167 protein-coding genes, 5 tRNA genes, 2 rRNA genes and 5 pseudogenes (2 of these 179 running past the window's edge) are annotated in these 186,469 nt (G+C 59.9%); 107 read left to right on the top strand and 72 right to left on the bottom strand.

From position 1 onward, the window contains the following. The 4 genes from HB780_RS22905 to HB780_RS33170 form a co-directional block, all read left to right on the top strand. Positions 1 to 2,788: ribosomal RNA gene (locus HB780_RS22905) — 23S ribosomal RNA — on the top strand; it begins 150 nt to the left of the window's first position. 124 nt (positions 2,789 to 2,912) lie between these two features. After that, a 5S ribosomal RNA gene (gene rrf, locus HB780_RS22900) occupies positions 2,913 to 3,027 on the top strand. A 241-nt stretch (positions 3,028 to 3,268) separates the two neighbouring features. Continuing rightward, positions 3,269 to 3,345, top strand: a tRNA-Met gene (locus HB780_RS22895). Between the two features lie 288 nt (positions 3,346 to 3,633). Further along, positions 3,634 to 3,768, top strand: coding sequence for a hypothetical protein (locus HB780_RS33170; protein ID WP_286203172.1), 135 nt, complete (start codon positions 3,634 to 3,636; stop codon positions 3,766 to 3,768). A gap of 33 nt (positions 3,769 to 3,801) precedes the next feature. On the opposite strand, the gene HB780_RS22890 is transcribed toward HB780_RS33170, so the two are convergent. The 5 genes from HB780_RS22890 to HB780_RS22870 all read right to left on the bottom strand — a co-directional run bounded on the left by HB780_RS22890 (position 3,802) and on the right by HB780_RS22870 (position 7,068). Further along, positions 3,802 to 5,001 (bottom strand): MFS transporter, encoded by a 1,200-nt coding sequence (locus tag HB780_RS22890; RefSeq protein ID WP_183696963.1) that lies wholly within the window; start codon positions 4,999 to 5,001, stop codon positions 3,802 to 3,804. A gap of 101 nt (positions 5,002 to 5,102) precedes the next feature. Next, positions 5,103 to 5,498 carry a DUF1330 domain-containing protein gene (locus HB780_RS22885; protein WP_183696960.1) on the bottom strand — a complete coding sequence of 132 codons (396 nt, stop codon included), beginning with the start codon at positions 5,496 to 5,498 and terminating at the stop codon, positions 5,103 to 5,105. A 49-nt stretch (positions 5,499 to 5,547) separates the two neighbouring features. After that, positions 5,548 to 5,901 carry a putative quinol monooxygenase gene (locus tag HB780_RS22880; protein WP_435693925.1) on the bottom strand — a complete coding sequence of 118 codons (354 nt, stop codon included), beginning with the start codon at positions 5,899 to 5,901 and terminating at the stop codon, positions 5,548 to 5,550. A gap of 57 nt (positions 5,902 to 5,958) precedes the next feature. Then, complete coding sequence (locus HB780_RS22875) at positions 5,959 to 6,675, bottom strand: carboxymuconolactone decarboxylase family protein (protein ID WP_183696953.1); 717 nt, start codon at positions 6,673 to 6,675, stop codon at positions 5,959 to 5,961. Between the two features lie 18 nt (positions 6,676 to 6,693). After that, complete coding sequence (locus HB780_RS22870; protein WP_183696950.1) at positions 6,694 to 7,068, bottom strand: DUF2255 family protein; 375 nt, start codon at positions 7,066 to 7,068, stop codon at positions 6,694 to 6,696. Positions 7,069 to 7,216: 148 nt separating this feature from the next. Here HB780_RS22870 and HB780_RS22865 point away from each other — a divergent pair, with 148 nt between their 5' ends. Beyond that, on the top strand, positions 7,217 to 8,116 hold the full coding sequence (locus HB780_RS22865) for a LysR substrate-binding domain-containing protein (protein WP_183696948.1): 900 nt from the start codon (positions 7,217 to 7,219) through the stop codon (positions 8,114 to 8,116). 53 nt (positions 8,117 to 8,169) lie between these two features. On the opposite strand, the gene HB780_RS22860 is transcribed toward HB780_RS22865, so the two are convergent. The 6 genes from HB780_RS22860 to HB780_RS22835 all read right to left on the bottom strand — a co-directional run bounded on the left by HB780_RS22860 (position 8,170) and on the right by HB780_RS22835 (position 13,188). Then, a complete protein-coding gene (locus tag HB780_RS22860) occupies positions 8,170 to 9,261 on the bottom strand; it encodes an alpha/beta hydrolase (RefSeq protein WP_286203171.1) in 1,092 nt (363 codons plus the stop codon). An 84-nt stretch (positions 9,262 to 9,345) separates the two neighbouring features. Continuing rightward, entirely contained in the window at positions 9,346 to 10,347 is a 1,002-nt protein-coding gene (locus HB780_RS22855) for an amidohydrolase family protein (protein WP_183696945.1), read from the bottom strand. Between the two features lie 98 nt (positions 10,348 to 10,445). Beyond that, positions 10,446 to 11,135, bottom strand: a complete 690-nt coding sequence (locus HB780_RS22850; RefSeq protein WP_183696942.1) for a type 1 glutamine amidotransferase domain-containing protein — start codon at positions 11,133 to 11,135, stop codon at positions 10,446 to 10,448. A gap of 12 nt (positions 11,136 to 11,147) precedes the next feature. Beyond that, positions 11,148 to 12,197, bottom strand: a complete 1,050-nt coding sequence (locus HB780_RS22845; RefSeq protein WP_183696939.1) for an NAD(P)-dependent alcohol dehydrogenase — start codon at positions 12,195 to 12,197, stop codon at positions 11,148 to 11,150. A gap of 95 nt (positions 12,198 to 12,292) precedes the next feature. Then, positions 12,293 to 12,589: a YciI family protein gene (locus tag HB780_RS22840; RefSeq protein ID WP_183696936.1), complete on the bottom strand. Its 297-nt coding sequence runs from the start codon at positions 12,587 to 12,589 to the stop codon at positions 12,293 to 12,295. A 20-nt stretch (positions 12,590 to 12,609) separates the two neighbouring features. Further along, the gene (locus HB780_RS22835) at positions 12,610 to 13,188 is read right to left on the bottom strand and encodes a flavodoxin family protein (RefSeq protein ID WP_183696933.1); all 579 of its coding nucleotides are present in this window, start codon (positions 13,186 to 13,188) and stop codon (positions 12,610 to 12,612) included. 163 nt (positions 13,189 to 13,351) lie between these two features. Here HB780_RS22835 and HB780_RS22830 point away from each other — a divergent pair, with 163 nt between their 5' ends. The 7 genes and pseudogenes from HB780_RS22830 to HB780_RS22800 form a co-directional block, all read left to right on the top strand. Beyond that, on the top strand, positions 13,352 to 14,275 hold the full coding sequence (locus HB780_RS22830; protein WP_183696930.1) for a LysR family transcriptional regulator: 924 nt from the start codon (positions 13,352 to 13,354) through the stop codon (positions 14,273 to 14,275). 371 nt (positions 14,276 to 14,646) lie between these two features. Then, positions 14,647 to 15,387 (top strand): SDR family oxidoreductase, encoded by a 741-nt coding sequence (locus HB780_RS22825; protein ID WP_183696928.1) that lies wholly within the window; start codon positions 14,647 to 14,649, stop codon positions 15,385 to 15,387. Positions 15,388 to 15,654: 267 nt separating this feature from the next. Next, a complete protein-coding gene (locus HB780_RS22820; protein WP_183696925.1) occupies positions 15,655 to 16,560 on the top strand; it encodes an NADP-dependent oxidoreductase in 906 nt (301 codons plus the stop codon). 145 nt (positions 16,561 to 16,705) lie between these two features. Beyond that, entirely contained in the window at positions 16,706 to 17,074 is a 369-nt protein-coding gene (locus HB780_RS22815; protein ID WP_174075835.1) for an antibiotic biosynthesis monooxygenase family protein, read from the top strand. 491 nt (positions 17,075 to 17,565) lie between these two features. Beyond that, positions 17,566 to 18,498, top strand: coding sequence for an NAD(P)-dependent alcohol dehydrogenase (locus tag HB780_RS22810; RefSeq protein ID WP_183696922.1), 933 nt, complete (start codon positions 17,566 to 17,568; stop codon positions 18,496 to 18,498). A 2-nt stretch (positions 18,499 to 18,500) separates the two neighbouring features. After that, positions 18,501 to 19,205, top strand: a complete 705-nt coding sequence (locus HB780_RS22805) for a helix-turn-helix transcriptional regulator (RefSeq protein WP_183696918.1) — start codon at positions 18,501 to 18,503, stop codon at positions 19,203 to 19,205. Positions 19,206 to 19,291: 86 nt separating this feature from the next. After that, a pseudogene (locus HB780_RS22800) lies at positions 19,292 to 19,512 on the top strand (ATP-binding protein); the annotation flags it as partial. A gap of 54 nt (positions 19,513 to 19,566) precedes the next feature. Here the strand turns inward: HB780_RS22800 and HB780_RS22795 are convergent. After that, on the bottom strand, positions 19,567 to 20,724 hold the full coding sequence (locus tag HB780_RS22795) for an ATP-binding protein (RefSeq protein WP_286203170.1): 1,158 nt from the start codon (positions 20,722 to 20,724) through the stop codon (positions 19,567 to 19,569). Positions 20,725 to 20,750: 26 nt separating this feature from the next. After that, entirely contained in the window at positions 20,751 to 21,443 is a 693-nt protein-coding gene (locus HB780_RS22790; RefSeq protein ID WP_183697394.1) for a response regulator, read from the bottom strand. A 370-nt stretch (positions 21,444 to 21,813) separates the two neighbouring features. Between HB780_RS22790 and HB780_RS22785 the strand changes: the two genes are divergently transcribed. From HB780_RS22785 to HB780_RS22770, 4 genes are all read left to right on the top strand, one after another. Continuing rightward, on the top strand, positions 21,814 to 22,848 hold the full coding sequence (locus HB780_RS22785) for an ABC transporter substrate-binding protein (protein ID WP_210334185.1): 1,035 nt from the start codon (positions 21,814 to 21,816) through the stop codon (positions 22,846 to 22,848). 103 nt (positions 22,849 to 22,951) lie between these two features. Beyond that, positions 22,952 to 23,581, top strand: coding sequence for a methyltransferase family protein (locus HB780_RS22780; RefSeq protein ID WP_183696910.1), 630 nt, complete (start codon positions 22,952 to 22,954; stop codon positions 23,579 to 23,581). Positions 23,582 to 23,729: 148 nt separating this feature from the next. Beyond that, a complete protein-coding gene (locus HB780_RS22775; protein WP_183696907.1) occupies positions 23,730 to 24,422 on the top strand; it encodes a DUF3313 domain-containing protein in 693 nt (230 codons plus the stop codon). 126 nt (positions 24,423 to 24,548) lie between these two features. Next, entirely contained in the window at positions 24,549 to 25,688 is a 1,140-nt protein-coding gene (locus HB780_RS22770; RefSeq protein ID WP_183696904.1) for a hypothetical protein, read from the top strand. 129 nt (positions 25,689 to 25,817) lie between these two features. Here the strand turns inward: HB780_RS22770 and HB780_RS22765 are convergent, their stop codons facing one another. Continuing rightward, a complete protein-coding gene (locus HB780_RS22765) occupies positions 25,818 to 26,981 on the bottom strand; it encodes a mandelate racemase/muconate lactonizing enzyme family protein (protein ID WP_183696901.1) in 1,164 nt (387 codons plus the stop codon). 38 nt (positions 26,982 to 27,019) lie between these two features. After that, complete coding sequence (locus tag HB780_RS22760; RefSeq protein WP_183696898.1) at positions 27,020 to 27,202, bottom strand: hypothetical protein; 183 nt, start codon at positions 27,200 to 27,202, stop codon at positions 27,020 to 27,022. 218 nt (positions 27,203 to 27,420) lie between these two features. Here HB780_RS22760 and HB780_RS22755 point away from each other — a divergent pair, with 218 nt between their 5' ends. Next, entirely contained in the window at positions 27,421 to 28,317 is an 897-nt protein-coding gene (locus HB780_RS22755; protein WP_183696895.1) for a LysR family transcriptional regulator, read from the top strand. A gap of 178 nt (positions 28,318 to 28,495) precedes the next feature. On the opposite strand, the gene HB780_RS22750 is transcribed toward HB780_RS22755, so the two are convergent. Both HB780_RS22750 and HB780_RS22745 read right to left on the bottom strand, forming a co-directional pair. After that, entirely contained in the window at positions 28,496 to 29,104 is a 609-nt protein-coding gene (locus tag HB780_RS22750; RefSeq protein WP_183696892.1) for a J domain-containing protein, read from the bottom strand. Positions 29,105 to 29,324: 220 nt separating this feature from the next. After that, positions 29,325 to 30,215 carry an amino acid ABC transporter substrate-binding protein gene (locus HB780_RS22745; RefSeq protein ID WP_183697392.1) on the bottom strand — a complete coding sequence of 297 codons (891 nt, stop codon included), beginning with the start codon at positions 30,213 to 30,215 and terminating at the stop codon, positions 29,325 to 29,327. Between the two features lie 238 nt (positions 30,216 to 30,453). Between HB780_RS22745 and HB780_RS22740 the strand changes: the two genes are divergently transcribed. Continuing rightward, positions 30,454 to 31,140: a cysteine hydrolase family protein gene (locus HB780_RS22740; RefSeq protein ID WP_183696889.1), complete on the top strand. Its 687-nt coding sequence runs from the start codon at positions 30,454 to 30,456 to the stop codon at positions 31,138 to 31,140. A gap of 95 nt (positions 31,141 to 31,235) precedes the next feature. Here HB780_RS22740 and HB780_RS22735 read toward each other — a convergent pair whose 3' ends face one another. After that, on the bottom strand, positions 31,236 to 31,967 hold the full coding sequence (locus HB780_RS22735) for a dienelactone hydrolase family protein (RefSeq protein ID WP_183696885.1): 732 nt from the start codon (positions 31,965 to 31,967) through the stop codon (positions 31,236 to 31,238). 212 nt (positions 31,968 to 32,179) lie between these two features. Here HB780_RS22735 and HB780_RS22730 point away from each other — a divergent pair, with 212 nt between their 5' ends. Further along, positions 32,180 to 33,709, top strand: coding sequence for a S10 family peptidase (locus tag HB780_RS22730; RefSeq protein ID WP_183696882.1), 1,530 nt, complete (start codon positions 32,180 to 32,182; stop codon positions 33,707 to 33,709). Positions 33,710 to 33,727: 18 nt separating this feature from the next. Here the strand turns inward: HB780_RS22730 and HB780_RS22725 are convergent, their stop codons facing one another. Next, positions 33,728 to 34,345, bottom strand: coding sequence for a TetR/AcrR family transcriptional regulator (locus tag HB780_RS22725; protein WP_183696879.1), 618 nt, complete (start codon positions 34,343 to 34,345; stop codon positions 33,728 to 33,730). A gap of 78 nt (positions 34,346 to 34,423) precedes the next feature. Between HB780_RS22725 and HB780_RS22720 the strand changes: the two genes are divergently transcribed. Continuing rightward, a complete protein-coding gene (locus HB780_RS22720; RefSeq protein WP_183696875.1) occupies positions 34,424 to 35,044 on the top strand; it encodes an NAD(P)H-dependent oxidoreductase in 621 nt (206 codons plus the stop codon). A 17-nt stretch (positions 35,045 to 35,061) separates the two neighbouring features. On the opposite strand, the gene HB780_RS22715 is transcribed toward HB780_RS22720, so the two are convergent. Next, positions 35,062 to 36,573, bottom strand: a complete 1,512-nt coding sequence (locus HB780_RS22715) for a mechanosensitive ion channel family protein (protein WP_183696871.1) — start codon at positions 36,571 to 36,573, stop codon at positions 35,062 to 35,064. Positions 36,574 to 36,840: 267 nt separating this feature from the next. Here HB780_RS22715 and HB780_RS22710 point away from each other — a divergent pair, with 267 nt between their 5' ends. Beyond that, complete coding sequence (locus HB780_RS22710) at positions 36,841 to 38,427, top strand: aldehyde dehydrogenase (NADP(+)) (protein WP_183696868.1); 1,587 nt, start codon at positions 36,841 to 36,843, stop codon at positions 38,425 to 38,427. A gap of 244 nt (positions 38,428 to 38,671) precedes the next feature. Here the strand turns inward: HB780_RS22710 and HB780_RS22705 are convergent, their stop codons facing one another. After that, entirely contained in the window at positions 38,672 to 39,592 is a 921-nt protein-coding gene (locus HB780_RS22705) for a 3-hydroxyacyl-CoA dehydrogenase (protein ID WP_183696865.1), read from the bottom strand. 142 nt (positions 39,593 to 39,734) lie between these two features. Beyond that, a complete protein-coding gene (locus HB780_RS22700; protein WP_183696862.1) occupies positions 39,735 to 40,670 on the bottom strand; it encodes a helix-turn-helix domain-containing protein in 936 nt (311 codons plus the stop codon). A gap of 230 nt (positions 40,671 to 40,900) precedes the next feature. Here HB780_RS22700 and HB780_RS22695 point away from each other — a divergent pair, with 230 nt between their 5' ends. Beyond that, entirely contained in the window at positions 40,901 to 41,893 is a 993-nt protein-coding gene (locus tag HB780_RS22695; protein ID WP_183696860.1) for a substrate-binding domain-containing protein, read from the top strand. 67 nt (positions 41,894 to 41,960) lie between these two features. On the opposite strand, the gene HB780_RS22690 is transcribed toward HB780_RS22695, so the two are convergent. From HB780_RS22690 to HB780_RS22670, 5 genes are read right to left on the bottom strand one after another with little or no spacing between them, the layout of a single operon-like run. Further along, entirely contained in the window at positions 41,961 to 43,226 is a 1,266-nt protein-coding gene (locus HB780_RS22690) for an ABC transporter substrate-binding protein (RefSeq protein ID WP_183696857.1), read from the bottom strand. Positions 43,227 to 43,251: 25 nt separating this feature from the next. Further along, positions 43,252 to 44,088, bottom strand: coding sequence for a carbohydrate ABC transporter permease (locus tag HB780_RS22685; protein WP_183696855.1), 837 nt, complete (start codon positions 44,086 to 44,088; stop codon positions 43,252 to 43,254). Beyond that, positions 44,085 to 45,008 carry a carbohydrate ABC transporter permease gene (locus HB780_RS22680; protein ID WP_183696852.1) on the bottom strand — a complete coding sequence of 308 codons (924 nt, stop codon included), beginning with the start codon at positions 45,006 to 45,008 and terminating at the stop codon, positions 44,085 to 44,087. The genes HB780_RS22685 and HB780_RS22680 overlap by 4 nt, the downstream gene beginning before the upstream one ends. Then, positions 45,001 to 46,164: an ABC transporter ATP-binding protein gene (locus HB780_RS22675; protein ID WP_183696849.1), complete on the bottom strand. Its 1,164-nt coding sequence runs from the start codon at positions 46,162 to 46,164 to the stop codon at positions 45,001 to 45,003. The genes HB780_RS22680 and HB780_RS22675 overlap by 8 nt, the downstream gene beginning before the upstream one ends. Next, on the bottom strand, positions 46,161 to 46,994 hold the full coding sequence (locus tag HB780_RS22670; RefSeq protein WP_183696846.1) for a metallophosphoesterase family protein: 834 nt from the start codon (positions 46,992 to 46,994) through the stop codon (positions 46,161 to 46,163). Before HB780_RS22670 ends, HB780_RS22675 begins: the two co-directional genes overlap by 4 nt. A gap of 239 nt (positions 46,995 to 47,233) precedes the next feature. On the opposite strand from HB780_RS22670, the gene HB780_RS22665 reads away from it, so the two are divergent. From HB780_RS22665 to HB780_RS22640, 6 genes are all read left to right on the top strand, one after another. Next, the gene (locus HB780_RS22665) at positions 47,234 to 47,443 is read left to right on the top strand and encodes a SlyX family protein (RefSeq protein ID WP_183696843.1); all 210 of its coding nucleotides are present in this window, start codon (positions 47,234 to 47,236) and stop codon (positions 47,441 to 47,443) included. A 136-nt stretch (positions 47,444 to 47,579) separates the two neighbouring features. Next, positions 47,580 to 48,320 carry a peptide-methionine (S)-S-oxide reductase MsrA gene (gene msrA, locus HB780_RS22660; protein WP_183696840.1) on the top strand — a complete coding sequence of 247 codons (741 nt, stop codon included), beginning with the start codon at positions 47,580 to 47,582 and terminating at the stop codon, positions 48,318 to 48,320. Positions 48,321 to 48,540: 220 nt separating this feature from the next. Next, complete coding sequence (locus HB780_RS22655) at positions 48,541 to 49,452, top strand: bestrophin family protein (protein ID WP_183696837.1); 912 nt, start codon at positions 48,541 to 48,543, stop codon at positions 49,450 to 49,452. Between the two features lie 64 nt (positions 49,453 to 49,516). Further along, on the top strand, positions 49,517 to 50,056 hold the full coding sequence (locus tag HB780_RS22650; RefSeq protein WP_183696834.1) for a sigma-70 family RNA polymerase sigma factor: 540 nt from the start codon (positions 49,517 to 49,519) through the stop codon (positions 50,054 to 50,056). Next, on the top strand, positions 50,043 to 50,813 hold the full coding sequence (locus HB780_RS22645) for an anti-sigma factor family protein (protein WP_183696832.1): 771 nt from the start codon (positions 50,043 to 50,045) through the stop codon (positions 50,811 to 50,813). Before HB780_RS22650 ends, HB780_RS22645 begins: the two co-directional genes overlap by 14 nt. A gap of 22 nt (positions 50,814 to 50,835) precedes the next feature. Continuing rightward, a complete protein-coding gene (locus HB780_RS22640; protein WP_183696829.1) occupies positions 50,836 to 51,552 on the top strand; it encodes a Bax inhibitor-1/YccA family protein in 717 nt (238 codons plus the stop codon). Between the two features lie 532 nt (positions 51,553 to 52,084). On the opposite strand, the gene dgoD is transcribed toward HB780_RS22640, so the two are convergent. Together dgoD and HB780_RS22630 are read right to left on the bottom strand one after the other, a co-directional pair. After that, positions 52,085 to 53,233: a galactonate dehydratase gene (gene dgoD / locus HB780_RS22635; protein ID WP_183696825.1), complete on the bottom strand. Its 1,149-nt coding sequence runs from the start codon at positions 53,231 to 53,233 to the stop codon at positions 52,085 to 52,087. Positions 53,234 to 53,296: 63 nt separating this feature from the next. After that, entirely contained in the window at positions 53,297 to 54,061 is a 765-nt protein-coding gene (locus tag HB780_RS22630; RefSeq protein ID WP_183696822.1) for a FadR/GntR family transcriptional regulator, read from the bottom strand. Positions 54,062 to 54,332: 271 nt separating this feature from the next. Here HB780_RS22630 and HB780_RS22625 point away from each other — a divergent pair, with 271 nt between their 5' ends. Continuing rightward, positions 54,333 to 54,764 carry an OsmC family protein gene (locus tag HB780_RS22625; RefSeq protein WP_047457359.1) on the top strand — a complete coding sequence of 144 codons (432 nt, stop codon included), beginning with the start codon at positions 54,333 to 54,335 and terminating at the stop codon, positions 54,762 to 54,764. 110 nt (positions 54,765 to 54,874) lie between these two features. On the opposite strand, the gene HB780_RS22620 is transcribed toward HB780_RS22625, so the two are convergent. Beyond that, positions 54,875 to 55,414: a hypothetical protein gene (locus HB780_RS22620; protein WP_183696818.1), complete on the bottom strand. Its 540-nt coding sequence runs from the start codon at positions 55,412 to 55,414 to the stop codon at positions 54,875 to 54,877. A 429-nt stretch (positions 55,415 to 55,843) separates the two neighbouring features. Between HB780_RS22620 and HB780_RS22615 the strand changes: the two genes are divergently transcribed. The 4 genes from HB780_RS22615 to HB780_RS22600 all read left to right on the top strand — a co-directional run bounded on the left by HB780_RS22615 (position 55,844) and on the right by HB780_RS22600 (position 61,444). Then, entirely contained in the window at positions 55,844 to 56,323 is a 480-nt protein-coding gene (locus tag HB780_RS22615) for a hypothetical protein (protein ID WP_183696815.1), read from the top strand. Positions 56,324 to 56,444: 121 nt separating this feature from the next. Beyond that, a complete protein-coding gene (locus HB780_RS22610; protein WP_183696812.1) occupies positions 56,445 to 57,053 on the top strand; it encodes a TetR/AcrR family transcriptional regulator in 609 nt (202 codons plus the stop codon). Between the two features lie 58 nt (positions 57,054 to 57,111). After that, on the top strand, positions 57,112 to 58,269 hold the full coding sequence (locus tag HB780_RS22605) for an efflux RND transporter periplasmic adaptor subunit (protein WP_183696809.1): 1,158 nt from the start codon (positions 57,112 to 57,114) through the stop codon (positions 58,267 to 58,269). A gap of 19 nt (positions 58,270 to 58,288) precedes the next feature. Continuing rightward, positions 58,289 to 61,444 carry an efflux RND transporter permease subunit gene (locus tag HB780_RS22600; RefSeq protein ID WP_183696807.1) on the top strand — a complete coding sequence of 1,052 codons (3,156 nt, stop codon included), beginning with the start codon at positions 58,289 to 58,291 and terminating at the stop codon, positions 61,442 to 61,444. Positions 61,445 to 61,518: 74 nt separating this feature from the next. Here HB780_RS22600 and HB780_RS22595 read toward each other — a convergent pair whose 3' ends face one another. Then, a complete protein-coding gene (locus HB780_RS22595; RefSeq protein ID WP_286203169.1) occupies positions 61,519 to 62,301 on the bottom strand; it encodes a metallophosphoesterase family protein in 783 nt (260 codons plus the stop codon). A gap of 341 nt (positions 62,302 to 62,642) precedes the next feature. Between HB780_RS22595 and HB780_RS22590 the strand changes: the two genes are divergently transcribed. Continuing rightward, positions 62,643 to 63,080, top strand: coding sequence for a VOC family protein (locus HB780_RS22590; protein WP_183696804.1), 438 nt, complete (start codon positions 62,643 to 62,645; stop codon positions 63,078 to 63,080). Positions 63,081 to 63,106: 26 nt separating this feature from the next. Here the strand turns inward: HB780_RS22590 and HB780_RS22585 are convergent, their stop codons facing one another. Next, positions 63,107 to 63,580: a VOC family protein gene (locus HB780_RS22585; RefSeq protein ID WP_183696801.1), complete on the bottom strand. Its 474-nt coding sequence runs from the start codon at positions 63,578 to 63,580 to the stop codon at positions 63,107 to 63,109. A gap of 261 nt (positions 63,581 to 63,841) precedes the next feature. Here HB780_RS22585 and HB780_RS22580 point away from each other — a divergent pair, with 261 nt between their 5' ends. After that, positions 63,842 to 64,189 carry a CAP-Gly domain protein gene (locus tag HB780_RS22580; RefSeq protein WP_174052397.1) on the top strand — a complete coding sequence of 116 codons (348 nt, stop codon included), beginning with the start codon at positions 63,842 to 63,844 and terminating at the stop codon, positions 64,187 to 64,189. Between the two features lie 69 nt (positions 64,190 to 64,258). On the opposite strand, the gene HB780_RS22575 is transcribed toward HB780_RS22580, so the two are convergent. Both HB780_RS22575 and HB780_RS22570 read right to left on the bottom strand, forming a co-directional pair. Beyond that, a complete protein-coding gene (locus HB780_RS22575; protein ID WP_183696799.1) occupies positions 64,259 to 65,179 on the bottom strand; it encodes an AbiTii domain-containing protein in 921 nt (306 codons plus the stop codon). A 443-nt stretch (positions 65,180 to 65,622) separates the two neighbouring features. Next, positions 65,623 to 65,697, bottom strand: a tRNA-Thr gene (locus HB780_RS22570). A gap of 154 nt (positions 65,698 to 65,851) precedes the next feature. Between HB780_RS22570 and HB780_RS22565 the strand changes: the two genes are divergently transcribed. From HB780_RS22565 to HB780_RS22520, 10 genes are all read left to right on the top strand, one after another. Next, entirely contained in the window at positions 65,852 to 66,121 is a 270-nt protein-coding gene (locus tag HB780_RS22565) for a hypothetical protein (protein ID WP_286203168.1), read from the top strand. 127 nt (positions 66,122 to 66,248) lie between these two features. Then, complete coding sequence (gene murA, locus HB780_RS22560) at positions 66,249 to 67,541, top strand: UDP-N-acetylglucosamine 1-carboxyvinyltransferase (protein WP_183696796.1); 1,293 nt, start codon at positions 66,249 to 66,251, stop codon at positions 67,539 to 67,541. Positions 67,542 to 67,672: 131 nt separating this feature from the next. Beyond that, entirely contained in the window at positions 67,673 to 68,116 is a 444-nt protein-coding gene (locus HB780_RS22555; protein ID WP_183696793.1) for a DUF2948 family protein, read from the top strand. Between the two features lie 60 nt (positions 68,117 to 68,176). Beyond that, positions 68,177 to 69,475 (top strand): histidinol dehydrogenase, encoded by a 1,299-nt coding sequence (gene hisD / locus HB780_RS22550; RefSeq protein WP_183696789.1) that lies wholly within the window; start codon positions 68,177 to 68,179, stop codon positions 69,473 to 69,475. A gap of 3 nt (positions 69,476 to 69,478) precedes the next feature. Further along, positions 69,479 to 69,952 carry a UPF0262 family protein gene (locus HB780_RS22545; protein ID WP_183696786.1) on the top strand — a complete coding sequence of 158 codons (474 nt, stop codon included), beginning with the start codon at positions 69,479 to 69,481 and terminating at the stop codon, positions 69,950 to 69,952. Between the two features lie 5 nt (positions 69,953 to 69,957). Further along, a complete protein-coding gene (locus HB780_RS22540; RefSeq protein WP_183696783.1) occupies positions 69,958 to 70,425 on the top strand; it encodes an arsenate-mycothiol transferase ArsC in 468 nt (155 codons plus the stop codon). 142 nt (positions 70,426 to 70,567) lie between these two features. After that, positions 70,568 to 70,786, top strand: a complete 219-nt coding sequence (gene infA / locus HB780_RS22535; RefSeq protein ID WP_004117876.1) for a translation initiation factor IF-1 — start codon at positions 70,568 to 70,570, stop codon at positions 70,784 to 70,786. 55 nt (positions 70,787 to 70,841) lie between these two features. Next, complete coding sequence (locus tag HB780_RS22530) at positions 70,842 to 71,462, top strand: Maf-like protein (RefSeq protein WP_183696780.1); 621 nt, start codon at positions 70,842 to 70,844, stop codon at positions 71,460 to 71,462. A 5-nt stretch (positions 71,463 to 71,467) separates the two neighbouring features. Next, the gene (gene yacG, locus HB780_RS22525) at positions 71,468 to 71,683 is read left to right on the top strand and encodes a DNA gyrase inhibitor YacG (protein ID WP_183696777.1); all 216 of its coding nucleotides are present in this window, start codon (positions 71,468 to 71,470) and stop codon (positions 71,681 to 71,683) included. 196 nt (positions 71,684 to 71,879) lie between these two features. Then, a tRNA-Phe gene (locus HB780_RS22520) sits at positions 71,880 to 71,955 on the top strand. 70 nt (positions 71,956 to 72,025) lie between these two features. On the opposite strand, the gene HB780_RS22515 is transcribed toward HB780_RS22520, so the two are convergent. Then, entirely contained in the window at positions 72,026 to 72,979 is a 954-nt protein-coding gene (locus tag HB780_RS22515) for a tyrosine-type recombinase/integrase (RefSeq protein WP_183696775.1), read from the bottom strand. A gap of 545 nt (positions 72,980 to 73,524) precedes the next feature. Here HB780_RS22515 and HB780_RS22510 point away from each other — a divergent pair. The 9 genes and pseudogenes from HB780_RS22510 to HB780_RS22455 all read left to right on the top strand — a co-directional run bounded on the left by HB780_RS22510 (position 73,525) and on the right by HB780_RS22455 (position 92,794). Continuing rightward, complete coding sequence (locus HB780_RS22510) at positions 73,525 to 74,202, top strand: invasion associated locus B family protein (RefSeq protein ID WP_183696772.1); 678 nt, start codon at positions 73,525 to 73,527, stop codon at positions 74,200 to 74,202. Positions 74,203 to 74,221: 19 nt separating this feature from the next. After that, on the top strand, positions 74,222 to 75,973 hold the full coding sequence (locus HB780_RS22505; RefSeq protein WP_183696769.1) for a ShlB/FhaC/HecB family hemolysin secretion/activation protein: 1,752 nt from the start codon (positions 74,222 to 74,224) through the stop codon (positions 75,971 to 75,973). A gap of 26 nt (positions 75,974 to 75,999) precedes the next feature. Continuing rightward, the gene (locus HB780_RS22500) at positions 76,000 to 76,581 is read left to right on the top strand and encodes a hypothetical protein (protein ID WP_286203167.1); all 582 of its coding nucleotides are present in this window, start codon (positions 76,000 to 76,002) and stop codon (positions 76,579 to 76,581) included. Positions 76,582 to 77,080: 499 nt separating this feature from the next. Further along, positions 77,081 to 78,669: pseudogene (locus tag HB780_RS33535) on the top strand (filamentous hemagglutinin N-terminal domain-containing protein); the annotation flags it as partial. Continuing rightward, on the top strand, positions 78,646 to 91,176 hold the full coding sequence (locus HB780_RS33160; RefSeq protein ID WP_435693924.1) for a hemagglutinin repeat-containing protein: 12,531 nt from the start codon (positions 78,646 to 78,648) through the stop codon (positions 91,174 to 91,176). The pseudogene HB780_RS33535 and the gene HB780_RS33160, both read left to right, overlap by 24 nt. Before the next feature lie 129 nt (positions 91,177 to 91,305). After that, the gene (locus tag HB780_RS22470; RefSeq protein WP_286203164.1) at positions 91,306 to 91,626 is read left to right on the top strand and encodes a hypothetical protein; all 321 of its coding nucleotides are present in this window, start codon (positions 91,306 to 91,308) and stop codon (positions 91,624 to 91,626) included. 105 nt (positions 91,627 to 91,731) lie between these two features. Then, on the top strand, positions 91,732 to 91,917 hold the full coding sequence (locus HB780_RS22465) for a hypothetical protein (protein WP_183696767.1): 186 nt from the start codon (positions 91,732 to 91,734) through the stop codon (positions 91,915 to 91,917). Positions 91,918 to 91,992: 75 nt separating this feature from the next. Then, positions 91,993 to 92,493 (top strand): hypothetical protein, encoded by a 501-nt coding sequence (locus tag HB780_RS22460; protein ID WP_183696764.1) that lies wholly within the window; start codon positions 91,993 to 91,995, stop codon positions 92,491 to 92,493. Between the two features lie 64 nt (positions 92,494 to 92,557). Beyond that, positions 92,558 to 92,794 (top strand): hypothetical protein, encoded by a 237-nt coding sequence (locus HB780_RS22455; protein ID WP_183696761.1) that lies wholly within the window; start codon positions 92,558 to 92,560, stop codon positions 92,792 to 92,794. 93 nt (positions 92,795 to 92,887) lie between these two features. Here HB780_RS22455 and HB780_RS22450 read toward each other — a convergent pair whose 3' ends face one another. Further along, positions 92,888 to 93,472 (bottom strand): GIY-YIG nuclease family protein, encoded by a 585-nt coding sequence (locus HB780_RS22450; RefSeq protein ID WP_286203163.1) that lies wholly within the window; start codon positions 93,470 to 93,472, stop codon positions 92,888 to 92,890. A 350-nt stretch (positions 93,473 to 93,822) separates the two neighbouring features. Between HB780_RS22450 and HB780_RS22445 the strand changes: the two genes are divergently transcribed. Beyond that, positions 93,823 to 95,112 (top strand): trypsin-like peptidase domain-containing protein, encoded by a 1,290-nt coding sequence (locus HB780_RS22445; RefSeq protein WP_183697374.1) that lies wholly within the window; start codon positions 93,823 to 93,825, stop codon positions 95,110 to 95,112. On the opposite strand, the gene HB780_RS22440 is transcribed toward HB780_RS22445, so the two are convergent. The 3 genes from HB780_RS22440 to HB780_RS22430 form a co-directional block, all read right to left on the bottom strand. Next, positions 95,075 to 95,377 carry a hypothetical protein gene (locus tag HB780_RS22440; protein ID WP_183696755.1) on the bottom strand — a complete coding sequence of 101 codons (303 nt, stop codon included), beginning with the start codon at positions 95,375 to 95,377 and terminating at the stop codon, positions 95,075 to 95,077. The two genes, HB780_RS22445 and HB780_RS22440, sit on opposite strands and share 38 nt — an antisense overlap. A 151-nt stretch (positions 95,378 to 95,528) precedes the next feature. Beyond that, positions 95,529 to 96,005, bottom strand: a complete 477-nt coding sequence (locus HB780_RS22435) for a hypothetical protein (protein WP_183696752.1) — start codon at positions 96,003 to 96,005, stop codon at positions 95,529 to 95,531. 14 nt (positions 96,006 to 96,019) lie between these two features. Further along, positions 96,020 to 96,748 carry a helix-turn-helix domain-containing protein gene (locus HB780_RS22430; RefSeq protein WP_183696749.1) on the bottom strand — a complete coding sequence of 243 codons (729 nt, stop codon included), beginning with the start codon at positions 96,746 to 96,748 and terminating at the stop codon, positions 96,020 to 96,022. Between the two features lie 108 nt (positions 96,749 to 96,856). Between HB780_RS22430 and HB780_RS22425 the strand changes: the two genes are divergently transcribed. From HB780_RS22425 to HB780_RS22400, 6 genes are all read left to right on the top strand, one after another. Then, a tRNA-Phe gene (locus HB780_RS22425) sits at positions 96,857 to 96,924 on the top strand. Positions 96,925 to 98,097: 1,173 nt separating this feature from the next. Next, entirely contained in the window at positions 98,098 to 99,123 is a 1,026-nt protein-coding gene (locus tag HB780_RS22420) for an SAM-dependent methyltransferase (protein ID WP_183696746.1), read from the top strand. A 218-nt stretch (positions 99,124 to 99,341) separates the two neighbouring features. Beyond that, positions 99,342 to 99,411, top strand: a tRNA-Phe gene (locus tag HB780_RS22415). A 525-nt stretch (positions 99,412 to 99,936) separates the two neighbouring features. Continuing rightward, positions 99,937 to 101,883: a PrkA family serine protein kinase gene (locus HB780_RS22410; RefSeq protein WP_183696743.1), complete on the top strand. Its 1,947-nt coding sequence runs from the start codon at positions 99,937 to 99,939 to the stop codon at positions 101,881 to 101,883. 18 nt (positions 101,884 to 101,901) lie between these two features. After that, on the top strand, positions 101,902 to 103,173 hold the full coding sequence (locus HB780_RS22405) for a YeaH/YhbH family protein (protein ID WP_183696740.1): 1,272 nt from the start codon (positions 101,902 to 101,904) through the stop codon (positions 103,171 to 103,173). Further along, complete coding sequence (locus HB780_RS22400) at positions 103,173 to 104,720, top strand: SpoVR family protein (RefSeq protein WP_183696739.1); 1,548 nt, start codon at positions 103,173 to 103,175, stop codon at positions 104,718 to 104,720. Before HB780_RS22405 ends, HB780_RS22400 begins: the two co-directional genes overlap by 1 nt. Before the next feature lie 12 nt (positions 104,721 to 104,732). Here the strand turns inward: HB780_RS22400 and HB780_RS22395 are convergent, their stop codons facing one another. The 6 genes from HB780_RS22395 to HB780_RS22370 all read right to left on the bottom strand — a co-directional run bounded on the left by HB780_RS22395 (position 104,733) and on the right by HB780_RS22370 (position 109,684). Beyond that, on the bottom strand, positions 104,733 to 104,906 hold the full coding sequence (locus HB780_RS22395) for a hypothetical protein (RefSeq protein WP_183696735.1): 174 nt from the start codon (positions 104,904 to 104,906) through the stop codon (positions 104,733 to 104,735). A 35-nt stretch (positions 104,907 to 104,941) separates the two neighbouring features. Beyond that, positions 104,942 to 105,829, bottom strand: coding sequence for a DUF6030 family protein (locus tag HB780_RS22390; protein ID WP_183696732.1), 888 nt, complete (start codon positions 105,827 to 105,829; stop codon positions 104,942 to 104,944). Between the two features lie 139 nt (positions 105,830 to 105,968). Then, positions 105,969 to 106,679, bottom strand: a complete 711-nt coding sequence (locus HB780_RS22385; RefSeq protein WP_183696730.1) for a copper homeostasis protein CutC — start codon at positions 106,677 to 106,679, stop codon at positions 105,969 to 105,971. Then, complete coding sequence (locus tag HB780_RS22380; protein WP_183696727.1) at positions 106,669 to 107,595, bottom strand: ROK family protein; 927 nt, start codon at positions 107,593 to 107,595, stop codon at positions 106,669 to 106,671. Before HB780_RS22380 ends, HB780_RS22385 begins: the two co-directional genes overlap by 11 nt. Before the next feature lie 92 nt (positions 107,596 to 107,687). Then, positions 107,688 to 109,028: an ATP-binding protein gene (locus HB780_RS22375; protein WP_183696723.1), complete on the bottom strand. Its 1,341-nt coding sequence runs from the start codon at positions 109,026 to 109,028 to the stop codon at positions 107,688 to 107,690. Continuing rightward, entirely contained in the window at positions 109,025 to 109,684 is a 660-nt protein-coding gene (locus HB780_RS22370; RefSeq protein WP_183696721.1) for a response regulator transcription factor, read from the bottom strand. The genes HB780_RS22375 and HB780_RS22370 overlap by 4 nt, the downstream gene beginning before the upstream one ends. A 231-nt stretch (positions 109,685 to 109,915) precedes the next feature. Between HB780_RS22370 and HB780_RS22365 the strand changes: the two genes are divergently transcribed. The 9 genes and pseudogenes from HB780_RS22365 (at position 109,916) to HB780_RS22325 (ending at position 119,700) form a co-directional block, all read left to right on the top strand. Further along, positions 109,916 to 110,371 (top strand): RbsD/FucU family protein, encoded by a 456-nt coding sequence (locus tag HB780_RS22365; protein ID WP_183696718.1) that lies wholly within the window; start codon positions 109,916 to 109,918, stop codon positions 110,369 to 110,371. Positions 110,372 to 110,429: 58 nt separating this feature from the next. After that, positions 110,430 to 111,383 carry a sugar-binding transcriptional regulator gene (locus tag HB780_RS22360; protein ID WP_183696715.1) on the top strand — a complete coding sequence of 318 codons (954 nt, stop codon included), beginning with the start codon at positions 110,430 to 110,432 and terminating at the stop codon, positions 111,381 to 111,383. A gap of 147 nt (positions 111,384 to 111,530) precedes the next feature. After that, complete coding sequence (locus HB780_RS22355; protein WP_183696713.1) at positions 111,531 to 112,847, top strand: ABC transporter substrate-binding protein; 1,317 nt, start codon at positions 111,531 to 111,533, stop codon at positions 112,845 to 112,847. Between the two features lie 142 nt (positions 112,848 to 112,989). Continuing rightward, positions 112,990 to 113,862 carry a carbohydrate ABC transporter permease gene (locus HB780_RS22350; RefSeq protein ID WP_174013814.1) on the top strand — a complete coding sequence of 291 codons (873 nt, stop codon included), beginning with the start codon at positions 112,990 to 112,992 and terminating at the stop codon, positions 113,860 to 113,862. A 1-nt stretch (position 113,863) separates the two neighbouring features. Next, positions 113,864 to 114,706, top strand: coding sequence for a carbohydrate ABC transporter permease (locus tag HB780_RS22345; RefSeq protein WP_183696711.1), 843 nt, complete (start codon positions 113,864 to 113,866; stop codon positions 114,704 to 114,706). A gap of 11 nt (positions 114,707 to 114,717) precedes the next feature. Further along, on the top strand, positions 114,718 to 115,716 hold the full coding sequence (locus HB780_RS22340) for an ABC transporter ATP-binding protein (RefSeq protein ID WP_183696708.1): 999 nt from the start codon (positions 114,718 to 114,720) through the stop codon (positions 115,714 to 115,716). Between the two features lie 124 nt (positions 115,717 to 115,840). Further along, positions 115,841 to 117,323, top strand: a pseudogene (locus tag HB780_RS22335) (mannitol dehydrogenase family protein). Positions 117,324 to 117,422: 99 nt separating this feature from the next. Continuing rightward, complete coding sequence (locus HB780_RS22330) at positions 117,423 to 118,097, top strand: HAD family hydrolase (protein WP_183696705.1); 675 nt, start codon at positions 117,423 to 117,425, stop codon at positions 118,095 to 118,097. 20 nt (positions 118,098 to 118,117) lie between these two features. Continuing rightward, positions 118,118 to 119,700: pseudogene (locus tag HB780_RS22325) on the top strand (FGGY-family carbohydrate kinase). A 16-nt stretch (positions 119,701 to 119,716) separates the two neighbouring features. Here the strand turns inward: HB780_RS22325 and HB780_RS22320 are convergent. Continuing rightward, a complete protein-coding gene (locus HB780_RS22320; protein ID WP_183696702.1) occupies positions 119,717 to 120,568 on the bottom strand; it encodes a MurR/RpiR family transcriptional regulator in 852 nt (283 codons plus the stop codon). Positions 120,569 to 120,821: 253 nt separating this feature from the next. On the opposite strand from HB780_RS22320, the gene HB780_RS22315 reads away from it, so the two are divergent. Then, positions 120,822 to 121,535, top strand: coding sequence for a sulfate transporter family protein (locus HB780_RS22315; RefSeq protein WP_183696699.1), 714 nt, complete (start codon positions 120,822 to 120,824; stop codon positions 121,533 to 121,535). 17 nt (positions 121,536 to 121,552) lie between these two features. Here the strand turns inward: HB780_RS22315 and nth are convergent, their stop codons facing one another. Beyond that, positions 121,553 to 122,296 (bottom strand): endonuclease III, encoded by a 744-nt coding sequence (nth, locus tag HB780_RS22310; RefSeq protein WP_286203162.1) that lies wholly within the window; start codon positions 122,294 to 122,296, stop codon positions 121,553 to 121,555. 58 nt (positions 122,297 to 122,354) lie between these two features. On the opposite strand from nth, the gene HB780_RS22305 reads away from it, so the two are divergent. Further along, complete coding sequence (locus HB780_RS22305) at positions 122,355 to 122,858, top strand: DUF2244 domain-containing protein (RefSeq protein WP_183697371.1); 504 nt, start codon at positions 122,355 to 122,357, stop codon at positions 122,856 to 122,858. Between the two features lie 123 nt (positions 122,859 to 122,981). Then, positions 122,982 to 123,854 carry a methylated-DNA--[protein]-cysteine S-methyltransferase gene (locus tag HB780_RS22300; RefSeq protein ID WP_183696693.1) on the top strand — a complete coding sequence of 291 codons (873 nt, stop codon included), beginning with the start codon at positions 122,982 to 122,984 and terminating at the stop codon, positions 123,852 to 123,854. A 274-nt stretch (positions 123,855 to 124,128) separates the two neighbouring features. Here HB780_RS22300 and HB780_RS22295 read toward each other — a convergent pair whose 3' ends face one another. Further along, entirely contained in the window at positions 124,129 to 125,118 is a 990-nt protein-coding gene (locus HB780_RS22295) for a sugar-binding transcriptional regulator (RefSeq protein ID WP_183696690.1), read from the bottom strand. A gap of 503 nt (positions 125,119 to 125,621) precedes the next feature. Here HB780_RS22295 and tal point away from each other — a divergent pair. Next, on the top strand, positions 125,622 to 126,587 hold the full coding sequence (gene tal / locus HB780_RS22290; RefSeq protein WP_183696687.1) for a transaldolase: 966 nt from the start codon (positions 125,622 to 125,624) through the stop codon (positions 126,585 to 126,587). A gap of 66 nt (positions 126,588 to 126,653) precedes the next feature. On the opposite strand, the gene HB780_RS22285 is transcribed toward tal, so the two are convergent. The 4 genes from HB780_RS22285 to HB780_RS22270 form a co-directional block, all read right to left on the bottom strand. Continuing rightward, positions 126,654 to 127,820: a CaiB/BaiF CoA transferase family protein gene (locus HB780_RS22285; RefSeq protein WP_183696685.1), complete on the bottom strand. Its 1,167-nt coding sequence runs from the start codon at positions 127,818 to 127,820 to the stop codon at positions 126,654 to 126,656. Position 127,821: 1 nt separating this feature from the next. Further along, on the bottom strand, positions 127,822 to 128,367 hold the full coding sequence (locus HB780_RS22280; protein ID WP_047525024.1) for a MaoC family dehydratase: 546 nt from the start codon (positions 128,365 to 128,367) through the stop codon (positions 127,822 to 127,824). A gap of 31 nt (positions 128,368 to 128,398) precedes the next feature. Further along, positions 128,399 to 129,235, bottom strand: a complete 837-nt coding sequence (locus HB780_RS22275) for an amidohydrolase family protein (RefSeq protein ID WP_183696682.1) — start codon at positions 129,233 to 129,235, stop codon at positions 128,399 to 128,401. A gap of 63 nt (positions 129,236 to 129,298) precedes the next feature. Then, complete coding sequence (locus HB780_RS22270; RefSeq protein WP_183696679.1) at positions 129,299 to 130,117, bottom strand: IclR family transcriptional regulator; 819 nt, start codon at positions 130,115 to 130,117, stop codon at positions 129,299 to 129,301. A 156-nt stretch (positions 130,118 to 130,273) separates the two neighbouring features. On the opposite strand from HB780_RS22270, the gene HB780_RS22265 reads away from it, so the two are divergent. From HB780_RS22265 to HB780_RS22215, 11 genes are all read left to right on the top strand, one after another. Further along, complete coding sequence (locus HB780_RS22265) at positions 130,274 to 131,590, top strand: ABC transporter substrate-binding protein (protein ID WP_183696676.1); 1,317 nt, start codon at positions 130,274 to 130,276, stop codon at positions 131,588 to 131,590. A 181-nt stretch (positions 131,591 to 131,771) separates the two neighbouring features. Beyond that, the gene (locus HB780_RS22260) at positions 131,772 to 132,665 is read left to right on the top strand and encodes a carbohydrate ABC transporter permease (RefSeq protein ID WP_183696673.1); all 894 of its coding nucleotides are present in this window, start codon (positions 131,772 to 131,774) and stop codon (positions 132,663 to 132,665) included. A 2-nt stretch (positions 132,666 to 132,667) separates the two neighbouring features. Next, entirely contained in the window at positions 132,668 to 133,534 is an 867-nt protein-coding gene (locus tag HB780_RS22255) for a carbohydrate ABC transporter permease (protein ID WP_183696669.1), read from the top strand. 4 nt (positions 133,535 to 133,538) lie between these two features. After that, positions 133,539 to 134,636, top strand: coding sequence for an ABC transporter ATP-binding protein (locus tag HB780_RS22250; protein WP_183696666.1), 1,098 nt, complete (start codon positions 133,539 to 133,541; stop codon positions 134,634 to 134,636). A gap of 16 nt (positions 134,637 to 134,652) precedes the next feature. Next, complete coding sequence (locus tag HB780_RS22245) at positions 134,653 to 135,765, top strand: mandelate racemase/muconate lactonizing enzyme family protein (RefSeq protein ID WP_183696662.1); 1,113 nt, start codon at positions 134,653 to 134,655, stop codon at positions 135,763 to 135,765. Between the two features lie 14 nt (positions 135,766 to 135,779). Continuing rightward, positions 135,780 to 136,109, top strand: a complete 330-nt coding sequence (locus HB780_RS22240; protein WP_183696660.1) for an L-rhamnose mutarotase — start codon at positions 135,780 to 135,782, stop codon at positions 136,107 to 136,109. A gap of 121 nt (positions 136,110 to 136,230) precedes the next feature. Further along, complete coding sequence (locus HB780_RS22235) at positions 136,231 to 137,304, top strand: Gfo/Idh/MocA family protein (RefSeq protein ID WP_183696657.1); 1,074 nt, start codon at positions 136,231 to 136,233, stop codon at positions 137,302 to 137,304. Between the two features lie 3 nt (positions 137,305 to 137,307). Beyond that, positions 137,308 to 137,760 (top strand): MaoC family dehydratase, encoded by a 453-nt coding sequence (locus HB780_RS22230; protein WP_183696654.1) that lies wholly within the window; start codon positions 137,308 to 137,310, stop codon positions 137,758 to 137,760. After that, entirely contained in the window at positions 137,760 to 138,884 is a 1,125-nt protein-coding gene (locus tag HB780_RS22225) for an extracellular solute-binding protein (RefSeq protein ID WP_183696651.1), read from the top strand. The genes HB780_RS22230 and HB780_RS22225 overlap by 1 nt, the downstream gene beginning before the upstream one ends. Before the next feature lie 107 nt (positions 138,885 to 138,991). Beyond that, positions 138,992 to 139,723 (top strand): SDR family oxidoreductase, encoded by a 732-nt coding sequence (locus tag HB780_RS22220; RefSeq protein ID WP_183696648.1) that lies wholly within the window; start codon positions 138,992 to 138,994, stop codon positions 139,721 to 139,723. Positions 139,724 to 139,832: 109 nt separating this feature from the next. Further along, positions 139,833 to 140,507, top strand: coding sequence for a DUF1345 domain-containing protein (locus HB780_RS22215; protein ID WP_183696645.1), 675 nt, complete (start codon positions 139,833 to 139,835; stop codon positions 140,505 to 140,507). Positions 140,508 to 140,532: 25 nt separating this feature from the next. Here HB780_RS22215 and HB780_RS22210 read toward each other — a convergent pair whose 3' ends face one another. The 6 genes from HB780_RS22210 to HB780_RS22185 form a co-directional block, all read right to left on the bottom strand. Beyond that, positions 140,533 to 140,706 (bottom strand): DUF1328 domain-containing protein, encoded by a 174-nt coding sequence (locus HB780_RS22210; protein WP_183696641.1) that lies wholly within the window; start codon positions 140,704 to 140,706, stop codon positions 140,533 to 140,535. Positions 140,707 to 140,945: 239 nt separating this feature from the next. Beyond that, on the bottom strand, positions 140,946 to 142,373 hold the full coding sequence (locus tag HB780_RS22205; protein WP_183696638.1) for a gamma-aminobutyraldehyde dehydrogenase: 1,428 nt from the start codon (positions 142,371 to 142,373) through the stop codon (positions 140,946 to 140,948). A gap of 12 nt (positions 142,374 to 142,385) precedes the next feature. Beyond that, entirely contained in the window at positions 142,386 to 143,201 is an 816-nt protein-coding gene (locus HB780_RS22200) for an ABC transporter permease (RefSeq protein ID WP_007700687.1), read from the bottom strand. Next, the gene (locus HB780_RS22195; protein ID WP_183696635.1) at positions 143,191 to 144,162 is read right to left on the bottom strand and encodes an ABC transporter permease; all 972 of its coding nucleotides are present in this window, start codon (positions 144,160 to 144,162) and stop codon (positions 143,191 to 143,193) included. The genes HB780_RS22200 and HB780_RS22195 overlap by 11 nt, the downstream gene beginning before the upstream one ends. After that, positions 144,159 to 145,145, bottom strand: a complete 987-nt coding sequence (locus tag HB780_RS22190) for an ABC transporter ATP-binding protein (protein WP_183696632.1) — start codon at positions 145,143 to 145,145, stop codon at positions 144,159 to 144,161. The genes HB780_RS22195 and HB780_RS22190 overlap by 4 nt, the downstream gene beginning before the upstream one ends. Positions 145,146 to 145,317: 172 nt before the next feature. Further along, positions 145,318 to 146,478, bottom strand: a complete 1,161-nt coding sequence (locus HB780_RS22185) for an ABC transporter substrate-binding protein (protein ID WP_183696629.1) — start codon at positions 146,476 to 146,478, stop codon at positions 145,318 to 145,320. A 313-nt stretch (positions 146,479 to 146,791) separates the two neighbouring features. On the opposite strand from HB780_RS22185, the gene HB780_RS22180 reads away from it, so the two are divergent. Then, entirely contained in the window at positions 146,792 to 147,433 is a 642-nt protein-coding gene (locus HB780_RS22180) for a dihydrofolate reductase family protein (protein WP_183696626.1), read from the top strand. A gap of 25 nt (positions 147,434 to 147,458) precedes the next feature. Here HB780_RS22180 and HB780_RS22175 read toward each other — a convergent pair whose 3' ends face one another. After that, on the bottom strand, positions 147,459 to 148,367 hold the full coding sequence (locus HB780_RS22175; protein WP_183696623.1) for a LysR family transcriptional regulator: 909 nt from the start codon (positions 148,365 to 148,367) through the stop codon (positions 147,459 to 147,461). Positions 148,368 to 148,561: 194 nt separating this feature from the next. On the opposite strand from HB780_RS22175, the gene HB780_RS22170 reads away from it, so the two are divergent. After that, positions 148,562 to 149,398, top strand: a complete 837-nt coding sequence (locus tag HB780_RS22170; protein WP_183696620.1) for a hypothetical protein — start codon at positions 148,562 to 148,564, stop codon at positions 149,396 to 149,398. Positions 149,399 to 149,439: 41 nt separating this feature from the next. On the opposite strand, the gene HB780_RS22165 is transcribed toward HB780_RS22170, so the two are convergent. Both HB780_RS22165 and HB780_RS22160 read right to left on the bottom strand, forming a co-directional pair. Continuing rightward, positions 149,440 to 149,724, bottom strand: a complete 285-nt coding sequence (locus tag HB780_RS22165) for a hypothetical protein (protein ID WP_183696617.1) — start codon at positions 149,722 to 149,724, stop codon at positions 149,440 to 149,442. A gap of 99 nt (positions 149,725 to 149,823) precedes the next feature. Then, on the bottom strand, positions 149,824 to 150,828 hold the full coding sequence (locus tag HB780_RS22160) for a LacI family DNA-binding transcriptional regulator (protein ID WP_183696614.1): 1,005 nt from the start codon (positions 150,826 to 150,828) through the stop codon (positions 149,824 to 149,826). 207 nt (positions 150,829 to 151,035) lie between these two features. Here HB780_RS22160 and HB780_RS22155 point away from each other — a divergent pair, with 207 nt between their 5' ends. The 3 genes from HB780_RS22155 to HB780_RS22145 are packed head-to-tail and all read left to right on the top strand — an operon-like array spanning position 151,036 to position 154,104. Continuing rightward, positions 151,036 to 151,950 carry a sugar phosphate isomerase/epimerase family protein gene (locus HB780_RS22155; protein WP_183696611.1) on the top strand — a complete coding sequence of 305 codons (915 nt, stop codon included), beginning with the start codon at positions 151,036 to 151,038 and terminating at the stop codon, positions 151,948 to 151,950. 49 nt (positions 151,951 to 151,999) lie between these two features. Then, positions 152,000 to 152,923 carry a sugar phosphate isomerase/epimerase family protein gene (locus HB780_RS22150; protein ID WP_183696609.1) on the top strand — a complete coding sequence of 308 codons (924 nt, stop codon included), beginning with the start codon at positions 152,000 to 152,002 and terminating at the stop codon, positions 152,921 to 152,923. Positions 152,924 to 152,940: 17 nt separating this feature from the next. Next, positions 152,941 to 154,104: a Gfo/Idh/MocA family protein gene (locus HB780_RS22145; protein WP_183696606.1), complete on the top strand. Its 1,164-nt coding sequence runs from the start codon at positions 152,941 to 152,943 to the stop codon at positions 154,102 to 154,104. 82 nt (positions 154,105 to 154,186) lie between these two features. On the opposite strand, the gene lysS is transcribed toward HB780_RS22145, so the two are convergent. Beyond that, complete coding sequence (gene lysS / locus HB780_RS22140; protein ID WP_183696603.1) at positions 154,187 to 155,683, bottom strand: lysine--tRNA ligase; 1,497 nt, start codon at positions 155,681 to 155,683, stop codon at positions 154,187 to 154,189. Positions 155,684 to 155,698: 15 nt separating this feature from the next. After that, complete coding sequence (gene gltX / locus HB780_RS22135; RefSeq protein WP_183696600.1) at positions 155,699 to 157,156, bottom strand: glutamate--tRNA ligase; 1,458 nt, start codon at positions 157,154 to 157,156, stop codon at positions 155,699 to 155,701. Between the two features lie 351 nt (positions 157,157 to 157,507). Between gltX and HB780_RS22130 the strand changes: the two genes are divergently transcribed. Next, on the top strand, positions 157,508 to 157,918 hold the full coding sequence (locus tag HB780_RS22130; protein WP_183696596.1) for a hypothetical protein: 411 nt from the start codon (positions 157,508 to 157,510) through the stop codon (positions 157,916 to 157,918). Between the two features lie 34 nt (positions 157,919 to 157,952). Here HB780_RS22130 and HB780_RS22125 read toward each other — a convergent pair whose 3' ends face one another. The 3 genes from HB780_RS22125 to HB780_RS22115 all read right to left on the bottom strand — a co-directional run bounded on the left by HB780_RS22125 (position 157,953) and on the right by HB780_RS22115 (position 160,443). Further along, positions 157,953 to 158,696: a TerC family protein gene (locus HB780_RS22125; RefSeq protein ID WP_183696593.1), complete on the bottom strand. Its 744-nt coding sequence runs from the start codon at positions 158,694 to 158,696 to the stop codon at positions 157,953 to 157,955. A gap of 134 nt (positions 158,697 to 158,830) precedes the next feature. Then, positions 158,831 to 159,658: a GyrI-like domain-containing protein gene (locus tag HB780_RS22120; protein WP_183696590.1), complete on the bottom strand. Its 828-nt coding sequence runs from the start codon at positions 159,656 to 159,658 to the stop codon at positions 158,831 to 158,833. Positions 159,659 to 159,762: 104 nt separating this feature from the next. Further along, entirely contained in the window at positions 159,763 to 160,443 is a 681-nt protein-coding gene (locus HB780_RS22115; protein WP_183696587.1) for a TetR/AcrR family transcriptional regulator, read from the bottom strand. Positions 160,444 to 160,607: 164 nt separating this feature from the next. Between HB780_RS22115 and HB780_RS22110 the strand changes: the two genes are divergently transcribed. The 5 genes from HB780_RS22110 (at position 160,608) to xylA (ending at position 167,456) form a co-directional block, all read left to right on the top strand. Beyond that, positions 160,608 to 161,819: an HlyD family secretion protein gene (locus HB780_RS22110; protein WP_183696584.1), complete on the top strand. Its 1,212-nt coding sequence runs from the start codon at positions 160,608 to 160,610 to the stop codon at positions 161,817 to 161,819. 18 nt (positions 161,820 to 161,837) lie between these two features. Then, entirely contained in the window at positions 161,838 to 163,445 is a 1,608-nt protein-coding gene (locus HB780_RS22105) for a DHA2 family efflux MFS transporter permease subunit (protein ID WP_435693917.1), read from the top strand. Positions 163,446 to 163,592: 147 nt separating this feature from the next. Next, positions 163,593 to 164,618, top strand: coding sequence for a LacI family DNA-binding transcriptional regulator (locus HB780_RS22100; RefSeq protein WP_183696580.1), 1,026 nt, complete (start codon positions 163,593 to 163,595; stop codon positions 164,616 to 164,618). Between the two features lie 27 nt (positions 164,619 to 164,645). Next, complete coding sequence (gene xylB / locus HB780_RS22095) at positions 164,646 to 166,103, top strand: xylulokinase (protein WP_183696577.1); 1,458 nt, start codon at positions 164,646 to 164,648, stop codon at positions 166,101 to 166,103. Between the two features lie 42 nt (positions 166,104 to 166,145). Continuing rightward, entirely contained in the window at positions 166,146 to 167,456 is a 1,311-nt protein-coding gene (xylA, locus tag HB780_RS22090) for a xylose isomerase (RefSeq protein ID WP_183696574.1), read from the top strand. 40 nt (positions 167,457 to 167,496) lie between these two features. Here the strand turns inward: xylA and HB780_RS22085 are convergent. Then, positions 167,497 to 167,852: pseudogene (locus HB780_RS22085) on the bottom strand (VOC family protein). 12 nt (positions 167,853 to 167,864) lie between these two features. Further along, on the bottom strand, positions 167,865 to 168,890 hold the full coding sequence (locus HB780_RS22080; RefSeq protein ID WP_183696571.1) for a LacI family DNA-binding transcriptional regulator: 1,026 nt from the start codon (positions 168,888 to 168,890) through the stop codon (positions 167,865 to 167,867). Positions 168,891 to 169,056: 166 nt separating this feature from the next. Here HB780_RS22080 and HB780_RS22075 point away from each other — a divergent pair, with 166 nt between their 5' ends. From HB780_RS22075 to HB780_RS22040, 8 genes are all read left to right on the top strand, one after another. Next, positions 169,057 to 170,580 (top strand): sugar ABC transporter ATP-binding protein, encoded by a 1,524-nt coding sequence (locus tag HB780_RS22075; protein WP_183696569.1) that lies wholly within the window; start codon positions 169,057 to 169,059, stop codon positions 170,578 to 170,580. A 64-nt stretch (positions 170,581 to 170,644) separates the two neighbouring features. After that, positions 170,645 to 171,658, top strand: coding sequence for an ABC transporter permease (locus HB780_RS22070; protein ID WP_183697364.1), 1,014 nt, complete (start codon positions 170,645 to 170,647; stop codon positions 171,656 to 171,658). 65 nt (positions 171,659 to 171,723) lie between these two features. Next, positions 171,724 to 172,671, top strand: coding sequence for a substrate-binding domain-containing protein (locus HB780_RS22065; protein WP_183696567.1), 948 nt, complete (start codon positions 171,724 to 171,726; stop codon positions 172,669 to 172,671). A 268-nt stretch (positions 172,672 to 172,939) separates the two neighbouring features. Then, the gene (locus HB780_RS22060) at positions 172,940 to 173,992 is read left to right on the top strand and encodes a sugar phosphate isomerase/epimerase family protein (protein ID WP_183696564.1); all 1,053 of its coding nucleotides are present in this window, start codon (positions 172,940 to 172,942) and stop codon (positions 173,990 to 173,992) included. Positions 173,993 to 174,217: 225 nt separating this feature from the next. Continuing rightward, a complete protein-coding gene (locus HB780_RS22055) occupies positions 174,218 to 175,405 on the top strand; it encodes a Gfo/Idh/MocA family protein (RefSeq protein WP_183696561.1) in 1,188 nt (395 codons plus the stop codon). Positions 175,406 to 175,614: 209 nt separating this feature from the next. Continuing rightward, on the top strand, positions 175,615 to 176,988 hold the full coding sequence (locus tag HB780_RS22050; RefSeq protein ID WP_183696558.1) for a GH1 family beta-glucosidase: 1,374 nt from the start codon (positions 175,615 to 175,617) through the stop codon (positions 176,986 to 176,988). Positions 176,989 to 177,151: 163 nt separating this feature from the next. After that, positions 177,152 to 177,697 carry an NADPH-dependent FMN reductase gene (locus tag HB780_RS22045; protein ID WP_183696555.1) on the top strand — a complete coding sequence of 182 codons (546 nt, stop codon included), beginning with the start codon at positions 177,152 to 177,154 and terminating at the stop codon, positions 177,695 to 177,697. Positions 177,698 to 177,807: 110 nt separating this feature from the next. Beyond that, positions 177,808 to 180,021, top strand: coding sequence for a bifunctional diguanylate cyclase/phosphodiesterase (locus HB780_RS22040; RefSeq protein ID WP_183696553.1), 2,214 nt, complete (start codon positions 177,808 to 177,810; stop codon positions 180,019 to 180,021). A 33-nt stretch (positions 180,022 to 180,054) separates the two neighbouring features. Here HB780_RS22040 and HB780_RS22035 read toward each other — a convergent pair whose 3' ends face one another. After that, positions 180,055 to 180,999: an oxygen-dependent tRNA uridine(34) hydroxylase TrhO gene (locus HB780_RS22035; RefSeq protein WP_183696551.1), complete on the bottom strand. Its 945-nt coding sequence runs from the start codon at positions 180,997 to 180,999 to the stop codon at positions 180,055 to 180,057. Between the two features lie 80 nt (positions 181,000 to 181,079). Further along, positions 181,080 to 182,111, bottom strand: a complete 1,032-nt coding sequence (locus HB780_RS22030; RefSeq protein ID WP_183696548.1) for a LacI family DNA-binding transcriptional regulator — start codon at positions 182,109 to 182,111, stop codon at positions 181,080 to 181,082. Between the two features lie 133 nt (positions 182,112 to 182,244). Here HB780_RS22030 and HB780_RS22025 point away from each other — a divergent pair, with 133 nt between their 5' ends. Next, positions 182,245 to 183,204, top strand: a complete 960-nt coding sequence (locus tag HB780_RS22025) for a dihydrodipicolinate synthase family protein (RefSeq protein ID WP_183696546.1) — start codon at positions 182,245 to 182,247, stop codon at positions 183,202 to 183,204. Between the two features lie 167 nt (positions 183,205 to 183,371). Continuing rightward, on the top strand, positions 183,372 to 184,760 hold the full coding sequence (locus tag HB780_RS22020) for an MFS transporter (protein WP_183696543.1): 1,389 nt from the start codon (positions 183,372 to 183,374) through the stop codon (positions 184,758 to 184,760). A gap of 54 nt (positions 184,761 to 184,814) precedes the next feature. Here the strand turns inward: HB780_RS22020 and HB780_RS22015 are convergent, their stop codons facing one another. Both HB780_RS22015 and HB780_RS22010 read right to left on the bottom strand, forming a co-directional pair. Then, positions 184,815 to 185,723 carry a CHAD domain-containing protein gene (locus HB780_RS22015; RefSeq protein ID WP_183697361.1) on the bottom strand — a complete coding sequence of 303 codons (909 nt, stop codon included), beginning with the start codon at positions 185,721 to 185,723 and terminating at the stop codon, positions 184,815 to 184,817. After that, positions 185,701 to 186,186 carry a CYTH domain-containing protein gene (locus HB780_RS22010; protein WP_183696540.1) on the bottom strand — a complete coding sequence of 162 codons (486 nt, stop codon included), beginning with the start codon at positions 186,184 to 186,186 and terminating at the stop codon, positions 185,701 to 185,703. The genes HB780_RS22015 and HB780_RS22010 overlap by 23 nt, the downstream gene beginning before the upstream one ends. A gap of 160 nt (positions 186,187 to 186,346) precedes the next feature. Between HB780_RS22010 and HB780_RS22005 the strand changes: the two genes are divergently transcribed. After that, positions 186,347 to 186,469 carry the 5' portion of a 2-dehydro-3-deoxy-phosphogluconate aldolase gene (locus HB780_RS22005; protein WP_183696537.1) on the top strand. It continues 516 nt past the right edge of the window, so only the first 123 of its 639 coding nucleotides appear in the window; it begins with the start codon at positions 186,347 to 186,349; its stop codon lies beyond the right edge, outside the window.

Genomic DNA, 186,469 nt, shown 5'->3' with positions numbered 1-186,469 from the left:
CTGAATTGTTGACTGACCAGTCAACCATCCTAGTCTCCTGCTTAACTCTTCTGGGTTGGCGAGGGAAAAGGATCGAAGCCCGTTGGGCTTCGCAAGGCCAAGGGCCGTCACCGCTTATGCGGTGTAGGTTCAACGCTTTGGTGGCTGGTGAAACACTTCAGGTTTCTAGGTATTATCATAAGGTATCTACACCTGAATAAAATAGGGTGTAAGAAGCGAACGCAGGGAACTGAAACATCTAAGTACCTGCAGGAAAGGACATCAACCGAGACTCCGCAAGTAGTGGCGAGCGAACGCGGACCAGGCCAGTGGCAATAAGTGTTAAAGTGGAAGAACCTGGAAAGGTTTGCCGTAGAGGGTGATAGCCCCGTACGCGTAAATACACTTATTGTCCTAGAGTAGGGCGGGACACGTGAAATCCTGTCTGAACATGGGGCGACCACGCTCCAAGCCTAAGTACTCGTGCATGACCGATAGCGAACCAGTACCGTGAGGGAAAGGTGAAAAGCACCCCGACAAGGGGAGTGAAATAGAACCTGAAACTGGATGCCTACAAACAGTCGGAGCCCGCAAGGGTGACGGCGTACCTTTTGTATAATGGGTCAACGACTTAGTGTAACAAGCAAGCTTAAGCCGGTAGGTGTAGGCGAAGCGAAAGCGAGTCTGAATAGGGCGATTTAGTTTGTTGCATTAGACCCGAAACCGAGTGATCTAGCCATGAGCAGGTTGAAGGTTGGGTAACACCAACTGGAGGACCGAACCCGCATCTGTTGCAATAGATTGGGATGACTTGTGGCTAGGGGTGAAAGGCCAATCAAACTCGGAAATAGCTGGTTCTCCGCGAAATCTATTTAGGTAGAGCGTCTGACGAATACCCCCGGGGGTAGAGCACTGGATGGGCTATGGGGACTCACCGTCTTACTGATCCTAACCAAACTCCGAATACCGGGGAGTACTATCAGGCAGACACACGGCGGGTGCTAACGTCCGTCGTGAAAAGGGCAACAACCCTAACCTCCAGCTAAGGTCCCCAAGTCATGGCTAAGTGGGAAAGGATGTGAGGATCCCAAAACAACCAGGATGTTGGCTTAGAAGCAGCCATCATTTAAAGAAAGCGTAACAGCTCACTGGTCTAGTCAAGGGTCTTTGCGCCGAAAATGTAACGGGGCTAAAGCCATGCACCGAAGCTGAGGATTTGCGAGCAATCGCAAGTGGTAGCGGAGCGTTCCGTAAGCCTGTGAAGGGGTACCTGTGAGGGGCCCTGGAGGTATCGGAAGTGCGAATGTTGACATGAGTAACGATAAAGAGGGTGAGAGACCCTCTCGCCGAAAGACCAAGGGTTCCTGCTTAAAGTTAATCTGAGCAGGGTTAGCCGGCCCCTAAGACGAGGCGGACACGCGTAGTCGATGGGAACCACGTTAATATTCGTGGGCCTGGTGGTAGTGACGGATTGCTTAACTTGTACACACTTATTGGATTGTGTGTGCGGGGACGCGGTTCCAGGAAATAGCTCCACCGTATAGACCGTACCCGAAACCGACACAGGTGGTCAGGTAGAGTATACCAAGGCGCTTGAGAGAACTATGTTGAAGGAACTCGGCAAATTGCACGCGTAACTTCGGAAGAAGCGTGACCCTTATATACGCAAGTATGTGAGGGTGGCACAGACCAGGGGGTAGCGACTGTTTACCAAAAACACAGGGCTCTGCGAAGTCGCAAGACGACGTATAGGGTCTGACGCCTGCCCGGTGCTGGAAGGTTAAAAGGAGGGGTGCAAGCTCTGAATTGAAGCCCCAGTAAACGGCGGCCGTAACTATAACGGTCCTAAGGTAGCGAAATTCCTTGTCGGGTAAGTTCCGACCTGCACGAATGGCGTAACGACTTCCCCGCTGTCTCCAACATAGACTCAGTGAAATTGAATTCCCCGTGAAGATGCGGGGTTCCTGCGGTCAGACGGAAAGACCCCGTGCACCTTTACTATAGCTTTACACTGGCATTCGTGTCGGCATGTGTAGGATAGGTGGTAGGCTTTGAAGCAGGGACGCCAGTTCTTGTGGAGCCATCCTTGAAATACCACCCTTATCGTCATGGATGTCTAACCGCGGTCCGTTATCCGGATCCGGGACAGTGTATGGTGGGTAGTTTGACTGGGGCGGTCGCCTCCGAAAGAGTAACGGAGGCGCGCGATGGTGGGCTCAGACCGGTCGGAAATCGGTCGTCGAGTGCAATGGCATAAGCCCGCCTGACTGCGAGACTGACAAGTCGAGCAGAGACGAAAGTCGGTCATAGTGATCCGGTGGTCCCGCGTGGAAGGGCCATCGCTCAACGGATAAAAGGTACGCCGGGGATAACAGGCTGATGACCCCCAAGAGTCCATATCGACGGGGTTGTTTGGCACCTCGATGTCGGCTCATCGCATCCTGGGGCTGGAGCAGGTCCCAAGGGTTTGGCTGTTCGCCAATTAAAGCGGTACGTGAGCTGGGTTCAGAACGTCGTGAGACAGTTCGGTCCCTATCTGCCGTGGGTGTAGGAATATTGACAGGATCTGTCCCTAGTACGAGAGGACCGGGATGGACATATCTCTGGTGGACCTGTTGTCCTGCCAAGGGCATAGCAGGGTAGCTACATATGGAATGGATAACCGCTGAAGGCATCTAAGCGGGAAACCAACCTGAAAACGAGTGTTCCCTATCAGAGCCGTGGTAGACTACCACGTTGATAGGCCGGGTGTGGAAGTGCGGCAACGCATGAAGCTTACCGGTACTAATAGCTCGATTGGCTTGATTGTTCTCATTGCCGCTGTTCATCTCACGGACGAATGCAACGCATTCGTCCGCAATGAACGCCAAAGACGTGTTTAAAAATACAGGCGAAAGCCTGCCAGCTTCTCAATTAAAGTTGCGCTTTGCCGACCTGGTGGTTATGGCGGGGTGGCCGCACCCGTTCCCTTTCCGAACACGGCCGTGAAACGCCCCTGCGCCCATGGTACTTCGTCTTAAGACGCGGGAGAGTAGGTCGCTGCCAGGTCTGCAAAACGCAACTTCAAATCTTCTCATCACCAAGCGGCAAAAGCCGTGTTACAATAGGCCGCTACAAAGCGGCCTTTGTGCTTTCCAAAGGACCGTCACGGTTCTGAAATATCAGGTGGGTTGACCCTGAAAAGGTGCCCGCCTAACACGAGACAAATCCTTTGGATTTGCTCGGATGACGCAAGTTGGTAAACCAACTTGCTCAAGCTTCGACGAACCCTTCGGGTTCGCTTTGGTGACGCGGGGTGGAGCAGCCCGGTAGCTCGTCAGGCTCATAACCTGAAGGCCGCAGGTTCAAATCCTGCCCCCGCAACCAAATCTTTCCCCTCCAAGACCACTATCGCTCGCGCGAAAACTGAAGCCCAATAAAAAGCCCGCCTCCCGCGGGATGCTTGCGTTTTTAAGCCCCTAGATACCCCAAGGCCAGCTAGACCAAAAGCCGTTCGGGCGTGATCTGCATGCCGCCCGTGGGCGGTCACCTAAAGGCAAAGCTATGTGGGTAACGGGTCGAGTGGACTGGGGGCTGCAGCTCGGAACCGATCCCGCGCCTGGTTCGAAGGCATGCTGACGATGCTGATGGCCGGGCGGGGCAGCCGAGGCTCTTGTGCTCAAGCGTGTATCGATCCTGCAAGACCGCAAGGATGTGTTTAACGCTCTGATCCGAGCGTTGTTCGATGGCCAGGCGCTCAATAGCGATCTCGTCATGAACATTCTCAGCGGCAGTGGAGACCGTGTGTAAGGGAGGGCGGGGAGGCTGACCGGTCGTGGCTGCTCAACCTTTGACGAGCGACCTGCGTTGAGTCACCCAGACGATCATCGCCAACGCAATAAGGACCCCGCCGCCCGCGACGACAGCGATCCAGCCGCCGCGTTCCCACAAGACGCCTGCCATCATCGACCCAACCGCGCCGCCGATAAAGTTACAGGCGACGAAGGCCGTGTTCAGGCGGCTGCGCGCGCCAGGATCGACCGCGAAAAGTCTTGACTGGTTGAGAACGTTGGTAGCCTGAATCGCGACGTCCAGCAGCAGGACAGCGGCCAGGACAGGAACGATGTGCGTTGAACCAAAGCCCGCGATCACGAGAGAGATCAGCGCCAGAGCAAGCGCGGCGCCCGTACCTTCGACAGACCAGCCCCGATCATGGAGCCAGCCGGCACGGCGGGCTGCAAGCGCGCCCGCAAGACCGACAAGGCCGACTAGACCGATCTGACTGACGGAGTAGCCGAAAGGCGGTGAACTGAGAAGGAAGGTTAGCCCGGTCCAGAATAGTGTGAAGACGGCAAATGCGCAGGCACCGATGACCAGCGTAATTTGTACGGGACGATGTTGACGCACGACTGTGAAGACTGATGCTAATAATTTGCCATAGGAAACGGCAGGCCTCGGCCTCTCTGCCGGCAGAGCCCAGGAGAGAAGGACCGCAAGCATAATGATGAACAGGGCCGCCGCAACGTAGATCGCCCGCCAACCGAAGGCATGCGCGAGAAAGCCGCTGATCGTGCGTGACAGCAGGATACCGGTGATCAGCCCTGAGACGATCGTTCCGACCACGCGGCCGCGCTGGTCGGGCTCGGCGAGATCACCGGCGAGAGGCGTGAGAAGTTGTCCAGCGACCGTCGTCAATCCAACGGCTGCAAGCGCGGCGAGCAGAGCCGCGAAACTCGGTGCGAGCGCGCACGCGATAAGCGCGACCGCAGAACAGATCATGATGGCCGGGATCAAGCGCCGCCTGTTCATCGTATCGCCAAGCGGGACGACGAGCAGAATACCAAGCGCATAACCCATCTGCGTCACTGTAATCAGTGTGCCGGCGGCGGCGATCGAGACACCGAGCGAACCGGCGATATCAGACAGCAAGGGCTGAGCCCAATAGAGATTGCCGACCGCCGCGCCACCGGAAATCGCAAACAACAGTGTAAGCGCGGGCGACATTGCGGTGGACGCTGGAGTTTCAGAGTGCGCGCGCGACATGGTTCGTTCCTTGAACAGAAATCGAGGCGCGCCGACCTTGCTGGCTCACCTCGTGTTTTTCTCAGCAATTTTCGTTATCGAGCTGCAATCAGGACCGGGTCTCAGCTGGCGGGACCTTCGACAATATAGACGCGCGACGTCGCCGACTTGTGCCGGATCGGTTTGAGTTTCTCATATTCGGGCGAGCTGTACCAAGCCTTTGCCTTTTCCATGCTGTCAAAAGCGATCACGACCATCCGCCCGTCGAAACCCGCGCCTTCGAGGGAAGCGATGTTTCCGCCGCCCCGGACAATGAAACGCCCCCCGAATGGCTTGAATGTGGATTCCACCTGGGCGCTGTATGGCTTGATCCCCTCCGGATCAGTCACTTGGAACTCCGAGATGTAATAGGCGGGCTTCACGTCGGAAGCCGGCTCCTGAGCCCGGGGCGCGGACATCGTGGAAAAGACGGCTGCGCCAAGCGCAATCAAGAGCGTTGCAATGCGAACTTTCTTCATCTTGGGTTCCTTGCGCTTAAAGGGAGGTGGATCGGCGTTACCTTGGCTATCATGGCTGCTTCGCGCTGAGCTGGAAATTGTCCGTTTCGAACAGCTTCCGATCGAGGATCATGTCCTTGGTGGTGGCGACATAGGTCTTAAAGTGCGCAGAGTTGCGGTGGGCCTCGTAGGCAGCATTGTCGGCATACATTTCGAAGAAGCGAAGATGGTTTGGCTTGCCCTTGATCGAAACGGCATAGAGCGCCAGCACTCCCGGCTCCACCCGGATCGACGTCTCCATCTCGACTTTGACGGCGGCCGAATAGGCTTCCATCTGGGCCGGATCGATTTCCAGTTCGGCGATGCGGACCACGGGAGTGCTCGTATCTTGAGCCTTTGCCGAATGGCCAGCCAGCGTCAGCATAACCACGGCAAAGACAACGAAAATCTGCTTGATATCCATGGAAGGTTCCTCAGTTGATCACGACCGGTTTGCAAAGACATCCTTGACGACCGGCATGGCTGAGAACACACATGGCCAGCCGCTATAAAAGGCGAGCTGCGTCAGGGCTTCGGACGCCTCTTCCTGCGTCAGGCCGTTATCCATCGCGCGGCCGAGGTGGTAGGTGATCTGGGCGACCTGACCATTCGCGACAAGGGCCGCGACAGTGACGAGGCTGCGATCTCGCGGCGCTAGACCGGGACGAAGCCAGAGGTTTTTGAACAGGATCTCTGCGGTGTAGTGCACGACGCCGGGGGATACATCGCCGAAATTGGCCTGGACGCCAGTCGCACGCTTTGCTTCCGCCTCCTCGTTCAAAGGGAGGAGCTGCGGTGACGCCTCGGGCAACTGATCGGCGCCGATACCACGTTCAACAAAGATATCCTTGACGATCTCGACAGCGAAGAAGGCATTGGACCATCCGGCGTAGAAGGCGAGATGCGTCACGATCTCGGAGACCTCCGCAGCCGAGACGCCACTGTCTAGTGCCTTGTTGACGTAATGCGGCAAGCCGATCGTCTGGTTGCGCGCGATAAGTGCTGCAACGGTCACGATGCTGCGATCTCTCGCAGACAGTCCGGCGCGGCTCCAGAGGTCGCCGATGACCGTGTTCTGGGTATAGGCAGCCAAGGCCGGCGAAACGCTGCGAAGATCGTCAAGGGTCAGTGCGGGATGACTGTCGGTTGGTTTTGCCATGATGTTGATCCAGTCGGTTCACGAGTTTATGGGTGTCACTTTGATCGTCGCTGCGCGGGCGGGTGCACCGATCATCGGGCTGAGGTAGCGGCTCTTGGCGTATTTCGCGCGGTAAGCATCGTCGATACGGTCGTTGATTGGCCCTTCGGCAGGCTCGAATTCGACGTCCTTGGTCATGCCAGCGACCGACACGCGGCCGGCCTTTTGCGTGACCGCAGCCTGGTACCAGCGAGATGCCTGCCCGTTATATCCTCTTACGTAGAGCGCGCCATCGACAACCACCGACCAAATCCATGTCGGCGTGCCGTAGGTGACGCCGTCTTCGCGAAACGGGGAGATATGCAGATCGTCCGATAAGGAGACCTTGCCAAGTTCTTGCTCTGACCAAGCCATGAGAAAATGCCTTCCAATGATTTCGGGGTATCCCGTCAGAAAATACTCCAGGGATCGCCACGAGCGTGATCGATGCATGGAATATAGTATCTAGTTTTATTTCGATTAGGCGCTAATATCTCATTGAACTTATATCGGAGAGCAATGAATGCGGCGGGAAGATCTTGGTGACCTGATGGCCTTCCTCACCGTGGCCGAAGAACAGAGTTTCACGAAAGCAGCGGCTCGTCTCGGAACATCGCAATCCTCCCTCAGCCTGATCATACGACGGCTGGAGGAACGGCTCGGTCTTCGTCTCCTGACCCGAACCACCCGTAGCCTCGCCCCGACGCCGGCAGGGGAGCAACTTCTTTCGACCCTGGGACCCGCCTTGGGGAATATCGATGCGCAACTCTCGGCGCTGACCGAGTTTCGCGACAAACCTGCGGGCAACTTCCGCATCACCGCCGGGCAACATGCCATCGATACCCTGATCTGGCCGAAGCTATCGAAATTCCTTTGGGACTATCCCGATATAAAGGTCGAGCTCGTGGCAGAATCCGCCCTGACGGATATCGTCGCGGAACGCTTCGACGCCGGCGTTAGGCTCGGCGATCAGGTTGAAAAAGACATGATTGCAGTAGCCGTAGGACCGATGGCTCGGATGATTGCCGTAGCGGCGCCCGCCTGTTTCGACCAGCTCGCTCCCCCCTCGACTCCGCAAGAGCTAACGGCCCATCGTTGCATCAATCTTCGTCTGCCGAGCTATGGCGGCTTTTACGCGTGGGAATTTGAAAAGGATGGTCAAGAGCTGCGGGTTCGTGTGGACGGACAGGTCGCGTTCAACGCCGTTCCCCAGACCGTGATCGGAGCCTTGGACGGCTATGGTATCGCGTATCTTCACGAGGACGCGGTTCGTGAGCATTTGGACAGCGGCCGGCTCGTGCAGATACTGGCAGACTGGACTCCACCGTTTGCGGGGTACCATCTGTACTATCCGTCGCGACGCCATCCATCCCCGGCATTTTCCATGCTGGTCGATGCTCTCAGGCACCATCCGGTAGCATGACTGCTTCGGGCTTATGAAGTGGCGAGGGATGGCGCCTAGCTCAGATGTGCCGATCAGCGTTTGAGATGTGCATTAAAGAAGCCTTCAAGCTCCCGGAAATACTCCTTTGCCTCATGCATGTCCGGCGAGAACAGATATTGTGCGTGAGAAAGGCCCTCGAAAACAACCAGATCAGCGACCGCGCCGGATTCCCGAAGCTTGCGATGAACACGGACTGTATTGCTCAAAAACAGGTCGCGTGTGCCTGTGACCAGGATTGTCGGTGGGAAACCCCGATAGTCGCCGTAGATCGGCGATAGGTATGGGTCCTTCATGTAGTGGCCGCCCGCATACAGCTTCGCCGCGTCGCCCAGCCACCCTTCGTAGCGAACGAGCACATTATCGACACTGTCATTGCTAAAATAACTGTCGCCGATTTTTTCGAGGTCAGCCCAAGGCGTGCCAGCGGCGATCGCTCCAGGAAGCGGCAGACCCTCCGCTTTGGCGCGAAGCACCAGCGCCAGGGTCATGGCCCCGCCCGTCGAGGTTCCAAACACGCCAATCCTGGATGCATCGTTCGTCGCCAAGACACCTTTATAAACTGCAAAGGCATCATCCATCGCCGCGGGATAAGGAAAGTCGGGCGGCATCCGGTAGTCGACGGAAATCACCCGCACATGACCCAGACCGGCCATCATGATCGCTTCGCCCGTTCCGGCCTCGCCGGGATTAAGGACGTATCCGCCGCCGTGAAAATGAATGAGGACGCGATCGCGGTTTTCCGGTGAGACGTCCTTGGGAACGATCGTAAAGACATTGACGCCGGCAATCTTACTCGCCTCGACGGTCACGCCCATCTTCTCGCGCAAAGCAGGCAGCACTGCGCTTGCCTTCTCTGCACCTTGCGCAATCCATGATTTCCAGTCGTCAGCCGTCGCCGGATGGTCGTTCCATGTGGCCATCGAACCGGTCTGGATGAGCGCGCGAAGCTCGGGACTTGCAGCCTGTGGGAGAGGGAGCTGACGCACCGGCACGTCGCGTATCTCCTGCGCCAAAACAGGCGGCGCGAGCATCAAGCTGGCGATAATATATAGAATTGGCCTCATGGCGTGCATCTTGAACTCCAACTGCAGGGACGATGGGTCATTGGCGGGTTCGTGGTTCACGGCGAACATCAGTGGACGAGATGTTGGCGCTGTGCCTCGAATGTTGAGCACGGGCCAGATGAGACGCGGCTATCATAAGGGGCCTCAAGGGGAAGAGGGGACCGAGTTCGAAGCGCTGCCTACAGTCAGAGCCTCCCAATTCTGGTGCGCAAACTTCAGTTTTTCGCCGTTGTCGAGAGAGAGCCCTTCGACGAACAGCCGGGCGTCGTTTCCTGGACGATATTGGTAGGGATAGTCAGTGGAGAACAAGATCCGATCGACGCCGACCGCATCAACGGCCTGGCGCAGATAGGCCTCATTATACATGCCGCTTGGGGTCAGATAGAGGTTGTTGCGTACGTAATGAATGAAGGGATGCTTCAATCCCGACACGCGATCGAGCATCACAAGGCGCTCGAGATAAAAGATGACAAGCTCGCCCCAGTGGCCAAGGATCACCTGTAGGTTGGGATGCCGGTCGAAGACGCCGGCCAGAACGATGCGAACGAACTGCATGCCGGCTTCATAATGCCAACCAAGTCCGAACGTCGAAAGCGCGAGGTCGACCGGCGCGCCGAAGCCTGAGTAATAGGCTTCGCGAACACTCGATTGAGGGATTTGGGGGTGAATGAGCAGCGGGACACCGAGTTCGGCGGCGACGGCAAATGTCGGCCCGAAGATCGGATGATCCATGCTTTTTTCTCCGACCCGGCCATACAGAATGGCTCCTTTACACCCGAGGTGCTCGACGCTTCGCTGCAATTCCCTCGCAGCGGCATCAGCGTCCGCAGATGGCAGCACAGACAGCGCCTGGAAGCGGGACGGATAGGTCGCGACGGTCTCGGCGAGCATATCGTTCGTACGACGCGCGAGATCGATGCCGTGATCACCGAGATTGTTGAGACCGGGCGTCGTGAGGGAGAGCACCTGCACATCGACCCCGGTCTCATCCATGAGCGCCAGCCGCTTTTCGCCAAGATCGGCGAGGCGTTCTTCGATGACGCCACGGTTCAGCGCTAAGGTTCCGTCGTCGGCGCCAGGGGTCGTGCTCCAGGCGTTTTTCACGTCATTTGGCAGCACATGCTCTTCTATGGCGATAATCTTCATAGTCGGCTCCAATTGCTTTCGACGCCATTTTGCCAGGCGCGACGTTGGGGCGGCGACAAGCGAGCAGTGCCGCCCCCACTATTTGAACACTCGGCCGATCAGCTTTTGGCCGCGAGCTTATCGACGATTGCCTTGCCGACGCCATGCGCCGATGCTGGATTTTGGCCCGTGATCAGGCGACCATCGGTTACGACATTCTCCGACCAGTTCGGCGCCGGCTGGTGTAGCGCGCCGCGGTCCTTGAGGGTTGATGCCAGCAGATATGGCACAACCTTGTCGTATTTAACCTCCGCCTCCTCTGCATCGGTGAAGGCAGCAAGCTTCTTGCTGGCCACGAGATAGCTGCCGTCGGACAGCTTCGCGTTCACCAGCGCGGCCGGGCCGTGGCAAACCGCGGAAACGATGCCGCCGGCTTCCCATATTTCGCGGATGACCGTCTGTACGGCCGGGTCGTCTGCGAAATCCCACATTGTGCCATGGCCCCCGGCAAAGAACACCGCCGAGTACCGCGCTGGATCGAGATCCGCGAGAACCAGCGAGTGGGCGAGCGCGTCGCGAAACGCCTTGTCCTTCCAGAAGCGGTCGTTGACTGGATCGGAAAGGTCGAAGAAGTCGATCGGCGGATGTCCGCCGCGAATGGAGGCGATCTCCACCGGGATGCCCGCAGCCTCGAACACTTCGAGCGGATGGGTGAGCTCCACCATTGCAAAACCGGTCGGCTCGCCGGTGTCGCCGCGGATCGGGTGGCTGGTGACCACACAAAGGATGGGCTTGATGTTATTTGCCATTGTCTTGGCTCCTCATGATTTGAGCGAGGCCATGTCGATGACGAAGCGATATTTGACGTCGCTCTTCAACATGCGCTCGTAGGCTTCGTTGATCTGTTGGATGGGGATAATCTCGACGTCGGAAACGATGCCGTGCTGACCACAAAAATCCAGCATCTGCTGGGTCTCCGGCACGCCACCGATGAACGACCCGGAGATCGCTCGACGACCTTGCACAACAGAACCCGCCCTGACCGGAGTTGCCAAAGGCCCCATATAGCCCACGAGGACAAGCACGCCCTCGAGCGCAAGAGTGGTCATGTAAGGATTGACGTCGTGATCGTAGGGAACGGTATCAATGATGACGTCGAACCGCCCTGCCACCGACTTCATTTGCTCGGGATCTCCCGAAAGCACGACATGATCGGCGCCGAGACTGAAAGCGTCTTCTTCCTTGCCGGCTGAGCGGGTGAACAGCGTGACGTCCGCGCCGAGCGCCTTGGCAAGCTTCAACGCCATGTGGCCGAGACCGCCCAGACCGATCACCGCGACCTTGCTGCTCGCTCCCACTTTCCAGCGATGAAGCGGAGACCAGGTCGTAATGCCGGCACACAGAAGCGGTGCCGCACCCGCCGGATCCAGCCCATCCGGCAGCTGTAATACGAACTTGTCACGCACGGTGATGGAATCCGAGTAGCCGCCAAAGGTGACGCTGCCGTCTCGCCGGTCGATGCTGTTGTAGGTGAACGTCGCGCCTTCGACACAGTCCTGCTCCCAGCCCTTCAGACATGGTTTGCACTGCTGGCAGGAATCGACCATGCAGCCGACGCCGACCATATCCCCTGCCTTGAAACGGGATACGTCCGTTCCGACCTCGCGCACCCGGCCGACAATCTCGTGGCCGGGAACGATCGGATAGGTCGTGAAACCGCCGTGGTTCCTGGCCAAGTGCAGGTCAGTGTGGCAGACGCCGCAATATAGGATGTCGATGACGACCTCATCCAGCCTTGGAGCACGCCGTTCGAAGGCGAAGCTTTCTAAGGGGGCAGTGGCCGATCGAGCGGCGAAGCCAAGTGCATTCATGGTGGTTTCTCCGTATTGGTCATGCCTGTTCTGCAGGCGCTCTTGCCCAGGTCATGCCAAGGCAGCGTGACCTGGGCGAAAGGTGCGAGCTGGAATCAGACGTTGCCGGGTACGAAAAGGGCTTCCCAGTGGAAGGGGCCGAGCGGGATGACCTCCCAGCCGATGAGGCCGGCCTTGGCGAGTGGGAAGTCCGCAAGCGCCGCCTTGGCTGCCTCTACGGACTCAGCTTCCGCGATGATCGCGACGCCTGGACGGTCCTGGCGGAAGTAGATGTCGCGGATGACGCCATCCTTGTACATCTTCCAGGAGTGCCGGACTTCATCCAGCATATGCGGTTGGTATTTCTCAAGGCTGGCGCCGGGCTGCGGAATATCAAGGCAAAGCAGTTTCATCTCAAGGATCCTTTTGTGTGTTATGCGGACTGGGTGGGTGTAAATCGCCGCGTGATCTCGGCCACGCGGCGGCCAAGATAGCGCGCGGTCCGAAGGTCGCACTCTGGCGGCGCTACATCCGGTGCCTGGTCAATGTTGGCGTGGGTCATCACCCCGAGCCAGCTCCCAAGTCGATTGAGGTCGTCCGGGCTCGATGTGCTGCTATTGTTTCCTGGCATCAGGTCGAGACCGACCCAGATCATGCCGTGCTGGGCGGCGAACAGCGCCATGGAGACAAGCGAATTCAGCTTGTCTCCATGCTGAGCGCCGGAATTGGTGAAGCCGGCGCTGATCTTGTTGCGCCATTTGAGCTCAGTCCAGGCGGCCTTGGTGGACTCCTCGAAGAACTGCTTGAGCCGGGCGCTGATCATCCCATTGTAAGTCGGTGAGCCGAAGACGATCGCATCGCTCTTCTCAAGAGCTTCCCAGTCGATCGGCCCATCGGCGACGGCGATCAGCTCTGCCTGAACATTGTCCACGTCTCTGGCACCCTCGGCGACCGCCTGGGCAACACGCGCCGTGTGTCCATATCCACTGTCAAATACGATCGAAACCAGCAATTGTCCGTCCTTTTGATGATGAATGCCCGCGCTCTGACGCGATCGCCGATCTTGGGCGGTTCAAACTTGTTTACCGACAGAGGTTTCTATCGTAGAATTTACGTCAGCAGTGGCGATAGTTTTTCCGTTATATGCTTCCCCGCATTCTACATCAGAGGCTGTAATGGTTGGTTCAAAGTCGGTTCGCGATAGATTTGACGGTATCGAAGTATTCGTCGAGGCGGCCGAGGCAGGCAGCTTCGCCAAGGCGGCAGACCGGCTGTCGCTGACACGCTCGGCGGTCGGCAAGTCAATCGCGCGACTGGAGGAACGGCTCGGTGTCCGCCTTTTTCAACGGACGACCAAAATGCAGTGCCTCACCGAAGACGGTCAGCAATATTATGAGCGGTGTCTGCGCGCCATTGAAGAACTGCGTGCAGGAGAAGCGATGCTGGAGACCGGCCGTCAGGAGGTCGCCGGTCGGCTCAGGGTGTCGGCTTCGGTCCTATTCGGGCGCTATTGCGTCGCCCCCATCTTGCGGTCCTATGCTCGTCAACATCCCCGACTTGAACTCGAACTGAGTTTCAGTGACCGCCAGATCGACCTGATCGCCGATGGCTTTGATTTGGCGATACGGAACGGTGCGCTGGGTCAATCATCAGCCTTACGAGGACGCAGGTTGGGCAGCCAGCGCAAAGTCCTGTGCGCGTCGCCAAGCTATATCGCGACAAGAGGCGAGCCTCGTTCAATCAAGGACCTTACCAATCACGACCTGCTGGTCTACTGGAGAGGCGATCATGGGTTGGCTTGGCAACTACCCGACCAAACGGGCACAATCATAGACGTTGCGGTAACCGCGCGACTGCGTTTCGACGATCTCGAGGTGATAGCGGATGCCGCCGTCGAAGGCATGGGCCTTTGCTGGCTGCCGTACTGGCTTCTTCGCGATCGGATACGGCAGGGTGAGTTGGTAGAGCTTTGGGCAGATCGCCCGAGCGCCTCAATGGAATTCTACGCTGTCTGGCCCGCAGCCCAGCATCTGCCGCTTCGCTCCAGGCTGGCAATCGATGTGCTCGCCGCCGAACTCCCCAAAAGCTTTGAAGGCTAGGACTGAATTGCGGGCCATTGTCCCAGGCGCAGGCCAACATTGCCATGAAGCTGACGGCGCAGAAGACGCCGAGGCGCAACGGCCGGCCTGTGTTGATCGGTTGGCACAAGCGGCGTGTCAAGAATGCGAGATATGCCTGGGGAAACGGCAAACACGACCCAATTGTACATTCCTGCAACGTCTGATAAAAAATTCTCGTCGAAAGAGTGCTGACCGGATGGTAGCCCGGTCGCCGTCTTAGCGGACGGCAACTCTTCCCTTTGGGGTATCCGCGACACCTGGACCGGCTTGCCGGTTGCAAAGGTGTGTCCGCCGATAACCCCAAGTCATAATGGGCGCACCTTCTCAATTCGTTAGAAGGATGTACGACTTTGAAACTTACAGGAAACACAATACTCATCACTGGCGGCGCAACGGGCATCGGCTTCGCGCTCGCGCGGCGCTTTTCCGAGAACGGCAATCAGGTCATTATCTGCGGCAGAAGCCAATCCGCGCTGGAGAAGGCGAAAGCCGAGGTGCCGGCAATAGTGACGCGCGTTTGCGACGTAGCCGACACAGATAGCCGTCGCGCGATGGTCGAATGGCTGAAAGCCGAATACCCGACCCTGAATGTGGTCATAAACAATGCAGGTATTCAGGCGCGGCGTGACTTCACCGCCGATCCGGAGATCGCGACGCTCGACCAGGAAGTTGCGATCAATCTCACGGCCCCCATCCATCTGATCGCAGAGCTGTTACCGACATTGAGACAGCAGGGGCAGGGGTTTATCATCAACGTCAGCTCCGGTCTGGCTTTCTCGCCGATGGCAGATGTCCCTGTTTACTGCGCGACAAAGGCTGCCTTACATTCCTTCACGCTCAGCCTCCGCCACCAGTTGAAATCGACAGGCATCCGGGTGGTGGAAGTCGCCCCACCGATTGTCGATACCGGGCTCGGTGGCAATACTCGCAGCGGAGGGACAGCCAATCAAATGATGGTGACCCCGGAAGAGTTTGCCATCGAGGCGCTCGCGCAGCTTGAAGCGGACAAGGACGAGGTGCTGGTCGGCGTTTCCGCCAAGACACGCGAGCTGGGCGAAGCCATGTTCGAGCGCATGAACAGCCGCGCCTAAAGCATTGCGGATTGCCGTGATTTTCGCGGCAATCCTCTTAGGCTCTGGAAGAGTATGGTGCCAGAAACTGTCACGCAGATGTGCATAGTGGTTTTCGACCAGAGCGAGATTCTCCATCAAGTTTGCCGGGTTTGCCGCGATCTCGACGCGAAGGATGCTGGCGCGCAGGTAGGCCACGCGGCGGCAAGGAGATCGCGTTAGTTGCTCGATCAGGCCTTGGCATCACAAGTATCGGAGCGCCTGCCTAACTCCGAAAAAGGAAAACATATGAAAGCCGTTAAATTCAACGAATATGGTGGCACCGATGTCCTGCGGGTCGTTGAGGTGGAGGCGCCGCACGCAGGCCCCGGTCAGGTGCGCATCGCGGTGCGGGCCGCAGGGGTCAATCCGATCGACTGGAAGCTGCGGGCAGGATATGTTCGCGATTTCATGCCACTTACCTTTCCCGCCGGCGTTGGTTCCGAAGCGGCGGGTATCGTCGACGAGGTCGGTGTTGGCGTCTCGGGCGTCGCCATCGGTGATGCCGTTTTCGGTTACGGGCAGAATACGGTGGCCGAACAGGCGGTGTTGAGGGCCTGGGCACGCATACCGGACAACATGCCGGTCGAGGTGGCCGGTGGCCTACCGGTCATCGTTGAGACGGCCACGCGCATCCTCGACCACGTTAACCTTAAGGCCGGTGAGACGCTGCTGATAACAGGTGCCGCCGGTGGAGTAGGAACCGCCGCCATCCAGTTGGCTCGCCACCGTGGCGCTCTTGTGATCGGTACGGCGAGCGAGCCGAAGCATGATTACATCCGCGAGCTAGGTGCTATCCCGACGACCTACGAACCTGGGCTGGCCGCAAGGGTACGCGAACTGGCGCCGCAGGGCGTGGATGCGGCGCTCGACCTTGCCGGTGCCGGCGTCATCCCGGAGCTGGTCGAGATTGTCGGCGATCCTGCGCGCGTCGTTTCCATTTCCGACGTCACGGCCCCGCAACATGGCGCGACCTTCTCGGGGCGGTCGGCCGATCACCCCGAGCACGCCTTTGCCGAGGCAGCGCGGTTGTATGGCGAAGGCGCATTTCATCTCCACATCGAGCGGACCTTCCCGATCGAGCAAATCGCCCTGGCGCAGGAGGTTAGCGCTGCGGGGAGGGTGACCGGCAAGCTCGTCATCACAGTGGGCTGACCCGACCTTCCGGCCCGCGTGATGGGTACGCCCGCGGGTCGGAAGGCTCAGTTTTACAGGCCGCTGACTGGCTACCGATCGCTCGATACGGCGGAAAAAACGACAGTTGCAACGAAGAAATCTCATTTTCTAAGGATCTAGAACCATGTCTAGCGTCGAGCCACTCGACCCGTCATTCCCGTTAACCCGCCAGATGGAAGTCGACGCGGCCCCCATCGTGTTGGTCAATCTTTGCACCATGGCGCCCGAAGACGAAGCAGCGTTCTTGGCTGCCTGGGCCGCTGATGCCACCTTCATGAAGAGCCAGCCCGGCTTTATCTCGACGCAGCTCCACCGCGCGCTAGGAGATAGCCCAACCTACCTCAACTATGCGGTCTTTGAATCGGCAGCGGCGTGGCGCGCGGCCTTCAGGCATCCCGATTTTCGGGAGGCGACCAAGGCGCATCCGGCGTCGGCGGTCTTTCGTCCCCATCTCTTTCAGAAGGTCGCTGTGCCGAACCTGTGCACCGCATAGCGGGGCCACGATTCCCGAGTTCCCTGGTCGACAATACGCAAGCGCTGCCGACAACACGCTCATTGCCCACGTCAAGGCAACGCCGCCGCCTTGACGAGTATGAGTGGCGGCCGATTGCGGCAAACCCAAACTTTCATCCCAAGTGGGCCAGCCGCATCAACCTCGGCTGGCCCACCATGCGGCCAAGTCGAACAGGCGTCGGTGAACTCGGCGCTTATCTGTACCTCCTTGCAGCCGACATCTGCTCCGGAACTTTGCATTTGATCGTTCAGAAAGAATGGTGACAGAAACTGTCCCCATGCTGGTTTATGTACGTTTGCAATTGCAGAGAGAGACGTCGAACCCTCTCTCGTACAACGCCAGAAAGGATCTGAAAGCATGTCCAGACTTATATCAATCGACGCTTCTTCAGTCGCTTGCCAGAAGGCGGCGCGACCTCGCCTCTTTGACAAAGCATCCGTTTTTGAATTTGCTTGGCTTGAGGCACTCTGATGAAAAGAATTCAATATAGCAGATATGGCGGCCCGGAGTTGATGCGGGTTGAGGACTTCGAGTTGCCCGCGGTCGGAAAAGGTGAGGTTGCCGTGCGGGTCAAGTTCGCGGCGATCAATCCTATCGACTGGAAGCTCCGTGCAGGCCAAATGAAGATCGTCACCGGCAAAACCTTTCCCCGCGCCATGGGAATGGACTTCTCGGGGATAGTCACTGCGATTGGCTCCGACGTTACACGGCTTAAGATCGGTGACGCAGTGTTCGGTCTTGCTAAGTTCAAGGAAAGCGGTGCGTTCGGGCAAGCCGTGGTGACAAAAGATATGTTCCTGGCTCGAAAGCCGGATAATGTTTCTTTCGAGGATGCCGCATGCCTTGGCACACCAGGCGTCACGGCTTGGAACGGGCTTATCGATAAGGCAAAGCTGCGGCCTGGCCAGCATGTGTTTATCAACGGCTGCGCCGGTGCTGTCGGCGAAGCAGCCGTGCAGATCGCCCAGCTCTTTGGCGCCACTGTTTCGGGGAGTTGCAGCGCGCACGACATGGAGCGTGCCAGATCGCTTGGCGTAAAGTCGGTCTATGACTATCGTACCACCGATCTGTCCAAGATTGCTGATCGCTTCGACGTCGTCTACGATACGGCGGCGACGCTGACACTTTCCGACGGAATGAGTATGCTGAGCAAAGGAGGCGTATTCCTAGATTTGAACCCTGGGCTCGGCAAGTTCATTCGCGCAGCCTTTGATCGCCGGCTAAAGCCCATCATTGGTACTCCCCGGGCCGAAATCCTGGAAAAAGTTGCCGAAGCTGCTAGCGCAGGCAAGTTCAAGATCCCAATTGGAGAAATTGTGTCACTGAGCAGCGCGATCCCACTTATTGGCGAGCTTGAGAGAGGCCGCAAACTAGGTGGCAAGGGCGTCATGGCAATGGAGTAGAAATGGCAAGAAGTCATCGACTGTTTGACCTGATGCAAGTCCTTCGCAGACATCGCGCGACGGTGTCGGGGCAAACGCTTGCCAACGAACTCGGCGTGTCTCTGCGCACCATACGCAGAGACGTCGCCACCCTGCAGGATATGGGCGCCGACATTGATGGTGAGGCAGGTGTCGGCTATATCTTGCAGCCCGGCTTCCTTCTCCCACCGCTGTCGTTCACGGACGAGGAAGTCCAGGCGCTCGTGATCGGTGCCCAGTGGGTTAGTCGCCAGACGGACGATTCGCTGGCCTTCGCCGTGAAGAACGCGCTGGCCAAAATCAATGCTGTTCTTCCACCTGACATGCGATCCGGTCTCAACGAAGATATGATCTATGTCGGGCATCCCCTGAAAGGGGGCGGCCCGCTGGATCTAAGCGAGATCCGCAGGTCACTGCGAGAGCAGCGCAAGCTGCGCATCACGCTATCTCTGAAACATCTCAACCTGGGAAAGGAGATCGTCTGGCCCATCATGCTGGGGTTCATAGATTCAAAACGTTTTATCGCGGCCTGGTGTGAACTGGACGAAAAGTTTCGTGTAATCGGATTGGAAGATATCGAAACTGCGGAGGTCCTGGTCGAGCGATATTCACGAAACCGCCGCCAGCTCGTAAAGGAATGGCGCGCACACGAGATAAGGCCCTGCAACAGCGAAGGCGAAGTTTGTTGAGCCTAATTTCTATCGCCGACGTATCGCCGAACTAAATAATCTCCGATGGGCCGCTTCCGGGATCTCACCCGCAGCGGAACACGCGCCGCTTCTTTAATGTCGTCGGTCTGATCAACCCTCTGGAAACGGAAACGCGTAGAGAAAAGCCGGGACGAACGGCGGATTATCTCAATCGTTCGAAGAATGGCCGACGGTATTCGGCGATGCAAAGATGATGACGGCGCTCCTCGACCGCCTGACCCATCACTGCGAGATCGTCGAGACCGGAAATGAATCTTGGCGCTCCAAGAACCGCTCTCAGAGCTAAAGGCCAAGCGCTGATCTACCGTAAATGGGGCGCAAACTTGGATAGGCAAAAGGGTCAATGTTCAGTACTGATTGACAATCCGCTCTGCTGGCGCTGCAGATGGATTTCTACAATCGCACCGCCGCCCGTCCGGTTCGCAAGCTCTAGATGTCCTCCATGAGCGATTGCTATCGCCCGCACCACTGAGAGCCCCAGCCCTGTTCCGCCAGTTGCGCGCGAACGCGACGGATCGCCCCGCCAAAAGGGGTTGATCGCCACCGCCTGCATGTCCTCCGGAAAGCCCGGGCCACGGTCGAGAACGCGGATGACGACGTTCCCATCCGCCAGTTGCTCCGTTTCGCAACGCAGCCGACCGCCGCTTGCTGCATAGCGGCAGGCGTTTTCCAAAAGGGCCAGCACAGCCTGACGGATACGGGACGAGTCCGCGGATATCCAGGCCGGCTGAAGATCGGTCTCGACTTGAAACTTGGATGCGTCGATTAGGGGTTTCGCCGATGCAAGAATGGCATTGACGACCTCGGCAACATCGAGCCTTTGACGCTGCATCACGAGTTTCTGGTCTATTGCCAGTGAAAGCGTGCGCAAATCCTCGACAATTCTTCCCAGGCCTTCGACTTGAAGCAAAAGATTGGAAATGGTCTTCCGCCTCATGGGGAAGACACCGTCGAGCATGCCCTGCAACGACCCCCGTAGAATCGTCAGCGGCGTGCGCAGTTCATGCGCGACCGCCATATTATTGAAACGCAATCTTTCTTCCATCGTCTCAAGACCCGTGGCAAGAGCATTGAAGCTCTCCACAAGGCTGGATACTTCACGGGTCCCGTTGAGAGACGCGGCGACCCGCACTGAAAAATCCCCCGTTTCCAGGGCTTTGGCGGCGGATGTAAGCTCTTCCAAGGGACTTGCGATCCGTCGTACCAGATATGTCCCGATGATGGCGCATGTCAGAGCGGAAAACAGGCTGGAAATCACTATGGAAAGCTGAATTCTCAGATCCGTCTGCGTTTCGATATGATCGAGCAGAATCTTGAGCGCATCTCTGTCATGAACGGCACCCTCGTTCAAATCCCGAAAGGCGGCCTCGGCACTCGGCGGCAGGTTGTCGGTTGCACCTTGCTCGATATAGGAGGCATACCAGCCGACCCCTAGACCAGTCATGCCGACGCTGAGAACGAGCATGGTTGCAATTACAGTCGCGGTGACCGTGGCCAATGAAAAGTTGGAAAATCTGGGCATATTCACTCGGGATCGAAGAAACGGTAGCCAACTCCGCGTACCGCAGGGAAAAAGCCTTTCTGCCCCATATCCTCCAGCTTGCGTCGAAGATTGGAAATATGCATGTCCACAGTGCGAACCAGGGCATCGCTGTCAGGCAGGCAGGCGTCGAGAATATCGGACCGCGCAAAAACCTGGCCCGGATGGCGGATCATATGGGCGAGAATTCGGAACTCGCTTAACGTCAGAGACAGTGGCACGCGCTTCCCGTCCATGTCGACGACGGCGGTGTAGCTGCCGAAATTCACTTCCAAGGCGCGAAACCGTTGGATTGTATCCTGTCTTTCTCCCAGGGTCCGGCGCAGAACCGCCCTGACCCGGGCAACGACTTCCTGCGGGTTAAACGGTTTGACGACATAGTCGTCGGCGCCAAGACGCAGGCCGCTCAAGCGGTCGAGGTCATCGGCGATGGCCGTCACCATAATGACAGGCGTAGAACTGGTCTGACGCAGGCGGCTCAAAACGGCGAAACCGTCGAGTTTCGGGATACGCACATCCAGTAGCACGATATCAGGCTTCAGTTGAGCATGATGCTGAAGGGCGGTTTCGCCGTCGCTGGCCCGGACGGTTCGAAAGCCATCTCGCGACAGATACCCTTCGAGTATTTCCGCGATTGCCGGTTCATCCTCAACGATCAGAACGAGACTGTTGTCCACGCTAATTCCCTGCAATTCTTTCGTCTGCCTCCGTTTCGACGCCGAAGGCAAAATTATGATGGACAACGAGGACGTCTGCAAATTCCAAACCGCGCTGCCACGACAATACCACCGTTTCCGGACAATATCTTGATCTCGTCTTGACCATTCCTTGATCGTCTCGCCGCAAACCGTTGGTATCGGAACTTTCGGAGACATCGGCATGCGACTTGCATTTGATTACTTGAACTCGGTCCTCGTCGAGGAGCAGCGGCCAGCCGCGCCGAGGGTCGCACGGTTCGGCTCAATGAGAAGCTTACTGGGTGCAACATCCGGAATATGGCCGACAAGATCTCCGCGCGTGAACATCAAGCAAAAGTGGAAGAGAGCTATGCTATTTTCGACGGCGACCGCATTCTTTGGAGCGGCATCCTTTTATGTCGCGCCTGAGAGCGTCGGGGCCGCAGCCGCCGAGCGACCGAAGTCGATATCGGTGATTGCGTTTCCGAGCCCCCACAACTGGCCGATCTGGGCAGCGCAAGAGAAAGGCTATTTCGATCGCAGCGGTATCGCGGTGACGCTGACGCCGACGCCGAACTCGGAGTTCCTGATGACCGGCCTTATCGACGGCAGGTTCGACATCGCCATGGCAGGGATCGACAATGTGATCGCTTATATGGAAGGGCAGGGCGAAGCGCCGACAAAAGAGAAGCCCGACATCTTTGCCTTCATGGGCGCCGGCAACCACGGCTTTCTGCAGTTCGTAACTGTGCCGGAGGTGAAGAGCTATGCGGATCTCAAGGGAAAGCAGCTCTCCGTTGACGCCGTCACGACCGGCTATGCGTTCGTACTGCGTAAGATGCTGGAGAAAGGCGGGCTCAAGTTCTCCGATGTGGAATTCGTCAGCGTCGGCGGGTTGCAGGAGCGTTTCCAGGCGCTAATGGCGAAACAACAGTCAGGCACTCTCCTGATCTCGCCAATGCATGCGGCCGCGCAAGCCAGAGGCTTCAATCGGCTGGCCGATGCTGACGATGTTCTTGACCGCTATCAGGGCACGGCTTTCTCCGTACGTCGAAGCTGGGCGAAAGACAATGAGGCGGCACTCGTCGGCTATATACGCGCATATCTTACCGCTCTCGACTGGCTCTATGATCCGGCCAACAAGGCTGAGGCTATCGCAATCCTGCGCAGGAATATGCCGAATATCTCGGAGACGTTTGCCGACGCGACCTACCAAATCCTCCTGCACCCCGAAAAGGGGATCAACCGAACAGGTGACCTCGACATCGCGGGAATAAAAACCGTGCTGGCCTTGCGGAGCGAGTATGGGGAGCCGCGCAAGACGCTGACGGACGTCGAGAAATACTACGACCTTCAATACCTGGAAAAGGCTGCTGGCCTGCCAAGGCAGCCAACGAACCCGTAGACGGAATTACAAGGGTGCAAAGCGTCATCGCGCATGGCTGCGGCCGCGGAATCGCGCGTGCCAGCATCTGCGTCGTTATTTGAACACTATAGAGCTGAAAACAATGGCCATTTACACGACACCTTCTGATCGTCCTTTCAAGCAAAAGTCGCGAATCTGGGCGCTTTGGGCACTCACTGCCGCGTTTATCACTTTCCACCTCGTCGCCGGACCGGTCTTCCCCCTCGGAGGCCTCGCTCTGACGCTGATCGCCCAGATTGGAACATTATTGATTGCGTTTGGCGTCATGGGGCGGATCTGGTCGATCGTCTATGTTGGCGGCCTGAAAAATTTGGAGCTTGTGACCGAGGGGCCATATTCGGTCACCCGCAATCCTCTTTATCTCTTTTCCCTGATTACGATCAGCGGCGTCTGCCTGGTGTTTGGAAGCCTGCTTGCCACGGCGATTTTCACGCCGCTCGCCTACATCGTGTTCAGATATACGGCGAAGCGGGAAGCACTGTATTTGGCGCATCTGTTCGGCGAACAATACGCAGAATATGCCCGTCGCACACCATTGTTCTGGCCCGATGTCTCAATGTTCAAGTGGGGACAGGCTCACGCCATTTCTCGAAAAGCGCTGCTGGCGACGGTCCGAGACGCTCTTTTCATTTTGGCCATGATTCCCTTTTCCGAATTGGTCGAATATCTCCGCGAAAGCGGTCTTCTTCCGATGTCGATTATCCTTCCCTAAACGCAATCAGGCGGATCGCCACGCTATCTAAGCGCCGCATCTCAAGGCGTATCGCGGATGTGCGACGTCTTTCTCCTTCGCCTGGCCGTGCAAGCTTTTGCGCCCAGGTGTCCCCCAAACCGCTTCTTTGTCCCATCAGGAGTTTCTCATGTCGGTAAATTTTCTGGGTTTTTCCCGTACTGCTTTGGTTGCGCTAACGGCTATCGCGGCTGGCTGCGCTAGCACCGATCCGGTGGCCTACCAAGGCATCGCCTCTTCCAGACAACTATCTGTAAACACCCACAACAAGGATGGAAAAGTTCCGCTGCTCTATTCCGGTGGCGGTGTGAATTTCAGGGCCTACTCCGCAGTGATCGTCGAGCCTGTCCAAATTTACAGAGATCGCGACCACCACTTTGTCAATATAAACGACAAAGACAAGATCGCTCTTGCTTCCTATATGAAAGACACATTCGAAAATCGGTTGAAGTCAAAATACACGCTGACCTCAATACCAGGTCCTGCCACGCTAAGGCTCAGACTCACATTGACAGGCGCGAAGTCGAGTGCTCCGGTTCTCTCCACGGCAGCAAAACTTATGCCCCTCGGGCTGGCGGTCAACAGCGTTCAGGCGGCCCGTGGAAAAGAAGGGACACTCAGCGGTTCCATTAATTACTATGTCGAGTTATACGACAGCGCCACCAACAAACTCCTCTTAGCCTACGTTTCGAAGCAGTATCCTGGTGCGCTCAATGTGGGCGCAAGCCTGGGACCGCTGGGGGCGTCAAAAGTCGGAATCCAAAAGGGTGCCGATGATCTCATTGTAAAACTGCATCCCACTGTCGCTGCTTCGCTTCATTGATCACCGTTCGGTGCTTGTTGCGCGCCGGACGGCTTCGTTGGCCCAGGTCACGCAGGCGACCAGCGCTTGTGATCAGGAGATCGAACTCAATGAATAGAATACGATTTATTTTAAAAGGGTCGTGACATGAGCTTCTTGTGGCGGACCTTTCTGCCTTTCATTGGTCTTCTCCTATTCGTTGAGCAAGGCGCCGCCGACAATTTGGTCAAGGAAGAGAAGTTGTCGCTACCGATTCAGGTCGGATCCAATGCCGTACAGCTCGAAGCGCTTGTGGTTCGGCCAGTTGATGGCGACAAGTTTCCGCTTGTGCTGATCGTCAACGGCTCCGCAGGCGCCTCTCCATCCGACATGCATCCGGACTGGATGGCGCAAATGGCGCATGATTTTGCACATCGAGGCTGGATTGCCGCATCGATCGTGTGGCCGGGCTACGGTGGGTCCACCGGAGCCTTTATGAACGAGGCCGGGGATTGTTCAAAGCCAAACGTTTCCATGTTTCTCAATGCGCACGGCGATGAGCTTGCCGCGGCTTTGGCAAGGTTGCATACACGCACTGATGTCGACCCGTCCGTAACATTGGGTGTGGGTGTATCGATCGGCGGTGCGTCGATGCTGGACCTTGCTGGGCGCTCGAACAGACCATTGACGGCTGTCGTCAATATTTCTGGAGGCGTCTATCACTACGCCAAGGTGGGCGTGCCTGCTTCTGATTGCTCCTTGTTCCAAGCGGATCTTGTGCGAAACTTTACCGATTTCGGACGCAACAATCCAACGCCGACGCTTTGGCTCTATGCCGCTAACGATCCATACTTCGGACCCGATCTCGCCCGGCGGCTTTTGGCCGGATACCGTTTGGAAGGTGGAAGGGTGGATTTCGTGGGGCTTCCGCCCTTCGAAAACGATGGGCACACCTTGTACAAGCAGGAGGCAAGCGTGCTGACCAAGCCCAGAATTGACGATTTTCTGCGGCGCAATCATCTACCTGCGATGAATGATGACGAATTCGCACCGCTCCTTGCCATGCTGACGCCTGCGGATCGATCGAGTGCTGAGCAATACTCAAAAAGTGCGACTGAGAAAGCAATTGCTGTGGCAGACAATGCGAGCGGTCTCTATTGGCGCTACGGCGCCCGATCCATCGAGGATGCTCGCCAGCAGGCATTGGCCAGCTGTCAAAAGAAAAGCGGCAAGACATGCCACATCCTCGCAGAAAACACGCATTTGGTGGACGATTGGCGCAATAAAGTCCCCATTACAGCTCGATAATGAGCAACGTCGTTATGGGGATTAACGTAGGCGTTGAGCCCTTCTCCGCTGAACCGGTCGGCGAGGTGACGTTTCGATAGTGTTGTCCCCCGCCTTCCTCGGATCTCGGAACCAACCACAAAACCGCTCCTACTCGGCGAGTTCGCGCATGACCCTGATGAGGTCGGGCTTGCCCTCGAAGCCGATGCCCGGCAGCTCCGGCATGGTGATATGTCCGTCGACGACCTTCACGCCATCCGGGAAGCCGCCATAGGGCTGGAACAGGTCCGGGTAGCTTTCATTGCCGCCGAGACCGAGTCCTGCCGCAATGTTGAGGGACATCTGGTGGCCGCCATGCGGAATGCAGCGAGAAGGCGACCAGCCAAACTGGCGCAGGACGTCGAGGGTCCGAAGGTATTCGACGAGGCCATAGGACAAGGCGCAGTCAAACTGCAGATAGTCCCGGTCGGCACGCATACCGCCATAACGCAGCAGGTTGCGGGCATCCTGGTGGGAGAACAGGTTCTCGCCGGTTGCCATCGGGGCGTCGTAAAACTCGGAAATCGCCGCCTGTAGGGCGTAATCGAGCGGATCTCCGATTTCCTCGTACCAGAAGAGCGGGTAGTCGCGCAGCATCTTGGCATAGGCGATGCCGGTCTCAAGATCGAAGCGACCGTTGGCATCCACCGCCAGCCGGGCTTGCGAGCCGATCTCTTCGAGGACAGATTCGATGCGACCGCGATCCTCATCGATTGACGCCCCGCCGATCTTCATCTTCACAACGTTATAGCCACGGTCGAGATAGCTGCGCATCTCCTTGCGAAGCGCACTGTTGTCCTTACCCGGATAATAGTAACCGCCGGCCGCATAGACGAAGACCTTCGGATTGGCCTCACGTCCCTTCATCTCGGCCAGCATGCGAAAGAGCGGCTTGCCCTCGATCTTGGCAACTGCATCCCAGATCGCCATGTCGAGGGTGCCGACGGCGACCGACCGCTCGCCATGCCCGCCGGGCTTCTCGTTCATCATCATCGTCGCCCAGATTTTGTGCGGATCGAGATTGGTGCCGGCGTCATTCATCAGGCTTTCCGGAGAGGCCTCGAGGATACGGTCCTTGAAGCGTTCGCGGATCAAGCCACCCTGGCCATAACGACCGTTCGAGTTGAAGCCGTAGCCGACAACACGGCGGCCGTCCCGGACGACGTCGGTGACGACGGCGACCAGGCTGGCCGTCATTTTGCTGAAGTCGATATAGGCATTACGGATGGGCGAAGCGATTGGCTTCGTAACTTCGCAAACATCAACGATACGCATAGTATTCTCCGTTCGGTACGTGTTCGATTTACTTGTGATCAGGACGCCAGTTCGGCGGGTGACGCGGTGATGTCTAGGGGACGCTCGCCGGGATGCTCGGCGATGACAGCGTTGACCGTCTCCTGGTCGAGAGCGCCTTCCCATTTCGCGATTGCGATGATACCGATCCCGATGCCGATCAACACCTGTATGTAAAGCTGACTCAACAGGCGCCTAGCCATTGGTCTCTCCTCCCTGTTTAAATAGGTTCCTCCGTACAGGGGCATGTCATAGGGATAAGGGAGGCTCCTCGTCCAATGCCGATACGGGTTCTATTGGTGCCGTTTTGGCATAGCGAAAACTGAACTTTGCTCTCTGGCGCCAGCATTCATCTTGATTTCGTGGGGGAACTGGATGTATCTCGGTGCGGTGGCGGCATTGCTCACTGAGGTGTGATTGGATGGAGACTGTTTGGCTGGCCGATCTTCAGGCCCTGGCCGAAACACTGAATTTTTCCCGTGCGGCCGAAAATCGCAACGTCACGCAGCCAGCGTTTGGCCGCCGTATCCGAGCCCTGGAAGAATGGTGTGGGTTGGAATTGGTAGATCGATCCACGCATCGCCTGAAGCTGACGGCGGCGGGGGAAATCGTGCTGGATGCGGCCAACGATGTTGCCAACCGACTGGAACGGGTGAGGCAAGACCTGGATCGTACACGGGCGGATTCTTCGACAGTGACCTTCGCGGCGACCCACGCTCTGTCATTCGTGTTCTTCCCAGGCTGGATACAAGGCCTCGGGCATGTCACCTCGACTATGCCTATTCGACTGTTGTCCGACAACATGAACGAATGCGAGAAGATCATGCTGGAGGGGCGTGCCCAGTTTCTCCTGTGCCACTACCACGAGAACAGCAAAATTCGCCTGGACGCGGCGGATTTCAAGCATGTCGAGTTATCGACTGACCGGCTAATTCCTGTCAGCGGCAAGGATGAGAAAGGTGGTGCGCTTCATCATCTGCCGGGTACGCAGGAGGCTCCGGTTGCCGAGATTGCGTTCGAAGAGAAGTCCGGCATGGGGCGCATCCTTGCCTCGAACCTTTCGTCCAGACTGAGTGAGCTTCATCTCAATACCGTCTTTACGTCCCATCTTGCGATGGTGCTAAAAGCCTTGGCAGCCGATGGGAAGGGAGTGGCCTGGATACCCGAAAGCCTTGCTGCGGACGAACTGGGGCCAAAAGGCCGGCTGACGAAGGCTGCGTCGGATGAATGGGCCGTTAGCGTGAAGATCGTTCTCATCCGCCCCCGAAAGCGGATGACCGCTATTGCTGAGGCGTTTTGGGAGCTCGTTCAGAAATAAGCTGATCTGATGCTGGTCACAAGCACACCGGTCATCGGCCGATGAAAATCAACGATGGGTGCGAATACGATAGCTCCGAAGTCTAATTCCGTTGTTCTTGATCCTCATGCAGGCGCCGCGACGACGCGCTCCGGTCGCTCAAGTGACAGCAGCTGCACATAACCAAATGGAAGCTCTTTCAGCAAAATCCGTTCAGCTTAAGGATCTTATGTGCTTCGATCGATGCTCGAAGCTCGTCCTCGGATGCGCGATCGCCCTGGTTGGCATCCGGATGGTGCATTTTGAGCCTTTCCTTATAGCGGCTTTTAATTTCCTCCGGCGTCGCATCCGGCGAAAGACCGAGTGTCTCAAATGCCTTGGCTTCCAGCACCTTGAGTTTGCGTATCTGCAAATCGGTCTTTTGCGCCTTGCGCTGTGCGGCAGTTTTGCGGGCATTCAATGTCTGTGCAGAACCGGAACGGACATTGGACGGCATCGGAGTTTCGGAAGCCTGTTTGACGGTGGTGCCCCAGGTCGGACGGCCGCCCATGGCGGCTTCCTTCTGATAGCGGGCAATGTCCTTGTCAGATTGATCCGTCGCGAAATTGTATCCCTTATTATACTCCTTCACGTGCTCAAGACAGAAGAACAGATACAGGCCTTCGGCATCCCGCCCTACCGGGGCGCGATGTGGACCATTCTTTTCGCAGCCGTCCCATTGGCATCTGGGACCGGTGGGCTCGCTCTGCGGAGCAGCCTTCTTACGAGAGGATTTAAGGCCAACAAATATCTTCGAATCAAGCGTCATGGCACCTATATGGCGGCAGTGCTTCATTTCGGCAAGAAATAGCGAACTGGTTGCTACGGATTCCAGTTAATTCATCAGCCAGCTGCAGTGCGAATGTCACTGTCACGGCTCGGCGGGGTCGGAAGTTCGCATCCGTCATAAACAATAGCCCGCAACGCGGTCATTCTATCGTTCCGGGGGCGCCGAATTGCACCGGGAGGATCAGCCCGGATCCTTGGCTTTATTCCGGAATGGATTGCGTCATGATCTCGCTGCGCAGAACAGCCCCCTCATCCCCGAAATAGGTCTTCAGCGTTTGTGGAAAATCATCGGATTGGTAAAATCCGGTGAGCGTCTGGTCCACGAGGAGGCGGAAGGCGGAATCGTCGCGCCTTAGGGCGATCCCGTAGGGTTCATGCGTGAACAGACGGTTTCCGATGGCCAGCGCCGAGGGTGTGCGTGCATGCGTAGCAAGGCTGATGAGGAGGGCGCGGTCGGCGAAATAGGCGTCGATCTTGTGGTTTTCGAGCGCGTTCAGTCCGTCCTGATGCGTGGGGAAATCGACGACGCGGGTTTTGGGCACGTCAGAGCCGAGTGCCTCGCGCAGCGTTGCGCCGGTCGTGGTGGCGGAGCGGACGCCGATGATGCTGGCCGAGGGCGATTTCGTGTCGGTGGCGCGGGTCGGGCGTTTGTCGAGGAAGAGGATCTGCAGGTATTCGGGCGAATCCTTGCGCAGCAGCGCGCTTGCGCCGGTGAGGAAGATCGGCTGGGAGAAATCGACGGTCTCGCGCCGGGCAAGATTGATGGTGACGGCGCCGCAGAGAAGGTCGATCTGGCCGCTTTTCACCGCGTCAAAGCCATCGGCAAGGGTGATTTCAACATAGTCGCGCTTCACCTGGGGAAGCTTATGCGTCACCGCATCGGCGATCTTGCCGCAGAGGTCGATGGTGTATCCTGTGGGAATGCCGTCCTTCCCCTTGAAGGAGAAGGGGGCTTCGTCGGTGATATAGCCGACCCGGATGGTTCCCTTCTGCGCGATAAGGTCGAGTGTTTGCGCGGCAGTGGCTACATGAGCCGCAATGCCAAGGGCGAGGCCTGCCAGAACCAACCGTCTCATGCATTTCGCCAGCATGATCTTCATCTCCGAAAGAATGGTGGCGATCGCAAACGCTTGAGGGGAGATTATGGTGCGGCCGGTATTTGTCAACGGTGGATTGTCTTGCAGAAATTTCGCTGCAAGCTTGTCCGTCTGGCGTTGTTCCGGCCATTTTGGGGATCACAAAGAGTTTCGTTATCATCCCGTGCGTTTTCACCTATCCAGGGTACGTGGTGAGGCCGATGAGACCTTGGGAATTGGAGAGAGGGACGGCATGAAACATTTCGGCAGCATTATGCGGAATTCGGGCTTTGCTTTCGGCTTGGGTTTCATCGCTCTCAGCGCGGTCCTGAGCCCTCTCGGCGCTTCGGCGGCGTCTGCCCAGACCGTCATCGATGATTGGCAGAAGGTGAAACCGCCGGCGGCGCCGGAGTTGAAGCCGGTGACGGTCGACCTCAAGACGACGGCGCTGCTGATCCTCGATTTCAACGGTGCGCAGGATCCGACCAAGGGACCGTGCAACAAGACTACCAAGCCGCGCTGCCTTGCCTCCGTGCCGAAGGTCAAGGCGATGCTGGACGAGGCACGCGCCAAGGGCGTGTTCGTTGTCTATAGCCTCGCCGGCAAGGGTGAGCCGCAGGATATCGCCACGGATCTGGCGCCGCTGGCAAGCGACCCGATCGTGAAATCTGGCCCGGACAAGTTCATCGGCACCAATCTCCGCAACATTCTCTCCGACAAGGGGATCCAGACGGTGATCGTCACGGGTACGGCGTCGGAAGGCGCGGTTCTTGATACTGCCACGGATGCGGCGCTAAACGGTATGAACATCATCTTGCCGGTGGACGGCATGTCGTCCACCGAGCTTTACGCCGAGCAATATGTGGCCTGGCATATGGTCAATGCGCCCGGCGTTTCGCAAAAGACGACGCTGACCCGGATCGACATGATCAAGTTCTAGTCGCTCGCCCGGTTTGTCGGACAAAGCCCAATCCATAAAAACACCCACTCTCACTGCTCGAGAGTGGGTGTTTTTGTTTGAGGCCAGCTGATCTTTCAGGACAGGGTTTCGTCGAACAGGTTCAGCAGGCGTTTCCAATGCCGTTCCGCGCCCGTTTCGTCGTAGACGCCGTGGTCGGGGACGGTCCAGCCATGGCCCATGCCGACATAGTTCTCGATCGCATGGTCGACGCCGCCGATCCGTAGCGCCTCGGCGAGGCGGGCGGATTGTTCCGGGGGAAAACTGGTATCGACGCCGGCGACGCCGACATAGACGCGCGCCTTGATGTCGGCGGCAAGACGATGCGGGCTGTCTTCGGTGTCGCTGGCGAGATTGCCGCCGTGGAAGCTTGCCGCCGCCGCGATACGGTCGGCATAAGTGGCAGCGGCCGCCAGCGCGCGTCCGCCGCCCATGCAATAGCCGACAGCGCCGACCGGACCCTTGGCGCCGGCAGTTGTCAGCGTATCGAGGAAGGCAGCGCTGTCGCGCTTGGTCATCTCCTGCGTCGTGCCACGCAGCATCGTCATGATTACCTCGCGCGAGGTCGGGTCGCCAAAGGCTGTACCATTGAACGGGCCATAGTCGCCGAAGCGATAGAAGAGATCGGGCAAGAGCACGGTGTAACCGGAATCGGCAAGCCGCTGGGCCATGCCAAAGAGCGACGCGCGGGGACCCATGGCATCCATGTAGAAGATGACGCCGCGCTCGGCGGATGCATCATTGTCGGGGCGGAAGAGCGATGCCTTGGCGACGCCATCGGCGGTATTGATTTCAATATCCTGCTTCATTGTCGAATTCCTTGCGATCCAGGCTCGTGAGCGTTTTCCCCGGGGCCGGTACTTTGGCAAAGGGCAGGCCGGCACTCAATAGCATTTCCCTTTCAAAGGGATGCGACAGGCGGGTTAGCGATCAACATCTCTTGAGTTCCCGCTTTTGCTATCGATGGAATAGTATCCGGGGCAACGGCGTCGCTGCGCGGGGCCGATGGAGATGCATTCTTATGTCTTTTCGTCAGATGGTTCCGGGCCTTGCGCTGGTCTTTTCCCTTGTCTCGACGCTCGCCTTTGCCGCACCGCCGGAGCCGGGCCACACTGGCGGCGGGGGTGGCGGCAGCGTTCTTTCCCTGTTGCCGGCCGACGCGGTCAGCGATCATGTGCTGAATGCCGACGGCAAGAGTATTCCCTATAAGGCGACGGCCGGAACGCTCGATCTTTTTGGCCAGGATGGCGCGCGCACAGCGGCGATCTTCTACTCCGCCTATGTTGCCAAGGATCGTGATGCCAACAGGCCGATCACCTTCGTCTTCAATGGCGGGCCGGGTGCTGCCTCTGCCTTTCTTAGCCTCGGCCTCGTCGGCCCGCGTATCCTCGATTTTGGTCCGGACGCCCGCGATGGCGCCAATGCCAAGCTGGTGGACAATCCGCAGAGTTGGCTGAATTTTACCGATCTCGTCCTGATCGATCCGATCGGCACCGGCTGGAGCCGCACGGTCAAGCCGGATGACGCCAGTGATTTCTACGATGTGCGTTCGGATGCCGACAGCCTCGCCAAGGCGATTGCGCTGTACGTCGCCCACAATGGGCGGGCCGCCTCGCCAAAATATATTCTCGGCGAAAGCTATGGCGGGTTCCGTTCGGCAAAGGTCGCCACCAGCCTGCGGCGGGAGCAGGGCATCCTGCTTTCCGGCATCGTCATGTTGTCGCCGCTGATCGAGGGGCGGCTCGTCTTTGGGGCGAATGATCTGGCGTTCGGCGCAGCACTTGAATTGCCGTCGCTGGCCGCCGCCGAACTGGAGCGGAAAAATGTCTTCAGCGAGCAGGGGGTTCCCGACGCCGAGACATTTGCGCTGAACGAATATCTGCCGGCACTGGCTGGCCCGCCGCCGACCGGTGATGCCGGCCGCGCCTTCTATGGGCGCGTGGCTAAGCTGACCGGCATTCCCGAAGATGTCGTTGCCCGCAACCAGGGCTTTCTTGGTGGGGTCTACCAGAAACATTCCGATGGCACCGGCGCCGATGTCGCCAGTATGTACGATGCCTCGTTCCTGGCGCCCGATCCCTATCCCCAGTCGGATGCGGAGCATGGTGGCGATCCGATCCTGGATGGTTTCGTGCGCGCCTATGGTGGTGCTTTTTCCAGCTATGCGCGCGACGAACTCGGCTTCCATACCGACATAACCTATACGCTGCTATCGAGCGCCGTGAACGAGCATTGGAACTGGGGTGGCCGCAAAGGCGGCTCGCGGCTGAGTGCCAGCGCGACGGACGATATCAAGGAGATGCTGTCGCTGGTGCCATCTTCTCGGCTGCTGGTGGCGCAGGGTTACAGCGACATCATCATTCCCTTTAGCGTCAACAAATACGTACTCGACCATATGCCGCCAGCCTTTGCCGATCGCGTGGCGCTGAAGCTCTATCGCGGCGGACATATGTTCTACACGCGGCCGACGTCGCGCGAGCAGTTCAGCGAGGATGCCAAGGCATTTTTTACGACGAAGCCGTCGACACCGCCCGCGGTGCAATCGAATTAGAGCAGATGCATGCCGCCGTCAGATGTTTCTGGCGACCATGGCGACGATGGTTTCGAAGAGTTCGGCCTGTGCTTCCGCAGCCGTAATGTCCCCAGTCGCTGCGGCATAGGACAGGGCCTCGGCCGCCCCGAGCATGGCCCACAGGCCGGCGGAGGCGATGGTACCGGTCTTTGCAAACGGGGCGAGGGCGATCCGGCATTTCTCGATGAACACGGTCTCATAGTCACGCTTGATCTTTTCGAGCTCCGGTGAGCCGGCCAGTGCCGCGATCACGCCTGGTATTTCGCGCCCCTGAAGCAGCACGCAATTGACATAGGCGGAGGCGATGACTGCCGCCCTGTCCGTCAGGGTCGGCTTGCTTGCTAGAATTGCGGCGTCCATGGCCGTCGTCTGCCGTGCGTCGAAATCCTGGTAAAGGGCAGCCAACAGGCCCGGCCGCGTGCTGTAATGATCGTAGACGACGGGTTTGGTGATATTGGCCCGCTCGGCAAGCCGCCCGAGCGTCAGGGCTTCCGTACCCTCTTCGCGGATCACCCGCCATGCGACCGCCAGAAGTTGACGATGCCGCTCCTCCCGCGTCAACCGACGACGCGGTGGCGAGTTGGAAGCCGGCTCCATATCTTCGGTGCTTGACATCACTATATACCAAAAGTAACTTACTAAAGGTATATAAGATGTTTTCCTAGCCCGCAATCCGTTCGCAGGGGTTTTGCCATGCACGCGCTTATCGTTGTCGCGCATCCTGATCAAAAGTCGCTCAGCCACAGTGTCGCGGCGCATCTTGCCGAGGGCGTGTCCCTGGCCGGAGAGGGCGATACCTTCGAGATCGCCGATCTTGCGGCGGAGGCTTTCGATCCGCGATTCACCGCAGCTGATATCGCTCTCCATCTGAGACAGGCGCCGCCCGCCACCGATGTCGCCGCCGAACAGGCGAGGATCGATCGCGCCGATGCCCTCGTGCTGGTCTATCCCGTCTACTGGTGGTCGATGCCGGGGCTTCTCAAGGGATGGATCGATCGGGTGTTCACCAATGGCTGGGCCTATGACGAGGGTCCGGACGGAAAATCGGAGAAGAAGCTTCGCCATCTCAAGGTTCATCTGATCGCCATCGGCGGCGCCAGTCTGCGCACCTATGCGCGGCACGGCTATTTCGGCGCGATGAAGACGCAGATCGACCACGGGATCTTCGATTACTGTGGCGCGCGCGTCGTCACATCCGAGCTTCTGCTCGGATCAGAGGGGCAGGATGTGGCATCTCATCTGAAGGCGGCGCTCGCCGTCGGCCGCAATCTCTTTCATGCATCCAAGCGAACCGAGGCGGCGGATGCGGCGTGAACGCTTAGCGGCAAGTTCTAATCGTGCTGTATCTGAAACAGGTGCTTGATGCGGGCGCTCAGCGAGCTGACGGGAGCGCCGTTGACCAGCATGTTGCTGGCGCCGAAGAGGTGGTGTTCGGCCTCGATGCGTTTTGAGAGGATGGCCCCCAGTTCCTCGGCGAGGGAGGGCCGGTCGTGCAGCAGGGGGGCCAGGCAATCCTCGCCGATCTCGTAGGTGACGACGAAGGTCAGTGCCTTGATCGTGCCGACTTCGCCGGTGTCCATCAGCAGGCCGGCTTCACCGAAGTAGTCGCCGGGGGCGAGCCGTGTCAGCTCGATTTGTTGCTGCGCGTCCTTGCGGGTGATGTTGACAACACCGGAGCGCACGATCGTCAGGGCCCGCAGCCGGGTTCCCTGCTCGGCGATAACGGTGTCCTTGCGATAGGTGTGGCGCTGCATATGCGTTGCGAGGTGTTCCTTCTCGTCTTCGGTCAGCGACGAAAACAGCGGGATATTGTTGAGCAGCCGCCAGGGCGTGCCCGGATGCTGGGCGATGCTGGCCGCCGTCTCTGCCCGCTCTTCCGATGGCATGATGATCGCACCGGGAGGGTCGGCGAGCTTCAGGCCGCCGGCTTTCGAATGGCGGTAGATGAGATCGTAAAGTTCGTTCTTGGCGGCAGTCGTCTGCGATATGTCGCGGATGCGGAAGGTCAGTTGCAGCTCCACGGCTTGCGCGTCAATCGAATCGACCATCACGCTGGGCTCGGGCGTCTTCTGGATCGCGTTGCAGCTGATCAGAACATTGCGCATTACCTCGGCGATGACGTTCGGCTGGGTAGTCGGCTGTACGCGCACGGTGATGGTGACGCCGTGGCTTTCGTCCGGGCTGGAGAGATTGGTGATCCGCGTCTTGGCAAGGGTGCTGTTCGGAATGACGACGAGGTCGTTGGTGCCGTTGAGCAGATGCGTGGCCCGCCAGTTGGTCTCGACGACCCGGCCCTGAATATCGTTGTCGAGCACCACCCAATCGCCGATGGAATAGGGCCGGCCGAGATTGAGTGCCAGGCCGGAGAAGACATCGCTGAGCGTGCTTTGCAGCGCCAGGCCGAGAATGATGGCGAAGACGCCGGAGGTGGCGATCAGCGTGCCGATGGGGACGCTGAAGACATCGGCGACGACGGAGAGGATGGCCCCGAGATAGATGATGCCGACAACCACGTCCTGAAGCAGCCGGCCTTCGCGCGGCTTACGTTCGAAGATCAGAAACAGGCGGACGAAGGCGACCAGCACCCAGGCACCATTGATCCACCAGACGATCTTGGCGAAGCCGATGAAGACGCGCAACGTCACCGTTTCCTGCGGCGGGCTTTGCTCATAGGGCACGATGCCGTGATAGAGCAGCAGCGCGGTCAGGCTGATGAAAAAGGCGATCTGCCCGATCAGCCGGCCGGCGCGTCGGTGGCGAAGCAGGAAGCGGCTGACGAATGTGCCGATGACCACCAGGATGCAGAACTGGACGATGGGATCGGCTAGAAGTGCAATGGACATGGGGACTTGGCCGCAATCAATCGTTCGGATGACTGGTAAATTGGCACGAACTCTGCCGCAACGCCATATAGGGATGGCATGCTGGTTTCCCAACCCTCTTCAGTCTTGATCCCTGTGTGGGGTCGGCGCATAAGGTCGTCACCGTCTTATCTCCGGGATAAGGCTTGATATTTAGATGACGATTATCATCTTACATCTGTCATTTCATCCTGCTATCTGCTCCTGACGGGCGCACCTCCCAGCGCCCGGCATCATCAAGGAATACCCATGACACAGTCTTTTGTGATTAGCGGCGATCTGCTGATCGGCGCGGAGTCGACCGGCGAAAACAAGTCCGTGCGCGCCATCAACCCGGCGACCGGCGCAAACCTGGAACCGGCCTTCGCGATTGCCAGCGAGGCGGAGGTTGCCCGCGCTTGCGCGTTGGCCGCCCAGGCATTCGATATCTATCGCGCCACCAGCCCGGAGGCGCGTGCGACGTTCCTGGAGACGATCGCGACCAATATTCTGGAGATCGGCGATGTGCTGATCGAGCGCGCTACGGAAGAGACCGGTCTGCCGGTCGCCCGTTTGCAGGGCGAGCGCGGCCGCACCGTCGGCCAGCTCCGCCTGTTCGCGCAAGTGGTTCGCTCCGGCGAATGGCTCGATCTGCGTGTCGATCCGGCATTGCCGGAACGCAAGCCACTGCCGCGCCCGGACCTGCGCCTGCGCCAGATCGCGCTCGGCCCCGTCGCCGTCTTCGGCGCCAGCAATTTTCCGCTCGCTTTCTCGGTTGCCGGTGGTGATACGGCCTCGGCGCTTGCAGCTGGCTGCCCTGTCGTCGTCAAGGGTCATCTCGCCCATCCGGGCACCGGCGAGCTGGTCGGCCGCGCCATCCGCGCCGCCGTTGCTGCCTGCGGCTTGCCGGAAGGCACCTTCTCGCTGCTGACCGGCGCCAACGAGACCGGCGCCGCGCTGGTGCGCAATCCGCATATCAAGGCGGTCGGCTTCACCGGCTCGCGTGGTGGTGGCCTGGCGCTCGGTGCCATCGCAGCGGCACGGCCCGAGCCGATCCCGGTCTATGCCGAGATGAGCAGCGTCAACCCGGTCTTCCTGTTTCCGGCAGCCCTTGCCGCCCGCGCTGAAACGATCGGCACGGGCTTCATCGATTCGCTGACGCTTGGCGCTGGCCAGTTCTGCACCAATCCGGGCCTGGTCTTCGCCATCGACGGCCTCGATCTCGACCGTTTCGTGGATGCCGCCAGCGCGGCGCTCACCGGCCGTGCACCGGCGCCGATGCTGACACCCGGCATCCATGCCGCTTTCGACAATGGTGTTGCGGCTCTTGCTGGCCATGAAGCGGTGAAGACGGTTGCTCATGGAGCGCCGGCGGAAGGCGTCAACCGTAGCCCCGGCATCTTCTTCGAAACTGACGCCGAGGAATTCCTCGCCGACGAGCGGCTCGGTCACGAGGTCTTCGGCGCCGCGAGCCTGCTGGTGCGCTGCAAGGATATCGACCAGATGATTGCGGTTGCCGAAAAGCTGGAAGGCCAGCTCACGGCAACCCTGCAGCTCGATGCCGGCGACCACGCCATTGCCGCCAAACTGCTGCCGGTGCTGGAACGCAAGGCCGGGCGCATTCTCGCCAATGGCTGGCCGACCGGCGTCGAAGTCAGCCACGCCATGGTGCATGGCGGCCCATTCCCGGCGACGTCGGACAGCCGTACCACCTCGGTCGGCACCCTTGCCATCCGCCGCTTCCTGCGCCCGGTGTCCTATCAGGATATTCCGGAAGGCTTGCTGCCGGCGGAATTGCGGGATGAAGGCATCAAGGGCCTGCCGCATCTGCTGGATGGCGTGCGCGGCGGCTATTGATGATCCAATCAGCCCTCGCCCTTCGAGGGCCCTACGGGCCACCTCACAGGGTGAGGGCTGACCTTTCCGGTCTGCCGTAAAGGGTAACTTCAGCATCGTTGCTTCAGGTTGGGGCTCCCTCCGTCCTCATCCTGAGGTGGGAGCGACTGAGCTTGTCGAAGGAGCGACCCTCGAAGGACGAGGGTCGGCCACTGTGTTGGCTCCGCTCAAGGCAATCCCGCGACCTGAAGTCGGCTGGAAACACTCAAACCACCGCGTAAACAATCCCCGTGAACGATCCCGCATGATGCAGCAGCTCACGTTCACCCGCGCCGTCGAGCCCTGCTGAATAGAGATTGCCGCCGATGTCGGTGAAGAACATGCGGTTGTTCGGCAGGTCGAGCGACAGGCCGATGCCTTCGTCGAGGCCCTCGAGGACGACTTCGGAGGTTGCCGCGAGATCGTCCATCTCGGCGCGGTTGACGGTATTCCCGCGCGGAAGATTGCCGCGATCGGTCCAGTAGATGGTGCGGGTGGCGAGATCGAGTTCGAGGTCGATCGGCTCCGGCAGCTTGTCGAGTAGGACTTCGATATCGCTGCGGCTCGTCGCCGTCTCGCCTTCGGGAATGTTGATGCCGGCGCGGAAGATGCGGCCCAGGCCAGCGTCCGACGGACCCTTCTGCGTCCAGTAGATCTGTCCGAGCGGCAGGTCGAGCGCGATGCCGACGCACCAGCGTGCGATATCGGCGCTGTCGGAAGGGCTGTCGCCGTTCTGCACGAGAGTTTCAATGTCGGAGCCGTCGATATTGGCGCGCATCACCCGCATGCCCTCGCGGTCGCACCAGTAGAGTTTGGCGTTGCCGTAATCGATCTGGATCTGCTTCGGCGTCACCAGCGTGCTGCCGGGCGCAATCAGCGTCACATGGTTGCGGCCGTCGAGATCGATACGCTCGATCGAGCCGTCATGGGCGTTGTAGTCGGTGCCCATTTCCGTCCAGTAAAGCCAGCCGTTTTCGCTGTCGACGAGAATGCCGTCCGGGCTGCGGCCGGGCCGCTGGATGATCAGCTGGAGGTCGTTGCCGTCGATGGCGGAGGAGAGAATTCGGCCGTCATTGATGTCGAGGAAGAACAGTCGTTCGATATTTTCAGAGGAAGTGGCAGGCGTCCGTGCTTCTGCTTCAGACATGAGAGCATCCTTTCAAAGGGTCGGATCTGCGGATCACAGCAAGGCGATGATGGCATCGCTTGATGACAAGATCATTCGTCTTCGTGGTCTTATTGAGGATCTGCTGCGATGCAGCGAAGATCAAGCGCCGAGATGTCGCGGGTCATGCCTCGCCCAATGCGATCGGTCTCATATCGAAGGCTGCCGGTCCCTGCGATTCCCGCCACCGTCCCGGCGTGAGGCCTTCGGATTGCGAGAAGACGCGCGTCAAATGGCTCTGATCCGAGAAGCCGCACATCAGTGCGATTTCGGCAAGCGGCGTTCCCTTGCGCATCAGTTCCTTGGCGCGGTCGACGCGGCGCTGCATCAGCCAGCGATGCGGCGGGATGCCTGTGCTGCGCGCAAAGGCGCGGGCGAAATGGCTGGTGGAAAGGCCGCAGTCACTGGCCAACTGTGCCAGAGACACATCCCGATCCAGCCGGGCATTGATCGTATCGCGGGCGCGGCGCAGCTGCCATGGTGTCAGCCCGCCGATAATGGCGGATTTCGCTGCCAGGACACGGCCATAGCGCTCCGCGATATGTGCGCTGAAGGCCTTGCCGATGGGATCGAGCAGCAAAGGGTTTGCACGGTCCGATTGTTCGATAGCTGGGATCAGGCGGGACAACAGGTTTTCAAGGACGGTATCGCCGGCAGCGCAACCGGGCGTAAGCGAAAGTTCGGCAATCCGGTCGAAGCTGTGGCGTGACACATAGAGGCTGATCGTCTCCTTGTCATCCGTCTCCGCAGGTGGGTCGAGGATCAGGCGGGCAAGCACGATCATGCCGTGGGGAAAGGGAATGACCGGAACGAGGCATTCGACAAGCTTGACCTGGTGCGGCGCCGGTTGCTGACCTTGCAGCCCAAGCACGAAAGCGGGCGCCTCGGGACAGTCGATATCAATTCCATTTTTGCAGAGGATAGCGCGAAGAGGACGCACCGGCGCGCTCAGCCTGAAATAGTCTTCGGACCCCGCACCTTGCAGCATCGTTGCCACGCCCCAAGCCAACAACCGCCAGCCCCTCTGGGGCCGATGCCACTGACGATTACCAATTTTCACTCCACTATCCTAGATAGTATAAAGCGAAAGCCGTCAGTCGCGTTAAAATATGATATAAATATACTATTGCTAATATTGCAATCGTGCCCGCGCTGATCACAACGGGCGCGCTGACCGCGAACCTATTTCGCACCATTCAAATAACTGTCATCGAACTGCTATAAATCCCCGCCATTCCCATGGCCTGCCGGCATTTGTCGGCGGAGCTGAAGCCGGAGGTGCATGAGATCATGTCGACGCTCCAGCAAGTCGCTTTCCGTGCGGGCTGCTCGATCGCGACCGCAAGCCGGGTGCTGAATCACAATGGCCCGGTCAGCGACGAGATGGTGCGCCGTGTGCGCCGGGCGGCGGCCGAGCTTGGCTATCGCGCCAGCGGCCGGGCCGTCAACTTTGCCCGCCGCCGGCCGGCAATTGGCGTGCTCATCCCCAGCATCACAAACCCGGTCTTTGCCGCTTCGCTTTCCAGCATCCAGCACCGGGCACTGCATGCCGGCCATAGCGTGCTGATCGCGCAGTCGAACTACGATCCGGCGCAGGAAGCGGATGCCGTCGCCTCGCTGCTGCACCAACGGCCGACCGGGCTCATCCTCACTGTCTGCGATCCAGAGCGCAGCCTCGCTCTCTCCTCGGCGCTGCCGCCGACGGTGCTGCTCAACAATCTGCCGACAGCGCGTTTTCCCGCCGCAGTCACGCCCGATAATTTCGGTGCCGGCCGTGAGCTGACCGAGCATCTGCTCGATCAGGGCCACAGCCGTATTCTGTTCATCTCAGGCCATTTTGGCGCGTCGGATCGCGCCAGGTTGCGTTATCTGGGCCATGTCAAGGCGATGGAGGCGGTTGGTCATGCTCCGTTTGCGGCGGTGCAGATCCCTTTCATCGACAGCTTCGAGCAGCTCGATCTCGGCGATGATATATTGCGGCTGAAGCCTACCGCGATCATCGCCTCCAACGACCTATTGGCTCTCGGGGTCATGGGATCGCTGAGACGGCAGGGGTTTTCAGTCCCGCATGACATCTCCGTCGCCGGTTTCGACGGCATTGCCATCGGCAGGCTGATGGATCCGCCGCTGACGACGGTGGAAATGCCGGATGCGACCATGGGGGCGGCCGCCGCCTCGCTGCTGCTCGACATGGCGGAGAATGCCGCGCCGACGAGGCATCTGATCGTGCCCTACCGGCTGCGGCCGGGTGGAACGGTCCGCAATCTCAATGTCGTGTCCTGACGCATTCGTGGACATGAAAACGCCGCCTCCGGGAAAAGAGGCGGCGCATCTGGCGGTCAAGCAAGCCTTAGCTGCGTGGCAGCATGCCTTCAACGTCGGAAGCGGCGTCATCAAGGGCTTCCTTCGGCTCGGCCGAGCCGTCGACGATGCGCGACAGGTTGTCGACGATCGTCTGCGTGACCTTGACGCCGTTGGCGCCGGGGAAGGCGTACCAGGGGATCATCACCGGCATCTGGCTGAGGCCGGCCTGGAACAGCGGGTTCTTCTTGTAGAAGTCGCCGAGATACTCGGCCGACTTGGCGGCGAGCTCGTTGTTCGGGACATAGCCGGTGCCGGGAACGACGACCGAGGCGCCATAGGGGCCGGCGGCGAACTTGGCGAACTTCCAGGCGGCTGCTTCCTTGACCGGATCATGGGTCAGGATGACGACGGCGTTGCCGCCGGTCGGCAGGCGACCCTTGACCGGGTCGATCAGCGGGATCTTGGCGGTGCGCAGGTCGAACTTGGCGCCGACATTCTTGACGGTGTTCACCAGCGCGCCGGTGGTCTGGAATTCGAAGCCGACCTTGCCGGCGGCAAAAGCCTGTTCGCCGGCGGACTTGGTGAAGACCGGCATGCCGCCTTCCTTGACGAAGCGCTGGATCAGCTCGACGGCCTTCTGTCCCTCAGGACCGTTAAAGGCGACCTTGCTTTCGTCGTTGCTCAGCATCTGGCCGCCGGCGCCGAAGAGGAGGGCGGAGAACATCCAGTCGTCGCCCTGCCAGCGGAAGTCCATACCGTCGACGCCGTTGCCGAGCGCCTTGATCTTGCCGGCAAGCGCGATGACCTCATCCCAGGTCTTCGGCGGGCTGTCCGGGTCGCCGCCGGCTGCCTTCACCAGATCGGCATTGTAGTACATGATCGGGTTCGAGGTCGCGAAGGCGAGGCCGACCTGCTTGCCCTTGACCTGGGCGAGCTTGAGGATGGTGTCGGAGAAGCCCTGCGCGGCCATGTTGCCGTCCTTCTGGACGAGCGGTCCGAGATCGACGGCGACATTGCGCTCGTCTATCATTCGCAGACGGTTGAGGCCGATGAAGGTAACATCGGGCATTTCGCTGGTGCCGGCCTGGCGCAGAATGGTCTGGATGCCTTCCTCGTAGGTGGCAGAAGGTGCCGCGAACTGGATCTTGATATCCGGATTTTCTTCCATGAACTTCTTCGAGATCGTGTCCATCACGTTCTTGAAGAAGCCGGGCATCGGATAGTGAACCGTCAAGGTCGTCTCGGCATAGGCCGGGACCGACACGACCATCGAAATGGCCGCGGCGGCGAGAATCTGGGTGATATGCTTCATCGCTCGTTCTCCTGTTTCGAACCGGTCAGCCCTTGAGACCGGTCATGGTGATGCCCTCGACGAAGCGCTTCTGTGCGAGAAGGAATGCGGCGACGAGGGGAAGGGTGATGATCAACGTGGCGGCCATGAGCGCGCCGTAGTCGTCGCCGGCCTCGGCCGCGCGGAAATACATGAGGCCCAGCGGCGGCGTGGCGTAGTTCTGGTTGCTGATGACGATCAGCGGCCAGTAGAAATCGTTCCAATGCGCCACGACCGAGAAGATCACGAAGGCGGTGACGGCCGGCCAGGCGTTGGGCACGATGACGCGAGCGACAATGCCGAGTTCCGACATGCCATCGAGGCGGGCCGCATGGATCAGATCATCAGGCATGGCGCGGAAGAACTGCAGGAACATGAAGATCGCGAAGACCGAGATCGAGAAGGGCGCCACCAGCGCGGTGTAGCTGTTCAGCAGCGACAGGCTGTTGAAGGCGACATAGAGCGGCAGGGCGGTGGCGTGGATCGGGATCAAGAGGCCGAGCATGATCAGTACCATCATCAGGCGCGCGGCGGGGAACTTCAGCTTCGCCATGGCGTAGGCGCAGGGAATGGCGATCAGCACCTGGAAGAAGAAGATCAGGCCGCAGACGATAACGCCGTTGAGCAGCAGCGTACCCATCGGCACCTTGCTCAGCGCCTTGGTGATGTTCTCGACATAGAAGAAATGCGTCGGGATTAGCCTCAGGGCGGAGGTAAAGATATCGTCCTGCGCCTTGCCGGCTGTCGAGATCATGAAGATGTAGGGCGCCAGGAAGACGAGCGAGCCGAGGATCAGCAGCGAAAGGCGCAGGATGCGGCCGGGAGTGAAGCCAGTGGAGGTCATGTGTAATGCACCTGCCGGTCTTGGATGCGATATTGCAGGAAGGCCAGCACCACCAGAATGGCGAGGAAGACCGTCGTCATCGCCGAGGCGTAGCCGACTTGCATATAGACGAAGCCCTCTTGGTAGATGGTGAAGAGCAGCACTTCCGAGGCATGGTTCGGGCCGCCTTCGGTCAGCGTCTTGACGGTATCGAAGACCTTGACGGCGTTGATGATGCTGATGGTGGTGACGAACAGCGTCGTCGGCCCGAGCATCGGCCAGGTCACCAGCCAGAAGCGGTCGAGCGCTGATTTCGCGCCATCCACTTCCGCTGCGGCATAAAGCTCGCGGGGGATGGCGGTGAGGCCGGCGAGGAACAGCACCATGTTGAAGCCGACCGTCTGCCAGACGCCGATGATCGACAGGCTGTAAAGGGCGGTCGACGAGGAGGCGAGCCAGTTGGGACGTGGCAGGCCGATTTCGCCGAGCAGGGCATTGATCGGGCCGATGGTCGGATGGAAGAGATATTGCCAGACGGTTGCCATGGCGACGATCAGCGAGGCAACGGGCAGGAAATAGGCGGTACGGAAGAAGCTGCGGCCGATATTTTCGCTCTCGATCAACAGCGCGACGCCGAGGCCGAGCACGATCGAGGCGGGGGCGACGATGGCCGTATAGACCGCCGTGTTCCACAGCGATTTCTGGAAGGTGCGGTCCTTCATGAGATGTGCGTAGTTCTCGAAAGCGACAAAGCGCAGGCCCTTGTCGCCAAGCTGGAAGTCGGTGAATCCCAGACAGATGACGGCGACGATCGGCAGGAGAACGAACAGCACGATCAGGATGATGGCCGGAAGCGCCAGCAAGAGGGCGGTGCGGGTCTCGCTGCGCTCGTGCTTTGCCGCCGATCGCATCGGGATAGCCGTGGCGGCGATGCTAGCCATGAGCTTTCTCCCTGCCGGCATCGACCGTAACGGGAGTGGTGCGCAGGCGGCGGCCATTTTCGGCGAAGACCATGGCCTGTCCCGGCGCAAGCGTCAGAGCGACCGGCATGCCGGCGGAGAGGCCCGAAGCGTCGGCGGGCGTCAGCTTGGCGACGATGCTTTCGCCGATGGCATCGAGCTTGGCGTGCAGGATGACTTCCGAGCCGAGGAATTCCATCCGCTCGATATGGGCGGCGAGTGCGTTCTGACGGCTATCGGCGAGGCGAACGAATTCCGGACGGATGCCGAGGGTAACAGCGGAGCCGGCAAAAGCGGCTTCTTCCAGCGCCAGCCTGATGCCGCCGAAGGCGACGGTGCCGTTTTCGGCGAGGGCGGGCAGCAGGTTGATGCGCGGCTGGCCAACGAAGCGGGCGACTTCGACATGGGCCGGATCATCATAGATCGTCTGCGGTGAGGCAAGCTGCAGCAACTGCCCGCCGATCATCACAGCGACGCGGTCGGCCATGGAGAGCGCTTCGGCCTGATCATGGGTGACATAGACTGTCGGCACGCCGGCGCGGCGGTGCAGATCGACGATCTCACCGCGGGCATGGACGCGCAGGTTGGCGTCGAGATTGGAGAGCGGCTCGTCCATCAGGAAGACGCTTGGGCGACGCACCATGGCGCGGGCGAGCGCCACGCGCTGGCGCTGGCCGCCGGACATCTGGCCGGGCTTGCGGTCGAGCAGATGGTCGATCTTCAGCGAGGTTGCCATCTCGCGGACATCGCGGATGATGCCGCTGCGGGTTGCGCGCTGGCCGGGGATCATCGCGCCGATGAAGGGCAGGCGCTGCACCCGCGTCAGGCGGCGCATGGCGAGCGGCACGGCGATGTTTTCAGACGCCGTCAGATGCGGATAGAGCGCGTAGGACTGGAAGACCATGGCGATGTTGCGGTCAGCCGCCGCGACGCCGGAGATATCGTTGCCGGCAACGAGGATCTCGCCGGTGTCGGCATGATCGAGCCCGGCAAGGATGCGCAGCAGCGTGCTCTTGCCACAACCGGACGGGCCGACGAGGGCGATGAACTCGCCTGGCTCGACGTCAAGGCTGACGCCTTTCAGGATAGCGTTGCCACCGAAGGATTTGGTGATACCGCGAAGCGAGAGCGCGCTCATTCCGTCGGCTCCTTCGCCTTGGGAATTGCCTGCGGATAGACTTCCATGACGACGTCATCGAGGAAATAGGCCGTCATGCCGGGAACTGCGACGATCTCGGTGGTGACATCGTCGCCGAGTTCGTGGATCGCGGCACCGATGAGACGCTCGCCCGGCATTTCCCGCTCCATCTTGTCGAGGATGAAGGCGGCGGGCGGCGCCCAAACGAGCGCCGTATCATTGAACCGGCCTTCCCAGGTCCAGTGCAGGTGGCCGCTGCCGAGCAGGGCGACGTCGTGGGCTGATATCAGATCGTAGAGACGGCGGCGCTGTGCGGGACGCACGCTCCAATAGCCGGTGTCGCCTTCGTCGGGCGCATCGACGAACAGCGGCTTATGTGCGAAGAGCGCGACACGGCGTCCGTCGCGGCTTTCGAGCTTTTCCTGCAGCCAATCGAACTGCGTCTGCTCTTCGGCGTCCTCGAAGCCCATCAACAGGCTGTTCAGGCCGATCAGCCGCCAGTTATCCACATCCTTCGCCCAGTAGTCCGGTCCGACGAGACGACGCCAGCGCTCTAGCCGCTCGGGATTGACGGGCTGATAGGAGCCCGGCAGGTGGCCGACATCGTGATTGCCGGGCACGATCAGCATCGGCACCGAGACTTGACGCATCAGGTCCATGGAGAAGGTGAGGTCTTCGTCCTTGTCGGCGCCATCGACGCTGAGATCGCCGGTATGGACGATAAGATCGGCACCGCTTGCCTCGATCCATTTCGCCAGCGGCTCCCAATTGCCGTTGAAATGCGGCTTGTTCGGGCTCAAATGGGTGTCGGTGATCTGGATGATCTTCAAGGCGCGTCTCCGGAAAACGAAAAGAGAGAGCGCTTGTGGAGGGAATTTCCTTCAAAACCGGCGCTTCTTGCCGATCTCTTTAGAAGGCCCCGATGTCAGTTAGGTAACGGGTCTTTTCACCTGTTTTCCAGTTTTGTCATATATTCGTCAAATGACGCCGGTGCCTGTCATATGCCTAATTGAGACGCTATACGTCGGCGGTTCGGGTGATATAGATCGCTGCCGAAAGAGGAACAGAGATGTCAGACGAACAAAGCCGCATCACCACGCTCGAAGAGCTGGTGGCCTATCAGGCAAAGACCATCGAGGAATTGTCCGACCAGGTGGCGGAGCAATGGAAAGTGGTCGAGCAGACGAGGCTGAAGCTCGACCGGCTGGCCGAGCGTTTCCTGACGCTGGAAGATCAAACGATGGACGCGCCGGCCATCACCAAGCCGCCGCACTACTGAGCGGGCGTACCAATGGGGCTGGATTGGCACAGCATCACGTTTCGGTGTTTCACGCGGGCGTGTGTAACAAAAGCCTCTATCCTCCCGTATCCCTTTCGACCGGAGAAGTTACACTCGCGGTCGAGAGGAGATCATCATGAAAGATACGATCCGCAAGGCCCTGTCGCATGTTGCCCGCCCGACGGCCTTTGCCGTTGGCGCCGTGTTGCTGGCCGGCGTTGCGCTGCAATTCGTAAGCCATGCGTCGGCTGAAGACGCCCGCATCATTCCGGCGCCAGCCGTGGACGAAAAGCCGGGCTCAGGCAGCACGGAAACCACGGTTTTCGCCGGCGGCTGCTTCTGGGGCGTGCAGGGCGTGTTCCAGCATGTCAACGGTGTGATCAGCGCCACCTCGGGCTATGCCGGCGGCAAGAAGGATACGGCTCAGTATGAAACGGTGAGCGGTGGCGATACCGGACATGCCGAATCCGTGCGTATCGTCTTCGATCCGCATAAGGTCAGCTACGGGCATCTCCTGCAGATCTATTTCTCGGTTGCCCATGACCCGACGGAGCTGAATTATCAGGGGCCGGACAGCGGCACGCAATACCGCTCGGCGATCTTTCCGACGACTGCCGAACAGGCTGATGTTGCCAAAGCCTATATCGGTCAGCTCAATCACGCCAAGGTCTTCGATGCGGCGATCGTCACCAAGATCGAGCCGGAGCGGCAGTTCTATGCAGCCGAGGGTTATCACCAGAACTTCCTGACGATGAACCCCAATTATCCCTACATCGTCGTCAACGACCTGCCGAAGGTCAAAAATCTGCAGCGCATGTTCCCTGGAGACTATCGCTCCGATCCGGTGCTGGTCGCAGCGAACGCCTCGGGGAATTAGCGCAATTCCAGGAAAAGTGTGATGCGGTTTTCCGTCTGGAATTGCGCAAAAATAAAGAGCTAGAGCGTTTCTGCGCTTCCGTGAAGCGTTGAAACGCTCTAGCGAGACCGGCTAGCAATGCGGGCCGGTCTCGGCGGCTTTGCAGGAAATGCTCGTTACTCTCACGGTGTCTGGTGTATTGCTCGGCAGTGCCAGACATCAATCGAGAGCGCTTCCTACCATGATCGTCCGCGACCGGCCGAACCTTTTCCAGCTTTTCTTTATTCTCCGCGGTTCGGTCATCCGGCGGATATTGCCGCAGATCGTGGTGATCTTCCTGCTGTCGGCGTTGATCGTCTGGGGGCATGAAGAGCGTCCGAACGTTATCCTCTCCTTCAACGGATCGCCCTTTGCGCTGCTCGGCATCGCGCTTTCGATCTTTCTCGGCTTCCGCAACAACGCTTGCTACGACCGCTGGTGGGAAGGGCGGCGCGATTGGGGGCAGCTCATCCAGGTCAGCCGTGGCTTCGCGCGGCAGACATTGATACTGGAAGCTGCCGGTGAAGCCCGGAAGGACTTACTGCGGCTGACGATGGCCTTTGCGCAGGCGCTGGTCTGCCATCTGAGGCCCGGCGGCGACGAGAGCAAGGTGCTGCAACATCTGGCGCCCAGCGAAATCGATTTCTATCACACGGCTCAGAACAAACCGGATCTCCTGCTGCGCCTGATGTCGGCCGATCTGGCGCGGCTGAAGGCAGCGGACGGGATTTCGGATATCCAGTATCAGATGCTCGATGCCAGTATCGGCCAGATGGGGGCGGTGCAGGCGGCTTGCGAGCGCATCCGCAATACGCCGCTGCCGTTCGGCTATACGCTGCTTCTGCATCGCACCGCCTATCTCTTTTGCTTCCTGCTGCCCTTCGGCTTCGTCGATACGCTGGGATGGGGGTCTCCCTTCGTGGCCGCGCTGATCGCCTACACCTTCTTTGGCCTCGATGCGCTCGGCGACGAGCTGGAAGCCCCCTTCGGCAACCATCCGAACGCGCTGGCGATCGGCGCTCTTGCCGATACGATCGAGATCAATCTCAGGGAAGCGCTCGGCGAAACCGACCTGCCGCCCATGCCGCAGCCCAAGGATTTCGTGCTGATGTAGGCGCCCAGAAAAAATATTTGCTGGGCCATGGAATAAGATCGGCCCGGCTTCCGTATATTGGGGTATGGAACGCAACAAACGGACATTCGACGTTTTAGGGCAGCTCGGTTCGCTGAGACGATATGCCCGTTCGCTTGTCCGCAACGCGGATGAGGCGGAAGACCTGGTGCATGATGCGCTGGTCAAGGCCTATGAACGCAAAGCGAGTTTCCGACGCGGCGCGAACCTGCGCACCTGGTTGCTGTCGATCCTGCACAATGCCCATATCGACCGCCTGCGCCAGAGGCGCTCGCTGAACCGTCGCCATGAAGAAGCAGCGGTTGAGTTCGAGCCGGCGCTGCCGGCCTCGCAAGACCATGCCGTGCGCCTGAGCCAGGTGCGCGACGCCTTCTTCGATCTGCCGGAAGAACAGCGCGAGGCGCTGCATCTGGTGGCGATCGAGGATCTTTCCTATCAGGAAGCGGCATCGGCGCTGGGTATTCCCGTGGGTACGCTGATGTCGCGCATCTCACGCGCTCGGGCAAATCTCAGGACGTTCGAGGAGACCGCGCCCAAAATCTCGCATCTTCGGCTCATCGGAGGGAGCGGCAATGAAAACAATTGATCCGATCATCGATACCGATCTCGATGCCTATGTCGATGGAGAGCTGACTGTCGCGCGCCGCGTCGAGGTCGAGTCCTATCTGTCCGAGCATCCCGATATCGCCGCCAAGGTCATGGCCGATCTCAGCATGCGCGGCGAATTGCGCATGGCGCTGGCCGGCGAGAGCATGGTGGTGAAGGCGGAAACCCGCGAGGCCGCTCGTCGGCTGGAGCGGGGGCTCGCCTATGGCCGCGTGCTGGGCTCCTTCCAGCGGGTGGCGGCTGTGGCCATGCTGATGACGGCCGGCTGGGTGGCGCATACGTCCTTCGGCGCCTTCACGGCGAGCGAAGTCAATGCTTCGGTTCCAGCACCTGCTTTCGTCGACGATGCTGTGCGCGCCTATCAGGCGACCGCCATGCGGGACATGACGAAACCGCAGCCTGGGCAGGCGGGTTACAATCCGGAAGAGATCCGCGCCTCGACGGCGATCGTCCTTCCGGAGATGCCCGCGGGCTGGCGCGTCACCGATGCACAGATCTATCCGTCCGAATTCGGACCGAGCGTTGAAATGACGGTCGATGCCGGTGAGGGCAGATATTTGTCGCTGTTTGCCGTCCGCCCGGGAAACTTCGCCGTCCAGAAGGTCAGCCATGCCACGCGCGACAACGTCCAGGCTGCCTATTGGCAGATCGGCGAAGTCGCCTACGCCCTGATCGGCGGCGGCAAGGCGAACGAACTCGATGGCGAGGCTGAAAAGCTCGCCCGTACCCTTTACTAGTTTGGATCAAAGGAGAACGACCATGAACCCGACCAATCCGCGCTTCGGCTATGGCGCCGCTGCCGGCTCGCAGGCGCTCTTCGACGAAGGCCTGCGCAAGCACATGCTGCGCGTCTACAACTACATGGGCATCGGCCTTGTGTTGACCGGTATCGTCGCGATGATCGTCGGCACGACGCCGGCGCTCTACGTGCCGATCTTCCAGTCGCCGCTCAAGTGGGTCGTCATGCTGGCGCCGCTCGCCTTCGTGCTGTTCTTCTCGTTCCGCATCCAGACGATGTCGGCAAGCACCGCGCAGATGATGTTCTGGGCCTTCTGTGCCGTCATGGGCCTGTCGCTCGCATCGGTGTTCCTGGTCTTCACCGGCACCAGTATCGCGCGGACCTTCTTCATCGCGGCCACCATGTTCGGCGCGACCAGCCTCTACGGCTATACGACCAAGCGTGACCTTGCCAATATCGGCTCGTTCCTGATGATGGGCCTGTTTGGCGTGATCATCGCCAGCGTCGTCAATATTTTCTTGGGTTCGAGCGCGCTTCAGTTCGCCATCTCGATCATCGGCATCGTGGTCTTCGTCGGCCTGACTGCCTGGGATACGCAGAACATCAAGGAACAATATGCCGAGAATCACGATCAGGAGACCTCGCAGAAGCTCGCCGTCTTCGGCGCCCTGTCGCTTTACCTGAACTTCGTCAACATCTTCCAACTCCTCCTGAACTTCACGGGCGAGCGGGAATAGCACTGGACTTTTAGAGCTTGGGCATGATCTGAAAGTTACTCCACTCTTTCGTTTGATCGTGCTCCGGAAATGCGTCTCCCTGGGGGTTTGTGAGACGCATGACGCGCCTGCGGTATCTGCGCCGATACCGCAGGCGTATTTTATTTGGGGGTGGGGATTGGGGTGCTTGGTTAGCCCTGATCGCAATGATCCGTACGCGGAGGTGCGATGATGTGTGATCTGGGGCGTGGGTGGCGCCGTTAGAGCGTAGCGGCAGCTTCTGAGTTCACCGAGAGTTCGTCACCCCCTCTGTCACTGACGTGACATCTCCCCCACAAGGGGGAGATTGGTAACTCGCAGCGCCTTCTCGCCCTAAGCGAACATCGAGCCTGCTGAAATTGTCGTTTATTGTTTTGCGGGTAGCGAGCGGCAAGCTCCGAACGATCTCCCCCCTTGTGGGGGAGATGTCACGAAGTGACAGAGGGGGGTATCAGAGGCGCGGCATATTCAAAATTCGCGGTCCCTGACACCCACTCCTAAAAATATCAGCGACCTACCACTCCGCTACGCTGCCATCCTCATGACGCCAGATCGGGTTGCGCCAGCGATGGCCTTCCTTGGCGCGTTCGATGACGTAGGCTTCATCCACTTCGATGCCGAGGCCGGGGCCTTGCGGGATGCTGACGAAGCCGTCGGCATAGTGGAAGACTTCCTTGTTGGAGATGTAGTCGAGGATGTCGTTGCCCTTGTTGTAGTGGATGCCGAGGCTCTGTTCCTGGATGAAGGCATTGTAGCTGACGGCGTCGACCTGCAGGCAGGCGGCAAGCGCGATGGGGCCGAGCGGGCAATGCGGTGCCAGCGCCACGTCATAGGCTTCCGCCATGGCCGCGATCTTGCGGCATTCGGTGATGCCGCCGGCGTGGCTAAGGTCGGGCTGAAGAATGTCGACATAGCCGTCCGACAGGACCTGCTTGAAGTCCCAGCGCGAGAAGAGCCGCTCGCCCAGCGCAATCGGCGTCGAGCAATGATTGGCGATTTCTTTCAGTGCTTCGCGGTTTTCGGAGAGCACCGGCTCTTCGATGAACAGCAGCTTGTAGGGCTCCAGCTCCTTGGCGAGAACCTTGGCCATCGGGCGATGGACGCGGCCGTGGAAATCGACGCCGATGCCGATATGGGGGCCGATCGCCTCGCGGATGGTGGCGATGGTCTCGATCGCCTTTTCCACCTTGTCATAGGTGTCGACGATCTGCATTTCCTCGCAGCCGTTGAGCTTGATCGCCTTGAAGCCGCGGGCAACGACTTCCCTGGCGTTGTTGGCGACGTCTGAAGGACGGTCGCCGCCGATCCAGGAATAGACCTTGATCTTGTCGCGCACCTGGCCGCCGAGCAGCGAGTGGATCGGCTGACCCAGGGCCTTGCCCTTGATGTCCCACAGCGCCTGGTCGATGCCGGCGATGGCACTCATATGGACGGCGCCGCCGCGATAGAAGCCGCCGCGATACATGACATTCCAATGGTCTTCGATCAGGAAGGGGTCCTTGCCGATCAGATAGTCTTCCAGTTCGTGCACGGCCGCCTGTACGGTGAGCGCACGGCCTTCGACGACCGGTTCACCCCAGCCGACGATGCCTTCGTCAGTCTCGATCTTCAGGAACATCCAGCGCGGCGGCACGATATAGGTCGTCAGTTTGGTGATTTTCATGGGAATGCTTCCGTTTCGGCTCTTTGGTCACATCAGCGGCGGAAGGCCGCGGATCTCGGGGTTTCAGGTCCTGGTTTTCTCCGCTCGCCCCGTCGCTTTTCCGGCGGCAAGGTCGCGTGCGGCAAGGTCGAGCAAGCGGTGGGTGCAGTCGCGCGCAGCAGTGCCATTGCGCAGGCGCAGCGCCTCTACCAGCTCACCATGGACGGCGATCGCCTCGTCGCGGCTGTCAGCGGCGACATTCGAGGCGTGCAGCGCATATTTAAGGCCCGCATGGATGGCGCTGGACAGGCGACGGAACACTTGGTTGTGGCTGGCGCCCAAAAGTACCGTATGGAACATCACGTCGGCTTCAGTGAAGCGCTCCGGATCGTCACCGGACTCGCACATCTGTCGCCAGGCCCGATCGAGATCGGCAATCTCCTGGGCCGTGGCGCGCTCGGCGGCATATTCGGCCGCGACAGGCTCGATGGTGCGTCGCGCCTCGAGGATGCTGCCGAGAATATCGAATTCGGCAATATAAGGTCCCATCCATTCGAGCACGTCCTGATCGAGGATGTTCCAGTCGTCCTTGTCGCAGACGGTGGTGCCGATGCGGGGCTTGCCGCGCACCAGGCCTTTCGACTCCAGGATCTTCAGGGATTCGCGGATGACGGTGCGGCTGACGCCATAGAGCTCGCAGAGATCGTTTTCACGCGGCAGGGGCGAGCCGGAGGGATAGCGTTCAGAGCAGATGTCTTCGGCAATCGCCGCCGTCACGTTCCGACGTACGCGCGGGCGGCGTTCGGGCCGATCGACCAAGCCATGCTCTTGCCGTTCAAACGAATCCAACTATCTCTTCCCCGCTCCTCGCAGTGGAAATCACATTACTACAATCATCATACATTGGCAATTGTCTGGTATGATGATTTGGCCCGCGCGAATTGAGAGAGCCGCTGTGCCTTTTCGAGGCAGAGACACACTCATTGTTGCGGCGCTGTCGTCATCGGCGAATAGAACACTATATTGCGGATTGGGGCGGCCGAAAGGCGGTTTCCATCGGTCTTTGCCGGGAGGGCAGGGCCCCTTTTCCCAAGGCTTAATCAACGACAAGGAGGACGATATGCAGATCAATCGCACAGGTTCGGCCCAGTGGTCCGGCGGTCTGAAGGATGGCAAGGGCCAGATCTCGACCCAGAGCGGTGCGCTCAATCAATATCCTTACGGCTTCGCCAGCCGCTTCGAAGGCGTTGCGGGCACCAATCCGGAAGAGTTGATTGGTGCTGCCCATGCCGGCTGCTTCACCATGGCGCTGTCGCTGATCCTCAATGAGGCGGGTTTGACCGCCGAAAGCATGGAGACGACGGCCAAGGTCACGCTCGAAAGCGTCGAAGGCGGGTTTGCGATCAGCGCGATCCACCTGACGCTGACGGGCAAGGTTCCCGGTGCCGACGAGGCCAAGTTTACCGAACTCGCCAATAAGGCCAAGGCTGGTTGCCCGGTCTCCAAGGCGCTCGCTTCTGTGCCGATCTCGCTGGATGTTCGCCTGGCCTAAGTTCGGGATCTAATAATTCAACAGGCTCTCCGCAACGCGAAGAGCCTGTTGAATGCTGCCAGTGATGGCGAGGGTGACCTATATCAGCACACCAACGGGTATTGGTGGTCTTACGAGCCGGCTTCCGCTGCAAGGCGTCGTTTGACGATCAGGGCCAGCGGAACCGTGTAGAAGAAGTGCGACATAAAGCCGCCGATGACGACCATCGGATCGAAGTAGTTGGGATGATCCGTGGTGGCCACCATGATCGCCGCATGCATCACGATCCAGATCACGACCGCATAGAAGAGCGCCACGAAGGTCGCCTCATAACCGCGACGGCGGAAGTACGGCCATATATAGGCAAAGGCGATGCCCCAGGCGAAAACGAAAGAGAAATGGATTGCGGTGCCGAGAAAATAGGCCGTCAGTCCCAGGGATTCTTGCACGCCCTTGCCAAATACAAGGCCCGTGGCGTTGCGGGGAATGCCCGCCAGCGGCATCAGTTGCTGGATGCCAACCCAGACGATCGCCTCATATATCCAGATCAGGACACCGCCTGCGATGCCCCCGATCAAGCCGGCTTTTATGGTCGACCACAGGGCCGGTCTATCGGTGACATTCGTTCCCACGCCCGTATCTCGACGGACATCGCCATAATTGGTGCTCATGCCTGATTTCCTCCCAGTTCGTTCCGCGCTTGGTTCTCGCTCAACCGCGTCAATTGCGGATGCGCGCAGGCTCCTCCTCCAGAGGATTTCAAAGGGGAACGGGAAAGATTTATCGAGAGCCAGGCAAGGGCCGGTCACAACGGCAGCTGTTCATCAATTACGTAACTGACAGCGCTCTCGACATTTCGTCTCGCGATCCGGCTATTTATCGGATGAGTAGAGACGAAGGTGCGGTAGCGCCAATTCAAACAGCCGGCGGCTTCATAAGAATTGGCTATACCGCAGGGTCTGCAAGGCTGTGTGCGGCCCGGCCACGTTTCCTTGTCTTGAGGCGGGAAGACGTGGTTTCGCGCATAAATCTACAATCCCTCATTCCGGCGCCGAACTAGGCTTGTCGCGGAAATGTCCTGCGCGAGGGAGACCGTTCGCATGTCCGCACTGACCTTGGTTCACGTCATCATCAGCCTGATTGCCATCGTCGCCGGCATCATCGTCGCGCAGGGATTAATCACCGCCGACCGTCATGAACGATCGACACTCGTCTATATGGTCACGATCCTGCTGACGAGCCTGACCGGGTTTCTCTTTCCCTTCAACGGCGTGACGCCGGGCATCCTATTCGGCATCATCACGGTTCTGATTTTCATTCCGACTGCGCTCGCGCGCTATAGATTTCAAATGGCCGGTATCTGGCGGCTCGTCTTCGTCATTGGCAGCCTGGTCATGCACTACCTTAATTGCGTGGTGCTGATCGTTCAGTCCTTCCAGAAGATCCCTGCGCTGAATGCGCTGGTGCCACAGGGGAACGAGCCGCCGCTTCTGGTTGTTCAGGCAGTGCTGCTGATTGCATTCCTGATTGTCGGCTTGCTGAGCGTCCGTCGTTTCCGCCCCCATATTGTGGGTGCCTGACATCTGATCACCACCGCTATTTTAACCGCTTCGTCGTGGGCAAGGTTTCTTGACAGCTAAACGCTTTCGGTTTACGAGTGACGAAAATTGAAAATCGTCACTCGTAAACCGAAAGTAAGCCATGCTTGATCTTTCCGATGTCAGCGCCGATCCAGCGCGTCAGGAAAACATCACGAAAATCCTGGACTCAGCCGAAAGGCTGTTTCGCCACTACGGCTACGCCAAGACGACGGTCGCCGACATCGCGCGCGACCTCGGCATGTCCACAGCGAATATCTATCGTTTTTTTGCCTCCAAGACTGAAATTCGCCATGCGGTTTGCGGGCGGATGCTTGAGGCCAGCTACCAGATGGCGCTGGAAATCCGCCGTCGCCCGATCAGCGCTTCCGACCGGCTGCACGCCTATGTCTATGCGCAATACACGCGGACCTGCGAGACCATGCTCGATGAACAGACGGTGCATGAGATGGTGATCATCGCCATCGAGCACGATTGGCATGTCATCGAAAAGTTTATCGATCGCGTTCAGGATTTGATAGCCGAGATCATCGCCGAGGGTATCGCTGCCGGCGAATTTCTTGAACAGGACCCCTATGTTGCATCGAAATGCTTCGGCGCGGCGACGGTCAATCTCTGCCATCCGCAGATGGTGGCGCAATGTCTCGCCAAGCCTAATCGGGCCGAACCCGAAGACCTTATCGAATTCGCCATCAGGGCGCTGAAGAAATAGCAGTCCGCGTGCCGAATGATCGGCCGTGCTTGCATTCCGTTTGACTAAGGAGAGCGACATGCGTTCGCTGACGACCACCACGATACGATCCATAGCCGGCGCCGCACTCATTGCTGCTATTGGTCTCATGCTTTCCGGCTGCAACGAGAAGAAGGAAGAGGCCGCCGAGGTGGTCCGGCCGGTGAAGGTGGTCGAGATCGCGCAGGCGGATACAGTGCGCAAGCTCGACTATTCCGGCTCGGTCAAGGCGCGGACGGATATGAACCTCGGCTTCCGCGTCAGCGGCAAGATCATCGAGCGCAAGGTGGACATCGGTCAGAAGGTCAAGCCCGGCGACGTGCTCGCCCGCATCGATCCCACCGATTACGCCCTGGCGGTGCGTCGCTCGCAGGCGGATCTCGATTCGGCTGAAAAGCAGATGCAGACAACGGCGCTTGCCCGCAATCGCGCCCAGCAGCTCTTCGACAAGAGTGTCGGGTCGAAGTCTCAGCTCGAACAGGCTGAGCTTTCCTATGATCAGGCCGTCTCGACGCGGGATTCCGCCGTGTCGGCGCTGACGGAGGCGAAGAACCAGGTTGCTTATAGTGACCTCACGTCGGACATGAACGGCATCGTGACGACCGTCAATGCCGATGTCGGCCAGGTGGTGAGCTCCGGTACGCCCGTCATTACCGTCGCTGTCGACGGCGAGAAGGAAGTGCTGATTGCCGTGCCGGAAATGGATATCGCGCAATTCAAGGTCGGCAAGGGCGTCAAGGCGCGCTTCTGGTCCGACGACGCGCTGGTGCTCGATGGCAAGGTGCGCGAAGTCGCGGGCAGTGCCGATGCGCAGTCGCGTACCTTTGCGGTGCGTGTCAGCCTGCCGAGCGATCAACGCGTGCTGCTCGGCATGACTGCGACGATCGAGGCTGAGGCCGGCAATACCCAGCCCTACGTCTCCATTCCGCTGAGCGCGCTTGCCCAGAGGGACGGCCAGCAGATTGTCTGGCTGGTCGACCGCAGCGCCGGCACGGTGCATTCGCGCAACGTCAAGGTCGCCGACTTTGCCGATGACGGCGTGCGCGTCGCCGAGGGCCTGAAGGCCGGGGATGTCGTCGTTGCCGCTGGCACGCAGTTCATGACTGAGAATATGAAGGTCAAGGTACCGGATGCCCAGCAGGTATCGGCCGCGACCAATGGCAGTGCCGCTACGGCCGCTGCCGATATCGTGCGCTAAGCGGATCGAGGGCGAGACAATGACTATCAACAGCACCTCGGAAGAGAAGAAGCCTTTCAATCTGTCGCGTTGGGCGATTGCCCATCCGAGCATCGCGCGCTTCCTGTTCGCGCTGATTATCATCGCCGGAGCATTCGGGCTGACCCATATGGGCCAGAAGGAAGACCCGGATTTCACCTTCCGCGTCATGGTCGTGCAGACCGTCTGGCCTGGTGCCTCGCTGCAGGACATGGAAGACCAGGTGGTCAACAAGATCGAGCGCAAGCTGCAGGAAACGCCGCATCTCGATTGGGTCAAATCCTATACGCGCGCCGGCTTTGCCATCACCACCGTCCAGATCAAGGGTGACACCAACACCGCACAGGTGAAGGACGCCTTCTATCAGGTGCGCAAGAAGGTCGGCGACATCGCCAATACGCTGCCGGCCGGCCTGCAAGGCCCCTATTTCAACGATGAGTTCGGCGACACCTACATCACCCTGCATTCGATCAGTGGCAACGGCTATAGCTATCCCGAGCTGAAGAAATTCGCGATCCAGGCGCGCGACATGCTGCTCGCAACGCCAGGCGTCGAGAAGGCCGTGATCATCGGTGATCAGCCGGAGCAGATCTATATCGATGTCTCCTCCAAGGTGCTGGCCGAGCGCGGCTTGACGCTGACCGCTCTCCAGAACGCGATCGTTGGCCAGAACAATGTCGATCCGGCCGGTACCGTCGACACCAGCACGCGCTCGGTGCGCATCTCGGTCGAGGGTGACGTCAACAAGATCGAGGATATCAAGAACCTCCGGCTGACAGCCGGCGGCCAGGTGACGCGTCTCGGTGACATCGCCACGGTGAGCGCCGGGCTGCAGGATCCCTATACGGCCAAGTTCCTCTACAACGGTCACGAGAGCGTCCAGCTCGGTGTCGTCATGGCCAATGGCAACAAGGTGACCGATGTCGGCGCGGCGGTGGAAGAGACCTACAAGCGCTTCACGGCTTCGCTGCCGGTCGGCGTACAGGTCGATCAGGTTGCCAACCAGCCTGAGGTCGTGACCGACGCCATCAGCGAGTTCATGCATGCGCTCGGCGAGGCGCTGGTGATCGTGCTGATCGTCTCGTTCCTGTCGATCGGCTGGCGTTCCGGCCTGGTGATCGCCATCGCCATTCCGCTGGTGCTGGCGGCGACCTTCGCCATCATGTACGAGCTCGGCATCGACCTGCAGCGCATCTCGCTCGGCGCGCTCATCATTGCGCTTGGTCTTCTGGTCGACGACGCCATGATCGTCGTCGAACTGATGGAGCGCAAGCTGGAGGAGGGGCTCGCCAAGCTCGATGCGGCAAGCTTTGCCTACACCTCCACAGCCTTCCCGATGCTGACCGGCACGCTGATCACCACGGCCGGCTTCATTCCGGTTGGTTTCGCCGCCTCGACGGCGGGTGAATATGTCCGCACGCTCTTCTATGTCGTCGGCATCGCGCTGGTGATTTCTTGGTTCGTCGCGGTCTATTTCACGCCCTGGCTCGGCTATATGATCCTGAAGCAGCGCCACCATGTCGGCGAGCATCACGATGTCTTCGACACGCGTTTCTATCGCCGCCTGCGCTCCTCTGTTGCCTGGGCCGTGCGCCATCGCGTCATCGTGCTGCTTCTGACGCTTGCCGCCTTCGTCGGCAGCCTGTGGTCCTTCCAGTTCATCCCGCAGAACTTCTTCCCGCAATCCTCGCGTCCGGAAATCCTGGTCGATCTCTGGCTGCCGGAAGGCACCAGCATCAAGGAAGTCGAACGGCAGGCGCAGGCTCTGCAAGCACGCGTGGCCGACGATCCGGACAAGCGCTTCATCGCCACCTATGTCGGCCAGGGCGCGCCGCGCTTCTTCCTGCCGCTCGACCAGCAGCTCACCAATCCGAACTATGCCCAGATGCTGGTCATGGCAAACGACGAGCCCGCGCGTGAACGGCTGATCATCAAGCTGCGCGGCATTCTTGCCGCCGACTTCCCCACGGTCCGCGGCAAGGTCGACCGTCTGTTCCTCGGCCCGCCGACCGGCTGGCCAGTGCAGCTTCGCGTCATGGGTCCGGACCGGCAGGAAGTTCGCCATATTGCTGACGAGGTGAAGCAGCGCTTCATACAGAATCCGCTGCTCGGCGCCATCCATGACGACTGGCTCGAGCCTGTGCCGGCGATGAAGCTGGTGATCGATCAGGATCGTGCCCGCGCTCTCGGCGTCACCTCGCAGCGTATCCGCCAGATGCTGCAGGCCACCATGTCCGGCGCCACCCTCGACAACTATCGCGAGGGAGAGGAGACCGTCGGCATCGTCGTCAGGGAGCCGGCTGCCAGCCGTCATCTGCTGACCTCGGTCAACTCGATCTATATTCCGACCGATAGCGGTGGTTTCGTGCCGCTGTCGCAGGTCGCCAAGATCGAGCCCGTGATGGAGCAGGGCATCGAGTGGCGTCGCGACCGCCTGCCGACGATCACGGTCCGGGCGACATTGCCCGACAACGTGCAGTCGAACGATGTCACGGCCAAGCTCTATAATGACATGGCTGATCTCAGGAACAGCCTGCCTGCCGGCTACAAGATCGAGATCCAGGGCGGTGCCGAAGACAGCGCCGAAAGCCAGGCTTCGATCGCCGCCAAGGCGCCGATCATGCTGATCATCATCGTCGTGCTGCTGATGGCGCAGTTGCAGCATTTCGGCAAGGCGATGCTGGTGCTGTCCACCGGCCCGCTTGGCATCATCGGTGCGGCGGGCGCCCTCCTGATCAGCGGCGCGCCCTTCGGCTTCGTGGCGATCCTCGGCGTCATCGCGCTGCTCGGCATCATCATCCGCAACTCGATCATCCTCGTCGACCAGATCGACCAGGATATTGCGGTAGGGATGGACCGGAAGGAAGCGATCATCGGCGCGGCCGTGCGGCGTTTCCGGCCGATCGTGCTGACGGCGCTGACGGCGGTTCTGGCGCTGATCCCGATCTCGCGCGGCGTCTTCTGGGGGCCGCTCGCCTACTCCATGATGGGCGGCATCCTGGTTGCTACCGTGCTCACCATCTTCGTGCTGCCGGCGGGCTACGCGCTGTTCTTCGGCCGTGAGCCGAAGAAGAAATCGGCCGAGCCGACGGTCGAGCAGCCGCAGGAAAGCAACGACGCCGTGGACCATCTGCCGCCGGCCATGGCCGCCGAATAACAGGCACGGACAAAATGAAGAAAAGGGGTCTCGGTCTATGCCGAGGCTCCTTTTGATTCTTGCGGGATGGGTGCTTAGAGGATCGTCGGCTGGCCGTCGGCGATCTTCAGGACGGTCAGGGTTCCGCCCATGGACACGGCGGTGTCGATGCCGATGCGGCCGCTGCCGAAGGTCGGGCGCGGGCTCGGCGTATGGCCATGCACCACCAGCACCGGCAATTGCGGCCCCTGGGAGAGAAAGGGTTCGCGGATCCAGATCAGATCGTCATCGGTCTGCCCCGCCAGGGATATGTTCGGCTGAATGCCGGCATGGACGAAGATGATGGAGCCGACGGTGACGGCGACTGGCAGCGAGCGCAGCAATTTGACATGCGCCGGCGGGATGGCCCGCCGGGCGGCCTCGCCAAGCTCCTCGAGGCTCCGGCCTGCTTGCCCGAGCAGATAGTCCATGTCGACGCCATAGGAGGCGAGCGTCGGGCCTGAGCCATATTCCAGCCAGTCGCGGTTGCTATGTGGATCGTCGAGAAATTTCAAGAAGACGTCGTCGTGATTGCCGAGCAGACTGTAGCGATCGAAGCCCGTGGGTGGCGGATCGCACAAATGTTGCAACACATCGCTCGATCGCGGGCCGCGATCGACATAGTCGCCGAGGAACATCAGGAGCTTGCGGCCGGGAATTTTGGCGGCATCCGCGACGATGCGTTTCTCGGCCTCGATCAGTTCATCATGGCAGCCATGAATGTCGCTCAGCGCATAAATGGCTGTGTAATTCTGAGCCAAAAGATCGATGCGGGCACGCCGGAACTGTTCCATGGATTTCGCCATTTTGCCGCTGAATAGCCGATAAAATAGTCCCATCGTCGACATCCGCAAGCACCGGCGCGGCGGCGCAATATCTTTTGAAATAATTCAATAATTCCACCTACTTAGGGCGATGATGCGACGGTAATCCAACCGATGCTGCAGCGCAATATGCGTTGGTGGGCGAGGCCTTTGCGCGGTTAAGAAAGGGCAAGCGATAAATCCCGCTTGCGTCAATCTGACCGGAGCCATGGGGAGCGGTAGGCGCGGTGGAGCGTTTTGGGGCGGATGTGCTTCCCGCCGGCGGTGCGTGGCGGTCGAACGGCCTTGACGATCCCGCCGCCTTCTGCTCCCCATGGCTCCGGTCAGGGAGACAGGCATAAGAGGAGGTATTGCGCATGAAACATGTAAAATCGATCGGCCACGTCGCCGTCAGCGTCAAGGATATCGAGCGTTCGCTCGATTTCTACGTCAACAAGCTGGGCTTCGAGGAGATGTTCCGGCTGGAGCAGGATGATCGCCTCTGGATCGTCTATCTGCGCATCACCGATACGCAATATCTCGAGCTGTTTCCCGATGCCGTCGGCGACAGTGCGCCGCCGTTTGCCAATGTCGGCTTCAATCATCTCTGCCTTGAGGTCGATGATATCGACGGCGCGATTGCCGAGCTGACCAGCAAAGGCGTCGCGCTCACCTCCGAAAAGAAGCTCGGCGTTGATCATAACTACCAGGCCTGGATCGCCGATCCCGAAGGCAACCGCATCGAGCTGATGCAGCTCGGCGAGAAGGCCTTGCAGCTCCAGGCGATCGCGCGGCTGCGCAGAGAGCGGGTCTAAGGCGGATAGTTCGCAATCGTTGCGCGCTATCCGTGATAGGCCGCCTGCAGGCCGGCAATATCGAGCTTCACCATCTCCATGACCGCCTGCAGCACGCGGGCGGCCTTGGCCGGGTCGGGGTCGGCCAGCATCTGCATGACCACTTTCGGGACGATCTGCCAGGAGACGCCGTAGCGGTCCTTCAGCCAGCCGCATTGCTCGATGGCGCCGCCGGCGGAAAGCCCGTCCCAGAGCCGGTCCACCTCGGCCTGGTCGTCGCAATCCACCTCCAGCGAGATCGCATGGGTATAGTCGAAGCGTGTGCCGCCATTCAGCGCCATGAAGCGCTGGCCGGCAAGCGTGAAGCTCACCACCAGCACGCTGCCCTGCGGGCCGCCGGGTGTTTCGATGACGTTCTTCTGCACATGGTCGATGCGCGAGTCCGGAAACAGCGACACATAGAAATTGGCCGCTTCCTCGGCCTCGGTTGCGAACCACAGGCATGGGGCAATTTTGGACATGGGATGCTCCTCTCTTGGGTTGGAATGCTCCAAGGACGGATGGTGAGGGGCGAAGCCGACAGGGGAATGGAAAGTTTTTTGAGTTTGCCCGAAAGCGGCCAACGCCATGCGGTTAAACCCGGCCGCCGCGCGCGACTTCTCCCGGTATGATCATAAATCGACCACCGTCATGCTCTTTGCATTTACCAGCCGGTGCATATGCGAATATGCTTGGCGCCAGACGACAGGGCGATGCAGGGCCGTCGCTTCAAGGAGATGAGAGTGAGCTACGATTTCCATGTGGGCCAGAAGGTCGTCTGTATCGATGACAAGTTCAAGCATGTCAGCATCGACCAGCTGATCCGCAAGGGCACGATCTACACGATCCGCTGGGTCGGCGAATACTCGCACTATATCGACGGCAATTTCATCGGCGTGAAGCTGGAAGAGATCCACCGCGGCAACGACGACGGCCCCGAAGGCTACGGCGCCGCCGACATGCCCTACCGCGCCACCCGCTTCCGCCCGCTCGTCAAGGACAAGATCGCGACCCTGCGCAAGCTGCTGGCTCCGACGCCGGATGCGCCTGTGGAGCCGAAGGTGAAGGTTAAGAAGACGGAGAAGGTTTGATTTTTGGGGGATAGCTAAATGGATTTGGGAATATTGGGCCATAGCAGTATCGGCGCTGGGCAATAATAGTTATCCGTTGAAGCCGTAGTAACTAAGCAATGCTCTCTCTAGGAGAGTACCTCCAGCACCTAGACCCACGCTCCAGGCGCCCGATGCAGCCTTGCCCATCATCTTGCCAAGCCAGCCTTTGACACGAGGTCCAAAATTATCGTCCTGCGATAGTGTAGGCTCGTGTTTAAGATGCTCTTCGATTTCGTCGATATCGGTAGAGTCTACGCCGTTATTTTTAAGTATAGTTCTTAGTTCGTTGATATTTCCGGATATATTTATATTGGTAATTTCTGAATTGTTTGCTACTCCGATAAGGCTTGCGTTGCCGTTTATCGTTGTATTGAATATTTGAGAAACGTCTTTTCTTACCTCATCGCTAGTCATGTTTAGCCCGTTTATTTCTCCTGCTATGGGGTATTTTTGCCATAGTCTCAAAGAGAATTCCAGTACTCTTGTTCTGACTGCGTCGAGAATGCCAATAACAGCCATTGTTGGAACTTCGGCCCAAAATGAAGCGGGATAGTAGTACTTATTGTAGATCTTGCCGTGCAGAAGAAGTGCTACGTTATCCATATTAAGATAAAGTACACCGTATTTTCTGGTTTCTTCCGAATCGTCAATTGTCCCAATGCTTTGTCGGGCGTGATGCATCGAAATGCCGGGATCTTTAGTAATTGTTTCGACTATATGTTGTGGAATCGGAGCGTTTTTAATCGCTGCTCCGAGTGGGCCTGCAAAAGTTGCCTTAAAAGCAATTGAAATACGCCGATAGTCCGGAACTTCGGTATTGTCCGGGTATCCGTTTAGCTCATGTTTCACCCATTCCTCTAGAAGGTTGCTGTCGATGCGACCGGCGAGAAGAAGACATTTTCGCAACAATGATGAAACGGAGATGGCATCATTAACCGCTTCCGATTGGATTTCTAGCAACAAGCTCATTTCTCAGAATCTCTCGTGCCGGGGTGTGCGTTGTTGATTCAGTTTATCAGCATGATGTACATAAGACTCTTAGCATAAGTGTGCTTATGTGCAACCTAAGGCCGTGCAGTTTGTGATTCACGCGGACAATTATGGGATGAAAAGTCGTGGAATTCATTGCTGTTAAGAAGTATCGTTTGGAGATGCGCTCGCTGGAAGACGATCCCTATCCAGCTATAAGCGCTAAATCGAAGTTCATAACTAGGGAGTTGATCAAGAAGATTGAGCGGCGTTTTCCGACAAGGATAAAGAACGATGGCTCCGAGTCACGAGACGCGTTGGATTAGGTCTTAGAGACTTCTTTGCAATCCTCAGTGAAACTTATGGGCTCAAAGAGGCCCGATAGCAAAATTTCACCAAAGACTATAAAGATTCTGAAATAAACATTCAGCCAAGAAGAAAACTGGTGCTGCTAGAGAGATTTGAACTCTCGGCCTCTCCCTTACCAAGGGAGTGCTCTACCCCTGAGCTATAGCAGCAAACCGTGGCGCGTCTGGCGCGCCGTATTGGGCGAGGCGGCTATTGCCATAGGTCGGGGCTGAGTGCAAGCCGCAAATTTCAACTTCTGTGAAAGATCGCGGGAAAAAATGCGTCGGCCTTTTGAAGTGCGGGGATTTCGGCTATGGGAAGCGCATGGGTGTGGATAAGACGAAAAATGGTGATGAGGCGATCTCGCAAGGCGGTTTGACGGCCGGCGAGGCGGAAGAGCGCGTGGTCGGCAAGCCGGTCACCCAGGCGGATCGGCGGCGGGAGCGGGCGGCGCAGAAGCTGCGCGAAAATCTCGGTCGTCGAAAGCAGCAGGTGAGGGCGCGCCGCGCAGGCCAGGCGGACGAGACCGATGGGCTGCCGGCCGCAAATACCGCGCCGGAGAAGATCGCCGCCGCAAAAATGGACGAATCGTAATGATTCATGTCGCCCATCATCAAACAGCTATCAAACGAATTGAAGCTTTAATCTATTTCGTCTAAAGAGCGCCTTCTCCCAGGCGGACGGAACTTCAGGAAAGGCGGGCTCGGCCCGTAGTTTATATATGGATCGTATCAGGATTGTCGGCGGCAACGAGCTTAACGGTATCATTCCGATCTCCGGCGCCAAGAATGCCGCCCTGCCGCTGATGATCGCGTCGCTGCTGACCAGCGATACGCTGACGCTCGAAAACGTGCCGCATCTGGCCGATGTCGAGCTGCTACAGCGCATTCTCGGCAATCACGGCGTCGACGTCGCCGTTAACGGCCGGCGCGAGCGCCAGGAAGACGCCTATTCCCGCACCATCCATTTCACCTGCCGCACCATCGTCGACACGACCGCGCCCTACGAGCTGGTGGCCAAGATGCGCGCCAGCTTCTGGGTCATCGGGCCGCTGCTTGCCCGCGAAGGCCAGGCGCGCGTGTCGCTGCCCGGCGGCTGCGCCATTGGCACGCGTCCGGTCGATCTGTTCATCGAGGGCCTGACGGCGCTTGGCGCCAACATGGAAATCGATGGCGGCTATATCAACGCCACCGCGCCCAAGGGCGGCCTGATCGGTGCGCGCTATGACTTCCCGAAGGTTTCGGTTGGCGCGACGCATGTGCTGATGATGGCGGCGACCCTTGCCCGCGGCACGACGATCATCGGCAATGCTGCCCGCGAGCCTGAAGTCGTCGATCTTGCCAACTGCCTGATCGCCATGGGCGCCAAGATCACCGGCGCCGGCACCAGCACGATCACCATCGAAGGCGTCACCTCGCTCTCCGGCGCGCGTCACCGCGTCCTGCCGGATCGCATCGAGACCGGCACCTATGCCATGGCCGTTGCCATGGCCGGCGGCGACGTCACGCTGGAAAACACCGACATGGTGCTGCTCGATACGGCGCTGGACAGCCTGCGCCGCGCCGGTGCCGATATCTCGGCGACCAATAACGGCATCCGCGTCAGGCGCAACGGCGGCGGCATCCAGCCGGTCGACGTCGTCACCGATCCCTTCCCGGGCTTCCCGACCGACCTGCAGGCGCAGTTCATGGCGCTGATGACGCGTTCGACCGGCACCTCGCATATCACCGAGACCATCTTCGAAAACCGTTTCATGCATGTGCAGGAACTCGCCCGCCTCGGCGCAAAAATCTCGCTCTCCGGCCAGACGGCCAAGATCGAGGGCGTCGAGCGGCTGAAGGGCGCGCCGGTCATGGCGACCGACCTTCGCGCTTCGGTATCGCTTGTTATCGCCGGCCTTGCCGCCGAGGGCGAAACGCTGGTGTCGCGCATTTATCATCTCGATCGTGGCTTCGAGCGGCTGGAAGACAAGCTGACGCGTTGCGGCGCGATCGTCGAGCGTATCAGCGACTAATTCCCGCTATTGCCCGTGAACAGACCGGAGAAGCCCGTTTTCTCCGGTTGCGTCTTTCCCGCACGCATCCTATCTCATCACGAGGAAGTGCCGCTATCGGCAATTCCGGGGCGATCAGGGATATCAGACGAATGACCAATCTCAAGCTACTGGCACTCGACACCGAAGACTTAGGCATTGTTTCCGCGCATATGCAGGACAGCGTCTTCAAGGTCGGCGACATGTCCTATGCGCCAAAGCTTAGGCAATTTTCGCTGACCGCCAACCGGTTCGTCTGGGAACTCTCGGATCGGAAGAGCAAGACGTTCGAGCGTCATCGCGCCGCGCTGGTGTTCAAGCGGGTGCTGGCGGTGCGCTCCAGCGGCGTCGATCGTCGCCGGCGCGACGAGGTGCTGTCGCTGCTCGCCATCCGCTTCGACCAGAAGGGCGACGGGCCTGATGGCACCATCGAGCTGACGCTCGCCGGCAAGGCCACCATCGCGCTTGATGTCGAATGTATCGAAGTTCAGCTTGCGGATATTGGCGGCGCGTGGGAAACGGCTAATAAGCCCAGTCATCCGGACGACGCCGGCTAAGCCGGGCGAGGGACAAGTTTCGGCCGCTGGCGGCGGCTTCGATGTAAAAGGATTATCAGCGTGGCTATCTGGCTGGATCAGGCGTCGGAAGGGTTCGAGGAGCAGTTCGCCGCTTTTCTCACGACCAAGCGGGAAGTGTCCGAGGACGTGAATGTCGTCGTGCGCGCCATCATCGACGATGTCAGGGCGCGCGGCGACGCGGCTCTATCAGACTATTCCAAGAAATTCGAAGGCATCGATTTCGCCACGACGCCGATGCGCGTCACCGAAGCGGAGATCGACGCGGCGGTTGCCGCCGTCCCCGCCGAAGTGCTGGGCGCGCTCAAGGTCGCGGCCACCCGCATCGAATCGCATCACCGCCGGCAATTGCCGAAGGACGATATCTACGAGGACGATCTTGGCGTCGGCCTCGGTTCGCGCTGGACGGCGATCGAGGCCGTCGGTCTCTACGTGCCCGGCGGCACGGCAAGCTATCCAAGCTCTGTGCTGATGAATGCCGTGCCGGCCAAGGTTGCCGGCGTCGAGCGCGTCGTCATCACGGTGCCGACCATGGGCGGCACGATCAATCCGGCGGTGCTGGCGGCTGCCCGCATGGCCGGCGTCGAGGAGATCTATCGTATCGGTGGCGCGCAGGCGATTGCAGCTCTTGCCTATGGCACGGAGACGATTGCCCCGGTCTACAAGATCACTGGCCCCGGCAATGCCTATGTCGCCGCCGCCAAGCGGCATGTGTTCGGCACCGTCGGCATCGACATGATCGCCGGCCCCTCCGAAGTGCTTGTTATCGCCGACAAGCACAATGATCCGGACTGGCTTGCCGCCGATCTCCTGGCGCAGGCCGAGCATGACGAAGGCGCGCAGTCGATCCTGATCACCGATGACGCCGAGTTCGGCAAGGCTGTCGAAGGCGCTGTCGAGCGGCAGCTGAAGCGGCTTAGCCGTGCGAAGACGGCGGCAGCGAGCTGGCGAGATTTCGGCGCCATCATTCTGGTCTCTGATCTGAGGCAGGCCGTTCCGCTTGCCAATCGCATTGCCGCCGAACATGTCGAGCTCGCGGTCGACGATCCCGATACGCTGCTCGCAGGCATCCGCAATGCCGGCGCCATCTTCGTCGGCCGTCATACGCCGGAAGTGATCGGCGATTATGTTGGCGGCTCCAATCATGTGCTACCGACGGCCCGCTCCGCCCGTTTTTCGTCCGGCCTGTCGGTGCTCGATTTCGTCAAGCGCACGTCGATCCTGCGGCTCGGGCCGGAGCAACTGCGCGCGCTTGGCCCGGCAGCGATCGCGCTGGCGGAAGCAGAAGGGCTCGATGCTCATGCGCGGTCGGTTGCGATCCGCCTCAATCTCGAGGGGTAAGGCATGGTTGATGGCGTCTTCCGGCTGAGCGATGTGGTCCTGGACGACACGATCGGCCGTTCGACGCCTGATGTCGAGCATGAGCGCGCCGTCGCCATTTTCGACCTGATCGAGGAAAACAGCTTTGAGCCTGCGGGACATGCCGGCGGACCCTATCTGCTGAACCTGTCGCTGGTCGACCAGAAGCTGGTTTTCGATATTCGGACCGAAGAGGGAGCGGCCGTTGCCGCCCATATCCTGTCGCTGACGCCGTTTCGCCGGATCGTGAAGGATTATTTCATGATCTGCGAGAGCTATTACGAGGCGATCCGCTCGGCCACCCCTAGCCGCATTGAGGCGATCGACATGGGTCGCCGCGGTATCCACAATGAGGGGTCGCGGACGCTGATGGAGCGGCTGCAGGGCAAGATCACTGTGGATTTCGACACGGCGCGGCGGCTCTTCACCCTCGTCTGCGTGCTCTATTGGCGCGGGTGACGGCGATGGAGCAGGTAGAGGCCATCGACCATAGCGTAAAGGCGCCGGGCGCCATCCTCTTCATGTGCGGGCTGAACACCATCCGCTCGCCGATGGCGGAAGTCATTGCGCGTGGGATGCTGCCGCAGGGGATCTACATCGCTTCGGCAGGCGTGCGTGCCGGCGAACGCAATCCCTTCGTCGATGTCGTGCTCGACGAGATCGGTCTTTCGCTCGGGCGCCGGCAGCCGCAGACGCTGGAGGATCTGGAGGATGATTTCTTCGATCTCATCATCACACTCTCCCCCGAGGCGCATCATGCGGCGCTGGAGCTGACGCGGGCCAACGCCATCGACGTCATCTATTGGCCGACCATGGATCCCTCGGCGATCGGCGACACGCGCGAGCAGATCCTGAGTGCTTACCGCGATGTGCGGGACTATCTTCAGGGCCTGATCGAAAGCAGGCTGGTGGAACATCGCGGCTCCCTTTAGGGTGCCGCGTGAAACAAATGCAGAAACCCTTGTCAACGTGGTTCACAAAACCGCGGCGATTGTGTAGTTTCCGCCCAAATTTCCGGCGACCCCGCATTTTGCCACGGGCGCCGGCCACAACCCTACAGGAAAAGAAGCTTTAATGCCGAAAGAAGAAGTCCTAGAATTTCCGGGTGTCGTCACCGAATTGCTGCCGAACGCGACCTTCCGCGTGAAGCTGGAAAACGAGCACGAGATCATCGCCCACACTGCTGGCCGCATGCGCAAGAACCGCATCCGCGTTCTCGCCGGCGACAAGGTGCTGGTGGAAATGACCCCTTACGACCTGACCAAGGGCCGCATCACCTACCGTTTCAAGTAGTCGCAGCTCGTTTTCGAGCCGGCTGTCCGTCTCCCGCCTGATAGGTCGAGGTTTTATGGCGCTGAAACACAAGCTGATACTGGCCTCCGGATCGCCGCGCCGCGTCGACCTCCTGCATCAGGCAGGGATAGAAGCGGCGCGCCTGATGCCCATGGATATCGATGAGGCTCCGAAGAAGTCGGAGCATCCGCGATCGCTGGCGCGCAGGCTTTCGACCGAAAAGGCCGAGGCGGCGTTTGCCGCGTTGAAGAGCGATGTCGCCTGGCAGGGAAGCTATATCCTTGCCGCCGACACGGTCGTGGCCGTCGGCCGCCGGATTCTCCCGAAGGCGGAGTTCGTCGACGAGGCGTCTTCGGCGCTGCACCTGCTCTCCGGCCGCAGCCATGTCGTCTATACCGGCGTCTGCCTGGTCACGCCCGACCGCAAGCTGCGCCAGAAGGTCATCGAGACCAAGGTTCGCTTCAAGCGGCTGTCGGCCAGGGACATCGACATGTACCTCGCCTCCGGCCAATGGCGCGGCAAGGCGGGTGCCTATGGCATCCAGGGGCTCGCGGGCTCCTTCGTGCAGAAGCTGATCGGCTCCTACACCAATGTCGTCGGATTGCCACTTTATGAAACCATGCTGCTTCTGGCGGGCGAGGGGTTCGACGTTCATGCCACCTGGCAGGAAGGGTGACCGTCATGGCAGATGATGATAAAATCAAGGTTGGCGCAAAGATCGAGCCGCTGCGCAAGACACGGCCTTGCGTGGAATGCGGCCGGCCTTCGGTGCGCGAGCACTACCCCTTCTGCTCGGATCGCTGTCGCTCGGCCGATCTGTCCCGATGGCTCAACGGCTCCTATGCCATTCCCGTTGCCGAGGACGAGACCAAGGCGGACTATCCCGACGAGGAATAGTCCCGTCACCATTTCGATGTTCGGTCCGGCGAAGCCATTCATTTTGTTCGTAAATTGCCAAAAATCTATTTCCTGTCAAAAAAGAGTCATTTGCGGCTAGACATGGACGAACAAGATGCTATAACCCCGCTCGCTTCCGGGGTGAACCAACCGCCCAGGGCCTTCCAAGGCCCTCTGATTTACGCGAAGCACGGATGCCCAGATAGCTCAGTTGGTAGAGCAGCGGATTGAAAATCCGCGTGTCGCTGGTTCGATTCCGGCTCTGGGCACCACTTTAAGCCATTGCTGTGCTTATATTTTTCCATATTCGCATTCTTTCTTAAATAGTCGCGTTTGACAGATTTATTTGCCGAGTTTGACAACTTCTGTTTTTCGTCTGCTCACTTCTTGCTCGAAGTCGGCGACGCCGCCTTTCATTTTCCGTGTCCTGTTGGCTCGCTTGGAATAGCGCCGCGCCATCACCTCGGTTTCCTGCCCGAGCATGTGCGCTATGGTCCGATCGTTGTAGCCAAGTTCGGCGAGGATGGAGGCGACGGTATGTCGCAAGCCCTTCAGCGTCAGGCCTGGTTGGATAATTCCCTGCTCCAGATACTTGTCCTTCAACTTGTCCCAGTTCGAAGAAAAACCGCTATAGGTCCATGGCTTGCCTCGACTGTTGGCGCAAAGCGTGATGGCGTCATGTTTCGGTGCAGCCTCCATAATTTCGACAAGCGGGGAGGGAAGCGGTATCCATACCGGAACGCCTGTCTTGCCGCGGCGCGTATCAACCATGCCGTCCTTGGCAGCGTTGCGCGGCAGCTTCACCGCATCGTTTGGGTCAAGGCCGTAATACATCATCAGCGCCATTGGTAGCTTCATATGAGCGGGCAGGGCGATCATGACTGCTTCGCGCTCCGCATCCTGCCACGGTCGATTCGCATCTGGCATACTCTTCGGTCGGGGAATGGCGGGGATCTCTGCGGCTGGGTTGTCCTTGATATAGCCGCGCAGTCGGCCCCACTTGAAGAGAACCGACAGAACGGTAACGACATAGTTTGCCGATTTGCGCTTGAGCTTCACGAAGGCCTTGTCGCGGATTTTCACTATGCGTGCCTGCGTAAACCAGACCAATGGCGTGTCTTCAATTGCCTGAAGATAGTTGAAGACACGCTGATAGTCGGCACGGGTACGCGGCGACTTGCCGATTTCACCGTCGATGAAGTCGGGGCTGGCACGATATTTCTTGATCAGCATGCCAAGCGTGCCGGGCTTCGCCGCCTGCTCTGTATGAAGCTGGTTGAGGCGATGCACCTCCATGTCAAAAGCGAGACTATAGACCTCGAATTTCTGGCAATCGATCTTCTCGCCTGTTTTGCGGTGATAGGGGCGTGAGCGGACTGGCAGCACCAACCGCTTTGATGTTGAACGGTCCGACGATTCACGTCAAGTGAGTTAGTCTCTACGTCTGGTGTTGCCGCGAAGCGGCGATCGGACAAGGTGCCTGTTACGGTGCTGAAGAGGCTGAATAGCCCTTATCTGCATCTCGATGCGATCAAGGTGAAGACACGGGATTTTAGGCTGTTGCCAACGGAGTGGTCGCGGGTTCTGATCCGTTCAAGGTGACAATTTTAATTAATAAACGCACGTGTTGCATAATCTACACGCGCCTCCAAAAACGAGCATGCAGATCACCTATAGCAGTGCTACTTTTCGCTGTATTTTCCTTGAAAGGTGGTATTGAACCCATCACGCCCATGATCGGCCACACCGCGTAAGGTGTTTTTTCATGAATTTTGATGATCTGCCGAATGGGCAAGGGCCACCTTGCGCAAGCATACGGCTTTGACTTTGGGAAGTTTTTCATGACGACCGCCAATGAGATGTTTGCAGTCAAGACTCTGGCATCCGCAGTTTTTTTCTCCTCAATGTTGTTAGCGTCGCTTGCAATGGCTGAAGATCAGCCGGTACCGCCAGAGGGTGGTGCCACGAGTGCAGGCACCCAGCAAAACTCCACTGCTGTGCCCGCCGGACAACCACAGCCGGCACCGCAGGCCCGTGTGCAAAAATTCGACGACTGGTACTATCGTTGCATCGACGGCAAGGCGGCTGACGGTGCGGCGACAACACATTGCGAAGTGGCCCAGATCGCGACGGTGAAGCAGGGTGACCAGGACGTCAATGTCCTGACGCTCGCCATCGCCAAGGCCGATGCACCGGCCGCGCCGGACAAGAAGGCAGGGAAGCAGCCGGCGAGCGAACTGGTTCTCACAGCGCTCGTGCCGCTCAACATGTATCTGCCAGCGGGCTTGAGTATCGACGCGGCTGATAAGCCGGTCGTTCAGCTTGCCTATCGCAACTGCAACCAGGCCGGCTGCTGGTCCCAGCAGAAGCTGGATGCCAAGATGATCGCCGCACTCTCGAAGGCTGCGGATGGTACCGGTCATGTGCAGATGATGAATGGCCAGAAGGTCAACATCAAGTTCTCCCTGAAGGGTCTGTCGGCGGCATTGGATGCGCTGCAGAAGTCTGCCTCCAACTGACGCGAAGGCAGACAGGCTTATGACGTCAGCCCGGCGCCCAGCCGCCCCTCGCCACAATGTCGTTTTGACCGCCAGCGCACTGTTGGCGGCAATTTTTGCGATATCGCCTGCAGCGGCCCAGACGCCGAATGACGATTTCGCGCGCCGGCAGGCGCAGGAAGCTGAGCAGCAGCGTCTGGAGACCCTGGGCCGGATGACACCGAAGCCGGCTCAGGCGGAAGCTCAGCAACCGGCAACAGCCGGCGGCCAGAAGACTGGTCCGTGCTTCGCCATCACCCATGTCGAGGTCGCGGGGGTGAAGCAGTTCCCAGCCACCGCCATCAACAAGGTCACCGCACCTTATGCGAACCGCTGCGTTGGGGTCGGCGAGATCAACGGCCTGCTGCGCGACCTGACACATCTCTATCTCGATAAGGGGTTCGTGACGTCGCGTGTCTACGTGCCGGCCCAGGATATTGCCGGAACGAAGACCCTGAAGCTGGTGGCGGTCGAGGGCACGTTGTCCGACATCTACATCAACGGCAAGCCGGCTCCCGGCTCCGGTGTGCTGGCGACTGCCTTTCCCGGCATGAAGGGCCACATCACCAATCTGCGTGATATCGAGCAGGGTCTGGATCAGATCAATCGTCTCTCGTCCAACAACGCCAAGACGGCGATGCTGCCGGGAAAGACGGACGGAACCTCGATCCTCAATATCGAGAACACGCCGGATCACCCCTGGCATCTCTCCTTCGGCAACAGCAATCTCGGCCAGGAACAGACGGGATATTCCAAGTCCTCGGCCACGGTCGGCTATGACAACCTGTTCGGCATCAACGATCAATGGAACTTTTCCTACGAGCATAGCGGCCCGGACTACCCATGGCGGAACGACGGCGTCGGCAAGAGCAACAGCTATTCCGGCAATGTCAGCGTGCCCTACGGCTACTGGACATTGTCGCTGAATGGCTCCTGGTATGGCTATGACAGCTCGGTTCCGGGCAATTTCGGAACGCTGGACACATCAGGCAATTCCAAGCAGCTGGGAATTGGTGCCGATCGCGTGCTCTTCCGCGACAAGGATTCGATTACCACCCTCAACACCGGCCTGACCTACAAGGAAACCAACAACTTTCTGCTTGGCAGCAAAATCGAGGTCGGCAGTCGCAAGTATACGGCCGGCGATCTCGGCATTTCCCATTCCCGCCGCATGCTGGGAGGTCTTTGGGTCTTCGACCTCTCCTACAGCCAGGGGCTCAATCTCTTTGACGCCGTCGCACCTGGCGATGCCGGGGCAGGCGACGCTGATCCTCGCTTCTCCAAGTTCAGCGGCACGATCACCGTGACGCGGCCGTTCGAGCTTGCCGAACAGCGCTTCGAGATCAATTCGATCGTCACCGGCCAGTATTCGCCCGACAATCTGTTCGGGGCCGAGCAGATCTCGCTTGGCGGCTATTCCTCGGTTCGTGGCACGCGCGAGACCATGCTTTACGGCAATAACGGCTTCTTCGTCCGCAACGACCTGGTCTGGCGCACCCAGCCTTTCGCCGACAACGCAGAGCTTGCGAAGATCCTCGGCGAATTCCGGCCCTATGTCGGCCTCGACTACGGGCGGATCGCACGCCAAGCGCGCTATCGCATCGATGGCGGTGACATGTTTGGCTGGACGGCTGGCGCCAAGCTCGCCGGCGGCCATGTCAATTTCGATATCGGCTATTCGGACATATTCAGCGGCACGGTCGACCGGCATGACGCCGGGCTTCTGTTCGTCAGTACATCCATAAAATGGTGATTGGGTTATTAGGGAATAGGATAATCATGCAAAGCATCTTCAAACGAATCTCAATGGGGTTTCGCCTCTGTGCAATACTGGTTCCAGCATTCGCGGTGGCCTCCTGCGTCACAACCGACCCCCGGTTAATAGCCGCGCTGCAGCAGACCTCGGTGCGGGAGATCCGTATCGAGACGACGCCGGATCTGACCGCATTCCCGGAGAGGGATCAGAAGCTCGCGTCGCAACAGCTTGCGGATGCTACTCGCGTTCTTAAAGCTACTATGACGAAGGATCTGGTCGGCCTGCCGGGCGGACCCGTTCCGGGCCGCTTGGTCGTCACTCTGCATGTCTTCGATGTCACGACCAAGAAGGCTCGCGTTATTGGTGGCCACGATAGCAGCATCGACGGAACGGTAAGGCTGGAAAATGCCCGGACCGGCGAGTTGATCGCTGAGGCCCAGAACATCCACGGTGAAGATCTTTCCATGCGAGGCAGCGGGTACGGCGTCATTGTCGCCGTCGCTGTTAACGCCATGCAAACCTCCGGATCACCCGACGTGATGGCGCAGCGACTGTCAGACTCGTTCACAAGCAAGGTCAAGCAGTGGTTGCTGACAAAGAAATAGCGTCGAGAGCGGTAACAGCATCGGCTTTGGCCATAGTGAGCATCGCAAACGACATTGCAGTGAAGGCGTGCAACGAGCCGGAAGATAATGCTCGATCGATCGGCGATCGCAACTGGAGGCGTCGACGCGTCTGCCGTTAGCCGACGTGCTGCACGATCACGGCGCCGCAAGACTTGAAGTGCTTGCGGCGAACTATCCGTAATACGTGTTTTAGTCCGAATTGCGTATAGTCATTGGTGTAAAATTCACATGGGCTTTACCAAACCAACGCGAACATCCCCGAGTTTTCTCTCTGTATCCGTGTAGAGATTGACGTTGGCCGACAAGTCGATCAAGAAAAATCAACAATATTATGTGCCGCATGACGCGGCCTGGGCGAGGTGAGATGTAGGCTACATAGTCGGGCGAGAGCCGCGGACGTAGCCCGACCTCAGAAGGGCGAGAGCGTATCGTGGGCAAATATACGGGGCAGTCGTCTGGCAGATCGTTCAAAAAGCGGATCGCCTTGCAGTCGCCGGCAGGCAAACTTGTTCATCGGCTAGCGCGCCTTGCTCACAAGGTGCTTGCCCTGACGCTGAGCAGCCTCTTGATATTGCAGCCGGTAATTGCCAACGCCCAGTCCGTCTCCGCAAGCACCACCGCACCTGTCGCCAATCAGCCGGGCGTTGGTGCGGCACCGAACGGTGTGCCGCTGATCGATATCGTCACGCCGAATGCGTCGGGTCTGTCTCACAACAAATATGATAATTTTAATGTCGGCACGCAGGGCCTGATCCTCAACAACTTCAAAGGCGAAGTTGGCACGTCGAACCTCGGCGGCGCCACGCCCGGTAACCCGAATCTCAACAGCTCCAGCCCCGCTTCTGTCATCCTCAACGAAGTCACCAGCGGCAATCGCTCGGCACTCAACGGTCCGACCGAAGTGTTCGGCGGCAGAGCCGATGTCATCATAGCGAACCCCAACGGAATCTCGTGTGCAGGCTGCGGCTTCATCAATACGCCGCATGCGACGCTGACGACCGGCATTCCCAATATCGGTGCCGATGGCAGCCTGACCGGGTTCACAGTCAACGGTGGCGATGTCACGTTCGAAGGGACAGGGGGAACTTCGCAGCCGCTCCCGGTGCTGTGGACCTGTTCGACGTCGTTGCCCGCAACATACATGTCAATGCGCCGATCTACGGCAAGACCATTCGTCTGACGGGTGGCGCCAGCAAATATGACTATGCCACCGGCGAGGCGACCGCGTTGACCGCCACGTCCGGCACACCGGAATACGCCATCGACGGCTCGGCTCTCGGCGCGATGCAGGCCGACCGCATCAAGATCGTCGTCACCGAGAAGGGTGCCGGCGTCAAGATGAGCGGCGATATGGCCGCCAATGCCGGTGAACTGTCACTATCGGCAGACGGCAAGATCTCGATCGGCAATGCCTCGGGCAGCCAGGGTGTGACCATCACCTCGAAGCAAAAGGTCACGGCGGCCAAGGTCACGTCGAAGAGACAAGTCGCCGTCCAAGCCGATCAGGGTATCACCCTGCAGTCGGTCGCGGCCGACAGCGATATCGTGCTTGCAAGCGGCACCGGCCTCTTGAGCGTCTCTGGTGACGTCAACAGCGGCACGATGGTGCAGATGAACTCCGGCGGCGGCATTGCCGCCGGCAGTGTCACAGCAGGCAGCGGTGCGGCGACGCTTTCGGCGACCTCCGGCAACATCGCGATTGCGGGTGCTGCCAATAGCGTTGGTGATCTCAATCTGACCGCAACGGCCGGCGCGATCGCCGCAGGCTCACTGCTGAGCAACCAGAATATCGCGCTGAGCGCCGGCCTCGACATCACTGTTGCCGGCAACGCGCTGGCGCAAGGCAATGTCAGCGCTACCGGCCGATCGATCTCCACCGGCATGGTCGTCTCAGGCATCAATATTGCCGCCACCAGCGCCGATCCCAATGGCAATGTCGTGCTGGGCACGGCGGGCAATCTGAGCCTGACGGCCACCGGCGGCAATATCGCCACCGGCAATCTGCTGTCAGCGGGAAGCCTCAGCACGAGTGCGACCGGCAATATGGTGGCCGGGAGCATCCAGTCGGCCCGTGACCTCACAGTGACCGCAACCTCGTTGACGGCCAGCAACATCACGTCGCATGGGGCGATCACCATCAGCGCATCGACCAACGCGAGCGGCCAGGTGCTCGGTGCTGGCAATATCCTGATCTCTGGGGCTGCCATTCAGGCAAGCGCCATCGCCTCCGGCGTCGACTTCGCCGCCACCAATGCGGCGGGCGGCACCCTCGCTGTCGGTCCGGTCGGCACGCTCGATTTGACCGCCACGACCGGCAATATCATAGTCGGCACGCTGCTGTCGGCCGGTGATCTGAATGCTCGGGCCGCCCTGCTGCAGGCAAACACTCTGACAGGTCACGGCAATGTCGGCATCGCTGGCGGCGTTGGTGTCGCCAACCAATTGCTTAGTGCCGGCAACATCACCATCGCTGGTAACGCCAATGGTGTGAATGCCGCTCTTCTGGCTTCCGGGGTCGACTTTGCAGCGACCAAGTCGGCTGGCGGCAATATCGTGCTGACGCAGAGCGGCGATCTCACTGTCAATGATGGCGTCGGTGGCATACGAGCCGGAACCGTGCTTGCGGCCGGTGCGATCAATGCCGTCGGCCAGACCATCACCGCCGATACCATCACCGGTCATAAGAACATCACGCTTTCCGGCGCCACTGCCGTTACAGGCCAGATCCTCGGTGCGGGTAATGTCAGCGTTTCCGGCCCGACTATCGCGGCCGACGCCATCGTCTCGGGTGTCAACATCGCCGCCACCGATGCGGCGGGCGGCCGCATTACCCTTGGCCCGACGACAACGGCAACCGGCAATCTGACGCTTTCGGCCTCAGGCTTGCTCAGCGCCGGTACGCTGTTGTCGGCAGGCAATCTAGATGCCAGGGGTGCGACCGTCACTGCCGGCAATGTCTCATCGCATGGTGATCTGACGCTTAAGGGCACGTCGAGCACGACGACCGCAAGCGGTCGCGTGGATGTCAGTGGCCAGATCCTTGGCGCCGGCAATGTACTGATCACCGGCCAGAGCCTGTCGGCCAAGACGGTCGTCGCCGGCCTCGATTTCGATGCGACGAATGGGGCAGGGGGCAATATCGTTCTTGGTCAGTTCGGTGACCTGACCATCGCGGTCAATGGCGCCCTCGCTGCGCCGACCATCCAGGCAGCCGGTGCCATCGACGTAAAGGCCGGGAATATCTCTGCCGGCGCCATTTCCGGCCACAAGAATATTGCATTGTCCGGGACCACCGCAGTTGACGGTGAGATTCTCGGTGCAAATGACGTCAGCATCTCCGGCTCGAGCATAAAGGCCGGCGCCGTCGTGTCCGGCGTCGATTTTGCAAGAACAGCCGCAGCCAACGGCAACATTGTCCTGACGACAAGCGGCAATCTTTCGTTGATCTCGGCGGGCAGCCTGACGGCCGGTACGTTGCTGTCGGCCGGCAGCCTCAACGCCGATGGCGCAACCACCGTTAGCGGTCAGATCCTCGGCGCCGGCAATGTGCTGATCACCGGTCAAAGCCTGTCTGCCCAGACGGTCGTCGCTGGCATCAACTTCGATGCCAGCAATACGGCCAGTGGCAATATCGTTCTCGGCCAGGCCGGTGATTTGACCGTGTCGGTGAATGGCGCCGTTACGGCGCCGACCATGGAGGCGGCCGGCGTCATTGATATCAGCGGAGCTTCCGTCACTGCCGATGCGATCACCGGCCATAAGGACCTCACTCTTTCCAGCACGGCTGCCCCAGGCGTGGATGTTACTCGTCAAGTGCTTGCCGGCGGTAACGTCGGCATCTCCGGCGCGAGCATCAAGGCCGGCACGATCGTTTCCGGCGTCGATTTCGTCGGCACCGCCGCCGCTAATGGCAGCATCTTCCAGACGACAAGCGGCGATATTTTGTTGACGTCATCGGGCAAGATCGATGCTGGCACGTTGTTGTCGGCAGGCGATCTCAGTGCCGATGGCTCGACCATCAGCGCCGAAAGCGTCACGGCGCATGGCGATGTCACGCTTGATGGTGCAACCGCTATAAGCGGCCAAATCCTTGGGGCCGGGAATGTGCTCATCACGGGCCAGAGCCTGTCCGCCAGGACCATTGTCTCAGGCGCAGACTTCGATGCCACCAACGCGGCCAATGGCAATATCGTCCTTGGCCAGACCGGCAACTTGACGGTGTCAGTCAATGGCGCCGTTGCGGCGTCGACCATCGAGGCAGCCGGCGCCATCGATACACGCGGCGCATCCATCACTGCCGACGCGATCACCAGCCACAAGGACATCACCCTTTCCGGTATGACCGGCACGACGACCGGAGGCGGTCGCGTGGATATCACCAGCCAGGTCCTTGGCGGCAGCGACGTCAGCATCTCCGGCTCCAGCATCAAGGCCGGTGCAATTGTCTCCGGCGTCGATTTTGCGAGGACGGCGACTGCGGGCGGCAATATCGTTTTGACGACGAGCGGCGATCTCTCGCTGACCTCGACGGGTAGCCTGACGGCGAGCACGCTTCTGTCGGCTGATCAACTCAACGCCAATGGCGCAATCATCACCGCCGGCAATGTTACAGCCCATGGCGCTGTAACGCTCGATGGCGCGACCAGTGTTAGCGGCCAGATTCTCGCCGCCGGCAATGTGCTGATCACCGGCCAGAGCCTTTCGGCGCAGACCCTCGTCGCCGGCATCGATTTTGACGCTACCAATACCTCGGATGGCAATATCGTTCTTGGCCAGGCCGGCGACTTGACGGTGTCCGTCAATGGTGCCGCAGCAGTGTCGACCATACAGGCAGCTGGTGCCATCGATGCAAGCGGAGCAACGCTTGTTGCTGATGCGATCACTGGCCACAAGGACATAACTCTTTCCGGTGCCACGGCCATTAATCGTCAGATCCTGGGTGGAAGGGATGTCAGTGTCTCCGGCTCGAGCATCAAGGCCGGCACTGTCGTTTCTGGTGTCGATTTCGCTGCAACCGCAGCCGCCAATGGAAACATCGTCCAGTCGACAAGCGGGAACCTGACGCTTGCTTCGGCCGGTTCAGTGGACGCCGGCACGCTGCTGTCGGCAGGCACGCTTTCAGCCAGGGGTACGACCGTGACCGCCGATGTTGTCACGGCGCATGGCGATGTCACGCTTGATGGTGCAACCACTGTAAGCGGCCAGATTCTCGGCGCCGGCAATGTGCTGATCACCGGTCAAAGCCTGTCTGCCCAGACGGTCGTCGCTGGCATCGACTTCGATGCCACCAATGCCTCGGGCGGCAATATCGTTCTCGGCCAGGCCGGGGATCTCAGCGTGTCGGTGAATGGCGCCATTGCGGCGCCGACCCTGCAGGCGGCCGGCATCATCGATGTCAGCGGCGCATCCGTCGCCGCCGACGCGATCACCGGCCACAAGGGCATTACCCTTTCCGGCACGGCCGCTACTGGAGTGGATGTTACTCGTCAAGTGCTTGGTGGTGGTAACGTCAGCATCTCCGGACCAAGCATCAAGGCCGGCACCATCGTCTCCGGCGTCGATTTCGCTGCAACCGCGGTGGCCAATGGCAACATCGTACTCGCCAGCAGCGGCGATCTGAACCTTGCGTCAACAGGCAATATTAGCACCGCGACGCTGCTGTCGGCTGGCGATCTCAAGGCTGCCGGCTCGACCGTGGTCGCCGACGCTGTCACGGCGCACGGCGCGGTCACGCTCGATGGCGCGACCACCGTGAGCGGTCAAATTCTCGGCGCCGGCAATGTGTTGATTACCGGTCAGAGCCTGTCCGCCCAGACAATCGTCGCCGGCATCGACTTCGATGCAACCGATGCGGCCAGTGGCAATATCGTTCTCGGCCAGGCTGGTGATTTGACGGTCTCGGTCAGCGGCGGTGCCGCGGCTTCAAGCCTGCAGGCAGCCGGCGCCATCGATGTCAGCGGCACGTCCATCACCGCCGACGCGATCACAGGCCATAAGGACATCACTCTTTCCAGCACGGCTGCCGGCGGCGTAGATGTGAGCGGCCAGATTCTCGGCGGTAACGATGTTGCCATTTCGGGCCGGAGCATAATGGCCGGCACCATCGTCTCCGGTGTCGATTTTGCCAGAACAGCGGCCGCCAATGGCAACATCGTCCAGACGGTAAGCGGTGACGTTTCGCTGATTTCCACGGGCGATATCACGGTCGGCACGCTTCTGTCGGCTGGCGATCTCACCGCCGAGGGCGCCAATCTCAAGGCGGGCAGCTTGACCGCCCATGGCGACACCGCCCTGAAGGCTAGTGGCACTGGCGTAAACGGTCGCGTTGATATCAGCGGCCAGGTGCTGTCGGCTGGTGACCTCACAATCAACGCAAACAGCCTCAACGCCGGCCTTCTCGTTTCCGGCGTCGATTTTGCGGCGACCGGGGCCAGCGGCGGCAATATCAAGCTTGCCAACTCCGGCGCCACGGACCTCACCGTCTCCGGTAACATCGCTGCCGGCACGATCCTGTCGGCGGGCGATGTCATGGCGAAGGCGGCCAATCTCACCGCCGATAGCATCACCAGTCACGGTAAAGTCGGCATTACCGGCAACGTCGATGTGACGAACCAGATTCTGGCCGCCAGCAACATTACCATCAACGGCGGTAGCATCACCGCGCCCATTCTGATCTCCGGCATCGACTTTGCCGCAACCAACGCTGCTGGCGGCAATATCGTGCTGGGTTCGTCCGGCAGCACTGCCCTGACGGCCTCCGGCAATATCGCCGCTGGAACGATCCTGTCTGCTGGTGATGTTGCGATCCATGCGGCTAGTCTGAAGGCTGACAGCCTTACTGGACATGGCAATGTCGGCATTGCCGGCAACGTGGATGTGAGCAACCAGATCCTTTCCGCGAGAAATCTGACGATCACCGGCAGTAGCATCAGTGCGCCCGTCCTGATCTCGGGCATCGACTTTGCCGCCACCAATGCCGCCGGTGGCAGCATCGTGCTGGGGCAGACCGGCGACATGACGCTTGCAGCGTCCGCGAAACTATCCGCGCAGACCATGCTGGCGGCCGGCAGCATCGATGCCAACGCCACGGATATCTCCGTCGCGTCTGTCACTGGCCACAAAGATATCACCCTTGCCGGCAGCAGCAGCGTCAATGTCACGGGCCAGCTCCTCGGCGCCAACGACGTCTTGCTCTCCGGCCAGACCGTCCAGGTGGGTCAAGCCATTACCGGTGTCGACTTCGCGGCCACCGCGCGATCATCAAATGGCGCCATCGCTCTCGGAGCAAGCGGTGACCTGACCATCAATGCAGGAAGCGCCACGGCCGGTACGCTGATCGCCGCCGGTAATCTCAATGCAGCGGCGAGTGGGTTCACTGCGAGCAACATCACAAGCCACGGCGCAGTCTCGATCGGGTCGTCCACCAACCCTGGCGCGGTCAAGATCAACGGCCAGCTCCTCGGTGCAAGCGGTGTCTCGATCACCGGCTCTGCTATCAGCGGCAATGTCATCGCGGCCGGGGTCGATTTTGCGGCGACGAACCAATCGGGGGCAGGTAATGTCATCCTTGGCCAGACTGGCAACCTCTCGCTCAGCGCCACGGCGGGAGATATCGCGTTCAACAGCCTACTCGCTGCGGGGACTATCACCGCCAACGCAGCAAACAATGTCAGTGCCAATGCGGTCGCCCATGGCGATCTGGCCATCAGCGCCGGCAACGCCATTACGCTCAAGGGCCAATCGCTCGGTACCGGCAACGTCAACCTCAACGCCCGGTCGATCAATATCGATACGCTGGTATCCGGCGTAGATTTCGCCGCCACCAAGGCATCATCGGCCGGCAGCCTGATGCTGCGGCGTGCGGGCACGATGACTTTGTCGGCCTCGAACGGCAGTATCAACGCCAACTCGCTGCTGTCAGGCGGCAATCTTGCCGCCAGTGCCACGCAAAACATCGGCTATTCCAGCCTGCAGAGCCTCGGCAACGCCACGCTCACGGCGCCTGGCAGCATCGCCTATACCAGCACCACCCGTGTCGGCGGCAATCTGACGCTCAACACCGGTGCGCTGGATCTGTCCGGCACCAGGGGCAGCAAGATCGCCGGCGGCGGCTCATTGATCGTCAACGCATCATCGGCCAATCTGTCGGGCAGCAATCTCGTCTTCGGTGGCCTGGCGCTTAATCTTTCCGGCAGCGCCGATCTCTCCAACGCGCAGGTCAGCACCGTGACCAATGCCGGCGGCTCAGGCGACATCGCCATCTCGGCTGCTGGTGGTCTCACGACCAACGCCAATACCGAGCTGCTCGCGGCGCATGATCTGACGCTGACCCTGCCGTCGCTCGGCAATACCGGGCAATTGGCAGCCGCCAATAACGTTACCTTCAACATCGCCGGCGATTTCAACAACACTCCGAGCGGTCTCGTCTTTGCTGGGAACAACGCCAATCTCTTCGTCGACGGCACGCTCAACAACAATCAGGGTGCGATCCTGTCCGGCAACGGGCTCACCATTGCAGGGCCTGGTGGCGGTCAGCGCAATGGCGCCGTCGTCAATACCGCGGGCCTCATTCAGTCCGGCGGCGGTATGTCGATCCTGACCAACGCGCTGGTCAACACCACGACTTCGGCGCCGGCGATCCAGCGCAATGTGCAGATCTCCAATGCGATCCTCTCGCCCTATGATGTGATAACCGAGACAACCCGATGCGTTACGCGATGCAATGGCTCGGGCGATCATGACGGACCGACTTACGAGACGGTCCAGACTATCGATCATCTGGTCAGCCAGCTTATTGCCGAGGACCAATTGACGGCGGGTGCTGGTGCTGACGCCAAGATCCGTGCCGGCGGCAACCTGACGATCAACGCGACCAATCTCGACAATTCCTACAGCTCGATCAAATCCGACCACGACATGACGCTCACGGTCGGGGGAACGCTGACCAACGAGGGCGCAACGCTGAACCGCACGGTCACGACGACCTGCGACAGCTCGACGCCCTGCCAATATTACCCTGATGTCGCCTCCCCCGGCAGCACGGGCGGGCTGGATTGCAGCGGCCCCAACCGGGGTTGCATCGACCGCACTGTTCCTACGGTCAATTATTCGGATAACCCGAACGGCACACGTGACCCATCGAAGGATCTGGCGGCCGGCACCTCGGTGAGTGTCCAAGCCATTGGCGCCCTGTCGGGGGTCATCCAGGCGCGAGGCGCACTCAATATCTCCGCTGGCGCGGTCAACAACGTCGCTTCCAACGGTTCGATCGCAGGGCAAGTGGCGATTGACGCTGCAGCGACTGCGAACAACCCACTTGGCGCCTTGAACAGCATGACGGCCGGAGGTGCCCTGTTCAATGTCAACGCCGCTATTGCAGGTGTGGCAGCCAACGGCAGCGTAACCGCTGGCAGCGGCCCGTCGCTGGCAAACGGCGGCCCGACGATCGGCAGCGGCCCGGCCATCAATGGCAATAGCCTGACGGCTGGTGGCGCTACGTCGATCGGTGGCAATGTTCTGACTGCGGCCGGCGGTGCTTCGGTCAATGGTAGCAACCTGACGGCTGGCGGTGCCTCGATCAGTGGCGGTAGCCTGACGGCAGCCGGCGGTGCCTCGGTCAGCGGCAACGGCGTGACGGCAGCCGGCGGTCCTGCGATCACCGGCAACAGCCTGACGGCGGGTGGCGCTTCGATCAACCCCAACAGCCTGATGGGGAAGCTCACCGCTGCTATCGGCAACAGCGGCAATCTCACCCAGATCCTGCAGGTGAATGGCGCGCAGCTTGCTACACTCGCCAAGCCGCAATCCGGAGGTGTCGGCGGCACGGTTCCGGGCCAGGTCTTCCTGTTCGAGACGCGGGCGGCCTTCCTCGATGTCTCCAAATTCTATGGTTCGGGATATTTCATCGACCGGATTGGTTATACGCCTGAGACCAAGGTTCCCTTCCTGGGGGACGCCTATTTCGACAACCAGCTCGTCGACGAGCAGATGCGGCAGTTGGTCGGCGACGGCCTTGGCGCTGGCTCCTTCGTGCCCGGCAACAACGCCACCGATCAGATGAAGACGCTGCTCGACAATGGCGTCGCTTATGCCGAGGCGAATGGACTTGCCCTCGGGCAAGCGCTCAGCCCGCAACAGGCCGCGTCGTTGACCCAGTCCATGGTGATCTACCAGACCGAGGTCGTCGATGGCGCACCGGTACTCGTCCCGGTCGTCTATCTCTCGGCTGCCGACCGGGCAAAGACCACGTCCGCTGCCACCATCGCCGGCAATACCGTAAGCATCGATGCCGGCTCCGTCGACAATTCCGGCGCGATCGCCGCGGCCGACGGCATGACCATCAACGCCACCGACATCAAGGCCAATGGTGGCGCCTTCCTTGCCGGCGGCAATATGAACCTGAATGCCTCCAACGGCATCACGCTCGCCGCGCAGACCATGAATATCGGCGGTCAGACGATTGTTGCCGCCAATGGCGGCATAAATGCCGGTGGTACCCTGAAGGTGGATGCGGGCGCCGGCAGCCTCACACTTGCCGGCACCAAGGTGACGAGCGGCGGCTCCGCACAGCTCTCCGGCCAGACCGTGACGGTCGGGTCTGTGAAACAGGACAATGGCGGCGTCCAGACGCTGGTCGGCACGACGGTGACGACGGGCGGCAATCTCAACATTTCAGGTACGAACGGCGTCACCGTCATCGCTAGCTCCGCCAAGGCCGGCGGCGATCTCTCCGTCCTCTCCACGAACGGCGCGGTCAACATCATCTCCGCCGGTGTGGAGAACACCGTCCTCAGCAAGGATCGGCTGAGCCTTGCCGAAGGAGGCACCACCACCACGACCAGCAGCCAGACACAGCAGGGATCGTCGCTGATTTCTGGCGGCACCATGCTCGTATCTGGCGACCAGGGCGTGTTGATCGGCGGCTCATCGCTCGGCGCCGGCGGCAATCTCGGCATCGTCTCGCAGAACGGCAATATCGCGATCACGGCCTCCCAGGACGAAACGAGTTCGAGCTCGAAGACCAAGTCTGGCTCGGCCAACGACTACAAGAGCGGAAGTTCGTCCTCGACCTCGGTCACCAGCAATGGTTCGTCGATCACCTCCGGAAATGGCAGCGTCACGGTTCAGGCCGACAAGGGCGATATCAGCGTCATCGGCTCGGATATCGATGCCAAGGGCGGGTCCACCAATCTGATCGCCAAGGGCGATGTCACCATCGGCGAGGCAACCGACACTGCCTCGTCGTCCAGTAAATCTGGCTCGAAGAAGGCGAGCGAGGCGACGACGACGGCAGAGGGCTCGTCGGTTTCCGGCCAGACCGGGGTGAATATCGCCTCAACCGGCGGCAACGTTACGATCTCGGCCTCCGACGTCACAGCCGGCGATGCGACCCATACGGCGAACGCCAATATCCAGGCGGCCGGCAACGTCGTCATCGCCTCTGGCAAGGACACGGACGAGACCACCTCCGACAGCAAGAAGAGCGGCTTCCTGTCCTCTTCGAAGACCCACACGCACAGCTACGACGAGAATACCGTCGGCTCGTCCATCTCCGCATCCGGCAATGTCTCGGTCAGCGCAGGCAATGAAGCCGTCGTCTCCGGCTCCAGTATCACAGCCGGCCACGATCTCTCCCTCTCTGGCTCGACGGTTACCGTCATGGGGGCTCAGGAGGAGCACGAGAGCGATAAGCAGACCAAGAAGTCCGGGATCGGCGTCGGGTCCGGCGGTGGATTTATCTCCATCTATGGCAGCCATGACAAGACGATTAGTGAGAGTTCGACCGACAATGTCGGCTCGCAACTCACCGCCGCCAATGGCAACGTCAATCTGACGGCGACGGCGGGTGATCTCAACGTCATCGGCTCGTCGATCACGGCAAATATGGGCGATGTGACCGGTATCGCCTCCGGCAACATCAACATCCTACCGGGCCACGAGAGCACCGACAGCTCGAAGGACGACAAGCGCTCCGGCTTCGGCCTTCAGGTATCGGCCAGCAGTTCTGGAGCCTCGATCGGCATCGGTGCCGGCCGCTTCACCAACAAGACGACCCAGAGCGCCGACACCAATGCGGCCTCGACGATTACTGCCGGCAACGACATTACGCTTAAGGCGGGCGATACGTTCAACGATCAGGCCGGCCAGATTTCCGCCGGCGGCAATGTCACCATCTTCGGCCAGAACGGCGTCAACTTCCTCTCCGGCAACGATGTCAGCAACTTCGACCAGGTGGCCAGCAGCTTCTTTGCCGGCGTCAGCCTCGGCGTATCCTCAGGCATCCTCAGCGCCGGACAAAGTGTGCAGAACCTGGCATCGAAGATCGGCAATGTCACGGACGGCTATTCGGCAGCCAACGCCGCCTTCGCCGGGATGAAGGCCTATGATGCACTGTCGAGCCTTTCCGACGGCCTGAATGCCGGCAATCTTGCTTCGATTTCGCTGACCGCCGGCTTCACCTATTCGAAGACAGAGACATCTCTCACCACCTCGACGCCGGTCGTACCGACGATCAGCGCCAGCTCGGTCGATATTTCGACCAACGGCGACTTCGTCAGCCGTGGCCTGCAGATCTCAGCCGTGGCGGATCCCGACCATGCCGACGATCCCGACAATGGCAGCGTGTCGATCTCGGCCAATAATATCGATATGGGCGGCGCGTGGGCTTCGAGCCAGGCTTCCAGCAGCAGCAAGTCGGCAGGGGCCAGCATCGGCGTCTCCGTCGGCGTCGGTGTTGGCAGCGTGACCGGCATCACGCCGACCGGCAGCGTTTCGGCCGGGCAGTCGAAGTCGAGCTCCAGCTCGACGACACCTGTGGTGTCGGTGGTTAGTGCCTCGAACGGCATTACCTTCACGTCGAAGGGCAACACGACGCTCGACAACACGATTTTCTCGGCAGGCACGATCATCGGCACCGTCGGTGGCGATCTTTCCATCGTCTCGACGCCTGGCACCGGCAGCCAGTCCAATAGCTCATCTTCACTCGGCTTCTCCTTCACCGGCCCGACGGTCGGCAAGACGGATGGACAACCGCTGCTGACGACGGACAACGCCAATGCGGCGCTTGGTGGCCTGACGCTCGGCAGTGTGCAGCCGGGCTTCGGAAAGGGCAGCGGCTCGACCAGCTGGATCGATCGGCCATCCGGGCTCTATTCAACCGGCGACCAGACGATCACCGTCGGCGGCAACACCAACCTGGCCGCCTCCGGCCTGATCTCCACCGATGGTCAGGTCAATCTCGACACCGGCACGCTGACCTGGTCCGATTTCATCGGCACGCAGAAATACCAGGGCTATGAGGTCAATGCCGATATCGATCTCTATTCCGGCACTGACGCCAATGGCAAGAATAAGAACAATTCCAGTGCCAGCGGCAAGTACCAGCTCGACGATGTCGAGCAGTCGGTCAAGGCGACGATCTCGAGCGGTGGCGCGGCCGGCAATGTCACCGTCGGCAATCCCGATCAGCAGGCCTCGCTCGAGCAGAGTGGCGCCACCCGGCCAGTGGGTGAGATCAATTCCGATCCGGCACTGCAGAGTGTCATCACCAAGGACAAGCATATCGATCTCGAGCCGTATGTCTCGGTGCAGAGTGTCACCGCCGCACTTGATGCGGGAAAGACGATCGCTCAGGTGCTTGGCGATGTTATCGACAAGCTGGCTGCGGCCGGCAAGATTTCGCCGCAGGATGCAGAGGCGGCCAAGAAACTCGAACAATACGCCGCTGATTCGAACGTCCAAAAGCAGAAGTCAGAATGCGCAAGCAAACCCAGCGGGACCGTTTGCAGTATTACGACGACTGAGACCGTCTATGGTTTTGATGAGGCGGGCAACGCCGGTACTATCACAATAACCTCGGATGCTGCGAAGGCCATCGTGGGGGCCGGCAACACGATAGCGCTCGGCGCCATTGCGGGCTTGATTGGCTATTTCTACGATACGAATTCAGGCCCGCAGGATTTCCGGAAGACGGTGTCGATCGGTGATGGCGCTACTGCCACGCTAAGTGGCAATCCGGATAGCAGCCGGGTCATGCTGGACGTCAGGTATCCGGACGGCACTTTGACGACTATCACGCTCGGAAAGACCACAACGGCCCAAGGCCAATTGGTCATCGAATCCGGATTTGACGCCAATGGGAATGATATTTCGCCGAGCGCATTGGCCGGCTTCGCCGGCCAATTGAATGCTGCAGGCTTGAGTGGTGTTCAGATCGTCTACAACAACGCGTCTGGCGGAAGCAGCGCCTCAGGTGGTGGGGCCGGTGCTGCGTCCACTTCTATGGACCCGTGTGAAATTGATCCGGAGTTGTGTTCCGGGTATGACTCTTCTGCCACGCGACCAGGGAGCAGATATCCGAACGTGCAGACGACGGTGACTGCGAAAGACTTTCAGTCCAATCTGATGTCGAACGGCTACAAGGTGGTCAACTCAGGAACAAATGCCAACGGTTCGTTCACCGTTTTGAAGAATGGGTCCTCCACCTATACTATTTACATAAGGACGAGTACCGGTGAGATAGGTGCCCATTACATCGGCCCGAACGGTCAGGCTGTCAAATTCTTGCTCAAATAATTGAGCGGCGGTTGAGATCAAAGCTTTGCATAATATTAACTATTTGGGGTTGGGATGACTCTATATACACCTATATCGGTATTAACAAATGTCAAAAGCAGTAGAAGTGATCTACTCGAGTTGAAATGGGTGTCTAAGACGCTGGTTGCGCGCTTTTACATTCCGGATGCTGAGAAGAAAGTATTTGAAGTGTCATTTAGTGAAGTGGAGATTTTTCGAGTACTTGATGAAATGCCGCTGAGTACGGAGGATTCAGCGGAGAACGTTGGCCTTATTCCCGATCATCTCGCTTACACCATAGAGGGTTCTAAGTTTTGGAATGATCAATCTGAGGCGTTCAAATCTGCGTATGCTGGGTGTAAGCACTATCGTTTTATAACTGGATGGAATTGCATCGATGTTATTTCGATGTTCGCTCCATCTTTCGCTATTGCTGACTCTCAGGTCTAGCTATTCAACTACGCTGTATAAGGGCGGGGTGTTACTTTCCGTCGCGAAATGACCCTTCGGGGTCAAATTCCGGCGGAAATCAACACCTACAGCTAGAGCGCGAAATTGGCATCAATCTATGTCGGGCGCAATCGGGAAGACGAAGAAGCTAAAAATATGGATTTTGGCCCAGTTGCCGAGCTGATCGTGGACTTCAATGTTGACCGAGCTTGTGTTACTCAGGCGATTGAAACGAAAAAAGACGCCCGTGAAGAGCGCCTTTTTCCTGTCTGGGAAGTCGAGGATTCGTAATGCCCAAGGGCAAACTGCCAATCTGATCTCGACTTTTCGAGGGCGAATGTCATTCAAAATGACGGGAGCGTCAAGTTGGCGATTGACGATGCCGATCTCGCAGAGATCACCAAGCTGCTGTCTCCGGAACGTTTGGGCAAGCTTCACCAACTTACCGGCAATTCCCGGGCCGTAATCGAATTCCATCAGAAGACGCTACGCCTTGGCGCTGATTTGATGAACATCACGGCCGTTATTGAGATCGCAATGCGCAACTCAATTTGCGAAAATCTGAGGCAGCATTTCGGCCAAGCTGGCTGGCTCTTGAGCCCTCCCGCCCCCTTCGAATGGAAGGAGAGCGAGAAGAACAAGATCAAGTCGGCCCTGGATAGTGCCCGTCGCGCCGAATACTCCAAGCTCTCTCAGGCCGACAAGCACGCGCTCGACGCATTGGCTTTTCCAAACGGCCGCCCCCCCGAACCTCACGCATGCGCAGCGGTCCAAGACGCGCAGGACGCATATCCAGGTCGCCGATGGAAAGGTCATTGCCGAACTGACGTTCTACATCTGGAAACGCTTATGTGGCCCGGATTATGAGCATTCTCTCTGGAAGCCGACCCTCAAGAAAGTGTTTCCGAATAAGCACGTCAAGCGCTCCGACGTGGCTGACAATCTTGAGATCGTATACCAGGGGCGCAACCGGCTCGCTCACCATGAACCCGTCCTATATAACCGGTTCACTGAGACCATTGCAGCGATCAAGTATATCGCCCAGCATCTTGAAGTCCGCACTCCTAGCGACCAGACTCCGCTCTATCGGCTGATCGCTGATGACATTGCTGCCGTCGAGGCAAGTGCCGTGACCTTGCACTCCGAGCTGGATGCGTTCAGGACGTAGCGGTGGGTTTGGAATGCCGGAGACTATGTACTCTTTTTCGATGATGACGAACACCGGCGCGAACGCAGCTGTTGGACAGCGTCTTAGCTAACGCTAGCCTGCGCTCCTCATGTTCCAGGGGAGAGCGTATTTCTTGATCAGGCCGAGTTCCAGACCGGCACCGCCGTGGACCGGTAAGCCGTTCCATTCCAGGTAGGGCGGTATGGCGACGTAGATCTCTATCAATGCCAGACCTCGCAATTCGTTCTTGATCGTCTCGTTCAAGCGCAGGCTAGTTCGCTGAGAAATGCCAGGGCGGCCGTAAAAGTAGAGCCGCTTCGAGATGCCCATGGTCGCGACGCCGACGTAGACGGCGAACCCGTCCTTTACGAAAGCATATACGCCTACGTCTTTCGGCAATGGCTGATCGACAGCAAGTTCCTCGGTCTTGGAAAGTGTCCAGCGGCCGACAAGGGAAAACCCGCCATCGGTAAGCACGGAAACTGGGAGGGGCGGTTTCCCTGGCTTTGCAGGGAGGACCGGCCTCTCGCCAACACTTACGGCCGAAGCGTGAGAACCAGTGCCCTTTAGGACATTGTAGGCGTGCTGATAACGAATTCCCAGTTGCCGAGCGATCTCGGACGTTGAAAGCCCATCCGCAGCCAAAGCTCGAATACGTGATGATTTCGTCTCGCTCACTTCCTCATCCGAAGACGTCATTTGTCGGCCTTATCCAGCCAAAGCTCGCTGGAGGCCCGTTCTACGGCCTTTCGAAGTGTGGTTCAATCCTCATCAAGAAAAGCGTCTCCGCGACAGTAAGCCGCTTAGCTGCGCTGATCTTCGGCGCTGCAAACCGTGGATTAGCGATCAGTTTTTTGACGAATGGGGTCAGCTCCGGGATATGCCTTTGCCTTTGGCTCGCAAGATTGGAACCTGTCGGTCTAAGGCAGCCTAGAGACATGGAAGTCCCGGCGTTAATGATCGTTGCAATATGAGGTTGCGTGGGATGTGTCGGAAATTCTAGTCTCCACTCGCATGGGGAACTTCAGATGTCTGTCCTGTATCGCGTACTTCTCGCTGCCGGCTTGTCCACAGTTATCGCTTCCAATTGTCTTGCCGACGATCCAACTTCGTCGGGGACCGGGTTTGCCGTTACATCGGATGGGTGGCTCCTGACCAACGCCCACGTCGTGAAGGACTGCAAGCGCGTTGAGGTGAAAGGAAAGGGTGATGCGTCCAATCCCCGGATCGATGCTGTCAACGATCTGGCTTTGGTGAAGATTTCGGCGCCGGCGCCTCTCAAGCCCATGGTATTCCGCAAGTCGCCAATAAGATTGGGCGAGGACATCGTCGCAATAGGCTTTCCGTTAGCGACATTGCTTGCCGATTCAGTGAAAGTGACGACCGGAAATGTGAACGCGCTTGCAGGGATACTGAACGACACCCGCTATATCCAGATTTCGACCCCGATCCAGCCGGGCAATTCTGGCGGCCCTGTCGTGGATCGGGACGGTTTCCTTCTTGGTATCACAAGCGCGACGTTGTCGAAGGAGACGGCAGACGAGATGGGCATCACTGCGCAGAACGTCAACTTCGCCATCCGGGCATCGGTAGCCGATTTGTTCATGCAGTCGCAGAGTGTCGCTGATCAGTCAGGCGATAAGGCGGCCGACGAGCAGCCCATTTCGACCGCCGATCTCGCCGACAAGATAACGCCGTCGGTCTTCCAGATCCTCTGCTATGCCAAATTGGAAGCGCAGGCATCGGCAACCTCGTCTGATGGCGCCAACGGCGTCACCAACCAACCGCCATCTCCTCCCGCGGAACAACCCGCCAGCACCGAAGCAAGGGGAGAACCTTCACTCGACGTGCCACGAGCACGAACCGGAGCCGTACGGCATCCAAAGGGGACGGCTCCTATCAAGGCCGCCGCGAATGGTGACTCGAAAACCATAGGACAGGCAATCAATGGAAGCCCTGTGCAAGTGCTCGAGACGGATGGTGACTGGTATTGGGTCTCGGTTGGAGCATCCACGGGATACATGCACTATTCATGGGTCCGTGTGAGCCAGTTCGAGGAGCCGCCTGGCGATGGACGGTTTGTCCAAGTCAGGAGCTTCCGAGCACTGGATGAGGCTCGGGCCTTTGTTAAGCAATCATCGGTTCCCTTGGCAGCGCATCTGGCGGCCAACGGCTGGATTGCGGTGACGCTGCATGACATTTACGACGAGCGGGAAGCAAAAGACCTCTCCAATGCCCTGAAGGCCCATGGCTTGATTGCCAAGGACGCAATCGTCACGCTTAGGAACACCTATGTCCGGAAGGTCTGCTGCGACTAATGGCATGCCAGCGAATGGCGGGCCGCCACTGCTTTTCGGCGAGGCTCGCCGATATCCGGTTATGTTCCGCAACGATACTGCCGTGGCGGCGCGTTCCGAAAGCCTGATCCACCGAGACTTCGCCAGCGGTTTCGAGGAAGGGCGAAAGCCCTTGCAGCAGGAACAGCGAGAGGTGACAAGGCAGAGGACGATCAGCCGCCACATGCTGTGCGATCTGCCCCATCCAACGCAGCGTCACTGTCGGGTCGTTGCCTGATTTGTTCACGGTCGCCACCCGTGCAAACGCGTGCATAAAACACGTGTGCACACGTGTATCCGTGTACCGGTTGCGAAGGGTGCAACTGGTGAAATCCCGCAGTCCCCCAGGCCCGTCCGGGGATGTTTCTGCTCATACGGTCCCTGAATGGGGGAGGGTGTCAGCCACGGCCGGCCTCCATCTCGCGATGACGAACCGTCAGCTCCCGAAGCCAGACGGATTGCTTCGACGTGATCGAGAACCGTTCGCCCTCTCGTTCGGCCCGCGCCAGCATGTTGCAAACGAAGTCGCGCTCGCGATCATGCAGGAAGGCATCTGCAAGCAGCGTCCGTGCCGCCTTCGACACGTCATCAGCTGACATAGCCGCGCCGGCAACGTCCTTGGGTGCTGGCGCTCGGTCGCGGTAAACGATCCTCTCTTCCACGACGACACGGTCACGATAGACGATGCGTTCAATCACACGTGGCTTTTGCTGTTTGCCCAGTGCCGCGACGAGATCGTGTATCGAAGCGTCCGCGCTGTTCAAAGCACGCAAGATCGCGGCCACGGTCGCGGTGACTTCTCCCGGCTGATCGCTGGTCAGCATCGGTAGAAGCTTGCTCAGCCTTTTGATTGTGTTCTTATCCAGTTCGGCCATGCCCGTGCTCTCAGTCATGAGCCGGTGGCTAGGGTCGAGGTGCGCCAGTAGTGCGACCACTTCTCAGCGGGCCGTGCCTGCCAGGTGAGCGGTCGATTTGAGGGCTCATGGACGGAAGCCGCATACTCCTTCTCAAAAACCGATTTTTCAGTTTCCGCACACTCTGAAGGAGAGGTTTTTATTTGAGTCACTGAAGTGCTCAAACCTTTGAACCCTATGGCCCGCACGATCCAGCCGCGCCACGACAGCGAAACAATCTTGATGATGTTGGTAAGGTTCTTGCCGAACCGCTGCGGGCGCTCTCGAACTGAGATATGCTCAACGCCCTTCGAACGGGCCTTGCGAATGGCGTTCTGCACCGACGTGCGCCCGACACCGGCCACGCGGGCGATTTCGTCGAGGCAGAGATCGCAGAAGCCCTTCTTGCGGCAACGATCCGCGATGACGCCGAGGGCGGCGCGTTCTGCCTCGGAATAGCAGGCGCGGATCTCCGGCGGCATGTTGCCGGCACTCGCCCATTTGCGGCGACGTTGGATTTCCTTGGAGCGCTGTTCGCTGGTGAGCGGACGGCGCCGGGCCTTCGCTACGACGCGCTCAGCCGCTCGTGCGGATGATTGCTTTTCATATGCCTTGCTCGCGGGCTTCGTACCCTCTCCGGTCTCAAAGAACCGGTCTCGCTCGTCGTATGAGCGCGAGAGAACGCGTGTGCGCAGCAGCGCGGCGGATGCTTGATACTGCGTCATTGCTATGCCCCAAGCTCAAGCCGGGTGCCAGCAAGATAGTTTGACAAACGGCCGCTAAGCGCTTGATCTCCGCGCTTGGGTTTGACACAATTATTTTTGTAACGTGCTGTTTTTGAATGAATAGGCGGGGATTGAAAATCCGCGTGTCGCTGGTTCGATTCCGGCTCTGGGCACCATTCTAATCCACAAGAAAATCAATGTCTTATATGATCTCGCGACCTTCGTTTTTGTCTTTATCATGTCGCAAGTCACTCTCCAGCATTTCCAATGGCTTCAATAGGGTATCGGCAGATCCATGCGACATGTTGCGATCTGGCAGGCGCTCTGGGACAGATACCTACTATAAGACAGGCAGGTCTGCCGCGAATCTTTCGAGCCGCCAAGGCAACGAATTCCATTGTTCAGATTGATCTCCGAAAGCTTGTGTGGCCACAATTCAGCCCAATCAACAGACTGCGGATGAATTCTTGAAGGGACCTGTGCCGGACGAACCAAAGAACTGGGACGATGATGATCAGCCACTGAAGTTTCTCGACTACTTTGTAATGTAACCCAGAGGCGAGCTCACCCCATCGACATTTGTGTAGCTTCTATATCGAATCCGGCTTTAAAGCAGGCCACCGAAAATTTTCTTAAATAATTAAGTAATATTATATTTCATCTTCCGCATTATCTCAATCTCTTCACGAAGAAAATAAATAATAAAGACGACAATAAATATTTGCATTACAGAAGTAATATATTCTAGATTCTATGGAATCTATATTTTGAGAATTTCTATAGTGGCTGTAAATTATATTGAAATAATTTATTGTAGTGGGGAATTTAGTGCCAAAAGTATTCATAATGGTAGAAATGACGGGTGATGACCGCTTGTCGGATGGAGCCGTGACGAACTACATACTTCGAAGAGGTGGGTCGATTTCAAGGAATATCAAAAAAGCGGTGTCATGTAGTTGCTAGAAATTTCTTTGGAAATCCCACTCCTACAAAGGGTTTCTGAAAGCGATTCTGTAGAAAAACGCTCGGGGGAACCTGATCCCGCCGCCTCCACCATCCGGACACAATCTTAGATAACCTGCTCCAGAAAATGGACAATACTGCTGTAGTCGTTCCGCGTCTGGCTTGGGACGCGTTCGGTTTTACGGGACTTTCCTTGGTAGACCGGCGAGAGAGGTGCGTGCTATCGTGAAGAGTTTCGCGTGGCCCTTTTTATTTCCTCTCGATGATTGAGCTGTAGATAACGCAGCAATCATTGCGCGAGGAATGTTAAATTATATTGCTGACATTCATCTGATGGCGTATCGATGCCATAGCGCACTGCGTGCATTGGAGAGTGGGGACTACTCGTGAAAAAGCTTGCATTATTCGTTCCGCCGATCCGCCGCCTTTGGGAGGACCGGGAAAAGCTCATCGCGCAGCGTGACGGATTGCGTTCAGAAAACGAGCTACTTAGCGCAGAAATTAGCGGCCTGAGGGAGGCTTTACGCGATCCTCAGGCGACACACTCCCAACTCACAGAAAAGCTGACCTATGCTCAGCTCGTTGGTGATCATTCCTTCATTCCGACCAAACCCATTGTCATGGGGATGCCGGCTGGTCTCTGCCGCCAGAGGGAGTTAGCATCTGACAACTACCGCTATTGGTGCGATCAGATGCAACTGGAGCCCGCTCTGCACCGTAAATGGTGGGAATACTTTTTCATCGCACAGTCAGTCTTCGAGCGCGGGCTTTTGCAGCCCGGCCGGAGAGGCCTCTCCTTTGGAGTTGGGATCGAGCCGCTTCCGGCACTCTTTGCCAAGATGGGGTGCCATATTCTGACCACGGATCAGGCCGCAGAAACTGCCGTAGAAGGCGGTTGGATCAAAGGTGGCATGCATGCCGCTAACCTAGATCAGCTTCTCGTGCGCGATATCTGCCCTCGAGAAATATTTTATGAGCGTGTCAGCTTCAAGCCGATGGACATGAACGCCATCGATGTGGAGCTGAACGGTGAGTTCGATTTTTGCTGGTCAACATGTAGCCTCGAACATCTGGGCTCCCTGGAACACGGTCTCCGCTTCATCGAGAATTCCCTAGAGACGTTAAAGCCGGGCGGTATTGCAGTACATACTACCGAGTACAACCTGTCATCGAACGAACGGACAGTCGAAAACCGCGATCTCTGCCTCTATCGCCGCCGCGATATCGAACACCTTATCGGACGCTTGGAGAAGTCCGGGCATAACGTTGCGCCGGTCAACTTCGACCCCGGCGGAACGCTGGTAGATGGCTACATTGACCTGCCGCCCTACCACTCCGAGCCGCATATGCGCCTCCAAGTGGGCGAATTCGCTTGTACCTCGATCGGTCTCGTTGTCACACGTAGGTGTTAAAGCGCAGTCGGCTAGCAGAGTGTCGCAGCACCTTTTGGATGCGCCAATGGCCAAAATTCCATTTTATCAATTGTGAACTGGCGCGATAGTAATACTGTACGACCGGAGATGTGAGCGCGACCCCCGAAGCATTGTAAAACCGCAACTTGAACGTGGCGCTGGTCTAAGTATTGGCCTGCGTTGTCGCTGGCATAGTGCGGCATGAAGCCGAAAACTATATACTTGTCATTGGCTAATGTTGGATTGAAAATCCGCGTGTCGCTGGTTCGATTCCGGCTCTGGGCACCACCCCTCTCGAGAAAATCACAAGAATTTTCAGACGCACGGCGAATTTGATCGTGGCTTCCCGCCTGTTCGGTCCGGATTATTTGAGCCTCTGTGACGCACTGGATGTTGTTTGATGATTGTGGCGGGCGAGAGTGCCGGACAGGATCGCAATAGGTGTGCATGATGGCCGAGGGTAGAGGCGGTGGTCTATGTGCCTGCTGGTATGCTTCGTCCCGAATTTCCCATTGTTTCAATCGGGATGTCACGACCCAGGCCGGCCGGATGGGTGAATCTGGATTCGCGGGTTTCGCGATCTGGCGCATGCCCTTATTGATGGAATTCATAAAATTCATTCAACTTTGGGTGAAATCAAAATTAATTCCGGTGAAAGAACCTTTCAAGATATTGATGGTCGCTGCAATCAAGCGTACGAATTATTGCAGGGTCACCTATTGATTCGAAGCGACTATTACCGCACCTTAGATACTAGCGGGAAAGTGTCTCGCTAAGTCCACGTTTATTGCAATAGCAAGCTAACGAGGCGCCATGTCAAACAATGATGTACTGTTCAACACGTTCGCCCGTTCTTTCGAAGCACGGCGCGAAGTCGAGATGTCATTCTCTGAATACCTGGATGCGTGCCGGGATGATCCGCTCATGTACGCGAATGCGTCGGAGCGCCTGCTGGCCGCGATGGGTGAGCCGCTGCTGATCGATACGGCCAAGGATACACGTCTTGGGCGTATCTTCATGAACCGGACGATCCGGACTTATCCAGCCTTTGCCGGCTTCTTCGGCATGGAAGAGACGATCGAGCGTATCGTTGCCTTCTTCCGCCATGCGGCGCAGGGCTTGGAGGAGCGCAAGCAGATCGTCTATCTGCTCGGGCCCGTCGGCGGAGGTAAGTCCTCGCTTGCCGAACGGTTGAAATCATTGATGGAGGTTCACCCCATCTATGTGTTGAAGGCCGGCAATGAACTCAGTCCGGTGTTCGAAAGCCCTCTCAGCCTCTTTGACCCCGTCACCATGGGGCCGATGATCGAGGAGCGCTACGGCATTCCACGCCGTCGCCTGACCGGGCTGATGAGCCCATGGTGCCTAAAGCGGCTGGAAGAGTTCGAAGGCGATATTTCCCGCTTCCGCGTCGTGCGCATTCAGCCATCCAGGCTGCGACAGATCGGCATCGCCAAGACCGAGCCGGGCGATGAAAACAACCAGGACATTTCCTCGCTGGTCGGCAAGGTCGATATCCGGAAGCTCGAAAGCCTGGCGCAGAACGATCCCGACGCCTACAGCTATTCCGGCGCGCTGAACCGCGCCAACCAGGGCATTCTCGAATTCGTCGAGATGTTCAAGGCGCCGATCAAGATGCTGCATCCGCTGCTGACGGCGACGCAGGAAAGCAATTATATCGGCACCGAGAATATCGGCGCCATTCCCTTCTCCGGCATTATTCTCGCGCACTCGAACGAGTCTGAATGGCAGACTTTCAAGGCCAACAAGAACAATGAGGCCTTCATTGACCGCATCTGCGTCGTCAAGGTGCCTTATTGCCTGCGGGTGACCGAAGAGCAGAAGATCTACGAGAAGCTGATCGAGGAATCCGAGCTTAGCGATGCGCCTTGCGCACCGTACACGCTGGAGACGCTCGCCCGCTTCACGGTTCTGACGAGACTTGCCAAGCACGAGAATTCGACGGCCTTCTCCAAGCTTCGGGTCTATGATGGCGAAAGCCTGAAGGAGACCGATCCGAGAGCGCGCAGCGTGCAGGAATATCGTGATTCGGCCGGTGTCGACGAAGGCATGGACGGGGCGTCTACCCGTTTCGCCTTCAAGGTGCTGGCGGCGGCCTTCAATTACGATACGACGGAGATCGGCGCCGATCCGGTGCATCTGATGTACATGCTGGAGCAGTCGATCCGCCGCGAGCAACTGCCACTTGAAACCGAGAAGCTCTATATCGAGTTCATCAAGAGCGAACTCGGGCCGCGTTATGCGGAATTTATCGGACATGAAATCCAGAAGGCCTATCTGGAATCCTATGCGGATTACGGCCAGAATCTCTTTGACCGTTATGTCGACTATGCCGACGCCTGGATCGAGGATGTCGATTTCAAGGATCCCGATACCGGCCAGCTTCTGGATCGAGAGCTACTCAACCAGGAATTGACCAAGATCGAGAAGCCGGCGGGCATCGCCAATCCGAAGGATTTCCGCAACGAGATCGTCAAGTTCTGCTTGCGGGCGCGGGCGGGCCATGTCGGCAAGAACCCGTCCTGGACGAGTTACGAGAAGATCCGCGAAGTCATCGAGAAGCGGATGTTCTCCCAGGTCGAGGATCTCCTTCCGGTCATTTCGTTCGGGTCCAAGAAGGACGGCGACTCGGAAAAGAAACATGGCGAATTCGTCGAACGCATGATGGCGCGCGGCTATACCGAGCGTCAGGTTCGGCGGCTTGTGGAATGGTACATGCGTGTGAAACAGGCGGGATGAGCCACCAAGGAAGAAGGAATGCACATTGTTGACCGACGCCTGAACCCAGGCGGTAAAAGTCTAGAAAATCGTCAACGGTTTTTGCGAAGAGCAAAAGCGCTGGTGCAGAGAGCGGTCTATGAATCCTCTCAAAATCGCGACATTCAGGACATCCTGAAGGGTGGCGAGATCAGCATTCCCCTAGATGGAACCGAGGAGCCTCGGTTCCATCGCGGCCCTGAGGGCCTGCGGGAGCATATTCTCCCCGGCAACAAGGAATTCCTGGAAGGCGATATCCTTCCGCGGCCGGACAGCGGCGGCGGCAAGCCGAAAGCCGGCGGCGAGGGCAGCGGTGAAGATGCTTTCCGCTTCATCCTGACGCGCGATGAATTCCTCGATCTTTTCCTCGATGATCTCGAGCTACCCGATCTCGCCAAGAAGCGTCTGGTGTCGGCCGACCAGATCAATCCGGTACGCTCCGGTTATTCGGTGACGGGGTCGCCTGCCAATCTTGCCATCAACCGCACCATGCGGCTGGCAATGATGCGGCGCGTGGCACTGCATCGCCCAAAACCGGAAACGGTCGCCAAGCTCGCCGCCGAAGCTGCCGAATGCAAGGACGACGAGCGCCGAGCCGCGCTCGAAGCTGAGATCAAGTTGCTGGAATCGAAGGTCCGGCGCATTCCCTATATCGATCCGATCGATATTCGCTATCGCCGTTTCGAGAATGAGCCGAAGCCAGTGGCGCAGGCGGTGATGTTCTGCCTGATGGACGTTTCCGGCTCGATGTCGGAACATATGAAGGATCTCGCCAAGCGCTTCTACATGCTGCTCTACATCTTCCTGACCCGGCAGTATCGCCGCGTCGAGATCGTCTTCATCCGTCATACGGATGTGGCCGAGGAGGTGGACGAAGAGACATTCTTCCGCAGCCCGGCGACCGGTGGCACGCAGGTGTCGAGCGCGCTTGAAGCCATGCGGCGGATCCTTCAGGACCGGTTCCCGCCGTCTGACTGGAACATCTATGCCGCGCAGGCCTCGGACGGCGACAACGCCTATTCGGACAATGCGACGGCGGCGGCGCTGCTCACCGACGCCATCCTGCCGGTCAGCCAGTATTTCGCCTATCTGGAAGTGGGCGAGGCGCGGAGCGTCGCGATCTCTTCCGGCTCGGCGTTGTGGTCGCTCTATGAGCGTATTCAGGCGGGTTGGCCGGTGCTGTCGATGCGGCGGGTCAGCGATCGAAGTCAGATCTACCCGGTCTTCCATGATCTCTTTCAGCGGCGGGCGGCGGAAACAAGGAGCGGATAATGGCGAAAGCATCGATGGAACGGCTTTTCGACGGTGCGGACTGGGATTTCTCCACCATCCAGCGGATCCACGATGCCTGCCAGCGGATAGCCATCGACGAGCTTGGCCTCGACGTCTATCCCAATCAGATCGAGATCATTACGGCCGAGCAGATGCTCGATGTCTATTCCTCGATCGGCATGCCGCTATTCTACAAGCACTGGTCCTTCGGAAAGCATTTCGCCCATCACGAGGCTTTCTATCGCAAGGGCCTGCGCGGACTTGCTTATGAGATCGTCATCAACAGCTCGCCCTGCATCTCCTATCTCATGGAAGAGAATACGGCGACGATGCAGGCGCTGGTGATTGCGCACGCCGCCTTTGGTCACAATCACTTCTTCAAGAACAATTACCTGTTCAAGCTCTGGACGGATGCCGAGGGCATTCTCGAATATCTGAACTTCGCCAAGGGCTATATTACCCGCTGCGAGGAGCGCTACGGCCACGCCGCCGTCGAGCGGACGCTGGATGCCGCGCATGCGCTGATGTCGCATGGCGTCCATCGCTATGCCGGCAGGAAGACGCCGAGCCTGCGCGAAGAAGAAACGCGCGAGCGCGAACGCCGCGAATATGACGAGCGGATCTTCAACGATCTCTGGCGCACGGTTCCGGTCGGCAAGGGTAAGGTCATGCCCGACCTCGACCTGGAGCGCCGGCGTGCGATTGCCGGCCTGCCGCAGGAGAATGTTCTTTATTTCCTCGAAAAGATGGCGCCGCGCCTGAAGCCCTGGCAGCGGGAAATCCTGCGCATCGTCCGGCATGTTGCCCAGTATTTCTATCCGCAAAGCCAGACCAAGGTGATGAACGAGGGCACGGCGACCTATGTGCACTACCGCATCATGACGCGGCTGCACGAGCTTGGCGGCATCGGCGACGGCGATTTTCTCGAATTCCTGAAGTCCCACACCAATGTCGTCTTCCAGCCGACCTTCAACGATCAGCGCTATTCCGGCCTCAACCCTTATGCGCTTGGCTTTGCAATGATGCAGGACATCGAGCGGATCGTCACCAAGCCGAAGGAAGAGGATCGGCTATGGTTCCCGGAGATTGCCGGCACCGGCGACGCCATGGCGGTCCTGCGCGATCTCTGGGCCAACTATCGCGATGAAAGCTTCGTGTCGCAGTTTCTCAGCCCGCACCTGATGCGCCAGATGCGCATGTTCCACCTCACCGACGATCCGCAAGAGGAGGAGGGGCTTCGGGTGGCGGCGATCCACGACGAGCGCGGCTATCGCCGCATCCGACGCGAGCTGGCGCGGCAATATGATGTCGGCTGGATCGATCCACATATAGAGATCGTCGATGTCGATCTCGCAGGCGACCGCAGGCTGCTGGTCAAGCATACCGTGCTGAACGGCGGCTTTCTGGAGGATGCCGACGCCAAGCGTGTGCTGCAGCACCTCGCCGATCTCTGGAGTTATGATGTGTTGATGCAGGAGGTCGACAGCACCGGGCTGGTGCTGCGCGAGCATCTTACCCATCCGCGCTTGTCATCGGTTGCAGCGTGACCGGTCCTGTCCTTACATCGCTTCCTTCGACTGGCGGTAATGACCGCTGACCTGCCTGTCATCTTCCGGCGTTAGCGGCGAGCCGTCCAGCGTGACCTGGCTGAAGATGAACGCATAGACGACGATGACCCAGTGCGGCGTCTCCAGCGCGATGAGGGTGAAACCGGCACAATGGAGGCACTTCACCGCACGTTTGGCGGAGAATTCTCGCGGGCCACTTGCTAGTTACCCGGCAGGTCCGACCGGAGCGTCCATCGCGCCTTGTCGAAGACGATTGCCGTGCGGATCTGTTCCGGCGTCGTCCTGCGTAGTTCCAGTTGAAGGTTGAAGTTCCTGTCATTCTGGAATTCGCGGAAAAAGCTGAGCTTCGCGCCGAAATGCTCTTGCGTCACATCTTGCAGTCTGCCGATCGCGTCGAGCGCCGTCTGGAAGTCGAGCCAGTGGGTTTCCGTTAGTAGCATGACCATGGCGTCGATGAAGGTCTCGCCGATGGCGCGGCCGTCGGCATTGTCGGGCATGATCACCTTGATGCGGATGTTGTCGAGATCACCGGTTGGCGTGCCGCGGGCAATGACGAAGAATGATGCCGCATTCGGGTTTCCGAAGTCGCCCTTCTGGATCTGGTGGCTGCATTCGAATGTGCCGACGCCCAGCACGCTTTGCTTCCATTCTCCGACTGGCAGGCCGAATTTCGTCAGATTGGCGCAGAGCGTCTGGCCCGATATTCGCCAGCTTCGCAGGAAGGCGCCGCGCAGGGCATCGACGGGGGGATCGAATATATGGGACGAAGAATGGGCATGCGCCGGTTTCCCCGTCTGTGTGGCCTGTGTCACTTTGATGGGCTTAGCGGGCGCCGGTGCTGGTGTTGTGACCGGTGTTGCTGTGGGATGGGTGACGTTGGTGGCTTGTGGGGCGGCTATGGCTGTCGCAGGGACTGATGGCGGATGCATCGGCTGACTGAACAGATTCAGATGATAACGGGTATCGAGCGCCTTGAGATTGCGCATGTCGTTGGCAAGAAGCGCCGTCGCCAAAATGATCGAGCCGATGACGATCGCCGCAATCCAGAAGACAGCCCTGCTTTTTTTGCGAGGTGGCGCCACCGACATGGTTGAGATCTACAGCTACTCCGAGGAAACCTGCTTAACTGCAATGGCTTGGCATTCCACAGCCGAGCTATAGCTACAGAATATACGTTTATGAACGATTGATCATTCTACCGTTTCTTTGTCAATTCGCAGTTGCCGTTCAGGCGAAATGCGCCTTGAGCGCCCTGACGGTTACGGCGTCCGTGCGGCGCATGGACGGTGCGGAAAAACCGAAGGCGAGCAGGCGTTCATCCGTCTCCGGCTCGGCGACGGAACAGGAAGCATGCACTTCGCCGATCGCCAGTCGCGGCCATAGCGCGCCGATGGTCCCGATATTGACGCCCGAACCGGGCATGATCGAGATGCGGCTGGCGGCGACGGTGATTGCCTGTTCGAGGACGGTAACGCCCTCCAGGGCCGTTTTCGCGCAGCCCGAGGTCAGGATGCGCTCGAAGCCGAGGGAGATGGCGAGTTCTACCGCTTCCTCGACATCGGGAACGAGATCGAAAGCGCGGTGCAATGTCTTGCCGAGGCCTTTGGCATGGGTGACGAGTGCGCCGAGCATTTCGTGATCGAGGCGGCCATCCGGTAGCGAGGCGCCGAGTACGACGCCGGCAAGGCCTGCCCGCTGGGCGGCGTCGATATCGCCCTTCATCACGGCAAGCTCATCGGCGGAATAGACGAAACCGCCGGCGCGCGGGCGGATCATGGCGTAGGCGGGGATGGGCGCAAGGGCTGCGGCCGTCATCAGTCCGGCGCTTGGCGTCAGGCCGCCGACGGCAAGCGCACTGCAAAGCTCGATGCGATCGGCGCCGCCGGCGATGGCGGCGGCAAGGCCGGCGATATCCTCGACGCAGACCTCAAGCAGCATGGTTCCGCTCCTCGGCAAATTTCAGCCCCAGCAGGGCAGCGCCGATCAGGCCGGGCTCGACCTTGCATTCGCTCGGCACGACGAGCGGGCGGTCGAATCTGCGCAGGATGCGGGTGCGCACCGCCGCATCCAGCCGCTCCAGCAGCGGTTCGACATTGGAAAGGCCGCCGCCGACGGGAACGATGGTGGCGCCGGTGATATTGACGGTCAGCGCCAGCGGCGAGGCGACGAGATCGACGAGGACGTCGATCGTTCGCGCCGCATTGGCATCGCCCTCCAGCCATTGGCCGATGATCTCTTCGCTGGAAAACTCCAGGCCGTGCAGAGTCTTGTGCAGGCGCTCGATGCCACGGGCACCGCCGACGGTATCGACGCAGCCCTTCTGGCCGCAGCCGCAGGTATAGGCGGGGATGGCGACCGGCGGATTGCCGGCGAAGGAAGCGATGATCGGGCCGTGGCCCCACTCGCCGGCAAAACCGCCGGCGGCGTTGACGAGGCGGCCGTCCGCCACCAGACCGCCACCGACGCCGGTGCCGAGAATGGCGCCAAGGACGATGCGATGGCCGCGACCGGCGCCGGACATGGCCTCCGCCATGGCGAAGCAATCGGCATCGTTGGCGATCAGGACGGGATAGCCGAGTTCAGCTTCCAGTTCGACCGCGAGACGGCGGCCGTGGATACAGGGAATGTTGGCGCAGATCAGTGCCTGGTTGTCGGGGTCGACAACGCCGGCGATGGAAAAGGAGAGGCAGTCCGGCCTCTCGCCGGCCTCAGTGATGACGTCGCGCAAGGCCGCGACGAACTCACCGAAATCATCTTTCGGGGTCGGGCGCCGGACAAGCGGGGTGATATCCGTCACGGAGCGGGCGATGCCGCCCTTGATGGCGGTACCGCCGATGTCGAAGGAAACGATCATAAAACTTGACCTGCAGGAAACATGCGGCACTTGCTCGCACCCTTTGCCGTTCTTTGCAAGGCCAATAAGAGCCGCCATCCGCCGAGACGCCGTCAGGCCGAAGGCAAGGTGATCCGGGCTTCGAAGCCATCCGCCTGGCCGGCGGCGGGCGACAGGAGATCCAGACGTCCGCCGATCTGTCCGACGATGCGTTCAGCGATGGCAAGGCCGAGGCCGGAACCGGAGGCCTTCGTCTTGCCGCGCTGGAAACGCTTTTTCAAGCCGGCCAGTTCTTCCACGGAAAGCACATGGCCACCGTTCAGGATACGAATGACGTCGCCATCGACCTTGACGATCACTTCGTCGTCCGTCGGGCCATGGATCAGTGCGTTTTCGATCAGGTTGCGCAGGACGATGGCGAAAGCATCGATATCGACGTTGCGGATCAGCCTCTCGTCCGGACTGCTTTCCAGAAGGATGCGGCCGGCGGTGGCGGTGTCCCGGTCGTAGTCGCCGATGATGGTTTCGATGACGGCCATCAGGTCGACGGGCTTGTCGCTGGTGCCAATGCCGGCCTGGGCGCGGGAGAGCTGCAGCAACTTCTCCGCCAGCCGTCCGAGATTGGAGAGCGACGTCTCGATCCGGTCGGCACGTTCGCTAAGCGGCCCCTTCGGCAATTCGGCGATCAGGCGCTGTGTTTGGGCCAGTGCGCCGGCGATCGGCGTGCGCAGTTCATGGGCGCTGTTGGCGGTGAACTCCCGCTCGGCCTCAAGGGCAGAGCGCAGGCGCTCGAGCAACAGGTTCACCGAGCGGGCGATTGGCTGGAGCTCGCGCGGCAGCGTGTCGCTTTCGAGGGGCACCATGTTGCCGCCGTCCTTGGTGGCGATGTCCGAGCGCAACCGGTCGATTGGCCGCAGTGAGCGACCGACGGCGAACAAGATGGCGAGAATGCTGGCCGGGATGAGGGCGAGCAGTGGCCAGAGCAGAGCGACGCCGCTTTCGCGCGACGCTTCCCGCCGGTTTTTGAAGGCGTCGGCGACATGCAGGAAGATTGTGCCGTTCATCGAGGATTCGGTGTAGATCCGGTACTTCGGCGTGTTGTGGAAGCCGATTTTCAGGGGTACCTCATAGGCCACCGGCGGCGCGTCGTGCGAATGCAGGATGACCTTGCCCGAGGCGTCGAGCACCTGATAGGTCAGGTATTCCCGGTTCAGCCCCTTGTTCAATTCCTCGAGGCTTTGCGGGTCGCTCGAGGGATCACGATTGGCGAGATCATCGACCACCAGCGGCATCAGCCGTTCAGCGGTTTCCTGCAGCGCGCCGTCGAAGGTCTCCGAGAGCTCGTGGTTTACGACATAGACCCCTATGCCGACTGCGATCAGCCAGAAGAGGACGACCGTGCCGGTCAGCGCCGCGATCAGGCGGCGGGTGATGCTGGTGGGGCGCAGCGTCATCTTTCACCCAGGCAATAGCCGACGCCCCGTGCGGTGCGGATGCGGTCCTTGCCGATCTTCTTGCGCAGGCGGCTGACATAGACCTCCACCGTGTTGCTCTCGATTTCCGAACCGAAGGCATAGAGCGCCTCCTCGATCTGATCCTTGGAAATGATTGCGCCCGGTCGCGTTACCAGGAGGTCGAGCACGGCCCATTCGCGGCCGGTGAGCACGATGTCCTTGCCATCCAGCCGGACCCGCCGTTGCGGTTGATCGATCTCCAGATCGCCAAAGCGGATGGTCGGTTGCGGGCTGCCGCTGTAGCGCCTGGCCACCGCCAGGATGCGGGCGGAGAGTTCGCCGAGGTTGAACGGCTTGACGAGATAATCGTCTGCGCCGCTGTTCAATCCCTCGATGCGGTCGGAAATCTGGTCGCGGGCAGTGAGGATGATCACTGGCGTCTCATCCGGTTTGCGGCGCAGCTTCTTGAGGAAGTCGATGCCGACACCGTCGGGGAGCTGCAGGTCAAGCAGGATCAGGCCGTACTTTACGGCGCTGGTGACCTCCGTCGCATCCGCGAGGTTCTTCACCCAGTCGACGGCATGGGCGCTTGCCGCGATATGGTCGCGAACCGCGCCGCCGATCGTCTCATCGTCTTCGACCAGAAGAACTCTCACCTGTGCCTCACAACCATCGCCTGCGCTTTCAGTTAATGCCGCCGAACCTATCTGGTCAATAAAGGCTGAAATAAGCCAGGATGAGAAGCGCTTTTCTGATCTTGGGATTATCCGGCCGATAACGTTCACGGCGCCTATGGACAGAGATCGTGACCGCGATTACTTGTTTGCTCCCAAAGAGAAGAGGGCGAGGGCAGGGCCGTCGCCGGTTAAACACTGGAGGAGGCTTTCATGCTGAAGGGAATTTCGCCGCGGTTGAACGCGGATGTGCTGCACGCGCTGGCATCGATGGGGCATGGCGACATGCTTGTCGTCGTCGACACCAATTTCCCCGCCGAGTCGATCGCGCAGCAGACGATGCTCGGCCATCTTTTGAGGATCGACAACGTGTCGGCGGCCGAGGCCGTCGAGGCGCTTCTGTCGCTGATGCCGCTTGATACCTTCATCGACGATGCCGCGACGCGCATGGAAGTCGTTGGCGCGCCCGACGAATTGCCGAAGGTCCAGGGCGAAGTGCAGGCGGCGATCGATCGCGCCGAAGGCAAGCACTGGCCGCTCGTACCGGTCGAGCGTTATGCCTTCTACGAGAGGGCGAAAGAGGCCTATTGCGTGATCCAGACCGGCGAACGCCGCTTCTATGGTTGTTTCACCTTGACCAAGGGTGTCATCCCGCCGGAAACTGAATGAGCGACCGCGCCAGGTCGTTCGACCTGGGCAAGAGGCGCTGTTTTCGCAAGGGACTATGATGGCCAGGAAGTTGGATTCCCAGGGGCGGCTTGACGACGCAGCGCGGGCTGGCTGGCTGTATTATGTGGCCGGGCGGACGCAGGACGAGATCGCCAGCGCCATGGGAATCTCCCGGCAGTCGGCGCAGCGGTTGGTGTCGCTGGCCGTTGCCGAGCGGCTGATCAAGGTGCGGCTGGACCACCCGATCGCCGCATGCCTCGAATATGGCGCGGCGCTGCGCGAAAAATTCAAGCTTAAACATATCGAGGTGGTGCCGAGCGATCCCGACGGGACGTCGTCCACGGTGGGGATCGCCGAGGCGGGGGCTGCCGAAATCGAGCGCTGGCTGAAGCGCAGCGATCCGATCGTATTGGCGATCGGCACCGGCCGCACGCTGAAGGCGGCGGTCGATCAGCTGCCGGCGATCGAATGTCCGCAGCACCGCATCGTGTCGTTGACCGGCAATATCGGTCCGGATGGATCGGCTGCCTATTACAACGTCATTTTCAGTATGGCCGACGCGATCAAGGCGCGGCACTACCCCATGCCGCTGCCGGTGCTCGTCTCCTCGGCCGAAGAGCGCGAGCTGCTGCATGCGCAGGCGCTGGTGCGCTCGACGCTCGATATCAGCGCGCAGGCCGACGTGACCTTCGTCGGTGTCGGCGAGCTGGGCGTCGATGCGCCGCTTTGCCTTGATGGCTTTCTCGAGAGGGACGAGATGACGGCGCTGATGAAGCGGGGTGCTGCCGGCGAAATCTGCGGCTGGGTTTTCGACGGCGATGGAAAGCTGATGTCGGACGCCGTCAATGATCGGGTCGCCAGCGCCTCCATTCCGCCGCGCGATACGTCTTCCGTCATCGGAATAGCCAAGGGCAAACGTAAGTTCGAGGCGATCAAAGCCGCTGTCACCGGTCATCAGATCAATGGTTTGATCACCGACGAAGCGACGGCTGAGTTTCTGCTCAAGGGCTGAGCAAAAAAATATAATCATGAAAACAAATGGATGAGCTGGCTGTTCGGCATCGCAGCAACGAATCCGCATTGACATTTTGTCGCAAGGGATGAGTAATTGCCCATGAGCCAAGCGAATGCTCAGATTTGATCTTCTGGGGAGGAAGATATGAAATTGAAAACTTTTCTGCTGAGCGCCTGCTCGGCCCTGATGTTTGCCGGAATGGCCTCTGCCGAAACGCTGACGATAGCGACGGTTAACAACGGCGACATGATCCGTATGCAGAAGCTTACGGATGCTTTCAAAGCGAAGAACCCGGACATTGACCTTCAGTGGGTTACTCTCGAAGAAAACGTGTTGCGCCAGAAGGTCACGACCGACATTGCGACCAAGGGCGGCCAATACGATGTGTTGACGATCGGCACCTATGAAGTGCCGATCTGGAGCAAGCTCGGCTGGCTGGCGCCGCTCGACAAGCTCACCGCCGACAAGACCTACGACGTCGACGATCTTCTCCCGGCCATCCGCAGCGGCCTGACCACGGACGGCAAGCTCTATGCGGCTCCGTTCTACGGCGAAAGCTCGATGGTGATGTACCGCAAGGACCTGTTCGACAAGGCCGGCCTTAAGATGCCGGACGCGCCGACCTGGACCTTTATTGCCGATGCTGCCCGCAAGATCACCGACAAGAGCCATGAAGTCTACGGCATCTGCCTTCGCGGCAAGGCCGGCTGGGGCGAGAACATGGCGTTCCTGACGGCAACGGCGAACTCCTTCGGCGCCCGCTGGTTCGATGAGAAGTGGAAGCCGCAGTTCGATCAGCCGGAATGGAAGAGCACGCTCGACTTCTACGTCAAGCTGATGAAGGACGCCGGCCCTCCGGGTGCTTCGTCCAACGGCTTCAACGAGAACCTCTCGCTGTTCCAGACCGGCAAGTGCGGCATGTGGATCGACGCGACGGTTGCTGCCTCGTTCGTGTCCGACCCGAAGGAATCGAAGGTGGCCGACAAGGTCGGCTTCGCTCTGGCGCCGGATAATGGTCTCGGCAAGCGCGGCAACTGGCTCTGGGCATGGAACCTCGCCATCCCGGCTTCCTCGAAGAAGACCGAAGCTGCAGAGAAGTTCATCGCCTGGGCAACCGGCAAGGACTACACCAACCTTGTCGCCGAGAAGGAAGGCTGGCTGAATGCACCTCCCGGCACCCGTTCTTCGCTCTATGCGAATGCGGATTACCAGAAGGCTGCTCCTTTCGCCAAGATGACGCTCGACTCGATCAACTCGGCCGATCCGACCCACCCGACCGTCAAGCCGGTCCCGTATGTCGGCGTCCAGTTCGTGGCCATTCCTGAGTTCCAGGGCATCGGCACCGCCGTCGGCCAGCAGTTCTCCGCTGCCCTTGCCGGCCAGATCACCGTCGACGCCGCTCTCAAGGCCGCGCAACAGCTGACCACACGCGAAATGACCAAGGCTGGTTATCCGAAATAATCAACCTTCTGAGGGATGGCGGGAAGTGCCTTCGGGTGCTTCCTTCCCTTGGCCGCCGAATGCCTGAATGCTCTTCGGCGGCCCCTTTATCCAGCCGGTCTACGGCCACCTTTCCCGCTCAAAAGATAGGTCGGTACTTGCCATGGCAACGTTACACACCCGTTCTGCTGCCCGCGTCATGATGACGCCGTCGGTTTTGCTGCTCTTCGCGTGGATGATCGTCCCTCTGGTGATGACGATCTACTTCTCGACGCTGAACTACAATCTCCTGTCTCCCGGTGCGCATGACTTCATCGGGCTGCTCAACTACGAATACTTCGTCACCGACCCTGCCTTCCTCAACTCCCTGGTCGTGACGCTGCTGCTGGTCGGCGGCGCGCTGGTCATCACCGTGGTCGGTGGCATTGCCCTGGCGCTCCTGCTCGATCAGCCGATCTTCGGCCAGGGCATTGTCCGCATGCTGGTGCTTGCGCCCTTCTTCGTCATGCCGACGGTCGCCGCCCTCATCTGGAAACACATGTTCATGAACCCGGTGAACGGGCTCCTGGCACATCTGTTCAAGTTCTTCGGGCTCGATCCACTGACCTGGCTTGAGACCGTGCCGCTGTTTTCGATCGTCATCATCGTCGCCTGGCAGTGGCTGCCCTTCGCAACGCTCATCCTCTTGACGGCATTGCAGTCGCTGGATGAAGAGCAGAAGGAAGCCGCCGAAATGGACGGCGCCGGCCCGGTCTCGAAGTTCATCTACATCACCCTGCCGCACCTGGCCCGCGCGATCACCGTCGTCATCCTCATCGAGACGATCTTCCTGCTCTCCGCCTTCGCCGAGATCCTGGTCACCACCAATGGCGGCCCCGGCACGGCGACGACCAACCTCACCTATCTCGTCTATTCGCAGATTGTCCTGTCGCAGGATGTCGGCGGCGCATCGGCGGGCGGCATCATCGCCGTCATTCTGGCCAATATCGTCGCGATCTTCGTGATGCGTGCGGTCGGCAAGAACCTGGAGGCTTAAGATGGCACGCAATGTCTCTACACGGCGCAAGGTGGTCGTATCGGTCGCCGCCTGGGCCGTCGCGCTCCTCATCTTCTTCCCGATCCTGTGGACGATCCTGACGAGCTTCAAGTCGGAAGGCGACGCGATCGCTTCGCCGCCGCAGTTCCTCTTCTTCCACTGGACGCTGGAGAATTACTTCGAGGTGCAGTCGCGCTCGAACTATTTCCTCCATTTCTCCAACTCGGTCATCATCTCCTTCGGTTCGACGATCCTAGGTCTGATCGTCGCCGTTCCCGCCGCCTGGGCCATGGCCTTCTCGCCGACCAAGCGCACCAAGGACGTGCTGATGTGGATGCTGTCCACCAAGATGATGCCGCCGGTCGGTGCCTTCATCCCGATCTACCTGCTGTTCCAGGGTTTTGGCCTGCTCAACAATCAGTTCGCCAGCCGTCTCGGCATGGTCGTCGTGCTGATGCTGATCAACCTGCCGATCATCGTCTGGATGCTCTACACCTACTTCAAGGAAATCCCCGGCGAGATCCTCGAGGCGGCCCGGATGGATGGGGCGTCGCTGGCAAAGGAAATCATCTACGTGCTGACGCCGATGGCGATCCCGGGGTTGGCTTCGACGATGCTGCTCAACATCATCCTGTCGTGGAATGAGGCCTTCTGGACGCTCAATCTCTCGTCGGTCGACGCGGCACCGCTCAGCACCTTCATCGCCTCCTATTCCAGCCCGGAAGGCCTGTTCTACGCCAAGCTTTCGGCAGCATCGACGATGGCGATTGCCCCGATCCTGATCCTCGGCTGGTTCAGCCAGAAACAACTCGTACGCGGCCTGACCTTCGGCGCGGTTAAGTAAGGAAGAGAAACATGGGTAGCATTGTCCTTAAGAAGGTTTCTAAGGTCTTTGGCGAAGCCAAGGTCATTCCTTCCATCGACCTCGAGATCAACGAAGGCGAATTCGTCGTGTTCGTCGGCCCTTCCGGCTGCGGAAAATCCACGTTGCTGCGTCTGATCGCTGGCCTCGAGGACGTCTCGGGTGGTCAGATTCTGATCGACGGCAAGGACGGCACCAATCTGGCGCCGGCCCAGCGTGGCCTCGCCATGGTGTTCCAGTCCTATGCGCTCTATCCGCATATGAGCGTTCGCAAGAACATCGCCTTTCCGCTGAAGATGGCAAACATGCCGCAGGCGGAAATCGACAAGAAGGTCGCTGACGCCGCGCATGTCCTTAATCTTACGGAATATCTGGAGCGCAAGCCGCGCCAGCTTTCCGGCGGCCAGCGTCAGCGTGTCGCCATCGGCCGTGCCATCGTGCGCCAGCCCAAGGCCTTCCTGTTCGACGAGCCCTTGTCGAACCTCGATGCGGCGCTGCGCGTCAACATGCGTTTGGAAATCAGCGAACTGCATCAGCAGCTGAAGACGACCATGGTCTATGTGACGCATGACCAGGTCGAGGCCATGACCATGGCCGACAAGATCGTGGTGCTGAACCGCGGCAATATCGAGCAGGTCGGCTCGCCGCTGGAGCTCTACAAGAGCCCGCGCAATCTCTTCGTTGCCGGCTTTATCGGCTCGCCGAAGATGAATTTCGTCAAGGGCACCTATGCGCAGAACCTCGGCGCCGACACGATCGGCGTTCGTCCGGAACATGTGCTGTTGTCGACTGAAAGCGGCGACTGGCAGGGCAGGGTGACCGTTGCCGAGCATCTCGGCTCCGATACCTTCCTGCATATCGAGGCCGATGGCATCGGCCCCATCACAGCCAGAGGAACCGGCGACTTCCCAGCCCGTGCCGGAGATACCGTCTATATGACGCCCGACAAAACCCGAATCCATCGCTTTGATGAAAAGGGGCTGTCGATCTAAGCCGGGCGAGTGCCAATCAACCCCAGGCCCGCTTCTGTCGATACAGGCGGGCCGGGGTCATCCCCACCGGAGCGGGCCTCCCAAGCCATCCGGCGCAAAAAGACCTTTCAGAAGGACTTGAAACATGACGTGCAAATTATCGCTCGCAACGCTTCAGGAAGCGGCCGCGACCGCTGCCATTCCGGCCTATGATCCGAAGTCGCTATCGGCGGGCATCGTTCATTTCGGTGTGGGCAATTTCCATCGCGCCCATCAGGCGATCTATCTCGACGATCTTTTCAATATCGGCCAGGACCACGATTGGGCGATCATCGGCGCAGGCGTGTTGCCCTCGGATGCTGCCATGCGCGAAAAGCTTGCCGCCCAGGATTTCCTGACGACGGTGGTTGAGCAGGACAACAATCGTACGGCCGCCCGCGTCACCGCGCCGATGGTCGACATCCTGCCGGTCGGCGACGCCGAGGCGATCATCGCCAAGCTTGCCGATCCCTCGATCCGCATCGTCTCGATGACGATCACCGAGGGCGGCTACTTCATCGACGCCTCCGGCAAGTTCAATCCGGCTCACCCCGCCATCGTTGCCGACGGGCAAAACCCGGATGCGCCAAAGACAGTGTTCGGTCTTGTTGTCGCGGGCCTCAAGGCTCGCCGCACCGCCGGCCTGCAGCCGTTCACCGTCATGTCCTGCGATAATATTCCCCACAATGGCGGCGTCACCAAAGCGGCGGTCGTCGGCACGGCGAAGCTTTCCGATCCGGCCTTCGCCGACTGGATTGCCGCCAATGTCGCCTTCCCGAACGGCATGGTCGACCGCATCACGCCGGCAACCGGCGCACGCGAAATCGATCTCCTGAAAAGCGCCTTCGATATCGAGGACAACTGGCCGGTCTATTGCGAAGAGTTCAAGCAGTGGGTGCTGGAAGACAACTTCCCGGCCGGCCGGCCGGCGCTGGAAAAAAGTCGGCGTCACCTTCGTTCCCGATGTCACGCCCTATGAGCATATGAAGATCCGCATTCTCAATGGCGGCCATGCGGCCATCGCCTATCCCGCGGCGCTGATGGACGTGCATTTCGTGCATGAGGCGATGGAGGAGCCGTTGATCCGCGCCTATCTCGCCAAGCTCGAGAATGAGGAGATCATTCCCGTCATTCCACCGGTGCCGAACACGGTGCTGGCCGATTATTTCAAGCTGATCGAACACCGATTCTCCAATCCGAAGATCGCCGACACCATTCCGCGCCTGGCGCAGGATGGCTCGAACCGCCAGCCGAAGTTCATCCTGCCGTCGACGGCCGATCGTCTCGCCCGCAAGGAGGATGTCGTCGGTCTCGCTTTGGTCTCGGCGCTCTGGTGCCGCTACTTCGCCGGCAAGACCGATAGCGGCCAGGACATCGTTTTCAACGATGCCAGTGCCGACCGGCTGCATGCGGCGGCGCTGAAGGCCAAGGATGATCCGGACGCCTTCCTCGTCTTCGACGATATCTTCGGCGAGGTCGCCAAATCGGATCTTTTCCGCAAGCGCTTTGCGCATGCGCTAAAAACGCTGTGGGAAAAGGGCACCCGCGCCACCCTGCAGCTATACCTCGACGACAAACTCGCGGAGTAATTATCTATCGGCCGGGGCGCTCAAGTCCCGGCCGATTTTTATGGCAAGGCCGGCGCTCGCAAGAGACGTGGCCGAAACAGGGTTCGGGTTGGATCTGCGATGACGAATGCGGAGAAGGGGCTCGTAATCTTTGACTGCGATGGCGTGCTTGTCGATAGCGAGCCGTTGTCTGTCAGCGTGCTGATCGATGCCATGCGCGATGTCGGCGTTGATATGAGCGAGGAGGATATTTACAGCCGCTTTCTCGGCAAGAGCCTTGCCACGCTCGTCGATACGCTGGAGACCGAGTTCGACGTCTTCATCGACCAGGCCTTTCTCGATCGCATCCGCAACGACCTTTATGACCGCTTCCGCCGCGAGTTGAAGCCGATCGACGGTATTGCCGAGACCCTGGACGCACTCGCTGTTCCACGTTGCGTCGCCTCATCCAGCCAACTGGAGCGCATTCGGCTCTCGCTTGGCGTGACCGGCCTGCTCGAACGGCTGGAGCCGAGTATTTTCAGTGCCAGCATGGTCAAGCGCGGCAAGCCGGCACCCGATCTCTTCCTCTATGCCGCCGAGCAAATGGGGGTCGCGCCGAAAGATTGTATCGTTATCGAGGATAGCCCGGCCGGCATCATGGCGGCGAGGGCGGCCGGCATGACAGTTTTCGCCTTCACCGGCGGTTCGCATGCCCATTCGCCGAGTTACAGGGCAGAATTGGAGCGACTTTCGCCCGAAGTCGTGTTTGACGCGATGCCGGATTTGATACACCTTGTCCGCAACAAGACATAAGTGGACGGGGCTCCTTCTTGATGCGTGATCACGTGGTTGCGGTCGATATCGGCACTGGCAGCGCGCGTGCTGGCGTGTTCACGTCGCGCGGTGACCTGCTTGCAAAGGGCGAACATCCGATCCTCATGAACCGCCCGCGTGAGAACCACGCCGAGCATAGTTCCGAAAATATTTGGGCTGCGGTCTGTGCTGCCGTGCGCAGCGCGGTTACGACCTCCGGCGTCAGCCCCTCCGTCATCGGCGCGATCGGTTTCGACGCTACCTGTTCCCTGGTCGTGCGCGACATAGAGGGCAATCCGCTGACGGTTTCGACCGGCGGTGAGGACCGATTCGACACCATGGTCTGGCTCGATCACCGGGCACTTGCCGAGGCAGATTTCTGTACGGCGACGAAGCATCAGGTTCTCGAGCATTCCGGCCAGTTCATGTCGCCGGAGATGGAGATGCCGAAGCTGATGTGGCTGAAGAAAAACCTGCCGCAGAGCTGGGCCATGGCCGGTTACTTCTTCGATCTCGCCGATTTCATGACCTGGAAAGCGACCGGCTCGCTGGCGCGTTCGCGCTGCACGCTGACGGCGAAATGGAATTATCTCGCCCATCGCAGGCCGGGGTGGCAGGCGGATTTCCTCGATGTGATCGGCCTTGGCGATCTGCGGGAACGCGGCAACCTGCCGGAAGAGACCGCGCCCGTCGGGCAAAGCGTCGGGCTGCTGACGGGGAGGCGGCCGAAGCCCTGGGGCTCGACCGCGAATGCCATGTCGGTGCGGGAATGGTTGACGCCTATGCCGGGGCGTTTGGTGCACTTGGCGGCCATGCCGGCGACCGTGATGCGCTGGAGCGTCAACTGACGCTGATCGCCGGCACGTCGAGCTGCATCGTCGCCTTTTCGCGCGAACGCAAGCGCAGTACCGGATTATGGGGTCCCTATTACGAAGCTGTGTTCCCCGACACATGGCTGGCCGAGGCCGGGCAGTCGGCAACCGGTGCGCTGCTCGATCATATCGTCAACATGCATGCGGCCGGCGGCGAACCGACGGCGGCGCTGCATGATCGCATCGTCCGGCGCATTGCGGAACTAAGGGCTGCCGAGGGTGATGCCTTTGCCGAGCGCCTTCATGTGCTGCCGGATTTTCACGGCAACCGATCGCCGCTTGCCGATCCGCATGCGGTCGGCGTCATCAGCGGCCTGACGCTCGACACCTCCTTCGATGGCCTTTGCCGTCTCTACTGGCGCACCAGCGTCGCCATAGCGCTCGGCATCCGCCATATCCTCGAGAAGATGCATGACTATGGCTATGTGCCCGATACGCTGCATGTCGCCGGCGGCCATGTGAAGAATGCCGTGCTCATGGAGCTTTATTCCGACGTTACCGGCTGCAAGGTGGTGGTGCCGAAGATGAACGAGGCGGTGCTTTTGGGAACGGCAATGGCGGCTTCGGTCTCCTGCGGGCTTTACGAGAACCTCGCAGCCGCGGGTACGGCCATGTATCCCGGCGGTCATGAACGCCTTCCGAACCGGGAAAAGAAACCACTCTATGATCGCGATTACCGGCATTTTCTCGCCATGTATCGCCACCGCGCCGAGCTGGATTCGATGGAATAACCCGCCGTCGGTCGTCTTACCGAAGCGGTGCGTAGGTGAACATCCCTTCCAGCTCTTCGATCTTTCGCCTGCGGGTTTCCGCCTCTTCGCCCGCCGCCTGGATGACGGCCGTGGCCAGACATTCCAGGAGCGCCGTTATCGCCGAGAAATCGTCGCGACTACCGACGCGCAGGGGCGGTAGTGAGAGGGTGATGTTGGCGAATTCATGCGCCCATTCGGTATATAGGCCGGTGATCAGCAACACCTTGTAGCCGGCGCGGCGCGCGGAACGCGCCAAGAGCCGCGATGTAATGAAACGGGGAGAGTCGATGATCACCACCAGCGCGTCGTTTGCCTGGCGGCCCAGCAGCTGGATATAGCTGCCATTGGCACCGTCGAGGAAATGCACTTGGTCGCGGGCGAATTCGAGACGATCGCAAAAATGGCGGCCAAGGCCCGCAAGGCTAAGATGCGTGGCGACGAAAACTTCGCTGGAGGACAGGTTTGCCGTCACGGCGTCCAGCCATTGCGACTGGCCGGCGAGATTGTAGAGATGCTGCAGCATCTCGACCTGTTCGACGATCTGACCGGCGATCCGGCGACCCTCTTGTGCATCCTTCTGCAACTGCTCCAGAAGGCTCGACAATTGTAGCGTCACCGGAGCTACATTTTCTTTCAGGTGTATCTTGATCCCGTCCAGGCCCTGGTAGCCGAGTGAGCGCAGGAAGCGCCCGACGGTCATCGGGCTCAACTCCAGTCGGTCGGCCACGGAAGAGGCGGTTTCGAAAGGTAACTCGTTCAAGTGTTCGGAAAAATACTTGGCTATTCGGCGCTCGGCGGGAGTGCCGCTTTTCATATACTGTCTAAGCTTGTGACCAAGGTCTTCCAAATGTTGCGCCTCGCTAGCGGTTCATCCGATCTGCTATCGCACCGATTGCGGGAACAATCGGCGGGCGTGCAGGTTATCGAAGTCGTCGATCATGCCTAGGTTGTTGTTTTTAGTATGACGCTCACAATATATTAGAGAATACTTTATTACAATAATTCAATCTTGTGGCAATCGCGCCCGTATGGCGGGAAGATATTGATATATTTGCAATCGTTACCTACCTCTCGGACAATCACCCAGGAGACAAGAGCGAATGATCATTGATGCCGCGCGCCTTTCCCTCGCCAATCTCTTCGCCGCCGAAACGCGTAAGGTTTTCTGGAAGGTGCTCGGCCTGACGTTGCTGGCGCTTCTCGCTCTTTGGTTTGCACTTAACAGCACCTTCGTGGCCGTCGTGTTGCCCTGGCTGCAGAGCTTCTTGCCCTCAGCGCCGGATTGGACGAGCTGGCTTACCTTGTTCCTGGGGATTTTGGCTGGCCTCGGTCTGGCGCTCGCATTGGCGCTGCTGATCGCGCCGGTGACGGCACTGATCGCAGGCCTGTTTCTCGACGATGTTGCCGAGGTGGTGGAGAAGCGGGATTATCCGGCCGATCCGCCCGGAAAGGCTCTACCCTTCGGGCCGGCGATGAAGAGTTCGCTGAAGTTTCTGGGCATCGTGATCGTCGGCAACATCATCGCGCTCTTTCTGCTCTTCATTCCCGGCGTCAATCTTGTCGCCTTCTTCCTGGTCAACGGCTATCTGCTCGGCCGCGAATTCTTCGAGTTTGCCGCCATGCGCTTTCGCTCGCCGGACGAGGCGCGGCAGTTCCGCATCAAGCATGCGATCACCGTCTTTCTTGCAGGGCTGGTGATCGCTGCCTTCCTCGCCATTCCCCTGCTCAATCTTCTGACGCCGTTGTTTGCCGCTGGGATGATGGTGCATCTGCACAAGCTGATTTCGCGGAAGGAAGCGGTTCGGCGCGGGTGACTGCTGCGGTCGCTACCCTAATCGGCGGCCTCTGCGGTGATCAGCTGCTGCGGTAGCTCGACCAGTGGTGCCGGCACATCGCAGATCTTTTCCGGTGAGCGACAGAGGTCGGCAATGACGCAGCGCTCGCATTCCGGCTTTCGCGCCTTGCAGACATAGCGCCCGTGCAGGATCAGCCAGTGATGCGCGTGGTAGAGATATTGATCCGGGATCACCTTCAATAGCCGTTGCTCGACCTCGTCCGGCGTCTTGCCGGGCGCCAGCAGCAGGCGGTTGGCGATGCGGAAAACATGGGTGTCGACAGCGAGCGTCGCTTCACCGAAGGCCATCGACATCACCACGTTGGCGGTCTTGCGGCCGACGCCCGGCAGCGTCATCAGTTCCTCGCGGGTTCGCGGCACTTCGCCGCCGAAGTTCGTGATCAGCTTTTCCGACAGCGCCACGACGTTCTTTGCCTTGTTGCGGTAAAGGCCGATCGTCTTGATATAGTCGCGGATGCGGTCTTCGCCGAGATCGAGCATCTTCTGCGGCGTGTCGGCGGCGGCGAAGAGGGCGCGGGTCGCCTTGTTGACGCCGACATCGGTCGCCTGCGCCGAGAGAGCCACGGCGACAACGAGGGTGAAGGGATTGACGTGCTCCAATTCCCCCTTCGGCTCCGGCCGCTGAATGGAGAAGCGGCGGAAAATCTGCTCCAACTCAGCCTTGGAGTAGGGACACTTGAAAGCCGGCTTGAGGCTTGCGGTCGCATTTGACTTTTTCATGTTTTGGGCGCTGGATTTGATCTTGGGGTTTGCCATGAACGACCTATACTCAAGACCCATGATGGAACGCAACGCCGATCCCGGCGCCGACAACAGCAGGCCGGTTTTTGCCGCCGAATTGTTTCCTCATCGCTCCCTGGGGCGAAAGGGGTTCAGGGTGATGCTGGCGTTGATGGGGACGTTCTGCCTGGTCTATGGCATCCTGTTCGTCATCCGCGGCGCATGGCCGATCGGCATCTTCTTCGGTGCGGACTTCTTCCTGCTCTACGGCGCCTTCTGGCTGAATTACCGTTCGGGGCGGGTGCGGGAAGAGGTGACGGTGTCGCGCACCGATGTCTCGATCCGCAAGTTCTCGCCGTCGGGGCGCATGATCGAGCATCGCTTCAATCCCTTCTGGACACGCTTCCTTGTTCGCCGCCATAGCGAGATCGGCGTGGTGTCGATGCATGTCCGCGACAGAAGCCATGACACGGATGTCGGCTCCTTCCTCAATCCGGAAGACCGCGAGAGTTTTGCCAAGGCTTTCAAGCGCGCGCTGGCGACCGTGACCCAAAGGATATAGTTCGTTTGCGGGCATGATCTTGTCCGAAAACCGCTTCACACTTTTCGGGATCAAGCCTTTGCGCAAGAAACGGGTGGTTTTGGTCCTCTCTTCATGGTGTTCTCCTTTCCAAGGAGAAAGATTATGAATGCCATCGCACAGTTGAAGAAAGACATCACGCCGGAAGGGCCGGATTACGATACCGTCCGCCGCGTGATCGAACTCATCACCGAGGATTATCGCGACCAGCCGTCGCTGGAAGCGATCGCCGACAGGCTCGGGCAATCGCCGACCCAGTTGCAGAAGACCTTTACCCGCTGGGCCGGCCTGTCGCCGAAGGCCTTCCTGCAGGCCGTGACACTGGATCACGCCAAGCGACTGCTGCGCCAGGAAGATCTGCCACTGCTCGAAACCTCGTTCGAGGTCGGGCTTTCCGGTCCAAGCCGGCTGCACGATCTCTTCGTTACGCATGAGGCGATGTCGCCCGGCGAATGGAAGGCGAAGGGCGGCGGGCTGGTCATTCGTTACGGGTTTCACATCTCGCCGTTCGGCCTTGCCCTGATCATGGTCACCGACCGTGGTCTTGCCGGCCTTGCCTTCAGCGATACCGGCGATGAGAAGGCCTGCCTGGAGGATATGACCTGCCGCTGGCCGAACGCACAATATGTCGAGGACCTGCAGGCGACCGTGCCCTATGCGGCCCGGATTTTCGAGCCGTCTAAATGGACGAGCGACCAGCCGCTGCGCGTGGTGCTGATCGGCACGGATTTCCAGGTGCGGGTGTGGGAAAGCCTGTTGAAGATCCCGATGGGCCGCGCCGTCACCTATTCCGATATTGCCAGGGATATCGGCCAGCCGACAGCAATGCGGGCCGTCGGCGCGGCTGTTGGCCGCAACCCGGTCTCTTTCGTCGTTCCCTGCCACCGCGCGCTCGGCAAGAAGGGCGATCTTACCGGCTATCACTGGGGCCTGACGCGCAAGCGGGCGATGCTCGGCTGGGAAACGGGGCAGGCTTGAGGGTTGCGCGTACAGAGCAGCATTGAGTTTGCCGCGCCTCTGGTACCCCCCCTCTGTCACTTCGTGACATCTCCCCCACAAGGGGGGAGATTGGTAACTCGTGGTGCTTGCCTGCCTCAAGCAAACATCGAATCTGTTGACGCTGCGGTTTGTTGTTTTAGAGACGAGTAGCGGCAAATTCCAAACGATCTCCACCCTTGTGGGGGAGATGTCGCGAAAGCGACAGAGGGGGTATGCACTCTCCATGAATTCGCAGCTGATGGTCGAGCCGCCCTCAAGCCGCCTTCGCCACCGCCATTTGCAACAACGCCTTGGCGGCACTTTCATCGGTGATCAGGGTGTTGCAGCCGATGCGCTTGATGGTGGCGCTGATCGCCTGGGCGCGGTGTGCGCCGCCGGAGGAGATGACGATATGCTTGGCCTTCTTCAGCGTATCGAGATCGACGGACATGACGCGCTTGTTGATCGGGTGGTCGACGGAATTGCCCTGGGCGTCGAGGAAATTGAACATGGTGTCGCAGACGCAGCCGGCTTCGATCAGCTGATCCAGCTCCCGTTTCGAGATGAAGCCTTCGGATAGCGAAGTGGATTGCGGACCGATGTCGCCGCAGCTGACGATGGCGAGATCGAGGTTTTCCGCCAGCCGGTAGATCGCTTCCAGCCCGCATTTTTCGATCAGATTGCGCTTGGTCTCGATGGAATCGACCAGAAGCGGCGCCAGGAACATATAGCATTCCGCGCCGAGCTGGCTTGCCAGGCGCCAGGTGTAGTCGATCGGGTTGGTCTGGTGGACGGCGACGATGCCGCCGAGCAGCGAGACCACCTTGCAATTGTCGCGGCGGGGCGGGCGGAAGCTGGCGAGCGAAGCCGTCATCGTCCGGCCCCAGCCGACGCCGATCGTGTAATTGTCGGGGATCGCTTCGGTCAGAAACTGGCCGAGCGCCAGGCCGACGCTTTTCGCCTGGGCATTGACGTCGCCACCGGCGGGTGCCGGAACGACGATCGCCTCGTCCAGCCCGTAAATGCGCTCCAGCTTGATCGCCAGTTCGACGCAGTCATCAATGCCTTCGTTGATCCAGATCTGCACTTCGCTGCGGCGCATCGCCTCGTCCAGCAGGCGGATGACGGTGGTGCGGCTGATGCCGAGCTGCTCGGCGACATCCTTCTGTGTCAGGCCCTGATTATAGTAGAGCCAGGCGGCGCGCAGCCGCAGAGACGCCGTCTCGGAATAGGCAGTGTGTGTCCCGCGTCTGAGTTTGGCCACAGGTCCTCCAGCAAGATTTTCGCCCGCCCATTCTGCTTGATTGAACGCAGGCAACCAGGGTCGCCGCAGTAGCACATGGCAGGGGCGGCGAGATCGGCTCTTCGCATGGAGATATTCTATGGCTTGAAACTTATGTCAATTGAAATGCACAAATGTCGCTTGACTTTTCCCGGCGGGATTGATGATAGTCGCCCTAAGGAATACGGTCTTTGTCCAATCGAGGAGGGCAATGTGCAAGTGCTGCGCCGTGGAAATGCTTGGCCGGGCAGAGAGCCATATAGGGCGCGCTCATCCGGCGAAAAGGCTGTTCCCGGAAAGTTGTTTCTTCGCGGCTCTGACCGTTCACCGGAAATGGAACCATCGCGCTGTTTCCGCCGTTACCGAGGCATGGGTGACAGTGCGGCGCGATCCGCTCGCAGTCTTCGTGTCGTCCATCGAACCGGACGGAATCGCCGGTCAAAATTTCCCAACCCAATGGGCTCAATTCAACAAGGATAGGTATCATGACATCCAAGCTTGACCAACTTCGCGCTATGACGACGGTCGTGGCCGATACCGGTGACATCGAGGCGGTTGCCCGTCTAAAGCCGGTCGACTGCACGACCAATCCCACCATCGTCCTGAAGGCGCTGGGCACGCCGATGTTCGCCGACGCGATCAAGGAAGGCGTCGCCTGGGGCAAGAAGCAGGGTGGCACGCCGGATGCAGTTGCCGCTGCGGTTGCCGACCGTCTGGCGATCTCCGTTGGCTCCGCGCTGTCCGGCCTCGTTCCCGGCCGTGTTTCGACCGAAGTTGACGCCGACCTGTCCTTCGATACCGAAGCATCGCTCGCCAAGGCCCGCGCCATCATCGCCGCCTACAAGGAGCGCGGCATTGAGCGCGACCGTATCCTGATCAAGCTCGCTTCCACCTGGGAAGGCATCCGTGCCGCGGAAGTGCTGCAGAAGGAAGGCATCGACTGCAACCTGACACTGCTCTTCAGCAAGGCTCAGGCCGTCGCCTGCGCCGACGCCAAGGTCTTTCTGATCTCGCCCTTCGTCGGCCGTATCCTTGACTGGTACAAGAAGTCGACCGGCAAGGACTACACCCCGGAAGAAGATCCGGGCGTTCTGTCCGTTCGCGAAATCTACAATTACTACAAGGCCAACGACATCAAGACGATCGTCATGGGCGCCTCCTTCCGCAGTGCTGCCGAAGTCGAAGCTCTGGCCGGTTGCGATCGCCTGACGATCAGCCCGAACCTGCTCGACGAGCTCGCCAAGGACGAAGGCAAGCTGGAGCGCAAGCTCTCGCCGGAAAACAAGACCTCCGTCGCCAAGATCATCGTCGATGAAAAGACCTATCGTTGGCAGATGAACGAAGATGCAATGGCGACCGAAAAGCTCGCCGAAGGCATCCGCGCATTCGCCAAGGACCTCGGCACGCTTCGCGCCATGGTCAGCAAGGAACTGCAGCTCGCCGCTGCATAAGCAGTTGGACTGAGATGAACAAGGCGCGGCTACCGAAGGGTGGCCGCGCTTTTTCTTTGGCTGTGTCTAGTCGGCGCTGATTGCGAATTCCGCCCGGATCTTCTCTGAGCCGCTGCCGATCGTCGGGGCGGCGAGATCGTTTTTATGGCGCTGGCCATTGACGCGGATCGGGCTTGCCGTCGTGCGAACGGAAATGCCGTCGTCGCGGGTCACGGTTTGCAGCATGTCGAGCTGGCGGAAGGCGGCAGTTTCGAGCAGCTGCGGCCAATCCAGCACTTCCGTCGTCCAGATATCGGCGGGCTCGAGGATGGCGAGCCATTCTGCCACCGTCTTCTGATGCAGGCGGATGGCAATCAGGCTCTTGATCTCGTCGCGCAGGGAAAAGGCTTCGTCCGGCGTGTAATCGGCAAGTGCGGGCAGGTCGAGCAGCGGCGCTAGTTTTGGTAGCGGCGTCATGGCGAGCGCCAGCCAGCCGTCGGCGCAGTGATAGACGCCGTAGGGGGCCGAGAGATAGGCGTGGGCATTGCGTACCGAGGACTTTTTCGGCAGGCGGCCACCGTCGTTGAGATGGGTCGTCAGCACCTCGAACTGAAAATCGATCATCGCTTCAAGCAGGCTGGTTTCGACATGGACGCCGTGACCGGTGACGCTGCGCCGCACGAGGCCGGCGAGAATGCCCTGGACGATGAGATTGCCGGCCAGCATGTCGGCGACCGCGAGGCCGAAGGGCACCGGGCCGTCATCGGCCTCGCCATTCAGCCACATGGCGCCGGAGCGGGCCTGGGCGAGCAGGTCTTGTCCTGGAAAATGCCGCCATTCATTGTCCGGGCCGTAGCCGGTGATGCTGCCATAGACGATGCGCGGATTGATCGCGGTGACTGAGGCATAGTCGAGGCCCAGGCGCTCGATGACCCCGGGGCGAAAATTCTGGATGATGACGTCGGCCTTTTCGATCAGCACCCTGAGGTCGCCTAGATCGCCCTCGTCCTTCATGTTGATCGCGAAGCTTTCCTTGCCGCGATTGATGGCGTGGAACAGCGTCGAGTCGCCGCCGATCTCGGTATCACTGAGATAGAGCCTGCGACAAAGATCGCCGCCGTCGGGGCGCTCCACCTTGATCACCCGCGCGCCGAGATCGCCGAGCCGAAGTGCTGCCATCGGCCCCGCCAGGAACTGGCTCATATCGAGCACCACTATGCCGGCAAGCAAACCCTCATTCTGTTCCTCGGTCATCTCAGCCCTTCAATTCAGGAGCGTCGGCGGGACGGCCGTCCTTGTAGCGCACGGTTTGGATATGCTCGCAGTAAAGAACCAGCTCGCCTTCGCCCTTGAAGACCTCATAGGACGAGCGGATCAGCCCGAGATCCCGGTATTTCGGCTGCTTATCCAGGTTGGTACGGATGGTGTAGATCGTGTCGCCGATGAAGGTGGGCTTGATGAAGCGCAGCCTGTCATAGCCATAGGAAAAGGCGTTGATACAGTTGGTGGCAACCAGCCCGAGGCCGGCGGAGAAGACGAAAGCGCCGGCCACCAGTCGCTTGCCGAACAGGCCTTCCGTCTCGGCAAAAATCTGGTCGCTGACATAGGGGTGCATGTCGAGCACCAGGGCGTTGAACTGCTGGGATTCACCTTCGGAGATCGTGCGGCGCAGCGAGCGGATCTTGTGGCCGATCTCAAAATCCTCATAGAACCAGTTTTCCGAGTTCCAGACGGGGATATCGGCATGGCCGGCCGGCATGGTCTTCGGATGGGTGCTGGAAATGCCGACGGTGGCAGTCATGGCATGGGCTTTCGGTGATGTTGCCGGGCGCTCAGAGAGACCAGAGACGCTTGGCGTTGCGCTGATAGAGCCGGGCGCGTTCGTCGGCGCTTGTTCCTTGCATCAGCGCATGCGTCGCGGCGACCCAGGTGGAGAGGCCGCCACCCAGCGTGCAGACCGGCCAGTCGCTGCCCCAGATCACGCGATCCCAGCCGAAGCTAGCGATCGAATGCTCGACGAAGGGCTGCAGCCTGTCGACGGTCCAGCTGTCTGGATCGGCATAGGCGACGATGCCGGAAATCTTGACGACGACATTCGGGCGCCTGGCAATCGCGGTTATTCCCGAGGACCAGACCTCGCTGAGCTGCTTCTTGATCGCGGGCACGCCGCAATGGTCGAGAATGAACTGAACGTCGGGATTGAGGTCGGCGAGCGCGATTGCCTTGGAAATCTGATGCGGCAGCACGCAGAGATCGAAGGTGAGGCGGGTGCCGGCAATCCGTTTCAGGTTTTCGCGGAAGAGCGCACCTTCGGAAACGTCATCCGGCACGACATGCAGCACGCGACGGAACCCCTTGACGAAGGGGTCGGCGAGCACGCGCTCCAGATAGGCGGGAAAATCCTTGCTTTCGGGGCGGCAGGCGGCGATGGCGCCGCGGAGCAGGCTGCCGGGCTTTTGACTCAAGCCTTTGACATAGTCCGTTTCCCGCTCGATATCGCTCTCTGCGACATCGACTTCCATATGCAGTGTGTCGGTAATCCCGCAGCGATGCGCTTCGCGGGCATAGTCCTCGTAAAGGTTGTCGCGGTTTAGCGCGCCGGCCCCTTCCAGCCAGGGATATCCAAGTTTCTCGCGGTCGACGATGTGCAGGTGGCTATCGAAAAGCATGGCGATCCTCCCATCATGCTGGCCAACATATACTCACAGAAGAATAGTTTATTCAAATAAAAATTATAGCTCGCTGGTATCCACTGTGCCGACCACGGTTTCGGAAATCTGCTTCGCCGCTTCCCGCACATAGTCGATGACCTGATCATAGGTTGGCGCGTTGGGATTGACCGGTTGGATATAGGGGCAGGTGAGTGCGGCCAGCGCATTGCCGTCCATGGCCAGGATCGGCGCGGAGATATTGCGCACGCCGTTGGTCTGCAAGCTGTCCATGGTCTCGAATCCCTTGTCGCGGAGTACCCGCAGCCTGTCGTCGAGATCGGCCGGTGGTTGGTCGTTCTCCTCGTCCTGCTGGCGGCGCTGCTCGTTGATCATCATCTGGCGCTGCTTTTCGTCGCGGAAGGCCAGCAGGATATGGCCGGAGCCGGTGTTGAACAGGTTAATCTGGGCGCCGACGCGGATCGAGATGCCCCAATAGGTCGGCGAATCCTGCTGGGCGATGACCACGACGGAGCCGCGATCGAAAATCGCCAGATGGCAGGCCTGTTCGGCGCGGTTGGAGAATTCGCGCATCAGCGGCGTGGCGAAGGAAACGAGCCGGCGCACCGGCGCGTGGTAATGCGCCAGGCCGAAGAGCTTGAGCGTCAGATAGAAGCGGTCGCCGTCCTGCCGCTGCACGTAGCCGCGCCGCACCAGCCGGTCGAGCATGCGGTAGAATTCGTTCGGGCTCTTGCCGAGCGCCTTGGCGATTTCCGCCTGTGTCAGCCCGCCATCGATGCGCGCCAGCAGCTCCAGAATATCGAGGCCCTTGTCCAGCGCCGGGGCGCGATATCGATCGCTCTCGTCTTCAATGGTCACGGCGGGCCTCTCATCAATGAACATGAATCATCATTCATATGTGAATGATTGCGATTTGCAAGCGCCGTTGATCCCGGCTTGACGGCCAATGAATATGATGTTTACATATAAATCAATGATCCATATTTGGGTCGTAAGGGCGATCGGACGGGGAGTCCGGTTCTTTAGGGAGGAATGACGATGAGGAATTTGAAGGCCGGTCTTGCCGCCGGCATATTGGCATTGCTCGCGAGCACCGCGGCTTTTGCCGCCGACCTGCCCGGCAAGTTTCCGGGCGTGACGATCGATGCCAAGCTGATCGGCGGCCAGCAATATGAGCCGCTCTATGCGCGCATTACCGAGTGGGAGAAGGAGACCGGCGCCAAGGTCAATATCCTCTCCAAGAAGAACCATTTCGAGCTCGACAAGGAAATCAAGTCGGACATGGCGTCGGGCGATATCTCCTGGTGTGTCGGCTCGAACCACTCGTCCTTTGCGCCGCAGTATCCCGACTTTTATACCGATCTCGGCAAACTGCTGCCGAAGGAGGAGATCGCCCAGTTCGTCGATTCGACGATTGGGGCATCCACCATCGACGGACGGCTGATCATGCTGCCGCGCGCGCAATTCGACGTTTCGGCGCTCTACTACCAGAAGAGCCTCTATAGCGACGAGGCGAAGAAGACGGCGTTCAAGGCCAAGTACGGCTACGATCTCTCGCCGCCGAAGACCTGGAAGGAAGTGTCGGATCAGGCGATTTTCTTTGCCAATCCGCCGAATTTCTTCGGCACGCAATTCCCCGGCAAGGAAGAGGCAATCAACGGTCGCTTCTTTGAAATGCTGGTTGCGGAAGGTGGCGAATATCTCGACAAGGACGGCAAGCCGGCCTTCAATTCCGAAGCCGGCGTGCGCGCGCTCGACTGGTTCGTGAACATGTACAAGGCGAAGGCCGTTCCGGTCGGCACGACCAACTATCTCTGGGACGATCTCGGCGCCGGTTTTGCCTCGGGCACCGTCGCTCTCGATCTCGACTGGCCGGGCTGGGCGACCTATTTCAATGATCCGAAATCCTCGAAGGTTGCCGGCAATGTCGGCGTCGTCGTGCAGCCCGTCGGTTCGTCCGGCAAGCATACCGGCTGGTCCGGCCATCACGGCTTCTCGGTGACCGAGGCTTGCGCTCACAAGGACGCGGCTGCCTCGCTCGTCTGGTTCCTGACCAATGACGATTCGCAGAAGCTCGAAGCCGCCAACGGCACGCTGCCGACCCGCAAGGCGGTCTGGGAATGGGACATCCAGCAGGCTGCGTCCGATCCCTACAAGAAGGAAGTGCTGAGCACCTTCCAGGAATCGATGAAATACGCCTTCCCGGTTCCGCGCACGCCGCAGTGGATCGAGATTTCCAACGTCGTCTATCCTGAGCTTCAGGCCGCCATCCTCGGCGACAAGACCTCCAAGGAAGCGCTCGACACGGCCGCGCAAAAGGCGACCGACGTCCTGAAGGATGCCGGTTCGCTCTGATCGATGCAATCAGGTCCCGCGCCCGGAAACGGGTGCGGGATGTCTTTGAAAAATGCCTATGACCTGCGCCTTTTTGGGGCTGGTCTGTCCGGCCGGACGTCAATCCGGCCTCTCGGCCCCACGTAATCGCATTTCACGCAGTCAGGGCCACGCTGCTGAGGAATGCCGACAGGTGCAAACCATGTTCAAGAAAATATCCCCACCGGTCCTGCTGCTTCTTCCAGCGATCATCGTGCTTGTGGCGGTGGTGCTGTTTCCGCTGCTTCTGTCCTTCTATTCCAGCTTCACGCCGTTTCGCCTGACGCGGCCGTCGACGCTCTTCACCTTCATCGGTCTGCGCAACTACATCCGCATTCTGACCGATCCGGTGTTCCTGGCGGCGTTCGTGCGGACCGTCGTGCTGCTGACGATCGCGCTCAATCTGGAAATGCTGCTCGGCCTCGGCCTGGCGCTCCTGGTCAACAAGGCGACCCACGGCAAGCGCATCCTGCGCACGCTGATGATGTTCCCGATGATGTTTTCGCCGGTGCTCGTCGGCTTCCAGTTCAAGTTCATGTTCAACGACAATGTCGGCGTCATCAACAATGCCTTGCAGTCGCTAGGTATCACCAATGATGCCATTCCGTGGCTGATCGACGGCAATCTGGCGCTGTTTTCGATCATCGTCGCGGAAGTCTGGTCGTCCACCTCCGTCTTCGCCATCCTCATCCTCGCCGGTCTGTTCGCCATGCCGCAGGAGCCGGTGGAGGCCGCGAAAGTCGATGGCTGTACGGGCTGGCAGACCTTCCGTTACGTTACCTGGCCGTTCCTGATGCCCTTTGCCTTCATCGCCATGACCATCCGTTCGCTCGACGTCGCCCGCGCCTATGACATCGTCAAGATCATGACCGATGGCGGCCCGGCGCGGCGCACGGAGCTTATCTGGACGCTGGTCGGGCGCACGGCCTATGCCGACGCGCAAATGGGTCTCGCCAACGCTATGGCCTATGTCTCGATCCTCCTGTCGATCGCCTTCACAGTGTATTTCTTCCGTAAGCTGGCGCTTGCCCGCACCCAGATCGGAGCGGAGTGGTAATCATGGATCGCAACACCGAACAACGCCTGCGCCGCCGCATCGGAAAAGTCGCCTATCTCTTTGGCCTTTTCATCGCGATGCTCATCATCTGCCTGCCGGGCTTCTGGATCATCCTGAGTTCTCTGCGCCCGACGGTCGAGATCATGGCGAAACCGCCGGTCTGGATCCCGCAGGAACTTTCGCTCGAAGCCTATCGCGCCATGTTCAGCGGCGCGGGGCAGGGTGGCATTCCTGTCTGGGATTATTTCCGCAATTCGCTGGTGATCTCCATCACCTCGACCGCCATCGCGCTCATCATCGGCATGTCCGGCGGCTATGCCTTCGCCCGCTTCCGCTTCACCGGCAAGTCGACCGTGTTCCTCGGCCTGATGCTGACGCGCTCCGTGCCGGGTGTCGCCCTCTCGTTGCCGCTGTTCATGGTCTATGCGCGGCTCGGCATCATCGACACGCATTTCGGCCTGATCCTTACCTATGTCGCGCTGAACGTGCCCTTCACCATCTGGCTGATCGACGGCTTCTTCCGGCAGGTGCCGAAGGATCTCGCGGAAGCCGCGCAGATCGACGGCTGCACGCGCTGGCAGGCCTTCTGGCAGGTGGAGTTTCCGCTCGCCGGCCCCGGCATCGCGTCCGCCGGCATCTTCGCCTTCCTCACCTGCTGGAACGAATATGCGCTGGCCTCGCAGCTGACGCGCTCGGTCAATTCCAAGACGCTGCCGGTCGGCCTGCTCGACTACACGGCCGAATTCACCATCGACTGGCGCGGCATGTGTGCCCTCGCCGTGGTGATGATCGTTCCGGCGCTCGCACTTACATTCATCATTCAGAAGCATCTGGTGTCAGGTCTGACATTCGGTGCGGTCAAAGGTTGATCCCATGGCTCAGGTCTCGCTCAAAAAACTCGTCAAGCGCTACGGTGCCCTGGAAATCGTCCACGGGATTGATCTTGATATCAAGGACAAGGAGTTTATCGCTCTGGTCGGGCCGTCAGGCTGCGGCAAGTCGACGACGCTGCGCATGATCGCCGGTCTCGAGAACATCTCCGACGGCACGATCGAGATCGGCGATACCGTCGTCAACGACCTGCCGCCGCGTGATCGCAATATCTCCATGGTGTTCCAGTCCTATGCGCTTTATCCGCACATGACCGTGCGCGAGAACATGGGCTTCTCGCTGAAGATTGCCAAGCAGCCACAGACGGAGATCGACCAGCGCGTGAACGAGGCGGCTGCCATCCTCGGCCTCGATACGCTTATGGATCGCCGCCCGGCGCAGCTTTCCGGCGGCCAGCGCCAGCGTGTCGCCATGGGCCGCGCCATCGTCCGCCAGCCCGAAGTCTTCCTCTTCGACGAGCCGTTGTCGAACCTCGACGCCAAGCTGCGCACGCAGATGCGCACCGAGATCAAGAAGCTGCATGCCAAGGTGCAATCGACGGTGATCTACGTCACCCATGACCAGGTGGAAGCGATGACGCTTGCCGACCGCATCGTCATCATGCGTGACGGCTATATCGAGCAGGTCGGCACGCCGGACGAGGTGTTCAAGCGCCCGGCCACCCGCTTTGTCGCCGGCTTCATCGGCTCGCCGCCGATGAATATCGAGGAGGCACTGGTGTCTGCCGGCGCGCTTGTGTTCGAGAATGGCGACAGGCTGCCGTTGCCGAGCCAGTTTACGGACCGGGTGAAGGATGGCGAGAAGGTCGCCTTCGGCCTGCGCCCGGACGATATTTTCCCCACTGGCCACGGCCTGCATTCCGGTCCAGAGGCAGCGGTGCATGAGGTGACGCTGCCCGTCTCCATCACCGAGCCGCTCGGCAACGAAACCCTTGTTTTCGTCGAATTCGGCGGCCGCGAATGGGTGTCGCGCATGCTCAATCCACGCGGCCTGAAAAGCGGCGAGCAGCTGAAGATGAGCTTCGATCTCAGCCAGGCACATCTCTTCTCCATCGAAACCGGCAAGAGCCTGGCGCTCTGAGCGAGGGAGGCGAGATATGGCCCGCATCGAGAAAATTGAACTGCGCATGGTCGACCTACCGCCGAAGGTAAAGCGGACGGATGCGATCCAGAGCTTCGTCAGCCAGGAAACGCCGATCGTCACCATCACCGATTCAGATGGCGCAGTCGGCACCGGCTACAGCTATACGATCGGCACCGGCGGTTCGTCGGTGATGCGGCTACTGTCGGATCATCTGGCACCTCTGTTGATCGGCGAGGATGCCGATTGCATCGAGGCGATCTGGCACAAAATGGAGTTTGCCACCCACGCGACGACCATCGGTGCGATCACGGCGCTGGCGCTCGCCGCTGTCGATACCGCCCTTTGGGACCTGCGCGCCAAAAAGCAAAGCCTGCCGCTCTGGAAGCTCGCCGGCGGTGCCAGGGATCGTTGCCCGCTCTATACGACCGAGGGCGGCTGGCTGCATATCGACAGGCAAGCCCTGGTCGAGGACGCCTTGCAGGCGAAGGCCAAGGGCTTCTCAGGCTCGAAGGTGAAGATCGGCAAGCCGCATGGCTCGGAGGATTATGATCGTCTGTCGGCCATGCGTCTGGCGCTCGGGTCCAGCTTCGAGATCATGACCGACTGCAATCAGGGCTTTACCGTCGATGAGGCAATCCGCCGGGCTGCGCGGCTGAAGGAGCTCGATCTTGCCTGGATCGAGGAGCCGCTGCCGGCCGACGATCTCGATGGCCATATTCGCCTGACCCGCTCGACGCCGACGCCGATCGCGGTTGGGGAATCCATTTATTCGATCCGGCATTTCCGCGAGTACATGCAGAAAGGCGCCTGCTCGATCGTCCAGGTCGATGTCGCCCGCATCGGCGGGATCACGCCCTGGCTGAAAGTGGCGCATGCGGCGGAAGCCTTCGACATTCCCGTCTGCCCGCATTTCCTGATGGAACTGCATGTCAGCCTCGTCTGCGCCGTGCCGAACGGGAAATATGTCGAATATATCCCGCAGCTCGACGATCTAACCACCAAGGGCATGGAGATCGTCGACGGCAAGGCACTCGCACCCTCTGAGCCGGGCATCGGCATTGCCTGGGATTGGGAAGCGGTGAAGGCGCGTTCGATCAGCGAGTTCACCAGAGAGATTCACAGCTGAGGGAGGACACGATCATGCAGCGCATGGGAATGGTGATCGGCCTGGAGCCGTCGAAGATCGAGGAATACAAGCGCCTGCATGCGGCCGTCTGGCCCGAGATCCTGGCGCTGATCACCGACTGCAACATCACCAACTATTCGATCTTCCTGAAAGAGCCGGAAAACCTGCTCTTCGGCTATTGGGAATATGTCGGTACGGATTTCGAGGCCGATATGGCCAAGATGGCGGCGAGCCCGAAGAACCAGGAATGGTGGTCGGTTTGCATTCCCTGCCAGAAGCCGCTTGAGACCCGCAAAGAGGGCGAGTGGTGGGCGATGATGGAGGAGGTGTTTCATCTTGATTAGACATCGGAACGCGCGGGTGGGGGTGATGCTCGGGACACGCATGCCGCTCTTCGTCGCGCCAGGAGGGATCACCCCACCCCGGACCTTTGGTCCGACCCTCCCCCCTCAAGGGGAGGGTGTAATGACTTTCGATCCCCAATCCCTCCGCCAATGGTGGCCCAAGCCCAATGCCCCGCGTCCCATCGTGATCTTCGGCGCTGGCAGCATCGTCGGCGATGCCCATTTGCCGGCCTACAAGAAGGGCGGCTTTCCGGTCGTAGGTCTTTACGATCCGAATGCGGAAAAGGCGCAGGCCTTGGCGGATCAATGGGGCATCCGGGTTTTCACGACCGAGGCCGAGGTGCTGGCTGTTGAAGGGGCGATCTTCGATCTGGCGACGCCGCCCGCCGCCCACGCCGCCATTCTTGCCAAGCTGCCGCGCGGTTCCTTTGCTCTGATCCAGAAGCCGATGGGCGGCGATCTCACCGGGGCGACGGAGATACTTAGGGTCTGCCGCGAGCGGGACATCAAAGCGGCGGTGAATTTCCAGCTTCGCTTCGCGCCGATGATGCTGGCGCTTCATGATGCGGTCGAGAAGGGCTATCTCGGCGAGGTCATCGACTTCGACGCCTGGCTGGCGCTGGCGACGCCGTGGGGGCTCTGGCCGTTCCTCAAGGGGCTACCGCGCATCGAGATCGCGATGCACTCGATCCACTATCTCGATTTCATCCGTGGCCTGCTCGGCAATCCCAAGGGCGTGCATGCCAAGACTATCGGCCATCCGAACCATGAGATGGCGCAGACGCGCACGGCCGCGATCCTTGATTATGGCGACAGGGTGCGCTGCGTGCTCTCTGTCAATCACGATCATGATTTTGGCCGTAAGTTCCAGGCTTGCGAGTTCCGCATCTCGGGAACCAAGGGTGCGGCCTATGTCAAGCTTGGCGTCAATCTCGACTATCCGCGCGGCGAGCCGGACGAGCTATGGATTAAGCCTGATGGTGGCAGTGAGTGGGTCGAGGTGAAGCTCGAAGGCGCCTGGTTTCCGGACGCTTTCGTCAACCGCATGGCCAATCTGCAGCGCTTCGCCTCGGGCGAGGACAAGGTGCTGGTCGGCTCCGTTGAGGATGCCTGGCAGACCATGGCGCTGGTCGAGGCCGCTTATCAGTCGAGTGCCGCTCCGGCGACGCCGATTGCCGAACTTCCGAAGGTGTAAGTCATGGCCGAACAGACAATCTATTTCGAAGACTATGAACTCGGCCATGTCAGGACGACGACCGGGCGGACGATCACCGAGACTGATTTCGTCGTCCATGCCGGCCATACCGGTGATTTCTTTCCGCATCACATGGATGCGGAATTCGCCAAGACCCTGCCCGGCGGTCAGCGTATCGCGCATGGCACGATGATCTTCTCGATCGGCGTCGGGCTGACGGCCTCGCTGATCAACCCTGTCGCATTCTCCTATGGCTACGACCGGCTGCGGTTCATCCGGCCGGTGCATATCGGCGACACGATCCGCACGCGGGTGACGATATCGGCGAAAGAAGACGATCCGAAGCGCCCGGTGTCCGGTCGCGTTGTCGAGCGCTGCGAGGTGCTCAATCAGCGCGACGAGGTCGTGCTCGCCGCCGACCATATTCTGATCGTCGAACGCAGGGCGGCAGGCTGATGGTGAAGCTCAAGGGAATGACCTGGTCGCATCCGCGCGGCTACGACCCGATGGTGGCCTGTTCGAAGCTTTGGTTGGAAAAGACCGGTGTCGAGATCGCCTGGGAGAAGCGTTCGCTGCAGGAATTCGAGACCTTCCCGGTCGAAGAGCTTGCCGCCGCGTATGATTTGATCGTCATCGACCATCCGCATGTCGGCCAGATCACCCGCGAGAATTGCCTGCTGCCGCTTGATGATGCGGAGCATGTGGACGAGCTTGCGGCAATCGCCGCCGGCACGGTCGGCCGGTCCTATCCGAGCTACCATTGGCAGGGCCGGCAATGGGCCTTCCCGATCGACGCGGCAACGCAAGTCCAGGCTTACCGACCGGATCGGCTGAGTGGGCCGATCACCGATCTCGCCGAGATCATTTCACTGGCTGAGAAGGGCAGGGCGATCCTGCCGATGCGCTCGCCGCATGTGCTGATGACCTTCTTCACGCTGGCGGCGCATCTCGGCACGCCCTGCGGCATTGAGGGACCGGAGTTCATCGCCAGGGCGGATGGCGAGGTCGTGCTCGACTGGATGGCGCGGATCCTCAGAGGGATGGATCCCAAATGCTATGACATGGACCCGATCGCCGTGTTCGATCTCATGGGCGAGCCGGATAGCCGTTATGATGTTACGCCTTTCATCTACGGCTATGTCAGCTATTCCTTCGCAGGATTCCGCTCGGCGCGTATCGCCTTTGCCGATATGCCCGTGATCGATGGCAGATCGTCCGACGGTTCCGCACTTGGAGGTACGGGGATCGCCGTTTCGGCTGGGACGGCGGCGCCGGAGGAGGCCAAAGCCTTCGCGCGGTGGATCGCCAGCGGGCCGGTGCAGGCGGGCCTCTACGCCGAAAGCAATGGCCAGCCGGGTCACGCCGATGCCTGGGTCAGCGATGCGGTCAACGCGTCGGCGCTCGATTTCTACCGTCATACGCGGGCTACCCTTGAAGGCGCTTATGTCCGGCCGCGCCATGATGGCTATATGGCGTTTCAAAGTGAGGCTTCGGAGATTATTACCCATGGACTGCGCACCGCCGAGCGGCATACAGTCCTCATCGACAAACTCAACCGGCGCTTCGCGCAATCGTTTTGAGGCTAGAGTGAAGCGGCTCTAGCTATCTGTTTTCGCTTGTTCTTATCCGGAGACAGCCTTGGGCTTCTCCGGATCGGAATCAAGCCATGGAGGAAAGGATCAGGATTATGGGTCACGGATTGGAAGGCAAGAAGGTCGTCATCACGGCGGCGGGGCAGGGCATTGGTCGGGCGACGGCGGAGCGCTTCATTTCGCTCGGCGCGCATGTCTACGCCACCGATATCAATGAGCAGACGCTCTCGACGCTGGAAGGCGCCAGCACGCATGTGCTGAACGTGCTCGATAGTGCTGCGGTCAAGGCTTACGCTAGTGAGATCGGCCCGATCGACGTGCTCTTCAATTGCGCCGGTTTCGTGCATGCCGGCACGATCCTCGACTGCGAGGAAAAGGACTGGGATTTCTCATTCAATCTCAATGCCAAGGCGATGTACACGACCTGCCGCACCTTCTTGCCGGGCATGCTGGAAAAGGGCAAGGGCTCAATCGTCAACATGGCGTCGGTCGCCTCCAGCGTGAAGGGCGTGCCGAACCGTTTCGCCTATTGCGCCTCCAAGGCCGCTGTCATCGGGCTTACCAAATCGATCGCCGCCGATTTCGTCTCCAAGGGCATCCGTGCCAATGCCATTTGCCCCGGCACGGTCGACAGCCCTTCGCTGCATGATCGCCTGCGCGCCACCGGCGACTACGAAAAAGCGATGGCCGATTTCATCGCCCGCCAACCGATGGGCCGGATTGCGAATGCCGAGGAGATCGCCGCGCTGGTAACCTATCTCGCCGGCGACGAGGCGGGCTTCACCACCGGCCAGATCCACGTCGTCGATGGCGGCTGGACGGCCTGAGCGCCATCTTCCTTCGGATCGGAGGCTCCGCATTGCGGGGTCTCCTTTTATTTGCCACTCTCATCGGCGAATCGGCGTCTGAGAGACGATTTGCAATCTGGAGAATGGCATGGGCGTGAACGGACAGCTGCATCGTTCTAGAAGCCTCGTGCTGCTGCGCAAGCATCAGGTAATTCTAGTTGCCATTGCGATCGGAGTAGCGGTTTTCCTGCTTCTGACCTCACGCACCGTGAATGCGAGCAATATGCTCATCGCCTGGGATACGACCGCCGTCACCTATATCCTCTACAGCTTGTACCGTATGTTAACGGCCGATGCGCGTCGTATCCGCCAGCGTTCCGCCGATCTTGATTTCTCGGATGCATTGCTCTTGTTCCTGTCGATCGCCGCGGCGGTCGCCAGCATTGGTGGCATCGCCCTGGATCTGCTGGGCATCAAGGATGCACCGCCCGAGGTGGCGTTTTTCCGCGTCGCGATGGCGATCGTGACGATCCTGATCTCCTGGGCGTTCCTGCACATTCTTTTCACCATCCACTACGCGCACCGCTTTTATGGCGGCCCGGGCAAGGGGGAGGGATTGGTGTTCGCCGCGCCGGTGGAGGAGCCGATCTATTGGGATTTCCTCTATTTCTCCTTCACCATCGGCGTTGCCTCCCAGACCGCCGATATCGGCGTTTCCTCGGTCAGCATGCGCAAGCTGGTGCTGCTGCATTCCATCCTGTCGTTCCTGTTCAATACGACAATCCTGGCGTTGGCGATCAATGTCGGGGCGAGCCTGGTATAAGGCTCGCCCTCGGATCACTCGCTCGTCACAGCACCATGTTGCCGGCCGTGACCGCCATGATCAGGAACAACAGGAAGACGATCAGGAAGATGGCAAAGAGCACACGGGCAATCTTTGCCGTTGCGGCCGAAACGCCGGAAAAGCCGAAAAAGCCGGCGATCAGGGAAATCACGAAGAATATAATGGCCCATTTCAGCATGGGGAAATCTCCTCTGCATTGCGTTCAGTAGAGACGCATGAAACGGGAAATTGTTCCGCTGCCGTTTTGATCGAGGAGTGAAGGCTGTGCTGCTCTACAGGAGCCCACCTCGCCCGCGAAGGCGAAATGGGATCTGTGTATGCCGCACCAGCCGGCTCTTCGCTTTGGCTCAGGGCGTTCGTCGCTGCAATCGACCCTCTGGGTCGATTGCTTCGGTTGCGCCGAACCGCGCCTCACTCCTACCCATGATTGATCATCACATGCCGGACGGCGGTGTAGTCCTCCAGAGCGTAGACTGACATGTCCTTGCCGTAGCCGGATTGCTTGAGCCCGCCATGCGGCATTTCGTTGACCAGCATGAAGTGGGTGTTGATCCAGGTGCAGCCATATTGCAGGCGGGCGGCGGTCTGCATGCCACGGCTGATGTCCTTGGTCCAAACGGAGGAGGCGAGGCCGTAGTCGCTGTCATTGGCCCAGGCGACGGCGTCGTCGGGATTGGTGAAGCGGGTGACGGAGACGACGGGGCCGAAGACTTCGCGGCGAACAATCTCGTCGTCCTGCGTCGCGCCGGCAACGATGGTCGGAGCGTAGAAGAAGCCTCGGTCGCCGGACGTCTTGCCGCCGGTGGTGATCTCCATGTGCTTGTGTTCGGCGGCGCGGGCGACGAAGCTTTCGACGCGGTCGCGCTGGCGCTTGGAGATCAGTGGGCCGATTTCGTTTTCGGTGTCGTCGGCCAGATTGAACTTGATGCTGGAGACGGCGGAGGTGAGGTCGGCGACGAAATTATCGTAGACCCTGGCGTCTGCATAGATGCGGCAGGCTGCGGTGCAGTCCTGGCCGGCATTGTAATAGCCGAAGGTGCGGATGCCGGCGACGACGGCGTCGATATCGGCATCGTCGAAGACGATGACCGGGGCCTTGCCGCCGAGTTCCAGATGCGTGCGCTTCACTGTCTTGGCGGCGGCCTGCAACACCTTCTTGCCGGTGGCGACATCGCCGGTGATCGACACCATGCCAATCTTCGGATGGTTGATCAGCGCGTTGCCGACGCTCTCGCCACGGCCGAGGATAACGTTGACGACGCCTTCGGGAAGGATATCCGCCAGCAGCTTCGCCATCTTAAGTGCCGTCAGCGGCGTCTGTTCGGAAGGTTTGAAGACGACGGTGTTGCCGCCGGCTATGGCCGGCGCCAGCTTCCAGGCCATCATCATCAATGGGTAGTTCCAGGGGGCGATGGAGCCGACGATGCCGATCGGATCGCGGCGGATCATCGAGGTGTGGCCGGGCAGGTATTCGCCGGCGACCGGGCCATGCAGGTTGCGCACCGCGCCGGCGAAGAAGCGATAGCAATCGACGATGGCGGGGATCTCGTCATTGAGCACGGCATTGATCGGCTTGCCGCAGTTGAGCGCTTCCAGCGCTGCAAAGCCCTCGGCATCTCTTTCAATGGCGTCGGCGATCTTGAGGAGATAGGTGGAGCGCTGGCCGGGCGTGGTCTGCGACCAGCTCGTGAACGCCTTTTCGGCAGCGTCGACGGCGGCGTCGATCTGACCGAGTGACGCCTCAGGCAGGTTGAGCACGGTTTCGCCGGTCTTTGGGTTGAGGATATGCTCTTCCGTTTCCGTGCCCGCCTCGAAGCGGGAGCCGATCAGCATTTGGATGTCCATAATAATCTCCCTTTATTTGCCGCCGCCGGCGATCTGGTCGCCGTCGCGGGTAAGATAATAGGCTGCCAGGATTGGCAGGAAGGTGACGAGCACCACGACCATGGCGACGACATTGGTGACGGGGCGCTGGCGCGGGCGAATGAGCTCCTGCAGCATCCAGATCGGCAGCGTCATTTGCTGGCCGCCGGTGAAGGTGGTGACGATGACCTCGTCGAAGGACAGCGCGAAGGCGAGCATGCCGCCGGCCAGCAGCGCCGTGCCGATATTCGGCAGGATAACATGGCGGAAGGTCTGGAAGCCATCGGCGCCAAGGTCCATCGAGGCCTCGATCAGCGAACCGGAGGTGCGGCGGAAGCGGGCGACGGCATTGTTATAGACGACCACGACGCAGAAGGTGGCGTGACCGAGAACGATGGTCCAGACCGAGAAGGGAATGTCGAACAGGCTGAAGGCCGATCGCAGCGCGATACCAGTGATGATGCCGGGGAGCGCGATCGGCAGGATGACCAGCAGCGAGATCGCCTCGCGGCCGAAGAATTTCGTCTGGCTGACGGCGGCAGCGCAAAGCGTGCCGAGCACCAGGGCAATGGCGGTGGCGATGGTTGCCACCTGCACCGACAGCGCCAGCGACGACCAGACATCCGGCCGGTTCCAGGCAATGCCGAACCATTGCAGCGTGAAGCCGGGTGGCGGCCACTGATAGCTCTTTTCTTCCGTCGTGAAGGCATAGACGAAGATCAAGAGGATCGGCAGATGCAGGAAGAGTAGGCCGCAGCCGGCGGCGGTCTTCAGGGGCAGGGAGGCGCGTTGGCCGCGATCAGAGCGCATCGAAGGCCCCCTGTTTCTTGGCGATCCAGAGATAGATGGCCATGATGACGATCGGCACCACCGAGAAGGCGGCGGCGAGCGGCACATTGCCGGCCGTGCCCTGCTGCGCATAGACCGCCTGGCCGATGAAGAGGCGCGACGAGCCGATGATCTGCGGGATGATGTAGTCGCCGAGCGTCAGCGAGAAGGTGAATATCGAGCCGGCGACGATGCCGGGGAGCGCCAGAGGCAGCAGCACCGTGCGGAAGGTCTGGTTTGGCATGGCGCCGAGATCGGAGGAGGCTTCGAGCAGATTGGTGGGCACGCGTTCAAGGGCGGCCTGTGTCGGTAGGATCATGTAAGGCAGCCAGATGTAGACGAAGACAAGGAAGGTGCCGATATAGCTCACCGACAGCGAGTTGCCGCCGATGATGGGCAAGGCAAGCACGCCATCGAGCAGCCAGCCGAGGTAGAGCTTGCCGAAAAGCCAGGTCAGAATGCCTTCCTTGGCGAGGATCAGCTTCCAGGCATAGACCTTGACGAGGTAACTCGACCAGAGCGGCAGCATCACGCCGAGATAGAACAGCGCTTTCCATTTCCCCTGCGCATAGCGCGCGGCATAATAGGCAATCGGGAAGGCGACGAAGGCGGAGGCAATGGTCACTAGCGCCGCCATGGTGACGGTGCGGACGATGATGTCGAAATTGGCGGAATTCAACAGCTGCGCATAGGTCGCGAGCGTGAATTCATAGTTCACCATTCCGGAGAAATCGTCGATCGAGAAGAAGCTTTGCAGCAGCAGCGCGATCAGCGCGCCGATATAGATGATTCCGAGCCAGAGCAGTGGCGGCGTCAGCATCAGGAAGAGGAAGAGCTTCGGGCGGCGCCAGAAGAGATCCGAAAGGCGGCCGAAGAAACCGCCCCGGCTTGGCAGTATCGATGTGGGCGCAGGCGCGGCGGTGGTGATGCTCGCCATCGTCATGCCGCGTCGTCCATATAGTGCACGTCGGCAGGTGCCCAGGCGAGGCGGACCGAGGCGCCGGTTTCCGGGATCGGCTGGCCGGCCGGCACGGTGACATGTAGCCGTGTGCCTTGCGTTTCAACGGAGAGGCGGGTGGCGGCACCAAGGAAGTTGGTTGCCTGCACAGTGGCGGCAAGGCCGGCACTATCGCCAACACGGATAGCCTCGGGCCGCAGGCTCGCCCAGCGTCGTTCGCCGCCAAGCGATGACATGATCTCGGGCGCGATCACATTGGAGGAGCCGACGAAATCGGCGACGAATCTGGTCTTCGGCCGCTGATAGATGTCGTGTGGCGTGCCCTCTTGCACGATCTTGCCATTGTTGAAGACGGCGACGCGGTCGGCCATGGACAGTGCCTCGCCCTGGTCGTGGGTGACGAAGACGAAGGTGATGCCCAGTGCGCGCTGCAGGCTCTTCAACTCCTCCTGCATCTGCTCGCGCAGCTTCAGGTCCAATGCGCCGAGCGGCTCGTCGAGAAGGAGGACTTTCGGCTTGTTGACGAGCGCGCGGGCGAGCGCCACGCGCTGCCGCTGGCCACCGGAGAGCTGGCCGGGGCGGCGGGCGCCGTACCCCGGCAGTTTCACCATTTCCAGTGCCTGTTCGGCGGCGCGCAGACGCTCCACTTTGCCGATGCCCTTGACCATCAGCCCGTAGGCGACGTTGTCGAGGATGTTGAGGTGCGGGAAGAGGGCGTAGTCCTGAAACACGGTGTTGACGTTGCGCCGGTAGGGCGGCACGCCCTCGGCGGTCTCGCCGAAAATCTCGATATGGCCGCCGCTCGGCTGCTCAAAGCCGGCAATCAATCTCAGGCAGGTGGTCTTGCCGGAGCCGGAGGGGCCGAGCATGGCGAAGAATTCGCCGGGCGCGATCTCCAGATCGACGCGGTCGACGGCGCGGACCTGGCCGAAATGGCGCGATACCTGCTGGAAACGAACGGCGGTCATTGGGGTGCTCCAAGGATATGCAGAGATGATAGGGCGCATATTTCCATCTTGCCCTCTCCCTTCGGAGGGGGCTCGGCGAGGCGACGAGGGGCTGTGGATGCCGCTCCCCTCATCGTCCCGGCGGGATCGCCACTCCTTGCGATGGAGAGACGATCGCCGTGATCGGCGTGAGTTATCTGCCCCCAATCACGCCGATATAGTCGGAAACCCAGCGATGGTAAGGCACGCATTCGCTCTCGCTCGTGCACTTGGCGACCGGGGTTTTCCAGAACTTGATCTTGTCGAAATGCTCATAGCCGTTGGTGGCGCAACCGCTGTCGGTGAGCAGTTCGTTGCCTTTGCAGGCGGCGGGAACCGAGGGCACGGCACCGAACCAGGCGGCGGCGTCGCCCTGGACCTTGGCTTGCAGCGAGTGTTCCATCCACATATAGGCGCAGTTCGGATGCTCGCTGTCGACATGCAGCATGGTGGTATCGGCCCATCCGGTCGCGCCTTCGTCGGGGAAGGTCGAGGCGATCTTCTGCTTGTCGGCCTGCAACAGGTTCACCTGGAACGGCCAGGAGCCGGAGGCGACGACGCCTTCGTTCTTGAAATCGTCCGTCTGGATCATGGCGTCATGCCAATAGCGGCTGACCAGTTTGCGCTGGCCGCGCAACAGATCGAGAGCGGCCTTGTACTGGTCTTCGTTGAGTTCGTACGGATCCTTGATGCCGAGTTCCGGCTTGTGGGCCATCAGGTAGAGAGCGGCGTCGGCAATATAGATCGGGCCGTCATAGGCCTGGACGCGGCCCTTGTTGGACTTGCCGTCCGGCAGGGTCATTTCCTCGAAGACGACATTCCAGCTCTTCGGTGCCTGATCCTTGAAGGCGTCGGTATTGTACATCAGCACGTTCGGCCCCCAGAGATAGGGTATGCCGTAGTGAACGCCGTTGACGGTATGCCAAGGCGCATTCTTCAACCGGTCGTCGAGATTTTTCCAGCTCGGGATCAGATCCGTGTTGATCGGCTGGACGCGCTTACCGGCAACGAGCCGCAGCGATGCGTCACCGGAAGCGGTGACGAGGTCGAAGCCGCCTTCGTTCATCAGCGCCACCATTTCATCCGATGTCGCGGCGGTCTTGACGCTGACCTTGCAGCCGGTCTCTTTCTCGAAGCCGGTGACCCAGTCGTAACTCTTGTCGCTTTCGCCGCGCTCGATATAGCCGGCCCAGGCGACGATGCTCACGGCTCCTTCGCCCTTGCCAAGCGTCTTCAGCGGCTCGGCGGCGATGACCTGCGTGGCGAAACTTAGGCATGCGAGTGCAGCCGTGCATGATTTCAGCAAATGCTTCATCGGAGTCTCCCGGTTTTTGAGCCTTGATATTATGGAGCCAGTGGCTGGCTTTTGTTCCCGGAAGAAAAGGTGACCCGATTTCGCCGCATTCGCAAATTCATTTATCAGAAAGGCGATATCGGAAATTCCGATTCCAAAAAGTTCCATCATGTGGCGGAGAGGGAAAGGGGTTCTCCATCCATTCGGTATGATCGAAAAAATATAAAATAAGTTGTCGACTCCCGACAACGCCAATCGTCCTAGTGAACGGAGTTAGCCGCAATGCGCCGGCGCGGATCTCTGCCCTATAGTGCCGGCATGTATGGAGGTACAATTGACTAAAGTAAAAGTTGCTGGGTTCAGTGTCTCGCTTGATGGCTTCGCTGCGGGTATCGATCAGAGTTTAGATCGGCCGCTTGGTTTGCGAGGCGAGGAACTTTTTCAGTGGTTTTTCCCGACGCGGGCGTTTCGTCAGATGCTCGGAAAAGACGACGGAGAAACGGGCCTAGATGATCGGTTCGGCCAGCGCGCGATGGAAGGTTTCGGTGCCTTCATCCTTGGCCGTAACATGTTTGGGCCTATTCGTGGGGAATGGCCGGACGATCAATGGAAAGGCTGGTGGGGCGACAATCCGCCTTATCACGCACCGACTTTCATACTGACACATTATCCCAGACCATCAATCGAGATGCTCGGTGGGACGACATTTCACTTTGTCACAGGTGGCATTGATGAGGCGTTGCAAAAGGCGCGCGAAGCGGCAGGCGTAAAAGACATCAAGATTGGCGGCGGTGCCGAGACTGTGAGGCAATATGTTCAGGCCGGCCATGTCGATGAAATTCACCTTGCTTTTGTCCCCACCGTGCTTGGCCAAGGAGAACCGCTCTTCAACGGCATTGATCTCCATGCTCTGGGATACCGGACAATCGAACATGTTCCGACAGATCGAGCCACGCATATTGTTCTCGCGAAATAGAGTTGGAGATTGAGAGGCTATGGCGCTATCGCTGCCGCCCCGAGCGCATGCTCTCGGCGACGCCGACGAAATCGCGGGCGGCCTGCGGCAGGCTGGAGCCCTTGCGCCAGACCATGCCGACCTGGACGACCGGCAGTGAGCCTGAGACGTCGCGGCTCTCGATGCGATCGCCCTCCAGCGACCAGGGGCGGTAGACGAGGTCCGGCAGTAGCGCGACGCCTGCACCGGTGGCGACCAGACTGCGCACCGCTTCCACGGAGCGGGTGCGGAAGGCGACATGCGGGCGGGCGCCGAGCGCCGTCAGCAGCTTGCCGGTGTTTTCCTCGATCTCGTCGATGGTGAGCATGATCAGCGGTTCGCGGGTAATGTCGGCGACGCTGATGATATCGGCGGAAACCAACGGATGGCCCATGGGCAGCCAGAGGCGATAGGGCGATGTCTCGATGATTTCGGCCTGTAGTGCCATGCGGTCGCGCAGGTTGGAAATGACCATGACGGCGACGTCGAGCTCGCCGCCGACCAGAAGATGTTCGAGATAGCCGCCATTGTCCTCAATGGCGCTGACCTCGACGCCGGGGCAGACGCGGCGATAGCGTGCGAGCAGGTCGGACAGCACATAGCCGGCGACGAGTGAGGTGACGCCGATGTTCAAGGTGCCGCCGGTCGCATTCTGCTGACCGGAAAAACTGGTGCGGGCGTCGGAAACGGTCGAGAGGATCTTCGTTGCGTGGCGCAGGAACTGGTGGCCGTTATGGGTGATGGTAAGCCCGCGCGGGTGGCGGTCGAACAGCTCGACGCCGAGATCGCCTTCCAGTTCTTTCACGGCTTCGGTAACCGAGGATTGCGAGATCGATAGGTTTTGCGCGGCGCGGGTGACCGAGCCCTGTTCCGCCACGGCGACGAAATATTGAAGCTGTCTCAAGGTGAACGCCATGTCCCGGTTAGAGCATGGCCGCGCGGTGCAAGGCAAGGACCGGCGTCGGCCTGAAAGGCTTGGACCTTTTTTGGTAAAAGCAGCGAGAGCGGGACAAGTTTCATTTCTGTTTTAAGCATTCCGAAACGCCGCATCCCTAACGTGAGGGCTAATCATCTTGTCGTGCTGGAGTGCTTTATGCTGGAGCAGTTGGCGTGAGCGCCTTACTGCATATGTTCCGGTCCCCCCGGAAGCTTGTCGTCCTCATCGGCGGAGTGGCCTTGTTGATAGGCTCCTCCGGCGCTTTCGCGCTTTATCTGGGCAAGGACAGGCTTCAAGGTTTTGCTTCGGCCTCTCCAAATGGCTTGGAATGCAGCAATGTCAGCCTCATCACCATCCGCAAGGAAAACCGCTTCTGGGTACGTAAATATATCCGAACCGACCCGACGGACGGGCTGACGCGCGTGAAAACCGCGCTTCGGGTCGCCAAGGCCGTCTATGAAGAGCAGAAGCCGGATCTGGTTCAGGTGGTGGTTCTCGACAGGAACGGCCCGATCTTGCGATCCGATATTCGCGGACGGGCGCTGGGCGCCGATGTCGTCTATGCGCCGCATCCCGATAAGGTTGCGGGTGGCGCCGTTGAGGCGCCGGTCACCGCGCGTTATTACAATGGCGATGCGAGCGCCCAGGGCCTGTTTTACGGCGAGCAGATCAATATGCTGCCCAACGATATCGACGAGACACTGGCGGCGCTAAAGAATTATAACGATTGCGATAATCCGCTGGCCGCCGAGAACGACAAGGGTGGCGACGCCAAGACGGACAAGCGTAAGGCAGCGGTGGCCGCGGAAGAAAAGGCAGCGGCGAAGGAAGCCGCCCATGCCTCGCCCAAGCAGCGCGAACCGGCAACGACCGGCAACGTGCCGCCTGAGACAGACAAAGGCGCCGAATTCATCGGCGTCGACGCCACCGACCCGAATGCGGGACCATCGCCGGGTGTCGACCCGACGATGACGGGCGCCAGCAGCCGGCGGTCGCCGGTGACGAACTGAGCCGGGCTAACGTCGCTGCTTCGGACCGAAGATAAAAATCCTCAATCCGCCAGATGCTTTTCGCCGATGGCCTGATAAAGCGCGAACAGTGCCTCGTGAACATTGCCGGCGAGACGGTAGAATTCCGGATCGGCGAGGATGGCGGGGTGTTGCAGCAGGTGATCGTCGGTCATGTCGAGCATGAGCGATGCTGTGTGCATTGCCTCGTGGCAGCCGAAAGTCCCCGGCGCGAACTGAGACAGGTCGACATCGCCGATCTCGGCAAGATCGGCCAGCCGCTGCTGTTCATTCTCGGTATCCGCGGTCGAGTTGTCTTTGTCGGTCATGGATTGGCACCTTTGATTTGCGGGCGGCGAAGATGTCGCTGCGATTGGCGGGACTTATACGCCATCTGGAGGCAATGGCCACCTGTAACCGCCATTGGTTCAGAGGTTCTCCGAGGTCACGGTCAGAAAGCGCACCGGCTCCGCGCTGACCTCGACATCGATCAGGCCCAATGTCTTCAACATTAGGTCGATCGATCGGCGCGCCTGGATCTCCGGCGCCTGATCCAGCACGATCGACAGGATGCCCTGGCGCAGGTAGCCGCGTGTCTGCTCAGTCAGTTCATGGCCGACCCAGAAGATCCCTCGCTGCCGGTGTTGCCGGAGAACGGATGCGACGGCGACATTGTCGCCGCCTGCGCTGTAGACGCCGATGATCGTCGGGTCGCGGTCAAGCGCGGCGCGCAGCAATTCCATCGCATTGTGCTCGTCGTCGAGATCGAACATCACCTCGGTGAAGGTGTGGGCGTTCGAGCCTTGTTCGGCGAGATAGGCGGAAAACCCGCGAATGCGTTCCTTGTGGTTCTCGTAAGCGCCGCTGTGGCAGAGCGCCACGAAGGAACCAGTCTGTCCGGCCAGCATACGTGACATATAGTAGGCGGCCGTGCGACCGGCGGCGTAATTGTCGATACCGACATAGGGTAGCTCCGGCGCCGGGCGGGTCATGATCTGGACGACGGGAATCCCGAGGTCGCGTGCTTTTCTGACGCTGGTGACCACGTCCGGATGGTCGGGCGCGACAACGATCAGCGCCGATCTGCGGACTTTCGGATTGGCGATGTAGTGCGCGAAGTCCGCCGGGTCGTTTTCCCGGGCAAAGGTGCGGTGAACGACGATACCATGGTCGAGCGAGGCAGCGATGCGCTCGAAGGCCTGGTTCATCCGCGAATAGAAGCTGGTTTCCGGCCGCACCAGGATCACCTCGATGCGGATGAGGCCGCGATGGGCGTTCGAGAGCGCATGCCGGTAGTTCAGCCTTTTGGCGGCGAGAAACACCTTTTCCACGGTTTCGGGCCTGACGCCACCACGGCCGTTGACGACGCGCTCAACCGTGGCCGTGCCGACGCCGGCCTCTTCCGCCACATCCTTCAAGGTGACTTTCGTCATCCCACTCCTCCGGCAGCAGCAGTTCCAGCCCTGCATCCGTGCTGACCTACGCCAATGATCAAATTTGATCAAGGAAGGATTGGAGAGCCAATACGGTGCGGGCCTATCCTCCGGGCAATTCGGGAGGAAAACCGAATCCCAAAACGATCCAGACGAAAGATCATCCGTTGGCCCGCTCGTGGTCACGTCGGATGACGGAGGAGCCCCATGAAGATCGCACTCGACCCGCATATGCACCGGCACCTGCCGCTCGATCAGCTTTGCCGCAAGGCAGCAGAGCTTGGCTTTGACCATATCGAACTGTCGCCGCGCGACGATTTCCTTCCCTGGTGGGTGCGGCCGCGTGCCCACAAGGAGCGCATTGCCGAATTCAAGTCGGCGCTGAAGGACCACGGCGTCAAGCTCGCATCGCTCCTGCCGATGTATCGCTGGGCAAGCCCGCACGAAGATGAGCGGCAGGCAGCGGTCGGCTATTGGAAGGAAGCGATCCGGATCGCCGTCGAGATGGATTGCGACACGATGAACTCGGAATTTGGCCGTGGCCCTTCGCCGGACCGGAGCCACCGCTCGAACTGCTGCGGCGGCATGCATACCCACGAACATAGCGAGGCGGCGTGGTGGCGCTCGATCGAGGAACTCGTTCCGGTCTTCGAAAAGGAAGGCGTTACCCTCAACATGGAGCCGCATCCGGAAGACTGGTGCGAGACGCTGCATCCGGCGATCGACATGTTGAAGACAATCGGTTCGGATAATGTGAAGTTCCTCTACTGCGCGCCGCACACATTCTACTTCGGCGACGACATGGCGAAGATGATCCGGGATGCGGGTCCGTTGATCAACCATGTGCATGTGGCCGACACCTATAACCACAAGGCCTCTTCCGGCCTGCGCTACATCGTCAATCCGCCGGGCGCGAAGGTGACGATCCACCAGCATATGGACATGTACCAGGGCGAAATCGACTGGGAGGTCTTCTTCTCGTCGCTGGCGGAAGTCGGCTTCGACGGCATCGTCACGGCTTGCGTCTTCGGCTGGGAAGAGCGGGCTGACGCTTCCGGAAAGTTCATGCGCTCGGAAATCCAGACATACGTCGACAAATACTGGCCGGCGAAGCGCCTCTGATCACAGGGCCGACAATCGACTTTACCAATATCAGACAGGGAATGACCCCGTGACCATCACGATTACGACCGCTCCATGCTGCTGGGGCGTGGATGACGTCAACAATCCCAACCTGCCGGCCTGGGAGCGCGTCTTCGACGAAGCCGCCGCGGCCGGCTATGGCGGCCTTGAACTTGGGCCATATGGCTATGTGCCGCTCGACCACCAGCGAGTCGCCAGGGCGCTCTCCGAGCGCAATCTCTTCATTGTCGCCGGAACGATCTTCGACGACCTTGTCTCTCCGGACAATCGCCAGAACCTGCTCCGCCAGACGGATGAGATCTGCGCCGTGATCACCAGGCTGCCACAGCCGGAGCAGGTTGACGGCCAGCGGTTCAAGACGCCCTATCTCACCGTTATGGACTGGGGCCATGACGAGCGGGATTATGCCGCCGGTCATCCTGAGCGCGCGCCGCGGCTTTCCGACGAGGATTGGGCCGGCATGGTCGCCAACATCAAGGCCATCGCCGAGCTTGCCCGGGACAAATACGGTGTCCGCGCCGTCATCCATCCGCATGCCGGCGGCTATATCGAGTTTGCCGACGAGATCGAGCGGATCGCCAGGGATGTGCCGGCTGAGACGGCCGGCTTCTGCCTTGATGCCGGCCATACCTATTATGCCGGCATGGACCCCGTGGAGACGCTGCGGCGCTACGCGGACCGGCTCGACTATGTCCATTTCAAGGATATCGACCAGGCGGTGTTCGAGCGCGTGCTCGGCGAGAGGATCCGTTTCTTCGAGGCTTGTGCCCAGGGCGTCATGTGCCCGATCGGCCGGGGCATCGTCGACTACCCCGAGGTGAAGCGGACGCTCGACGAGATCGGCTATCACGGTTTCATCACCGTCGAGCAGGAACGCGATCCGTTGAGCGTGGCGGGAAGCCTCGAGGATGTGAAGGAAAGCCGCGATTATCTGCGGTCGGTCGGCTTCTAGGAACAGGGAATAGGATAATGTCAGGACTGAAGAGAAAGCCGATCCGCTGGGGCATGGTCGGAGGCGGACGCGGCAGCCAGATCGGCTATATTCATCGCTCGGCCGCACTCAGGGACAGCATATTCGAACTCGTGGCCGGCGCCTTCGATATCGACCCAGAGCGCGGTCGCGCCTTCGGTGTGGAGCTTGGGCTCGACGAGGCGCGCAGCTATCCGGATTACCTGGCCATGTTTGCCGCGGAGGCCAAGCGGGTTGACGGTATTGAGGCCGTCTCGATCGCGACTCCGAACAACACCCATTTCGCCATCTGCAAGGCCGCGCTAGAGCATGATCTGCATGTCATCTGCGAGAAGCCGCTTTGCTTCACCGTTGCCGAGGCCAAAGAGCTGAAGGCGCTTTCGCAGGCGCGGAACCGCATCGTCGGCGTCACCTACGGCTATGCCGGGCACCAGATGATCGAGCAGGCGCGGGCGATGGTGAAGAACGGAGATCTCGGCGAGATCCGTATCGTCAATTTGCAGTTCGCCCATGGTTTCCACAGCGAGGCGGTGGAGGAGCTGAACCCATCCACACGCTGGCGCGTCGATCCAAAATTCGCCGGTCCGAGCTATGTGCTCGGCGATGTCGGGACGCATCCGCTCTACATTTCGGAAGTCATCCTGCCGCATCTGAAGATCAAGCGGTTGATGTGCACGCGCCAGAGTTTCGTCAAGAGCCGGGCGCCGCTTGAGGACAACGCCGTGACCCTGATGGAGTACGACAACGGCGCGCTCGCAACCGTCTGGTCGAGCGCCGTCAATGCCGGCTCCATGCATGGCCAGAAGGTCCGCATCGTCGGGTCAAAGGCGAGCGTCGAATGGTGGGACGAGCGTCCCAACCAGCTCTCCTACGAGATTCAGGGCGAGCCGGTGCGCATCCTTGAACGGGGCATGGACTATCTCTATCCGGAAGCCCGGATCGACGACCGCATCGGCGGTGGCCATCCGGAGGGTCTGTTCGAAGCCTGGGCCAATCTCTACCGGCGCTTCGGCTTTGCCATTGACGGGCAGCGCGGTCTCGCGCCGGCCGGAATGGAGGAGCTCGGCTTCCCCGACGTCCATGCCGGCCTTGAGGGCGTGCGATGGGTGGAAAACTGCGTGCGGTCCGCTGATGCCGGTGCCATCTGGGTAGACTACGAATAACGCTATCGAATGAACGACAAAGGCCGCCATGGATTGCCCTGGCGGCCTTTGTCGTTTTTAATGTTGTTCCGGCGAAGCCGGCTCAGTCCGCCTTGGCGCGTCGTGCCGGGAACAGGATGATATCGCGGATCGACGGGGAGTTGGTCAGTAGCATGATCAGGCGGTCGACGCCGATGCCGAGGCCGCCGGCGGGCGGCATGCCCTGGTCGATGGCGTCGAGGAATTCCTCGTCCAGTTCCTTCTGCTTCTCGCCGCGCGCATGCGCCTGCTCGAGCTGTTCGACCATGCGGGCGCGCTGCTCTTCCGGATCGTTGAGTTCCGAGAAGGCGTTACCGAGTTCCCATGCGTTGCAATAGGTCTCGAAGCGTTCGACGAGGCGCGGCTCGCCCGGCACTTCCTTGGCGAAGGGCGAAATGTCCTTCGGGAAATGCGTGACGTGCGAGGGCTGGATCAGCGTGCCTTCCACCTTCTCCTCGAAGATGAAGGCAAGGCATTCGCCCCAGGTTGCGTCCTTCTCGACGGCGAAGCCGGCGGCCTTGGAGGCGGCGCGGGCTTCCTCGTCGGTCTTGATCGCCAGGAAGTCAATACCGGTCGCCTCCTTGACGGCGTCGGGCATCGGCACGCGACGGAAAGGACCCTTGAAGGAGATCTGCTTGTCGCCGAAGGCGAATTCCGTAGTGCCGTGGATCGACAGCGCCAGCGTCGAGAACAGGCGCTCGACTAGGTCCATGACGTCCTCGTAGTCGGCATAGGCCCAGTAGCACTCCATCATGGTGAATTCAGGATTGTGCCGGGTGGAGACGCCTTCGTTGCGGAAGTTGCGGTTGATCTCGAACACCTTGTCGGCAAGGCCCGAAACCAGCGTGCGCTTCAGAAACAGTTCCGGCGCGATGCGCAGATACATGTCGAGCTTCAGCGTGTTGTGATGCGTCTTGAACGGCTCGGCGGTGGCACCGCCATAGACCGAATGCAGCATCGGCGTCTCGACTTCCATGAAGCCGTCTTCTTCCATGAAGCGGCGGATGCCGGAGACGATGCGGCTGCGCTGCTGGAAGCGGAGCTTGGATTCTTCGTTGGTCATGATGTCGAGATGGCGCTTGCGGTAGCGCAGCTCGATATCGGACAGGCCATGCCACTTCTCGGGCATCGGCAGCAGCGACTTGGTCAGCATGGTGATCTGCTGGGCGTTGATCGTCAGCTCGCCGCGCTTGGTGCGGCGGACGATGCCGGTGACGCCGATGATGTCGCCGATGTCGATCAGCGGCAGCAGGGAGCGGGCGTCTTCACCGGTGACGTCCTTGTGGCTGAAGATCTGGATCTTGCCGGAGGCATCATGGATATCCATGAACATGCCGGAATTGCGCGACGAGTAGACACGGCCGGCGACGGTGACGACATCGGTGGTTTCGATGTCCGGCTCCAGGCCCTCATATTTCGCCGTCAATTCGGCATTGGTCAGCGTCCTGTGGAAATGCGCCGGATAGACGTCGCCGATCTTTTCGCGCAGCAGCTTGAGCTTCTGGGCGCGAACTTCCGTTGCGTCGGAGGAGAGGGCTGATGTTTCGGTCTTGTCGTTCATGGTTCTACGTCCGGTTCAGTTCTTCGGGCCGACGAGGGTCGCAACGGTCTGGGCGGCAAGTTTCAGCCGCTGGCGCACGACGGAACGGCCGAGGATCGCCATGCTATCGAAAAGCGGCAGCGAACGCGAGGAGCCCGATACGGCGACGAAGAGCGGCGCGACGATGACCTTCAGCTTCTTGCCCATGCGGTCGGCGATGGCGCGCAGTTCGGCTTCGATCGTCTCCACATTCCATTCGAGGATCTTTTCGAGGTCCGGCTGCACCGTATTCAGGATTTCCAACAGCTCTTCCGGCGTCGACTTGATCCTGGCGAAGGCGGCTGGATCAAGGTTGAGGTCGGACTTGAAGAGGAAACCGGCAAGATCAGGCAGTTCACCAAGCTTGGTGATACGCGACTGCGAAAGCTTCAGGCCTTCCTGCAGCCGGCTGTTTTCCATCGCCCAGGTCAGCACCCGCTGCTGGAAATCCTCTTCCGACAGTTTTTCGCGGATCCAGCGGCCGTTCACCCAGTCGAGCTTCTGGATATCGAAGATCGCGCCGGCCTTGGAGAGGTTTTCCGGATCGAACTTTTCGGCCAGCTCGTCCATGGTCAACAGCTCGTCGCCTTCGGCGATCTGGATGAAGAACAGGCCGAGGAAGTTCATCAGCGCTTCGGGGATGTAGCCGAGTGCCGTGTAATAAGAGATCGATGTCGGGTTCTTGCGCTTCGACAGCTTCGACTTGTCTGCATTGCGCATCAGCGACAGATGCATGAAGACCGGCGGTTCTAGGCCGAGATAGCGATAGATCAGGATGTGCTTCGGAACCGAGGCAAGCCATTCTTCGCCCCGCGCCACATGGGTGATCTTCATCAGGTGGTCGTCGACGACGTTGGCCATGTGATAGGTCGGCATGCCGTCAGCCTTGAGCAGGACCTGCATGTCGACCGCATCCCACGGAATTTCCACGTCGCCATAGACGCCGTCATGGAACTTGCAGGAGCCTTCGGTCGGGATCTTCATGCGTACGACATGCGGCTCGCCGGCGGCAACGCGCGTAGAGACTTCCTCGGCCGAAAGGTTCAGACAGAGCCCGTCATACTTCGGTGGCAGGCCGGCGGCGCGCTGGCCTTCGCGCATCTTTTCAAGCCGCTCGGGCGTGCAGAAGCAGCGGAAGCCGTGGCCGGCATCGACAATCTTCTCGACGTAGGGCTTGTAGAGGTCCTTGCGGTCGCTCTGGCGATAGGGGCCGTAGGGGCCGCCGATATCGGGACCTTCCGACCATTTTAGGCCGCACCATTTCAGCGCGTCGAGCACCTTGGTTTCGAATTCCGGCGTCGAGCGCGTCGCGTCGGTGTCTTCGATGCGCAGGATGAACTCGCCGCCATGCTTCTTGGCGAAGAGATAATTGAACAGCGCAATATAGGCGGTGCCGACATGCGGCTCGCCGGTCGGGGAGGGTGCGATGCGGACGCGAACGCCTGAAGTGGTCATTTTTGTTTGCCCGTCAGAAAAAGCCAGGCCGCTGCGTGGGATAAGCGCTGCCGGGCTGGAAATGTTTATCTGGATCAGGAAACTGGCCGGAAAATGGCGTCTTGCCGCTTCAATTCCGCGTTTTCCGTTTGGGTGGCCTTAGGCCATATTCAATGGATGACGTCAAGGGAAACTGCGCCGCGACATGGCGCGGACGCAAGCGCGGTGCTGCCTCGTGGCTTCGTCCATTACGATATCTTTGTCTATTTTCATTCGGAAAAGTCGGAATAGGAAGGCGGACGTATTATTTTCTATTTGCAATTTCTGCGACAGTGGCAGAATTGATCCTCAATTCACCAATGGGAGAAAGCGATGAATAAACTCGTTTTAAGCTTTTTGTTGGCAGCAGCCATGGTCGACCCCGCCATGGCGCAATCAACCATCACCCGCGACGGCTCGGCGCGTCTTATCGAAACTTATCGTGCCTATATCGGCCATGATGACCTTTACAATTCCAAGGGCGAACCCCTGACATTGCCCTGGCAGATCATCCGGCAGGATCGTGCGAACTATCACGCCTACCGCCGCCGTGATCGCGGCGATCAAGGTGATAGCTTCTTTTCGGATCCCGCCAACCGCCAGCGTCTGGAAGCGATGCTCGCAAACGGCGAGATTGCAGACGATGCCGCGAATCTCATCGTTCAGGGCAATGTTCGGATCAAGGTCGACATTTACGGACGGGGCAACATCGGCGAATGGGTCGACGTCCACGTCCAGGAGTGATCGCCGCACCCATATGCGGGTGCGGACCTTTTCCTCAATGCCCGCCAGCCGCCTTTTTCCGCCTGTTGCGCACCACCATGTTCAGTACTTCGACGGCGGCCGAGAAGGCCATGGCGGTGTAGACGTAACCCTTGGGAACGTGGAAGCCCATGCCTTCGGCAATCAGCGTCGTGCCGATCATCAGCAGGAAGGCCAGGGCCAGCATGATGATGGTCGGGTTTTTCTCGATGAAATTGGCAAGCGGGTTGGCGGCCACCAGCATGACAGTGACGGCGGCGATGACGGCGATGAACATGATCGGCAGATGCGGCGTCATGCCGACGGCGGTGATGATGCTGTCGACCGAGAAGACGAGGTCGAGCAGCAGGATCTGGCCGATGGCAGCGGCAAAGGTTGAGGTCGTCGACTTGGCGATGAAGTCCTCGCCGTGTTCGGCGGGATCGACATTGTGATGGATTTCCTTCGTGGCCTTCCAAACCAGGAACAGGCCGCCACCGATCAGGATCATGTCCTTCCACGAATAGCCGTGGCCGAAGAGTTCGAAGACCGGTTGCGTCAGCTGCACAATCCAGGCGACGGTGCCAAGCAGGGCGAGGCGCATGATGAGCGCGAGGCCGATGCCGATCTTGCGGGCTTTCTCGCGATGTTCAGGCGGCAGCTTGTTGGTCAGGATCGAGATGAAGATGAGGTTATCGATACCGAGGACCACCTCCATGACAACGAGCGTGATCAGCGCAATCCATGCACTCGGATCCTGCATCAACCCAACAATATCCATCGACGATTTCCCTTTGGTCAGCGTTTTCCGAACGCTGACCCCCAGCTCCGGCTTCTCAATAATCGTCGGTAATGTAAGGAGCGAATTCACAGGTGCAAGCGGCAGCGCTATTTTCGTAAGCACCGCCGCTGTTTCTATGCCTTCAGGGGGATCCAGATCTCCGTCGCGCCCATGCCGGTTTGAGGGTCGAAACGGTCGTCGTAGCGCTCCATCATGTCGGGCACGCCGCCATGTAACTGGCCGGATTGCGGCAGCCAGTCGCCGAAGATCTGGTGGACCGTGGCAGAGATACCAGAGATGTGGCCGCGATGCGTGAAGACCGCATAGCGTTGCTGCGGCAACTTCAGGGTCGTGAAGTCCGCTGGTAGGTCGTCGGCCGCGCTGATCTCGGCGGCGGACATATAGCGAAAGCTTTCGGTCTCGCCCTCGGCCTGGGTGCAGACGCCATAGGCGACATTGCCGATCTGGCCGAAATGCTGGTTGAACTTCTGCCAGAGCGATGGAATCCCCTGCGTGGCTTCATGGGCATAGGTTTCCGCAAGGCCGGCGAGCAGCATTGCGGGGCGGCTCTCGAAACGCGGCGCTTCGAGCTTGGGAAGGCGGGTGTCGTCCATTCTGATCGGCTCCAGTAAGACAAGGTTTTGGGCGTGCCCCTGTTTGCGCAAGCCGTCCGGCGTCATGCCGAACTGCTCGCGGAAGGCACGGGTGAAAGCCTCATGCGAACCGTAGCCCGCATCGAGGGCAACCTGGAGAATGGTCGAGGAGCTGTTGGTCAGCGCAAGAGCGGCCCCGCTAAGACGCCGGCCCCTGATATAGCCGCTGATCGAATGGCCGGTGGCGAGCCCGAAGACTCGCGACAGATGGTAACGCGACAGGCCGGCGGTATCGGCGATCTCGTCTAGCGAGATGTCCGATGCAAAATGGCTTTCGATGAACCATATCGCTCTTCCGATCGCACTCATGTTCCACTCCCTGGTTGCGGGCCTATTGTTAGGCGCTGACCGGCTGAGGGATTTGATCGCGGTTGCGGGATTGGAGCTGATATCCGCTGGCTATCGGAAGGCGGTCAGGCCTGATCTTTCCGACTGATACCATAGGCAGCCAGGAAGACGCGCAAGGCGCCGCGCACGACATAGTCGATCTCCTCTTTCGAAGGAGGCGCTTCCATATCGCCGAATAGCCTTAGCTTGAAATAGCTACCGCTGGCCATTTCGAGAAAATGACGCGCAGCCATATCGAAATCCTCGATGCTGAGGCGGTCGGCTGCGACCTGACGTTCCAGGAAGCCTCGCAGGATCGTGCGCAGATTTTCCGGGCCGGTGAAAAAGCGTTGACAGAGGGAGGGCATGCGCTCGCGCACGCCGATGAGGGTGCGCATGGCGCTGATGGTCTTTTCGGAGGTGACGTGAGTCACGAACACCATGCCGAATTCATAAAGAGAGGAAGCGACATCCGCCTCGTCGGAAAGTGTGGTGCGCACCAATTCTACAAAATGTGCCCGTTCGCTGTCCATCATCGCGGAGAACAGGTCTTCCTTATTGGCGAAATAGACGTAGAGCGTACCTTTGGAGACACCAGCTTCGCGCGTGACGTCGTTCATGCTCGCGGCATCGAACCCCATCTTCATGAAGACGCGTTTGGCGCCTTCCAGAATCTGCAGGCGCTTGACCGGATCTTCACCAGCGGCCCATCGTCCGCCGGATGCGGGTGCGTTCAAGACGGCGACATTTTGCGGTTCGTGCTTCATGGTCTCCTTCACTCGGTCATTTTTCGAGAACCTTAATCAGATTCGCCAAATAAATCGAACTCAACGGTTCGATGCCACTTGATATGGAGTGGAAAACGATCTATGTCAACTGAACCGAACCGTTCAGTTCGATTATTTTACCCAGATTTTCCGGTGGTAGGGCAATGTCGTCAAGTCATGGTAACAATGTAGCGCGCATCGTTGAAGATGCTGCTGATACCGAAATGGAAGCCGGCGTATCCGCCGAAGCTCCCGCCGCGGAAACGCGCGGCAATCCCGCCCCCGCCCAGGCTGCGCCTGCATCTCCGGCCGTGGCGGCCCCACCGCCCGCCGAGAAGAAGCGGCGCAGCCTGGTTCTGCCTATTGCTGTCGTTCTGGCGCTCGTTGCTGGCGGCTGGTACGGTTACGACTGGTGGACAACCGGCCGCTTCATGGTCTCTACCGACGACGCCTATATCGGAGGTGACATCGCGGTCATCCAGCCGAAGGTTACCGGCTATGTTGCCAAGGTGAATGTCGTCGCCAACCAGCAGGTCAAGACCGGCGACGTGCTCGCCACGCTCGATGATGGCGACTACAAGCTGGCGCTGGAACAGGCACAGGCCTCGGTCGTCACCGAGCAGCTGTCGCTGCACACGATCGACGCGCAGATCGCTGCCGGTCAGGCGACCCTTGCACAGTCCCAGGCCCAGAAGGTTGCTCTGCAGGCAACGGTACGCGGTGCGCAGATCACCCAGACTCGTGCGGCCGAACTCCAGGCGAAGTCAGTGGGTACTACGGCTTCGCTCGATAGCGCCAATATCGCTCTCGACCAGGCCAATGCCAATCTCGTCGGTGGCGACGCCGCCATCGCTTCTGCTCAGGCCAATATCAACCTCTTGCAGGCACAGCGTACGCAGGCCGAGAGCACCATAAAGGGCCTGGAAGCCGCGCGCGACAAGGCTGCCCGCGATCTCTCCTTCACCGTGCTGAAGGCGCCCTATGATGGCATCGTCGGTAACCGGTCCGTCCAGGAAGGCGATCTCGTCTCTCCCGGCCAGAAGCTGATGGCGATCGTTCCGACCCGGCAGCTCTATATCGACGCCAACTTCAAGGAAACGCAGATCCAGCATCTGGTTCCCGGCTCGAAAGTCAACGTCCAGGTCGACGCCTATGGCGATCATCCGATCGTCGGCACGGTAGAATCGATTTCGCCGGCTTCCGGCTCGGTCTTCTCGTTGTTGCCGCCGGAAAACGCGACGGGCAATTTCACCAAGATCATCCAGCGTGTGCCGGTTCGCATCGCTCTGCCGCAGGATGCGCTCGATAGCGGTCGCCTGCGCGCCGGCCTGAGTGTCGTTGTCGATGTCGACACCCGCACGGCGCCGGACAAGTAAAGCTCGGGAGAGACAATCATGTCGTCGGCCAGCACTACAGCAGGCGCCCCTCCCAGGGCGCCGGCGCCCGCCATTTCTCCGGCGGACGACCGCATAGACCCGAAAAAGCTCATCGCTTTCCTCGCGATGGTGCTCGGCATGTTCATGTCGATCCTCGACATTCAGATCGTTTCGGCCTCGCTCAGCGAAATCCAGGCCGGCCTCAGCGCCGGTTCGGATGAAATCGGCTGGGTGCAGACGGCCTATCTGATCGCCGAAGTCATCATGATCCCGTTGTCGGGAACCCTGGCGCGCATCATCTCGACGCGTTACCTCTTTGCGATCTCAGCCGCCGGCTTCACGGTTGCGAGCGCTATGGCGGCGACTGCCACCAACATCGACCAGATGATCGTCTATCGCGCGCTGCAGGGCTTCATCGGCGGCGGCATGATACCTTCGGTGTTCGCGGCCGCCTTCACCATTTTCCCGCCGTCGAAGCGCAACATCGTCTCGCCGATCATCGGCCTGATCGCCACGCTGGCGCCGACCATCGGCCCGACGGTCGGCGGCTATCTGTCCAATGCCTTTTCCTGGCACTGGCTGTTCCTGGTCAACATCCCGCCAGGCATCGTCGTTGCCATCGTCACCTGGAAATACATCGATTTCGACAAGCCCGAGCTGTCGCTGATGAAGAAATTCGACTGGTGGGGCCTGTTCTCGATGGGAGTCTTCCTCGGCGCGCTGGAATATGTGCTGGAAGAGGGCAACACCAACGACTGGTTCAACGACGGTTACATCACCATCGCCGCCATCGCTTCCGGCATCGGCGCAATCATCTTCTTCTACCGTGCTTTCTCGGTGGATTTCCCGGTGGTGGATCTCAAGGCTTTCGCCAACAAGAACTTCTCCTTCGGCTCGGTGTTCTCCTTCGTGATGGGCATTGGTCTTTATGGTCTGACCTATATCTACCCGCTCTATCTCGCCCGCATTCGCGGCTATGATTCGCTGCAGATCGGCGAGACGATGTTCGTTTCGGGCTTGACGATGTTCTTCACGGCACCGCTTGCCGGCTTCCTGTCGGGCAAGCTCGATCTGCGCATATTGATGATCATCGGCTTCACCAGCTTCTCCGCCGGTACCTACATCATGATGCATCTGACGACGGATTGGGATTTCTACGAGCTGCTGATCCCGCAGATCCTGCGTGGCTTCGGGCTGATGCTCTGCATGGTGCCGATCAACAATATCGCGCTTGGTACCATGCCGCCCGCTCGTATGCGGGGCGCATCCGGCCTCTTCAACCTGACGCGTAACCTCGGCGGCGCCGTCGGTCTTGCCATCATTAACACGTTGCTGACGAACCGCCAGGATCTGCACTACTTCAACCTGCGCGACAATATCAACTGGGGCAACCAGGCCGCCGTGGCTCAGTTGAACAATATGGCCACCAGCTTCACCGCCTCGGGCCTGGATGGTTCTCAGGCTGCGCTGAGGCAAATGGTCAACATGACGACGCAGCAGGCAATGATCATGTCCTTCAGCGATATCTTCCTGATGCTGACAGTGCTGTTCCTGGCGATGATCCTCGGCGTGCTGATGCTGAGCAAGCCGAAGACGGCGGGCGGCGGTGGCGGCGGAGGCCATTGATTTCTTCCTATCCTCTTGCAATGAATGGGCTCCTCACAGTGAGGAGCCCTTTTTCGTTGTGATGATCGACAGGAAAATATCTGGGTGAAAAAATTTCTGATTTACGTACATCAGAAATGACGGTAAGCATCTCGTCAGGAGGCGCTGATGAGACCCACCGTATACGATATCGCTGCAGCCGCGGGCGTTAGTCTTGCGACCGTGGACCGGGTGCTGAACCAGCGTCCGGGCGTGCGTATCGTGACGCGCGAGAAGGTGGAGACGGCCATCCGCGACATCGGTTACGTGCGCGATGTGGCGGCCGCCAATCTTGCCAAGGGTCGCGTCTATCCGCTCGTTTTCATCCTGCCGACCGGCGACAATTCCTTCATGCATGGGCTTTACGCCGAGGTGCGCCAGGCGATGACACGCTCGTCCCTCGAGCGCACCGCGATCCGTATTGTCGAGGTGCCCGCTTTCGATCCGCCGGCGCTGGTGGCCGCACTCGACGCTTTGCGGGGGCAGGATATCGCCGGCGTGGCGCTGGTGGCGACCGATGCGCCGGAGGTGCGCGCCGCCGTCGACCGGCTGGTGAATGCGCGCATTCCCGTCGTCACCCTGGTGTCGGATCTCACCGGTTCCACGCGGCATCACTATGCCGGCGTCGACAATATTGCTGCGGGGCGGACGGCAGCACGGCTACTTGGCCGTTTCCTCGGCGGGCGTAGTGGCGACATCACCGTTCTCGCCGGCTCCATGCTGGTGCGCGACCATCGCGAGCGCCTTGAAGGATTTGCTTCCGTCATGGCGGCGGAGTTTCCGCAATTGCGGCTGCTGCCGGTGCTTGAAGGCCGGGACGATCCGGAGATCACCAGCGGGCTGGTCTCTGAGGCGCTTGCCGGCAGCAATGACATCATCGGCGTCTATAGTCTCGGCGCCGGTAATCGCGGTCTGATCAGGGCGCTGAAGGCGGCCGGGCAGGGGCGTGGTCTGACGGTCGTCGCCCATGAACTCACCGAACATACGCGCGCGGCGCTGCAGGACGGTACGATCGATGCCGTGCTCAATCAGGATGCCGGCCATGAGGTACGCAGCGCCGTCCGCGTCCTGAAGGCAACGGCGGACGGTCAAGGCTTCATTGCCGGTCAGGAGCGCATTCGCCTCGACATTTTCGTGAAGGACAATCTGCCATGAACGGCGGAATCTAGGGAGTATCAACTGATGTATTTGGGTCTCGATCTCGGAACGTCCGGCGTCAAAGCGATGCTGATCGACGGTGACCAGAAGATCATCGGCTCGGCCAATGGCGGGCTCGACGTGTCGCGTCCGCATCCGGGCTGGTCGGAACAGGAGCCGTCGCACTGGATCCGCGCCACCGAAGAAGCGGTCGCCGGTCTGAGGGCGACGCATCCGAAGGAGCTGGCCGCCGTGCGTGGTATCGGGCTTTCCGGCCAGATGCATGGTGCGACGCTGCTCGACGCCGACGACAAGGTGCTGCGCCCCTGCATTCTCTGGAACGATACGCGCAGCTATCATGAAGCCGCGGCGCTCGACGCCGATCCGCGTTTCCGGGCGCTGACCGGCAATATCGTTTTCCCCGGCTTCACCGCGCCGAAGCTCGCTTGGGTCGCCAAGCATGAGCCGGATGTCTTCGCCAAGGTGCGTTGGGTGCTGTTGCCGAAGGACTATCTGCGTCTGTGGCTGACGGGCGAGCACATCTCCGAAATGTCGGATTCCGCCGGCACCTCCTGGCTCGACACCGGCAAGCGCAAATGGTCGTCCGAGCTGCTGGCCGCGACCGATCTCGATGAAAAGCAGATGCCGACCCTGGTCGAGGGCACGGATGCCGCCGGCAAGCTGCGCGGCGAACTGGCTTCGAACTGGGGCATCAGCGGCGACGTCGTCGTAGCTGGCGGGGCAGGCGACAACGCTGCTTCGGCTTGCGGCATGGGCACGGTCAGCCACGGCGCTGCCTTCGTCTCGCTCGGCACCTCGGGCGTGCTTTTTGCCGCCAACGGCTCCTACCTGCCGAAGCCGGAAAGCGCCGTACATGCCTTCTGCCATGCGCTGCCGAACACCTGGCATCAGATGGGCGTCATCCTGTCGGCGACCGACGCGCTGAACTGGCATTCGAGCGTCACCGGCAAATCCGCCGCCGACCTTACCGGCGAACTCGGAGACACGCTGAAGGCGCCGTCGAGCGTTACCTTCCTTCCCTATCTTTCCGGCGAACGCACGCCGCACAATGACGCCACCATTCGCGGCGCCTTCATCGGCCTCGGCCATGAGAGCGGCCGCGCCGTGCTGACGCAGGCGGTGCTGGAGGGCGTCAGCTTTGCCATCCGAGACAATCTCGAAGCGCTGCGCTCGGCCGGCACTGATATCGCCCGCGTCACCGCCATCGGTGGCGGCTCGCGCTCGCGCTACTGGCTCGCCTCGATCGCGACCGCGCTCGGCGTTCCTGTCGATCTGCCGGCTGACGGCGATTTCGGAGCTGCCTTCGGAGCCGCTCGTCTCGGCCTCATCGCGGCTACGGGTGCCGATCCGGTCGCGGTGTGCTCAACCCCGGAAACGGCCGGCACGATCGAGCCGGTTACGGCGCTGACCGGCGCCTACGAGGATGCTTACAAGCGTTACCGCGCGCTTTACCCGGCGATTAAGCCGTTGAGTGCGCATTGAAATAATCAACCAAGATCAAATTTCATTCCAAGGAGACAGGACATGAGCACCGGATTTTTCGGCGATATCGCCAAGGTAAAATACGAAGGCCCCGACAGCACCAATCCGCTGGCCTTCCGTCATTACAACAAGGACGAAGTGGTTTTCGGCAAGCGCATGGAAGATCATCTGCGTTTTGCCGTTGCCTACTGGCACACCTTCACCTGGCCGGGCGGCGACCCCTTCGGCGGCCAGACCTTCCTGCGTCCCTGGTTCGAAGACACGATGGCAGCCGCCAAGCTGAAGGCTGACGTCGCCTTTGAATTCTTCACTCTGCTCGGTTCGCCCTATTACTGCTTCCACGACGCCGACGTGCGTCCGGAAGGCAAGAATTTCGCCGAGAACACCAAGAACCTCAACGAGATCGTCGACTACTTCGCCCAGAAGCAGGCCGAGACCGGCGTCAAGCTTTTGTGGGGTACGGCGAACCTCTTCTCCAACCGCCGCTTCATGTCGGGTGCCGCGACCAATCCGGATCCGGATGTCTTCGCCTTCTCGGCTGCGACCGTGAAGACCTGCATGGACGCGACGCATAAGCTCGGCGGCGAGAACTACGTTCTCTGGGGCGGCCGCGAAGGCTATGAAACCCTGCTCAACACCGACCTGACGCGCGAACTGGATCAGATGGGCCGCTTCCTCAACCTCGTGGTCGAGTACAAGCACAAGATCGGCTTCAAGGGCGCGATCCTGATCGAGCCGAAGCCGCAGGAGCCGACCAAGCATCAGTACGACTATGACGTCGCGACGGTTTACGGCTTCCTGAAGAAGAACGGCCTCGAAAACGAGGTACAGGTCAACATCGAGCAGGGCCACGCGATCCTCGCCGGCCATTCCTTCGAGCACGAGCTGGCGCTTGCAAACGCGCTCGGCATCTTCGGCTCGATCGACATGAACCGCAACGACTACCAGTCCGGCTGGGATACCGACCAGTTCCCGAACAACGTTCCGGAAATGACGCTGGCCTACTACCAGGTTCTGGCAGGCGGCGGCTTCAAGAGCGGCGGCACCAATTTCGATTCCAAGCTGCGTCGTCAGTCGCTCGACCCGGCAGACCTGCTGATTGGTCACATCGGCGGTATGGATTGCTGCGCCCGTGGTCTGAAGGCAGCCGCCAAGATGATCGAGGACAAGGCCCTGTCGCAGCCGCTCGCCGACCGTTACGCCGGTTGGGATTCGGCTGAAAGCCAGAAGCTGCTTCGCGGCGAATACTCGCTCGACCAGATCGCAGAATGGGTTGAGGCCAAGGACATCAACCCGCAGCCGAAGTCCGGCAAGCAAGAGCTGTTGGAAAACGTTGTCAATCGTTACGTTTGATCGATGAAATCAGGGAGGCGATGGTTTGTCGCCTCCCGAGCTACCGCCTGAATGCGCGGCTGGAAATCGCTATGGGGTTTCCGGAGGGGTCCTTGGCATTGGCGAACACATAGCCGTCTGCCTGATGCAAAGGTCCGAATTCAAGCCCCTCGGCAGCGCATTTGGCGCGGAATGCTTCGACATCCTCCACGTCGAAGCCCAGTTTCACCAGCACTTGGCCCATCTTTTGGGCCTTTCCCGCGGATGGATCATCAGATTGGCGCCACCATCCTGCGCCAGCAGCTCGATAATCCGATCGCCTTCGAGCCTGAGTGGCTTGAAGCCAAAATGCTTCTCGTAAAAGCCGATCGTCGCTTCCACATCGCGGACATAAAGAGTGATCCTACCGAGCGGCATCGCTACGCATCCCTATCGCCTGATACGCGACGGTGCCGAGACAGAGTTGCGGACCACCAGATCGGGCAGCAGCAGGATTTCCGCCTCGGGGGGCTGGCCGTCCGACAGGAGCTCGAGCAGGAGCGCCATAGCATGCTTGCCGATAGCGGTGCGGGGCTGCCGGATGGTCGTCAGCGACGGCGTCATGAACACGGCCTGCGGCACATCGTCGAAGCCGGTCACTGAGAAATCTCTTGGAATGTCGTAGCCGCGTGCTTTCAGCCCGATCATCACGCCGATGGCGGTCTGATCGTTGACACACATGAAAGCCGTCGGCAGCGTGTCGCGCATGAAAAGCTGCTCGACGGCCAGTCGTCCGCTCTCGATGGTGCCGTCGCCTTCGAAGAGGATGCGGAGCTCGGTGCCGATCTCGGCGGCGTCCATCCCGGCCTCATAGCCCATGCGCCGCCGGCTATAGGCGAGACGAGTGCGAGAATCGCCGATGAAGGCAATCTTCCGGTGGCCTTCTGCGATCAGGAGGTCAACTGCCTTGCGGGCTCCGGCGATATCGTCGACGCCGACATAGGGAATGCCGCCGTTGAAGACCGGCTCGAAGACGCCGACGCTCGGCGGTAGACGCGCCGTCATCGTCTGGTGTCCGAAGGGCAGGATGCCGGTGAACAGGATTAGTCCCGCCGCCTGGTTGGAATTCAGGAATTTCAGATATTCCAACCCGCGCTGGGCGTCGTTCTGCGTGTGGCCGATCAGGATGCCGTAGCCGTGCGAACGCGCCTCATTTTCCAGTCCGATGAGGATATTGGAGAAATTGGGATCGCCGATATCGGGTGCTACGACCAGAATCATGTTCGACCGTCCGAGCCGCAGACTGCGCGCCATGGCGTTGGTCGTGTAACCGGTGACGGCAATCGCCTGGTTGACCTTCAGCCGCGTCGAGTTTGCGACTTTCTCCGGCATATGGATGGCCCGGGAGACCGTTGCGATCGAAACATTGGCAATTCGGGCGACGTCTTCGATGGTTGCGGGCGTGGAATTCGACACTGCGCTCTGCCTTGGGTCTCGTCTCGGACCGGACACTACACAGACTTCCGTGGAGGTCAAAGGCGACCGTGAAGAATTGTGCAATATCAACCGATGTAAACCTTTACATGCCATATGTAAAGGTTTACATAGCATGGAAAGTGGGTGGAGCCACAGGGAGGAAGTGATGGGTTCGGAGGCCGTCGATAGCGCGGTGGTGCTGTCCGCGAGGCGAATTTGCAAGTCCTTCAGTGGCGTGCAGGTTTTGTTCAGCGTCAATTTCGATCTTCGGGCCGGCGAGATCCATGCGCTCATGGGGGAGAACGGCGCCGGCAAGTCGACGCTCGTCAAGGTCCTTTCCGGTTTCGAGCAGCCAAGCTCCGGCGAGATCTTGCTCGACGGCAAGCCTGTGAAGCTGCCGCCGAATGGCGCCGCCGAAGCGCTCGGCATCGTCATCATCCATCAGGAATTCAATCTTGCCGAACATCTGACCGTCACCGAGAGCCTGTTTCTTGGCCGCGAGGTCACGCATTTCGGCGTGCTCGACCGCAAGCATATGCGGGCGGAAACGCGGCGCGTCCTTGACCTCCTCGGTTCGCATGTCGATGAGAATGCCATGATCGGCACACTGTCGATCGCCGACAAGCAGATGGTCGAGATCGCCAAGGCGATTAGCCGCAACGCGCGCATCGTCTTCATGGACGAACCGACCGCCGTGCTGTCGCGGGAGGAAACCAACTTCCTGTTCAAGCAGGTGCGCAAGCTGCGCGACCAGGGGACGAGCTTCGTCTTCGTCTCCCACAAGCTCGATGAGGTCATGGAGCTGACGGACCGGGTTACGGTCCTGCGCGATGGCCAATGGGTGAAGACATCGCCGACATCGCTGCTCGATGGTGAATCGATTGCCCAGTTGATGGTCGGGCGCGAGCTTTCCAGCCTCTATCCCGCCAAGCATGAACCTGACGTCGATGAAGAGATTGTGCTCAGCGTCAACTCGGTTTCGACGGGCTATGTCCAAGATGCGAGCTTTGAGGTGCGCAAGGGCGAGATCCTAGGCTTTTCCGGCATGATTGGGTCCGGGCGCACGGAGCTGATGGAAGCGGTGGTCGGGTTGCGCTCGCGTGTCGCCGGCGAGGTCATCGTCAACGGGCAATCCGTGCCGGCGCATGACGTTCACGCCGCGATCGGCTCCGGCCTTGCCTATATGACCAAGGACCGCAAATCCAAGGGTCTGCTTCTCAATTCGGGTATGACGGCAAACCTCACCCTGCAATCGCTCGATAGGCACGGCAAGTTTGGCTATCTCAGTGCCGCAAGCGAGGCCGATGCGCTTACGCGGGCGCGCCGTCGTTTCGATATCCGCGTGCGCGACGGCAATATCGTCGCCGGCCGCATGTCCGGTGGCAATCAGCAGAAATTGCTCCTGGCAAAGGTGATGGAGACAGAGCCGCAGATCATCATCATCGACGAGCCGACCCGCGGCATCGACGTCGGCACGAAACAGCAGATCTACCATTTCATTTCGGCACTGGCGCGCGACGGCCACTCGATCATCGTGGTCTCGTCGGAGATGCCGGAAGTCATCGGGCTTTGCACGCGGGTTGCCGTGATGCGCGAAGGCCGGATCGTCGGAGTGCTCGAAGGCGAGGAGATCTCCGAGCAGGAAATCATGCGCTATGCGGCGGGTCTGAAGAAAAAAGCGGCTGCCTGAAGCGGCGGCAAAAAGAGTACGGGCGAATTCCCAGGAATGATGGGACGGGAGGCTGGTTTTGGATATGAGCGTTGGCGAGGATAGTAGCGAGAAGACGGGTCGGCGGGGCCGTTCCTGGCGGGATGTCGATCTACGGGCAGTCGCACCGTTTGCAGCGCTGTTGCTGCTTCTGATCGTCGGCGCGTTGGTCAATCCGAACTTTATCGGCATGACCAATCTCACCAATGTCGCGACGAGATGCGCCTTTATTGCGATCATCGCAGTGGGAGCGACCTTCGTCATCTCGGCGGGCGATCTCGATTTGTCGGTCGGCGCGATGGTCGCCTTCGTTGCCAGCCTGATGATCCTCCTGATGAACTCGGGCGTCATCGCCGATCCAACCCTGATGTTGGCGGCGGCTGCGTTGTTCGCGATCGTCGCCGGTGTCCTGTGCGGTCTCGCCAATGGCCTGATCACGACCATGGGCAAGATCGAGCCGTTCATCGCGACCCTTGGCACCATGGGGGTCTACCGCGGCTTGACAACCTGGTTGTCGCAGGGCGGCGCGATCACTCTGCGCTCGGCCGAGGTGCAGGCACTCTACAAGCCCGCCTATTACGGCTCTGTGCTTGGTGTGCCGGTCCCGATCGTCGTCATCCTTGCCGTCACCTGTGTTGCGGCCTTCATTCTTTATCGCACCCGCTACGGGCGGCACGTCATCGCTGTCGGCTCCAGTCGCGACGTCGCGCGCTATTCCGGCGTGGCGGTCAATCGCGTGCGTACCATCGCCTTCATTATCCAGGGGTTTTGCGTCGCCATCGCGGTGCTTCTTTATGTGCCACGGCTTGGCTCTACATCGGCAACAACGGGTATTCTCTGGGAGCTTCAGGCGATCACGGCCGTCGTTGTGGGTGGAACGGCGCTGAAGGGTGGCGCGGGCAGGGTGTGGGGCACGATCTGTGGCGCCTTCATCCTCGAACTCGTCGGCAACATCATGCTGCTTTCCAATTTCATCAGCGAGTATCTGCTGAGCGCCATCCAGGGCGCGATCATCATTATCGCCATGCTGGTTCAGCGTTCGCTTGCGCGCAAATCGTGAATAACCGGGTCAGGGGGCGCCCGGTTCTTGTGACAAAGCCCTGTCTCTATCTGGGAGGATGAAACATGCGTAAAAGACTATTTGGTTTGGCGATCGTGATGGCGGCTCTGGCCGGCACGGTACATGCCGAGGACAAGAAGGTAACCATCGGCGTTTCCATTCCGGCGGCGGATCATGGTTGGACTTCGGGCGTCGTCTTCCATGCCGAACGCGTCGCCAAGCTCTTGATGGCGGAGCATCCGGGGCTCACCGTTATCGTCAAGACTTCGCCGGATCCGGCCAGCCAGGCCAATGCGGTGCAGGACCTCGAGACCCAGGGTATCGACGCCCTCGTGATCCTGCCGTCCGACCCCGATCCACTGGTCAACGCCATCAAGGAAGTCAAGGACAAGGGCAAGTTCGTGACGCTCGTCGACCGTGCGCCGAGCAACAACGATAATTCCGTCCGCGACCTCTATGTTGCCGGCAACAATCCGGCACTCGGCCAGACGGCGGGCGAATATATCAAGGCGACGACGCCGGATGCGCAGGTCGTCATCATCCGTGGTCTGCCGATCCCGATCGATCAGCAGCGCCAGGACGGTTTCGACAAGGGCATCGCCGGCTCGAACGTGAAGGTTCTCGACCGGCAATACGGCAACTGGAACCGCGACGACGCGTTCAAGGTCATGCAGGACTATCTGACGAAGTTCCCGAAGATCGATGTCGTCTGGTGCCAGGATGACGACATGGCCGTCGGCGTATTGCAGGCGATCGAGCAGGCCAAGCGCACCGACATCAAGTATGTCGTCGCCGGCGCCGGCTCCAAGGACATGATCAAGAAGGTCATGGACGGCGACAAGCTGATCCCGGTCGACGTGCTGTATCCACCGGCAATGGTGGGCACCGCGATGGAATTGACCGCTGCCCACTTCTACGATCAGGTTCCGGTTCGCGGCACCTACATCCTGGACGCGACCCTGGTCACCAAGGACAATGCCAAGGATTTCTACTTCCCCGATTCACCGTTCTGATCGGCTGATCCACGGGATTTCAACAGCTGTGCCCGCCGGTTCCGGCGGGCATTTCTGCGTGTTTTGCAACAAGCGTGCACAAAGTGCGACGATTTTTGCGGCACGTACCTCTTGCCGTCCACGGCGGGCCATGATTAGGTCGCGATGCATTCGACTTTCGGCCGGACGGCCCTATTGTTTTTCGAGGAAATTGCGTCTTGTTCATCTGGAACTGGGCGTTAAGATGGATCGGAAACGTTTACAGAACGCGATCAGGGAGGAATTACGCATGAAGACGATCAAGGGCCCAGGCCTGTTTCTTGGACAATTTGCAGGCGATGAAGCACCGTTCAATTCGTGGGATTCGATCACGAAATGGGCGGCCGATGCCGGCTATGTCGGCGTACAGGTGCCGACCTGGGCCGGCCAGCTCATCGATCTGAAGAAGGCGGCTTCTTCCAAGGATTATTGCGACGAATTCGCCGGTGTCGCGCGCGCCAACGGCGTCGAAGTGACTGAGCTTTCGACCCATCTGCAGGGCCAGCTCGTCGCCGTCCATCCGGCTTACGACGAAGCTTTCGATGGTTTCGCGGCGCCGGAAGTGCGCGGCAATCCGAAGGCGCGGCAGGAATGGGCTGTCGAGCAGGTGAAGATGGCGCTGACGGCTTCGAAGCACCTCGGCATCAAGGCGCATGCAACCTTCTCCGGCGCGCTCGCCTGGCCGTTCATCTACCCGTGGCCGCAGCGCCCGGCCGGTCTGGTCGAAACCGCATTCGACGAACTTGCGCGCCGCTGGACGCCGATCCTCAATCATGCGGATGAAAACGGCGTCGACGTCTGCTACGAGATCCATCCGGGCGAAGACCTGCATGACGGTATCACCTTCGAGATGTTCCTGGAGCGCGTGAAGAACCATCCGCGCGCCAACATGCTTTATGACCCGTCGCACTATGTCCTACAGTGCCTCGACTATCTCGACAACATCGATATCTACAAGGACCGGATCAAGATGTTCCACGTCAAGGACGCGGAATTCAATCCGACCGGCCGACAGGGCGTTTATGGCGGTTATCAGGGCTGGGTCGAGCGTGCCGGCCGCTTCCGTTCGCTGGGCGACGGCCAGGTCGATTTTGGCGCTGTGTTTTCGAAGATGACGGCCAACAATTTCGACGGCTGGGCCGTGGTCGAATGGGAATGCGCACTGAAGCATCCGGAAGACGGCGCGCGCGAAGGTGCCGAATTCGTCAAGTCGCACATCATCCGCGTCACCGAAAAGGCATTCGATGACTTTGCCGGAAGCGGCACGGATCAGGCGGCCAACCGGCGCATGTTGGGGCTTTGATCCCAACTCTTCTCCTCGCAAATGCGAGGAGAAGGTGGACTCGAGCGGGCGAGCGAAGCGAAACCGTGAGAGGACGGATGAGGGGCCTTCTCGATATTCATCGCGACGGCAGAGTTTGCCGGTTCAGCGGTAGCCCCTCACCCTGGCCCTCTCCCCGCACGCGGGGAGAGGGAATGATTGCGGCAAGCGATCGCATCCACACAATTCAATTATCAGGAGGAACCTATGGCAATCGAAGGATCATCGGAACAGACGCGCGAGCCGCGCATTCGGCTAGGCATGGTGGGCGGAGGTGCTGGCGCCTTTATCGGCGCGGTGCACCGCATCGCCGCGCGTATTGACGACCAGTTCGATCTCGTCGCTGGCGCGCTGTCGTCCTCGCCGGAAAAGGCGATTGCTTCCGGGCTCGATCTCGGGCTCGATCCGTCGCGCACCTATTCCAGCTATCGCGACATGGCGATCCGCGAAGCCAAGCTGAAGAACGGCATCGAGGCGGTATCGATCGTTACGCCGAACCATGTGCACTATGACGCCGCCAAGGAGTTTCTCCGCCGTGGCATTCATGTCATCTGCGACAAGCCGCTGACCTCCAATCTCGCTGACGCCAAGAAACTGAAAAAGGTGGCGGACGAAAGCGGTGCGCTGTTCATTCTGACGCACAATTACACCGGCTATCCGATGATCCGTCAGGCGCGCGAGATGATCGCCAATGGTGAGCTTGGCGATATCCGCATCGTGCAGGCGGAATATCCGCAAGACTGGCTGACGGAGAATATCGAGCAGTCGGGCCAAAAGCAGGCGGCGTGGCGGACAGACCCGTCGCAGTCGGGTGCTGGCGGTTCCACCGGCGATATCGGCACGCATGCCTATAATCTCGCCTCCTTCGTCACCGGCCTGGAACTTGACAGCCTCGCTGCCGATCTCGACAGCTTCGTCGAAGGCCGTCGTCTGGACGACAACGCCCATCTGCTGCTGCGCTTCAAGGCCAAGGGTTCCGAGAAGCCGGCCAAGGGCATGCTGTGGTGCAGCCAGGTAGCGCCCGGCCACGAGAACGGCTTGAAGCTCAGGGTCTACGGCACCAAGGGCGGCATCGAATGGACGCAGGCTGACCCAAACTATCTCTGGTACACGCCATTCGGCGAGCAGAAGCGGCTGATCACTCGCAATGGCGCTGGTTCGGGCGCTGCGGCTGCCCGTGTCTCGCGCATTCCGGCAGGCCATCCCGAGGGTTATCTCGAGGCATTCGCCACGATCTACACCGAAGCGGCGCGCGCTATCAACGCCGCCAAGAAGGGCGTAGCGCTCGATCCGGCGGTGATCTACCCGACCGTCGATGACGGCGTGAAGGGTGTCGCTTTCGTCGAGGCTTGTGTTGCTTCCTCAAAGCGCAACGGTGCCTGGGTCAAGCTTTAAGACCGAGCCATATCCAAGGCGGCGCAGGTCGCCGCCTTGGAGCCGGTTTTTGCTCAGGCAGCTATCGCTTGCTGTGGTTGCCGAAAGCTTGTAGCCGGCTCAATTTCGACGTCTGCAACGTTGCAGTTTTTCTTAGGCCGGCGCTGTACTTTGCCATTCGGCTTGGCTAAACCGCCGTCAACGAAGCCACAACAGACGGGATTCTCACCATGATCGATCCGAAGCTTCTCGCAGCCCGCTTTCCCGGCGATTTCACCTTTGGCGTTGCCACCGCCGCCTTCCAGATCGAAGGCGCCACCAAGGCGGACGGACGCAAGCCGTCGATCTGGGATGCCTTTGCCAACATGCCGGGCCGAGTTTATCACCGCGATAACGGCGATGTCGCCTGCGATCACTACAATCGGCTGGATCAGGATCTCGACCTGATCAAGGACATGGGCGTCGAAGCCTATCGCTTCTCGATCGCCTGGCCACGCATCATTCCCGACGGCACCGGCCCGATCAACGAAGCCGGTCTCGATTTCTACGACCGTCTCGTCGACGGCTGCAAGGCGCGCGGCATCAAGACCTTCGCGACGCTTTATCACTGGGACCTGCCGCTGACGCTGGCCGGTGACGGCGGCTGGACGGCGCGTTCGACTGCCCATGCCTTTCAGCGTTATGCCAAGACTGTGACGGCTCGCCTCGGCGACCGCCTCGATTCCATCGCCACTTTCAACGAACCCTGGTGCATCGTCTGGCTGAGCCACCTCTATGGCATCCATGCGCCTGGCGAACGCAACATGCAGGCAGCGCTTTACGCAATGCACCACATGAACCTCGCGCACGGGCTTGCCGTCGAGGCGATCCGCGCGGAAGCGCCGAAGGTGCCGGTCGGCATCGTGCTGAACGCTGCCTCGATCCTGCCGGGCTCCGATAGCGCCGAGGACAAGGCCGCGGTCGAGCGCGCCCATCAGTTCCACAATGGCGCCTTCTTCGACCCGATCTTCAAGGGAGAGTATCCGAAGGAGTTCGTCGAGGCGCTCGGCGACCGGATGCCTGAGGTTCTGGACGGCGATCTGAAGACCATCAACCAGAAGCTCGACTGGTGGGGCCTCAACTACTACAAGCCCGACCGCGTTTTCGACGATCCGACCAAGAGCGGCGATTTCCCCTGGACGACGGAAGCACCGCCGGTCAGTGACGTGAAAACCGATATCGGCTGGGAGGTCTATGCGCCGGGCCTGAAGCACGTCGTCGAGGATCTCAACAAACGCTACGAGCTGCCGGAATGCTACATCACCGAAAACGGCGCTTGCTACAACATGGGGATCGTCAACGGTGAGGTCGATGACCAGCCGCGCCTCGACTATTACGTCGAGCACCTCGGTATCGTCGCCGATCTGATCAAGGACGGCTATCCGATGCGCGGCTATTTCGCCTGGAGCCTGATGGACAATTTCGAATGGGCGGAAGGCTATCGCATGCGTTTCGGCCTCGTGCATGTCGATTACGAGACGCAGGTCCGCACGGTGAAGAAGAGCGGCAAGTGGTACAGCGAACTCGCCGCTCAGTTCCCGAAGGGGAACCACAAGGCGGATTGACGAGGTTCTACCTCTCCTTTTAGGGGGAGGTCGCCGCAAAGCAGCGGGTGGGGGTGACGCTCGGTATCCGCAATGATCACCCCACCCCGGACCTTCGGCTGACCCTCCCCATCAAGGGGAGGGTAGCTATCGCCCGAATCGGCGCTTCGGATTAAAGATCCTTATGGCCAATCCACTCTCCCTCTATGCGCTCTGCGGCAGCTTACGGCAGACCTCGACCAGCCGCAGGCTGCTGGAGGCTTTGAGTGCGGCATCACCGGCCGGCGTTTCCATCGAGATCTGTGATTTCATCGGCGATCTGCCGATTTTCAGTCCGGATGAGGAGGGCGACAGGACACCTGCCATTGTCACAACTTTTGCGGAGAAGATCCGCGTTGCCGACGGGTTGATCGTCTCCTGTCCGGAATATGTCCATGGCATTCCCGGTGGGTTCAAGAATGCGTTGGATTGGCTGGTCTCGCGCGATGAGGTGCCGTTCAAGCCACTGATGTTCGCGCATGCCTCGCATCGCGGCGATCTTGTGTTGGCGCAGTTGACAGACGTGTTGCAAACCATGTCGCTCCGCATCGTGCCGGAGGCTTTTCTGCGCGTTCCGCTTGCCGGCAAGAGCGATGAGGCGCAGACGGCGATGCTTGCGGAGGCGCAAGAAAGCGGCGCGCTGAGGGCTGCGCTCGACCGATTCACGCAGGCAATCCTCGCGGCGGCTTGATCGACCACCATGGCGATAAAAATACAACCCTTTCCTGTAAGAATCATAGGCTCGCTTTAACCGTTTCTTGAAGACCTGACGGCAGACTCCGCCGCTCAAGGAGAAGTGTGTTGGGAGCAGTTTTCAGGTCATTCGGGCGGGGCACGCAGCTCGGTCGTCATTCCATCGTGACGGCCGTTTTGTTTTCGTTCGCCCTGGTCGTCACCGTGGTCACGTTGATGGTGCTGACGGCGATCGGCCGGGTTGCGGATTACTCCAACAAGTTGGACGAGGAACGTTCGTGGGAAACCACGGCGGGCGCGCTCAAGACCTTCGAAGGCCAGCTCGACGCGACGCTGCACGATTATGCGGCGCGAGACGCGGCAGCCAGAAATGTCTACGCGGAAACCGGTCGGGAATGGATCGTCGACAATTACGGCGAGATGACCGCCGATGGCACCCTGTTCGATACGGCGCTGGTGGTCGATGAGAACAACACGCCGGTCATCGCCTATCGGGACGGCAAGCCGATGGCCGAGAAGGTGGGTGATTTCTTCGACGCCTCGATCTGGGCCCTTGTCGATCAGGTGCGCAAGACGCGAGTGACCAGCGAGCCGGAGGCGAGCGGCTATGTGACGACCGGCAGGGGCATCGCCGCCGTCGGCGTTGCGACGATCCGCGAAACATCCGGCCGCATCCCGGTGCCGGTGGGCAAGCGCCGTTACCTGATTTTTGCCCGGCATCTCGATGCCGCCAAGCTCAAGACGCTCTCCAATACCTATGTCATCAGCGGGCTGAGGCTGGTGCCGGCGGACACCCAGGCAGGCTACGCCGTCTCGATCGTCGATCCGCTGGGCAAGTCGCTCGGGCGGCTGGTCTGGAATTCTCGCGGACCGGGCGACACAAGCTACCAGCAGGCTCGTCCGCTGGTGCTCGGGGCTCTCGGCCTCGTCGGCATGTTCTTCCTGGTGCTGCTGATCCTGGGATCGCTGGCGGGGCGCCGGCTGCGGGCGGAGGAGGTGCTGGCACGTCAGGATTCATTGCGCGACCGCCTGAGCGGCCTTCTCAATCGTGAAGGGCTGCGTCTCGATGTCGATCGGCTGGTCGATAGCGCCCGCGCCGATGGCAGCAATGTCCTTTTGCTCTATCTCGACCTCGACGGCTTCAAGGAAATCAACGATGCCTACGGCCACGGCACGGGCGACCAGTTGATCCGCTCTGTCGCCGCTGGTCTCGATGTGCTGATCCCGCCGAATGCGACGCTGGCGCGGCTCGGCGGCGATGAATTCGCGATCGCCTTTCCCACCAGGGATCTGAACCACGCGCTGGCGCTCCAGCTTGCCGAACAGGTGCTGGATTTCTTTTCCGAGCCGCTGGAGATCGGCCGTCGCGTGATCGTCGTTGGCGCCAGTATCGGCATTGCCAGCTCGCCGGAGGGTCGGATCGACCGCGAGGAACTGGTGCGCCGCGCCGATCTCGCCATGTACAAGGCCAAGGAAGCCGGCCGCGCCCGCATGATCTGCTACGAGACGGCCATGGATACCGATCGCGAGGAGCGTAATGCGTTGGAGCTCGACCTGCGCAACGCCATCGAAAGGCAAGAGCTGACGGTTGCCTATCAGCCGCTGGTCGATGCAGTGAGCCATCAGATCACCGGTGTCGAGGCGCTGGTGCGCTGGAATAGGCCCGGTTACGGGCCGGTCTCGCCCGACGCCTTCATTCCCGTAGCCGAAACCAGCGGCTTGATCGAGGCGCTGGGGCTGCTCGTGCTGCGCAAGGCTTGTGCGGCGGCACGGCAATGGCCTGATCTGCGGATTGCCGTCAATGTTTCGCCAGGGCAGTTCCGCAACCCCGCCTTCGCCGACTATGTGCGTCACGTCCTGAAGGATGCGGCGATCGAAGCCGAGCGCGTCACGCTGGAAATTACCGAGGGCTACATGATCCAGAATCCGGAGCGCACCCGCCAGTCGATCGAGCGGCTGAAGAGGCTCGGCGTCAAGGTGGCGCTGGATGACTTCGGTTCCGGTTTCTCCTCGATCGGCTATCTCCGCCAATTTGGCTTCGACCGTATCAAGATCGACCGGTCGCTGACCATGGATGTGCTGACGGACAGCCACGCCCGCGAGATGCTGCAGGCGACGGTGGCGCTGGCGCGCGCGCTCGACCTTCCGGTGACGGCGGAAGGTATCGAAACCGAGGAGCAGGGGACTGCGCTGCAACTCTTCGGCTGTGACGAGTTGCAGGGCTACTTCTTCGGCAAGCCGATGCCGGAAGCCGAAATCAGCAGGCGGCTGGCCGTGCAAACGGCCCGCGTCCCGGACAGGGAACGCGATACCGCCGCCTAGAGCGGTTCAGCTTTTGCCAGAATCGCTCGGAAATCAGCCGCCGATATGCTCGTGGCCGCGCTTGCGGGCAAGGGCGATCTGGCGCTGCCGCTCGCGGTAGCGTTCGCGGTCTTCCTCGCTGCGCTCGTGATAGCAATGGCTACAGGAAACGCCGGCTTCATAGAAGGGCGAGGTGATCTCTTCCGCGGTGATCGGCTGGCGGCAGGCGTGGCAGAGCTTGTGATTGCCTTCCTTCAGGCCATGTTCGACGGAGACGCGCTCGTCAAAGACGAAGCAGGCGCCTTCCCAAAGGCTCTCCTCGGCAGGCACTTCCTCGAGATATTTGAGGATGCCGCCCTTGAGGTGAAAGACCTCGTCGAAACCCTGTTCCTTCATGAAGGCGGTCGCCTTTTCGCAGCGGATGCCGCCGGTGCAATACATGGCGATCTTCGGCTTGTTGTGCAGGCCGTCGTTCTGGCGCACCCATTCCGGAAATTCGCGGAAGGTCTTGGTCTTCGGATCGACCGCGCCCTTGAACAGGCCGATCGCCGTCTCGTAGTCGTTGCGCGTGTCGATGACGATAGTGTCGGGGTCGGAGATCAGCGCATTCCAGTCTTTCGGCGCGACATAGGTGCCGACGACCTTGGTGGGGTCGATATTCTCGACGCCCATGGTGACGATCTCTTTCTTCAGCTTTACCTTCATGCGCACGAACGGCATTTTCGACGCCCGGCTTTCCTTATGCTCCAGGCCGGAAAATTCCGGCTGGGCACGCAGGAAGGACAACACCGCGCCGACGCCCGCATCCGTGCCGGCGATGGTGCCGTTGATGCCTTCATGGGCGAGCAGCAGCGTCCCCTTGACGCCGTTCGCCTCACAGAGCGCAAACAATGGCTCCCGCAGGCTCTCAAAGCGCGGGACGGAAACAAAATGGTAAAGGGCCGCAACGAGAAATGCGCCACCTGCCTCGTGTCGCGAGGTCGAAAAGATGTCCGTCATGCCGTCGAAATACAATTTTGCGCGCCGTCAGGCAATCGGGATTTCTGTCTGGGCCTATCATCGGCGCCGCCGGCGCCCTGTCAGACCTTCACCCGCGCGGTCGATTTGCGCGGAATGAGCGTCGGAGCCGAAATCCGGATGCGATCATCTTCGGCGATCGTACTTGCGGCCAGCAGGTCGAGCGCTTCCGACGCGATTTGATCGAACGGTACCCGGAGTGTCGTGAGAGGAGTTGGCAAATGGCTGACGATGGGGATGTCGTTGTATCCGACGAGCGATATGTCGCCCGGAACCGAAAGCCCCATCTTCGTCAGCATCGAAAGGGCGCCAATGGCGGTATTGTCGTTCACCGCAAAAATAGCGGTCGGCCTGGCCTTCAGGTTCATGAGGGTGGCCGCCGCTTCCGCGCCCGAGTCGATGCCGAAGGTCGAGCCGACGACGAAATCCGGATCAATGTCGATGCCCGCCTCCAGGAGCGCTTGCTTGTAGCCCTCCACGCGCCCGCGACCGCTGGATGCATAGGATGGGCCGGCAATCAGGCCGATCCGCCGATGCCCAAGGTCGAGCAGGTGGCGTGTCGCAAGATAGCCTCCAAGCCGATCGTCGCCGACCGAGGACAGGCTGCGGCCGTCGGTTCTGAGTGCCAGCACGTAGGGCACGCCGCGCTCGGTCAGGATGGTTGGAAAGTCATCATCCTCGCGGGCGGTGGCAAGGATCAGCGCGTCAACGCCTCTATGGAGAAGCGATTCAGCCGCCAGCCTGTCCGCCTTCGGCCTGTCGTCCGTCGTCGCGACAATGGCAAATCGGCCTGAGCGGCTGCAGGCCTTGGCAAGCGACTCATAGAGCATGGCCATGACGGTGTCCGTCAATCGAGGAACGATCACCCCGACCGTCATCGTCTTGCCGCGCCTGAGGCTGGCGGCAGATACATCGCGTACATAGCCAAGATCGATTGCGATCTTCCTGACACGCCTGGCGGTCTCGTTATCGGATTGCGGAAGCCGCTCGTCGAGGATGCGGGAAACGGTCGATTTTGAAACTCCCGCTGCTGCCGCAACGTCATGAATCGTAATGCGTGCTGTTCGTAGCTTGTCTGTCTCGTCCACTGCCATCTGTCATCCTTAAGCCGCACCATCGCACGCAGCGCCTTTTATAAATGCCTCAAAATCACACTTGACTCCAGAGGTTTCGAAAACGATAGTGGGAACGTTCCCATTAACGATCCCAAAACGGAGGAGGATTCCAATGACGGTTCACGATCCCAAGCTTGCAACGGAAACGAAGACGTCGGTGATGGACCTGCGCGGCCTCAGCCCGGCGCCCGTCACAGCATTCACGAGGGATGGCAAGGTTGATTATGCCGCGAACGCCGAGTTGGCCCGCTGGCTGGTCTCCATCCAGGGCGTCAAAAGCCTCGTTTGCCTTGGCCATGCTGGTGAGGGCACGTTCCTGACGCAGGACGAGCAGGTCAAGCTCATCGAGACGCTGGTCGAAGCCGTGGACGGGCAAGTTCCGATCATCGCCGGCATCACGGGCGAAGGCACGGAGGTTGCCACCAAGGAAGCCAAGCGCGCGGCCGATGCCGGCGCCATCGGCGCGCTCGTCTATCCTTCCCACGGCTGGCTGCGGTTCGGATATCAGGACGGCGCACCGCAGGATCGCTACAGGGCTATCCATGAAGGATCCGGCTTGCAGTGCATCCTGTTTCAGTATCCTGATGTCACCAAGGCGACCTACAACCTCAAGACCCAGCTTGAGATCGCCGCCCAGCCGGGTGTCGTCGCCACCAAGAACGGCGTGCGCAACATGAAGCGCTGGGACACCGAGATTCCGGTTCTGCGCAACGAGTTTCCCGATCTGCAAATCCTCACGTGCCATGACGAATATCTGCTGCATACGATGTTCGACGTCGATGGCGCGCTCGTTGGTTATGGCAATGTCGCTCCGGAACTCCTGGTGAAGTTCATCGAGGCTGGCAAGGCGAAGGACTACGTCAAGGCGCGCAAGCTCCACGACCAGCTCCTGCCGGTGACCAAGGCCATCTATCATCGCGGCTCTCACATGGAAGGCACGGTGGCGCTGAAGATCGCGCTGGTCGCGCGCGGCATTCTCAAGAACGCCACGGTTCGCTCGCCGCTGCTCGATCTTTCGAAGGATGCGGAAGAGGAGATCAAGGCAGCACTCAGGTCCTCAGGCATCATCTGACGAACGAGATGCATGGTGGGTTCGGCGCACATGCGCCGGACCCGCGGCACTCTGTCCGCATCGACTGCTCAAGCCGAGGATCAAACCACCTAATTCGACCGAGAATCATGCATGAAGGCATCCGAGGAGGTGGCGTCAGCCACGGGGGCCTTCCAGAGGAGGGGAAAATGCTACATCAACCATCCGCGTTGAAAGAGGGCGTGCACTTCGACGGCCAGGCCGATATCGGTGCGCGCCTCGAACGCTTGCCGATCACCCGTGAGGTCTTCTGGGCCAGAAACATTGTCGGCGCGGCGACATTCTTCGATGGCTACACCGTCATTGCCATTGCCTACGCAATGCCGGTTCTCGTTCGCGAGTGGGGCCTTTCCCCGCAACAGACCGGCATGATCCTGTCGATGGGTTATCTCGGTCAGCTTGTCGGCGCGGTCTTCTTCGGCTGGCTGGCCGAAAGGCTCGGTCGTCTCAAGGTTTTGCTGTTCACCATTCTGCTCTTCGTCAGCATGGACGGCGCCTGCCTCTTTGCCGCAGGCGCCGGAACGATGATCCTCTTCCGCTTCGTTCAGGGAATTGGAACGGGCGGCGAGGTGCCGGTCGCCAGTGCCTATATCAACGAATATATCGGATCGAAGGGTCGCGGGCGCTTCTTCCTTCTTTACGAGGTCATGTTTCTCCTTGGCCTCGTGGGTGCGGGTCTGATCGGCTATCTGATGGTCCCGGTCTACGGCTGGAAAGCCATGTTCGCCGTCGGCATCGTCCCGGCGATCCTGATGATGCCACTTCGCTGGTTCATGCACGAATCTCCAAGATGGCTTGCATCCAAGGGCCGCTATGCTGAGGCCGACAAGATCGTCACCCGGCTCGAGAACAGTGTCCGCGCGGCCGGCAAGGAATTACCGGAACCGGCGCCGGTCGAGATCAACGCCAATGCCCGCCGCGAGTCCAATTGGCGCGAACTGTTCCAGGGGATCTACAGAAAGCGCACCCTGACCATCTGGGCCATGTGGTTCACATCCTACATGGTCGCGAACGGCACGATCACCTGGCTGCCGACCCTCTATCGCCAGACGTTCAACCTGCCGCTGGAGACCAGCCTGGCCTATGGGTTCATGACCTCGGTGGGCGGTGTCATCGCAGCGATCATCTGCGCGCTGCTGATCGATACGGTTGGCCGCAAGCGGTGGTATACCTGCGCTCTGATCCTCGCGCCCATACCGCTTGTCGTATTGGCTTTTCTCGGCGCGACCTCGGCCGAGCAGGTGCTCGTTTGTGCCGGACTTGCCTACGCGATCGTGCAGACGGTTACCTTTTCGCTCTACCTGTATTCCGCGGAAATCTACCCGACCCGGCTTCGTGCCATCGGTACCGGCGTTGGCAGTGCCTGGCTGCGGCTGGGATCCTCGGCGGGGCCGATCGTCGTCGGCTGGCTCATGGCTGATTTTGGGCTTCAGAGCGTGTTCGCAGCTTTTGCCGGGATACTTCTGTTCGGAGCGCTGATCACCGCGGTGTTTGCGGTGGAGACCAAGGGGCGCACGCTCGAGGAGCTGTCTCCGTAATCCGGTACGGCTGAAGCGTATCGTTGGTGACAGCCGGGGCCCAGGGGCGGGAGTCTAGTCTCCCGCTTCCAGCCAAAGCCGCTTGATCGTGCGCGCCTCGCGCTCCGGTTCGTCGGCGAAGACCCGGCGGGCTTTGGCAAGCGCTTCCTGGCGGGCTGTTTGCTGGCGGGAGATGATCGCCTCCAGCAGGCGGGCGCGGTCGTCGCTACCGTCGAAGAGAAGCGGCTCGCGGTCCGCGACTTCCGAAAGCATCGACAGATCGAGGTAACGGCCGAGGATGTCGACCAGTGCTTTGGCTTCGAGCTGCTTGGCGTGCATCGCCGCCGGCCAGATGTCGCGCAGCAGCGCATGCTGCATCCAGCAATCCTGGCTGCGTTTGCGCAGGTCGTGGAACTGGTCGGCATGGGCCTCGGCGTGGCATTCGGAAAGCGCCGCCTTCGCCTTGCGGCCGGTCTTGCGCCAGCTTTTTTGAAAGAGGCGGGCGGTTTCGCGCCGGCCGCATTCGAAGGAAGCGGTTTTCAGCGCCTCCAGTCCGTCGTGGCAGGTGGCAATCGCCGCCTTTGCCTTGTTCTCAAGATCGATTTCGGCTTCCGACAAGCGATCGCGCCTAGCCGTGAGCACCTTTGTGACGCGAGCGAGCGCCTTGGCCTCGTCCTTCGATGTTGCGGTTTCGTGCAGATAGCGGCTGGCCTCGATCAGCGCGGTAGCGTCACGAACGCCAGAGAGTGTCCTGGCCATCTCCCGCAGCCTGTCGTTTTCGTGCCGCTGGAATTCCGGCGTACGCCGGGCGATGAGCCGATAGAGCGCCCGCACGCGCTTGATGTGCTTGCGCGCCGCATGCACAGCCTCGTGTAATCCCCCCGGCCGATCTGTCAACGCCGCGATCGCCTTGCCGAGCTGTTGCGCCGCGACGGCGTGGACTTCGTCATCGAGGGCCTTGTCAGGCCGTATGCGATAACTCATCATATTCCTGTTCGAGCTGCGTCGCGAGCGCCTGGTTGGAATAGCGATATTCGCCGGTCACCTCGCGGCCGACCCAATCCGGCAGTTCCGGATCGTCGCTTTCGTCCTCCAGCTCGACCTCAGCGACCACCAGGCCGCGATGCGCGCCGCGAAAGACGTCGACTTCCCAGACGAACCCTTTGTAGGGCACCTTGTAGCGGATCTTCTCGATGATGGTCCCGATGGCGTTGCCGAGCAGTTCCTCGGCGTCGCCGACAGGAATCTCGTATTCGAACTCGTCACGCGTCATCGCTTTGCCGATTTTCATCGTCAAGGTCGCGATGGTGTCGTTGGTCAGCCGCACGCGTACGGAACGATCATCCATGGCGGCGACATAGGCCTGCCGCAGGATAAGCTTCTCGGAGGCGAGGTCGCGCCAATGCTCGCCGCGCACCAGAAACTTTCGTTCGATCTCTTTTGCCATATGCTCGACATGCTCCGTCAGCATCATATCCAGATAGACTAACGGAAGTTTTCGGGATTTCCTACCCGTTGCATCCAAACTTAGCTTTTGTCTCGACAAGGACCCTCGGGAAGGCTATTCGAGGACCCGATTTCAATCGTTTTAAGGGAGCGCGCCGACCATGGGCGAGAAAACCGAAAAGCTTCTTTCCATCCTGAAACTGCAGCCCGTCGTTCCCGTTCTCGTCGTCGAGGATGCGAAGTCGGCGGTGCCGCTCGCCCGCGCGCTTGTCGCCGGCGGCCTG

Source organism: Rhizobium lusitanum, from assembly GCF_014189535.1.
Taxonomy (GTDB): Bacteria; Pseudomonadota; Alphaproteobacteria; order Rhizobiales; family Rhizobiaceae; genus Rhizobium; species Rhizobium lusitanum_C.
This window is presented reverse-complemented; position numbering and strand designations above follow the sequence as displayed.

Coding starts and splice junctions, on each gene's coding strand:
- HB780_RS22145 (WP_183696606.1), top strand. CDS start 152,941: ATGTCAGGACTGAAGAGAAAGCCGATCCGCTGGGGCATGGTCGGAGGC.
- HB780_RS22215 (WP_183696645.1), top strand. CDS start 139,833: ATGGGCGTGAACGGACAGCTGCATCGTTCTAGAAGCCTCGTGCTGCTG.
- HB780_RS22620 (WP_183696818.1), bottom strand. CDS start 55,414: ATGAGCACCAATTATGGCGATGTCCGTCGAGATACGGGCGTGGGAACG.
- HB780_RS22715 (WP_183696871.1), bottom strand. CDS start 36,573: ATGTCCATTGCACTTCTAGCCGATCCCATCGTCCAGTTCTGCATCCTG.
- HB780_RS22360 (WP_183696715.1), top strand. CDS start 110,430: ATGGCCAGGAAGTTGGATTCCCAGGGGCGGCTTGACGACGCAGCGCGG.
- HB780_RS22785 (WP_210334185.1), top strand. CDS start 21,814: ATGCTATTTTCGACGGCGACCGCATTCTTTGGAGCGGCATCCTTTTAT.
- HB780_RS22655 (WP_183696837.1), top strand. CDS start 48,541: ATGATCGTCCGCGACCGGCCGAACCTTTTCCAGCTTTTCTTTATTCTC.
- HB780_RS22430 (WP_183696749.1), bottom strand. CDS start 96,748: ATGACGCAGTATCAAGCATCCGCCGCGCTGCTGCGCACACGCGTTCTC.
- HB780_RS22710 (WP_183696868.1), top strand. CDS start 36,841: ATGACACAGTCTTTTGTGATTAGCGGCGATCTGCTGATCGGCGCGGAG.
- HB780_RS22565 (WP_286203168.1), top strand. CDS start 65,852: ATGGGTGTGGATAAGACGAAAAATGGTGATGAGGCGATCTCGCAAGGC.
- HB780_RS22355 (WP_183696713.1), top strand. CDS start 111,531: ATGAAATTGAAAACTTTTCTGCTGAGCGCCTGCTCGGCCCTGATGTTT.
- HB780_RS22770 (WP_183696904.1), top strand. CDS start 24,549: ATGAGCTTCTTGTGGCGGACCTTTCTGCCTTTCATTGGTCTTCTCCTA.
- HB780_RS22160 (WP_183696614.1), bottom strand. CDS start 150,828: ATGACGAAAGTCACCTTGAAGGATGTGGCGGAAGAGGCCGGCGTCGGC.
- HB780_RS22880 (WP_435693925.1), bottom strand. CDS start 5,901: ATGCTGACGCTGGCTGGCCATTCGGCAAAGGCTCAAGATACGAGCACT.
- HB780_RS22405 (WP_183696740.1), top strand. CDS start 101,902: ATGCACATTGTTGACCGACGCCTGAACCCAGGCGGTAAAAGTCTAGAA.
- xylA (WP_183696574.1), top strand. CDS start 166,146: ATGAGCACCGGATTTTTCGGCGATATCGCCAAGGTAAAATACGAAGGC.
- HB780_RS22235 (WP_183696657.1), top strand. CDS start 136,231: ATGACTTTCGATCCCCAATCCCTCCGCCAATGGTGGCCCAAGCCCAAT.
- HB780_RS22120 (WP_183696590.1), bottom strand. CDS start 159,658: ATGAGTGCGATCGGAAGAGCGATATGGTTCATCGAAAGCCATTTTGCA.
- HB780_RS22345 (WP_183696711.1), top strand. CDS start 113,864: ATGGCACGCAATGTCTCTACACGGCGCAAGGTGGTCGTATCGGTCGCC.
- dgoD (WP_183696825.1), bottom strand. CDS start 53,233: ATGAAAATCACCAAACTGACGACCTATATCGTGCCGCCGCGCTGGATG.
- yacG (WP_183696777.1), top strand. CDS start 71,468: ATGGCAGATGATGATAAAATCAAGGTTGGCGCAAAGATCGAGCCGCTG.
- HB780_RS22060 (WP_183696564.1), top strand. CDS start 172,940: ATGAAGACGATCAAGGGCCCAGGCCTGTTTCTTGGACAATTTGCAGGC.
- HB780_RS22195 (WP_183696635.1), bottom strand. CDS start 144,162: ATGACGATGGCGAGCATCACCACCGCCGCGCCTGCGCCCACATCGATA.
- HB780_RS22690 (WP_183696857.1), bottom strand. CDS start 43,226: ATGAAGCATATCACCCAGATTCTCGCCGCCGCGGCCATTTCGATGGTC.
- murA (WP_183696796.1), top strand. CDS start 66,249: ATGGATCGTATCAGGATTGTCGGCGGCAACGAGCTTAACGGTATCATT.
- HB780_RS22035 (WP_183696551.1), bottom strand. CDS start 180,999: ATGACGGACATCTTTTCGACCTCGCGACACGAGGCAGGTGGCGCATTT.
- HB780_RS22390 (WP_183696732.1), bottom strand. CDS start 105,829: ATGTCGGTGGCGCCACCTCGCAAAAAAAGCAGGGCTGTCTTCTGGATT.
- HB780_RS22695 (WP_183696860.1), top strand. CDS start 40,901: ATGTCGACGCTCCAGCAAGTCGCTTTCCGTGCGGGCTGCTCGATCGCG.
- HB780_RS22100 (WP_183696580.1), top strand. CDS start 163,593: ATGAGACCCACCGTATACGATATCGCTGCAGCCGCGGGCGTTAGTCTT.
- HB780_RS22050 (WP_183696558.1), top strand. CDS start 175,615: ATGATCGATCCGAAGCTTCTCGCAGCCCGCTTTCCCGGCGATTTCACC.
- HB780_RS22650 (WP_183696834.1), top strand. CDS start 49,517: ATGGAACGCAACAAACGGACATTCGACGTTTTAGGGCAGCTCGGTTCG.
- HB780_RS22730 (WP_183696882.1), top strand. CDS start 32,180: ATGTCTTTTCGTCAGATGGTTCCGGGCCTTGCGCTGGTCTTTTCCCTT.
- gltX (WP_183696600.1), bottom strand. CDS start 157,156: ATGACCACTTCAGGCGTTCGCGTCCGCATCGCACCCTCCCCGACCGGC.
- HB780_RS22705 (WP_183696865.1), bottom strand. CDS start 39,592: ATGTCTGAAGCAGAAGCACGGACGCCTGCCACTTCCTCTGAAAATATC.
- HB780_RS22600 (WP_183696807.1), top strand. CDS start 58,289: ATGACTATCAACAGCACCTCGGAAGAGAAGAAGCCTTTCAATCTGTCG.
- lysS (WP_183696603.1), bottom strand. CDS start 155,683: ATGAACGACAAGACCGAAACATCAGCCCTCTCCTCCGACGCAACGGAA.
- HB780_RS22840 (WP_183696936.1), bottom strand. CDS start 12,589: ATGAAACTGCTTTGCCTTGATATTCCGCAGCCCGGCGCCAGCCTTGAG.
- HB780_RS22410 (WP_183696743.1), top strand. CDS start 99,937: ATGTCAAACAATGATGTACTGTTCAACACGTTCGCCCGTTCTTTCGAA.
- HB780_RS22505 (WP_183696769.1), top strand. CDS start 74,222: ATGACGTCAGCCCGGCGCCCAGCCGCCCCTCGCCACAATGTCGTTTTG.
- HB780_RS22725 (WP_183696879.1), bottom strand. CDS start 34,345: ATGTCAAGCACCGAAGATATGGAGCCGGCTTCCAACTCGCCACCGCGT.
- HB780_RS22270 (WP_183696679.1), bottom strand. CDS start 130,117: ATGTTCATTGATGAGAGGCCCGCCGTGACCATTGAAGACGAGAGCGAT.
- infA (WP_004117876.1), top strand. CDS start 70,568: ATGCCGAAAGAAGAAGTCCTAGAATTTCCGGGTGTCGTCACCGAATTG.
- HB780_RS22220 (WP_183696648.1), top strand. CDS start 138,992: ATGGGTCACGGATTGGAAGGCAAGAAGGTCGTCATCACGGCGGCGGGG.
- HB780_RS22515 (WP_183696775.1), bottom strand. CDS start 72,979: ATGGAGGTGCATCGCCTCAACCAGCTTCATACAGAGCAGGCGGCGAAG.
- HB780_RS22850 (WP_183696942.1), bottom strand. CDS start 11,135: ATGGCAAATAACATCAAGCCCATCCTTTGTGTGGTCACCAGCCACCCG.
- HB780_RS22775 (WP_183696907.1), top strand. CDS start 23,730: ATGTCGGTAAATTTTCTGGGTTTTTCCCGTACTGCTTTGGTTGCGCTA.
- HB780_RS22045 (WP_183696555.1), top strand. CDS start 177,152: ATGGCCAATCCACTCTCCCTCTATGCGCTCTGCGGCAGCTTACGGCAG.
- HB780_RS22340 (WP_183696708.1), top strand. CDS start 114,718: ATGGGTAGCATTGTCCTTAAGAAGGTTTCTAAGGTCTTTGGCGAAGCC.
- HB780_RS22735 (WP_183696885.1), bottom strand. CDS start 31,967: ATGAAGCAGGATATTGAAATCAATACCGCCGATGGCGTCGCCAAGGCA.
- HB780_RS22820 (WP_183696925.1), top strand. CDS start 15,655: ATGAAAGCCGTTAAATTCAACGAATATGGTGGCACCGATGTCCTGCGG.
- HB780_RS22865 (WP_183696948.1), top strand. CDS start 7,217: ATGCGGCGGGAAGATCTTGGTGACCTGATGGCCTTCCTCACCGTGGCC.
- HB780_RS22125 (WP_183696593.1), bottom strand. CDS start 158,696: ATGGATATTGTTGGGTTGATGCAGGATCCGAGTGCATGGATTGCGCTG.
- HB780_RS22155 (WP_183696611.1), top strand. CDS start 151,036: ATGAAGATCGCACTCGACCCGCATATGCACCGGCACCTGCCGCTCGAT.
- HB780_RS22720 (WP_183696875.1), top strand. CDS start 34,424: ATGCACGCGCTTATCGTTGTCGCGCATCCTGATCAAAAGTCGCTCAGC.
- HB780_RS22365 (WP_183696718.1), top strand. CDS start 109,916: ATGCTGAAGGGAATTTCGCCGCGGTTGAACGCGGATGTGCTGCACGCG.
- HB780_RS22070 (WP_183697364.1), top strand. CDS start 170,645: ATGAGCGTTGGCGAGGATAGTAGCGAGAAGACGGGTCGGCGGGGCCGT.
- msrA (WP_183696840.1), top strand. CDS start 47,580: ATGAAAGATACGATCCGCAAGGCCCTGTCGCATGTTGCCCGCCCGACG.
- HB780_RS22590 (WP_183696804.1), top strand. CDS start 62,643: ATGAAACATGTAAAATCGATCGGCCACGTCGCCGTCAGCGTCAAGGAT.
- HB780_RS22765 (WP_183696901.1), bottom strand. CDS start 26,981: ATGCGTATCGTTGATGTTTGCGAAGTTACGAAGCCAATCGCTTCGCCC.
- HB780_RS22380 (WP_183696727.1), bottom strand. CDS start 107,595: ATGATCGTTTCCTTCGACATCGGCGGTACCGCCATCAAGGGCGGCATC.
- HB780_RS22595 (WP_286203169.1), bottom strand. CDS start 62,301: ATGGGACTATTTTATCGGCTATTCAGCGGCAAAATGGCGAAATCCATG.
- HB780_RS22315 (WP_183696699.1), top strand. CDS start 120,822: ATGATCATTGATGCCGCGCGCCTTTCCCTCGCCAATCTCTTCGCCGCC.
- HB780_RS22250 (WP_183696666.1), top strand. CDS start 133,539: ATGGCTCAGGTCTCGCTCAAAAAACTCGTCAAGCGCTACGGTGCCCTG.
- HB780_RS22265 (WP_183696676.1), top strand. CDS start 130,274: ATGAGGAATTTGAAGGCCGGTCTTGCCGCCGGCATATTGGCATTGCTC.
- HB780_RS22605 (WP_183696809.1), top strand. CDS start 57,112: ATGCGTTCGCTGACGACCACCACGATACGATCCATAGCCGGCGCCGCA.
- HB780_RS22755 (WP_183696895.1), top strand. CDS start 27,421: ATGGAGACTGTTTGGCTGGCCGATCTTCAGGCCCTGGCCGAAACACTG.
- HB780_RS22645 (WP_183696832.1), top strand. CDS start 50,043: ATGAAAACAATTGATCCGATCATCGATACCGATCTCGATGCCTATGTC.
- HB780_RS22585 (WP_183696801.1), bottom strand. CDS start 63,580: ATGTCCAAAATTGCCCCATGCCTGTGGTTCGCAACCGAGGCCGAGGAA.
- tal (WP_183696687.1), top strand. CDS start 125,622: ATGACATCCAAGCTTGACCAACTTCGCGCTATGACGACGGTCGTGGCC.
- HB780_RS22240 (WP_183696660.1), top strand. CDS start 135,780: ATGCAGCGCATGGGAATGGTGATCGGCCTGGAGCCGTCGAAGATCGAG.
- HB780_RS22285 (WP_183696685.1), bottom strand. CDS start 127,820: ATGACCGAGGAACAGAATGAGGGTTTGCTTGCCGGCATAGTGGTGCTC.
- HB780_RS22540 (WP_183696783.1), top strand. CDS start 69,958: ATGGAGCAGGTAGAGGCCATCGACCATAGCGTAAAGGCGCCGGGCGCC.
- HB780_RS22400 (WP_183696739.1), top strand. CDS start 103,173: ATGGCGAAAGCATCGATGGAACGGCTTTTCGACGGTGCGGACTGGGAT.
- xylB (WP_183696577.1), top strand. CDS start 164,646: ATGTATTTGGGTCTCGATCTCGGAACGTCCGGCGTCAAAGCGATGCTG.
- HB780_RS22575 (WP_183696799.1), bottom strand. CDS start 65,179: ATGAGCTTGTTGCTAGAAATCCAATCGGAAGCGGTTAATGATGCCATC.
- HB780_RS22130 (WP_183696596.1), top strand. CDS start 157,508: ATGAATAAACTCGTTTTAAGCTTTTTGTTGGCAGCAGCCATGGTCGAC.
- HB780_RS22260 (WP_183696673.1), top strand. CDS start 131,772: ATGTTCAAGAAAATATCCCCACCGGTCCTGCTGCTTCTTCCAGCGATC.
- HB780_RS22810 (WP_183696922.1), top strand. CDS start 17,566: ATGAAAAGAATTCAATATAGCAGATATGGCGGCCCGGAGTTGATGCGG.
- HB780_RS22165 (WP_183696617.1), bottom strand. CDS start 149,724: ATGACCGACAAAGACAACTCGACCGCGGATACCGAGAATGAACAGCAG.
- HB780_RS22385 (WP_183696730.1), bottom strand. CDS start 106,679: ATGCTGCTTGAGGTCTGCGTCGAGGATATCGCCGGCCTTGCCGCCGCC.
- HB780_RS22500 (WP_286203167.1), top strand. CDS start 76,000: ATGCAAAGCATCTTCAAACGAATCTCAATGGGGTTTCGCCTCTGTGCA.
- HB780_RS22750 (WP_183696892.1), bottom strand. CDS start 29,104: ATGACGCTTGATTCGAAGATATTTGTTGGCCTTAAATCCTCTCGTAAG.
- HB780_RS22350 (WP_174013814.1), top strand. CDS start 112,990: ATGGCAACGTTACACACCCGTTCTGCTGCCCGCGTCATGATGACGCCG.
- HB780_RS22530 (WP_183696780.1), top strand. CDS start 70,842: ATGGCGCTGAAACACAAGCTGATACTGGCCTCCGGATCGCCGCGCCGC.
- HB780_RS22110 (WP_183696584.1), top strand. CDS start 160,608: ATGTCGTCAAGTCATGGTAACAATGTAGCGCGCATCGTTGAAGATGCT.
- HB780_RS22885 (WP_183696960.1), bottom strand. CDS start 5,498: ATGAAGAAAGTTCGCATTGCAACGCTCTTGATTGCGCTTGGCGCAGCC.
- HB780_RS22815 (WP_174075835.1), top strand. CDS start 16,706: ATGTCTAGCGTCGAGCCACTCGACCCGTCATTCCCGTTAACCCGCCAG.
- HB780_RS22640 (WP_183696829.1), top strand. CDS start 50,836: ATGAACCCGACCAATCCGCGCTTCGGCTATGGCGCCGCTGCCGGCTCG.
- HB780_RS22740 (WP_183696889.1), top strand. CDS start 30,454: ATGAAACATTTCGGCAGCATTATGCGGAATTCGGGCTTTGCTTTCGGC.
- HB780_RS22510 (WP_183696772.1), top strand. CDS start 73,525: ATGACGACCGCCAATGAGATGTTTGCAGTCAAGACTCTGGCATCCGCA.
- HB780_RS22010 (WP_183696540.1), bottom strand. CDS start 186,186: ATGGCAAAAGAGATCGAACGAAAGTTTCTGGTGCGCGGCGAGCATTGG.
- HB780_RS22680 (WP_183696852.1), bottom strand. CDS start 45,008: ATGGCTAGCATCGCCGCCACGGCTATCCCGATGCGATCGGCGGCAAAG.
- HB780_RS22870 (WP_183696950.1), bottom strand. CDS start 7,068: ATGGCTTGGTCAGAGCAAGAACTTGGCAAGGTCTCCTTATCGGACGAT.
- HB780_RS22305 (WP_183697371.1), top strand. CDS start 122,355: ATGATGGAACGCAACGCCGATCCCGGCGCCGACAACAGCAGGCCGGTT.
- HB780_RS22445 (WP_183697374.1), top strand. CDS start 93,823: ATGTCTGTCCTGTATCGCGTACTTCTCGCTGCCGGCTTGTCCACAGTT.
- HB780_RS22185 (WP_183696629.1), bottom strand. CDS start 146,478: ATGAAGCATTTGCTGAAATCATGCACGGCTGCACTCGCATGCCTAAGT.
- HB780_RS22375 (WP_183696723.1), bottom strand. CDS start 109,028: ATGACGCTGCGCCCCACCAGCATCACCCGCCGCCTGATCGCGGCGCTG.
- HB780_RS22845 (WP_183696939.1), bottom strand. CDS start 12,197: ATGAATGCACTTGGCTTCGCCGCTCGATCGGCCACTGCCCCCTTAGAA.
- HB780_RS22875 (WP_183696953.1), bottom strand. CDS start 6,675: ATGGCAAAACCAACCGACAGTCATCCCGCACTGACCCTTGACGATCTT.
- HB780_RS22300 (WP_183696693.1), top strand. CDS start 122,982: ATGAATGCCATCGCACAGTTGAAGAAAGACATCACGCCGGAAGGGCCG.
- HB780_RS22855 (WP_183696945.1), bottom strand. CDS start 10,347: ATGAAGATTATCGCCATAGAAGAGCATGTGCTGCCAAATGACGTGAAA.
- HB780_RS22275 (WP_183696682.1), bottom strand. CDS start 129,235: ATGCTTTTCGATAGCCACCTGCACATCGTCGACCGCGAGAAACTTGGA.
- HB780_RS22020 (WP_183696543.1), top strand. CDS start 183,372: ATGCTACATCAACCATCCGCGTTGAAAGAGGGCGTGCACTTCGACGGC.
- HB780_RS22745 (WP_183697392.1), bottom strand. CDS start 30,215: ATGCTGGCGAAATGCATGAGACGGTTGGTTCTGGCAGGCCTCGCCCTT.
- HB780_RS22075 (WP_183696569.1), top strand. CDS start 169,057: ATGGGTTCGGAGGCCGTCGATAGCGCGGTGGTGCTGTCCGCGAGGCGA.
- HB780_RS22805 (WP_183696918.1), top strand. CDS start 18,501: ATGGCAAGAAGTCATCGACTGTTTGACCTGATGCAAGTCCTTCGCAGA.
- HB780_RS22210 (WP_183696641.1), bottom strand. CDS start 140,706: ATGCTGAAATGGGCCATTATATTCTTCGTGATTTCCCTGATCGCCGGC.
- HB780_RS22280 (WP_047525024.1), bottom strand. CDS start 128,367: ATGACTGCCACCGTCGGCATTTCCAGCACCCATCCGAAGACCATGCCG.
- HB780_RS22030 (WP_183696548.1), bottom strand. CDS start 182,111: ATGGCAGTGGACGAGACAGACAAGCTACGAACAGCACGCATTACGATT.
- HB780_RS22065 (WP_183696567.1), top strand. CDS start 171,724: ATGCGTAAAAGACTATTTGGTTTGGCGATCGTGATGGCGGCTCTGGCC.
- HB780_RS22675 (WP_183696849.1), bottom strand. CDS start 46,164: ATGAGCGCGCTCTCGCTTCGCGGTATCACCAAATCCTTCGGTGGCAAC.
- HB780_RS22890 (WP_183696963.1), bottom strand. CDS start 5,001: ATGTCGCGCGCGCACTCTGAAACTCCAGCGTCCACCGCAATGTCGCCC.
- HB780_RS22200 (WP_007700687.1), bottom strand. CDS start 143,201: ATGCGCTCTGATCGCGGCCAACGCGCCTCCCTGCCCCTGAAGACCGCC.
- HB780_RS22555 (WP_183696793.1), top strand. CDS start 67,673: ATGACCAATCTCAAGCTACTGGCACTCGACACCGAAGACTTAGGCATT.
- HB780_RS22615 (WP_183696815.1), top strand. CDS start 55,844: ATGTCCGCACTGACCTTGGTTCACGTCATCATCAGCCTGATTGCCATC.
- HB780_RS22330 (WP_183696705.1), top strand. CDS start 117,423: ATGACGAATGCGGAGAAGGGGCTCGTAATCTTTGACTGCGATGGCGTG.
- HB780_RS22190 (WP_183696632.1), bottom strand. CDS start 145,145: ATGACCGCCGTTCGTTTCCAGCAGGTATCGCGCCATTTCGGCCAGGTC.
- HB780_RS22105 (WP_435693917.1), top strand. CDS start 161,838: ATGTCGTCGGCCAGCACTACAGCAGGCGCCCCTCCCAGGGCGCCGGCG.
- HB780_RS22545 (WP_183696786.1), top strand. CDS start 69,479: ATGGTTGATGGCGTCTTCCGGCTGAGCGATGTGGTCCTGGACGACACG.
- nth (WP_286203162.1), bottom strand. CDS start 122,296: ATGAAAAAGTCAAATGCGACCGCAAGCCTCAAGCCGGCTTTCAAGTGT.
- HB780_RS22830 (WP_183696930.1), top strand. CDS start 13,352: ATGGTTGGTTCAAAGTCGGTTCGCGATAGATTTGACGGTATCGAAGTA.
- HB780_RS33160 (WP_435693924.1), top strand. CDS start 78,646: ATGGTGGCCGGGAGCATCCAGTCGGCCCGTGACCTCACAGTGACCGCA.
- HB780_RS22685 (WP_183696855.1), bottom strand. CDS start 44,088: ATGACCTCCACTGGCTTCACTCCCGGCCGCATCCTGCGCCTTTCGCTG.
- HB780_RS22230 (WP_183696654.1), top strand. CDS start 137,308: ATGGCCGAACAGACAATCTATTTCGAAGACTATGAACTCGGCCATGTC.
- HB780_RS22665 (WP_183696843.1), top strand. CDS start 47,234: ATGTCAGACGAACAAAGCCGCATCACCACGCTCGAAGAGCTGGTGGCC.
- HB780_RS22610 (WP_183696812.1), top strand. CDS start 56,445: ATGCTTGATCTTTCCGATGTCAGCGCCGATCCAGCGCGTCAGGAAAAC.
- HB780_RS22025 (WP_183696546.1), top strand. CDS start 182,245: ATGACGGTTCACGATCCCAAGCTTGCAACGGAAACGAAGACGTCGGTG.
- HB780_RS22115 (WP_183696587.1), bottom strand. CDS start 160,443: ATGAAGCACGAACCGCAAAATGTCGCCGTCTTGAACGCACCCGCATCC.
- HB780_RS22625 (WP_047457359.1), top strand. CDS start 54,333: ATGCAGATCAATCGCACAGGTTCGGCCCAGTGGTCCGGCGGTCTGAAG.
- HB780_RS22245 (WP_183696662.1), top strand. CDS start 134,653: ATGGCCCGCATCGAGAAAATTGAACTGCGCATGGTCGACCTACCGCCG.
- HB780_RS22435 (WP_183696752.1), bottom strand. CDS start 96,005: ATGGCCGAACTGGATAAGAACACAATCAAAAGGCTGAGCAAGCTTCTA.
- HB780_RS22760 (WP_183696898.1), bottom strand. CDS start 27,202: ATGGCTAGGCGCCTGTTGAGTCAGCTTTACATACAGGTGTTGATCGGC.
- HB780_RS22175 (WP_183696623.1), bottom strand. CDS start 148,367: ATGGCGTTCACCTTGAGACAGCTTCAATATTTCGTCGCCGTGGCGGAA.
- HB780_RS22205 (WP_183696638.1), bottom strand. CDS start 142,373: ATGGACATCCAAATGCTGATCGGCTCCCGCTTCGAGGCGGGCACGGAA.
- HB780_RS22055 (WP_183696561.1), top strand. CDS start 174,218: ATGGCAATCGAAGGATCATCGGAACAGACGCGCGAGCCGCGCATTCGG.
- HB780_RS22780 (WP_183696910.1), top strand. CDS start 22,952: ATGGCCATTTACACGACACCTTCTGATCGTCCTTTCAAGCAAAAGTCG.
- HB780_RS22255 (WP_183696669.1), top strand. CDS start 132,668: ATGGATCGCAACACCGAACAACGCCTGCGCCGCCGCATCGGAAAAGTC.
- HB780_RS22225 (WP_183696651.1), top strand. CDS start 137,760: ATGGTGAAGCTCAAGGGAATGACCTGGTCGCATCCGCGCGGCTACGAC.
- HB780_RS22015 (WP_183697361.1), bottom strand. CDS start 185,723: ATGAGTTATCGCATACGGCCTGACAAGGCCCTCGATGACGAAGTCCAC.